Below are 230,686 nucleotides of genomic sequence, written 5' to 3' on the forward strand. Positions count from 1 at the left end.
GTGCCCTGGTTGAGCACGGCGACGTCCGCCGTGGTCGGGCGCGACCGCAGCCGGGCCGGCAGCCGGTCCGGCCAGCGGTCGTTGCCGTTGGTGGTGGAGCCCCTGCCGTCGGTCAGGGAGTCGCCCAGCACGACCACAGCCGCGGCGGAACGCTCCGACCACACCTCGACACCGCTGAGGAAGTACCAGTGGTCGGTGGTCGACGCGCCCGGCAGGTCGACGGCCTCGACGTGGTCGCCCGCGAGCAGGTGGGAGGTCGTCCGGGAGCCGGGGTGCGAGGTGATGAGGTCGGACGCCTGCCCGTCGGCCAGGAACAGCGTCACGGTCAGGTTCGTGTCCGGGGCGACGGGGAAGTCCAGCGGGTCCGACACCACCTGCGTCCCGACCGGCACCACCACGGCCGACCGACCGTGGAAGGTGATCGGGTGGACCGAGCCCGGCTCGATCGCGCTCACCCCGGCCCGACCGTCGACCGGTAGCGCCACGGACACGGCGGTGATGGGCAGCGCGGCTCCGCCGAACACGTTGGAGAACCGCAGCCGCAGCCGGTCGCCGCCGATCGACGTGTGCACGGTCTGCCGCAGTGTGGCGTCGGCGAGCACCGAGCCGTCCCGGGTGAAGGGTGCCGGCGGCATGTCGGCCGGGTTGGTCTGCTGCGGCGAGGACACCCACGTGTGCACCCAACGGCCGGGCGGACGGGTTCCGTTGACGAGACTCATGGACGGACCTTTGCGGCTCGGTGGCGTGACGAAGTCCGATTCTGGTGCAGCGCGCCGGCCCCGGTCGGCCACGGGTACCGGACGCTACGACGCACAACACAGCCCGTGCGGGGCAACGTTGACCCGCACGGGCTGCTGTCAGGTTCGGCGGCGGACCGATGACGCATCCAACCCACTGACATCCAGGCAATCAGTGAACCGCTTAAGTGTCAATATTCACCTATCAAGACGAAGTACTTTACGGGAGATGGTCGCTTCATAAAGCGGTTAAGCACACCGTGCGTCGCGGTCACTCGGCACGTCGGGTGACAAGCGGGTTCAGCACCAGGCCGAGGACGTTCGCGGCGGTGGCGCTGGACAGCGCGATGCCCCAACCGATCGGGCCCAACGGCGTGCAGCCGAAGAACTGGCTCACGCCCGGTGTCTGGATCACCGCGCCGAGCACCGCGGCCGAGCCGAGGCCGGCGGCCAGCACCGACCGGTCCAGCCCGCCGGTGGCCAGGGTCTGGCCGAGCTGGGTGCCGACCAGCGCGGCCAGCGCCACGGTGCTCGCCCGGCGGGACCGACCGGTGAAGCGGGCCGCCGTCCACGCCGCCGTCGCGCCGAGCGTGGTGGTGATGGCGCGGACGGTGATGTCCTTGTTCAGCGCGCTGCCCAGGGACGACGTCGGTCCTTCGCGCAGCAGGTCGGGCACGGACTCCCCGGCGGGCCTGCTCAGCGCGATGGCCAACGCGGGCGCCAGGTCGGTCAGCAGGTTCACCAGCAGGAGCTGACGCGCGGTCAACGGCGACCGGCCGGTCAACGCCGAGCCGAGCACGCTGAACGCGATCTCGCCGATGTTGCCGCCGAGCAGGATCGCCAACGCCTCCCGCACCGACGCCCACATGGCGCGGCCCTCGACCAGCGCCGCGATGATCGTCTCCAGCCGGTCGTCGGTGACCACCAAGTCGGCGGCCGCACGGGCGGCCGGTGTGCCGCGCCGGCCCAACGCGATGCCGACGTCGGCGAGCCGGATCGCGGGCGCGTCGTTCGCGCCGTCGCCGGTCATCGCGACCACCCGGCCCAGCCGCTGGTAGGCCTCGATGATCCGGACCTTCTGCGACGGGGTGCAGCGGGCGATCACGTCCACCGTCGGCAACAGCGCGTCCAGCCCGTCGTCGTCCAGCTCGTCTATCTGCGACCCCGTCACCACGGTCATGTCCGCGTCGCCGCGGACCTCGCTGGCGATCGCCTCACCGGTGGCGGGGTGGTCACCGGTGATCATCACGATCCGCACGCCGGCCTCGCGCAGCTTCGCGGCGGCCGGTGGCGCGCTGTCGCGCACCGGGTCGGCCAGCGCGACGAAACCCAGCAGGGACAGGCCGTTCACATCGTCGTCGGCCACCTCGTCGCCTTCGAAGCCGGTGCGTTCGGCGACGGCCAGCACCCGGTGACCACGACCGGCGAGCCGGTCCACCCGCGCTTCGATCCGTCGCAATTCGCGCTGGTCGAGGTCGCAGCGCGGCAGCACCACTTCCGGCGCGCCCTTCACGCTCAGCACCAGCCGTTTGCCGACCTTGCCGACGGTCGCGTGGTAGCCGCGGGACGGTTCGAACGGCAGCGCCTCGACCAGTTCCCAGCCGCGTGCGCCGGTGGTCGGGCCGACGCGCGCCCGTCGTGCGCCTTCCACCACGGCCCGGTCGGTCTGGTGGGCGAGGTCGTCCGGGTCGTCGGCGGGCGGTGTCGCCCGGACGGCGGCGGCCATGATCCGGCGCAGCTCGTCGTTCAGCTCGCCGAGCGCGGCGCCGCGGCGGCCGTTGTCGATCCGGCTGACGGTCAGCCTGCCCTCGGTCAGCGTGCCGGTCTTGTCGAAGCACAGCACGTCCACCCGGCCCAGCGCCTCGATCGTGCGCGGGTTGCGGACCAGCGCGCCGTGCTCGGCCAGCCGCCGTGCGGCGGCCAACTGGGCGGCGTTGACCAGGAACGGGAGGCCTTCGGGCACTGACGCCACGGCGAGGTTCACCGCCGCGCCCATGCTCTGCCGCAGCGGCACGCCGCGCAGCAGTCCCGCGCCGGTGACGGCCGCCGCCGAGCCCAGCGCGACGGGCAGCGTCTTGCGGGTCAGCTCGGCCAGGCGTGCCTCCACGCCGGTGGTGGGGGTGTTGCGCCGGGCCGCCGCCATGCTGCGGCCGACCTCCGTCGCGTCACCGGTGGCGACGGCCACGGCCAACGCCTCACCGGCGGCGATCGTGGTGCCCTCGTAGAGCATGGACGACCGGTCGGCCAGGTCGGCGGCCACCACCGGGGCCGGGTCCTTGGTCACCGGCAGGGATTCGCCGGTGACCGACGACTCGTCGGCTTCGAGCCCGTCGCCGTCGATCAGGCGGCAGTCGGCGGGCACCACGTCGCCCGCGGCCAGCCGCACCACGTCACCCGGCACCAACTGGTCGGCCGTGACGTCGTGGTCGGCGCCGTCGCGGACGACGGTGGCGTGCACCGCCGAGCGGTTGAGCAGGTTGGCCAGCGCCCGGTCGGTGACCACCTGCTGCACGCTGCCGATCAGCGCGGACACACCGACGACACCCGCCACCAGCGCCGCGTCGACCGGGGAACCCACCGCCGCCGACACCGCCGCGCCGCCCGCGAGCACCGGCGTCAGCGGGTTGGACAGCTCCGCCAGGAACGCGCTGCCCAGGCTCGTGCCGACGGCCTGCCGCCCGGTGGACGTGCGCAGCCTGCGTTGCGCCTCCCCGCCGGCCAACCCGTCACGTCCCGAGCCCAGCCGTTCCAGCACGGTGTCCGCCGGCATCAGGTGCCACGGCTGCGCGGTGGCAGGCGTGACCGGTGCAGCGCTGCTCCCGGCCACCCGCTTCGCCCGCCACACACCGTCCACGAACGCGATGGCCGACGCACCGTCCACCGCACGGGCCGCACCTCGGGCGGGGGTGGGACCACGACTGCTCAGTGCGCTCACCGCGCCGATGCCGCTCGCCGCCTGGGCGAGCATGATCCCGTCCCGGTTGACCCGCCGTGCGGCCGGGACCGCCTCCACCAGCAGCACGGCCGCTTCGAGGTCGTGGACCACGACGTGCGCGCCCCACGGCGGCGAACTGCCGTCCCGGTGCACGCCGACGCCGCAGTCGGCCGAGCCGAGCGCCCGGCGGTTGTCGGACACGAGCAGCACCACGTGCCCGTTGCCCTGGAGTTCCCGCACCGCGCCGACCAGGCCTTTCCCCGACGGGACGAGGCTGTCGGCGAACCGGACCGGGGAACGTTCGCGGTCCGTGGCCACGACCACGCGCAGCCCGGCCTCCCGTGCCGCCGCCGCTATCGCGTCCACGGCGGGCGTGGTCTCGACGTCGACCGCCACCACGGCCTGGAGCCGACGGCCCTTGGTCAGCCCGAGCACCGCCGCGTGACCGGCCAACCGGCGTTGTTCGCGCACGCCCTTGCGTCCTTGCGCGTCAAGGCGGTCGATCGGGCCGATGGCCCAGTCGCCGTCCCGGCGCACGGCCGTCGGGTCTTCGGGGTCGAACAGGGCGAACGCCCGTTCGGCCGCTTCGGTGGGCACGGTGTCGGGCAGCGGCACCAGGTCGCTGAGCACCGACCGGCCCGAGCCGAGCGCGGTCTCGTCGAGCACCAGCACGTCCATCGCGTCCAGTTGGCGGAGTACCGAGCGCTCCATCACCAGCGCTTTCCTGGTGGCCAGCACGCGGCCCAGTTGCGCGGCGAACGCGGCCCGGCCGACGGTCGGTGCCTTGGGCAGGCTGGCCACGCCCAGCGCCGCGGCCCGCCGCGGACCGGTGAACGGGATCGCCGCGATACCCGCCGCCGCACCCGCCGCCAACGCCCGCCGCGCGTACCGGTCCACCGGTCCCTCGGGCAACGGGCGCGGTCGTTCGACCACGATCGGCTCGGCTTCGGCGTCGTCCGGACCGCTGATCAGACCGGATTCGGCCGCGCACCACGCATGTTCGTGCGCCTTCGCCTCACGCCACTGCTGCACGCGTTGGGCGATGTCGAGCAACGTGCCCTCGCTGCGCGAGGCCAGGCCCTGCACGAGCGCGGCGAGCATCGAGGTGGCCGAGTCGGCGCGTTCCCGGCCGTGGAGCCGGCCGGCGGCCAGTTCGCGCAGCTTGGGGTGCAGGTCGATGGCACCGATGAGCGCGGTCAGTTCGCCGGGCACCGGTGCCCACGGGGCGACCTTCGTGACGGCGGCCAGGGCCAGGCCGACCGCGTCGGTGGCGAGCGTGGACAGCAGACGGGTGCCTTTGAGGCCGTCCGCCGGGTGGTGCAGTTCGTCCTCGATCAGGCGTTCGTCCTCGGTGGCGGGTTCGGCTTCGGCCTTGTGCACGAGCGCGACCAGGTCGGACGTGGGTGGTGCGGGCTCTTCGACGGCCACGATCACCCGTGCGGAGGGCGCGTTCACCCGGGCCCAGAGCACGCCGGGGTGGCCTTCGAGGGTGCGTTCGATCCGGCCGGCCACCTGCTTGCCGCGCGGGCCGTGCACGCCGTGCGCCTCTATGTGCAGCCGTCCAGGGCAGGACCACACCTTCCTCCGGTCGCGCTGCAGGACAGCGGTCTGCTCCAGCGGGGCGAGGGCGAGGCCCACCAGCCCTTTGGCGATACCGCCGGCCGCGCGCAAGGGATCGATACCGAGGAGTTCCACCGTGCCTGTTTTCCCGATCGGGTGGCGTCCTATACCTCCCGATCGGGGATAGACCGGCGCGGCTCACCGGACAACGCGCTCCAACGCGACCACCGCCGTGCCGATGCCGTCTTCCGCCCGCACCCGCTCCCCCGACTCACGGGCGGCCCGGGCGGCCCGGGCCATCACCGTGGTGGTCCACAACGGACAGATCATCGCCGGGCAGCACGAATCCTGGTCGACCCCGGCCGCACGCGAAGTAGGCGGCCGGCATGTCCATCAGCGGCCCGGCGCCGCCACGTGCCCGCCGCAACGGCGCCGGCACTTCGCCGACCAGGTCGGCCCGCGCCGGCACCTGGTAGACGAGCAGGTCGGCGGCCTTGTGCAGCCGACCGGCCAACCCGAGCCGGTCAGCGAGGTCCAACGCGTACTTGGCCTGCTCGAACGACCGCACCGCCCCGCCCGGCCCCCGACTGCGGACGTCCGAGCCCGACCCGCCAGTCCGCGTCGGCGCCCATCGCGGCGGCCACCTGGCGCACGAACTCGTCCGGTGCGTCGGCCGCCGCCTCGGTGACGCCCGCGACGACCACCCCGATCTGCTCACCGCGAACCTCCCCCACCGTGCGATCGGCGTCGTCTACCATCCCGAACGCGAGTGGTGGGGCAACACGTCGACGCCGTCCTGGGCGAGCGCTACGACGCGTTCCTCTGGTTCGACCAGACCACGGCTCTGCGGCCCCTGCACACCCGGCAGGTGGACGCGTTGGAACCGGAGACGTACCCGACTGACGTCCGAGCGTCACCGCCTGCCCGGCACGCCGGGCGGCTGACCTCGAAGAACGAGAGGTTGATAACATCGTGTCACGGCAACCACGTGCCGTCCGCTCGACGAGGATGGCACCGTGACCAAGGCACAGAGAATCGCAGCGGCGTGGGCGAACCTGCCCGCACCCGAGTTGGCCGACCAGGTCCGTCTCCTGGTGAAGGCCCGGGACGCCGCCTCGCGCGGCGTGTGGTCCGCCGTGCGCGAAGACCCCGTGATCGCCGCACGCGTCCGCGGCGCGTTGGCGGGCTTGAAGGCCGAGTACCGCGGTCACCGCGACGAAGCCATGTGGCTGGTGTGGATCGCGCACGTCCAGCAGCAGTTGGCCGTGCCCGCCACGGCACCCGCGCCCGTCGTGGAGACCCCGGTCGAGGACGTCACGCCCGAGCCGGCCGCCGCCGAGTGGGCCCCCAGCCAGGAGCCCGCGACCCCGCGCCCGCCCAGCGACGCCCCGGCCGTCCTCTTCCAGGAACCGCTCTCGTCCTCGAAGTAGGACCTCACCCCCGTCCGCGGGTGTGGAGGGTGACGGCGAGGACGACGATGACCGCCGCCGCGACAGGGATCAGCGCCAATCCGGTCCGCAGACCGTAGACGTCACCGACCGTGCCGATCAGCGGTGCGGCGGCGATCAGGCCGCCGACGACCGCGCCGATGCTCCACACGTCGTGCAGCGAGTTGAGGGTCGACCGCCCGTACCGCCGCTCCACCCGCCGTCCGTGCGCGTTGGCGCCACGTCCGCGATCGCGTCGAACGAGCCCGCGACGAACAACGCGCACGCCAACGCCCACCACGACGGCGCGACACCGATGAACACCAGGTTGCCCGCCATCACGACCGACGCGACGACCACCGACCGACCAGCACACCCGCGACCGTCCCGGCCAGCAGCGCACCCAGCGGGAACGCGGCCACCACGGACCCGAACGCCGCGTTGGACAACGCCAGCCCGGCCTTCAGCTCGGGATAACGCGGCACCGCGTTCGCGAACACCCCGCCGTTCACGAAGAACAGGACCGCCACCCCGCCACGCGCACGCCGACTGGCGCGCTCGGGCGGCGGACGACGAGTCATGAGCGCCAAGCATCGAACCCGGATGCCGTCGGCGGAAGTGACGTGGCGCACAGGCGGGCGACGCGTCCACAGTGGACGTGGTCTTGCGCTCTCGTCGCACAACGGTCGTGCACGCCTACCTCGCCGTGCGAAATGGGCCGCAGCGGAACCGAAGGGCCTCCCAGGGCGTCACCCTGAGCGGAGAAGGGGGTTCGATGGTCGAACGTGGGTCGCGGTGGAGGTCTCCGTGGTGGCCGGTGATCGTGGCGGCGGTGCCGGTGGTGCTCGCGTTGTGGGCGACGACTCCGCCCGGCGGGTACTTGGGGATGGCGTTGCTCGCGTTCGTGTGCTGGGCGGTGGTCGGCATCGCCTGGCTGGTCGTGGGTGTGTTCGCGGTGCTCGCGCTGCCTCGGCCACGTCCGCCGCACATCGCCAGGCTGTGGCCGTTCCTGCTGGTCCCGGCGCTGTTCCTGCTGACAGGACTGGTGGTCGGCACGAACGCGGTCCGGCACGTCGCGTTCGAGGCGCACCGGTCCGGGTTGGAGGCCTTGGTCGCGGACGTGGCGGTCGCACCGGACCAGCGGCTCCTGGACCGGCGGGTCGGGTTGCACTCGGTCTCCGTCGCCAAACTCGACGCGGCCGGCGGGTGCACGTTGCTCACCGTGGAGGACGCGGGGTTCCTGGACTCCACGGGGTACGCCTACTGCCCTGATCGCGTGCCGGTCGACGCGACCGGGGACGGGCTGAGGTACGAACCGCTGGACGGCCCCTGGTACGAATTCAGGTTCGTTTGGTGAGCCCGCGTCGGTTACGCTCCGCGCAGGTCGGGGGACCATCGGTGTGGGGGGGACAAGTGTTTCGTCCGGTGCGCGGCCTCGGGGTCGCGTTTGTCGTGCTGGTCTCGTTGACGACGTTGTCCGATGTGATCTTCGCCGGGTGGGTGTGGCACCTGCGGGACGTGCTGAGCGACTACATCGGCGAGGTGGTCGGTGAGTCCGAACTCGATCGCACGCTGGCCACGACCGGGTTGCTGGAGTTGGGCAACATCGCGCTGTACGCGGGCGCCGGTGTGGTGTTCGTGGTGTGGCTGTGGCGGGTCCGCTCCAACGCCGACCTGGTGGCGCCGTACGAGCACCACTACCGCAAGGGGTGGGCGATCTGGGGTTGGCTGCCGATCGTCAGCCTGTGGATTCCGCGCCGGTTGACCGTGGACGTCTGGCGGATCAGCCAACCCCGGCACGACCTGGGGCGGTCGCACTCGGAGGTCAACTGGTGGTGGGGGCTGTTCCTCGGCTACCAGGTGACCGACCGGATCGCGGACCGGGTGCTGACGGACGCCGAGACCGTGGACGCGCTGGGCATCGGCGCGGCGATGGAGGTCCTGGCGGCCCTGCTCTCGGTGGCCGCAGCGGCGTTGGCGATCGTGGTCGTGCGGCGGATCGGCGAGTGGCAGGACGCACCCGGCTTCGTCACGCCGGACGAGATCGTGTCACCGACCTCCGCCGGGTTGGCTCCGGTCGACCTGCCGCGGCAGTCTCCTATCGTGGTCGCGCCGCCTCGTGACGACCCGCGGTGGCAACGCCCGGAGTAGTGGTGGGGGCAGACCTGGGACCACAGCGAGGTCCCGGCCGCGACGGAACCGCTGCGTGATCGGCGTTCGAGCCTGGCAGGATCCACGCCCATGGATCCCGACATGTGCGTGGAGGTTCCACCTTCCTTCGACGACTCGGACGCGGAGTCCCAGGTCCACCCGATCGCCAGGCTGATCTTCACTGCGCCGTCGGCCGCCGAGGTCTTCGAAAAGCCCGCCAGTGGGTGAGTGCGCACAACGTGTTCCTGGTGGACGTGTCGTGGGACTTCACCGAGAACGAAGCCGAGCCGTACGTCCTGACCATCTACTTCAACTTCGAACCCGAACCCGACGAGCCGACCCCGGAGACCGACTAGCCAAGCGGCGGTCCGCGGTCGGCTGGGCGGACTCGTCGGGCGGGTAGGCGCTGCTGTTCGGCTCTCACCGCGAGCAGCAGCCGGCCCGGCGAGAATCATCGGTGAATGCGCCGGGATTCGGCGTCGGACGCGGCCAGGCGCTCGACCCGGGTGGACCCGGGCCGGACCGACACGGCGGTGGACTCGCGGAGCACCAACCGGCACGGGCTGATGTGCCTGCCGGGCGCGGGTTCGCCGTTGATGGCCGCCAGCAGCAGGTCCGCCGCCGTCCGCCCGAGCCCTTCCAGCTCCATGTCGATGCTGGTCAACGGTGGCTGGCAGGCCAACGCCATGACGTCCCAGTTGTCGAAGCCGACCAGGGCGACATCGTCGGGCACCCGCCGTCCCACCGCCCGCAACGCGTCCGCCACGCCACGCGCTATCTGGTCGCTGCCGCAGAACACCGCGTCGAACTCCCCGCCCGCGCCGAGCAGGATGCCGGTCGCCTGCCTGCCCCACGCCTCGCTCCACTCGCCGAACAGCGCAGCGCCCACCAGGTCCAGCCCGGACTCGGCCAGCCGCTCGACGGTGGCCGACGCGCGGACCGCGGCCGAGTGGTGGTGCTCGGGGCCGGTGACGTGGGCGATCCGCCGCCGTCCCAGTGCCAGCAGGTGGTCGACGGCCTTGCGCGCGCCGCCCACCTCGTCGGGCACCACCGAGCAGTCGTTCGGGTCGGTGGAGCTGATGAACGCGTAGACCACCGGAACGGGCAGGTCGACGCCGATGGGCGCGCGGGCCTGGGTGCGGCGCCCGGTGACGATGATGCCGTCGACCCGGCGGCTGAGCAGCGTGCGCAGGTAGTACTGCTCGCGGATCGGGTCGTCGCGCGCGTCGCAGAGGAACACCGACATGCGGCCCGCGCCGAGCGAGTCCTCCGCGCCGGTCATCAACGGGATGCTGAACCGGCCGATGGTGTCGGTGGTGATCATGCCGACGGTGTAGGTGCGGCCCGAGTTGAGCGTGAGGGCCGCGCTGTTCGGCTGGAAACCGAGCTCGTCGGCGGCGGACCGGACCCGCCGCCGGGTCTCCTCGCGCAGCGAGCCCCGGCCGTTGAGCGCCTTGGACGCCGTGCCGACCGAGACCCCCGCCAGCCGGGCCACGTCGCTGATGGTCGCCGGACGGCCCAGCGTGCCACGACCCGGCGTCCCGACGTTTTCCTTCGTTTTCCTCGGCGGCATGGGACGAAGGTTACCCCGGCCTGCCCGAACCACTGTGTCGAACGACGAAGTAGCACGTCACAGGCTTGAAACCCAGTCTTGACACGGAGTGAACACGCTCCCTAGGTTCTCCAGGCAACCGGTTTCCTAAGTTTCCGTGCGATGAAGCCGGCGCCGACCACGCACGAGGAGACAGCCTGATGAGTCCACTCCCCCCGACCAGGTCATGCCGGAGACTCGCCACCACCGCGCGGTCACCGACGCGCTGTTCGGCTCGCAGGACGTCGGCGAGACGTTGAAGCAGCACAACGGCACCATCACCGAGTCCCTGGCGAGCGGCGGCTGACGATGGCGACCGTCACGCACGCACGCCCGACCGGGCTGCAGAGCATCGACCCGATGCTCTACGAGGCGGCCCGCGCCGACGGTGCGAACCGGTGGCAGATCCTGTGGCGGGTGACGCTGCCGCTGCTGCGGCCGACGCTCGCGCTGACCACGGTGCTGTCGTTGACCGGCTCGCTGCTGGCCTTCGACCAGTTCTTCATCCTCACCGGCGGCAGGCACGAGACCGCCACCGTGGTCATCAGCGTCTACCGCGAGGCGTTCCTGTCCCAGGACCTCGGGCGGGCCGCCGGCGGCGAGCCGGGGTGGGGTGTGGACAACTACCGGAGGCTGGCCGACTACGGCAGCGGGCTGGGCACGTACCTGCTCAACACGGTCGTGGTGGCGGTGGTCGCGGTCGTGGTCACCGTCGTCACCACCACCCTGGCGGGTACGCGCTGGCGCGGCTGAAGTTCCCCGGCCACAACCTGCTGTTCCTGGTCACGCTGGCGATCCTGATGGTGCCGTACACGACCATCCTGGTCCCGCTCTACATCCTGCTGGGCTGGATCGGCCTGCAGAACTCGTTGGTGGGCCTCGGGCTGGTGCTGGCGATGTTCCAGCTGCCGTTCGGGCTGTTCATGATGCGCAGCTCGTTCGAGGCGCTGCAAGCGGGTGTGGTCACGTCGGCGCTGCCGTGCGTCGTGGTGTTCCTCCTGCTGCAACGGCATTACGTACGCGGTTTCACCTCGGGCGCCCTCAAGGGCTGAACGCCCGAGGGCTTGAACTCACGGGCTGAGAAGGAATCCCCATGACTGACCTGCACCAAGGCCCCGTCCAACCGACCCCGACCGCGAAAACCACGCTACGCCCGGTCGCCCTCGACGGCGTCGCCTTCGCGGCCGACGGCTTCTTCGGCGGGTGGCAGCGGCGCAACGCCACCGGCACCCTGCCGCACTGCGTCGACCAGCTGGGCACCTCCGGCGCGCTGGACAACCTGCGGATCGTCACCGGTGAGGCGACGGGCGAGTTCCGCAACATGTGGTTCGCCGACTCCGACGTCCACAAGACGCTGGAGGCCGCCGCGTGGCAGCTCACCTCCACCCCGGACGACGAACAGCTGATCGCGTTCGTCGAGACGACCGCCGCGCTGCTGGCGAAGGCCCAGGGCGACGACGGTTACCTCAACTCGTACTACACGGTGGTGAAGCCCGAACTCCGCTTCCAGGAACTGCACTACAGCCACGAGCTGTACTGCGCGGGGCACCTCATCCAGGCCGCCGTCGCCGTCGCACGCGCCGGGGTCGGCGCCGAGTTGGTCGCCGTCGCCCGCCGCGTGGCCGATCTGCTGGTCGACCGCTTCGGCGCGCCCGACGGCCCCGATCCGCTCGACGGGCACCCCGGCGTGGAGACCGCGCTGGTGGAGTTGTACCGGGTGACCGGGCACCGGCCGTACCTCGACCTGGCCCGACGCATGATCGACCTGCGGGGTAACGGTCGGCTCGACGGCGCGCACTTCGGCTCCGCCTACCTCCAGGACCACGTTCCGGTGCGGCAGGCCGACGAGGTGGCAGGCCACGTCGTGCGGCAGCTGTACCTGCTGGCCGGGGTCGTCGACGTCGCTGTGGAGACCGGCGACGACGAGCTGTTCGACGCCGCCCGCCGGTTGTGGGAGGACGCGTTCGGCAGCAAGACCTACATCACCGGCGCGCAGGGGTCCCGGCACCGCGACGAGGCGTTCGGCGACCCGTACGAGCTGCCGGCGGACCGGGCGTACGGGGAGACGTGCGCGGCGATCGCCAGCGTCCAGTGGAACTGGCGGATGCTGCTGGCCACCGGTGAGGCCCGCTACGCCGACGAGATGGAGCGCGCGCTCTACAACGCGGTGGCGGGCTCGACGTCGTTGGACGGGACGCACTTCTTCTACTCCAACCCGCTGCACCTGCGCACCGGCCACGACGGCTCGGACGAGGACGCGCCGTCACAACGCCTGCCCTGGTACAGGTGCGCGTGCTGCCCGCCGAACCTGGCCCGGCTCGTCGCGTCCCTGCACGGCTACACCGCCACCACCGACGACACCGGGCTCCAGGTGCACCTGTACTCGGCGGGCACCCTGCGTGCCGAGGTGGACGGCGTCGCCGTCGAGGTCGTCACGCGCACCGAGTACCCGTGGGACGGGCGGGTGGAGCTGACGGTGACCGGTTCCGCGCCGTTCGCGCTGGCCCTGCGCGTGCCCGGCTGGTGCGCCGAACCGTCCGTGCTGATCGACGGCGTGCCGGTCGACGTCACGCCCGAAGGCGGGTACCTGCGGTTGCACCGGGACTGGTCGGCCGGCGTCACCGTCACGCTCGACCTGCCCATGCCGGTCCGCGTGGTCACCGCCCACCCCCGCGTCGACGCCGTCCGCGGCTGCGTCGCGCTGGCCCGCGGCCCGCTCGTCTACTGCGTGGAGCAGGCCGACCTGCCCGCCGACGTCGTGCTGGAGGACGTCCGGATCGACCCGGCCGCGACCGTCGTCGAGACCGGGCTGCCCGCCGTCCCGGTGGCACTGACCGCTCACGGCGCAGTGGAGTCACCCGGCGGTGACGACCTGTACCGGACCGGCGTGCCGAGCACGACGCCACACCGCTCAGCCTCACCGCGATCCCGTACTTCCTGTGGGGCAACCGGTCGCCCGGTCCGATGCGGGTCTGGCTGCCGACCACCACCGGATGACACGCCGCCTCCCCCACCCCATCCAGTGAACGAGGTGCACGGTGCCAAAGCCGACACTGCGGACCGCATTAGCGGTCTCCGCCCTCGCCGCCACCACCCTGGTGGCCTTACCCCCACAAGCACAGGCCGCCGGCCACACCCTCGTGGTCGACGCGGCGGTCCCGTTCCGGCCGGTCACGCACGCCGCGTCCGGTGGCCTGTACGCGCTGGCGGAGAACAGCAGGCCGGCCGACTCTCGGTCAGCAACGTCGTCGCGTGGGAGGTCTGGAACGAACCGGACTGGACCTGGGACACCGCCAGGGCGGGCGACTTCAACGCCGGGTGGGTGCGCACGGTGCAGCGCATCCGCAGCCGCGACACCCTCACCCCGCTCGCCGGTCCGGGCCACGCGGGCTGGGACGCCAACCGGATGCGGACGTTCCTCACCGTCGCCCGCGACAACAACGCCCTGCCGGACATCGTGGTGTGGCACGAGCTGTACAACGGCGCTCCCGCGAACATCGCGGCGAACGTCGCGGCGTACCGGGCGATGGAGTCGTCGCTGGGCATCAGCCCGCGCCGCATCTTCATCAACGAGTACGCCGCGCCGAGAAGATCCGGTACATGATCGGCGCGTTGGTCGAGGTCCGCGAGGCGCTGCGACGTGACCCGGTCGTGCTCTCCACTCCGGGCAAGTTCGGGTCGGCCACCGAGCACGCGCGCGGCTCGTACCAGGTGAACCTACCCACGATCCGCGCATGAACCCGAGCCGAACTCGGCAACAACAAGACCACAACTACACGCGACATGATTACTATGCCAACCGCGATTTCCGTTGCAGCAATAGGCTCGCATCATGTGTGATGCGGACCGGGATTACCGGTGACAGGCGAGGGAGAGCCGGTTCTGCTCTGGCACGTCTTTCCGCTCGGTCTCCTTGGTGCGGACCAGGGCGGCGCCGACCGGGTCTGCCGTGGTTCGCTGCGCGAGCTGGTCGAGTGGCTGCCGCACATGAACTCACTCGGCGCCGACGGGCTGCTACTCGGACCTGTGTTCGCGTCCGTCTCGCACGGCTATGACACGGTGACCCACCGAACGATCGACGATCGTCTGGGCGCCGTTGCGGATCTCGACGAGCTTGTCGCCGCCGCGTCCTCACACGGCATCGGTGTGGTGCTGGACGGCGTCTTCGCGTATGCCTCCCGAGCGTTCTGGCGGCTGGCCGACCCCGCGGAACTCGGAGACCACTGGTTCACGCGGGACCACCAGGGCGGTCTGGTGTCGTGGCGGGTCGACTCGCTCGTCACACCGGACTACGACTCCGCCGGTTACCAGTCCTACGTCGCGGACGTCATGACGTCCTGGTTGGATCGCGGCGTCGCCGGGTGGCGCCTCGACTCGGCGTGGTCGATCCCGGCGACCTTCTGGCGCCGGGTGCTTGCCCGCGTGCGCGAGACCCACCCGACCGCCTGGTTCCTCGGGCAGGTCTTCGACGACGACCTCCCGCCGGTGGTCAACCGCACCACCATGTCCAGCACCACCGAGTACGCGCTGATGCACGGGATCCGCGAGTGGCTCTCGGGTGCAGCGGCCGACCGCATGGTGACGACGCTGCGGCTGCACCGGCACAACTGCCGCTCGCGGAGCTCACCGCACACGTTCCTCGGCAACCACGACTTCGCCCGCCTCGCCGACACGGTCCCGGCCGCGCTGCTACCCGCAGCCTTCTGCCTCCTGCTCACCCTGCCCGGAATCCCCGGCATCTACTACGGCGACGAACTCGCCCTGACCTCAACCTGGGCCCAAGGCGGCCCCGATGCCCTGCTCCGCCCTCCGATGACCCCTCGTGACCTGGACGAACTCGACGACACCGCACGCGACCTACTCGCATCCGTCCAGCAGCTCGGCGCGTACCGGCGCGCCAACACATGGCTGACCTCGGCCACACTCACCGACATCACCACACACGCCGGCGCGCTCACCTACACAGTCACCGGCGATGACCACTCGATCCAGGTTCGCGTCAACCCCACCCCGCAAACCGTCGAGTTCCCGACCGACGAACAGCAACCACAGGCGATGCTGGGCATGGCAACCACGCACGCCGACCGAATCGAGATCCCACCCCGCGGCTGGGCGGTCCACCAAACGTAAGGTCGGCTCAACGCTGCCCGAGATCCGCCGACTGCTGATCACGCTAGTGGTGCTTCTCGGAGGGCTGACCCGGTAATCGGCCTGTTGGGTCGGCGAGCCGGGCCGGACCCGCGTGTCGCGTGTGGGAGGTGGTTGTGGCTTGTCGTCCGAGTGTGTTGTGCGGCTGTGCGCTCGCCTCGACTCGTGGCCGCAACCGGTGCACATCGCGGTCTGACCGCGGTGCACCACATCGGTCGTGTCAGTCCTGAATCAGCCCGAGGTCACTGAACACCTGCCGCCCCCAGGAAAGCGCGGTGGGCAGGTCGTCCCACTGCCGGTCCGCTTCGGTGAGGTAGGGGAACACGTACGGCTCGGTGATCTCAGCGGGTAGGTCGGTGGCGCGGCACGTGTACGGGGGACGTCCGTAGTTGTCTGCATACATCGCCGCGGCGACCTCTTCCGGCTGCGTGTCCCACACGCCGAACCACAGTCGCCGCAGCATCGCCGGGTGCGCCATCGCGAAGATCAGCCTGCCCACGTCGAGGGGTTCGCCGGCCGAGATCACCCGTGCCACACCACAGTAGCGTTGGCGCCCCTTGGGCAGATGCAGTATCCCGGCGTCCCCGGACCAGATCTCCACGCTGTGGCCGGCGTCGATGATCGCGGCGCACAGCGTGGCCAGCGCGAGGCCGCGGTTGATGATCACACTGTGTTCGATCCGGTGCGAGTACGAGGACGGGACGAGGAACGTGATCACCTTGCCACGTCGGGAGACTTGCCGAGGTACCGCGTCCACCATGCACTCCGGCACCCCGGCCAGGTATGCGCCGATGTCCACCTCGCTGCCGGTCACGTCCCAGGTCGGTTCCAACACGGTGACCGCGTGGGACAGGCCGGCACTGTCGCGCAGTTGGCTGATCGTCACGTCGGCCTCCTCCAAGGCCAGCGGCCAGCCGTCGACGGCCAGCCGGACTGCCTCTTCCCAGGAGGCACCGTGCCATTCGACATCGGTTCTCCTGCTGCTCCCGTAGTTGATGGACGGCGGAGCCGTTGCGGCATCCAGGAATTCGCGCCAGGACAGCAGCGGTGGCAACGTTGTGGGAAGCACAGGTCAGTCCAGTCCGAGTGCCTTGCGGTGCGCGTCGGAGAGGCCGCGCACCACCCGCCACTGCATCACCTGGTCCACGGTGGCGCCCGCCTCCAGCAGTTTGGCACCGTCGATGCTGGTCCGTGGCGAGAAGAGCACCGGTAGCTTCTTGTCCTCCGCCAGCTCTCGCAGATCTCGGATTTCGTCGAGGAGTTCGTGCACCGCGTCCGGGTGTGATGGCGCGTGCCGTAGCGCGATTCGCTCCTCCAGCCCCTCGTCGATCGGCACGTCGATCACCACAAAACGGTCCAGCGTGGCGGCATCCAGCGTCTGCCGGCCGACGTACTGCCGGTCACCCCCCGTGCCATAGGTGTTTCCGGTGGCCACCAACCGGAAGTTCTCGTGCGCGTCCACCATGCGGTCCGCGAACGCACAGGTGCCCAGCGCGAGCGCCTGGTTCAGCTCGGCGAGCAGCCCGGGGTGGCCGTTGTCCAGCTCGTCCAGCAGCATCACACCGCCGTGCTCGAACGCACGACGGAACGGGGTGTCGTGGTACTGGCCGTGAGCGTCGTAGTAGCCGAACACCTTGCTCATCGGGGTGGTCGGGCCCAACGACAGCGCCTGGAACTGCAGACCCAACGCCCCCGCGGCGTGCTTGGCCAGCATGGATTTCCCGGTGCCCGCCGGGCCGACCAGCAGCACGTGGCAGCGCGCGTGCAGTGCCACCAGCAACTCCGGCAGCACCGTGTGCGTGTCCGCGCCCAGTTCCACCTTCCCGCCCTGTGGAAGCACCACGGTGACCACGTTCGGCGCGTACTGCGCGAACACTTTCTCCGCCTCGTCGCGGACTGCGCCACGTACCGAGTTCAGCGCTTCCTCGGACACCTTCTCGACCACGCCCGGCAGGGCCTCACGGGTCGCCTCGCGTGCCATTTCGGTCGCCGTGACCGCAGCTTTGCCGGCCAGTTCGTCATGCAGCAGTCGCAGATCCGGAGTCGCTCCGGCCACCGCGTCACGGGCGAGCCCCGGCAGTACTTCCTCCGCCGCCCGCTCCACCGCGTCGGCCAGCGAGCCGCGGACCTTTTCCGCCTCGTCCCGTACCGCCTCGGGTGCCGCGTCCTTGACCGCCGCGCGCACCACCTCGATCATTGCGGCGGACCCGGCGTGCACCAGCTCGTCACGCACCTCGTCACGGTCCGGGGTGGCCCTGGAGACCGCAGCGCGGGCCAGTTCGGAGATCACCTCCTCGGACTGCTGCGCGAGGGTGCTGGTGACCGCGTCGCGCACCTGGTCGGTAGCCTTGCGCACCACGTCCGCCAGCACGTCCCCGGCCTGACCGCGCACGATGCCGGTCACTTCCGAGGCCACCGTGGCGACCAGCTCCTCGCGCAGCTTCACCGCATCCGGTGTCGCGTCCCGCACCGCGGCCCTGGCCAGGTCTGGCAACAGACCGTCCGCGGCGCGGTTGACCAACGCCGGCAGGTCGGCCTCCAGCGCTTTCCGCGCTGCTCCCTCGATCGCGGCCTGCATCTCAGCCAGGTCCGGGGTGGCTTCGGTGACCGCGAGCCTGGCCAGGTTGGGCAGCGACGCCTGGGCGTGCTGGCGGATGGTCTCCGGCAGACGGGCCTGGATCTCGCTTTGCACCATCCACAGCAGATTGCTCTGCGTGAACACTGCACGCGCTACCGCCTCGGAGATCTGGATGACCTCCGCCTTCGTGCTGCTCCGCACGCTTCCTCCCCGTTCCGCGTGGTGTGTCGCCCCGAGTATGGGATCGTTTCGGGGCCCCCCACAGAGATCGGCACGTTGCTGCCACAGTCGGCCGTCGCACTGTGGGCAGCCGATCACCCCCGACGGTTCGGCGTCCGTCTCGTCGTTCTTGACGTAGGTCGCGGTCAACCCGGTCACCGGCCGGGTGCGCGTCCTGGCCTCTCCACGCAGTTGACCTTGGTGTTCGGGGTCCAGCACAGTGGGGGCGTGCAGTGGGCGCTGAGCATCCTGACGGTCGTCGCGTACGCGACGCTGCCGCTCGGCTCCGCGAGTTTCGAGCACGAACTCGTGCCGACGCTGGTCGTCGGGCTGGTCTACGCCGTGCTCGCCATCGGCGGGTTCCGGTGGGTGCAGCGGCGGGGCCGGGCGTTCGCCGTGGTGTACGTCGGCGTCCAGCTGCCGCTGGGTTTCGTGCTGTTCTCGCTGTCGGGCGCGGCGGTCGGTGCGGTGTTGCTGCTGGTGGTCCTGGTTTCGCAGAGCGTGCTGCTGCTGCCGCTGCCGGCCGCCGCCGCGGTGGCCGCGGTCATCCCGTTGATCCACGTGGAGATGGAGTGGCCCGACGGGCTGCGTGAAGGGCTCAACACGTTGGCCGTCACCGCGTTCGCCATCGTCATCACCGAGCTGCTGGTCCGGGAGCAGCGCGCGAGGGCGGAACTGGCGGACGCCAACGAGCGGCTGCGCGGGTACGCGGCCCAGGCCGAGCAACTCGCGACCACCCAGGAGCGCAACCGGGTCGCCCGTGACATCCACGACGGGTTGGGCCACCACCTGACCGTCGTGCAGATGCTCCTCCAAGCCGCACGTGCGGTGATCCACACCGCCGACACCGAACGGCTCGACGCCATGCTGGCCAAGGCACAGGACCAGTCACGGGAGGCGCTGGCGGAGGTCCGCCGTTCGGTCGCCGCGCTGCGCGAACCCCGGTCCGCGCCGCTGGTGGACGCGTTGCGCGCACTCGCCCGCGAGGCCTCCGAGGCGGGCGTGCCGACCGGGCTGGAGATCCACGGCCCGGCCCGCGCGGTCCGCGTCGAGGTCGAGGAGTCGCTGTTCCGGGCGGCGCAGGAGGGGCTGACCAACGTCCGCAAGCACGCGGACGCGACCGCCGCGACCGTGGTGCTCGACTACGGCAGCGTCGACCTGGTCCGGCTGGAGGTGCGTGACGACGGGCGCGGGCTCCTCGAAGACCCGGGCAACGGATTCGGCTTGGTCGGCCTCCGGGAACGCGTCACCGGCCTCGGCGGGCACGTGTCCGTCGACTCCGCCGGACACGGCCTGACCCTCACCGTGGAGGTGCCGGGATGACCGCCGCCGTTCGAGTGCTGATCGTGGACGACCAGGCCCTGTTCCGGGAGGCGCTGGCGACGCTGCTGGAGGTCCAGCCGGAGATCGAGGTGGTCGGCGAGGCCGGGGACGGCGAGCAGGCCGTGCGGTTGTGCGCCGAGCTGCGTCCGGACGTGGTGCTGATGGACCTCCGGATGCCGGTCATGGACGGTATCGCGGCCACCAACCGGCTGCGGGTCGAGCAACCGGGCGTGCGGGTGCTGGCGCTGACCACGTTCGACGATGACGCGGACGTGTTCGCGGCGCTGCGTGCCGGTGTGCTCGGCTACCTGCTCAAGGACGTGTCCTCGGCACAACTGGTCGAGGCGCTGGTCGCGGCACGGCGCGGGGAGTCGGTGCTGCAACCGTCGGTCGCGACCAAGCTCGTGGCCAGGGTCGCCCAACTGCCGCACGAGGGCGCACCGGCGCGTGTGCCGTTGGCGGTGCCGCTGTCGGAGCGTGAGCTGGACGTGGTCCGGCTGCTCGCCGAGGGCCGCAGCAACCGCGAGATCGCGGGCCGCCTGTTCCTGGCCGAGGGCACGGTGAAGAACCTGGTCACGAGCGTGCTGTCCAAGCTCCAGGTCCGTGACCGCACGCAGGCGGCGCTGCGGGCCAGGGAACTCGGCCTGTGCTGACCGCTCGGAGGTCGTGCCGGGTCATGACCCAGGACATGACCTTCGGCACCTGACCGCGCCGCCCAGGCGGCCCAGGGTCTCTGTTGCACCGCGACATCCCGCAACGGAGGAGCCGTCATGGAAACGAAGACGACCATCGATCGGCAGCGACCCCGGCGTCGCGTGCTGCGCTTCACCCGGCACGCGCTGGAAATGGTCGTCGCCATGGTGGCGGGCATGGTCGTGCTGGAGCCGGTGTGGTCGTTCGTGTGGCCGGACCTGGGCGACATCGTGACCGCGCAGGTGCTGGTGATGGCCACCGACATGTCGCTGGGGATGGCGCTGTGGATGCGGGTGCGCCACCACGGCTGGGCCGGCATCGCCGAGATGTCCGCCGCGATGTACCTGCCGTTCCTCGTCCTGCTGCCGTTCTACTGGACCGGGCTGCTGTCCGGGATGGCGCTGATGACCGCCGGTCACGTGCTGATGATCCCGGCCATGCTGGGCGCGATGCTGCGCCGTCGCCACGAGTACGGGTGCTGACCATGCGCGCCCTCCTGCGGATCACCGGAACCGCCCTGGTGTTCCTGCTCGCCGCCCTCGCCCTGCCCGCCGCACTCGGCACCCCGACCGTCATGGCCGCGTTCGACGACCTGCACGCTCCGCGCACTGACGGCGCGGCCCCGTTACCGGCGCCGGTGGCGCACGACCCGGCCAAGCCGACGGCGGTGGTCGTGGTCGGCGAGCAGGGTGCCGTCGCGTCCGACACGCTCGCCCCCTACGAAGTCCTGGCGACGACCGGCGCGTTCAACGTCTACACGGTCGCGGCGGCGGGCCGCCCGGTCCCGCTGACCGGTGGCCTCGACCTGGTCCCCGACCTGACCTTCGCCGACCTCGACCGCCTGCTCGGCGGGGCCGCGGACGTCGTGGTCGTGCCGGCGCTCCCCGACGTCGGCGAGAGCACGACGAAGCCGGTGACCGACTGGCTCAACCGGCAGGCGGCCGGCGGGTCACTGCTGCTCGGCGTCTGCAACGGATCGGCGGTGCTCGCCTCCGCCGGTCTGCTCGACGGGCGTGCGGCGGCCACGCACTGGCTCCGCGTCGACGGCGTCGAGGACCGCTACCCGGCCGTCGACTGGGCGCGCGGGACGCGGTACGTCGACGGCGGCGACATCATCAGCACGGCCGGCATCCTGTCCGGTATCGACGGCACGCTGCGCGTCGTCGAACGGCTGGTCGGCCCCGAGGCCGCGGTCCGGGCCGCGGCGGCCATCGGCTGGCGGCACTACCGCCGCGACACGGCGGCCTCGATGGCGCAGGCGCGGTTTGGACCGGCCGACACCGTCGTCGGCCTCAACACCGCCTTCCGCTGGGACCGCCCCACGACCGGGGTGCTGCTCACCGACGGGGTCGGGGAGATCGAACTCGCCTCCGTCTTCGACACCTACGGGCAGTCGCTGGCGGTGCGCGCACTGGCCGTAGGTGTCGAGCCGGTGCGGTCCCGGCACGGCCTGACGTTCGTGCCGAGGGCGGCTCCGGTGACCGGCGACCTCGACCGGCTGGTCGTGCCGGGCGCCGAGGCCGCGGACCGGTACGCCGTGAACTGGTGCCTGCGTCACCACTCCGGACACTCGCTCGGGCGGGTTGTTCGACCCGGTCATCCACGACGGTGTGCGCACTCAGGACACCGACGACGGCGTCGATTTCCGAACCAGGAGTCGGCGCCGTTCGCCGTTCAGCGGCTCGTGCGCCGCCTTCTCGATCACTCGTAGCTGATCAGATCGGTCCGCGGGTAGAACAGCGCCGGGTCCACGGCGGCTTCCAGCGCGGCCACCGCCTCCTCCGCGCCGCATTCACCCGAACACTCAAGGTGCCGAGGGAAAGCGAACGCCGTTCACCGGGCAGAGATCAGCGGCGGACGCTAGCACGCCTGGTGAGGGGCTCGTCCAGCACGAAATCGCGTCGATCCGGCGAACCGGCCGCGTCACGAGGGGCCCCGATCGGGTGATGTGTCCGGGGTCGCACCAGGCGTTATCTGCGCGGTCTTGTTTGCTATTTAGGTTAGCTTTACCTTGTCTCCGCCTGAGCCGCCTGGGGGGTGAGTTCTAGGAGGACCCGCAGTGAGCCGTCGCGCACGCGCTGTCGCGTTGATCATGGCTTTGCTGACCATTCCGGTCGTCGCGTGCGGCAGCACCGGCGGCAGTGACGCGCTGGTGATCTATTCCGGCCGCAACGAAGGACTCGTGGGCGGCGTGCTCGAACAGCTGGAGCAGGCCACCGGCGTGGACGTCGAAGTCCGCTACGGCAGCAGCGGCGAGATGGCGGCGCAGCTGCTGGAGGAGGGCGACGGCACCCAGGCCGACGTGTTCTTCTCGCAGGACGCGGGCGCGTTGGGCGCGGTCGCCGAACAGGGCAGGCTCGCCGAGCTGCCCTCCGACGTGCTCGACCTGGTGCCCGCCGAGTACCGGGCGGACGACGGCCGCTGGGTCGCGACCTCGGCCCGTGCCCGCGTGGTCGCCTACGACCCGCGCGTGGTCACCGAGGCCGAGCTGCCGCAGAGCCTGGACGACGTGGTCGATCCGAAGTGGAAGGGCCGGATCGGGTACGCGCCCACCAACGGGTCGTGGCAGGCGTTCGTCACGTCGGTGCGGGTGCTCAAGGGCGAGGAGTTCGCCAAGGACTGGCTGCGCCGGTTCGCCGCGAACGAGCCGAAGCGGTACGACAACAACATCGCGATCCTCAACGCGGTCAACGACGGCCAGCTGCCCGCCGGGCTGATCAACCACTACTACTGGTACGCCAAGGTCGCCGAGAACGGCGCCGACGCGGTCAAGGTGAAGCTGCACCACGTCTCCGGCGGTGACCCGCTCGGCCTGGTGAACGTGGCGGGCGCGGGCGTGATCGCGGGCTCCGACCGCAACGACGCCGCGGTGAAGGCGGTCCGGTTCCTGCTGTCCGAGCAGGCGCAGCGCTACTTCGCCGACGAGACCGCCGAGTACCCGGCCAACCCGGCGGTGAAGTCGAGCAAGCACCAGCTGCCGGCGTTGGCCGAGCTGAACGGGCCGGACATCGACCTGTCCAAGCTGTCCTCGCTCCAGCAGACGCTGGCCCTGTTGCAGGAAGCGGGGCTGTCCTGAGCGGTCCCTTGCGGGCCGCACCGACGAACACCGCACTCGCCCTGGTCGTCGCCGGGGTCGCCCTGACTCCCCTCGCCTACCTCGCGGTCCGCTCCTTCGACCGCGGTGTGGGTGAGGTCGGGCGGGTGCTGTGGCGTGCCCGCACCCTGGACCTGGCCGTGCGCAGCCTGGCGTTGGCGGGCGCGGTGACGGTGGCCTGCGTGGTGATCGGCGTGCTCGGCGCGTGGCTGGTCGTGCGCAGCGACCTGGTCGGACGGCGGGTGGCCGGCGTGCTGCTGGTGCTGCCGCTGGCCGTGCCGTCCTATGTGGCCGGGTTCACCTGGGTGGCGATGCTGCCCGAGCTGACCGGGTTCGCGGGCGCGTTCCTGGTGCTCACGCTGGTGTCGTTCCCGTACGTGCTGCTGCCCGTCGCCGCCGCCCTGCGCACGGCCGACCCGGCGGTGGAGGAGGTCGCGCGGTCTCTGGGGCGGACGAGCGCCCAGACGTTCTTCTCCGTGACGCTGCGCCAGATCCGGCCCGCGGCGACGGCCGGTGGGCTGTTGGTGGCGCTGTACGCGTTGAGCGATTTCGGCGCGGTATCGTTGATGCGCTACGAGGCGTTCACGCTCGGCATCTACACCAGCTACCGGGCCACGTTCGACCGCACGCCCGCCGCGATCCTGGGCTGCGTCCTGGTGGTGCTGGCGATCGCGTTGACGGTCGGTGAACGCCGGGCACGCGGTGCCGCCGCCGCGACGCGCGGTCCACGCCGGGCGGTCACCGTGCCGTTGGGTCGGGCCCGCGTTCCGGCGCTGCTGGGCACCGCCGCGCTGGTCGTGTTGTCGCTGGGCGTGCCGGTGTTCAGCCTCGGGTGGTGGCTGGCCGCGGGCCGGTCCACTGTGGGCGACGACCTGCTGACCACGACGTTGAACACGGTGTCGGTGTCGGCTCTGGGCGCGGCGCTCACCATCGTGCTGGCGTTGCCGGTCGGGGTGCTCACGGCCCGTCACCGTGGCGCGTTGGTGCGCGGCGTGGAGTTGGCCGGGTTCGCCGGTCACGCGTTGCCGGGCATCACGATCGGGCTGGCGCTGGTGTTCTTCGGCATCCGGTTCGCGCCCGGTCTCTACCAGACCACGCCGATGCTGGCGTTCGCCTACGCGGTGCTGTTCCTGCCGCTCGCGGTCGGCGCGGTGCGCACGGCCGTCGCGCACGCGCCACCGGTGCTCGAAGACGTGTCGCGGTCGTTGGGCAAGAGCCGGACGGTGACGCGGTTGCGGGTGACGGTGCCGCTGGCCGCGCCCGGCATCCTCGCCGGTGCCGCGCTGGTCTTCCTGACCTGCGCCAAGGAGTTGCCCGCGACCCTGCTGCTGCGGCCGACCGGTGTGGACACTCTCGCGACCGAACTGTGGATGAAGACCGAGATCGCGGCGTACGCCGCCGCGGCCCCGTACGCGGCTGTGCTGCTCGTGGTGGCGGCGATACCCGCCGTCGTGCTGGACCGGTTCCTGCGTGGAGGTGAACGATGAGCGATTTGCGAGTCAGCGGACTCGTCGCGGGCTACGGGCCCGCCCCCGTGCTGCGCGGCCTGGACCTCGCCGTGCCCGAAGGCGGCCTGCTCGCCGTGCTCGGGCCGTCCGGGTGCGGCAAGACCACGTTGCTGCGGGTGCTCGCGGGCTTCCACCCGGTGCGGTCCGGCGAGGTCCGGCTCGGTGAGCGGGTGCTGGCCGACCGGTCCACGCACGTGCCGCCGGAACGGCGCGGTATCGGCATCGTGCCCCAGGAGGGCGCGTTGTTCCCGCACCTGACCGTGGCGGGCAACGTCGGCTTCGGCCTGACCCGGGCCCAGCGGCGGGACGGCCGGGTGGATGAGCTGTTGGAGCTCGTCGGGTTGTCCGGGTACGGCAAGCGGATGCCCGCGCAGCTGTCCGGTGGGCAGCAGCAGCGGGTCGCGCTCGCGCGGGCGTTGGCGCCGAGGCCGGGCGTGGTGCTCATGGACGAGCCGTTCTCGTCCCTGGACGCCGGCCTGCGCGATGAGCTGCGGGCCGACGTCCGGACGGCGTTGCACGCGTTCGGGGCCACCGCGCTGTTGGTGACGCACGACCAGGAGGAGGCGCTGGGCGTCGCCGATCTGGTCGCGGTGATGCGTGACGGTCTGGTGGCGCAACTCGGTGCGCCGCAGCAGATCTACACGTCACCGGCCGATCTCGGGGTGGCGCTGTTCGTGGGCGAGGCGGTGACGTTCGACGGTTCGGCACGTGACGGCGTGGCGGAGACGCCATTGGGACGGCTGCCGGTCCGCGACACGGCGATCGGCAACGGCACGGTGTTGGTGCGGCCCGAACAGCTGCACCTCGGCACCGGCGGCGTCGCGGCCACCGTGGACGACGTGCTGTTCCACGGCCACGACGCGACCCTGCTGCTGCGCCTGCCCGACGGCACGCAGGTGCGGTCCCGCGTCCAGGGACCTCCGCCCGTGCGACGGGGTGACGCCACGGCGGTGCGCGTGTCCGGGTCGGCGCTGTTCTTCAACGGTCGCCCGTCATGACCGCCACCGCCGACCTCGGGTTCGCGGCCGGGCTCGCCGCGCACGGTGACCGCGTCGCCCTGGTGACGCCGGACGGCACGGCGATCAGCTACCGGGAACTGGACGACCGGGTGTCCACCGCCGTGGACCGGCTCGGGCCGGTGCGCCGGCTGGTGCTGCTCGCCGTGCGCAACGACGTCGACTCGCTCGTCACCTACCTGGCCGCGTTGCGCGGCGGACACCCGGTGCTGCTCACCGCGCCCGCGCAGGTGGCCGCGCTGTCGTCCGCCTACGACCCGGACGTCGTGGTCGACGGCCGGTGGACCGAGCACCGGACGGGCACCGCGCACGAGCTGCACCCGGACCTCGCGTTGCTGCTGTCCACCTCGGGCTCGACCGGGTCGCCGAAGCTGGTGCGGTTGTCGGCGGACAACCTGGCGGCCAACGCCGAGGCCATCGCCGAGTACCTGGACATCCGCCCCACGGACCGCGCGATCACGTCGTTGCCGATGCACTACTGCTACGGGCTGTCCGTGGTGAACAGCAACCTTCTGCGCGGCGCGGGGCTCGTGCTCACGGACCGGTCGGTGGTCGATCCGGCGTTCTGGACCACCGTGCGGGAGCACCGGGTGACCAGCCTGCACGGTGTGCCGCACACGTTCGACCTGCTCGACACCGTCGGCTTCGAGCGGATGGACCTGCCGAGCCTGCGGTACGTGACGCAGGCCGGCGGGCGGCTCGCACCCGAGTCGGTCCGCCGGTTCGCGCGGCTCGGCGAGGAACGCGGGTGGCGGCTGTTCGTCATGTACGGGCAGACCGAGGCGACGGCCCGGATGGCGTACCTGCCACCGGAACTGGCGCGCACCCACCCGTCCGCGATCGGCGTGCCCATCCCCGGTGGCGATTTCGACATCGCCGACGACGGTGAGCTGGTGTATCGCGGGCCCAACGTGATGCTCGGTTACGCGCACCGCGCCGCCGACCTCGCGCTCGGCCGCACGACGGGTGAGCTGCGGACCGGTGACCTGGCGCGGCGCACGCCCGAGGGCCTGTACGAGGTGATCGGCCGGAAGAACCGGTTCCTCAAGCTGTACGGGCTGCGGATCGATCTGGACCGGGTCGAGCGGGTGCTGGCCGAGGACGGGTTCGCGGCGGTGTGCGCGGGGACCGACGACGTGCTGGTGGTCGCGGTGCGGGGTGCGGTTCGGCGCGTGGATCAGCTCGTACGCGCCCGGTTCGGCCTGCCCAGAGCCGGCGTGCGGGTCGTACGGGTCCGTGAGTTCCCCCGGCTGCCGAACGGGAAGGTCGACTACGCGGCGGTGGCCGGGATCGCGCCGGATTCGACGGCCGGTGGCGGCTCGGTCAGGCAGGTGTTCGCTTCGGCGCTCGGGGTTTCGGACGTGCCGGACGACGCGACGTTCGTGGACCTCGGCGGTGACTCGTTGAGCTACGTCCAGACGTCGGTGGCGTTGGAACGGGTGCTCGGCCCGTTGCCGGAGAACTGGCCCACCACGCCTGTGGCGGAGCTGGAGAGGCGGCGTGCGCCGGTGTCGCGGACGCCGTCGGTCGAGACGAACATCGTGCTGCGGGCACTCGCGATCGTGCTGGTGGTCGGGTCGCACATCGAGTTCTTCGACATCACCGGCGGGGCGCACCTGCTGCTGGTGATCGCCGGGTGGAACTTCGCGCGGTTCGTGCTGCCCGCGCCCGCCCGGATGGTGCGCAGTGCGGCGCTGATCGCGGCGCCGGCCGTGCTGTGGCTCGCGTACCGGGTGGCGGTCACGGACGACGTGACGGTGGTGAACGTGCTGCTGGTGAACAACTTCGTCGGCACGGGCGCGATCGGCTACTGGTTCGTGGAAGTGGTGGTGCACGCGCTGGTGGCGTTCGCGATCCTGTTCGCGGTGCCGGCCGTGCGGCGGGTCGAACGCGCGCACGGGTTCGTCACCGCGCTGGTGTTCCTGGGTGCGGCTCTGCTGCTGCGCGTCGGTTTCGACGCGTCCAGTTCCTTCGCCGAACGCAACATGACCACGTTGGGCGCGCTGTGGTTCTTCGTGCTCGGCTGGCTGGTGCAGCGGGCGGAGACGCGGTGGCAGAAGGTGGTCGTGCTGGTTCTCGCGCTCGCACTGGTCCCCGGCACGTTCGACGACCGGGCACGGGAAGCGGTCGTGGTGGTGGGGCTGGTGCTGCTCGTCGTGGTGGCGCGGGTGTGGCTGCCCAAGGCGGCGGTGACGGCGGTGACGCTCGTGGCCAGCGCGTCGCTCTACATCTACCTGACGCACTACGCGGTGTTCCCGGCACTGCTCGGCCACCTGCCGCGCTCACTCGTCGTCGTGTCGAGCCTCGCGGCGGGCATCATCACGTGGCACGTAGTCCGCCGCTACCAACGAACCGTGGCCCGCTGGTACCGACGGACGTCCGCATACCGCTCGTGAGGTGTCACGGCCGGGGCTGCCGTCTTGTCTCAAGGGGTGCAGATTCCTCGGTCACCCGACTTCAGATCGCCGGAACGGGAAGGATCACTCCGGTCCGCCAACGATCGGAGTCCCGTGGTCGATCTTCCTGTGCACCCGTCGGCCGGTGAGCTGCTCGCCGACCTCGCCGACCTCTCTCGCCTCGCCGACCTGGCCGCGGCGCAGGGCGGGATCGCGGCGGAACTGTTGGCCCGGCTCGATGTGCGCGGTTTCGGCGCGGCCGAGCGGGTGGTGCTGGTGAGCGCGGCGTCGTTGGAGGCCGAACGGCTGGGTGACGTGGCGGTGCGTCCCGAGCACCTGGTGCTGGGTTGGGTGCGCGCGGCCGAGGAGAGCGGTGCCCGACCACCGGGCGCACCGGGGTTGGACGCCGTGCGCGAGGAGTTGCAGGCGTTGATGGCGGACCGGGCACACGCGCAGTACGAGCAGCTGCGGCCGATCCTGCGCCCGGACGCCGTGCGGCGGCCTCGGACGATCCTGCTCGCGGGTGTGCCGGGAACCGGCAAGAGCACGTTGGCCGAAGCCCTCGCCTGGCGGCTCACCGCGCCGGTGTTCTCCATGGACTGGCAACTGGGCGCGCTGGTGCCGTTCGGCGCCCTGCGGTCGGACAACACGCCGCACCTGGCGGAGGTGAACCTGACCGCGTCGGTGGCGCGGCAACTGCAACTCGGCCTCGACGTGATCGTGGACGCGACCGGGCACCGTCGGGAGACCCGGCGGCGGTGGCGATCGGTCACCGAGCGCCTGGGTGGCGTGTTCGTGGGCGTGGAGTGCGTGTGCTCGGACGAGTGGGTGCAGCGCGGTCGGGTCGAGGGCCGGGCACGCGGGATTCCGGGCTGGCACCCGACGGTGTCGTGGGAACACGTCCTGCGGATGAAGCAGCAGTGGGAGAGCTGGGACGACCCGCGCCTCGTGGTGGATTCCGCGATCGAGCCGCCCGAGGTCGGCTTGCGCCGGGTGCTGGACCACTACCGATCTTCGTAGTCACACACGCGCTTTCGGTGGGGCGGAGTCGACGGTGGGGGTCGCCGCAAGCGCCTCGCGCACGCCGTCGTGCTCGGGAAGGCCACCTCCGGTCGACGTCCGTGGGCCGCCGTCACCTAACCTGCGGCGGATACGCGCACCGTGAACCGGGACGTCGGGGTGCCGGCGTCTCGTCGCCGGCTTAAGGTGCTGCGGTGCTGATCGTCGGGGGTGGAGTGGGCGTGGAGTGCCGGCAGGTGCGGTACCGGGAGCGACCGGCTCGATGACGCCTCGCGCAGTGGTCGTCGCCGGGGGCGGGTGGGCGTGAGCACGACGCGTCCCCGGGTCACGGCGGGTGTCGGGCGTCCGGCACGGCTGATCGTGTTCGGGTTCGGCTGCGCGGTGCTGTTGGGCACGGTGTTGCTGATGCTGCCCATCGCGACCGAGAACGGCACGTCGCCGGGCGTGGTGACGGCGTTGTTCACCGCCACCTCGGCGGTGTGCGTGACCGGCATGGTCGTGGTGGACACCGCCACGCACTGGTCGACCTACGGCGAGGTGGTGATCCTCGTCCTGGTCCAGGCCGGTGGGCTGGGCATCATGACGCTGGCCTCGCTGCTCGGGCTGCTCGTCGCCCGCCGCATGGGGTTGCGCATGCAGTTGACCGCGCAGGCCGAGACCAAGACGCTCGGGTTGGGTGAGGTCCGCGGTGTCGTGCTGCGGGTCATCGCGATCAGTCTGGTGGTCGAGGCGGTGACCGCGATCGCGCTGAGCGCGCGGTTCGCCATCGGCTACGACATGCCGTTCGGACGGGCCGTGTACGAAGGGGTGTTCCACGGCGTCTCGGCGTTCAACAACTCGGGCTTCGCCCTCTACGCCACGAACATGGTCCCGTATGCCACCGATCCGTGGATCATCGTGCCGATCATGATCGCGATCATCATCGGCGGGCTCGGGTTCCCGGTGCTGTTCGAGATCGGCCGCCGGCTGCGCGGAAAGCTGCGCCGGTGGTCCCTGCACGCCCGCATCACCCTGCTCACCTACGCCGCGCTGACCGCGTTCGGCATCATCGCGCTCACCGCGATCGAGTGGTCCAACCCCGCCACCCTCGGCCCGCTGGGCGTGCCCGGCAAGCTGCTGGTCGGGGCGTTCCACGGGGTCAACCCGCGCAGCGCCGGGTTCAACTCCGTCGACGTCGCCCAGATGTCACCGGCGTCGCTGCTGGTCACGGACTTCCTGATGTTCGTCGGCGGCGGCAGCGCGAGCACCGCGGGCGGGATCAAGGTGACCACGTTCGCGCTGCTGGCGTTCGTCATCGTCGCCGAGATCCGCGGTGAGCCGAGCGTGCACGTGATGGGGCGGCGGCTGTCCGCCGAGGTGCAGCGCCAGGCCCTCACGGTGGCGCTGCTCGGCGTCGGCGCGGTCGCCACGTCGACGTTCGTCCTGCTGCTGATCACCGATTTCCCGTTGGACCTGGTGCTGTTCGAGGCCACTTCCGCGTTCGGCACGGTCGGCATGTCCACCGGCATCCCGGCCTCTTTCCCGGTCGGCGCACAGGTGGTACTGGTGGTGCTGATGTTCGTCGGACGGCTCGGCCCGATCACCCTGGGTGCCGCGCTCGCCCTGCGCGAGCGGGCGCGCCGCTACGAACTACCCGAGGAGCGACCGATCGTTGGCTGACACCACACCCCGCACCGCCCGTGTCGTGGTCATCGGCCTGGGCCGGTTCGGCGGGTCCCTGGCCCGGGAACTGATCGCGCACGGCTCGCAGGTGCTGGGCATCGACTCCAGGCCCGCGATCGTGCAGCGCTACGCGGACGACCTGACGCACACCGCCGTGGCGGACACGACCGACGAGACCGCCTTGCGCCAACTCGGCGTGCCCGACTACCAGCGCGCCGTCGTGGCCATCGGCACGGACCTGGAAGCCAGCATCCTGACCACGGCCCTGCTGGTCGACTTCGGCGTGCCGAACATCTGGGCCAAGGCCACCAGCCGCCAGCACGGCCGCATCCTCGAACGGATGGGCGCGCACCACGTCGTCCTGCCCGAGCACGACATGGGCGAACGCGTGGCCCACCTGGTCACCGGGCGGATGCTGGACTACATCGAGTTCGAGGACGACTACGCGATGGTCAAGACCGTCGCACCCGCACAAGCCGTCGGCGTCCCGTTGGGCCAGAGCAAGCTGCGCAGCCGCCACGGCGTCACAGTGGTAGCGATCAAACGCCCCGGCGCCGACTTCACCTACGCCGCCGCCGACACCATCGTCCAACCCGGCGACCTCCTCATCGTGGCAGGCCGCACCAACCAGGTGGAAGCCTTCGCCGCCCTCACCTGACTCCCACCGACGGCTACCCAACCCATTCCGAAACAACCCGGCGTGTCCAACCGTCAGGACACGCGTGTCCAACGCTCAGTACACGCGTGTCCAACGCTCAGAACCCCCGAGTTGAACGCTCAGAACACTCCGGGGCGACCAACGAGGTAGAACGTGAGGTGGCGTTGTGCCGCCTCGACCCCGCGTGTGACGGCCCGCCGGCGCCCGGCCCGCCTCGGTGAACGCCCCACCGTCGGCGCACTGATCGCCTCCATCCCGCTGTCCGCGAGCCTGGACGTGCTGCACCTCGGCCAGGTCTACGCCGTGGCGATCGCGTCCGCCGCGTTGTCGTCGCTCACGGAAGTCGCGGAGAGCGCCCTGGTGCCGCGCGTGGTGGCGGACGAGGACTTGGAGGCGGCGAACTCCCTGCTCTCGGTGAACTGGGAACTCGCGTACGTCGTCGGACCACCGACGGCCGGGCTCCTGGTGGGCGCGTTCGACACGAGTGCCGCCCTGCTCGTGGACGCGGCCAGGTTTCGCGGTGATGAGCGCGCTGGCCTTCAGCCTCCCCGCGCTGTCCGTGCAAGCGGACGTCGGCCCCTCCTGGTCCACCGAACGGTCGATGTTCCAGCGCGCCGTGCCCGACTCCGTGCGTGGCCAGGTGACCGGCGCGCGGACGGCGTTGTGCTCGCTGGGTTTCCCGCTCGGCAGCGCGGCGGGCGGGATGCTGCTGGCCGGGAGTCCTCTCTCGACCGCCGCGCTGCTGATCGCCGGGGCGCACCTGGTCGTGGCGGTGGTGCCACTGTTCGTATCGATCGCGCGCAGGATGGCGGTTTCTGGTTGACCTCGCCGCCGGCGCGGGTTATCCACGGTTGTGAGTGACGACCAGACCGAGCCGGTCCCCGTGGACGACCGGGTGACCCCACCGCCGTCCGATGCCGCCCCGGCGAGAGGACGGCGGGCAGGGCTGACGTTGATCGCCGTGTTCCTCGCCGCGCAGCTGGTGATGGTGGCCGCGTCGGTGGTGGTGTTGCTGGCGTTCGGCGGCTCCGATCCGGCGTTGCTGGAGGACGGTCTGCTGATCGCGTTGCTGGTCGTGCCGACCGCGTTGGGCGCGGTCGTGGCGGTGCTCGGCGTGGCCCGGCTGGGCGGCGGGCCGAAGGCCGGACGGGCGCGGCGCGAGCTGGCGATCCGTTGGAACGGCCGGGACATCGGCATCGGGTTGGCGTTGGGGGCGGGCGGGTTGGTGCTCACGCTGCCGGCGGCGGCGTTGTGGGCCGCCTGGGTGGGTGACGAGCAGGCCACCTCGGCGGTCGGTGACGTGTTCGCCGGGCGCGAGTTGGGCACGACGGCGGCCGTGGTCACGTTCCTCGCGGTGTGGTTGGTCGCGCCGCTCGGTGAGGAAGTGCTGTTCCGGGGCGTGTTGTGGCGCGCGTTGGAGAACTGGGGCCTGAACCGCTGGGTGGTGTTCGCGGTGACCAGCCTGGCGTTCTCCTTCGCGCACCTCGAACTGCTGCGCACACCCCTGCTGCTGGTGCTGTCGATCCCGATCGGACTGGCCCGGTTGTTCACCGGCAACCTGCTCGCCAGCGTCGTCGCCCACCAGGTGAACAACTTCCTGCCCGCCGTCGCCCTTCTCCTCGCCACGACGGGCGCGCTGCCGTGACCGTCACCTATCCGACCCGTTGGAGGGACTTCTCCCGGCGCTGGGCGACACTCGACCCCGACTCGCGGCGGGCCATCCGGCGCAGCACGATCGGCGCGAGGACCAGACCCAGGACCGCCCACGCGGTGAGCACGCCGACGGTTTCCAGGTGCCGCCACGACTCGCCGATCTCCACCGCCACCGCCGCGTCCGGCAGCAACGCCGAGCGCATGCCGAGGCCGAGCCAGTAGACCGGGAAGACCTGGGCGACCCACTGCAACCACACCGGCAGCGACGTGATCGGGTAGAAGACGCCGGAGATCGCGATCATGGCGAGGATCGGCAGGATCAGCAGCCCTTGGCCGCGTGCGCTGGAGAACGCCGAGCCCAGCACCGCGCCGATGGGCAGGGCGGCGACCATGCCGAGCGCCAGCACCCACGCCAGGGTCAGCCAGGAGTCGAGGCTGCCGGTCACCAGGCCGGACACGATGAACACGCCGGGGACCAGGAAGATGGCCAGGTCCACGATCAGGCCGCCGGCCACGGACACGATCTTGCCGACCAGGTAGCCGAGCATCCCGTTCGGTGTCGCCTTGGCGCGCAGCAGGGTGCCGTCCTCGCGTTCGGCGGTGAGCAGTTGGCTCATGGTGACCATCGCCATCGCGGCGTTCATGCCGAGGATGCTCGGCAACGCGAGGGTGCCGACGGAGAACCCGCTCTGCCCGAACGACACGTCACGCAGGAAGAACGTGACGATCAGCATCAGCACGGGCCAGAACGCGTGGTTCCACAGGTCCGCGCCGTTGGTGAGCGACTGCCGCAGCTCGATCAGGCCGCGCTTCCAGCCGGCGCGCAACGCGGTCGTGGTCGGGTTCACCGGGTCGCTCCTTCCAACTCGACCCGGCGCACCAGCGACAGGTAGGTGTCCTCCAGCGAGGCCCGCCGGACCTCCAGGTCGGTGATCTCGTCGCCGTACTGGCGGAAGAGGTCGTGGACGAACTTCGTGGACTCCTTGACCGCCCGCACGTGGTGCTGTCCGGCGTGGGTCCAGCGGACTTCGTCGTCGCCCGCGATCCGCTGCGCCAGTTCGTCGGCCGTGCCGTCGGCGACGATCCGGCCGCCGTCGAGGACGACGATGCGGTCGGCGAGTTTTTCGGCCTCGTCCAGGTCGTGGGTGGTGAGCAGGATCGTGGTCTGGTCCTGGCTCGCCAGCCGGTGCACGAGGTCGTGGAACTCGCGCCGGGCGACCGGGTCGAAGCCGGTGGTCGGCTCGTCGAGGAACAGCAACTCGGGACGGCCGACGATGCCGACCGCGACGTCCAGCCTGCGCCGCTGGCCGCCGGACAACGTCCTGATCTTCTTGTCCGCCTGGGCGGTGAGGCCGACGGCTGCGACCAGGTCGTCCGGGTCCCACGGTCGTACGACTTGTTCGGTGGCGTAGCAGGAGTAGTAGGTGCCGAGGTGCGCGAGGAGTTCGCGGACCCGCCACTTGCCGTGGTCACGCCAGGATTGCAGGACGACGCCGACGCGGGCGCGCCAGCGTTCGTCGGCGTGCGCCGGGTCGACGCCGAGCACCGAGACCCGGCCCGCCGACCGCATCCGGAAGCCTTCCAGGATCTCGATGGTCGTGGTCTTGCCCGCGCCGTTCGGGCCGAGCAGGGCCAGCACCTCGCCGTGCCGGGCCTGGAACGTGACGTCGTGCAGGACGTCGGTCGTGCCGTAGCGCATGCGCAGGCCTTCGACGTCGAGCACGACTTGCTCGCTCGTCATTCCTCCCCCTTCGTCTACTGATCTTCAGAAGGGAGCGAACGCTACGTTGCGTTTGAAATAGCGACAACGGACTGCCTCACCCTCTCCCACCTTTTACCTGGTAGAAGCTGGCCGATCATTGCAATGAACCTGCCGACGAACGCAATGTTCCGGGCCGGTTCGTTGCACTGTGCTGATCGTGAATGCACACTGGGCGGACCGACGAGCAGGAGGTGGACCGGCGATGCCGGGAGGCAGGCTGACCGACGAGGACCGCCGCGATATCGCGTCGGGTCTGACCGACGGCCTCGGGTACGCCGAGATCGCCAGGCGGCTGGACCGGCCGACGTCCACCATCACCCGCGAGGTGAGCCGCAACGGCGGCGCCCGCGACTACCGCGCCGACCGCGCCCACCAAGCCACCCTCCGACGCGCCCGCCGACGCCGGACCGCCACGCCGCACGAGCCCCCGGTCGCCGTCGGCGCGCCCGGACGTGACCCGGTCGCGGTACTCGCGTTCGCGGAGGAGTTCGCCGCGCTGATGGTCCGGATGGGACTGCCGCGCATGGCGGCCCGCGTGCTGGCGAGCCTGGTCACCACCGACTCCGGCGCCCTGACCGCCGCCGAACTGGTCGGCAGGCTGCGGGTCAGCCCCGCGTCGGTGTCCAAGGCCGTCGGCTACCTGGAAGGCCTGGAACTGGTCCGCCGCGAACGCGACGCCCGGCGACGGGAGCGGTACTTCATCGACGACGGGATGTGGCTGCGGACGTGGCTGACCAGTGCCCGGACGAACGCGATGCTGGCCGACACCGCCCAACGCGGCGTCGCCGTCTTCGACCCGGCCACACCCGCCGGTGCCCGCCTGGACCACATGCGCCGCTTCTTCGCGCAACTGAGCGACGACATGTCCGGCGCGGGCACGGCCACCGGCGACGTGGTGACCGTGCTCGACGCACTGGTCCGCGCCGTCACCCCCGACACCGCGAACCGGCTCGCCACCGAACTGGGCTGGCCACCGGACCGCGTCGCCGCCGCGCTCTTCGACGCCGGCCAACTCGTCCGATAGCCAGGTCGCTCAGTCCTTCCAGGGCATCTCGTCGCGCAGCCCCTCGTGGATCGCGTAGGCGTTCTTCACCGCCGCCTTGAGCGCGCCCTCCACCCACCGCCGGTGACGGCGGTCGCAGGCGTCGTTCGCGAACCAGACCCGGTTCACCGGTCGGATCACGTCCTCGTAGAACGCCTCGCTCATCTCGAACGCCCGGAACAGGGGGCCGATACCGCACGCGAACCAGTCGAGCGCCCAGTCCTTGTACACGCCGAACTCGAACGTGTCCCGCGCCTCCGGGTGGATCTTCACCAGATCCTCCAACGCCTGCGCCACGCTCTCCTCCCCCGCCAACGGCGTGTAAGGCATGCTGTCCTGCTCCCAGCAGTACGACGCGATCATCACACCCTTGCGGAACCGGGTGTCCTGCCCCGCCGGCGGGTAGACGATGTTGCGGATCGCCAGGTCGGTCACGGTGAGCCCGTGCGTGATGCCGTACGAGCTTTCCCACCACCGTTCGCTGAACTGCATGAACAGCTTGTGCGCCCGCCCGTAGTAGGTGTTGCGGATCGCGTACCACTTGTCCGGGTCGAGCCCTTGGACCTCCATGTGCCGCAGACTCGCGAACGGCACCGTCACGATGCACTCGTCCGCCGTGATCGTGTGCGTCTTGCGCCCGGCCCGGAAGTGGACTCGCACCTCGCTGTCCGTCTGGTCGACGGCGTGGACCTGCGCGCCGAGCCTGATGTCGTCCATCAGGAACGGCTCGAACGCCCTGGGCAGCGAATCCGCGCCGTCCACGATGTAGACCAGTTGACCGAACACGTCCTCGTAGTAGTGCGAGAACCACTCGACCAGCGAGAAGTGGTACCGGCCCTCCAGGTTGAACAACGGCCCGAGCATCGACAGGGCGCCGTCGCTCAGACCGCGCTCCTTGAGGTACCCGAGCAGTGTGTACCCGTCGTAGTCGGTCAGCAGTCGGTGCCACGCCTTCGCGTCATCCTCCTGCTCCATGATGTCCACGAGCGGCTGCACGGTGTGCCGCAGCAGGTCGTGCGGCGCTTTGTCGGCCTCACCGCGCGACAGGTCGAAGGTGAACTGGTCGGCGCTGAAATCCCGCCGCCGCACACCCTTTCCCTGGAGGTACACGAACGTGTCCTCGTCGTACATCGGAAATGGTTTCGTGGCGAGCTTGAACTTGTCCTCGATCAGCCACTGCACCAACGGGTGTTGGAGCGGGAACCGCATCGCGCCGAACTCGCCGTACATGTCACCGGCGAATCCCCGATAGGTGAGGATGCGCCCGCCCAATCGGTTCTGGCCTTCGAGGATCGTCACCTCGTGGCCCGCTTCCTTCAACAGCATGGCCGCGGTCAACCCGGCCATTCCGGCACCGACCACGACGATCCGCCGCCGTGGCGCGGCACTCTCCGGCAATCCTGCTCTGAGCAGATCGAGAACGTCCAGCGACATGAATCCGACCGTACTGGGCCGAAAACAGCCGGCCAACTCCCCGAAAGGGTTGTGTTCATTTTCATCCGCACGACTCGGAATACCCGACCAAAACGCAGAAGTGCGGTTCCACGGACAGCCGCGCTGCAGCCGAACGGGGTGGTGCGTCCCCCTGTCAGGTGTCGGATAATCCACGGATGGGCGAACCCGCTGAGGTACCGGACGAGATCGTGGAACGGCTGCGGGCGGTGTGCGGAGCGTTCCCCGAAGTCGTGGAGGAACGGGCCTGGCGGGGCACGCGGTGGCGGATTCGGCAGCGGGCCTTCGCGCACGTGCTGGAAGTCGAGGACGGCAACCCGCCGTCGTACGCCGCAGCGGCGAGGACGGACGGTCCGGCGAGCGTGTTGACGTTCCGCTCGGCGGGCCCGGAGTTGGCGGCGCTGAGCCACGCCGCCCACCCGTTCTTCAAGCCGGTGTGGGCGACCAACGTCGTGGGCGTGGTCCTGGACGACGACACGGACTGGGACGAGGTCGCCGAGCTGTTGACCGAGAGCTACCGCGTGTCCGCGCCGAGGAAGCTGGTCGAGCAGATGCGGCCCGTCTGAGCGCGGGTCACACCTGGTCCCGCCAGCTGTGCTGGGGTTCGTAGCCGAGCAGCCGGCGGGCTTTGTCGATCGACAGCAGCGTCTCGTTGCCCTCCAGCGGCCGGCGCAGCGGCACGTCGGGCAGCCGCTCGGCGACGAGGTCGGCGGTGGGCTTGGACATGACCGTGTCGGCGTTGGCGATGATGAACACCTCCAGCCCGACGCCGTCGCGCTCCAGGGCTCGGCGAACGGCCTGGGCGCCGTCACGGGCGTCGATGTACCCCCACAGGTTCCACGACCGCAGGCCGGGATCGGCGTCGAACGACGGGAACGCCGCGTAGTCGCCGGGCTCCATCACGTTGGAGAAGCGCAGCCCGGTCGCCTTGAGGTCGGGCTGCCAGCGGCAGAACTCGGCCGCCATGGTCTCCTCCAGGTGCTTGGCCAGGGCGTAGGAGGTCTCCGGCCGGGCCGGGTAGTCCTCGTCGACCGGCAGGTACGGCGGCGGGGTGTCGAACGGGAGGCCCAGCAGGGTCTCGCTGGACGCCCACACCACGTTGCGGATGCCGGCCTGCCTGGCGGCGGCGAACACGTTGTACGTGCTGGTGGTGTTGTTGTGGAAGATCGTGGCGTTGGTGGCGACGCCGGGTCCGGGGATCGCCGCCAGGTGCACGACCGCGTCGACGCCGGTGTAGCGGTCGTCGATCGCGGTGAACGCCTCGACCACCTGCCCGTAGTCGGTGAGGTCGACCCGGGTCGTCGGGGCGAGTGGCGCGGCCGGGACGACGCGGTCGACCACGACCACCTCCCAGCCGGTGGCGACGAGATCGGCCACGACCGCGCGGCCGAGCTTGCCGCTCCCTCCGGTGACGACGACACGCGATGGCATGCGACTCCTCGATGTGCTCGCACAAGGGCGCGGTGGCGCCCTTCGACGGTGTGCCCGCACAGACTGCCGGCAATCGTGCCGCTTGCCAGCCCGGGCGATGAGTTCTAGAGTTCTAGAAGTGTCAGTCGAAGAGGTCGTCAGCACCGGCGCGATGCGCGCACCCGACGCCGCCGGTCGATTCGGGAGGTTCGGCGGGCGATACCTGCCGGAAGCACTCATGCCCGCCGTACAGGCGGTGGAGGCGGCGTTCCGCGAGGCGTGGGCCGATGCCGCGTTCATGACGGAGTACCGGCGACTGCTCGCCACCTACGTGGGCAGGCCGACGCCGTTGACGGAGTGCGCGCGGCTGTCCGAGGCGTTGGGCGTGCGCGTCCTGCTCAAACGGGAAGACCTCGCGCACACCGGATCACACAAGATCAACAACGTGCTGGGTCAGGCGCTGCTCGCCAAGCGCATGGGCAAGCGCAAGCTGATCGCCGAGACCGGCGCCGGGCAGCACGGCGTGGCCACCGCGACCGCCGCCGCGCTGCTCGACCTGTCCTGCACCGTCTACATGGGGCAGACCGACGTCCGCCGGCAGGAGATGAACGTCTTCCGGATGGACCTGCTCGGCGCCGAGGTCGTGCCCGTCACGTCGGCGAACGGCATCGGCACGTTGAAGGAGGCGACCAACGCCGCGCTGCGCGCCTGGGTGAACGAGACCGAGGACGCGCACTACTGCGTGGGTTCGGTCATGGGCCCGCACCCCTACCCGTGGATGGTGCGCGAGTTCCAGCGCGTCATCGGCGAGGAAGCCCGCGCCCAGTGCGCGGACCGGCTGTCCACCGCCGTGCCGGACGTCGTGGTGGCCTGCATCGGCGGCGGGTCGAACGCGGCGGGCACGTTCGCCGGGTTCGTGGACACCCCGGCCCGACTGGTCGGCGTCGAGGCGGCCGGCGGCAGCGCGGTGGAGAAGGGCAAGCTCGGCGTCCTGCACGGGTTCATGTCGCACTTCCTCCAGGACGACGACAGCCAGATCCTCGAAGCGGAGTCGATCTCGGCGGGCCTGGACTACCCGGGCATCGGCCCGGAACACGTGCACCTGGCCGAAACCGGGCGCGTGCAGTACACCAGCGTCACCGACGACCAGGCCGTGCGGGCGTTGACGCTGGTGACCAGGACCGAGGGCATCCTGCCCGCGCTCGAATCGGCGCACGCCCTGGCGTGGGTGGTCGACGCCGCCGCGACCGGCGAGCTGGCCGCCGGCTCCACGGTGCTGGTCACGTTGTCCGGCCGCGGCGACAAGGACATCCAGCAGATCAGGGAGCACCTCCGATGACCGTGTTGGAACACCACCTGCGGACCGCCCGCGCCGACGGGCGCCGGCTGCTGATCCCGTACGTGATGGCGGGTGTCGTGCCGGACTGGTTGGACCTGGTCCGGGGCGCGGCGGAGGCCGGTGCGGACGCGGTCGAGATCGGGTTGCCGTTCTCCGACCCGATGCTGGACGGACCGACCGTGCAGCAGGCCGCCGCCCTCGCGACCCGCCGCGGCGGACGGCCGAGGCCGCTGCTCGACGAGCTGGCCGGGCTGGACCTCGACGTGCCGCTGGTCGTCATGACGTATGCGAACGTGGCGCTGACGTTGACGCCCTCGCACGGGGTGGGCGGATTCCTCGACCACCTGGCGGCGGTGGGCGTGCAGGGCGTGATCGTGCCGGACCTGCCGTTGGAGGAATCGTCGGAGTACCTGGCGCGTGCGGCGGAGGCGTCGGTCGCCGCGGTGCTGCTGGCCGCGCCCGCGTGCGGTGACGACCGGTGCCGTGAGATCGCGCGGGCGTCGTCCGGGTTCGTGTACTGCATGAGTTCGATGCGCACCACCGGCGAACGCAACGCCCTCGCCACCACCGCCCGCGAGAACGCCCGGCGGCTCAAGGGCATGACCGAGCTGCCCGTGGTGACCGGTTTCGGCATCTCCACGGTGGAGCACGCGGTGGAGGCCTGTGTGGACGCCGACGGTGTCGTGGTCGGCTCGGCGTTCATGCGGATGCTGGTCGACGGCGCGCCGGTCGCCGAGGTCGTGGACGCGGTGGCCGCGTTCCGCCGGGCGCTATCCTCGGTCGGAGGTTGAGAGTCTGGAGTTTCCCTGGTGGACGACGGGCGGCGCACTGGCCGTGAGTACGAGACGCGCGTGCCCAAGTACCTCGCGATCTACCGGGTGCTGGCCGATCGGATCGCCGACGGGCGTTACCCCGCGGACGCGCCGTTGCCCGCGCAGCGGGAGTTGGTCGAGGAGTTCGACGTCTCGCTGATGACCGTGCGCCAGGCGATCGGGGCGCTGGAGGCGGACGGGCTGCTGGAGACCCGGCACGGGGTGGGCACGTTCGTGCGGCGACCCGCGTTCTCGTACGGCCTCACCGGGTTGCGGAGCCTGTCGCAGGACCTGGTCGAGCAGGGCATCGAGCTGGAGACCGAGGTGCTGGACGCGGCGCTCGTCGTGCCGCCGGCGGACGTGAGCGCACGGCTGGGCGTTCCGGCGGGCAGTCGGGTGCTCGCGGTCGAGAGGTTGCGCAGCACCCGCACCACCGGCGCGCCCGTTCCGCTGCTGCTGCAGACGTCGTACCTGCCGGAGGCGATCGGGTCGCGGATCGGCGCGGAACCCCTGCGCCACCAGTCCCTCTACCGCCTCCTCGACGACCTGGGCACGCCGGTGCGGCAGGCCAGCGAGACCATCCAGGCGGTCGCGCTGACCGCCGAGCAGGCCAGGACGCTCCAGCGCGACCCCGGTTCGCCCGCCCTGCTGAGCTGCCGGCTGAGCCGCGGCGAGAACGGCACCCCCCTGGTGGACGACCGTGCGCTGCTGGTCGGCGACAACACCGTCATCACCGCCGAACGCGCCGCGACCGGCACCAACCTGGCCTACGAACACGTCACCGCCCCGCGCTGAGCGGTCTCGGGCGTCGCGGTGGTCACTTACCACCCACCGCCTCCAGCCACGCCCGACGGGCGGTGGCGCGGGTGAACTCGCGGACGTGCAGGCCGGCGCGTAGCCAGGCGAACGGGAAGTCGTCGCCGACGTCGGGCACGATCCGGCCGAACGCGTCGCGGCCGCGGTCGCGTGAGGCGTGGGCCAGGTCGGCCAACAGGCCGGCGGTGGCGGCGAGTCCGGTGCGGGTCAGGGTGGCGACGTCGCGTTCGGCCGACGCGACCGCCGCCACGGCGCGTCCGCCCAGCGCCACCCGGTGCAGCACGTTTTCCAGCGGACGCACCGGGCGTGGGACGCGGTCGGACGGTTCGGGGCGGGGTGGGAGTTCTCTCGTGGCGTCTCCGGCGACGTGGGAGCGTTGGAGTCGGTCTAGGCCCAGGTCGACGTGGTGCCGGAGTTCGGCGGGCAGGTCCAGGTCGCCGGACACCGCCAGGGCTACGGCCGTGCCGGGGCGGCCGGGCAGCAGGCGGGCGACGACACGCAGCCGCAGTCCGGCGGCGCCCGCGAGAACGCGCAGGTTCCCCCTCGCCCACTCGCCCTCGCCGACGAGGTCTACCTGGGTCTTCTCGGTGGCCAGTCGCAATGCGTCGCCCGCAGCGCCGAGCACGGTGCCGTCCAGGAACAGCAGGTCCGCGCCTGCCGGGCGGTAGCCCTCGGCGCGAGTGTCGGCGTGGAAGGCGCGCAACACCTGGTCGGGCAACGGTTGCGCCCACAGATCGGTGAGCGGCGGGTCGTTCCAGGACGCGGCGGACGCGGCCACCGCTCGGACGCTTTTGCCTGCTCCGAGCCGGTGATCGGGCGACGCCGTGCCACCGGACAGGAGCAGGCCGCCGCGCCCCGACTCGCGCTGGCTGAGCCCGGACTCGCCGACCGCCACCGGCCCGCTCGCGGCGGCAGTGACCCGTTCGGCACCACCCGGCATGATCGCGGGGACGGTCCACAGCACACCGTTGTCGTCGACGAGGTGCGTGACGACGCCGGCGTACCCGGAGGTGCTGATGACCGCCTCGGTGCACAGGCCGTACAGGCGGAGAGCGCCGATCGGCCGGTACTCGCGCCGGGCGGTGCCGCGCAGTTCGGCCTGCCCGGCGCCGGTGCGGAGGTCGTGGCACAGGAGCATCAGGTCGACCCGTTCGGCGGTGAGCAGTTCGCGGTCGAACGACGAGTCGCCGGCACGTGCGGCGGCGAGGGCGGTGGCGATGCGCAGACCGTTCGCGGCGGCCCGGTGCAGGCCGACGACGCGTGCCGAGTGGACGGCGCGCAGCAGTTCGGCCCGGACCACGGCACCACTGCCGGTGGCACCCGCTCGAAGCACGGTCGCGCAAGCCTCCCAGAGGGCGGTCGCGGCCGCGCGTTCACCACTCGACGTGGTCTCGGCATCGGGCACGACCTCGACGGTGACGGGAGCGGCGGCCTCGGGAGCGGCGGCCTCGGGAGCGTCAGCGGCGGCGATGTCGGCCGCGGCGACGGCTATACCCCGGTGCAGGCACTTCGGTGCGAGCAGGCAGCTGCACACCAGATCGTCGGCGGTCGTCAGCACGCCTTGGCTCAGCGTCCACGTCAACGCCGTCTCCGAGTCCAGCGTGGCGTGGGCTGTGTCGGCATCAGCGGTCACCGTCCACTCGGCCACGCGCACCAACGACGCGTCGATCCGCTTCCGCAGCCGGGGCGGCAAGGCGTCGAGCACGTCCGCCACCACTGCCGGAGCCACCGGGGGCACGGTCATCCGCGCACCTTCTCCCCCACCCACCGCGCCAACTCCTGCGGGCTCAACGCGGCGACCGGCATCCCGGCCGCGACCAGCGCGCCCGCTACCGACGTGGAGTAGCGGGCGACGCCGCGGTCGTCGAGGCTCGCGCACCCGAGCACCATCACGCCTGAGGCGACCAGTTCCCGGACCTGCCCGACGAGCGGCCCGACCGGACCGCCCTCCTCGAAATCGCTGACCAACACCACCATCGTCCTCTCCGGGACGGTCACCAGGGAACGGGCGTGCCGCAACGCGCCCGCGATGTGCGTGCCGCCGCCGACCCGCACCTCCAGCAGCAACGACAACGGGTCGGCCACCCGCTCGGTCAGGTCCACGACCTCCGTCGAGAACGCCAGGAAGTGCGTCGACAACGCGGGCACCCCGGCGAACACCGACGCGGTCAGCGCCGACCACACCGTGGACGCCTCCATCGACCCGGACACGTCCACCACCAGCACCAACCGCCAGTCGCTCGCCCGTCGCCCGCGCGTGCGGAACACCGGGCGTTCCGGCACGACCACGACCCGCCCGTCGGCGTCACGGCGCGCGGTGGCGAGGTTGGCGCGCAAGGTGCGCGGCAGATCCAGCCGACCACCCGGCCGACGGGTCGGCATCGGCAACTGCATCCCGGTCAACGCCGGCCTGATCCGGTTGGCCAGCTGCGCGGTCAACTCCCGCACCAGCCGCGCCACCAAGGGCCGCAACCGCACCAGCGCCGACTCCGACAACCCACCGGCCAACGACAGGACATTGCGCAGCAACTCCACCGACGGCCGCACCGAGCCGGGATCGATCTCCAGCGCCGCCTCCAGCCGCCCACCTTCCGCCGCCGCGGCCAAGACTTCCTCCCGGACGTGGTCCCCGAACAGTTCCCGCAGCTCCTCGGACCACTCCCGCACGTCGGGGAACGGGCTGGCACGGTCGGCCCCGAGGTCACCGCGATGAGCACCCTCACCGCGATCACGCCCGTACAGCTCGTCCAACGCGGCGGCATAACGCGCCGCACCCGCCGGCCTTTCACCACTCGCCCCCAGCACCAGCCGCCATCGTGTTGATGGCCGCTGCTCTGTGTTTGATTGCGCCGCCTCCGGCGTCGCGGGCTCGGTCGCCTGGCTGTAATCGACTCGACGCTCCGCGTCAGGGCAGGCCGCTCGTGCCTCATTTTCCGACGATCGAAGAGCGTGATCGCCGGAAAATGAGGCACGAACGACCGACGCGACCTCGCGCGGCGGCTGGCTTTGGGTCGGCGCACCGTAGGCGAGGCGAGAGTCCGCCGGTTCTGCGGCCGGTTCCGGCACCTGTTGGCGGCGTTCGGTGAGCAAACTGTGGGCGCGTAGGGCGTCCATGGCGGACTGCTCGGCGTCCAACCACATCGCCAGCAGCTCCGGATCTGGCGTGCCGGGGCCGTCCACGCGTTCGCCCGTGCGCTGTTCCACCACTGCCAGCACCCGTGCTCGGGCGGCCGGGCCGATCGACGTGAACGCCCCGCGCAACGCGGGCAGGCGGTCGAGGAAATCCCGGTCCGCCAAGCCTTCCACCCGGTCCAGCAACGGCGTCAGCGCTTCGGGTGTCTCCAGCAACGGCCCCGCCGCCGCGAGCACCCCGGTCAGGCCACGCCGCAGCACGTCCCTCCGCTCAGGGGTACCGGCACCGTCCACCCACGACGCCACCCGCTCCCCCAACACCGAAGGCGCCACCAACCCGAGCAGGACCCGCGCAGCCCCGGCAGCTCCGGCGATCAGCGGCGCACCCTCGTCGGCCAGCCGCCGCAGGCAGGCCTCAAGCCGCAGTCCGTGCACGTCGTGCCGCTGGCCGAGTTCCACCAATGCCCGCGCGTCCGCAACGTCGTCGGACCCGGCGAGCCCGGCCAACTGCGCCACCGCCGCCGTCTCCAGGTCCCGCGCCAGCAACGGGTGCCGGTCCAGGACGTCACCGGGCGTTCCGGGCAGGTGACCGGCGCGCAGCCGGTCGAGCAGGTCCAACGCCTCCAACAACTCCCGCAACGTCCCGGCCGACGGCAACACGGTCGCCGCGTCGGCCAACAACGTGTCCACCGACTCCGGCAACCCGCACAAAGCCGCGTCGACGAGATCCGCCAACACCACCCCGGGCGTGTGCCCGCCCCGCTGCTCACGTTCGGCGCGACGGGCCCGCAACCGTCCGGACGCGGCCAGTTCCAGCGTCGCGCCCCACATCCCGGCCACCGGCAGGGTGGCGGCCGTCGCCGGGGTCCACGCCGCCGTCCACCGGGTGGTGAGCGCGTCACCGCCGCCGACACCGGTGGTCTCCGTCTCCTCGGCGTACGTCACCCCGAGCACGGTCAACCGCCGCAACGCCACCTCACGCCGCGCGTCCAGCGCCGACCGCAACGGGTCCAGCCGCAGCGACACCGGCTCCCGAGAGTCGGGACCGGGCAGCCGCAGGGAGGCGAGCAACGCCTCCACCGCCGGCGCCAGCCCCGACCGGGGCGTGCCGGGCGCGAGCACCCCGGTGCGGTGCCCCACCAACACGTCCCCGGCGGCCCGCGCCACCACCCGCCCACGGCCCAGCGGTTCGGCCTGCGTCAGCACGGTCTGCACCGCCTCCACCACCTCGCCCCGGCCGGGTGCGGGCAAGCCGCGCAGCCGTGCCAGGTCGACGGCCAGCCGCAACGCCTCCCGCGCCTCACCCGGACCGGCCGGGTGGCCGAGTTCCCGGACCCGCACGCAGATCCGCACGATCACCGACGCGGCGGCAGCCTCCACCGCCTCCGGATCGCCCGCCGCCGCCAACACCGCCTGCTGCCACTCGGGATCGCGAATGCCCGCCGGATAACCGGAACGCTCGTCCAGCAACGCGAACCCGTACGGCACCAACGACGTGACGACCTCGGTCGCACCAGGCGTCGAGTCGTCCGTCGGCCCCTCCAGCAACGCCGCCGCGTGGAACGACCCGACCACCGCCGCGCACCGACGCCCGTCCACACCCAGAACCGCACGCCGCATCCACGCCTCCCGACGCAGGTCGAACGGGTCCACCCCGGTGCCCTCGGCGTCCCGGCGCAACGCCCACCCGACCAGCAACGCCGCCCGCCGCACCGCTTCAGCGGTCTGACCGGGTGCAGCTGCCTCCACCAGCCGGTCCCACAGGTCATCACCGTCACGGCCGGTGGTCGCCCGGCGCAACGCGTCCGTCAGCGGTGACGCGCCCTGCCGTTCGCCCCGGTGCCCGTCACCGCGCAAGGCGAGCGGCAGGTCACACGGCCGGACCTCCACGCCGTTCCGGTACGCCCAGCGGATCGCGGCCAACTCGGGCGAGAAGTCCGCGAACGGGTAGAACGCCAGGTCACCGTCCGGCGAGGCACCGGACAGCGCAACCGGCGCCACCAGGTCGGGATCAGCCAGAAACGGCAGCCACCGCCCCAACTCCTCGGGCAACTCGACCAGCACCACCTCAGGCGCGAACGCCTCCAACAGGCCGGGAACCACCGCCGCCAGCGCAGGCGAGTGATGCCGCACCCCGATGAGATACGGGACGTCGTGTTCGGCCAGCCGATCAACCACCTCCCGACTGGCCACCTCCCCGCCAGCCACGGCTCGGTCAGTCATCTCTCGGTCAGGCGTCGAGGACGTCACGGAGTTCCCACAGGCGTCGCCAGGTTCGGGCGCCGGATTCGGCTCGGCGGCGAACCGCGCCGTCCCAGTAGCCGAGCAGTCGGGCCGCGTCGCCGGGGTCGTCCTTGCGGACCACGCCGAGCAAATGACCTGGCAGCAACGACAGGGGGTCGCGGTCGCCGGGGAAGTAGGCGTCGGCCAGGCCGAGCGAGGTCGCGACCGACACCGCCTCCGCCGTGCTCATCACCGTGGACGGCCGTTCGACCGCCCAACCCTCCTCCGACACCCCGTTGCGCAGGTCGCGGAACGCGGTGACCAGCACTTCCAGCACCACGTCGTCCACCGCGAACGGCGCGCTCACCCGTTCCATCGCGGCACTCGCCTGGCGGCGCACCAACGCGGTCTCGGCGGCCAGGTCGCCGATGGGTCCGACGGCCTCGAAGTTGAACCGCCGCTTCAACGCCGCCGACATCTCCGACACGCCCCGGTCGCGCAGGTTCGCGGTGGCGATCACGGTGAAGCCTGGGGCCGCGTGCACGGTCGCGCCGTCCGTACCGGACAACTCGGGCACCGCGATGCGCCGGTCCGACAGGATGGACACCAACGCGTCCTGCACCTCGGGCAGGCATCGCGTGACCTCCTCCACCCGCACCACGCCGCCGCCGCGCATCGCGGTGAGCACCGGTGACGGCACCAGGGCGCGCGGGCTCGGCCCTTCGGCCAGCAGGAGCGCGTAGTTCCAGCCGTAGCGCAACTGGTCCTCGGTCGTGCCCGCCGTGCCCTTCACCACCAGCTGACTGCTGCCGGAGACGGCGGCGGCCAGCAGTTCGGACAGCATCGACTTGGCCGTGCCGGGCTCACCGACCAGCAACAGCCCGCGCTCACCCGCGAGCGTCACCACCGCCCGTTCGACCAGCGCCCGTTCACCGACGAACTTCGGGCTGATCACCATCCGCGACGGCACGCCGTCCACCGAGACGCCCTTGGGCAACGCCAACGGATCGCCGCTACCCATCACGAACGTGACCACGGCGCGCGGGGTGAGCCGCCATCCCGGCGGACGCGGGCCGCTGTCGTAAGCCGCCAGGAACGCCAACTCGTCGCGGTAGGCGTCCTCGGCCGGTTCGACCTGCCTGGGAGCGGTCACCTGCGTCCTCCGGTCTTCAACTCTTCGTAAGCGGGCGCATCGCCGTCGACCACACGCCGCCAGGCGCGACCGAACAGGTCGGCGATGGGTTCGAACGGCACTATGACCTCGCGAGAGGCGGTGGTGAAGCCGAACATCGGCGCCTTCCACGACTCCAGCGGCAGGTGCGGGGCGGACAGCGGCAGCCACCCGCCGGGCAGGAACAGCGACCGCCCGGCCCGCGCCCGTTTCGCGGTGAGCACCAGGTCGGTCTCGGCGAGAGCGGCACGGGCCTTGCGCAGCCGGGCGGGCTTCCAGCCGGTCCACCGCGCCACGTTGGCGTCCGTGGGATCGGGCAGGGCCAGTAGTTGCAGGTACAGCACGGCGGCGTCCTCGGACAGGCCGAACTTCCCGGCCGCCTCCGCCACCAGGTGAGGCACCGACACCGTCGGGTCCTGGTGGTAGGCGGCCGGATCGACGCCCTCGGGCGCCACGACAGCGCACGCGGCAGTGAGGCCGTCGTCGGCCAGCCGGTCCAGCGACTGGAGCGCGTCCTGCGCGCCGATGGTCTCCACGAGCGCGAACAGCAGGTCGCGGTCCGCCGGTCCGACCAGGCCCGGCCGCAACACCAAGCGGCAGTACTCCGCGTTGATGCCCGCCAGCTCCAGCCAATCGCGGTGCCGGTGGACGATGCCCTCGGCGGGCAGGTCGACACCCAGCAGGGCGCGCACCCGCTCGATCGGGACCCACGCGCCGAGTTCGAGGGCGAAGCCCTGGTGCGCGACCCGTTGCCGCGCCAGCGCCAACGCCTCCGGCAACCGCGCCCGCAGCGGCGAACCGATCGGCAGCCGGTGCGCCAACCACGCCAACACCTGCGGCACCGCCCACAGCACCGCGCGGTCGAACCCGTGACCGTGACGGGCCTCCAACGACGTGCCGGTGAACCGGAAATCGGCGTCCGTGGTGAGCCAGGACGTGCGGTCGGGGTTGACCACACCCGTCACGTACTCGCCGACGCCGGACAGGTTCAGCAGCTTCACGGCGTCCACGAGCACGTCGTCCGGCACCGGCGAACGCCGTCCGTGCTCGGCGACCCACACCTCGGCGACGGCGTCCACGTCGGGCCCGCGCGTCCACAGGTCGGCCGGATCGGCGGGCACCGCGGCAGCGAGCAGCCGAAGGCGGGTACCCGTCGTCCAGCCCTCGGAGCCGTTGTTTCGCGGCCTTCGCACCACCCGCCGACAGACCGATCTGCTGCCGTTCGGCTGTGCCGAGGTAGTTCGCGCCCCACTGGTCGACGCCCGGCATCCCGGCCAGCAGCACCGCGGCCTCGGCGGTGCCCAGACCGGTGCGTTCCGCCAACGCGGGCACCGCCTCCGGGAACCACGGCGCGGGGCCGCGCGAAGCCAGCACGTCGAGGAACCGGGCGACCTGCGAACGCCCGAACGGCGTGCGCACTTCCTCGGCGGTCTCGACCGTCCAGTGCTTCGGCAGGTCGAACACCCCTGGCGTGCGGGTGTACTGCACGCCGTCGAACCGGCTGCCGGGCTCATGGCGCCACTGGGTTTCGAACAGGGCGATGAACCCGTCGCGCACCGGCGTGACCCGGTCCTTCGGGTTCGCCTGTCCCGCGTGCACGATCACGCCTACCGTGCGCCAGTGCCCGTCGCCGTCCGCCAGGCCGCTGTCCGCGACGGACCGCAGCACCAGCACCAACGCGTCGCGCTCGTCGTCCGGGGTGAGCGGTGACGCGGCGCGGTGGGCCAACGCGGCGAGGTGCGGCAGCGCCCGGAACCAGCCGGGGCTGCCCGACTCGGGCAGCGCACGTCCCTCCGGCCGCGCGACGGTCTCGCCGAGCGCGGCGATCAACGCGGGCAGGGCGGTCGGCGTGGTGCCGTGCGAGTTGCTGGACCGGTAGCCGCCGAACCAGCCGAGCGCGGCGTTGACCGCATCCTCGGTGATCTTCGGGCCGGTGGGCGCGACGACGGGTTCGACCCTGCGTGCCGCCACCGCGAGTTCGGCGTACCCGCGGTAGGAGCGCAGCAGGTCGACGGCACGGCGCACCAGGTCCACCACGCCGACGATCAACGCGGGATGGGTGAGGCCGGGCAGGGCGGAGATGACCACATCGGTGAACGCGTCGCGTTCACCGCGCAGCAGTGCGATCAGCCGGTCCCGGATCGTGCCCTTCTGCTTCGGCGCGGCCAGTGCGGCGGCGAGCATCGCGTCCACGGTCTCCCGCGTCACGCCGCGCAACATCGCGGAACCGGCCTCGTCACGCGGCCGGAGGAGGTGCCACCAGTCCAACGGCGGAACGAACGGCGTGCCCGTCGCGTACAGCGGGTGCTGCTCGCTCCCGGACACCGTGGCCAACGTGATGCCGTCGCCGTCGAGCAACACCATCGAGTCGCGCCCGCCCGCGAGCGTCACCTCGGCCCCGCCTGGCAGCCGCAGCACACCCACCGGATGCTGGAGATCGCCGGGGAGCCGGACCCGACGCCCGTCGACACCCTCGCCGACCCACGAGCCGTCGGCCTCACGACGCACCCGCCACCCGTGCAGGCCGCCGGCCGCGCCGAGCGGGCTACCCGACGTCTCCGGCAGCGCAGGCCTCAGGTCGCAGTGGTCGAGGGCCAGGGTGGCACCGTCGACGGCGAAGTCCTCCACGAACCGCGGCAGACTCGCCCGGCCGAGCTCGCCGCCGGCCGGATCGACCTCGTACCAGCGCCAAGCCTGCTCCCGGTAGTCCACGGTCCACACCGTGGTGCCGTCACCGTGCGCCGCCTGCGGCCTGGGCACGACCGTGTCACCGGGGTGCACGGCCCGCCCGCCGGCGAAGCGACCACCACCGGGCAGCGCGATCGACGCCGTCAGGCCGCGCCCGTAGTGGTACCGGCTCTCACCGATCTGGAAGACGCGGTCGGGCGCGTCACTCCAGTACGCCAACTCGCCGTCCGGCCCGTACCAGCGCACCAGCAGCACCCCGTCGATCCAGGACGCGACCGGTTCGAACGACCAGCGCTGCCGCATATCCGCCGGAATGCGGGAAACGTGCTCGGCGAGCACCCCGTCCGGCCCGACCACGACGAACGTCTCACCGCGGCGCAGCACCAGCGCGGGCCACCCCTCGCCGCACACCACCACGTTCTCGTCCTTGGGCACGCCGGCCGACCTCAGCCGACCGACCGCCTCCTCCAAAGCGGGCCACCCCAACTCGTCCAGCAGGCCGGCGCGCAACGTCCGGTGCAGGGCGGCGGCGACGTCGGCGCGGGCAAGCGATTCGGCCGCCTCCGGGACGTCCACGAACGCCTCGGGCACCCGCACCACGGCCAGTCGGTCCAGGTGATGGGTGAGATCGGGCAGCCCGGTGGCGACGACCCGCGCGGCCCGGCGGGTGATCCACGAGCCCAGCGCACTGCGCAGACCCGGCACCGCCATCGCGGCGGACAGCACGTCGGGGCTGATCCGCACCGAGCGGGCGGTGTTGCGGGCGTGCTGGACGAACCCGCTGCCCAGCGCCGGGCCGAACCGCTCGGACGCGGCCAACGCGGCCAGGTCACGGCGGCCGGGCCGGTCGTCGGCCAGCCACCCGGCCACGTCGAGTTGCTGGTCCTGGTCGACGGGCGCGATCGGCACCCCGCGCGACACCAACAGGTCCAGCAGGTCCAGTTCGCGCTGACGCCAGTACCGCAGCGCCCGGACCGGCACGCCGTCACCGACCAACCGATCGGCCATCGCCTCGACCAGTTCCAGCAGCTTCACCGACCGCCAGGTGTTGGACCAGCCCGACGAACGCACCGCCACCACCGACGACAGCCACTCGGCCGAGTCCGCCAGCACCTCTTCGTCCGCCTTGATGAGCGCACGGGTGGCGCCGCAATCGGCAAGGATGTCCAGCCACGTGTCGAGCGCGGCGTTCGAATCCGGGACGAACGACAGCAGCCGGCCGCGCACCTCCACGTCGTCCTTCGCCAACGCCACCAGTGAGGTGCGGTAGGCCTTCCAGAACGCGCCGCCCGCGCGGCTGATCGCGGAACTGTCGAGAATCCCGCGCAGCAACCGACCATCCTCAACGGCCGGGTCGCGCTTGGCGGCCTTGGCCAACCGCCGCAGGTCCTCCGGCATCCCCGTGTACGGGGGCAGGCCGCCGCGCGTGCGTTCGACGCACAGGGTGAAGAACAGCTCGTAGGCCGCGTCCGGGTCGTGCTTGCGCGCCAGGCCCTTGGCGTGCGCGGACAGCGCCTTGGCGGTCAAGGCGCCGGCGAACGCGAACTCCAGGAACACCTCGCGGGTGCGCTCCGGGTCCACCGCCAGGTCGTGCACCTCCTCCGCCTCACGCGCCTTGCCGAACATGCTCGCCGCGTAGGTGGTGTTGCCGTGCTGGAGGAAGATCCGCCCGGCCTGCTCGTAGAACGTGGGCAGCAGGTGCGGCGCGGACCGGCCCAGCATGTCGCCGAGCGCGGTGAACCCGTCCTTGGCCGCGCCCGCCCGGGACTTGGCGGTGCGGGCCAGCCGTTCGACGTCCTTGACCAGGTTGAGCGCGTGGTGGGCGTTGGCCGGGTCGTGCACCAGCGCCCACGCGGGGAAGCCGAGGGCGCTGCGCCGGCCGGTGCCGACGTCGGCGATCCGGTCGGGCGCGGTGAACCCGAGGTATTCGCAGGTCAGGTCTTCGGCACGGCCCAGCACCGCGGGCACCAGCCGCACCACCACGCGGTCGTCGAGACCGGGGTGGGCGTAGTGGCGGGCGGTGATGGTGTCGCGGTCCTCGCCGACGTCGGTGGTGCCGGGCAGCACGGCCCCCGCCGAGATGAGGGCGTTCGAGGTCAGAGGTTTCACTGGGCCACCGCCGCTTCCTGCACGACCCGGCCGGCGTGGATCGCCGACGCCATGCGCATCCCCTCGGACCACGCGACCGGTCCGACGTCGGCGAGCGCCAACGCGGTTCCGTCCGCCAGCGCCCACCGCAGCTCGCCGGTCCAGGTCTCGCCCTCGGGGTAGTCCGAGCCGAGCCAGTAGCGGGCCTCCACGACCCTGCCGTCCTCGAACGCGGAGTAGACCGCGTCGCCGCCGCGCACCGGGTAGCCGAGCGTGCGGCAACGGCCCACCGCGTGGTTGAGCTGCTCGAACTTGCCGCCGGCGTAGTCGTCCACGGACGTCTTGCCCGCGGCCGGCACTGTCGGGCGGGCAAACGTCTGCCGGAACAGCTGCTGCACCTTCTGCTCGACCCCCAGCTCGGCGCCGAACTCGCGCAGTTCCTCCAGGTCGTCCAGCAGCACCGGGTGCGGGATGCCCACCACCTCGGGCCGCAGCCGGCGCGTGTCGCCGTCGAGCGTTACCACGCCCAGCCCCCGCTCGGGGTCGGCGTCGCGCAGGAACCCGGTCTCCACGCCCCTGCCGTCATCGGCCGTGACGACGAGGTCGCGCAGCGCGTCGGCCCACGCGGCGTCCGCCCAGACCTCGGCGATCAGGGCCGTGGGCACCGGCAGGGAGCGGACCATCCAGCCGTCCACGGCGGACAGGCACTCCGCCTCGTGGCGGGACAGCCACTCGGCGAGCTGTCGCAACTGGACCACCTGCGGGTCGTCCTTGATCGACGCGGGTACCGAGGAGAGGAGCTTGCCCTTGCCGTTTCGGCACTGGACGCGCCCGTTCTCCCCGAGCCGCACCTGGTACCCGGAAGTGTGCCCCGAGAGATGTTGGGCATCGAGCCAGCCCACGGTTCCTCCTGCGAGTCGTTCACGACGGTGTGGGGCAGGAGGCTAGCGAGGGGGACCGACAAAACGATCAGTTCAGTGTGTTCGCCGCCACGCCGTGACCGGGCAGCGGCGGCACTACCTCAAGTCTTGCCCAAATAGGATGCGATTGTGACCGGGGTCTCCCTAACCTCAATGCCATGAGACTGCTGCTGTGGACCGCACTCACGTGCGCCCTCGCGGTCGCCGGGGGGATGGTCCTACCACTGCTGGCCGGCATCGCGCTCGTCGGCTGCGCCGACGACCACCTGCGTCGCGGGACGAGCCGCGCGTCATCTCGCCGTGATCTCTTCATCCGCTGACCGGAATAGACGATCAATACAGACGATCAATAAATCGCCAAGAAATCCACGCCTGGTGTGACGCACACTACTTGACCTGTGTCCGAGTAGCGGTTTAACTGCGCTGACGCGTTGAGCGGGTCACCCACCTGGGTGATCTCAACGCGATCACGACGCAATCACGAGGGCACGGCGCGCCCATTGTTCCTGCCGCCACGGGCTATTCGACAGGTCCGACGGTGGGTGCCGCCTGCCGCTGGGAGTTCCGCAATGTCCCTGCACACGTGGATCGAACACGCCGTCCACGGGCTTGCCCACCGCGTCCGCGGTCGGGTACTGATGTCTCTCATGGCTGGTGTCACGGGCATGGCCGCCCTGAACGCCCCCTCGGAGCCGGGAGCAGCGGAACCGGGCGCCTCACCGCCGGTGACGTCGGAGCAGGCCGCCCCGCAGTCGACCTCCCCGCAGTCGACGGCCCCGCAGCCGACCACGCAGCCCACCGCGCAGGTGCCCGCCGCAAGCGGCCGCACCCGGTCGTTCTGGCTGCACATGAACAGCACGCCGGTCACCGACGCGCAGCTGGCGACCGAGGCGAAGCGCCGCGCGTACATCGTGCTCAACGCCTGGGAAGGCGCACTGATCCCCAAGCTCAAGGCGGCGAACCCGGCGGTCCAGGTGTTCGTCTACAAGGACCTGACGTCCACCCGCTCGTACGCGTGTCGCGACGGCGTGGACGACGCGCAGCTGCCGACCGGTGTCGGGTATTGCCAGGCGGAACGCGATCACCCCGATTGGTTCCTCCGCGATCGGAACGGCAACCGGTTCGAGTACAGCGGCTATTCCGGGCACTGGCAGATGGATGTCGGCAACACCGGCTACCAGGCCGCGTGGGCTGACAACGTGATCAAGAGCAGCACCGCTTCCGGATTCGACGGCGTGTTCATGGACAACGCCCTCTTCCCGTGCGACGCGTATCACGACGGCGTCTGCCCGGCGAAGTACCCGACCGACGCGGCGTTGCAGGACGCGTACAAGTCGATGTTGTCCAACACCCGGGACGAATTCGTCTCCGCCGGGTTGAAAACGGTCGCGAACCTGTCCAACGCCCGCCTGCACGCCGGGGCGTGGGACGCCTACTCCGAGTACCTCGACGGCGGCTTCGACGAGTGGTGGCTGACCTTCGACGACTCCAACCTGCTCCCTGAGTACGCCGAGGGGTGGAGCAGGCAGGTCGCCGAGATCGCCTCGAACGAGGCCAAGGGCAAGATCACCTGGGTCCAGCCGCACTACAGCGCCGGCCAGGACCGGCCGTACCGGTACGCGCTGGCCAGCTACTTCATGGCGACGGGCGGGCTGGCCGCGATCTCGGACATCGAGCAGACCGACCGCTACGACGACGCGTCGCCGTGGCGCGCCGAGTACGACTGGGACCTCGGCACGCCCGCCGGTCCCTACCGCTCGGTGGCCAAGAACGTGTTCCAGCGCGACTTCGCGTGCGGCACGGTCGTGGTCAACGCCAACCCGACCGACACCGGCGCGGTCACCGTGCAGGTGAACGGCGCTCACAAGGACGAACGCGGCGCGACCGTCACGTCGGTCTCGCTGCCGGGCACCTCAGGATCCATCCTCCGCAGGACCTGCTGACGGTTGAGCTGACGCAGCCAGCGGCAGAAGGACCTGGAAACGGGTGTCGCCGGGCTCGGACTCGACCCGGATGTCTCCGTGGTGACGATCGACCACGATCCGCCAGGAGATGTCCAGGCCGAGTCCGGTGCCCTCACCGACCGCCTTGGTCGTGAAGAAGGGCTCGAAGATGCGGCCCTTCACCTCGGCCGGGATACCGGAACCGGTGTCACCGATCTCCACTACCAGGTCGTGACCGGCGCGGGACGTTCGCACTGTCAACGTCCCGCGCCGGTCCATTGCGGCCACCGCGTTGTCGATCAGGTTGGTCCACACCTGGTTGAGTTCGGCGGCGTAGGCGGGCAGTGGCGGCAGTGCCCGGTCGTAGTCCTTGACCACCCGCACGCCGTCGCCGATCTTGCCGCCGAGCATGACCAGCGTCGAGTCGAGCAGTTCGTGCACGTCGACGACCTGGAACGGCGCGCGGTCCACCTGCGAGTACTGCTTGGCCGCGCCCACCAGCGTGGACACCCTCGTGGTGGCGTCCTCGATCTCGTTCATCAGGGTCTCGGTGTCGACCGTGTAGGCCAGCCACCGCACGGCGGCCTCGGTCGCCGTCGCCGGGCACAGGGCCGCCGCCCGGTCGAGCCATTCGACGTCCAGCCCGCCCGCGACCAGCACCGGGGCCAGGTCCCAGCCGCCCGAGATGCCGTGCGCGTCCAGCCAGTCGGCGACTTCGTCCTCCAGGTCCGCGGTCTCCATCGGCCCCAGCTTCGGCGCCTTCGCGACCCGCTCGACCGCGCTCTCCTGCAACTTCACCAGCACCGGCAGGGTGGCCGGGTCCAGCGAACCGCTCGCCAGCAGGGCCAGCTTGTGCCGCATCCCGGCAACCCGCCGGCGCAACGCCCCGGTCGCGCGCACCGCGGCGGCGGCCGGGTTGTTCAGCTCGTGGGTCAGCCCGGCCGACAGCGAGCCCAGCGCGAGCAGCCGCTCCCGCTGGCCCACGATCCGCTGGGTGTTGCGCAACCCGAAGAACAACCCCTCCAGCAGGTGCACGGCCATCGGGAACCACTCGCGGAACACCGCGCCGAAATCGGTCGCGGGCAGTTGGTACAGCCGCACGTCGGTCACCGCGTCCGCGGTCATCTGGTAGACGGCCGTGGTCTCCGAGTCCAGGTTGAGGTACGCCTGGGTGGACCCGAAGTACGAGCCGCGGTGGTCGGTGCGGTTGGTCTCCACGCGTTGGCCGCCGATCACCCGGCTGAGCGCGACCGTGCCGTCCAGGAGCACGAAGAAACAGGTCGCGGGCTGCCCCTCACGCAGCACCTGGGTGCCCGCCCCGTGCGTCTCCACCTCGCCGTGGGCGACGAGCCACCCCAACTGCTCCTCGGACAGGTGCTCGAACAGGAACAACCCGCGCAGGTCGTCGACCGTCAGCTTCTCCACGTCAGGACCTTTCGAGGTAACGGTGGACCAGTGACACGGCCATCGCGCCGTCACCGACCGCCGACGCGACCCGCTTCACCGAGTCCGCGCGCACGTCACCGGCCACGAACACGCCCGGCAGGCTGGTCTCCAGGTGGTACGGCGGCCGGTCGAACTCCCAGCCCTCGGGCAGGCGGCCGTCGCTGACCAGGTCCGGGCCGGCGAGCACGAACCCGCGCTCGTCGCGGGCCAGCGTGCCCGCGAGCCAGTCGGTGTGCGGTGCCGCGCCGATGAACGCGAACAGCCAGGACGTCGGCACGGTCGTCGTCTCGCCGGTCTTGTTGTGCCGCAACGTCAACGCCTCCAGGCGCTGCTCCCCCTCCCCGCCGACGACCTCGGTGCACGTGCGCACCTCGATGTTGTCGATGCGGGCGAGCTGTTCGATCAGGTAGTGCGACATCGACCGCTCCAGCGAGTCGCCGCGCACCACCAGCACGACGCGACGGGCGTGCGCGGCGAAGTAGAGGGCGGCCTGGCCCGCCGAATTCGCGCCGCCGACCAGGTAGACGTCCTGGTCGGTGCAGCTGGGGCCTTCGGTGGTCGCCGCGCCGTAGAACACGCCCTGGCCGGTCAGCCCGCCGAGGCCGGGCGCCTCCAGCATCCGGTACGAGACGCCGGTGGCGAGGATGACGGTGTGCGCGGCCAGTTCGGTGCCGTCGCCGAGCCGCACCACGCGTGCCGCGCCGCGCGCCTCCAACCCGACCACGTCGCACGCGGTCAGCACCTCGACGTCGAACTTCAGCGCCTGCCGGCGGGCGCGGTCGGTCAGCTGCTCGCCGGACACGCCGTCGGGGAAGCCCAGGTAGTTCTCGATCCGGCTGCTGGTGCCCGCCTGGCCGCCGGTCGCACGGCGTTCGACCAGCACCGTCCGCAGTCCCTCGGAACCGCCGTAGACGGCCGCGCCGAGGCCGGCCGGGCCGCCTCCGACCACGATCAGGTCGTAGAAGTCGGTGGACGGCCGCGTGGTCAGCCCGACCCTGGCGGCCAGCTCCGCGTCCGACGGCTGGACCAGCGGCTCGCCGTCCGCGGTGATGACCACGGGCAGCCGGGTGCCGTCCTGGCCGGACGCGGTGAGCAGCCGGTCGGCCTCGGTGTCGCCGTCGTCCAGCGCGTGCCAGCGGAACGGGACGGAGTTGCGCGCCAGGAAGTCGCGCACCTCGTAGGATCGCGACGACCAGCGGTGGCCGATGACGCGGACCTGCCGCACCGGGCTGCGGTCGGCCGCCGTCCACGCGCTGAGCAGGTCGTCCAGCACCGGGTACAGCTTCTCCTCCGGTGGGTCCCACGGTTTGAGCAGGTAGTGGTCGAGATCGACGACGTTGATCGCGCGGATCGCCGCGTCGGTGTCGGCGTAGGCGGTGAGCAGCACCCGCCGTGCGGCCGGGAACAGGTCCATCGCGGCTTCCAGGAACTCGATGCCGCTCATGCCGGGCATCCGGTAGTCGGCCAGCAGCACCGCCACCTCCTCGCCGCGCAACTTGATCTCGCGCAACGCGTCCAGCGCCTGCGGCCCCGACTCGGCTCGCACGATCCGATAGCGCTCGCCGTACTTGCGGCGCAGGTCGCGCGCCACCGACCGGGACACGCCCGGGTCGTCGTCCACAGTCAGGATCGAGGGCCTCGCGACCTGAGGTGTCGTCATGTCCACAGTCAACTACACGGCCTCTGAGGACCGAATTCGCAGCTCGGGCATTCGTGTTGTCGATGGGCCGCCCCCGGCCGAGCCTTCACGGAAAACGCTTTCCACGCGGCGGTGACCCCGATGACAGCACAGCCACCGCCCGCCTGGCAATGCGCTCAGCCCACACCGAAGTCCCGCAGCAACCCCGTGAACGGCTTGGCCGGCGGCGGTGCGAACTCCGATCGGTCCCCCGTGCGCAACCCCATCGTCACCAGCGATTCCACCAGCACGGTCGCCGCCTGCACGCCGTCCACCACCGGCAACCCGACCTCCGCCGAGACGGCGGCACGCAGGTCCGCCATCCCGGCACAGCCCAACACGATCGCGTCCACCCCGTCCTCCACGGCCGCGAGGTGGCACGCCTCGGTGATCGTCTTCACCGCCGCGTCACCGTGGAGGTCGAGCGGGGGGATGTCGACCGCGTGCACGCTCCGGCAGAACCGGGTGACGCCGTAGCGCTCCACCAGGTCCCACGCCCGCCCACGGGTGCGGGCGAGCGTGGTGACGACGCTGAAGCCGCGCCCGAGGTGGGTGGCCGTGCGCATGGCCGCCTCCGCGATGCCCACCACCGGTCCCCGGGCCAGTTCGCGCGCGGCGTCCAGGCCGGGGTCGCCGAAGCAGGCGATGACGTACCCGTCGAACCCGGCCCGCTCGCCGGCGGCGATCTCGGCGAGCAGGCCCGGCACGCTCAACGCCTCGTCGTAGTGGCTCTCCACCGACGCGGGCCCCATGGCCGGGTTCACCGCGTCGACCACCGTGGTCGGCGCGGCGACTTCCCGTGCCGCCCGGCCGATCGCCGAGGTCATCGCCGCGCTGGTGTTGGGGTTGACGACCTTGATCTTCACGGCATCCTCACGACAATCCTCACGACAATCGTCACGACGCGCGGGCAGCTCACGCCGCGCGGGCGGCCTTCGGCGCGAGCACGGTGTAGAGCACCAGGCCGATCGCCATGCCGATGAACCAGCTGTACTGGGCGACGGTCTTCATCCCCGGCCCGTCGCTCCACAGCACCGGGACGACCGCGATGACCGCGCCGACCGCCGTGGCCCCGATCGCGGCCGGGTTGTAGCCGTTGCGGAACCAGTACTTGCCGCTGGTGGACATGGTGAACAGGTCGTCCACCGTGACCTTCTGCTTCGCCACCAGGTAGTGCCCGGCGATGAGCACGCCGAACAGCGGCCCGATGAACGCGCCCAGCACCTCCAGCGTGTAGTGGATGATCTCCGGGCTGTTGTAGAGGTTCCACGGGGTGATCAGCACCGAACCGACGGCCGCGATCATGCCGCCCGCGCGCCAGCTGATCTTCTGCGGGCTGACGTTGGAGAAGTCGAACGCGGGCGAGATGAAGTTCGCCACGATGTTGATGCCGATGGTGGCGATGGTGAAGGTCAACGCGCCGAGCACGATGGCGAACGTGGTGTCGATCCGGGCGACGGTCGCGACCGGGTCCGTGATCAGCTCGCCGAACACCGGCACGGTCAGCGACGCGGTGATCACCACGAGCAGCGAGAACACCAGGAAGTTCACCGGCAGACCGAGCAGGTTGCCGCGCTTGACGGCGGCGAACGACTTGCCGTAGCGGGAGAAGTCGCCGAAGTTGAGCATCGGCCCGGAGAAGTAGGACACGACCAGCGCGATCGCGCCGAGCATCACCGGCACGGACGCGAACCCGGTGTACTTGACGTCACCGAGCGTGAGGTCGATCGCGCTCCAACCGGCCCGGTAGATCAGGTAGCCGGCGAGCACGAACATCACCACGTACACGGCGGGCCCGCAGAAGTCGATGAACTTGCGGATGCTCTCCATGCCGGTCCAGAACACCGCCGCCTGCACGACCCACAGCACGGAGAAGGAGAACCAGCCGAGCGCGGACAGCCCGAGGAACCCGTACTGCTGCACGTCCGCGTACGGGGTCAGGCCGGAGAACAGCTTGAGCAGCACGATGTTCAGCGCGGCCGAGGCGAGGTAGGTCTGGATGCCGTACCAGGCGACCGCGATCAGGCCGCGGATGACCGCCGGGACGTTCGCGCCCTTCACGCCGAACACGCTGCGGCAGATGACCGGGTAGGGCACGCCGGTGACCTGGCTGGGTTTGGCGACGAGGTTGCAGAACAGGTGGACGATCCCGATGCCGACCAGCAACGCGACCAGGACCTGCCAGCTGCTCAGTCCCAGCAGGAACAGGCTGCCCGCCGTGACGTACCCGCCGACGCTGTGCACATCGGACATCCAGAACGCGAAGATGTTGTAGGCGCCCCACTTCTGCTCGGTGAGCGGGGCGAGGTCGTCGTTGGTGAGGCGCGGGTCGTACTCCGGCTTGGTCGTCGTCGCCGTGGTTGCGCTCGCGACCGGCAGCGTTTCGGTCATGGTGCTCCTGACTTGGCCTGGTCGGGCTGGGCGGCCCGTCTGGCTGATTCAGGCAAAAATAGGAGCGGGCTGTTACGCCGCAATCACGCCGATCATATATTTCCGGGTTCCGCGAAAAGACCGGTGTCCAGCGGGAGCGCCTCCAGCGAGGATTGCAGCAGGCCGTGGTGCGTGCGGGCGGCGGTGACCAGGGCGTCGGCGTCCCGGTTCAGGAACGCGGTCAGCATCACGCCGTGGTCCAGGTGCAGGCGGGCGCGGTCGGTCGCGGGGACGTGGGCCATCGGCTGCAACGGCTCGGTGATGTTCCAGGCGGATTCGAACATGCCCAGCAGCCGACGCATGCCACAGGGCCGCACCAGCGCGAGGTGGAACCGCCTGCTCTCCCGGTGGTACGCCCGCCCGTCACCGTCCGTCACGGCTTCTTCGAGCGCACGGTGTGCGGCCAGGGCGTTCTCGTCGTCTTCGGGGGTCGCGGACGTCACCGCGGCGTTGAGTGCGGCGGTCTCCAGGACTCCGCGCACGAGGTACATCTCGCGCAGTTCGAGGGCGGTGAGCATGGCGACGCGGTAACCGGCGTTCGGCCGGTGTTCGACCAGGCCTTCGCCGATGAGCGTCTTCAACGCCTCCCGCACCGGGATGACGCTCACCCCGAACGCGGCCGCGACCTCGTCCAACGGGATGGGCGATCCCGGCGGCACCCCGCCGTCCAGCAGGCACCGTCGCAGCTCGGCCAGGATCGCGCCCTGCGAGCTGCCGGGGTGGTCGCTGACCAGCCTCGCGATCAGCGCGGATCGCCTTCTCGGTCCCGGCATGCCGCAGAGGCTACGGGCCCGCCGCAAGCGGCACCCGTCGACGACGGCCGACGCCATTCAGGCCGCCACTCGGGCTGGCAGCCGGGCTGGCAGCCGGGCCGTCAGTCGTCCGCGAGATCGACGTCGGCCAGGTCGTCCACACCGACCACGTCGGCGCCGTTGAACACGACCACGATCCCCAGCTCGGTGAAGCCGGGCACGCGGCACTCGGCGAACCGGACCAGCCAGTCGCGGCCCGGGTGGAAGGTGAACTCCGGATCGGCGACGGCCCCCGCCTCGTAGTCCGGGTGCTCCCTGAGGTGGTCGGCCACGGCCAGCTGCGCGGTGATGAGCAGCCGTTCCCGGTCTTCGAGGACGGAGCCGATGAACGGCAGGTCGAGGTCGTCGGTGGTGGCCGGGTCCTCCACCAACACGCTGACCGACGTCCCGGCGGCGGTCGTGTTCCAGCACGCCACACCGTCGGGCGTGTGGTCCACCGGCGGCAGCTCGCCGAACCCGGGAATCGTGATCGTCACACCCCGATCCTAGCCATCACCCCAGCTAACCCCACCAGTCCCATCTCACAACCCCCGCGTGTCCAACGTTCGGAACAGGCGTGTCCAACGTCCAGAACCCCCGAGTTGAACATTCGCGTCAGGGCGTCGGGTACCTGAGCGTTGAATTCGGGGGTCGCGAACGTTGGACACGCGCGTTCCCAACGTTGGACACGCGCGTTCTGGGGGTTGGACACGCGCGTTCTGAGGGGTTGGACACGCGGGTTAGGTGGGGGTGGGGGTTAGGGCGGCTATGCGGGTGCGGAGGGCGGTTTCGATGTCGCGGAGTTCGCGGGCCGGGGCGCCGAGGCCGGTCATGGAGAGGCGGCGGTGTTCCAGGCGGTCGGAGCGGTATTGGGGGAAGGCGAGTTTGAGGGCCGAGTCGAGCATGCCCAGGTGGTAGCGGAGGAGTTCGACGATCCGCTGTGGTGGCGGGGGACGGTCGGTCGGCCACACGAGGTCCGCCGCCCAACTGGACAGCCTGCCGTACTGGCCGGCGACGACCCGTCCGTGTCGGGCGATCTCCCACGACGTGTCGCCCGGTTGCGCGCAGCCGACGATGATCGCCTCTGCCCGGTCCTGCAACGCCACGGCCTGGACCACGACCTCCAGCAACGCCTCCAGTCGCACGAGTTCCGCCGTGGCCGGGTCGAGCATCACGCTCGTCGGTGCGGCACGGCGGTGTCCACTGCGCGGACGAAGGCGCATGGTTCACCGTAGCGCGTTGACCCGCCGTTCAGGAGAGGGACTTATGAAGCGCGGCCGGCCGGCGGTGGTGGGGAACTGCCCGGTGCGACGAGGCCGCTGTGGTAGGCGGCGGCGATGGCCTGGGCGCGGTCGCGCAGGCCGAGTTTCATCAGGATTCGGCCCAGGTGGGTCTTCACCGTCGCCTCGCCGACGATGAGGTGCGCGGCGACCTCCGGGTTCGACAACCCGTGCGCCACGAGCACCAGCACCTCGCGTTCCCGTGCCGTCAGCTCGCGCATCTCGGCCGACGTCGGCATCTGGTTGCGCGGTCGTGCGGCGAACTCGCGGATCAGTCCTTTCGCGACGGTCGGATCCAGCCACGCCTCACCGGACGCCACCGTGCGCACGGCGTCGACCAGTTCGCGTGGCACGGCGTCCTTCAGCAGGAACCCGGACGCACCGGCCCGCAGCGCCGCGTACACGGCCTCGTCCACGTGGTACGTCGTCAGGATGATGATCTTGGTGGCGTGGTCCTCGCCGGTCGGGTCGGCGTCGATGATCCGCCGGGTCGCCTCCACCCCGTCCACGCCGGGCATCCGCACGTCCATCAGCACCACGTCCGGGTGCAGCTCACCGGCCTTGGCCACCGCGCCCGCGCCCTCGCCCGCCTCGGCCACCACCTCGATGTCCGGCTCGGCACCCAGCAGCATGGCCAGACCGGCCCGCACCAACGGCTGGTCGTCCACCAGCATCACCCGGATCACCGCCGCTCCCCCGCGACCTCACTCGCCACCGGACCGGCCACCGGCAGCACGGCCGTGATCCGGAAACCGCCGGCCGGCAACGGGTCCGCCTCCAACCGCCCGCCCACGATCGCCAGCCGTTCGCGCAGCCCCACCAGACCGTGGTTGGTGGACAGGGTGCGTTCCGGCCGCCGCCCACGCCCGTCGTCGGTGACCTGGACGATCAGCTCGTCGTCCGCCCAGACCAGCCGGACGTCCACCTCCGCACCGGGCCCGACGTGCTTGGTCACGTTCGTCAGCCCTTCCTGCACCACCCGGTACGCGGCCAGGTCGACGCTGGCCGCCAACCGGCGCGGCTCACCCTCGACCCGCGTGTGCACCCGCACCCCCGCCGCCGCGATCGTGCCGACCAGGTTGTCCACGTCGGCCAGACCGGGCTGCGGACGACCGGTGACGCCGTCCGCCGCGGAGTCGTCGTGGCTGAACCGCAACGCGGTCAGCATCCGGCGCAGCTCCCCCATCGCCTGCTCGCCCGCCTCCTCGATGTGACCGAGGGCGTGCCCGACCCGCACCGGGTCGCTGTCGAGCACCCGCCGCGCGCCCGCCGCCTGCAACACCATCACGGTCACCGAGTGCGCGACGATGTCGTGCAACTCGCGCGCGATCCGGGTGCGTTCACCGACCACCGCCTCCTGGGCCGCCACCCGACGGCGGAACTCCAGGTCCTCGGCGTGCCGGCGGCTCAACCGCACCCACCGGCCGGCGGCCCACACGCAGCCGTACACCAGCAGGTAGAACGCCAGGGTGGCGTAGGCGGCCGTCATCCGCGCCTCGGGTGGTCTGGACGCCGCCTCCCTCAGCCCGGCCAGCACCGCGAGCACCCCGCAGGCGAGCAGCGCGCCGACCGACACCTTGGCCCGGCTGTGCACCGCGATGGTGAGCAGGGCGACGCACGGGATCGCGGTCGGCTGGAAGTCCACCTCGCTCGTCGGCGTGACCAGCAGGGCCCACGTCCACACGCCCCCGAACACCGCGACCGGGTGCGCGCGCCGCACCAGGAGGGCCGCGAACCCGGCCAGGGCCAAGGCCGCGAACAACCACAGCCCGGCGTCCGCGGTCTGGAAGCCGTCCACCGCCGAGAACAGGAACACGTCCACGACGGTGGCCGACGCCGCCAGCGCGACGTCGACCGCCGTGGCGCGGGACAACCACCGGGGCCGTCCCATCCGGACCATCAGTCGGACTCCTTCTTGCACCGCGGGATCACGTCACACGGGTCGACGGGCACCAGACCGTCGTCGGGCGCCTCGAACACCGGCCGGCGCTGGGCCGCCTCCACCTCGGGCACCTGACGCAGCAGTTCCGGGGTGACCGCGTCACGCGACCCGGCCGGGATGACGCCCAGGGCCTCCAACGCGGCCCACAGGTCGCCGTCGTGCTGTTTGAGCGCCTTCGCCAACCGGCTGCCGGTGAACTCGCCGACCGTGGGCTCGTGCCGCGAGTCGTTCGCCATCCGGATCAGCGCGAACCGGCCGCCGTGGGAATCCCTGACCGAGAACACCACCCGCTCGGCGACGAGCCGCTCGATGCGACCGGCCTCCCCGAGCGGCAGCGGCAGCACGAGGAGGTCGATCCCCTCGGTCGCCTCGGCGATCCCGTCCGGCGCGGACGGCACGAGCACGCTGCCGGGCTCCACCAGCACCCCGGTGGCCAGGTGGCCTTCCCAGGGCTTGTCCTCGAAACCGTGTACCTGGACGGACACCACTAGACGCACGTTGGAACTGGACACTTTTCCTCCCCGTTGTCACGCGGTCCACGCGTTCGACGCGCCGCATTCCCCACGCGCCGAAAACAATGGGACCACGCCCTCTCGCACATATCGTCAGCCCAGCGTCTGACCTTGACGATCCCCCTCAGGGCTTACCTCGATCGGGCGACGCAGCACGGGAAAGCCGACCCGGCGAATCCACCCGGGGACAGACGAAAGACACCTCCCGATTCGGAACCATTGCCGTCATAAACCAGCAGGCGCAAACCGGATCGACGGAGGCCCAAGTGACCACGGAACCCGTTCCGCGCAGCCACGCACGGGCGTTGTCCGAATGGGGGACGGCGCACTGGAAATCACTGCCCGCGGCCCAGCAGCCGCCGTGGCCCGACCACCGGGCACGGGCGTTCCGGGCCCGCCTGGCGCGGCTGGACGGCCTGGTGGCCCCGGCCGAGGTGGCGGCGTTGCGGTCCGCGCTGGCCGAGGTCGCGGCCGGGCGGCGGCTGGTCGTGCAGGCCGGTGACTGCGCCGAGCCGTTCGCCGAGTGCGGGCCGCGCCACCTGTCCCGCAAGGCGGCGCTGCTCGACCGGCTGGCCGCGGCGCTGGGCGCGGAAGACCGGCCGGCGGTGCGGGTCGGTCGGCTGGCCGGGCAGTTCGCCAAGCCGCGGTCCCGGCCGACCGAGGTGGTCGACGGGCTGGAACTGCCGGTGTACCGGGGCGACCTGGTCAACGCGCCGCAGCCGGACGCCGGGGCACGCCGGGCCGACCCGGCGCGGCTGATCGCGGGCTACCACGCGGCGCGGTCCGCGACCGGGTTCCTGCGCCGCCACCACCCCGGTGTGTGGACGAGCCACGAGGCGCTGGTGCTGGACTACGAGCTGCCGATGGTGCGCCGCGACGACGGGGGCGTCCCGCTGCTCACCACGACGCACTGGCCGTGGATCGGTGACCGCACCCGCGATGTCGACGGCGCGCACGTCCGGCTGCTGGCGTCGGTGGCGAACCCGGTGGCGTGCAAGGTCGGCCCCGGCATCACCCCCGACGAGCTGCGGGTGTTGTGCGACCGGCTGGACCCGGAACGCGAACCGGGGCGGCTGACGCTGATCGCCCGGCTCGGCGCGGACCGGGTGTCCGAGCTGCTGCCGCCGCTGGTGGACGCGGTCCGCGCGGCGGGTCACCCGGTGATCTGGCTGTGCGACCCGTTGCACGGCAACACGGTCACCGCCGCCGACGGCCGCAAGACCCGGCTGGTCGACACCGTCGTCCGCGAGGTGGCGGACTTCCTGGCGACCGTGCACGTGGCCGGTGGCGTGGCGGGCGGTCTGCACCTGGAGACCACGCCGGACGAGGTCGACGAATGCGGTTGGGACGACTTCCCGACCGGCTCGGCGCTCTACACGAGCCTCTGCGACCCGCGGCTCAACCCCGGACAGGCGCTCGCCGTGATCGCGGCGTGGCGTGCGGTCCGACTCTGATCCGACTCCGAGGGGGAGAACAACCATGCACAGCAAGACGACCGTGACACCGCCGTGTTCGTTCCGGACGGCGGAGGACTTCGCGGACCTGGCCGGGCAGGGCGTGCTGGGCGCCGTGCGCTACACGACCAGGGCCGGTCCGCCGCGGTGGGAGCACGGCCGCCCGGTCCTCCCGCTGCACATGGTGCGGCCGGGTGAGCCCGAGGTGGTGGAGGTGTGGTCCACAGAGGACCGGCCGGTGGAAACCGGTGAGCACAAAGGGCTGCTCTACGCGCACGACGGCGAAGTGCTGTTCGCCGGAGGGCACATCGGCCCGTCGGCGGACTGCGGTGAGGCGACGCGCGCCGCGTACCTGGCGGCGTTCGAGCTGGTCGAGCACCTGGGGTACCGCAACGTGTTCCGGATGTGGAACATGATCGACGGCATCACCGACCGCAGCGCGCACGGCACCGAGGTGTACGCGGACTTCTGCGTCGGCCGAGGGCGTGCGTTCGACGAGCGCGGCCACGACATGCCGGCGTCCACCGGCATCGGCGCGCTCGGCGGCGGCGTCGGGTTCTACTTCCTGGCGCACCGGTCGCACGCGGCCGTGCACCTGGAGAACCCGTTGCAGGTGCCCGCGCACGAGTACCCGGAGCAGTACGGACCGAGGTCGCCGAGCTTCGCGCGGGCGACGTACCTGATGCCGGAGCACGGCCGGGGCTCGCTCTACGTGTCGGGCACCGCGAGCATCCTCGACCACGCCACCGTCGGCCCCGGCGACGTGGTCCGCCAGTGCCAGGTGACGCTGGCCAACATCGCCGCCCTGATCGGGGCGGACAACCTCGCCCGGCACGGCATCGACGGCGGCTACGCGTTGGCGGACCTGCGCGCGATCAAGGTCTACGTCAAGCACCCCGAGGACGTGCCGACCGTGACGCGGCTGTGCCGCGACGAGTTCTCCCGGCGCGCGGACGTCGCCGTGTTCACCGTCGACGTCTGCCGCCCGGACCTGCTGGTCGAAATCGAAGGGATCACACCGTGAGCGAGCCCGTGAACCGAACCGCCGGAGGAGCACCCGTGCCGAACACGTCGGTCCTGCCCGAGCCGCGCCACGTCCGCATCCTGATGGTCGCCGACGGCGAGGCGAGCTTCGACCGGGCCGATTTCGGCCTGGCCACGCTCGTGGACGTGCTGGAGACACCGCCCGGCCCGTGGGTCCGGTTCGAGGTGACCAAGGCGCACCGCGAGCGCAACCTGCCCGCGTTGACCGCCGACATCCCGCTGTTCCGCTTCGACCGGCACGACCTGGCGCAGTACGACCAGATCTGGCTGTTCGGGGTGGCCCGCAGCGCCCGGCCGCCGTTGGAGCAGACCGAGCTCAGGGCTCTCGCGGAGTTCATGGACGGCGGTGGCGGCGTGTTCGCCACCGGTGACCACGAGGACTTCGGCGTGTCGATGTGCGGGGCCGTGCCGCGGGTGCGGAGCATGCGCAAGTGGCACTGGCCGAACCCCGGCCCGAACGGCGAGCCGGTCGCGCCGTCCATCGACGGGCCGGACCGCCACGACACGCTGTCCGAGGGCCACGACCCGCTGTTCCAGCTCAACGACCAGTCCGACGACATCCCGCAGGTCGTCACGCCCCGCATGTACGCGACGTCGGACTCGCCGAAGTGGGCGCACCAGGCGTACCCGCACCCGCTGCTGTGCGGACCGCGCGGCACGATCCGCGTGCTGCCCGACCACCCGCACGAGGGCGAGTGCCACGTCCCGGAGGACCTGACCCGGTCGTTCACGTTCGACGGGTACGAGACGACCGAGTACCCGGCGGGTTTCGCGCCGGAGGTCGTCGCGTGGTCCGCGATCAACGCCCGGCCGGCGGACCGGGACCTGCGCAAGGGCCGGCTGAACGCGCGCACGTTCGGCGCGATCGGCGCGTACGACGGGCACCAGGTGGGCGTGGGCCGGGTGAGTGTCGACGCCACGTGGCACCACTTCTTCAACGTCAACCTGGTCGGTGACCCCACCGTGCCGCAGGACCCGATCAAGAGCGTCGGGTTCGCCGCGTCCGAGGCGGGCCGGGCCGCGTACGAGGAGATCAAGGCCTACTACCGCAACATCGCGGTGTGGCTGGCCCGGCCGACCGCGCAGGAGGCCATGTGGTGGCGGGCGGTGTGGGCGACGCGCTGGCACCACCGAATTTCGATGGACCTGCGGCCCGACCGGATGGGTGGCCCGGACACCTTGGACCTGGCGGAACTGCTGCGCATCGGCGCGGAGGCCCGTGAGGTGCTGGCGGCCACCGTGACCAGGGCGGACACGCTGCAGTGGGCCGGCCGGTACGGCGTGGGCGCGGTCGACCCCGGCCTGTGGGAGGCGGTGCGGGCGCACCTGGACCCGTGGCAGCCGCGGTCCGGTGCCGAGCAGGCGGGACACCTGCCGAACCTGGTGATGTCCCTGCTGCCGGAACTGGTGCTGGACGCGGTGCTCGGCGCGGCTGTGTACGCGGTGGCCACGGCGTTCCCGGAGCCCACCGAACAGGCCCGGGACCGGGCCGGGGACCTCGACTGGACCACGACGGTGCGCCCGCACCTGGACCGGGCGCTCGACGTGGTCGCCGAGCAGGTGCTGCGGACCGACGAGCAGTTGCGGACCTTGGGCGACACGCTCACGGCCGCCCGTCGGTCCGGTGACCGACGAGGGGGATGAAGGATGAGCCAGGAGCTGATCAGACCACCGGAGACCGGCCGCGCGGTGCCGCCTCGCGGCCGGTTGGACGGGGTGTTACTCGCGGTGGACGGCGTGCTCGACCGAGGGGCCGTGCTGCTGCGGATCGCGCTGGGTGTGGTGTTCGTGTGGTTCGGCGTGTTGAAGGTCGCCGGCACGTCACCGGTGCACGAACTCATCGCCGACACGGTGCCGTTCCTGCCGGCGTCCTGGTTCGTGCCGGTGGTCGGCGTGTTCGAGGTGCTGGCGGGCATGGCGCTGGTCGTGGGGGTCCGGGTGAGGCTGGTGGCGGCGGTGACGGCGCTGCACCTGCTCGGCACGTTCCTGGTGCTGCTGGTGCAGCCGGGAGTGGCGTTCCGGGACGGCAACCCGCTGCTGCTCAGCGTCACCGGTGAGTTCGTGGTGAAGAACCTGGTGCTGTTCGCCGCCGCGCTCGTGGTGGCGGGGCACCACCGCATACGGCGCTGAGACGCCGTCGGATGTGCCGCCGGTCGGTCAGGGTGGGGGGTGCTGACCGACCGGCGGCCGCCGTTATCCGGCTCGACAGCGGTGGAGGAGGTTGTAGTGGTAGTCCACCCGGCCGGCTTATTCAGTACCGGACAGCGCATTCCCAACCGGACAGTGCGTTCAGGACATGATCCCGGGGGTCGGCGTCGAGGCGGCCCTGGTGTAGGTCAGGCAGTTGGCGGCGTGGTCGCCCTGACCGGGGCCGACGCGCACGGCGGACGCGGTGCACTCCAGGTCGGTGTTGTGGACGCAATCCGTGCGCGTGCACGCGCCGACCTGCGCCACGACCTTCTCCAAGCCGCCCTTGCGGGCCAGCGGAATGAACGTTCCGCAGTCGGCGGCACCGTTGGCACCGCTCACGGTGATCGCGAAAGCGTGACAACCGTCGTGGTTGTACGAACAACCCGTCACCGTGCACTCGCTGACGGCCGGCATTTCCGTGGTGGTCATGAACGCTCCCTCTGGACCGCGGTGTTCGGGAGTCCCGACGTTGCCACCGACCACCGGAGGCCGCAACACGAACCCGGCAAGGCGAGGCTAACCTAAAGTCCGTAAAGGTATCCGGATCGGCGACGAGCTCTTCAGTGGTGTCGTCGCCGCCGTACACGACCCACCGGCGCCTCGCGAGGAGGTTGTCCGTCCACAACGGACGACGAAGGAAAAAGGGAGTACTCACTCCTTCCCACTCTTAATTTATAGCGCACCGGGGGGCTTGCGGCAAGACCCCGGTCGTGCCGCAGAATCACCGACCGAAGCCGGAACCTGCGAAAATCGGAGCCGCGAAGTGCGTTTTTTGTTGTCGGGCTATGACTCGCGCGGAGGCGTCGAGCCGCTGGCGGGACTCGCGGTGCGGTTGCGGGCACTCGGCGCGGACGTGCGGGTGTGCGCGCCGCCGGACTTCGCAGAGCGACTGGCCGGTGTCGACGGTCCCACTCCGACCTTCGAGTCCCCGTCTGCCGCACTCGGCACGGCCCTGACCCCCGAGACCCGCGCCCGAGCGACCGCCGTGGCCGGCACGATCCGCACCGACGGGACGACGGTGGCCGCGAAGCTGCTGCTCGACACGGTCAGCCGGGAAAAGCCGCCGGTATCCGTGTGAACCACGAATCGGCCCCGCGAAGAACCAGGCCGTGCACCGGCCATCGCTTCTTCATGTTCTGCGGGCGGCGCTTGACAAGAGATGGACAATAGAAAATCGGCGTGTCTTCCACATCCCAATGGAAAACCCGCCGAAAGTAATATCAGGTTAGCCGCTGTGAGGGGCATGTGTCAACTCAGGGGTACGAAGACGAACTGCGGTCCGAGCGGAGCTACGTCGCCGGGCTCTACAGGCAGCTCGACGCCGAGCGTGCACGGGTGAAGGGTGCGTACAACGCGGCGGTGCGGGGGAACGGCGGCACACCCATGGAACGGGACGTCGAGGTGCGCGCGCTGGCCCGAGAGGCGAAGCGGCTGGACGTGGCGGACAACGGGCTGTGCTTCGGCCGGCTGGACACCCTTTCGGGCGAACATTCCTACATCGGCCGGATCGGACTCTTCGACCAGGAGGACGGGTACGAACCGGTGCTGCTCGACTGGCGGGCACCCGCGTCACGCGCGTTCTACATCGCCACCGCCGCGAACCCGGAGAACATGCGTCGACGCCGCCAGTTCCACACCCGCGGGCGTCGAGTGGCCGACTTCACCGACGAGGTGCTCGGCCGCCCCGACGGCGCCGAAGGAGGCGACGCGGCCCTGCTCGCGGCCGTCAACGCGCCGCGCGGTGACGGGATGCGCGACATCGTGGCGACGATCCAGGCCGAGCAGGACCGGATCATCCGGCTCGACCACCCGGGCGTGCTGGTGATCGAGGGCGGCCCGGGCACCGGGAAGACCGTGGTGGCGCTGCACCGCGTCGCCTACCTGCTCTACACCCAGCGGGAACGGATGGAACGCCACGGTGTGCTCGTGGTCGGACCCAACCCCGCGTTCCTCAACCACATCGGCCGCGTTCTGCCGTCGCTGGGCGAGTCCGACGTGGTGTTCATGACCACCGGCGACCTCGTGCCCGGTCTGCGCGTCACCGCCGAGGACACCCCGCAAGCCGCGCGGCTCAAAGGCTCGCTGAAGATCCTGGACGTGCTCAAAGCGGCGATCGCCCACCGGCAGCGGCTGCCGGAGGACCCGCTGCCGATCGAACTGGGCGGCGTCACGGTGCGCATCGACGCCGAGACCGCGGAGTGGGCCAGGGAGGAAGCACGCGCGAGCGGACTGCCGCACAACGAGGCCCGCACCGCGTTCACCGAGATCATCACCTACGTGCTCACCGAACGGGCGATAGCCCGGATCGGCCGGGGCTGGCTGACCCGGGAAGACCGCGAAGCGTGGGAACGCGTGCGGGCAGACCTGCTCAACGAACTCGCGAACGACGACAAGTTCACCGCCGCGCTCGACGAACTCTGGCCGATGCTGACGCCGAAGACACTGCTGGCCCAGCTGTACACGTCCCCCGAACGACTGCGAGCGGCAGGCGCCGACCAGGTGCTGTCGCGCGCCGACGGCGACGCCTGGACGGTGTCGGACGTGCCGCTGCTCGACGAACTGGTCGACCTGCTTGGCCGCGACAAGTCGGCCGACCAGGCCGCCGAACGAGCACGCAAGGACGAGGCCGCGTACGCCACCCGCGTGCTGGACATGCTCCAGGTGGACCGCCAGGACATGATGGACGACGAGGACCACCTGCTCGCCCAGGACCTCCTCTACGCCGAGGACCTGGCGGAGCGCGTCCTCGAACGCGACACCCGCGAACTCGTCGAACGCGCCGCCGCGGACCGCGACTGGACCTACCGCCACGTCGTGGTCGACGAGGCCCAAGAACTGTCCGAAATGGACTGGCGGGTGCTGATGCGGCGCTGCCCCGGCCGATCCTTCACGGTGGTCGGCGACCTCGCCCAACGCCGGTCGGCGGCCGGGGCGACATCGTGGGACACCATGCTGGAGCCGTACGTGCCCGGCCGCTGGGCCTACCGGTCACTGACGGTGAACTACCGCACCCCGGCCGAGATCATGACCGTCGCCGCCGCGCTGCTCGCCGAGTTCGCCCCCGAGGTCCAGCCACCGGAGTCGGTCCGCGCGTGCGGCGTCCAACCGTGGTCCAGGCAGGTCACCGAGGACGAACTGCCCGCAGCCATCGAGGAATTCGTGCGGGACGAAGCCGGACGCGTCGGCACCAGCGTCGTGATCGGACCACCCGGCGTGCCGGGCACGGTGGCGGCGTCGGAGACGAAGGGCCTGGAGTTCGACGCCGTCCTGGTCGTGGAACCGGAACGCATCCTCGCCGACGGCCCACGCGGCGCGGCCGAGCTCTACGTCGCCCTCACCCGCGCCACCCAACGCCTCGGCGTCCTGCACCGAGGCCCCTTGCCACAGGCCCTGACCGGGCTCACCGAAACCGTGACACCCGCCCAGACCGGGAGCCAACAGCCGGCGTAGCGATTCGCGCGCGGCCGGCCCTGAGCCGGGGCCGGCCGCACCGGCCCGAGTCTTCCCGCGACACGGCCCGTTCCACTGCCGGAGCGGGCCGTGTCCGGCTTGCCGACGGCGCGGGGACCCGGAAGGGTGGTGCGATGGGTGAAGAACGCGACGGCGTGGCGTTGACCAACCTCGACCAGCCGCTGTTCGACGGGGCGAACGCGACCAAGGGCGACCTGGTCGACTACCTCGACGCGGTGCGGGACCGGATCATCCCCGGACTGGCCGGGCGACCGCTGTCGGTCATCCGGGTGCGGCCCGGACAGGAGCCGTTCACCCAGAAGAACCTGCCCAAGTACACGCCGCCGTGGGTGCCGACCGTGACGCTGTGGGCCGAGACGTCCAAGCGCGAGATCCGGTACGCGGTGTGCGAGGACCGGCGCACGTTGCTCTGGTTCGCCAACCAGCGGGCGGTGGAGTACCACGTCACGTTGGCGCTCGCGGGGGCGTTCGACCGGCCCACCTACCTGGTGCTCGACCTCGACCCACCGGAGGGCGCCGGGTTCGACGTGGTCGTGGCGGCGGCGAAACTCGTGCGGCGGGCGTTGGCCGACGACGGGCTGTCCGGGGTGGTGAAGACCAGCGGGTCCAAGGGTGTGCACGTGTTCGTGCCCGTGGAGGGCGTCGATCACGATGTCGCCGCCGCGACGCGGGCGTTGGCGGCGCGTGCCGAGCGGTTGGACCCGGCGTTGGCGACGACCGCGTTCATCAAGGACGACCGGGGCGGGCGGGTGTTCCTCGATTCGACGCGCGCGTACGGGTCGACCGTGGCCGCTGCGTACAGCCCTCGGATTCGGCCGGGTGCGACGGTGTCGTTCCCGGTGGCGTGGGACGACCTGGATTCCGTGACGCCGGCCGATTTCACCGTGCGGACCGCCGCCGCGTTGCTGGGTGACGAGGACCCGTGGAACTCGCGGATGCCCGCGCCGCAGAAGCTGCCCGACGATCTGGTGGCCGAGGGGCACACCATCCCGGTCGCGCGCGTGCAGGCGATGCACGAGGGCAAGCGCCGGGCACGTGCTCAGCGCTCCCAGCAGTAGGTTCCTGGGCTGTCCTCAGCGTTTTCTTGATCCGCTCTGTGCGCGCCGGACCGGTTGACAGCTAATTTTAGTCAACACTGAAGTTATCGAGCAGGCAAAGTTGTACAGACTACGTCCGAATGTGCCACGACGGACGTCGCCGGACCCCACCACCAGTGGGGCGCCGATCCGGGTGCGGGCGTCCAGATCGCATCGAGGCTGAGCGGGATGTGCCTGGAGGTTCGCGGCGGCAACACGGGCAACGGCGGCGCTGTGGCCATGTGGAGTTGTACCGGGGGAACAACCAGCGGTGGATTCGCCACGGCAACGGGTACCGGAACAGATCTGCCGAACCGGGGGCTCACCTGATCGCCGCGACCGTGGGAGTTATGCAACTAGTTGCACTGCACCCCGTTGCACAGCTACCGTCACCGCCATGGCGTTGGAGCACGCGATCCTCGTGTCGTTGGACGAGCGCTCGGGCTCGGGCTACGAACTGGCCCAGCGGTTCGAGAAGTCGATCGGCTTCTTCTGGCCCGCCACCCACCAGCAGATCTACCGCACGCTCAAGCGCATGGTGGACCTCGGCTGGGTGTCGGGTCACGAGGTGACCCAGGACGGTCGCCCGGACAAGAAGGTCTACGAGGTCACCGAAGCGGGCCACGGCGAACTCGCGCGCTGGCTCGCCGCCCCCGGCGAACCGGAGACCATCCGGCACGACCTGTCGGTGAAGGTGCGCGGCGCGTCGTTGGGCGATTCGACCGCCCTGATCGGCGAGATCGCCCGGCACCGCGACCTGCACGCCGAACGCCTCGACGTCTACCTCGCCATCGAGAAGAAGGACTTCCCCGCCCCGGCGGCCCTGTCCGGCCGGCGGCTGCACCAGTACCTGGTCCTGCGCGGCGGCATCCGGGCCGAGCAGGCGCTGGTCGAGTGGTGCGACGAGGTGCTGGCCGCTATGCGAGAGGACGACCGGCGATGACCGAGTACCCGAACCTGCTCAAGCCCCTCGACCTGGGCTTCACGACCCTGCGCAACCGGGTCCTCATGGGCTCCATGCACACCGGCAACGAGGACCGCGCCAAGGACTTCGACAAGCTCGCCGCCTACTTCGCCGAACGGGCGCGCGGCGGCGTCGGCCTCATGGTCACCGGGGGCTTCTCCCCCAACCGCGCGGGCTGGTTCTACCCGTTCTCGTCCAAGCTCTCCACGCGCGGTGAAGCGCGCGACCACCGCACCATCACCCAAGCGGTGCACGAGAACGACGGCAAGATCGCCCTCCAACTCCTGCACGCCGGCCGGTACGCCTACCACCCGTTGAGCGTGTCCGCGTCCGCGCTCAAGGCCCCGATCAGCAAGTTCCGCCCACGAGCGCTGTCCGACCGGGGCGTGCGCGCGCAGATCGACGCGTTCGCCCGCGCCACGGCCCTCGCCCGCGAGGCGGGTTACGACGGCGTCGAGATCATGGGCTCCGAGGGCTACTTCATCAACCAGTTCCTCGCGCCCCGCACCAACAAGCGCACCGACCGCTGGGGCGGCAGCCCGGAGAACCGGCGGCGCATCGCGATCGAGATCGTGCGCCGGTGCCGTGAGGCGGCGGGACCGGACTTCGTCCTGATCTACCGGCTGTCGATGATCGACCTGGTCGAGGACGGTCAGACGTGGGACGAGGTGGTGGCGCTCGGCCAGGAGATCGAGGCCGCCGGCGCGACGATCATCAACACCGGCATCGGCTGGCACGAGGCACGCGTGCCGACCATCGTCACGTCCGTGCCGCGCGCGGCGTTCACGAACGTCACCGCGAAGCTGCGCCCGCACGTCGGCATCCCGGTGGTCACCTCGAACCGGATCAACATGCCGCAGGTCGCCGAGGAAGTGCTGGCGCGCGGTGACGCGGACATGGTGTCCATGGCCCGCCCGTTCCTGGCCGACCCGGAGTGGGTGCGCAAGGCCGAGACCGGCCGGGCGGACGAGATCAACACGTGCATCGCGTGCAACCAGGCGTGCCTGGACCACACGTTCGCGCTGAAGAAGGCGTCCTGCATGGTCAACCCGCGTGCGGGCAACGAGACCACGTTGATCCTGCTGCCGACCCGTCGCGCGAAGCGGGTCGCGGTGGTCGGCGCGGGTCCGGCGGGTCTCGCGGCGGCGACGGCGCTGGCCGAGCGCGGGCACGCGGTGGAGTTGTTCGAGGCGGACGACGACATCGGCGGCCAGTTCGCCATCGCCCGCCGCATCCCCGGCAAGGAGGAGTTCGCCGAGACGATCCGCTACTACCGGCGGCGGATCGAACTGACCGGCGTCAAGCTGCACCTCGGCACGCGGGTCACCGCCGACGACGTGGCCGAGTTCGACGAGGTCGTCATCGCCACCGGCGTCGCGCCACGGATTCCCGCCATCCCCGGCGTGGAGCGCGCGCTGTCCTATGTGGACGTGGTCCGCCACGGCGCGCCCGTCGGCGATCGGGTCGCGGTGATCGGCGCGGGCGGCATCGGGGTGGACGTGAGCGAGTTCCTGACCCACGCCTCCTCCCCCGCCCTCGACGTGGACGAGTGGCGCGCGGAGTGGGGCGTCACCGATCCCGAGCAGGTGCGCGGCGGCGTCACCGAGCCGAAGCCGGCCCAGGCCGCGCGGCAGGTGTACCTGTTGCAGCGCAAGACGTCCCGGATCGGCAAGGGTCTGGGCAAGACCACCGGCTGGGTGCACCGGGCGGCGCTGGCCGCCAAGGGGGTCGAGCAGCTGACCGGGGTGAACTACGAGCGGATCGACGACGCGGGCCTGCACATCACGTTCGGCCCGAAGCGCGAACGGCCGCAGGTGTTGGCGGTGGACACGGTCGTCGTGTGCGCGGGCCAGGAATCCGTGCGCGACCTCGCGGACGTGCTCACCGAACGCGGTGTCGTCACGCACGTCATCGGCGGCGCGGACGTCGCCGCGGAGCTGGACGCCAAACGCGCCATCGACCAGGGCACGCGACTCGCGGCCACGATCTGACCCAGGAGGCACCAGGTGAACGCGGCACTGGAGTTCAAGGCGGCCGTCGAGGCGGGCGACATCGTCGGCGGCACGGCGTTGTTCGCGGACGACATCACGTTCCACAGCCCGGTGAAGTTCCAGCCGTTCGAGGGAATCGACGCCGTGCGCGCCCTGTTCGGCGTGCTGCAACGGACGTTCGAGGACTTCCGGTACATCGGCCAGTACGAGGGGCCCAACGGCCACGTCCTGCACTTCCGCACGGTGGTGAACGGCAAGCAGGTGGAGGGCATCGACCTGATCGAGCTGGACGAGGACGGCCGGATCGGCACGTTCACCGTGATGATCCGACCCCAGTCGGCGCTGACCGCGGTCGGTGAGGCGATCTGGGCGGGCCTGGTCGCGGACGGCGTCGTGTCCTGACCCGAGCGGCGTCCACCTGGGCCGTGCCGCCGCCGAGCTGATGCGCGACGGCTGGGCGCGGCGGGTGTCGGACAACCCGTTGGACCCGCCCGGCCGGTGACCGGGCGGGTCCACTCAAGGGTTCACCGACGAGGGGTCACTTCAGCGCGTACGCCCTGATGATCCGCTGATCGACCGAGTTGCCCGCCGCGTCCCGCGCCTGGGCCTTGAGCGAGACGAACTTCGCGTCGGCCGGGTGCGCGACCGCCGCGATCCAGCGCTCACCGGTCTTCACCAGCGGCACCGGCTTCCACGTGGTGCCGTCGTCGTACGACACCTGCACAGCGGGCTTGGCCACGCCCTCGGCACCGGCCACGCCGTTGCGCTGCACGTACACCGGGAACGCGAAGGGCCGCCCCGCCGCCGCACGGTTCTGGTCGTCCAACGACGGCGCGAACCGCACCGCCAGCAACGGCACCGCGGCGGGCTCCTCCCCCGCCACGTGCTCCGAGGTGAACGTCCACTCCGCCATCACGAACGTGGACAGGTCGGCCACGCCGGCCCGGTTGGCCTTCGCGTTCAGCACGTACGTGCCCTTGTCCGCGGGCACGTCGGCGGTCAGCGAGCCCGCGTAGTCCCAGGTCCCGGCGAGCATCGTGCCGTCGCGGTGCAACGTGGTCTGCGCCTTCCCCGTCTGCGAGAAGCCGTAGTGGTTCGAGTCCTGGTCGGTGAACATCGGCACGTAGAACCCGAGCCGGTCACCACGCCGTTCCGCCCACTCGTAAGTGCGCCTCGCCTGCGGGAACGCCGGGCCGAACACGGCGGTGTTCCACTTCTCGGTGACCGGCCTCCCGGCTTGGAACTCTCGTGGCAGGGAGGTGTACTGGCCGGTCTCCGACGGGTACGCGTTCGGCGCCGTCATCTGCGCGAAGCTGCCGTACCAAGGGGTGTCCGGCGTGTAGTACTCGGTGATCCGCAGCGGCAGCGGGCCACCCGCCATCTGGTCGCGGAACCCGGTCTTGCCCGGCGCGGCCGCGGCGGTCACCGAGTTCACCTTCACCAGGTCGCGGTCGGCGAACGAGCGCTCCAACTGCTCGGGCACGCCGCCGTCGTGCGCCCACTGGACGTTGTACTGGTACGGGCTGCCGACGAACGTGCGGTCGGTGTCCGGCTTGGCCAGCCGCGTGGTCACCGTGAAGCTCGCCGCACCGGGCGCGGACGTCTTCGACGGCACGAACAGCAGACCGTCGAGGCCGAACCCGACGAGTCCGTTGCCGGTGTCGCCCCACGCGGTCTTGCGGGCGAAGAACAGGTCGGTGTAGCCGGTCTTGGCGTCCGGTTTCTCCACCTTCACGGACAGCGGCTTGCCCTGGCGCGCGTCGAACACCAGCTCGGTGGCGCCGGTGACGGTGAAGCTGGGCTCCAGGAACTGGGTGATCAGTCCGGGGTCGAGGGTCTGGATCGACGCGTCCAGGTAGAACACGCCCTTGGGCAGCCGGGCGACGAACGTGCCGGACGGGTCGTGCTGCACGTGCGCCTTCCGCCGTTCGATCTCCACGAACCGGTAGAAGTACTCCGGGGTGAGGGCGCCGTTGTGGTCGAGGAACGTCAGCTTCACGTCGTAGCTCTCGACCTCCTTGGTCACGCCGATCGGCGTGCGCATCGCCGTGTCGCCGCCGGTCGCGACGAGCACGCCGCCGTAGAGGCCGTCCGGCGAGTCCACCGAGGTCTTCGTGGTGACGGTGACCGCCGCCGAACCGCCCGGCGCGATCGTCACCGAGGACGGCGACACGGTGACCATGTCGGCGGGTACCGGGTTTCCGGCCGGATCGCGCAGGTCGGCGGCGACGTCCAGGGTCAACGGCGTCGTGCCGGAGTTCTGGTACGTCACCTCCTTCACGATCGGCGCGTCGTCGTGGTGCGGCCACTGCGCGGTGCCCAGGTTCAGTGACGCGGGTGACGTCGAGACCGCCTGCCCGGCCGCGCGGGCCACGTCCACGCGACCGGCGCCCTGCTCGTAGACCGACAGCGTCGGGTTCGGCTTCGCACTGCCCATCAGGGCGCTCTTGAGCTGCGCGGCGGTCCAGTCCGGGTGCTGCCCGGCGAGGATCGCCGCCGCACCCGCGACGTGCGGGGTGGCCATCGAGGTACCGGACAACGCGACGTGCCCGTCGCCTACCGGCGTGCCGATCGTGCCGTTCTTCGCGCGCGCCGCGACGATGTCCACGCCCGGCGCGGTGATGTCCGGCTTGATGGCGTTGTCCAGCCAACGCGGACCGCGTGAAGAGAACTCCGCGAGGTTGTCGGAACGGTCCACCGCACCCACGGTGAGCGCCGCGTCCGCTGCGGCCGGACTGCCGATGGACTGGTCGTCCGGCCCGCTGTTGCCCGCCGCCACGACGAACAACGCGCCGCTCTGCTCGGTGAGCCGGTTGACCGCCTGCGACATCGGGTCTGAGCCGTCGGTGGGCCAAGCGCTGCCCAGGCTCAGGTTGACCACGTCCGCTTGAGCGGAGACGGCCCACTCCATACCGGCGATGATGTCCGACTCACGGCCGCCGCCGTTGTCGCCGAGCACCTTGCCGACCAGCAGCGCACTGTCCGGGGCGACGCCCTGGTACGTGCCCGCGCCGGTGATGGTCGCGGCGACGTGCGTGCCGTGGCCCAGCCGGTCGTCGGTGGTGTCGCTGTCGCTGAAGTTCTTCGCCTCCACCACCGCGCCCGCGAGATCCGCGTGGGTGGGGTCGATGCCGGTGTCCAGCACGGCGACCTTGGTGCCGTTGCCGGTGTGCCCGGCCTGCCACGCCTGCGGCGCACCGATCTGCGGGACACTGCGGTCCAGCGTGGCCCGCACCGGGCCGTCCAACCACACCCGATCCACACCGGCTGTCCGCGCACCCGACCAGAACGCGGTGTCCTTCGGCGCTTCGTAGGCGAACCCGCCGACGCTCGGCAGGGCGTGCCCACCCGCGATCGCCGGTCCCGCCGAGGTCACGATCAACGGGGTGACCGGGCTCGACCGGTCGTCGTAGCCGGCCCGGATCAGACCCGTGACGTCGAACAACCGCTCGTCCAACTGCCCGGACCGGATGGCGGAGGCGGCGTCGGCGGGCACCACGTGCAGGTCCCCGTGCTCATCGCGGTGCTGGAGGAACCGCACCGACTCGCGGCCACTCCCCGGCCGCACTTCCGCCCGTCCGGCGCGGAGTGTGACCACGTCGCCGGTGAGCAAGGTGACCGTGCCGTCCGGGCTTTCCGCGCCTTGACCAGTGGGCGGCGCCGCAGTCGCCGAGCCGGTCACGGCGGTCATCGCGGCCGCCGTCACCAGCCCGACTGCCAGTAACGCCGTAGTTCTGCGGGACATGTCGAACTCCCCCTGTCACCGTGGCAGCACCTTGCCGACTGCCACTCCCCTCAGTGACTAGGACACCGCAGAGAGCCATGAAGTTGCCTGGAGCGCGCAGATCACTGCGGTTTGTGCGGGACCGGGCCGACCACGTGCCGCCGGTCGGTCGGGGTCCGCGGGTCCGGGTCCTCGGCTAATCGCCAATCGAGACACCGCGGAACGGGCGCAGCACCTCGCGGAGGTAGTCCAGCGCACCCCACCGGTCGCCTTCGTGCGCCACGGTGCTGAGGATTTCCCGGAGGAAGACCACGGGCATCCGATCACGCCAACCCGCGTCCAGCGGCCGGACCTCGTGGTAGGCGTCGAAGAAACGGGCGGGCGAGTCCTTGCCGCAGAACATCATGCTGAGGTCCACGTCCGGCCACATCCACGACACCGCCGGATCGATGAACGCGGGCTCGCCCGCCGCAGTGGCGACAACGTTGTTGTGCCACAAGTCGCCGTGGGTCAACGCGGGCGGCGCGGCGGGCACGATCTCGGGCAGTCGCGTGCACAGCCGTTCCAGCGCGGTGCGGTCCTCCGTCGTCAGCACGGCGTCGACTTTCGGCTCGTCCAGGTAGCGCAGGAGCCGTTGCTCGACGAAGAACGCGTGCCCGTCGTCGTGCCACGTATTGCGCTGCGGGAGCACGCCCAGCCACCCGTCGTGCTCCCAGCCGAACCTCGGGCCGCGCACGTCGTGCAGCGCGGCGATCGCCCGTCCCGCGGTCTCCCAGAACGCGTCGGACGCCGGCGGCTCCGGTGTCAGCGCCTCCAGCAGCAGCCAGTCGGCACCGACGTCGAGCACCTCGGGCGTGCTCAGGCCGTGCTCGCGCAGCACCGTCAAGCCCTGCGCCTCGATCTCGAACAAGGATTGCGGCGCGTCGTCGGTCGTCTTGAGCACGGCATCGCGTTCGGGACCACGAACGAGCCACACCGTGTTGACCACGCCGCCGGTCAACCGGACCGCCTCGGCGGCGCCGAACCGGGCCAGGACGTCTTGCGTCGAAACCTCTCGGGCAGCCAACGGTTCCCCCTCGATTCCGCTGTCCGGCCGACGCCGGCGCCGTCCCGCCGAGACTACCGTTCGAATCGATTCAGCGGACATCTCGCAATGGAGCGATCATGCCCAAGTCACGCACGTCCCTCGGCGTCCTCGCCCTGGCCTTGGCCCTGCCGCTGGTGATCGCGCCCGCCGCCGGCGCGAGCGCCGTCATCACCGAGTTACCCGGCCTGCCCGGCTACCCCACCCACCGCACCATCGCGGTCAACGACCTCGGCCAGGTAGTCGGCGCCGCCTCCGGCAACGGCGCGCCGCGCGCCGTCCAGTGGGCCCGCGGCAACGTGGCCACCGACCTCGGCAAGGGCACTCCGACCGGCCTCAACCAGATCGGCCAGGTGCTCGGCCTGGAGTCCGTCACCGGTGCCGGCCCCTACGTCCAACAGCCCCGGATCTGGCACGAGGGCAAGGTCTTCGACCTCACGCCGTCCGGCTCCGGCTGGGTCGTCGCGTCGGCGATCAACAACAACGGCGTGGTGCCGATGACGTACTCCGGCTCGCCGTCCGGGTACCACCAGGAGCACGCGGCGGTGTGGCGCGACGGCAAGCACACGTCGTTGGCGGTGTCCGGGTCGCACCTGTCGCTGAGCGCGATCAACGACGCCGGCGTGATCGCGGGGTCGAAGACGCCCATGTTCACCAACGACGTGCACGCGTTCCGCTGCACGAACGCCACGACGTGCACCCGGCTGGCGACGGTGTCCGGCTCCGGCAGCTACTCGGTGGAGGCGATCAACGAGGCCGGCGTGATCGTCGGCAACCGGGGGAACCAGGCGCTGCGCTGGGAAGGCGGCGGCGTGACCGTGCTGTCCACGTCCGGCCAGGTGGCCAACGGCCCGCAGGCGCTCAACGAGCGCGGTGACGTCGTCGGCTGGACCACGGAGTTCAGCGGCGTCCGGAAGGCCACGCTGTGGCCGGGCGGCGGCAAGCCGGTGGACCTGGGTGTGCCCGGCCCGTCCGAGGCGGTCGCGGTCAACGAGCGGGGTGACGTGATCGGCTGGACGTCGGCGGACAACCCCGACGCGCCGCGCGCGTTCCTGTGGCGGGCCGGGAAGGTCTCCTACCTGGGCTCGCTCGGCGGCGCGCACAGCCTGCCGGTGGCGTTGAACGACCGGGGCACGATCGTCGGCGAGAGCACCACCGCCGACGGCACGCTCAAGGCCGTGAAGTGGACCGTGATCAGCACGACGCCGCTGGGCTGATCACGCCTGGAAGCGGTAGCCCTGCCCGGGTTCGGTCAGCAGGTGCCTGGGGTGGGCGGGGTCCGGTTCGAGCTTGCGGCGCAACTGGACGAGGTAGACGCGCAAGTAGTGGGTGGCCGACGTGTAGGTCGGCCCCCACACCTCGGTCAGCAGCCGCTGCGGGCTGATCACCTCGCCGCGCGCCCGGACCAGGGCCTCCAGCAGACCCCACTCGGTCGGGGTGAGGTGCACCTCGGACCCGGCGCGGTGGATCTTCTTCGCGGTCAGGTCGATGGTGAACGACGCCGTGCGCACGGGCGGCTCGTAGGCCCGCCTGTTCGACCGGCGCACGGCGGCCCGCAGCCGGGCCAGGAACTCGTCCATGCCGAACGGTTTGGTGACGTAGTCGTCCGCGCCGGCGTCCAGCGCGCGCACCTTGTCCGCCGAGTCGAGCCGGGCGGACAGCACCACGATCGGCGCGGTGGTGGACCGCCGCAGACCGGTGATCACGTCGATGCCGTCCAGGTCGGGCAGGCCGAGGTCCAGCACCACCACATCGGGCCGGCCCTCCGCCGCGCGTAACGCGGACGCGCCGTCCACGGCGGTCAGCACGTCGTACCCGTGGGCGGTCAGACTGATCCGTAACGCGCGCACGATCTGCGGGTCGTCGTCCACGACTAAGACGGTGGTCATGCCGGCGTCACCTCGGCGATCGGCAGCGAGATGACGATCGTCAGGCCGCCGCCCGGTGTGTCCTCCGCCGTGATGGCGCCACCCATGGCGTCCACGAAACCCTTCGCCACGCTCAACCCGAGGCCGACGCCCGGTGTGGCGGCACGGTCGCCCAGGCGTTGGAACGGCGCGAACACCGCGTCGGCCGTGTTCTTCGGCAGCCCCTGCCCGTGGTCGACCACGCGCAGCTCCACCCGGTCGCCGTAGGCGCTCGCACGCACCGCGATCTCCGGCTCGTCCACCATGATCCGGCCGTCGCCGTCCACGTCCACCAGGCGGCGCGGGGTGAGTCTGCCGTGCCGCAGGGCGTTGTCGATCACGTTCGCCACGACGCGTTCCAGCAGGCCGATGTCGGCGAGCACGGGCGGCAGCTGTTCGGCCACGTCCACGGACACCGTGCGGCGTTCGTCGATACCGGCCAAGGCGCGCGCCACCACCTCGTCGTACGTCACCGCACGCAGCTGCGGCGCGACCGCGCCGGTGGCCAGCCGGGACGAGTCGAGCAGGTTGTCGATCAGGCCGGTCAGCCGGTCGGCGGACACCTCGACGGTCTCCAGCAGCTCCGAAGTGTCCTCATCGGACAGTCGCAGATCGGTGTCGCGCAGGCTGCCGATGGCGGCCTTGATGGAGGTCAACGGGGTGCGCAGGTCGTGCCCCACGGCGGACAGCAACGCGGTGCGCAGCTCCGTGGTCTCCGCACGCCGCTGCGCGTCGGCCGTCTCGGCGGCCATCCGCTGCTGCCGCAACGCCATCAACGCCTGACCGGCCGCCGCCTCCAACGCCCGCTGGTCGCCCGCCGGCAGCGTCCGGCCGCGCAACGCCAGGTGCACGTCCGCGGTCACCGGCACGTCCACATCCGCGTCGTCCGGCTCGGCACACGGCTGGGGTCCGACGCACGCCACCCGCTCCCACTCCCCGTCGCGCCGCTCCAGCAACGCCACCGACTCCAGCCCGAAGTTCTCCCGCACCTTCTCCAGCAGCCGCGCCAACGGGAACGGGCTGGTCAGCACGGTCCGCGCGTAGGAGGCGAGCAACGCGGCCTCGGTGCGGGCCCGCGCGCCCTGCTCGGCCAGCCGCGCCGAGCGGTCCACCACCAGGGCCACCAGCACCGCCACCAGCAGCATCGCGATCAGCGTGACCAGGTTCTCCGGGTTCGCGACCGTGAGGCTGTAGTAGGGCGGGGTGAAGAAGAAGTTCAGCAGCCCGGCGCCGAGGAACGCCGTGGCCAGCGACGGGCCGTGCCCGCCGATCAGCGCGACCACGACCGTGGCCAGGAAGAACCCGACCAGGTCGGTGGAGAACGCCAGGCTGTCGCGGAGCAGTGTCCCCACGCCGGTCACGACGGCGGGCAGCACCAACGCCAGCGTCCACCCGAGCAGCTTCCGCGGCCTGGAGCGCGTGCCGTCGCCCCACCGCCACCGTGGGGCGCGACGCGCCTCGTCGTGGGTGACCATGTGCACGTCGATCGGCCCGGACGCCTGGATGACCGCCGCGCCGATGCCCTCCTCGAACACCCGGGCCAGGCGCGAGCGCCGCGACGTGCCCAGCACGAGTTGGGTGGCGTTCACGCCGCGGGCGAACTCCAGCAGCGCGGTCGGCACGTCGTCGCCCACCACGCTGTGGAACGTCGCGCCGACGTCCTCGGTGACCCGCCGGAAACCGGCCACCAGCTGCGGTGACGCGCCGGCCAGGCCGTCACCGCGCATGATGTGCACGACCATCAGGTCCGCGCCCGCACGCACCGCGATGCGGCGGGCGCGGCGGATCAGCGTCTCGCTCTCCGGGCCCCCGCTGATCGCCACCACGACCCGTTCCCTGGTCTCCCAGGTGTCGGTGATGCTCTGCTCCGAGCGGTACCGCTGCAACGCGACGTCGACCTGGTCGGCCACCCAGAGCAGGGCGAGTTCGCGCAACGCGGTGAGGTTGCCGACCCGGAAGTAGTTGCCCAGCGCCGCGTCGATCTTGTGCGCGGCGTAGACGTTGCCGTGCGCGAGCCGGCGGCGCAGCGCCTCGGGCGTGAGGTCCACCAGTTCGACCTGCTCGGCGCGGCGGACGATCTCGTCCGGCACGGTCTCGCGCTGGGCCACGCCGGTGATGCGTTCGACCACGTCGTTGAGCGATTCGAGGTGCTGGACGTTGACCGTGGACAGCACGTCGATGCCCGCGTCCAGCAGCTCTTCGACGTCCTGCCAGCGCTTGGCGTTGCGCGAGCCGGGCACGTTGGTGTGCGCCAACTCGTCCACCACCGCGACCTCCGGCGCACGGGCCAGCAGAGCATCGACATCGAGCTCTTCGAGATCTATGCCCCGGTGGTAAACGCGTCGGCGCGGCAGCTGCTCCAGGCCGTCGAGCAGGGCCGCGGTCTTCTCCCGGCCGTGCGTCTCGACCAGGCCGACCACGACGTCCGTGCCCCGCGCCCGACGCCGGTGCGCCTCGCCGAGCACGGCGAACGTCTTGCCGACGCCGGGCGCCGCGCCGAGGTAGATCCTCAGCTCTCCGCGCTTGCGTTTGCCCTCCACGGGCGTCAGTGTGCTCGTGCCCGTGCCGGCGCGTGGTCGAGGGTGGTCACGCCGCCCCCTCCGATCGGCGCAGCGTGCCGAAGTGTTCACCGGCTGTTCGACTCCGCGCACCACCGGACACATAGCCGGAAAACGATACTTCGCTCCGGCTACCGCCATCCGGGTCAGGAAACGGAGTTCCACACATGTCGCACGACCACCACGACCACACCCACGAGCACGACCACGTGGAGGTGGAGGGGAGCTGGCGCGACGGCCAGGACGACCGGCCGCTCTCGGTGGCGCGACGCCGGTTCCTGTCCGGTCTGGGTGCGGCCGGTGTCGCGACGACGCTGAGCACGACGTTGGGCGCGACCCCCGCCCACGCGCACGACGGCCGCCCGGCCTCGCCGGTGAACCCGTGGGCCGGCCGCGGTCGCTGGTTCGCGGGCGACCACCACATCCACACCAAGTACTCCCAGGACGGCCAGTACGAGGTCGCCCAGCAGGTCGCCAAGGCTCGCGAGTACGGGCTGGACTGGGTAGTCATCACCGACCACGGCAGTGTCGCGCACGAGAAGTTCTCCATCAGCCAGGTCACGCCCGACATCGAGCAGGCCCGCCGGTCGCACCGCGATGTGCTGGTCTACCAGGGGCTGGAGTGGAACATCCCGGGCGCCGAGCACGCCACGGTGTTCCTGCCGCCCGGCCGGTCCACCGTGGACATCCTCCAGGCGTTCGAGGCGGCCTACGACGGCGCCCTGCTGTCCACGCCGGTCGCGAACGGCGGCAAGGGCCTGATCACCCGCTCGACCTCGGCCGACGGTGAGCCGTACGCGCTGGCCGCGCTGCGGTACCTGGAAGCGCAGGTGCTGTCCGGTCGCACCGAGATCGCGCTGATGTTCGCCAACCACCCGGCCCGGCGCGGCGTGGACAGCCCGCACGAGTTCCGCGGCTGGCGTGACGCCGCACCGGACGTGGCGGTGGGCATGGAGGGCGCGCCCGGTCACCAGGCGGCGGGCATCCGGACGGCCGACGGCGGCAACGGCACCGGGCGAGGCGGCTACGACGCCTCGCCGAACCAGGACAGCTTCCCCGGCTACGCCCCGACCGCCACGGAGAACCCGTACCGCACCTACGGCGGGTTCGACTGGATGACCGCCAAGGTCGGCGGCCTGTGGGACTCGCTGCTGGCCGAGGGCAGGCCGTGGTGGGTCACCGCCACCTCCGACGCGCACCGGGTGCACCAGGACACGTTCACGCCGGGCACCGGCGACCACGGCAAGACCGGCAGCCGCGGCGCGCCGATCGACACCGGCAAGCCGCAGGTCCAGAGCGACTACTGGCCGGGGTTCTACAGCTCCACGCTGGTCGGCGCGAACTCGAAGTCCTATGTGGACGTGATGCGCGGTATGCAGAGCGGCAAGGTCGTCGCGGTGCACGGACGGATCATCGACGGGCTGAACCTGCGGGTGCGCTCGCTCGGCGAGGGTGACAACCGGGGCGTCACCATCGGCGGTCGCACGTTCGTGCGGCGCGGTGACGACGTCGAGGTGGTCATGGAGATCGACCTGGCGCGTGGCGCGAACTTCGCCGGTGTGGTGGCCCGGCTGGCGAAGGTGGACCTGATCGCCGGTCCGGTCACCGGCCCGGTGGTCGACCGCGACACGTTCTCCGCGCCGGCGACGAAGGTCGTGAAGTCGTTCGAGGTCGCCCGCACCGCGCGGGGCACGGTGAAGTTCACGCACACGTTCCGCGGTGTCGAGGGGGCGTTCTACCTGCGGCTGCGTGGTTCGGACGGCAACAAGCTGACGTCGGACGGCCACCCGGTGATGGACGTGATCGGTGACGCCGACCCGTGGTCGGACCTGTGGTTCTACGCGAACCCGGTGTTCGTGGACGTCATCTGATGACCTGGCTCGGCGCCGTGCCCACCCTGCCCGGTGAGCACGGCGCGGCGCACGTGGACGCGCTGCTGCTGGCCGCGTTCGACGGTGTGGCAACGGACTTCGTGTGCACGCACATCGACCGCCTCGGCCCGGTCGCCGTCACCACGCTGTCGGCCCACGTGACGGGCGAGGTGGACGTCGACCGGCTGTCGGCCGCCCTGGGCGGCCCCGTGGTCGTGCTCGACTCCCCCGACCCCGACTCGCCCGGCTCGCCTGCCGCGCGGGCTGCCAAGGCGGCCCGCGACCGCGCCGAAGGCCGGTGCATCCGCTTCCCCGGCCAGTCCGCGCTCACCGGCACCCACCCGGTGGCGGAGGTGGTGGCCGGGTCGGCGATCGACCGGGTGGTCGGCATCGGTGTCCCGGTCTCCCCGACCGATCGGGTGGAAACGCTCGGCTTCCTCCGCCCGGTCTGCCAGGACGGCGAGCTGGTGCTGCTCGTGGAGCCCGCCGTCGGCGGCGTGCTGCGCCCGACGGAGGCGGAGAACCCGCACGAGTGCTGCGGGGGTCATTGACCGGACCCTGACCGCCGCGCTCCGCCGGGTTCTCGCAGGCTCAGACGGCGGGAGGGGGTCTCGGTGAGGTCCAGGCTGGTGCGCAGGGTGATCGGCTTGAGCAGCAGGGCCGCGACCACGCCGACCACCGCGACGGCCGCCGAGATCACGAAGATGTGGCCGGTGGCGTCGCCGTACGCGGCGCGGACGATGTGCTGCACGGCGTCCGGCAGCACGTTCAGGTTGAGGTTGCCGCCGCCGGCGCCGGCGGTCGGGATGCCCGCCGCGGTCAGGTCGCGGGTGATCGCGGCCTCGACCCGCCGGGCCAGCACCGCGCCCAGCACCGACACGCCGATCGTGCCGCCGAGCGACCGGAAGAACGCGATGGTGGAGCTGGCCGCGCCGACGTCCTTCAACGGCACCGCGTTCTGCACGGCGAGCACCAGGTTCTGCATGCTCATGCCGACACCGGTGCCGACCAGCAGCATCGCGCCGCCGACCAGCACCAGCGGCGTCTCGTGGTCGATCTGCCCCAACGCGAGGAACCCGAGGACCAGCGTGGCCGAGCCCGCCACGATGTAGGGCTTGATCCGGCCGGTCTTGCTGATCAGCCGTCCGGAGATGATGGACGCGCCCAGCACGCCGGCCATCAGCGGGATGGTCAGCAGGCCCGCTTCGGTCGGGCTGTAGCCGCGGCCGATCTGGAAGTACTGGCCCAGGAACACCGCGCCGCCGAATATCGCCATGCCCACCGCGATGCTGGTCAGGATCGCCAACGCCGTCGTGCGCTGCTTGACGATCCCCAGCGGCACCACCGGTTCCGCCGCACGGGCCTCCACCGCGACGGCCGCCCCCAGCAGCACCACCGACGCGCCGACCATGGTGACCGACTGCCACGACAGCCACGCGAACGAGCCGTCCACGAACGAGATCCACACCAGCAGCACGCTCACGCCCACCGCGATCAGACTCGCGCCCAGGTAGTCGATCTTCACGTCCGCACGCCGGACGGTCCGCACCTTCAGCGTGGCCTGCAGCACGAACAGCGCGACCACCGCGACCGGCACGCCGATGAAGAAGCACCAGCGCCAGCCCAGCCACGGGGTGTCCACGATCAGGCCGCCGAGCAGCGGGCCGCCGACGGTGGACAACGCCACCACGCCGCCGAGGTAGCCGTTGTACCGGCCGCGTTCGCGTGGCGGGATCATCGCCGCGATCACCACCTGCACCAGCGCCTGGAGGCCGCCGACGCCGATGCCCTGGAACGCGCGGGCGGCGATGAGCTGGCCCGCGCTCTGCGCGAAACCGCTGACCACCGAGCCGACCACGAAGATCACGATGGCGACCTGGACCAGGGTCTTCTTGTCGAACAGGTCCGCGAGCTTGCCCCAGACGGGGGTGGTGGCGGTCGCGGTGAGCAGGGTCGCGGTGACCACCCAGGTGTACTGGGTCTGCGAGCCGTTGAGCGCGCCGATGATCTGCGGCAGGGCCGTGGCGACGATGGTGCTGCTGAGCATCGCGACGAACAGCACCAGCAGCAGGCCGCTCAGGGCCTCCAGGACTTGGCGGTGGCTCATCGGGGCGGTGGTGGTGGCGGGTGCGCTCATCGCGTGGCCTCCAAGGTGGAGCCGAGGGCTCCTTCGACGTCGGTGGTCAGGCGCCCCAGCGCCGAGGTCAGCGCCTCGACCTCGGTGGGGTTCCAGTCGGCAAGGGCGGTGCGGAGCAGCCGGTCGTACCAGTCGCGGGCGTCGGCCAGCTCGGCGCGACCGCGTTCGGTCACCACGAGGATGCTGGCGCGGCCGTCGTCGGGGTCGGCGCGGCGTTCGACCAGGCCGTTGGCGACCAGCGCGGCCACCGCCCGGCTGACCGTGGACGGGTCGAGCCCGGCGCGGGTGGCCAGCTCCTTGGCGTGGCAGCCGGTGGGCCGCGCGCCGGCGTGGTCGATCAGCGAGAGGATGCCGGTCAGGCCGTCGGTCAGGGGTTGGCGGCGCTGTTTGACCATCCGCACGACCTTCAGCAGGTCACGCACCCGATCTTCGAGTTGCCGCGCGACGGCGTCCATGCCGCCCCCCTTACGTCTTACGTCACGTCATACGTCCGCATTGCTTGCCACATACAACTACCCGACAAACTTGCACGATGTGCAAATTTGACCGGGTGCACATCCGGAAAGCTGCACAGCGCGCAAGTCTTGGTACGGTGAGTTACTACTACGCTGAGCTGCGGCCCGGTTACCCGCCGGGTCGGGAACGAATCGTCGATGACCACCGCTTCCCAGCAACAACGCCCCAGCACCGGCCGGTTGACCGTCCCCCTGCCGCCCGAGTTCCTCCGACGCGACGCGGGCCCGTTCGACCCGCCGCGGGCCTGGTGCGGGCGTTCGCGCTGCCGGTGCCGTCACTGGTGATCTGCGAGCTGCTGGGCGTCGAGTACGGCGACCGCGCCGAGTTCCAGGAGCGCACCGCGAGGCTGCTGCGGCCGGCCGTGCCGGCGGCGGAGGTGCCGCTGCGCGGCGACATGCTGGTCCACGGCGTGCACGCGCTGCCGATCACCTGGGACGAGGCCTGAGGCCTGAGCGAGCCTAAGACGGGGCCCGGTTCGGGTGGACGGTGGCGAAACCCGCGTCCAGCCGGTCGATCATCACGCCGATGAGGTCGGACAGCTCGGGCCGCTCGACGGCGTCCAGCCACCAGCCGACGACCACCCGCAGCGTCGCCATCACGGTGGCCGCGAACATCATCGGGTAGAGGTCGGTGGCCGGGTCCAGGCCGACCCGTGCGGCCACCGCGGCGGCCAGTTCGCGTTCCCGCGCGACGAAGGCGGCGATCTGGTGCGGCAGCAGCGCCGGGGTCCGCCGCAGGACGCGCAGCTGCGCCACCCGTTCCGGGTCGATCCGGTCGGGCACGGTCTCGACCAGCGCGCGGTGCAGGGCCTGCAGCACCGGCTCCGACTCGGGCCGCCCGGCGAAGGTCTGGACGAACGCGGCGGCGGTGGCTGCGTCACCCGCCACCACGGCTTCCTCTTTGGAGGAGAAGTAGTTGAAGAACGTACGCAGTGACACGCCAGCGTCATTGGCCACCTGTTCGACGGTCACTCCATCGAGGCCGTGCTCTACGCACAGTCGCAGCGCGGCATCGGCCAACGCCGTCCGGGTGGCCAGCTTCTTGCGTTCGCGCAGTCCCGACACGCGCGAAAGTGTCGCACTTGTCCGGCGATGTGCAGGACAAGTGCGACACCCGTGTCTCCCGAGCTAGCGCCGCGTCGCGCAACGGGCCCTTCGTGGTCCTGCCGATCCGCTGAAGCTTCCGGCCCTGCGCCACGGACTCGCCGTTCCGAGACACAGCACTAGATCGTGAACGGACGTTGGAGTTCGAACGCGACGCTGGGCGGGTTGGTGTCCCAGAAGTAGTTCGGTGTCTGCTGGGGCGGCATGGAGGCCACTATTTGCCGGTGCAGCTCCCGGTAGTTGCCGCTGAACCGGCCATTGCTCCAGGTCTCCAGCAGGCGCTGGGTGAACAGCCCGTTCTTCACGCCGTCGAGCGAGAGCTGGTTGTCCTGGCAGCCCGAAATGAGGAGCACGGACGCCTGCGGTGGTTTCGCGTTCCGGACCTCCTTCTTGACCTCGCTGTATTCGCGCCAGCGGGCGACCTGGTCGGCGTGGGCGATCTCCGGCGGGAGGTTGCGGGTGACGGGTGACTGGTCGAGGACGGCCGGACCCGTGTCCCTGAACTGGCTGACGGCCATCATCCGCGTGTCGTCCTCCAGCTGGGTGAGCACCAGATCGACGTAGTGGTCCACCTCGGGGGGCTGGACCTCCTCCGAGGCTCGGCCGCCCTGCAGTTGGGCCACCACCGTGGGCATCACTTCGCGCAGCGACTGCTCCACCTCGTCCCACCCCGGCGCGCTCCTCGTGGTGAGCATCGGTATCGGCGTGTCGAGGAAGAACCCGACGTCGCGGGCTTCCTGGAACGAGGCCGCGAACGCCTTGTAGGCGAAGACGACATCCCGGCTGACGGTGCCGCTGTGGCAGGAATCCGAGAGCATCATGATGCGCACACCGGGCCTGAATTCAGCCCACAGCGCGGAGAGTTCGTCGTCGAGCAATTGCCGGTCGTACAGCACCCAGGTTTCGTCCAGCTGGTCCGGTTCCTCGCCGGTGGCGTCACGCATCTGACTGCCGTGCCCGGAATAGGTGAGGAAGAAGAAGTCCCCGGATTCCAGTTCCCGGGCCGCGTCCCGAATCGCCTCGATGACACTGGACGCGGTCGCCTGCCCGTTCAACATGATCCGGCTCTCGAAGCGCTGGGCCTGGGCGAGCGCCGTCATGTCCCTGGCGTCGTTCTCACACCCGCGCAGCGGTGGCACCGCCATCCCGTACGCCGCGTCGTCCACGAAATTCAGCCCGATGTGGAGGGAGCGCCCACGTGCCGCGCCCGGGGTCGGGTGGAGTGCGGTCAACGCGCCCCAGGTCTTCGGCCCGACCCGGCCGTCCGTCTCGAGACCGTGGTCGCGCTGGAAGTCCGTGACCGCGCCCTCGGTGCGTTCCCCGAAGATCCCGTCGACCTGGCCGGGATCGTAGTTCGCCTGCCTGAGCACCAGCTGGAGCCGGCGTACGTCCTCGCCTTGCGATCCGCGCGTCAGCGTGCGCTGCGCCATCTTTCCTCCCTAGAGGCACAAGTGAGGGGTAGGGCGGCCGGACGGGCCGCCCTACCCCCGTTCGGTCAGACTGACTGCTGCGCGAACTGCTGGGCCGGCTGGCCGTACTGCTGCTGGGCCTGCTGGCCGTACTGCTGCTGACCCTGCTCCACGTAACGCTGGCCGGTGAACAGCCCGATCAGCGGCGGCACGCACTGCGTGAGCGCGGGCACCACCGCGCTGAGCACCGGGCCGAGGACGCGCTGGGCGACCTGGGGGTCGTGCGCCCTCGCACCGGTCGGCGGGAGCTGACCGGGTGCGAACGCGTTGAGGATGACCGGTGCCGCCTGGATGAGCTGCGGCACGATGGACGCGATCAGCGGACCGAAGAATCGGGTCGACACCTCCTCGTCACTCTGCGGGAGGTCACGGGTGCCCTGGAGGGACGAGATGATCGTCGGAACGGCCTGGAGAACCTGCGGCACCACCGCGCTCAGCACCGACAGGAAATCCCGCTGGACCTGTTGCGGGTCCTGCGACGGCGTGACGATGTCCCGGTTCTGGGCCTGGATGCCGTTGATGATCTGGGGCACGGCGGACACCACGGCCGGCAGGATCGCGGCCAGCACCGGCAGGAAGCGTTCCTGCACGTCAGGACCGGTCAAGCTCATGCCGGGCTGCTGCCCGAACTGACCCTGTTGCTGCCCGAGCTGGCTGGGTTGCTGCCCGAACTGGCCCTGTTGCTGCTGGCCGAACTGGCTGGGCTGCTGCCCGAACTGGGTGGGCTGCTGCCCGAACTGGCCCGGCTGCTGCTGCTGCCCGAACTGACCGGGCTGCTGCCCGAACTGGCCCGGCTGCTGCTGCCCGAACTGACCGGGCTGCTGCCCGAACTGGGTGGGCTGCTGCCCGAACTGGCCCGGCTGCTGCTGCCCCGACATGTCCGGCCCCACGTCGCGAGAGCGCGGGCCACCGGCCTGCTGCAACGCGTCCCTGAAACCCTGCGCCATCATGTCTGCCAGCTGACGCATCTGCTGTGTCTGGCCGGACGACGCATAGGACGTTGCGGTGGTCATGATCGTGCCTTTCGTTTGACGATGATGGGCGGTCGGCCAGGCAGGAGCCACCACTCGATAAATTGGGTAGCGTCGACTGCACATTCGCCCGCCTGGTACCAGCCGGAAGTCGGCCAAGGACTACATGGCCGACTTCTGCAATGGCTTCGCGAGCCGCCTGTGAGTCTGCCACGCCAACTGCGGACAAGGGTTCACCCAGACGTAGGAAAATTCCACGCGACCTGGCGACTGAAAGTTGATTGGGCGACCGCCTCGCGGCGTTGAATCGTTCTCACGTTGCGCGTGCCGCAATGGCCGCAATTGATGTTGAGAATTGCCCGGCAACCGTCAATTGACTGAATTGTGATGGGTGTCGAAGTAGAAACACAGCGTCACCACAGGGTGGCCGAGCGGCGTGCGCGTTACGCGGACGGGTGCGCGTTGTCGTGCTGCCGCAGCCGACCGGTCACGGTCAGCGGGCCCGGTCTCCGACATCGTCTTGCGGCCGCGAAGCCCCTCGGCCGCCTGCGTGGTCACTCGGTCAGGGCAGGAAAAATCATGCACGTACGGCAACTTGCAGGACCTGCACGATTATGATCCCCCTCTCCCCCGCACAGGACTTCACGCACGCCGCTCCAACATGACCGTGTCCCGCCAAACCCCGTGGTGCACCGCGACCCGCTCCCGAACCCCCACCGTCCGGAACCCGGCCGACCGGTGCAACGCGATGCTGGCCCGGTTCTCCGGAAACACGACCGCCTGCAACGTCCACAACCCCGCCGCGTCCGCCGCCGCGACCTGCCGGTGCAGCAACGCTTTCCCCACACCCCGCCCCCGACAACGCGCGTCCACGTACAACGACGTCTCCGCAACCCCGGCGTAGCACTCACGAGGCGACACAGGCGTGGCTGCCGACCACCCCGCGACCCGCCCGTCGACCACCGCGACCCAACGGTGGTCGAGCAACCACTTGGCGTCCAGCGTCCGGCGACTCGGGGTCTCGGTCTCGAACGTGGCGTCGCCGGTCGCGATCCCCTCGCCGTAGATGCGCCGTACATCGCCCCAGTCGTCGTCCACCATCGCGCGCACGGCGACGTCCGCAGGCGGGTCGAGCGGAGCCGCGGCGATCGCTCCCAGCACCGCGTCCACCGCGTGCGGCAGGACCGTCCGGCCGGACGGGTCGACCGAGGCGAAGGTCGCGGTGCCGTCACGCCGGAGTTGCACGAAGCCGGCGGCGGCCAGCTTGCGCAGGTGGTGCGAGCAGGTGGGCTGGCTGACGCCGAGCACGTCGGCCAGCGCGCCGACGGTGGCCTCGCCGGTGGCGACGGCGTGCAGCAGTCGGACCCGCGTCGGGTCGGCCAGGCAGCCGAACCGTTCCGCGTAGGCGGTGGCCAGGTCGACCGGTAGGACCGCTGTGGGTGTCATAGCTGGGGATTGTTTGCCTTGCGGGGCCACGTGGTCAATCGAATCCGGTCGATGCAGCGGGACTCACTTCATAGACGTTTGTCTATGGTTGCGTCGGTCCGCGCAGGTTGTCCGAACCCTTGCGAAGCCGCTCGGGTGTCCGCGTGGTTCGTGCGGTCCGGGCTATGGCCGGCGGTGGATCGTGATGGAGTGGCCGACCTCGTCGATCGGCGTGCTGCCGTCGATCAGCGCCGTCAGGCGGTCATCGGCCTTGGCGATGGCGGAATCCGACACGACGAGCAGCCCGCGCACCTGGTCCGGGGACGCGTCGAGCGGGTCGGCGGCGTCGATGCCGTAGTGGGACGGCAGGCCGCTGCCCTTGTAGACCAGCCAGATCCGCTCGCCCGGGTAACGCTGCCTCAGGCGGTCCGCCAGCCGGCCCAGGTCCTGGCCCCAGTCGACGTTCGAGTCGTGCAGGTGCAGGTGGGTCTTCGCCGGCCCGCCGAACGCCTCGTTGGAGTACGGCAGGTAGTACGGGAACGTCCGCAGCGAGCTGACCGCGGCGAAGACGACCAGGACCGCCGCCGTGACGTGCGCCCACCTCCAGCGCAGGGCGACCACGCCGGCCGCCGCGACCGCCAGGAACATCGGGGCGAAAACCGCGTACCGGACGCCGAGGTCGCGGTCGCCGGTCATGGCCGCGGCCAGCAGCACGACCGCGGGAACGAGCACGTAGGGTGCCGCCGGGCGCAGCCGGGGGACCGCCACCATCACGACGGCACCGGACAGCCACAGCGCCAGTGCGCCCAGCGGCGTCTTCACCAGCAGCGCGACCGGCAGGTAGTACCACATCGAACCGTGGTAGTGCCGGCCGAACAGGAAGCCGCCCCACACCCGGTCCTCGAAGCCGAGCTGGACGCGCATCCCGTCCCCGTACGGCTCGGGGAACGGCAGCCAGGCGACGAGCGCGCGCAGGCCCTGGGCAGGCGGCAGGTCCCGTGGCGTCTCCCAGCGCAGCCGCGGATCCACCGCGAGGTAGGAGGCCCACACCACGGCGACCGCGATCAGCGCCACGGCGACCGCCGCCGCGCCGAGCCCGAGGAGCCGGGCCGACCGGGCAGTCCTGTTCGGGTCGGGGTCGCGCGTGCGGCGGGCGTGCCGGACGGACGGCACGACCAGGAGTAGCAGCACCGGAACCGCGGCCAGGGCGTTCATCTTCGTGGCCAGGGCGGCGCCGAGGGCGAGGCCCGCGAGGGGCAGGTAAAGGGCGGGGCGGCGCCGGGCCCGCCACAGCAGCCAGACCGACGTCAGCAGGAAACCGGCCACCGGCACGTCGAGCGTGGCCAGCGACCCGTGCGCGATGACGTCGGGTGAGAACGCGTACAGGGCGAGCGCCGCCACCCCGCCGACCGGGCCGACCAGATCACGAGCGAACACGAAGACGACCAGTCCGAACAGCAGCGTGAGCACGATCATCGGCAGCCGCGCCAGCAGCATCAGCCGTCCCGGATCGTTGCCCGACTCATACAGCACGTGCCGGCCGAGCTGCGTCTGGTCGCCGACGAAGGCGGGGTCGAGGCGCGCGTCGGCGAAGGCCAGCCCGGTCGCCATGACCAGCTTGCCCAGCGGAGGGTGCTCCGGGTTGTACCGCAGGCCGTGCTGCTCCAGGTAGACCACGGCCGTGCCCACGTAGACCGGCTCGTCGATGGTCGGGGTCTGCTCCACGGCCGCCGTGATCATCGCGACCGCCATCCCGGCGAGGAGCGCGACCACGACGAGCGCCAACCACCACCGCCGGTGCCGCCGCAGCCGGTCGAACCGGCCCGGCGGACGTCCGCCTGCCGCCGGCGGCAGGTCCTCCGGGCTTGCCTCGCCCGTGATCAGTGGCCGGCTCGCGGAGGACGACAACCCCGAGGCCCTTCCGTGAGGGAACAAAGTCCTCCACTGTGGTACGGCTTGCCCGGTGGTTCAGCTCACTGCCGATCGTGCCGCCCGCGCCCTGATACGTCCGCGAGACGGTGGACCCTTCTCGCCGCTCCGGCCGACGACGAAAGATGACATGAAGCGAGACTCCCTCAGCTCAGGCGTCTTCGTCCGGTGTCGGCGGCACGTTTCGGAGCGTACGTCACCCCGACGCGTGACTGTCCACTTGGAACGCCTGCGCCCCGCTGGGCGCTAGGGTCCCTCGAAGGCTAGATCGACCCGCGAGGGAGAACGATGCTCCGCAGCACTCGCCTCTTCGGCCCGAAGCGCCGGGTGACCTTTTCACTGCCGCTCGACCAGCCGCGCGGCCCGGTGAGCGTGGTCGGCACGTTCAACGGCTGGACCCCCGGCGTGCACGAGCTGGTGCCGCGCCGCGACGGCACGCGCACGGTGACCGTGATCCTCCCGCCGGGCACGCACCGGTTCCGCTACCTCGGCGCCGGCGGCCACTGGTTCGACGACGCCGACGTGCCGCACGTCGACCACGAAGGTTGCGTGATCACGATTGACGGTTGATGGACGCGGTCAATGAGCCGTGGAGGTGAAGCGGCCGTGGAATCCGAACGGGATCGCGTGTGGCACGTCGGCGCGCGCGATCTCCTCGAACGTGGCCGCGTCGAGCACCAGTAGGCCGGACCGGCCGGCGTCGACGTCGAGCACCACGGACAGCAGCACGCCGTCGTCCTCGGCCCGCGCGTTTGGCGCCGCGACGAACACGGGTTCGCCCGGGTAGCGGCCGGGCTCGTGCCACCGGCTGGTCCGGCCGCTGCGGACGTCCACTTTGACGAGTTGGTTGAAGAAGTCGTTCCTGCCGTTGCCGAAAGCGCCGACACCGTAGGCGTAGCGGTAGTCGCGGCCGTTGTGGGAGCCGTAGGAGATGCGGGGCAGTTCGAGGGCGTCCTCCGCGAGTCGCCGTGACCGGATGCCGTCGCCGGTCAGGTCCACTTCGTAGCGGGTGGGGAACGGCAGTGGCAGTTCGACGCCGTCGCGCAGCTTGTCCAGGTACAGCGCGTCCACCACTTCCGCGTCGGGGTAGGCGCAGATGTCCACGACGACCCGATCGTCGGCGTCGTAGGCGTTGATGTGGTGGAAGGCGAAGAACGCGTCGGTGCGCCGGTCGGCGACGACCGAGCCGTCCTGCTGGTCGAACACCACGAACCGGGTGCCCAGCTCCGGCCGCCACCGGTAGTTCTCGATGAACGGCTTGCCGCGCACCAGGAACGACAGCGGGTTGACCACGAGTGGGAACACGACCAGCACCACGTGCCGCTCGGTGATGGCGAAGCTGTGCAGGTAGCCGGGGCGGTCGGTGGGCAGGGTGGCGAGCAGTTCCCTGGTCCGGCCGCGCTGCCGGTAGATCTGGTAGACGCTGCGCCTGCCGAACTTCAGCACGTAGTTGACCAGGTCGCCGGTCAGCGGAGCCTGGTGCGGGTGCGCGGTGGTGACCTGGCCGGTGATCGCGTCGTCGTGGTCGGAGAGGCCGACGGTGGCCAGCGTGTCCGGGTCGAACTGGACCGCGATGGGCGTCTCGGTGAGCGCCCAGTCCCGGTCACCGTCGGACACCACGTTCACGTTGGGGTTGGGCGCGAGGCGCGGGCGGGTGAAGAAGCGGCCGAAGATCGAGCGGCACGGGTCCGTGGCGAACTCGCCGAAGGAAATGCGGCCCTCGTCGCGCACCGACCGGAGGCTCGGTGTGTCCAGGAACCGGTTGCGGTAGGAGACGGTGCCGTCGGCGAAGCCGAAGCGGTGCAGCATCGCCTGGCCGTCGAACCAGTGGCGGAACGAGCGGCGGTCGGTCTCGAACCTGGCCGGGCCGTTGCGCACCAACGTGCCGGACAGCCATCGCGGCAGCTCGCCGCGGACTTCCAGGTCGTCCACGACGACCTCGCGGTCGAGGGTCTGGAACCCGTTCTTCATGTATGACCTCCCGGGAAGTTTAACGAAACACTGTTATAAAACATTGTTTCAAATCATCCGTCAAGTCGGACCTCATCACCGCGGTCGTGCGCCCAGCGGCCCAGCGCGTCGATCGGCCCGAGCAGGCTGCGCCCCAGGTCGGTGAGCTCGTACTCGACCCGGCCGGGGAAGGCGTTCCTGACCACCAGCCCGGCGCCCGCCAGCCGGCGCACGGTCTCGGTGAGCACCTTGGGCCGGCTGCCGCCGATGGCGCGGCGCAGGTCGGCGGGTCAGCGGGGGCCGTGCCGCAACGCGTGCAGGACCACCGGGTTCCACGTGTTGGCGAGCAGGTCGAACGCCTGCCGCGCGCGGCAGTCGGCGAGGAAGGTCATGGGCGGCTCCCTGCCGTGGACACCGTTCGGTGCCTGTCGGGCCCTTTAGCGTCGGCTCCAGCGAAACGCGTTCAACCTCTGTCACGAGGACGTGTGGCGGCTGCCGTCGTTGACGTTCGAGGGACGGCCGCTCGGGGTGCCGTTGTGCGGCGATTCGGCCGGAGCGGTGGAGGTCGTGCGGGCGTTGGTGCGGTCGATCGGGTGCGCGCCGGTGGACGGCGGACCGCTGGAGCGGGCCGAGCTGCTGGAGGCGATGACCGCGTTCGCCATCGGGCTGTGGGCCGGCGGCGCGGATGTGCGGTCGATGTACCCCACGGTCGCGTAAGCGCTAATGTAACAGCACTGTCATATCTGCAAGAGGGGGCAGATCGTGCTGTACCCGGAGATCGAGCCGTACGACCACGGGATGCTCGACGTCGGCGACGGGCACCACGTGTACTGGGAGGTGTGCGGCAACCCGGACGGCAAACCGGCCGTGGTGCTGCACGGCGGGCCCGGGTCCGGGTGCACGACCCGGGCCCGCCGGTACTTCGACCCGCGGGCGTACCGGGTGGTGCTGTTCGACCAGCGCGGGGCCGGGCGGAGCACGCCGCACGCCGGTCAGCCGGTGGTGGACCTGTCCACCAACACCACCGATCACCTGATCGGCGACATGGAGCGGCTGCGCGAGTTCCTGGGCATCGACAAGTGGCTGTTGTTCGCGGCGTCGTGGGGCTCGGTGCTCGGCCTCGTGTACGCGGAACGCTTCCCGCACCAGGTGTCGGAGATGGTGCACGCGGGCGTGGCGACCGGGCGGCGGGCGGAGACGGACCTGTTGACGACCGGGCTGGGCCCGATGTTCCCGGAGGCGCACGCCCGGTTCCGCGAACTGGTGCCGTCCGGCGATCCGGCGGCGGGGTACCTGGAGTTGCTCCTCTCCCCCGACCCGGCGGTGCACAACCGGGCGGCGGCCGAGTGGTGCGCGTGGGAGGACGCGTTGCAGCCTCTGGCGTCCGGCGGTCTGCGCTTCGAACCTCCGGAGTACGGACTGGCGTTCGCCCGACTTGTCACCCACTACTGGGCGCACGGGTCGTGGCTGCCGGAGGGGATCGTCCTGGAGGAAGCGCGGAAGCTCGCGGGCATCCCGGGCGTGATCGTTCAAGGAGTGCTGGACCTGGGGAATCTGCTCGGCACACCGTTCGACCTGGCCCATGTCTGGCCGGACGCCGAGCTGGTGCTCATCCCCGAAACCGCTCACGGCGGGAGTGATGCGATGACCGAAGCAAGGCGCGCGGCTACTGACAAATTCCGGTAACACCCGGAAACTCGATGCGATGGTGTGGTTACAGCCTGATCGCACGGAGAGGTGCCGGGTGTCCGACAGGGTCAGCGCAGACCTGAGACAGGTGTTCAGCCGCGCGCACGAGAAGGCCAGGCGCCTCGACCACAGCCCCGGGCGGCGTGAAAGTGTCCGCGCGGATGTGGCACGGCTGGTCGATGCGGTGACGAAGGACTGATGTTGGAACGATTTACCGAGGGCGCGCGCCGGGTTTCCGTGTTGGCCCTCCAGGAGGCGCGAAGGTTCAACCACACCGCCATCGGCACCGAGCACCTGTTGCTGGGGCTGATCGGCGAGGGTGGTGCGGCCTCGTCGGTGCTGGTGTCGTTCGGGTTGTCCCTGCACGGGTGCCGGGCGAACGTGCGGGAGGTGGCCGGGTGCGGCAGCGTGCCGGTGCCCGGTCACCTGCCGTTCACGCCGGGCGCGAAGCGGGCGTTGGCGTTGGCGGTGCGGGAGGCGCTGGCGTTGGAGCACCGGCACGTCGGCACCGAGCACCTGCTGCTCGGCGTGCTCGCTCTCGATGACGGTGTGGCGCTGGACCTGCTCGCCCGGTGCGGGCTGGAAGCCGTCGACGTGCGGGACCGGGCGTTCGCGGTGCTGGCCGGGATCGACCTGCCCGCGCAACGGCCCGCCCGGCTGTTCCTGAGCTACCGGCGTCCGCAGGACCTGCACCTCGCGGGGCGCATCGCGGACCGGCTCGACGACATCGGCCGGTCGGTGGTCGGTGACGTCGGCGAGTGCGACGTGCTGCTCGCCGTCGTCGGGCCGGAGTGGGCGCCGACCGATCTGATCCGCGCCGAGGTGGACCGGGCGGCCGAGCGTTCGGTGCCGGTGATCCCGGTGCTGGTCGACGGGGCCGTGCTGCCCGTCGACCAGCTACGGGGGACCGGTCACGTCGCCGATCACGTCACCGTCCGGCACGAGACGTTCCGGGCGGACGTGGCGCGGTTGGCCGACGTGGTCCGCTACGCCCAGCCGGGCATCGGGTAGCCCGCCATCAGGTCGGCCACCTCGGCGGCGATGCGGTCGAGTTCCGGCCCGTCGTCGGCGACCCGGACGGCGCGGTCGATCCACTCCGCGATCTTCGGCATGTGGTCGGCGGTGAGGCCGCGGGTGGTGATGGCGGCCGTGCCGAGGCGCACGCCGGACGGGTCGAACGGCTTGCGCGGGTCGAACGGGACGGTGTTGTAGTTGGCCTCGATGCCGGCCCGGTCGAGGGCTTTGGCGGCGGGCTTGCCGGCGATGCCCTTGCCGGTCAGGTCGACCAGGACGAGGTGGTTGTCGGTGCCGCCGGAGACCAGGTCGAAGCCCCGGTCGAGCAGGGCGACGGCCAGCGCGCGGGCGTTCTGCACGATGGCGTGCGCGTAGAGGCCGAAGGACGGCTCCAACGCCTCGCCCAGCGCGACCGCGATGGCGGCGGTGGTGTGGTTGTGCGGGCCGCCTTGGAGGCCGGGGAACACCGCCTTGTCGATCGGCTTGGCGTGGGCGGCGTCGGTGAGGATCATCGCGCCGCGCGGGCCGCGCAAGGTCTTGTGGGTGGTCGTGGTGATCACCTGGGCGTGGCCCACCGGTGACGGGTGCGCGCCGCCCGCGACGAGACCCGCGATGTGCGCGATGTCGGCCGCCAGGACCGCGCCGACCTCGTCGGCGATCTCGGCGAAGGCGGGGAAGTCGATGGTGCGCGGGATGGCCGTGCCGCCGCAGAAGATCACCTTCGGGTGTTCGGCGCGGGCCAGGTCGCGGACCTCGTCGAGGTCGACCACGCCGGTGTCCTTGCGGACGCCGTACTGGACGCTGCGGAACCACTTGCCGGTGGCCGAGACGCCCCAGCCGTGGGTCAGGTGGCCGCCGGCCGGGAGGGCCATGCCCATGACGGTGTCGCCGGGGTCCAGGAAGGCCATGTAGACGGCGAGGTTGGCCGGGGAGCCGGAGTAGGGCTGGACGTTGGCGTGGTCGGCGCCGAACAGCGCCTTCGCCCGCGCCACGGCCAACTCCTCGACCGGGTCGACCACCTGCTGGCCCTCGTAGTAGCGGCGGCCCGCGTAGCCCTCGGAGTACTTGTTGGTCAACACCGAGCCGGTGGCTTCGAGGACGGCGGTCGAGACGTAGTTCTCCGAGGCGATCAGGCGGACCTTCTCGAACTGGCGGCGCGCCTCCGCCTGGACCAGCCGGGCGACCTCGGGGTCGGCACCGGTCAACGACGGGATGGCGGGTTCGTGCACGACGACCTCCACGCGCGCGGGGGCGCTGCCGTAGCACCCAGGCGCGCGGTGCGATCCGGCTCAACGCTCCCCGGTGGTCGTTCCCACCCTCGACACGCCAGTCGCGAACACCCGGAGCCTACCGAATCGCCCAGGGGTGACGAGCGGTTTGGGCGGAACGGGCCATTGCCGCGGCGGTAGGCCGGCCCAATACTTTGTTCGTTGGAAAACTTCCAACCTGCCCTGCTCCACGTCAGCACTTCCCCCTGCCCCCGAAAGGACTGACGTGCTCAATCGGCGAACGTTCGTGCTGGGTGCCGCCGCCACCGCGGCCATCACCAGCGCATTACCGGCCCACGCGGCTGCCGCGGCACCCGCGTCGGGCGACACCTCCGACAACCCCGGCTCCACCGCGGGCGTCTTACTCGCGCCCGACGGCACTCCCCTGCTCTTGGCCCAGCGAGACGGCCAGTGGGTCCTGGTCGACGAAACCGGTTCGGTGCGCATCACCGACGGCCTCGCCGGCGCGGACCTGGTGGACGTCACCGGCGACGGCGCCGCCTTCACCGCTGTCGGCGCGGTGAGCGGTGACCCGATCGCCACGATCTGGGAATCCGCCGACGCCGTCACGTGGCGCGAAGCCCGGCGGCTGCACGGCGTGCGCTCGGAGTTCACCGCCGTCGGCAACGGCCTGGCGCTGGGCTCCGTGGTGAAGCGCGAACGCGCTTCGGTGGTCCGCATCGCCGCCCGCCGCACCGCGTCGGGCTGGAACACCGTCCCGGTCCGCGGTCTGGAGTGGACCGACGGCCTGTCCGCCACCGCCGTCGCCACCACGGCCGACGGCTGGATCGCGGCGGCCGTGGACATTTCCGGCACGGTCCTGCACACCTCGCGCGACGGTGTCACGTGGACCACCCGACCCCGCCTGGACGGTGTCGCGGTGCGCGGGCTGGCGCTGGTGGACGGCCGCGTGCACTGGGTCGGCAACGAGATCGTCGACGCCACCCCGCTCACCGGCGTGCTGGACGCGGACCGGACCCGCCCGGCCGTGCCGCAGGACGCCAAGGCTCTGGGTGTCGCGGGCACCCGGTCCGGCTGGTTCACCGGCGGCCGGCTGATCACCGTGGAGGCGGCCCGATGATCACGTTCAGCCGGATCGACGGCACCCCGGTCTACTACTGGCGGTCCAGCCGCGGCAACACGACGTTGCGCAACTGGCAGGCCACCCAGTCCTTCTACGACAGCCTGGTGCTGTGGATCCGCGACCTGCGGTCGCTGTCGTCGGCGTACGGCAGCATCACCTACCTGGTGTCGGCGGGCTTCTACGTGAACAAGCCGGGCGAGCACGGCGCGGGCACCGCGATGGACCTGGACCACGTCCGGTGGAGCGGCGGGCAGGTCTCGTCGCCGCTGGACCGCGACCACGCGTCCGGCACGCTCGCCACCCGGCGCCGCTACCTGGCGGTGGACGCGGTGTGCCGGCGGCGGTTCCGGTACGCGTTGGACGGTTGGTACAACGCCGACCACGCCGACCACATCCACTCCGATTTCGGCGGCCTGCCGGTCCGCTGCGTGACGGGGTCGGAGAGCGACACGAAGTTCGTCCAGGCGCTGTGCAACAACTTCATGAGCTCGGGCCTGGCGGTGGACGGCGACTGGGGTCCGCTGACGCAGAGCGCGTTCAACACCGCCAAGTCCCGGCTCGCCGTCACGGGCGATCCGCACACCAGCAGCGCGGCGTGGCAGTCGTTCCTGTCGGCGGCGGCGCGAAAGGGTTTCGCGAACCAGGCGTTCTGACCGGAACCCTGAAGACAACGCCGTTACACACTGACGGGCCCGGAGTCGGCGACGACTCCGGGCCCGTTTTCGCACTACCCGATGGAACGCCATTGCGAAATCAAATCCAGGCCGATCCCACATCGCGCCCCGTCGATGGCTGTGGGCCACCGGACCCGGCCCGCGATCGTCCGCGGGCCGGGTCCGGTGGTCGGTCGTGCGTCGATCAGCCCGCCGGTTGGGCGGCGGGCTCGGCGACCGGCTCCACGGCCGGCTTCTTGCCGAACAGCCCGGTCGCCACGACCACCACGGCCGCCGCCGTCGCGATCACCGGCACCATCAGAGCGCTGTGGAAGCCCTCCAGCAGTCCGCCTTCGGCGGTGCCCGCCGCCACGCTCAGCGACGCGGCCAGGGCCAGTCCCAGCGCGGCGCCGAACTGGAACGACGTGTTCCAGATGCCGCCCGCCAGACCCTGCTCCTCGTCGTCGACGCCTTCCACGGCGACGATCGTCAACGGGCCGTAGACCAGGGTGAACGCCAGGCCGAGTAGCACCATGGTCGGGAACATCGCGGTCCAGTAGTTCGCGTCCGCCGGGATGTCGAGGAACAGCGCGTACGCGACCAGCGCGCCGATGAAGCCGACGAACAGGACCTTGGGGTTGCCGAACTTGTCGACCAGCTTCGGCGTCAACGTCGGTGCGAGCACCGAGTCGATGCCGATGACCAGCATCGCGACACCGGTCTCCAACGCGGTCCAGTCCCGCAGGTCCTGCATGTACAGCACCGCGATGAACTGGAACCCGAAGAACGACCCGGCGAACAGCACGGTGGCGATGTTCGCCCGCACCAGGCTCGCGCTGCGGAAGATGCCGAGCCGGACCAGCGGCTCGGCGGACCGGCGTTCCGCGATCACGAACGCCACCAGCAGCGCGATGCTGATCACCGCCGTCAGGACCGTCTCGCTGACCGGAACCTCCGGAGCCACCACCACGGTGTAGACCAGGCCGACCGCGCCGAGGGTCATGGTGACCGCGCCGAACACGTCGTACTTCTGCCCAGGCACGCGCTCCGGAGCCTCGTCGCGCTCGATCAGCTTGACCGCCATGACCAGGATGATCACCGCGAGGATGACGGGTGCGAAGAACACCCAGCGCCAGCCGAGCGCGGTCAGCAGACCGCCGACGACGAGGCCGAGCGAGAAGCCGCCCGCCGCGGTGCCCGCGTACCAGAGCAGCGCGCGGTTGCGCAGCGGGCCTTCGGCGAAGCTGCTCGTGATCAGGGACAGACCGGCGGGCGTCATGAACGCCGCGGCCAGACCGGTGATCGCGCGGGCGGTGATCAGCATCCAGCCCTCGCCGGCCAGACCGCCGAGACCGGAGAACACGACGAACACGGCCAGCCAGAACACGAACATCTTCCGGCGGCCGAGCAGGTCGGCGGCACGACCGCCGAGCAGCATGAAGCCGCCGTAGGCGAGCGCGTAGGCGCTGACGACCCACTGGAGTTCGCCGGGTGCCATGCCGAGATCCGCCTTGATGGCGGGTAGTGCGACACCCAGCATCGAGATGTCGACACCTTCGAGGAAGATCGAGCCGCACAGCACGAACAGCAGTGCGCGGGCGCGTGCGCTCATGCGGACGGGGCCACCGTCGACCGGTGGACTCTGCGGTGTCGCGGACACTTCAGCCAACTCCTTGTAGGAAGACCCGAGGGGAGTGGTGCCCACACCGCCGGGGGCGGTTACCTTTTGGCACGTAAGTTCCCTCTTGTACGTAAAAGCATGATCAGTGACCATGCAACGTTGCGGAAGAAGGCACTTTGAAGTCACCGAGTCTCTGCGGTGATACCGAGGACCACGGGGCCCGGCAGTGGGACACCAGGGCCGACTGCGAGGTGCGCCAGATCCTGGACCGCATCGCGGACAAGTGGTCGTTGCTGGTGATCGTCCAGTCGACGATGAACAGGATCGTGTCGCCGGTGACGTAACGCTCCCGCTCCACCGCGACCACGGTGGGCTTGCGGGACAGGAATTCGCGGGCTGCCTCGCCCCCGCTTGGGTGCACGTTCGAGATCTGTCACCTGTTCGGATGCTGAACCGACATCGCCCCCGTCGCCGAACGTCCGGCGAGCGCTTCCGCCAAGGATGGGGGATCCACGAACCGGGCGACCACCTGCCCCGGTTGGCGACCGCGCTGGGACTGCTCCGCCCGATCACGCCGACGTTGATGATCCGGCGCGCGGTGACACCCGGCCGTTAGCGAGGACCGAGTCCCGTCTTCCCGTCGATCAGTTCACGCACGGCGTCGAGGTGGCCGGCGTGGCGTGCGGTCTCCTCGATCATGTGCAGGACGATCCGGCGCAGATCGGTGACCTCGTCGCCGAAGTCGCCGGGGTGGTGTCCTCGCGGGGGCGTCGACAGCGGCGTGGCGGCGAGGAGCGCGTTCGAGCGCTCGCACTGGGCCCGGTAGAACGTGAAGACCTCGGACGCGGGTCGCGGCGTGGTGAGCGGCTCCGGGTCGTCCGACCACGGCAACGGGTCGGCGTGCCCGGTGAGCACCTCCTGGAACCAGTGCCGTTCGGCGTAACCGAGGTGTTCGACCATGCCCAGCGGTGTCCACCCCGAGGGCAGGACCGCTGTCGTCAACGCTTCGTCGTCGAGGCCTTCGAGGATCGCGAGCACGGCGCCGCGCTGCGCGTCCAGGAACATCGTCAAGGCGTCTTTCTCGCCGTCGTCCACCGGTCCGTGCCCCCTGTTCGGTCGGGTGGTGCAGCGCCAAGCGCGTTCTGAGTGTTCAACTCGGGTGTTCTGAACGTAGGACACGCGCGTTCTGAACGTAGGACACGCGCGTTCTGAAGGTAGGGCACGCGGGGGTTTAGCAGGTGGGGGTGGAGGGGGTTCGGCGTTCGAGCATGACGGTGTCGCGCCAGGTGCCGTGGTGTTGGGCGATGCGTTCGCGGACGCCTACGGTGCGGAAGCCGGCCGAGTGGTGCAGGGCGATGCTGGCGCGGTTCTCGGGGAAGATCGAGGTCTGGAGGGTCCACAGGCCGGCCTCGTCGGCGGCGGTGACTTGCTTGTGCAGCAGGGTTTTGCCTACGCCTCGGCCGCGGAAGGCCTCGGCTACGTAGACGGAGGTTTCGGCTACGCCGGAGTAGCACTCGCGGGGTGAGACGGGGGTGGCGGCGGCCCAGCCGGCGACTTGGCCGTCGATGACGGCGACCCAGCGGTGGTCGGGTAGCCACTTCGATTCGAGGGTGCGGCGGCTGGGGGTCTCGGTCTCGAAGGTGGCGTTGCGGGTGGCGATGCCCTCGCCGTAGATGCGGCGGACGTCGGGCCAGTCCTGTTCGCTCAGGGCGCGGACGGTGACGTCGGTGGGCAGGTCGGTCGGGCAGCACGGGCGGGTGACGATGGTGCCCATGACGGCGTCGGCGGCGTGCGGCAGGCCGGTGCAGCACGCGGGGTTGACCGAGACCAGGGTGGCGGTGCCCTCCTTGCGGAGGCGGACGAAACCGACGTCGGCGAGCTTGCGCAGGTGGTGCGAGCAGGTGGACTGGCTGACGCCGACGGCCTCGGTGAGCGCGCCCACGGTGATCTCACCGGGGTGGGTGGCGACGGTGTGCAGCAGCCGAACGCGGGTCGGGTCGGCCAGGCAGGCGAACCACTCGGCGTAGGTGGTGGCGTCCTCGGCCGCGAGGCCCAGGACGACCGCGGGCAGCGTCGTCGTCATGGCATCAGAGTATCGACAAATACCGATGGTTGCATCGATCTACGTTCCTCGATAGATTGCTCCTCGTTCGATCGAGAAACACCGATGGAAGAGGTGCCTGGTGGACGAGCTCTCCGTGGTCGTGGTCGGTGCGGGGCCGGTCGGTCTGGCGGCGGCGGCCCGCCTGCTGGAGCGCGGGTTGCGGCCGTTGGTGCTGGAAGCGGGCCCGCAGGCGGGTGCGGCGGTGGCGCAGTGGCGGCACGTCCGGCTGTTCTCGCAGTGGTCGGAGCTGATCGACCCGGCCGCGCGCCGGCTGCTGGAGGGCACCGGGTGGCGCGCGCCGAACCCCGACGGCTACCCCACCGGCGAGGAGTGGGCCGCGCAGTACCTGGTCCCGCTGGCCGAGGCGTTGGGCGACCACGTCCGGGTGAACGCCCGCGTGGTCGGTGTCGCCCGCCGTGGACGGGACCGGGTCGTGGACGCGGGCCGGGACAGCGAGCCGTTGACCGTGCACGTCGAGGGCGGCGAGCGGATCACCGCACGGGCGGTGGTCGACGCGTCGGGCACGTGGGGCTCGCCGAACCCGCTGGGCGGCGACGGGCTGCCGGCGGCCGGTGAGCGGGAGGCGGCGGACCGGATCGGCTACCGCGTGCCGGACGTGGTCAACGAGGTCGAGCGGTACGCGGGCAAGCGGATCGCGGTGGCGGGTAGCGGGCACTCCGCGCTCACCGCCCTGGTCACGCTGGCGGACTTGGCCGAACGGCACCCCGGCACGCACGTGACGTGGCTGCTGCGCCGCGGCACGGTCGGCGCCGTGTTCGGTGGCGGCGAGGCCGACCAGTTGCCGGCGCGCGGCGCGTTGGGCCTCAAGGCGCAGGCGGCGGCGAAGGCCGGGCACGTCGAGGTGGTCACCGGGTTCCGCACCGCGGCGGTCGAGCGCGACGGTGACCGGGTGGTGCTGGTCTCGCAGGACGGGCACCGGCTCGACCCGGTGGACGAAGTCGTGTCGCTGACCGGGTTCCGGCCGGACCACTCGTGGCTGTCCGAAGTGCGGCTGGACCTCGACCCGGTGCTCCAGGCACCCACCAAGCTGGCTCCGCTCATCGACCCGAACGCGCACTCGTGCGGCACCGTCTACCCGCACGGCGCGAACGAACTGCGCCACCCCGAGCCCGGCGTCTACCTGGTGGGCATGAAGAGCTACGGCCGCGCGCCGACGTTCCTCGCACTGACCGGCTTCGAACAGGTGCGCAGCGTCGTCGCCGAGATCGCGGGTGACCACGAGTCGGCGGCGAAGGTCGAGCTGACGTTGCCGGAGACCGGCGTGTGCGGCGGGTCCGGGGTGTTCGACATCGCCGAGCCGGAGTCCTCGGGCGGGTGCTGCGGTGGCCTGGCGGTGGCGGACCTGACCCTGACGGCACCGAGTGCGCGGGTCTGACGTCGAGCGGCCCGGCGTGATCGGGGGGCACGCCGGACCGCGCCGGGTGCTGGTGGTGCTGTGCCTGACCCAGCTCACCGGCTGGGGTGTGCTGTTCTACGGCTTCCCGGTGCTCGCGCCGACCATCGTGGCCGACACGGGCTGGTCCGGCACGGCGGTCATCGGCGCGTTCTCGGTGGCGCAGTTGGTCAGCGCGGTGGTCGGGATGCCGGTCGGCAGGCTGCTCGACCGGCACGGGCCGCGCGTGGTGATGACGGTCGGGTCGTTGCTCGCGGTGGTCGCGTTGGCGGTGGTCGCGGCGGCGCGGTCGTTGCCGTGGTTCTACGCGGGGTGGGTGCTGGTCGGCGTGGCCATGGCCGGGGTGCTGTACCAGCCGGCGTTCGCCGCTCTCACCCGCTGGCACGGTGAGGAACGCCGGGTGGCGGCGATGACCGCCGTGACGCTGGCGGGCGGGTTGGCGAGCACGGTGTTCGCCCCGCTCACCGCTGCGTTGGCCGCCCACTCCACCTGGCGGGAGACGTACCTGGTGCTCGCCGCGCTGCTGGCTGTGCTCACGGTGCCCGCGCACCTGTTCGGCCTGCGGCTGCCGTGGCCCGCCCACCCGGCCGCGACGGACGCCCGCCATCCGACCACGATCGCCCGCAGCCGACCGTTCGTGCTGCTGACCGTCTCGATGAGCCTCGGCGCACTGGCCATCTACGCGATCGTCGTCGCCCTCGTGCCGCTGTTCGCCGAGCGCGGCTTGTCCACGACCACCGCTGCTTGGGCACTGGGACTGGGAGGCGTCGGCCAAGTCGTCGGACGCATCGGTTACGGCCGATTGGTGGCCAGAACCAGCGTGCGCGCCAGAACAGCGGGCATTCTGCTGACCGCCTCCGCCAGTACCCTCCTCTTAGGACTGATCCCCGGCCCCGCGGTCGTGTTGATCGCCGTCGCTGTCCTGACGGGCGCCGTTCGGGGCATGTTCACCCTCGTCCACGCGACCGCCGTCTCCGACCGCTGGGGCAACGCCCACTACGGACGCCTCAGCGGCCTCCTCCACTTCCCGCTGACCGTCACCGCCGCCGTTGCCCCCTGGGCCGCGACCGCGCTCGCCGGGACGCTCGGCGGCTACCCGGCGGTGTTCGCCGTCCTCGCCGCACTGGGTGCCGTCGCGGCGGTCGTCTCCCTCAAGTCCGTGCCGCCGCGAAGTGAGACTTACACTGCGGAGTAAGACTTATCAGGGGGCGCGCGGTGGCTGTGGGTAGTGACGAGTTCTTCCGGATCGTGAACGCGCTCGTGGACGTCGAGCGCGCGGAAAGCGGGCAGTACAGCTCTTTCAGCGTGCGCGGCAAGCGGTTCGGGTACTACTGGCCGCGCACGCAGACCGTGGGCCTGAAGCAGACCCTGTCCGAGCAGCTGGCGCTGGTCGCGGAACGGCCGGAGGTCTTCGAGGAGCAGTTCACGGCCGGTGGTTTCGGCTGGGTCGTGGTCTACCTGGCGGGCATCGAGGCCGACGAGCTGTCGGAGCTGGTGTTCGAGGCCTGGCGGCTGTCCGCGCCCGAAGAACTGGTCGCCCAGGTGCCAGACCCGGCACAACCGACCTCCCACTCCCGCGCCACCACCTGACGCGCCGCAGATCCGGCCATGCTGTACTCCCCCGCAGCACGATCACCGACGGGGAGAGTCCGCATGACCGAAACGCCGGAATTCGCCGTTCCCGCACGGGTGGACAGCGCGGTCCGGCCGACCGTGCCGTCGACCGGGCTCGGCCGCTGGTTGTTGCAACACCGGGTGCAACCGGCCGGTCCGGAGAGCGACCACCAGCACGCCAAGCCCGAGGCGTGGTGGAAGGTCATGTGCCTGACCGGTGTGGACTACTTCTCCACTTTGTCCTATCTGCCCGGTATCGCGGCCTTGGCGGCCGGGGCGATCTCGCCGTTGGCCACGCTGCTGATCGTGGCGCTGACCCTGCTCGGCATGCTGCCGATGTACCGGCGGGTGGCGCACGAGAGCCCGCACGGCCAGGGGTCCGTGGCGATGCTGGAGGACCTGCTGCCGTTCTGGCGCGGCAAGCTCTTCGTCCTGGTGCTGCTCGGGTTCGTCGCCACGTCGTGGATCATCACGATCACCCTGTCGTCCGCCGACGCCACCGTGCACGCGTTGGAGAACCCGCACGTCCCGGAGTTCCTGCACGGTCAGGAAGTCCTGGTCACCGTCGTGCTGCTGCTGATCCTCGGCGGGGTGTTCCTGCTCGGGTTCAGCGAGGCCGTCGGCGTCGCCATCCCCCTGGTGGCGATCTTCCTGGTGCTCAACGCGGTGGTCGTGGTCGCGGGCGTGCTCGAAGTGCTCGCCGAGCCCGTCGCGCTCGACCGCTGGCTGGACGCGTTGACCGCGAGCGGCGGCTTCGGCGGCGTGATCGTGCCGGCGATCATCGCGTTCCCGCTGCTCGTGCTGGGCCTGTCGGGGTTCGAGACCGGGGTGAGCATGATGCCGCTGGTCGCGGCCGACGGCGAGACCGCCGGGGAACGGCTGGCCAACCGCATCCGCAACACCCGCAAGCTGCTCACCGCCGCCGCGCTGATCATGTCCGTCTACCTCATCGCGACGAGCTTCGTCACCACGGTCCTGGTGCCGGCGGAGGAGTTCGAGCCGGGCGGCGAGGCGAACGGCCGCGCGTTGGCCTACCTGGCGCACGAACTGCTCGGCGAGTGGGTCGGCACCGCCTACGACATCAGCAGCATCCTCATCCTGTGGTTCGCGGGCGCCTCGGCGATGGCCGGACTGATCAACATCGTGCCGCGCTACCTGCCGTCTTACGGCATGGCCCCGGAGTGGTCGCGCGCGGTGCGGCCGGTCGTGCTCGTCTACACCGCGATCGCCATCCTCGTCACCATCGTCTTCGGCGCCGACGTGAACGCCCAGGCCGGCGCGTACGCGACCGGCATCCTGGCGATGATGGTGTCCGCTTCGGTGGCGGTGACCATCTCGGCCGCACGGCGGCGGCAGCGCAGGGCCTCGATCGCGTTCACCGTGCTGACGCTGATCATGCTCTACGCGCTGGTGGAGAACGTGATCGAGAAACCGGACGGCCTGGCGATCTCGGCGTTCTTCATCCTCGGCATCGTGGCCGTGTCCCTGGTCTCCCGCGTCTCCCGGACCACCGAACTCCGCGCCGAGCACATCGAGTTCGACGAGCGGGCGCGCCGGTTCGTCACCGAGTCCATCGCCCACGACAACGCGCTGACCGTCATCGCCAACCGCCGCCAGGCGGGCGACGCCGCCGAGTACCTCGCCAAGGAGGTCGAACAGCGCGGGATGAACCCCGTGCCCGGCCAGGCCGACGTGCTGTTCCTGGAGATCGACGTGGCCGACCCCTCCGCGTTCAGCGAAGTCCTCCAGGTCCGGGGCGTGGAGGTGGACGGACACCGCGTCCTGCGCGCCGACAGCCCCGCCGCCCCCAACGCCATCGCCGCGATCCTGCTGGCCCTGCGCGACGCCACCGGCGTCCGCCCGCACTGCCACTTCGAGTGGAGCGAGGGCAACCCCCTCGGCCACCTCTTCCGCTACCTGATCCTCGGGCGCGGCGACACCGCCCCCGTCGTCCGCGAGATCATCCGCACCAGCGAACCCGACCCGGACCGACGTCCCAGCATCCACGTCGGCGGCTGAGGCGGTCCGTCAGCCCCGGTCTTCGAGGGTGAGCTGGCGGTGGTGGAAGTCGAAGTGCTGCACGGGGAATCGGTAGACGTCGGCCAGGGTCATGAAGTCCCGGAAGAACGGGTCCCACCGGGTCGGGTAGTGCATACCGCGGGCCAGGTCGGTGTCGGTTTCGCGGTCCAGTCGCCGGTGCAGGGCCGCGATCACGCGGTCGCAGAGCGTGGCCATCCGGCGGCGGCCGAGGGTCGTGCCACCCAGCCACGACCCGGCGAAGTTCACCGCGTCGAACGGCTTGGTGCCCGCGTTGAGCAGGCGGGCGAAACCCCGGCTGATCCGGACGGGGAGTCGGCTGAACAGGCGCACCAGGGCGAGCAACGCGCGGATGACGAGGAACCCGAGGAGCATGTGGAACAGCAGCTGTTCGTTGTTCCAGCGCGTGCCGTCGGACTTGCGGCGCAGGTCGGCGTCACTCGCCTGTTCCAGGAGCGCGTGGAACGTGGCCCGTGCCCGCTCCATGTCGTCGTGAACCGCCTGCTTGTCCACTCCCCCAGTGTGCGCCCGCCACGGCGCCAAAGCGCCTGGCGCCGGTGGAGACGATCGAGCGGTTCGTGTACGTGATCTCACCCAACGTTCATTGGCTCAATGAGCATTGAGCAGTTCCCCGACGCCACAGGTTGACGCCACGAACCCGCTCAAGCATGATTGAGTCAATGACTACTGACTGGCCTTCGGACACGGTGGCCCGTGCCCGCGTGCACGCGGCCCTCGGCGAGCCCGCCCGGCTCGCCGTGGTGGACCTGCTCGTGCTCGGCGACGCCTCCCCCGGCGAGGTCGGTCGCGCGCTCGGGCTGCCCAGCAACCTGCTCGCCCACCACGTCAAGCTGCTGGAACAGGCGGGCGTGATCGAGCGGTCACGCTCGGAGGGCGACCACCGGCGCACCTACCTGCGCCTGCGCACGGCCGCGCTCACCGACCTCGTGCCGACCGGACTGCGGCAGGCGCCGCGCGTGGTGTTCGTGTGCAGCCACAACTCCGCACGGTCACAACTGGCCGCCGCGCTGTGGAAGCGGCACAGCAAGGTGCCCGCCGCGAGTGCGGGCACCCGGCCCGCCGAGCGCGTGCACCCGCTGGCCGTCGCCACCGCCCGCACGCACGGGCTGTCACTGACCCGGGCCCGCACCCACCACCTGGACGCCGTGCTGAAGCCGGACGACCTGGTCGTCGCGGTGTGCGACAACGCCCACGAAGAACTCGACCACTCCACGCACACCGACCGGCTGCACTGGTCCGTGCCCGACCCGGCCGCGGTCGGCACCGAGGACGCGTTCGACGCCGCCTACCGCGACCTCGCCGACCGCGTCGAACGCCTGGTGCCCGCCGTCCGCCCCGCTTCCGAGGGATCCTGAATGCCCCGCCCGCTCCCCCACCGGCTGCTGGCCGAATATCTCGGCAGCCTGCTGCTCGCCGCCCTGGTGATCGGCTCCGGCATCGCCGCCCAACGCCTCTCCCCCGGCGACGTCGGCCTGCAACTGCTGGAGAACGCCGCCGCCACCGCCGTCGGCCTCTACGCCATCATCCTGATCTTCGGGCCGATCAGCGGCGCGCACTTCAACCCCGCCGTGTCGATCGTGGACGCCGCGTTCCGCGGACTGCCGTGGCGTGACGTGCCGTTCTACGCGCTCGTCCAGGTCCTCGGCTGCATCACCGGCGCCGTGCTGGCCAACACCATGTTCGAGGCGTCACCGGTCAGCATCAGCACGACCGGACGTGCCACGTTCGCCCACGGGTTGTCCGAGGTCATCGCGACCGTCGGCCTGCTGCTGGTGATCTTCTCGCTGGTCAGGTCGGGCAGGGCCGCGCTCGCCCCGTCCGCGGTGGGCGCCTACATCGGGGCCGCGTACTTCTTCACCAGCTCCACCAGCTTCGCCAACCCCGCGATCACCGTCGGCCGCGCGTTCAGCGACACGTTCGCCGGTATCGCGCCCTCGTCCGTGCCGGTCTTCGTGCTGGCGCAGCTCGTCGGCGTCGCGGTGGCCGTTCCGCTGCTGCGCACGCTCTACCCCACCCCGTCCGCTGTCGAGGCGACCGCGGCACCCGTCACCGAAGGACAATCGCGTTGAACAGCAAGAAGCCCGAAGTCCTGTTCGTCTGCGTCCACAACGCGGGCCGTTCCCAGATGGCCGCCGCGCTCCTCCAGCACTACGCCATGGGCCGCGTCACCGTCCGCTCGGCCGGGTCCGCGCCCGCCGACAAGGTCAACCCGGCCGCCGCCGAGGCGCTGGCCGAGCTTGGCCTGGACATCACCGCCGAGGTGCCGTCCAAGCTGACCACCGAGGACGTCGAAGCCTCCGACGTGGTCATCACCATGGGCTGCGGCGACACCTGCCCCGTGTTCCCCGGCAAGCGCTACCTCGACTGGGAACTCGAAGACCCGGCCGGCCAGGGCGTGGACGCCGTCCGCCCCATCCGCGACGACATCGACCGCCGTATCCGCGGCCTGCTCGCCGAACTCCTCGACGCACCCGCGTAGGCGCCACACGTTGCGGGGTGTCCGACACCCCGCAACATCGCCGACGTGCCCCGGTACTTCCCACCGGAGCAGGCCGGCTACGCCGGTCAGGTCGGCCGGACCACCGCCACCGGGCACGGCGAGTGGTGGACGAGGGCCTGGCTGGTCGAGCCGAGCAGCGCGCCAGTGAGGGCACCGTGACCGCGGGTGCCGACCACCAGCAGTTGGGCGTGCTCGGCGAACCTCAGCAGCGCGGGCACCGGCCGGTCGTGGACCACGCACCGGTCCACGAGAACGTCCGGATACCGCTCCCGCCACCCGGTCAGGCGCTCGGCGAGCAGGCACAGTTCCTCCTCCTGCACCTGCTCCCAGTCGACGGCCAGCCGGGAGTGGTACGCGCGTCCACGAGGAAGTCGTTCCACGCGATCACGGCACTCAACCGCGCACCACACCGGGAGGCCGTCTCGAACGCGTGACCGATCGCGGCCTCACTCGCGGGCAAACCGTGCCCCGTCGTCGACAGCCGAGCGTTACAACGTCCGAGGTGGGCGCAGGTCCGAGATCACCCGGATAGCACCCACGACGTCCCTCAATGCCTCGGCCACGTGAAGACCGGCGACCGGATCGTCGCCATCACTGAGGACATCGAGCAGGATTCGTCGTGCGACGGCCTGGTGCCGGGGATCGAGGGATCGGAGAGCTTGGGCGACTTCGATCTTGCGTAGGACCTCGGATCCAGGCACCAGCGATTCCAGCGCGTCACCGGCCTGGGCCCGGTCGGAGAGCCAGCGCGAGGCCAGCAGCCCGGAGGCGAGTGCGCGTTCGTGGTCGTCCGCCGAGAGGTCCGCAGCCTGGCGTTTCAGTACATCGACCGCGAGATCACCGCGGTCGGCGGAGTCCCGGAGGAGCAACTCGCAGGCACGTCGCCGAGCAGTCGGTTCGGCCGCCTCGTCCGCCGCCACGGCCTCCACCGCCGACAGGGCCTCGTCGAGGTAGCCGTTGTGCAGCTCGACCAACGCCGTCCACGCCTCTATCCGGTCGACGGCGGAGAAGTCGTCCGAGGTCATCGCCTCCAGCAGCGCAAGCCCTTCGGCCCGCGCACGCCCGGGCTCCACCATCGCCACGGCGGCGCGGCGACGTTCGCGAATGTCGACGTCCGGGTCGCTCGCCAAGGCGCGGAGCACGCCGTTCGCCGCGTCGTAGGAAGACCTCGACATGGCCAGCAACGCCTCCGCCGCGTAGCGCCGTTCTGCCCACGGCATCTTGTCGTCGGCGGCGAACCGCTGAACCAGGTCGACCATCGATTCCCCGGCGACCGGATCGAGCCGCAGGACCGACGCCGCGGCGTCGGTCCGTTCCCAGACCGCGCAGGTCTCGTCATGGGCGAGCGCGGTCAGCGCCGCCCCGGCATCGGCCAGACCCTGCATGTCGAAGCTGCCCAGCCTCAAGGCGGCGAGACGGCGTTCCCAGCCGCCCAGATGGGGGTCCTCCGTGAGCACACGCAGGGCACGGGCGGTGGCGCGGCGGCCGTGCGGGGCGATGCGGAGCAAGGCTTCGACTGCCTCCAGTCGCACCCGCCCGGACGCGGTCGGGTCAGCGACCAGCTCGTTGAGCTCGATGAACGTCTCCCACGCCCGCGTGTCGTCAGCCATGACCAGCTCGACCTTCGCCAGGAGCGACGGCACGAGGTCGTCCGGTTGCCCGTCCGCCAGGCGCTCCAGCGCGGCCAAACCGGCCGACCGAGGTTCGCCGCCGAGCGCAGTGAGGTGCTGTGCCGCCCACAGGCGGTTCCAAGCGTCGACCTCCGGCTGGTCGGCGAGATCGCGCAGGGCTGCCACGCCGTGCTCGTACGACTCAGGCCCCAGAGTGGTCAGCCATTGTGCCGCCTGGCCGCGAAGGGCCGGGTCCGCGCTCTGGTCGGCAGTCACCAGGTTCAGGATGTTGATCAGTTCACGCAGCACGGCGCCCCGCCATCGGCCCAGCGCCTGGGCGACGCCGATCCGCAAGGCTGCCTGGCTCGAGGGGTGGGCCGCCAGCGTCCCCGCCGACTTCGCCGCCCGAGCAACCCAGTCGCCACCGAACCGGGCGAGCTGTTCGCATGCCTGCAACCGGAACCCCGGCGGAGCGGACGCATCAGCCGCGAGAATTTCGAGCGTGGTGGCCACCATGTCGTGCCGGTGCTTCAGTCGGAGGAGAGCGGCGTGGCGGTGTTCGCGGTGGACGGCCGGATTGGTGGCGATCTTCTCCAACTCGGCCAAGGCGATCGACGTGTATTCCCCGCCGAGCCGTACGGCGATCTCGGCGAGGTCCAGCCGAGTCACGACGTCGTCGACAGTCGCACCCTGTACAACGGCTGCCTCGGCTTGGTCGCGTTCGCCCGCACGCACGAGCCTGATCAGGATGTTGACCCGGTCCCGGCGGCTCAAGCGGGGTTCTTCGGCCATTTCCCTCGCGGTGCGCAACGCATCGGCGCGCTCCTCCTCGCCGAGCGAGCCGAGGGCGGAAACGGTATTCAACCTGTCGTCGGTCGGTCTGGTCGTGTCCCGGGTCTTGGCGTGCAACGTGGCGACGGCTCGGGCGCGCTCGTCGTCGCCCACGTACGCCATCAACGTGAACACCTCCTGGACGGATATCCAGCCGGGTAGGTCGGCGAGGTTCCACTCGAGCGCCTCGACCGCACGGGCCGGAGTCGCCGGGGCATGGATGAACAGCTCTGCGGCATAGGTGTTCAGTTGGGTCTGGGGAGCTTCGAACAGCGGGATGTACGCCGACGCGATCTCGTCCCGCAGATCGGGTCGGTGCTCCTGCAGGTAGAACACCATCCACAACTGGTCGTGCGCGGGGATTGTCGGGTCGAAAGCGAGGTGCCGCATTGCCGACCAACCCGCCTCAGCCCACTTCTCCGGAGACTTGGCCAGTCTCAAGGCGGCGTCGCGTCGCATGTCGTGGGACAACGAGGGATCGGCACACAGATCGGAGAGCGCGGCGTTCGCGCCGGCGTGGTCGCCGATCCGGATGAGTTCGCGGGCGATGCGCGCTCTGACCGCCCCGGTCAGCGCCGGGGACCGGCCCAGCCTGGTCAGCACCGCACTGGCCAGTGCTTCGCGACTCGGATCGACGCCGGCCGCGAGGATCGCCGCGCTCGCCTGCCAGTCCGCAGGCACGTCGGCACCACTCAGGTGCGAATCGCACCACGCGAGCACCTCGGCGCGCTGCTCGGTGCCCATGTTGGCCAGCAAGCGCCCGGCCCGCAGTCGTTGCGCCGGCGAAGTGGTCGGCCCCGTGAGGAGTTCGCGAGACGTGGTCACGGCTGCCGGGTAAGCGGCGGTGCCGAGCTTCACCAGCGCCTCGCTCACATCGCACCGGTAGTCTTCGCCGATCGTCCGGTCGAGGGCGAGAGCGCTCATGGCCTCGACCGCCTTGGGACGGTGTGCCCGGCCCAGTTCGGCGATGGTCTCGGCGGCGCGAAGCCGCCAATACGGGTCGACAACGCTGTCGCGGGCGATGGCCTCCAGGCTCTCCACTGCCGACATCCGGTGTCGCTTGCCCAATCTGCCCAGCGCCGACGCGCCGGAGATGCGGGCGTACTCGGTCAGATGCGGGTTGTCCACCAGACGAACCAGGTGCTGCACGGCCCACTGGTGGCGGCGCGGTTCGATCGAGGGAATGGCTTCGGCGATTGTCAAGCGGTCGTGGACATCGACCGCGGGGTCGTCGGTGAGTTCGACGAGAACGGCCGCTGCGGGCTCGCGGTGCTGCCGACTCACCTCGGCGAGCTTGATCGCCGCGTCCACGCGTTCGGAGATGTCGAGCAACGGGCTCTTCACCATGCCCAGCAGCAGCGCGGCGGCGGACTCCAAGTGCGCGCCGCCGAGCCGGGCGAGGTCGTGCGCCGCGGTCCGCCGCTGGTGCGTGGACGCGGTCGGGTCGGTGGCAAGGACCGTCAAAACTCCGGCCGCCGTCCGCCGTTCGGCTTGGCCGAACTCGGCCAGCACACCCGCCGCATAAAGTCTGTCCCACGCTGTGTTGGACGATTTGTCCGTCATGCCGACCAGCACCCGGATCGCGGTGTCGCGGGCGTCATCCCCGAACTTCGCGAGCACCTTCGCCGCCTGACGCCGGTGCCAGGAAGGCCAGGTGTGGTCAGTGGACCGGACGAGCATCGGAACGCCTTCGCGCCACACCTCGGGCGAGTGCTCTCGCAGCAGGTCGATGACGGTGATCTTCAGTTCGTCGTGGACGGCCGGGTCCTTGAGCAGTGCCGTCAACCACGAGCGGACGGTCGGCCTGCCGACCAGGCCCCGTAAGTTCCTCAGCCGCGTCGCGAACTCGTCGTCGGCGACGGCTTCCTTCCTCAGCTGTGACAGGTACTCCCGAACCCGCTCATCGCGGCACGGCGTACCCTGGTTGATCAGTTCGCCCGCCCGTTCCCGCTGGGTCAGGGTGCCGCGCTGGAGCGCTTCGATCACCGCGTCCCCGTCGCGCAGGTACAGGTAGTGCAGCACGACGCGGGTGTCGTTCTCGTCGCCAAGGGACATGCCGCGGATCAGTTCGTCCCACACCGGTTCGGTCGGGGTGAACCGCTCGGGCAGCTGCTTGGCCTTCGCCGACGCCGCCAGGTGTTCGGCGAAGGTCTGGTGCAGGAAGCGCAGCCGTCCACCGCTGCGGGTCAGCAGGCCGGTCTGGCACAGCCACTCCGCCAGGGTGTCCTCCCACTTCGGGCCTCGCCTGGGCGGCAGCAGGTCCTTCTCGGCCAGGTGGTCGCGGGCCAGGTCGAGCAGCGGGGTCTCCGTGGTCATGTACGACAGGGCCAGGTCCTCCAGCAGCGGCATGCGTTCTTCGCCGATGCGCCACGCCAATTCGTCGTCGCCCGCCAACGCCGCCAGCGCCTGCGCGTCGGCATCCGCCCGCATCTCCGCGTAGCTCTTGATGTACCGGACGTACAGCTCGTACCGGCTCGCCGGCAGCGGGCTGTCCGGGTCGGACTGGTGGACGTTCGCCGCGATCGCGGCCAGCAGCGGCACTTCCAGGACGTCGGTCAGGCCGGCCGTCCGGACCTGTTCCAGGAAGTGGTCCGCCGCGACCACGCCGTCCGTGGTGTCGCGCGGGTTGAACCAGTTGTGCGCGAACCGCTTCAGCGCCTCGGCGTCGAACGGTTGCAGCTCGAAGAAGCCCGCGCCGGTGAGCCTGGTGGTCTCCCCCAGTTCCAGCGGCCGGGTGGTGATCAGGAAGCGCGTCGAGTTCGTCGACTGGCCCATCCGCCCGGCGATGAGGGTGATCAGCTGGTCGCGGGCGGTGTTGTCGGGGATCTCGTCCAGCGCGTCGACCACCACCATCCAGCGGTGGCCATCGACGTCCTGGGTGAACAGGGCCGGGCGCAGTTCGCGATCGGAGAAGCCCGGGTACTCCTCGGTGAGCGACGCCAGCAGCGCCTCGCCCCACGATCTCCCGTCGATGTGCTTGGCCAGCACCCGTGCCGACAGCAGCAGCGGGATCAACGGCTGGGCGTCGCGCACCTGCTCGACGAGGTCGGCCACGAGTTGCCGGGCCAACGTCGTCTTGCCCAGGCCCGCGCCGCCCTCGATCACCAGGTGGTCGTTCTGCTCGAACACGTCCTGGAACGGCTGGGCCAGCGTCGAGGCCAGCCGGGTGCCCTCGACCCACCCCACTTCCTCGGGTAACTCCTCCCGGGGCCACCGCACTTCCGCCGGTGAGCTGACGCTCTGCCGGACGTACAGCGTCGACAGGGACAGCGGTTGGCGGGAGGGCAGCAGGTACGGCAGTTCCCGGCACACCATCGCCATCCGGTCCAGCAGGTCGACGAGCGCTGGAGGCAGGGCCGGGAGCTTGAAGTTGCGCGCTTCGGCGTACAGCGTCGCCAGCTCCGGCGCGTCCGGGAACTCGGCCGCGATCCGGGCCGCGTCCTTGACCGAGGGCAGACGCCTGCCCGCGAGGATCTCCGACAGGTGGGACGTCGAGACGAACACCGCCTTCGCGAAATCCGCCTGAGTGCCGGGGCGGTTCTTCACGAGTGGGCGCAGGAGGTGTGCGTACGCGGCGGCGGGGTCCTGCGGGTCGCTCACTCGGCGCCTCCCCAGCGGTTCCGGAGTTTCGGAAATCTTCCCATCCTGTCCGGAATCCGAGTGCTCCAGCAGCGTGGTTCTCGTCAGCGGAACTACGGCACACGAGGAGCGGTCGGCGTGACGGAGCAGTGGTGGTTGTGGGCGGGATCGGTCCCGGTGCTGGTCAGCGCCGTGCGCGGGCTGGTGTCGGTGTGGAAGTTGGCGATCACGGTGCGCGGCACGAAGGGCGCCGAGCGGGCGCGGGTCTTGCGGGCATACGCGCAAGTCGCCTCGGAAGAATCGGCCCGGTAGCCGCAAGAATGAGGCCCACCCGGGGAAGAACCCGGGTGGGCCGTGCGGCTGGGACGCCAGAAGCGGGGACGTCAGAAGCCGGGACGTCAGAAGGCGACTTCGCCCCACACGGTCTTGTAGCCGACTTGGGGGTCCACGCCCCAGCGTGACGACAACCGGTTGACCAGGAGCAGTCCGCGGTGGTGCAGCCCGCGTCCGCCCAGTTTGCCGAGCACGGGCAGCCGTTCCGGACTGGCGTCGTCCACCTCCACCCGGACCAGTCCACCCGGTGGATGGCTCAGCCGCAGCCGGCGGGGTTCCAGGGCGTGCTCGAAGGCGTTGGTCAGCAGCGCGTCGGTGATCAGCAGCAGGTCGAGCAGCTGTGACTTGTCCAGGACCGACGCGTTCGCGGTGATCCACTTCCGGGCGCGGCTCATCGGTGGGACGGTGTCCCCCAAGTCGAAATCGACCTGGTCAGGGGACCGTTCGAGGTCCACGGGCACGTGCCTTCCAGCAAATCGGTAAGCCTGTTGTTTCAGAGCGCAAAGGCCCGGTTGCCCGATCCGGCGTGCCGCCAAACGGCGTCACCGACATCGTTATCGGTCCGTCGTCACCCGTCCGGGTCATTCGGGCGTTCGTGGTGACGGTCGGGTGGCCTGCTTGAGGTAGTGGGCGATCAGCGCGTAGCTCTCGCGGGCTTTGACGACGTCGCTCATGTCGTAGGCGTGGTCACCGTCCGGCACGTCGCGGTGTTCCAGCAGGGCACCGGCCTGCCGACGCCCGGCGGACGCGGCTGATTGTGGTCCGCGGGGTGGCTTTGGGCCATTCGAGGGGTTGATCGGCAACTCGCCACGGGCCCGTTACCGCAGGTCGTATGGTCGCGCCGTGGCGGCTGGACAGCGACGTTCGTCGGAGGACGAACAGTGGCGCGTGCGCCTCGTCGACACCGAGGGCCGCACTCACGGTGCCGGAGTACAGCTCGGGCAGCGGCACGTGCTGACCTGCGCCCACGTCGTGTCCGACATCGGTGACGACGTCGTCGTGCGAGCGGGTTCCGCCACCGCGCGGGCGGTCGTTCGCCGGTCCGTCCCCACGCTGCCGGACGGTCGCGGGGACGTCGCCCTGCTCGAACTGGATCGCGATCTGCCCGGTGACGGGGCCGTGCTGCACCGGGCGGCGGTGAGCTGGGACCGAGCCGTGCACGTGTTCGGGTTCCCGGAAGAGCTGAGCGACGGCGTCTACGCGCGCACGGTGACCGCGGGTCGGGCCGGTCCCGGGTCGGAGTGGATCCAGATGAACGCCCGGTCCAGCGTCGAGCAACGGGTGCGTCGCGGGTTCAGCGGCGGCGGGGTCGTCGACGACCAGACCGGTGCCGTGCTGGGCATCGTGGTCAGCGCGTACAAGGACAAGACGCAGGCGTCGGCGAACCTGTCGTGGATGATCCCGGTGGAGACGATCATCTCGCACCTGCCCGACGTGACCCGGTGGGTGACCGGGGAGTCCGCCGCCGACGAGGTGTTCAGCGGCAGGGCGTCACCCGAGGTCTCGCGGGTCGGTGTGGCCAAGGCGCTGGCGGACTGGCTGGCCCGGAGTGGTCGCGGTGATGTCGTGATCACGGTGGTGGGTGCGGACCGGCGGGAGTTGTACCGGCTGGTGGCGTTGGCCGACCGGGAGTCGCGGTTGGTCGCCCCCGACGCGCCCGACGGCACGGTGCCGGCGGTCGGCAGCATCGACCTGGCGGTGGACGCCTCGGGCCGGACCGCGGACGAGGTGGCGCTGCGGATCGTGCGCCGGGTGGGGATCGCCGTGGACGAGCGGGTCGGGTCGAGTGCGCTGGTCCGGTCGGGCATCCCGCCGATGACGGTCGCGGTGGACGGCGTGGACCAGGCCGTGGACCCCGACGAGTTGCTGAACGGGGTGCTGCGACCACTCGCGGAGCACGGGACCCGGCTCATCCTCGGGTTCCGGCACCCGGAGTCGCCCAGCCTGACCGCGGCCAGGGCGTGGGAGGTCGACCAGCGCCTGGACGACCTGAGCCGGGTGATCGTGGCGCACGGCGGCGACCGGGCGATGCGGCTGAGGCAGCGGGTGACGGAGCTGCGGATCATCGCCAAGCGCCTGGGTCCCGCGGCGGTGCGGCCACAGTTGGAGAAGTTCGCCCGCGAGGTGGCCGGTATCGAGGCGGACGCCGGTCCGGACGACGTGCCGCGGGAACTCCACGAACAGGAGAAACTGCTCGACGTCTACCTGGCCAAGGCGGTGAAGCGCCGGATCGCCGAGCGCCCCGACCTCGTGGCTCTGCACCGCACCGCGACCGGGTTGCTGCGGCGAGAGCCACCCGACCTGGACGCCGTGAAGGACACGGTCCTGGCGTACGCGCGTGCGGTGCGGCGAGAGGAGCGGAAGTGACCCCGTGCAACCGCCCCGGCTGCGGGGGAACCGTGGAGGAGACGGGCTTCTGCGACACGTGCGACCGGCGGCCGCTGGACGACGACCAGGTGGACCCCGGCAGCACCCGGCAGGGCGACGCGTTGTCGTTGCCCGTCTTCGAGTTCCCCGATCCGTCCAGCCGCATCCGCACCGACGCGGAGGTGCCGGAGGACAGTCGCCGGTGCGGCTGGTGCGAGGCCCCGGTCGGTCGCAGCTACAAAGGAACGCCGGCGCTCGCCGAGGGGATCTGCCGCCGGTGCGGTCAGCCGTACTCGTTCCTCCCGACGCTGCACGCGGGCACCGTGGTGGCCGACCAGTACGAGGTGATGGGGGTTTTCGCCCGCGGCGGCCTCGGTTGGGTCTACCTCGCGCGCGACACGCACCTGGACGGCAACCTGGTCGTGCTCAAGGGCCTGATCGACACGCGTGACACGGGACTGGCCGTGGCCGAACGCCGTGCGTTGACCACCATGGACCACAAGAACATCGTGCGGATCTTCAACTTCGTGTCGCACCCCGACGCCCGGACCGGCGAGTCGCGCGACTACATCGTGATGGAGTACGTCGACGGCCTGGAGCTCAGCGAGGTCCAGAAGTGGTCCGCGCTCGGGCGTGAGCCGCTGCGGGTGGAGCACATCCTCACGTGCGTCAGGTACGTGCTGGAGGCGTTCGAGTACCTGCACGGCCGCGGGTTCCTCTACTGCGACATGAAGCCGGCGAACGTGATCATCCGGCCGGGCAACCGCGGCGAGCACGAGAGCCGGGTGAAGCTGATCGACCTCGGCGCGGTGCGCCGGATCGGTGACCGCGCCTCGCCGAGGATCGGCACGGACGGGTACGAGGTGTCCGAGCGGGAGATCATCGAGCGCGGGTTGACCGTGCGGTCCGACCTGCACACCGTCGGCGTGATGCTGGAACGGCTGTTCCACGCCAGCGTGGACTGGGGCGAGGTCTATCCGCCCGCGAACGCCTCCACTCCCCTCGCGATCGGGCTGGAGTCGTTCGACCGGCTCTGCAAGCGTGCGGCCCACGCGGACGCCGACCGGCGGTTCGCCTCGGCCCGGCAGATGCTCGACCAGCTCGACGGGGTACTCCGGGAGTTCGCCTCGCTGCGCGACGGCGTCGCCCGCCCCGAGCCGTCCACCACGTTCACGCCCACGGCGGCGTTGCTCGACGACGGGCTCGGCTCGGTGCCGCCGCTGGCCCGCTGGACCCGGCCGCAGGAGTACCGCGGCACCGGCGAGTCGTTGCCGGACGGACGCCCGACACCCCGCGCCGTCGCCGTCGGGCTGCCGGTGCCGCGGGTCGATCCCGATGACGCCGCCGTCGACGTCGTGACGGCCGCGGGCGCGTCGGAACCGCGCCGGCTGCTCGACAAGCTGTCCACGGCCGGGCTCGACACCGCCGAAGTCCGGTTCGCCCGCTGCCGGGCGCACCTGGAACTGGCCGAACTCGACCAAGCCGCGGACGACCTGCGTGCGGCCGAGGACCAGGCACCCGACGACTGGAAGGTCGCGTGGCACAAAGGTCTGCTCGCGCTGGCCCGGGACGAGGTCGACACGGCGCGGGCCGAGTTCGACGCCGTCTACGACGCCCTGCCCGGTGAGGACGCGCCGAAACTCGCGCTCGGGTTCTGCGCCGAGCACGCCGGTGATCAGGTCCGCGCGGAGAAGCTCTACGAAGCGGCGTGGCGTCGCGACCGGTCGCAGGGCAGCGCCGCTTTCGGGTTGGCCCGGATCAGGCTCGGTCGACGCGACCGGGCCGGTGCCGTGGCGTTGCTGGACGAGGTGCCGAAGGTGTCCCGGCACTACGACGCCGCCGCGGTCGCGGCCGTGGTCGTCCTCTCCGGCCGGCTCGGGTCCGATGTGGCCGAAGAGGGAGAACCCGGTCCGGCCGATCTGCGCGAGGCCGCGGAGCGGTTGTCCGGGCTCTACCTGGACGGCGGCGCTCCGGCCGGGCCCGCCCGTGACCGGATGACCGCGATCCTGCGGGAAGCCGCGTCCCATGTGGACGATCAGCCGGCCGTGCTGCCGTCGGGGGCGTTGTTCGGTGATGGGCCGACCACGAAGGAGCTGCACAGGAAGCTTGCCCAGTCGTACCGGGCGCTGGCCGGGCAGGCGGACGACGCCGACGACCTCGGTGTCCTGATCGACCTGGCCAACAAGACTCGTCCGAGGACGTGGGTATGACATCGCGAAAGCAGCCGCGGATCACCCTGGCGGTGGAGCAGAACGAATACCTGTCACCGGGTGACACGGAGATGCACGCCGTGCTGACCGTCACGGCGGAAGGACTCGGCGGCAGCACGGGGCCCGGTGTGGCCGAGGCCGCCGAGGTGATCGCCATCGACTGCTCCAGCTCCATGCTCTACCCGCCGACGAAGATCACCTCGGCCCGTCAGGCCGCCGCCGCCGCGATCGACGCGTTGCGCGACGGGGTGTTCTTCGCCGTGATCGCGGGCACCGACACCGCGCGCGAGGTGTACCCGACAGGCGGGCGGCTGGTCAGGGCCACCGCCGAGTCCAGGGCCGCGGCGAAGCGAGCGGTTCGCGTGCTGCGGCCCGACGGCGGCACCGCCATCGGTGCGTGGTTACGGCTGGCGGACCGGCTGCTGGCCGCCCACCCGTCGGCGATCCGGCACGTCATGCTGCTCACCGACGGGCGCAACGAGCACGAGACCAGCAAGCAGCTGGACGCCGTGCTCGCGGCCTGCGAAGGACGCTTCACCTGCGACGCGCGCGGTGTCGGCGCGGACTGGTCGCCCCAGGAGCTGCTGCGCATCGTGTCCGTGCTGCACGGGTCCGCCGACGCCGTCCGGGCCGGTGAGGAGCTGGTGGCCGACTTCACCGCGATGATGCGCACGGCGATGGACAAGGTCCTGCCGGACATCCGGCTCCGGATTCGGACGGGGCAGTCCGCGCGTCTCCGGTTCGTCAAGCAGGTGCTGCCCACGCGCGCGGACCTGACCGAGTTCGGCACCGTGATCGACCCGCGCACGACGGTGTTCTCGACCGGCGCGTGGGGAGAGGAGAGCCGGGACTTCCACGTGTGCCTGGACGTCACGCGGGGTGGCGCGCCGCTGAACGAGGACGTCCGGGCCGCCCGGGTGGACCTGGAAGTCGACCACCACGGCACGGGCGGGCCCGCGGTGATCCTGGTGCGGTGGACCAACGAGCTCAAGCTCTCCAGCGTGATCCACCCGCTGGTCGCCCACTACAGCAAGCAGACCGACCTCGGCACGGCGATGATGGCCGGCTACGAGGCCTACGACGCCGGAAACGTGCGGCACGCCGAGGAGCAGTGGGGACGTGCCGTCGCACTCGCGTCCGGGCTGGGCAACGCCGAGGTCCTGCGTCGGCTGGGACGGTTGGTGGACGTCGTCGGCGAACCGGCGGACGGCGTGGTGCGGGTCAAGTCGTCGCTCTCGCCGCACGACATCCTCAGCAGCGCCATGGTGTCCGTGACGTCCAGTCGCGCCCCGCAGCCCGAGGTCGAGGTCGAGGAAGGGCCGGACGTGGTCTGCCCGAACTGCGAGCTGGTGTGGCCGCCCGGATCGGCGTTCTGCGAGGGCTGCCGCCAACCCATCGAGGCGGCACCGTGACCACTCGACGCCCCACCACGCGGGCCGCGCTGCTCGCGCGACTGCACCGCGTGCGCCGCCTGCTGCGGGCGCGTTCCAAGACCCGGCTGACGCTGTGGTCGCTGAACGCGAGTCTGCTCGTGACGACCGCGCTGGTGGCGGCGGTCTCGTGGTACGCCTTCGACGACGTACACGACACCATCGACACGGTGGACACCCGGACGTCCCGGGCCCTGCTGGAGGCGTCGGCGGCGAAGTCGGCGCTCGTGGAGGCCGACCTGTTGGCCATCACCAGCTTCCGCACCGGTGAAGCGCTGCTCTCCGGGCCGGGTGACCGCTACGGGAACCGGATCGCGACGGCGAGCCAGAGCCTCGCCCAGGTCGCCGAGGACAACGTGGCCGGCGAGGACGGCAGCAAGCAGATCCAGGTGGTGGAAGGACTGCTGGCCTCCTACACCGATTGGATCGGGCAGGCGAACGCGCACCACCGGCAGAACAGCGGCCTGGCCACGATCGACCTCTGGTACGCCTCCCGACTGCTGCACACGCAGGACAGCGGCGTGCTGGCGCAGCTGGAGAACCTGGTGAAGGTGCAGCAGGACGCGATGGACGTCCAGCTGGCGGGCAGCTCGACGTCACCGGGGCGGATCGCGTTGCTGACCGTGCCGGTGGGCGTGCTGCTCGCCCTGCTCGTCGGCGCACAAGTGTTCCACGCCAAGCGGTTCCGCCGGGTGTTGAACGTGCCGCTCGTGCTGGCCACGCTGGTTCTCGCGGGCGTGTGCGCGGTCGTCGGGTACGGCCTGGTCGCGCAGCACCGGGTCGAGGTCGCGGCCGATGACCTGCGGGCGCTCGTCGGCACGTGGCAGGAGCGGACGTCCGCCACGGCGGCCGAGGGGCAACAGGCGCTCAGCGACCTGGTGACCGGTGAGTGCCGGGGCGCGGACGGCGGGTGCGGCGAAACGGTCACCCGGTTCATCACCGAACTCCGCGCGGCCGACCCCGGGACCAGGCCCTCCGATCTGGAACTGACCGGGGGTGTGCAGCGGGTCAACTCCCAGATCGCCGTGGCGAACGGCACCGCGGACCTGGAGCTCCTGATCCCGGCCGGCGCCCTGCTGATCGCGGTGCTGGTCTGGCTCGGGTTCCTGCCCCGTCTAGAGGAGTACAGGCACAGGCGACGATGAACAGGACCACGGCACTACTGCTCACCGCGGTGCTCGCGGCCGCCGTGCCCGCGTGCGCCGGCACCGGTTCCCGGCCCACCGTCTCGATCCTCGCCTCCTGGACCGGCGCGGAGCAGACGAGCTTCGAGGCGGTGCTGGCCGCGTTCGAGGCGAAGGAGAACATCGAGGTCGACTACAACGGCACCCGCGCGGTCGGCCAGGTGCTGCGATCCGAGGTGCAGCAAGGCACCCCGCCCGATCTGGCGGTGCTGCCGAGTCCCGGCGAACTGGCCACCTACGCGCACGACGGCTACCTGCACGCGCTCGACGACGTGATCGGCCCGCAGACCGACGAGTACAGCAGCCAGTGGGTGGACCTGGAACGTGCCGCCACCGATCGCCGTTACGGCGTCGCGGTGAAGGCCGACCTCAAGGGCACCATCTGGTACAACCCGAAACGCCTGCCGGGGCCGAAGCCGACCACCGAGGCGGAGCTGGCGACGTTCGTCGGCGATCTGGCGGGTGGCGGTGCGGCGCCGTGGTGCATGGGGATGGGCGCCACGCCGGACTCGGGTTGGCCGGGGACCGACTGGGTGGAGAACATCCTGTTGCAGCAGGCCGGGCCCGACGCGTACCGGGCGTGGGCGGGCGGGGAGCTGGCCTGGACGTCGGAGCCCGTTCGGCGGGCGTGGCTGACGTGGGGGCAGCTCGCGGGGCCGACCACGGTGCGGGGCGGGCCGACGTCGGTGCTGCTCACCGACTTCGCGGATGCCGGCCGCGGGCTCTTCGCCCAGCCGGCCGGCTGCCTGCTGGACCACCAGGCCACCTTCGCCATGAGCATGTACCAGGGTTACGACGGGTACGCGGTCACCGCCGGATCGGACTTCGACTTCTTCCCGTTCCCCTCGTCCACCGGCGGCGATCGGGCGTGGGAGGTCTCGGCCGACCTGGCGGCGATGTTCAACCGCACACCGGAGTCGGAGAAGCTGATCAGGTTCCTCGCCTCTGCGCAGGCCCAGGAGATCTGGCCCGACAACGGCGGGGCGTTCTCGGTGAACCGCAAGGTGACCAAGGCGGTGTACGCCGACGAGGTGAGCAAGCGGATCGCCGAGACGCTGACGTCACCGGGCACGTTCTGCTTCGACGCGTCGGACCTCATGCCGGGATCGATGCGCACCGCGTTCTACCGGGCGGCACTGGAGTACGTCAACGACCCGACCCGGCTGGACACCGTGCTGGTGCAACTCGAAACCGTCCGGTCCAACATCGGGAAAAGCGAATGGCTGGACTTCCCCTGCGGCGGTCGAGTCACGGTCGGTCCCAGATGAGACTCGACGTTGACACCAGGTCGATTAATCACATGATTGACTTAACTAAACGAGTGATTTACCCACTCGCCGATGGCACGTCCACTTTCCCGGCCTTGACCGATGTCGGCGACGGTCACGCGCTGATGGTGGCGGCCACGATGCACGTGTCGTCCAGCGGGGTGGCGGGGACCAGGCGCGAGGTCAGCGCCCCCGGCATCTTCGCCGGGTCGAGGTCCTCGATGAACCCGCGGATCTCCTCCACCAGGCGTTCCAGGTCGTCACCGCCGTCGCTGCTGGACGGTCGGCGCTCGATCAGGCCGTCGGTGAACAGCAGCAGCGTGTCACCGGGTGCCAGGACCGTGCGCGCCGTCGCGTACACCGCCCCCGGTATGGCACCCAGGATGGGCCCCGAGGGCCGGTCGAGCCGGTGCACCTCGTGCGACCGCAGCAGCAGCGGCGCGGGGTGCCCGGCCTGCGCCCACGACAGCCTGCGGGTCGTCGGCTCGTACCTGCCGACCAGCGCCGAGGCCAGCGTGACGTCGTCTCCCCCGGTCAGCATCCGGTTGAGCACGTCGAGCACACCGGCCGGGTCGGGGTTGGTGAGCGCGGCCCCGGTGAGCGCGTACCGCAGCTTCGCCATCGCCGCCGCGGTCGCCAGGCCGTGGCCCGCCGCGTCGCCGATCGCGAGCAGCGTGCTGCCGTCGTCGATCGGGAACGCGTGGTACCAGTCGCCGCCGACCTCCGCCCACTGCTCGGCGGCCAGGTACCGCACCGCCACCCGCATCCCCGGCAGCTCCAGCGGCTGGCTCGGCAACGGCAGCACGGCGGAACGCAACTGGTTGGCCACTTGGTGCTCCTGCGCGAACTGCTCGCTGAGGTCGAACATCCGCTTCTCGGCCCGCCGCGTCGCGGTCACGTCCTGCAACACCACGTCCAGCCGGATGGCCTGGCCCTGCACGTCCAGCACCGGCTCGCCGATGAACCGGGTGAACCGGACCTGCTCACCGGCCCACAGGCGCAGCTCGGAGTCGGTGCGCTCGCCATCCTCCAGCATCCGCCGCACGGCGTTCTGGAGGATCGGCAGGTCCTCGTCCACGACGGACGCCTGGATCTCCTCCAACGACATGGGGCCGAGTGCCGGGTCGCGGTCGAAGATCACGTAGAGCTGCTCGGACCAGTCGATCTCGTTGGTCACCAGGTTCCACTCGCCCCAGCCGATGTTGCCCAGGCGCTGGACGCTGCGCAGCCGCTCCAGCTGCAACGGGTCCTCGTGCTCGTGCCAGGCCACGATCAGGCCGTCGCCGAACTTGCCGATGGTCACCGTGAACCGGCCGCGCTGCGGCAGACCGGGGCTGACCTCCTCGTAGTCGAATATGCTGACGACCTCCCGGACCCCGGTGCGCAGCACGCGGTGGTACGCCGCCCACAGTTCGGTCCCCGCGATCGTCGGGTAGCTGGCGAGGATGCTCTGCCCGACCAGTTGCCGGTACCGGCGGCCGCCGAAGTCGACCGCGTCGGGGCTGGCGGCCTCGAACCGGAAGTCCACCACCTCCCCGTTCTCGTCGTGGACCGCGCCTTGCAGCGTCACCGAGCCGGGCAGCACGTCCAGCAGGTGCTGGGCCCAGAGGGTCCAGTTGCGGCTCTGCCCGGGGCCTCCGGTGCTCAGCAGCTCCATGAGCGTGAATCCCGCGGCTCGTGCGAGCACCTCCAGCTCCCACTGCTCCTCGGACGAGAAGTCGTGGTTCTCGTTCCAGAACAGCCCGATGACACCGGTGACGCGCGTCTGGTCCCGGAACGGGAGCCAGGCACGCGAGCACCACTCCGTGTCGGGGTCGCCGATCAGGACGTACCGCCGACGGGCCTCCTCCCGGTCGGGCAGCCAGTGCGGCAGGCCGCTGCGCACCGAGGTGAGGATGCCCGTCATGAGCTGCAACGGCACCCGCTGCCACTCCAGCCGCACCTTCGTGGGCACGTTCGCCGCGGCCTCCAGCCGCATCCCGCCGTCGGGTTCCACCAGGTAGATCAGCACACCGTCGCAGCCGACGTGCTCACGGAGGAGTTCGGCCAGCTCATCGGGGTCGGCCGCGGTGCCGATCGCGGCCAGCGCCACCGGCTGCGGCGTGCGGTCGCCCACCGGGGCCGGTGAGGGCTTCGGGGTGTCGGCCCGCCGCTCGCCGCGGGTCTGGTCGCCGCGGGTCTGGTAGAAGGGGCCGTCGGCGGGCACGTGGCGCGGGCCGGGCGGCGGCGCCGGCACGCCGAGCACGGCCGCCGCGATGGCGGCCAGGTCGCTGCCCGTCGCCTGGGCGAGCCGCACCATGTCCTCGAACGCCTCGTCGGGACGGCACGACAGTCGCTCGGCGAGCATCCCCTTGGCCTGTTCGACCACGGCCTGCCTGCGCGCAGCCGCTCTCAGCCGGTCGATCTCGTCGCGCTGCCGGGCGACGAGGTCGGCCAGCGCAGAGCCGCTCGGATCCCGCTGGACTGCCATCGCGTCCAGCATCGCGCGCCTACCCACCGCACGGCCAGCCGAACCGTCGGATTGCGTCCACACGGGACGGACTAGGGGAGGCAGGCGACCAGGTCCCGTCGGGCGGCCTCGCGGGAGTCTCCACCGATCCCGGAGCGCTTCACCCACCCGTTCGGGCGCATGGCCAACAGCACACCGGAGGAGCTTCCGACGACCGGCTCGCCAGTGCGGCAGCCGTGGCGGATCGCGCTGCCGTGCCTGCCGAATTATTCCAGCGCGAAAACACTTTCCACCACCGGCCCCGGGGCCGATATCATGTTCAATTGCGCCAGGCCGTCAACCGTGAAATAAATACTCAACAACCTCGGCCGCGAAGACCACCGAGCCGACGAAAGTAGCCGCCGGCGAACATCTCCGCACCATCCGGCTCCCATGCCCGACAACTGCCGTGCCAGTCGTAGACCACGACAAAGCCCGGCTCGTAGGTGACCTCCCGCGCCTTTCGAGCCCCCACTCCACTCGACCCGCATCGGCCCGCCACGCGGCGGAATGTCTCCCTCAGCGCACCAAGTCCGATCAATTGTGGATCGAACACGTAGTCAGTTTGTTGACGAGTTTCGGCAGCACTTGTCGATCAACCGACCGCCGAATGTCGATGAGAGTTGACACCGCTCGCCGCAGTCTCCGGCCGCTGGAACGGCTCAGCGTGCGGGTTATCCGCACTTCCAGGGGTGTCCGAGCTGCCGGCCTCGCCTTCGACCCGGAACCGCGGTAACCCTGACCATTCAACCTCTGTGTGAAGGTGATTCCTCGACGACACCCGGATGTCGAGGTTGGCCAGGGACAACGGGATCGCGTCCTCGACGGCGTATGCCCACCGTGACGAGAGTTGATCAGGCAACGCCACGCACGGTTACTCGGAAAGACTCAGTGGCCGGCTTCACCGGGATGCTCGGCATCCCACCGCTGTCGGGCCGCGGCCATGGTGTCCTTGTGGTCGCGTGACCAGTCGGCGAGGCCGGAGATCGTCGTCGCGAGGCTGCGGCCGACGTCGGTGAGCCGGTACTCGACCTGTGGCGGGATGGTCGGGTAGACCGTCCGCTCGACCAGGCCGTCGCGGCACAGGCGACGCGTGGTCACGGTGAGCATCCGCTGCGAGATACCGGGAATCGCCCGTTGCAACTCGCGGTAACGGCGAACGCCCTTGGCCAACTCCACGATGACCAGCACGGTCCACTTGTCGCCGATGCGATCGAGGACATCCCGGATACCGCAGTCGTCCTCGCCACACGGACCGACCGGCTCGGTACCGCTGACCTGCGGGGTTACCGCGGTGTGCGCGACGGACACGGTAGTGCCTCCTTACCGGCTGGACCTGTGATCACGATCGTATGGTCATCCGACCCAACCACAGTGAGGGGTACTCCATGATTCTGGTGACCGGTGTGTCGGGCGCGCTCGGTGGCCTGGTCCTCGACCGGCTCAACGCCGTCGCCGACCTCGACGTGGTGGCGGGCACGCGTGCGGCCACGGCCGCCGCCCGACGGATCGACTTCGACGACCCGACCACGCTCGTCGACGGTTTCACCGACGTGCGGGTGCTGGTGTTCGTCTCGGCCGGCTACGCCGAGGACGACGTGGTGCTGGCCCGGCACGGCGCGGTCGTCGACGCGGCCGCCACGGCGGGAGTCCGGCACGTGATCTACACCAGCCTGGCCGGTTCGGGCGATCAGCTGAGCATCGCGCTGGCGCACCGGTGGACCGAAGCCCGTCTGGCCGAAGCCCCGTTCGACGTCACCGTGCTGCGCAACGGGCTGTACGCGGAGATCCCGGCCGGGCTGGCGACGAGTTCCGCCGAATCCGCGGCCGCCACCGGCCTGTTCACCGCACCCCTGGGCCACGGCCGGGTAGCGGTCGTGGCGAGGGAAGACCTCGCCGACATCACGGCCCGCGTCGCGGTGGAGACGCAGTCCGACCTGGCCGCCGGCCGGCGCAGCCGCCACGCCGGGTGCACGTACGAACTGGCGGGCACGACCGCCGTCGGAGGCGAGGACATCGCCGGTGCGCTCGCCGAGGTCCTCGGACGCCCGGTGACGTACCAGCCGGTGTCACTGACCCAGGCCCGCGAAGCACTGGCCGGACTTGAGCCGTACCAGGTGTCGCACACGCTCTCGCTGTTCGCCAACATCGGCGCGGGCCTGCTGGAATCCCCCGGCGACGACCTGGCCGCACTGCTGCCGACCTCGCCGCGACCGGCGCTGGACCTGATCTCCGATGCGCTGAAGGCCGTCGTCCCCGTCCCGACGGTCTGACGGTCTGATGGCACCACCTACGCCAGCGGTGGCGCGGCGACCACGGGCCGCCGCGCCACCGGTGCGGTGTTTCGGGGGTTCGCCGCGTCAGCGCACCGTGATGTTCGAGTTCCCGCTGCTCTGGTAGCCCTCTGTCGCCATGATCATGTAGTAGCTGAAGTTGCCCAGGTTCATGCCGACCCGGCGCCACGCGTCGAAGTGGTTGCCGGTGGTGATGGTTCCACCGGTCTTCTTCGACTGCCGGACGCTCCAGAATTGGGGGAACGTTTTGTTGCCTTCGACGGAAGGGGCGTTGTACCGCATCGTCTGGTAGATGTCGTACGTACCGCCGTCAGTGGTGACCGCGCCCTTGTACGTTCCCGTGGGCCGGTAGGTTCCCCAGTTGTCGACGATGTAGTACTCCACGAGCGGGTTCGACGTCCAGCCGTAGAGGCACAGGTACCCGTTGCCGGACGGGTTGAAGCTGCCCGAGTAGTTCACGGTCCTGCGGCTGCCGTTGCTCCAGCCCTTACCGCACACGAAATTCCCGGTGTTTCGCCATGACGTGCTGTACTGGCCACCGGACCCCATGGTCATGGAGACCGTCCCACCGGCGTCGGTCCAGAACGAGTAGTAGAACCCGTTGTGGGTGCCGGTTTGATTCGTGGTGACGGTCTGCGCATGGGCGGTGCCGGGCAGCACGATCGCGGACGTGAGCGCCAAGGCACCCGCGCCACCGATGAACGTCCTGCGGCTGACCGGGTGTGCGGGGACGTTGTCGTCCATGTGCATGCTTCCTCCTCGTTGAGGTTAGCGAGGGCCACGCAGCGTGATATGGCCCCGACGACTGCCGGCGGCCAGGGGCGGTGACCCGGATCGACAGGGGTTCAGGGTCTGCCGATGCGCACAGTGTTCGTCCGACTCCGCCGAGTTGTCAATGATTGTCGAAAAGTTGCGAAAACCTCTCGCAAGCGACCGACACGCGTTCGCACATCGGCGTCGTTGCGGCATTTTTCCTCGACGTACCGGTCCTCTCCGCCCGACGCCAGTGCCTACTCCAGGAATCCACGCAGGTCTTCGGCCAATTCCCGGCAACTGTCCGTCTCGTGTTCCCAGACCACGATATTGCCTTGACGTCGCGTCAAGGTTTAGCGTCGGCGCAATGACGATGAATTTCGCGGTCGGCTACAGCACGCCCTACTTCGGCGTTGACCCCGACAAGATCACGGCCTACGCGCAGCACGCCGAGGACTGCGGCTTCGAGGCGCTGTACCTGCCGGAGCACATCGCGTTGTACCCCGGCGCGAAGATCGGGTTGATGGAACTCCCGCCGTCGCTGCCCTACGCCGATCCGCTCGACTGCCTGAGATCGACCTCGCCCGCTCGACCGCGACCGACGCCGGTCGGAGCGCGGATTCACTGGAGTACACCCGATGGGGCTCCATCGACATGTCCACCGATCAGGTCGAGGCACTCGGCGAGCAAGGCGTGACCCGCATCGTCGTGAGCGCCACCTCCACCGAACCCGCCGAGCAACGCGACCAGCTGTCCGCGTTCGCCCAACGGTTCGCCCTCGCCCCGGCGTCCGCCTGAGGGGCACCCTCCTCAGCGGCCTCGAACAGCACCTGCTCTTCGGGATACGGCACGAGCGGCGTGCCTACAGCTCCGGGTGGATGCAGCGGTAGGTGCGTGCGCGGACTTGTACACGCGCGTCCCGGGTTCACCGTGACCTCCCGCCGCGAAGACCACCTCGCCCTGACCCTTCCAGCTCCGCCCGTGGGGACTGACCGACTTCCGCCTCCACGACCCCGACGGGTACTACCTCCGCTTCACGTCGTAAGGCGGAGCAGGCCGCGCGGTGAACGTATCCAAGATCATCTCCGTATCCGCCACCAGGGTGCACGCACGAGGGAGGCGGCAGGATGGTTGTGTGGCGGGTGTTGGCGCGGGCGGCTGTGGCGATCGTGGCCGTGCTCCTTTTCGTGTTCCTGCCCGCCTTGCCCGCGGACGCCCACGGTGCTCCGACCAACCCGGTGAGCCGTGCTGCCGCCTGCGGACCCGAAGGCCGGCAGGCGGCGGCACCGGCCTGTCGGGCCGCTCTCGCGGCGGGGCGGCAACTCTCCGCCGAGTGGGACAACATCAGGGTCGCCGACGTGCGCGGCCGGGACCGTCAGGTCATCCCCGACGGAAAGCTGTGCAGCGCGGGACAGGCGAAGTTCACCGGCCTGGACCTGCCCCGCGCCGACTGGCCTTCCACCCGGCTGACGCCAGGTACCGCCATGACGTTCACCTACCGGGGCACCATCCCGCACAAGGGCACGTTCCGGCTCTACGTCACGAAGGACGGCTACGCGCCGACCAAGCCGTTGACGTGGTCGGCTCTGGAGACCGAGCCGTTCGCCACCGCCACCGACCCCGCGTTCGGCGACGGCTCGTACGCCTTCCAGGGACGGCTGCCGGCGGGGAAGACCGGCAGGCACCTGATCTACACGATCTGGCAGAACACCGACACTCCGGACACCTACTACTCGTGTGCGGACGTGGACTTCGCCGCCGCCGCAGTGGCAGCCGCCCCACCGGCCCAGCCCACCACCACCAGCCGAGTGTCCGCCCAGGTTTCCGCCACCTCTCCGTCAACTCCCAGCCCAGTGCCGCCGACGACCACCGACCAAGCAGTCGCCGTATCGCGGACGGCTTCCTCCGACGACAGCGGCATCCCCATTGCCGCCGTGATCGGTGCTCTCGCGGCAGCAGTCGCGATCTTCTTCGTCCTCCGCGCACGCCGCCGAGCCCAGTGAGGCGATCTCCGGACGTTCCAGCGGCTCCACGCTGTAGAACGCGCTGAACCCCGTGGCGTAGCGCCGAGTGCGGTCGGCCGCAATGTCCCTGCCGACCAGTGACGCATGAGCTGGGCGCGCGCCCGCCAATCGGGCCGAAGCCCCCTGCGGTCAGGCAGTCGGTTGTACGGTTCCGTGCTGTGCGCGCGGGCGTAGGTGATCGCCGACGGCGGCGAGCACCGAGCGGTCCGGGCGTCGTCCGGTGGCCACGGCCGACCCGCACACTGATGAGGACATCCCTGGAGACCTCCCGTTGCCCTCACCGCCGCGGCGCTCGTCGTTCTGGCGGTCGACCTGGCCGAGTGCGCCGCCGAGTGGTGAACGTTCCCCGACGCGAACAGGCACACTCCACCGGGTCTCGGCGCAGCCGTGACAGCAAGGACGTGGTCTCCCCTCAGACCGGACGAGACCACCCCCTCATCTCACGGCGTCCGGCCCCGAAAGGCCCAGATCACCTTCAGGACGCGTTCTCCCGGTGGAACGCGATGTGATCCGCGCACAGCCGTGGTCAGGCGCGCGGGCCAGGCATGTCTCCATTGTGGACAGAGGCTGGCTCGCTCGCGGTCCGGATGGACTTCCAGTCCTCACGACACTTGTTCATCTGACGCTTGCCTGTTGTCCACTGGCGCAGGTTAGACATTGCGCCGTGACCACCTCCATCGGTAGGCGGCAGTTCCTCGCCGCGCTTTCCACTGTGGCCGGGGCAGCCGCGCTGTCCCAGGTGCCTGCCGACCACGCGGCCGCGGCACCGCGGGTCGGCGGCGGGAACTACCCGTTCCGGCTCGGCGTCGCCAGCGGAGATCCGACCGCGACGGGTGCCGTGCTGTGGACGCGGCTCGTCCCGGAGCCGTTCGAGCCGGGCGGGGGCATGCCGCGCACGAAGGTGCCGGTGGAGTGGCAGGTCGCCAAGGACGAGAGCTTCCGCCGGATCACCACCGGTGGCATCGCGTGGGCGGTCCCGGAGTTGGCGCATTCCGTGCACGTCGAGGTCAACGGTCTGGCACCGAACCGGGAGTGGTTCTACCGCTTCCGGTACCGCGGCGAGGTGTCACCGGTCGGCCGCACGCGCACCGCGCCCGCTCCCGGCACCGACGGGGGCTCGTTGGCCTTCGCGTTCGCCTCCTGCCAGGACTGGGCGAGCGGCTACTACCCGTCGTACCAGCACATGGCCGGCGACGACCTCGATCTCGTGGTGCACCTGGGTGACTACGTCTACGAGGGCGGCATCCCCGCGGACGGTGGATACCGGAAGACCGGCACACCGGATGTGTTGCGGTCGGCACCACAGGATCTGGAACGCTGGCGGATGCAGTACGCGCTCTACAAGAGCGATCCGGACCTCCAACTGGCCCACGCCCGTTTCCCGTGGGCCGTCACGTGGGACGACCACGAGGTCAAGAACGACTACGCGGGCACGCGCCAGGAGCACGCGGGCGACATCACCGCGTTGCGGGCGGCGGCGTACCAGGCGTGGTACGAACACCAGCCCGTTCGCGCGGCGGCGTTCGGCGGGGCCCGGATCTACCGGCGCCTGCACTGGGGCAGGCTCGCCCAGCTGGACATCGTCGACGGCAGGCAGTACCGCAGTGTCCCGCCGTGCGGCTGGGGCGAGGCCGACGCGTGCACGGGCGGCTACGACCCGGAGGTGACGATGCTCGGCTTCCCGCAGGAGAAGTGGCTCTTCGACGGGCTGGCCGCGTCAAGCGCGCGGTGGAACATCCTGGGCAGCAACGTGATGCTCGGTCGGCTGGACCACGACGGCGCTGCCGGTGACCGGTTGTGGCACGACGCCTGGGACGGCTACCCGGCCGCCCGCAACCGGCTGACCGACGCCTGGGTCCGGCACCGGGTCGACAATCCGGTCGTGATCACCGGGGACTGGCACTCGACCTTCGTCAACGACATCCACCGGGACTTCGACCGGCCCTCCTCACCGGTGGTCGGCACCGAGTTCGTCGGCACGTCGATCTCGTCCAACGGGGACGGCGAGGTGTACGGGCCCTATTACGGCCCGATGATCAAGTACAACCCCCACATCAAGTTCTTCGACGGCGACCGCCGCGGCTACGTCCGCTGCCAGGTGGACGGTGCGCGGATGCGGGCCGACCTCAGGACCGTCTCGACCGTCAGCCGCCGTGACGCGCCGGAGTCGGTCTTCGGTTCGTTCGTCGTCGAATCGGGCAGGCCCGGCGCGCACCAGGTGTGACCAGCGCCGAAGCAGCGCCGGCTCGCCCGGCGCTCCGGGCGGGGGGGCGGCATACCCTCGATGACCCACAAACCCTCGGGATTGGACGCCCGATGAACATCAACAGAGTTCGACGCGACATCAGCGTCATCGCGGATCACGCCGAGGTGCCCGGAATCGGGTTCCTCCCGGTCGACGCCTTCGTCCTGCACGCGGAGCAACCGGTCGTCGTCGACACCGGTCTGAGCCTGCCCGACCGCCGTTTCGTGGACACGATCAGCGCGGTCATCGACCCCGCCGACGTCGAGTGGATCTGGCTCACCCACCCCGACCGCGACCACACGGGCGGCCTGTTCGACTGCTCACCGCCGCTCCGAAAGCGCGGGTGATCACCACCTTCATCGGTGCGGGCATCATGTCCACCGAACGGCCGCTGCCGCTCAACCGGGTGTACCTGCTCAACCCGGGGCAGTCCGTCGACGTGGGCGACCGGCGCCTCACCGCCCTGCGCCCGCCGCTGTTCGACAGCCCCCGCGACCGTCGGGTTCTACGACCACGGCAGCGGCGCCCTGTTCAGCTCCGACTGCTTCGGCGCGGCCATGCCCACCGCCGAGCTGGCCGTCGCCGAGAACGTCGGCGCCGTGCCGTCCGCCGACCTGCGCAGCGGGCAGCTGCTGTGGGCCACGGTGGACAGCCCGTGGGTGCACTCGGTCGACCGGAACCTCTTCCTGGACACGGTCGCGCCGCTGCACGCCATGAACCCGGACCTCGTCTTCAGCAGCCACCTGCCGGCCGCGGTGAACCGCACGGAGGAACTCCTGCGGACGCTGGCCGAGGCGCCCTCGGCGAACGCCTTCGTCGGCCCGGACCAGGCCGCGTTGGAGCAGATGCTCGCCTCCTTCGAACCGAGCCCGGTCACGGTCCCCCGGCCGCGAGCTGAGCCGGACCAGCGGGAGTCGGACCAGCGGGAGTCGGGAGACCCCTTCGCCGCGCCGACCCGGGTGACGCGGCCGTCCTCGAACTCGCCCGTGCTCGAACGCGCCCGAAACCTGCCCCCACGCCGTCACAGCAGGACGAGGAACCGATCGGGCAATCGCGTCACGACGCCCTCGGCCGCTGACCTCCGGGGAGTTTTTGTCACTCTCATGACAAATGCATACAACCATTTTATCGTGACCACCGAAAGTATAGTTAATACGCCGTAAATACTTGCCGAGTGGCTGATCCGACGTTACATTACCGACGGGTAGACCCAAGCGGTCAGGCCGCCGTGACCGCGTTTCCATGCGATCTCAACGAGGAGATTTCCATGCTGAAACTCAATTCCATGTCGCGGAGGCTCATCGGTGGACTCGCGGTGGGAGCCGTCGCCGGCGCGGTCGTGTTCGTCGGTGCGGGCGTGGCCCAGGCGGCCACGGCGTCGTTGACGCTCGTCTACAGCTGCCCGTTCCCGTTGATCGGCACGCAGGACATGAGCGTGAAGATCGTCGTCGCCGACCTGCCCGACACCGCCGTGGTGGGCCGGCCGATCCCCGCCTCGAAGGTGACCGCGACGGCGACCGTGCCCGCCAACGCGACCTTGGGGTTGTCACTGGTCGGCGCGAAGACCGTGGAGGGCACGGCGACGTCGCAGACGCGCTTCGACAACGCCGGGACCCCGGTGGACGTCGTGGCGAACCTGACCGTCGCGAAGACGAACGTGCCGTCGTCCGGCACCTTCGACACGATCGCGACCGGCGGCACGCCGCCCGCCACCTTCACCAAGGCGGGCACGACGACCATCACCGTCGGCAACTTCAGCACCACGCTCACCCCGCGCAGGGCCGACGGCACGACGACCGGCCTGGGCACCTTCACGTCCAACTGCACGCTCAAGCCCAACCAGGTGACCAAGCTCTACCAGTTCACGGTCTCCGCCGCATAGCCGATACCCCGCCCGGTCGAGGCAACGGCCGTGATCGACCCATTCCGGGTTCACCACGAAAGCTCGACCCTAGATAGGCCATGAAATGATTTCGTCACGACGGCGGGCCGTTCTCCACGAACGGCCCGCCGTGAGGCATTTCGAAAGACGGAGCGATTACTCCGGCAGATCCGTGCGCGGCCGGGTAGAGCCGGTCCGGCGATACGGTTTCGGGCCGCGGGCAGGTTCGCCGTGGAGGTGACCGCCGGTCCGTGATGCTAACGTCGCGCCGTGTATGTGAAGTTGTGCGGACTGCGTACCGAAGCCGACGTGATCGCCGCCGTGGACGCGGGAGCGGATGCCGTCGGGTTCGTGTTGAGCGAGAGCGTGCGACAGATCGATCTCGACACCGCGCGGCGGCTCGTGCGGGAGGTGCCGCCTCACGTCCTCGCCATCGGGGTGTTCCGCGAGGTGGACGCGTCGGAGGTCCGCAGGCTCGCGGAGGAGTCCGGCATCGGGGCGGTCCAACTGCACGGCGACTACCCGAAGTCGGCGTTCGACGACGTGTCGACGTCCGGGATTCCGCTGGTGCGTGCCGTCACGTTGACCCCGGACACCGATGTGCGGGTCGGCGCCTACGGCGAGCGGATGCTGCTGCTCGACTCACCCGTCGCGGGCTCCGGCGAACGCTGGGACCTCGGCACACTCGCGTCCACCCGCCCTCAGGGTCAGTGGCTGCTCGCCGGCGGCCTCAGCGTGGACAACGTCGCCGCGGCCGTCACCGAAGCACGACCGTGGGGCGTGGACGTGTCCAGCGGCATCGAGTCCGCCCGCGGCGTGAAGGACCACGGCCTCATGCGCGACTTCGTGACCGCCGCACGCGCGGCCGCCGCCGCCTGAGCGATCAGAGCAACCCCTTTTGTCCACTATGGACAGTTGGGCGCGACATGGGTGACATCCTGGTGGCGCTGCGCAACAATCACGTGTCCTGGTAGCGGCTTCGGCGCAGGGAGTGACGTGGTGGAGTTGAACGCACTGGTCAGGGCGCGGCTGGCGGCGCCGAACTTCTGGCACCTGGCGACGGTGAACCCGGACGGCTCCCCGCAGGTGACGCCGATGTGGGTCGACGTCGAAGGCGATCACGTCATGTTCAACACCTCCCGCGGCCGCGTGAAGGAGGAGAACCTGCGCCGCGACCCGCGCGTGTCGCTGTCCTGCGTGGCCCCGGAGAACCCCTACGACCGGGTGGAGATCCGGGGTCGGGTGGTCCGGTTCGTCGAGGGGGACGAGGCGGAGCGCTGCATGGACCGGCTGGCGAAGAAGTACGTCGGAACCGACCGCTACGAATGGCTGGTTCCCGGCGAGCAACGGGTGATGGTCCTGGTCGAGCCCACCCGCGTCCGCCACGTCGTCGGCGTGGAGCCGTTCCGGCCCGGCATCCTGCCGTAAGCCGTAAGCCGCTGGTCCGGCAGCCGCGCGGACCCGTCCAGCAGGGCGGCCATCTCCGACTCGGTGGGGCGATAGGCGCTGGGGTCCCGAACAGGGTGTGGATCGCGGTGCAGGGTCTCCAGGGTGCCGAGCTGGGGTGTCAAAGCTGCGTGTAGCTCCTCAGCCCGACCAGCGTGGTCAGCGTCATCGCGTTCGCGCCGGAGGGGGACGGCAGGCCGAAGCGCCGGTTCACCAGCCGGTCGAGATCGCCGCCGCCGCGTGCTTCCGGTACCGCGAACTCGCTGTCCTCGATGGTGAACCCGAGCACGGCCGGGTCGGTGGAGATCACTTCGTGGTCGATGGTCCTGATCGGCTTGAGCCTGATCGGGTCCTCGTCGCCGCCGATCGCGCAGGTGTCCGGCAGCAGCGCGGAGATCACCCTGATCTTCAGGTGCAGTTCGCCCATCCGGTCACCGACGGAGAGGAAGTCGGCGAATCCGGCGTACTCGATGCGCAGGTCGGCGCGCGGGTTGAGCTCCTCGGTTCCCGGGATGCCGGGCAGGCCGCCCGGCACCGGGCTGGGCTCGGCCCGCAGGGAGCCGAAGACCTGGGCGAACTTCCCGTCCAGCTGTCCTTCGGCGAAGACCAGCCGCAAGGCGATGGGGTGCTGTTCGCCGAGGTCGCCGATCCTGATGGTGCCGGTCGACATGAGCACTTCGCAGCGCCACAGCGCCGGATCGGCGCCTGCGGGTAATGCGGGGCAGTCGGTGAAGTCGAACGCGGGCAGCGGATCGTTCGGGGGCGACGGCTCTGCGGCTGCCTGCTGGGTCACCGAACCAGCCAACCCGATCAGCGCCACCGGGTCGAGCCCGATTTCCGGGCCGGGGGCCTTCCATGGTGCAGGCCCGACGTCGACGGCCCACCGCCCGACGCCACGCGGGTTCGGCTTGCCGCCCTGCTTACGGGACGGTCGTGCGGGCTGGGAAACTTCCCGACTATGCGTGAGGTGGGCAACGGGCGCTACCAGCTGATCCGCGAGTTGGGGCGGGGCGGCATGGGTGCGGTGTGGCTGGGGCGGGACAGCATGATCGACCGGGAAGTCGCCATCAAGGAGCTGATGGTGCCGGGCGGTGTGCCTGCCGACGAGCGCGCCGTCTACCAGGAGCGGGTGCTGCGGGAGGCGCGGATCGCCGGTCGGCTGGCCGACCCCGCCGTGGTCACGGTCTACGACCTGATCAAAGAGGGCGACCAGATCTACATCGTGATGGAGCTGATCAAGGCTCCGACGTTGACCGAGCTCGTCGAACGGGACGGCCCGCTCGGCGCCAAGGCCGCGGCCAGGCTCGCCGCGCAGCTGCTGTCGGCGCTGGAGGCCGCCCACGAGTCCGGCGTGGTGCACCGGGATGTCAAGCCCGGCAACGTGATGGTGCCCGCGAAGGGCTCGGCGAAGCTGACCGACTTCGGCATCGCGCAGGCGCTGGACGATCCCCGGCTGACCGCCACCGGCACGTTGATCGGCTCGCCCGCGTACATGTCGCCGGAACGGCTCTCCGCCGGTCCGGCCTCGCCCGCCTGGGACCTGTGGGCGCTGGGCGCGACCCTGTTCTTCGCCACCGAGGGCTACGGCGCGTTCGAGCGGGAGAGCACGTCGGCGACCCTGCTCGCGGTGATGACCGAACGTCCGCGGCCGCGGTTGTCCCCCGGCCCGTTGGCGGAGCTGATCGTCGGCCTGCTGGAGCCCAACCCGGAACTCCGCCTGCGTGCGCCCCAGGCCCAACGGCTGATCGAGCGGGCACTGGGCTCCGGCCAGGACCTCGCCGAACCGGTCGACCCGCCGACCGTGCGCACGCCGGCGTCACCCCGTCCGGCCCTGTCGGCGGCCGAACGCAAGCACCGGATCGGCCTGATCCTCTCCACCACGCTCACCTCGCTGGTGGTGATCGGCGCGATGGTCCTGCTGTACATCACCGTGTTCAAGCCGACGTTCACGCTGGGCGCCACCGGGCAGACGACGGAACCGGACTCGCCGGCCACCTCGCCTGCCATGCAACCGGTGCTGACCCTGGGACCGGACGGGGACATCAAGGACACCACTCTGCGGACGTTCGGCAACGACTGCCTGACCTGGCTGCCCGCGAAGGACGCGCCGAAGATCGAGACGAGCGACGATGTCGGCTGCTACGCCCCACACGACGTGGAGCTCATGGACACGGTCCTGGCCAACTCCGACGTGGAGAAGGACGTTCCTTACCCGTCGGTGGAGGAGCTGACCAAGCTGGGCGGCACGGAGTGCACGCGGACCTTCCTGTCGTCCAAAGTCCTCGGGGAGAACAAGGAGAGCACCCTGCGGTATTGGGTGGTCGTCCCCACGGCCGAGGCGTGGAAGATGCGGACTTCCAACGGCTACCGCAGCTCCAGCCGGCTCATCTACTGCTTCGTGGGCAAGGCGGACGGCTCGCAATTGACCGAGCCGATCATGGCCGACTGACGCGTATCTTCTTCACATGCATGATCGCGAGGGGCGACTGCTGGCCGGCCGGTACCGGCTGCGAGCCCGGCTCGGCAGCGGTGGCATGGGCACCGTGTGGCGGGCCACCGACGAGTTCCTCGAACGCGAGGTCGCGGTCAAGGAGGTGACGCTGCTCGGCACCGTGGAGGAGTCCACGCCCGCCTTCCAGCGCACGCTCCGCGAGGCACGGACGAGCGCACGGCTGCGCCACCCCAACATCGTCACCGTGCACGACGTGGTGCTCGAAGACGGCCGGCCGTGGATCGTGATGGAGCTGATCGAGGGTCCTTCGCTGGCCGAGGTCGTCGAGCGGGTCGGTCCGCTGCCGGAGCACCGGGTCGTCGAGATCGCCCGGCAACTGCTCGACGCGCTCGCCGACATCCACGAGCAGGGCGTCCTGCACCGGGACGTCAAGCCGGCCAACGTGTTGCTCGACGGGGACCGGGTGGTGCTCACCGATTTCGGCATCGCCGCGGTCGAGGGCGGCACCGCGCTCACCGCGACCAACCAGCTGATCGGCTCGCCGCAGTACCTCGCACCGGAGCGGATCAACGGCGAGGGTGCCAGGGCGGCGAGCGACCTGTGGGCGCTCGGCGTCACCCTGTACTTCTCGGTCACCGGCACCACCCCGTTCCAGCGCGACGACATGCAGGGCGTGCTCGCGGCCGTACTCAGCCAGGAGCCGCAGCCGGTCCCCGGCGCACTGGGGCCGGTGATCGCCGGCCTGCTCCGCAAGGAGCCCGCCACCCGGCTCACCGCCACCGAAGCCGTCACGCTGCTCTCCCCGAGCAGGCAGCCGACCCGACGGATCACGCCGGACACCGCGACCCGACCCGCGCCCCCACCCACGCCGCAGCCGACGACGACGCAGCCGACACCCCGGCCGGCGCAGCACGGCATGCCGCCTCGCGAACGACGCCAGGTGGCGATCACCCTGACGGTGGTGGCAGTGCTCGGCATCGCGGCGATCCTGTGGGTGGCCTGGCAGCAGCGGGCCGGCTCGTCGGCCTTGGACCGCATGGCCGTGCGCGACACCGTCACCATCGGCGTCCGCGACGACCAGCCAGGACTCGGCCGGTGGGACTCGGTGTCCCAGTCCTACGAGGGCTTCGACATCGAGATCGCCGAGCTGATCGCGGCCGGGTTGGGCTTCGACGAGGACCGGATCACCTTCACCGCGGTCGGCCCAGCCGAGCGCGAGAACGCCCTCGCCACTGGCGCGGTGGACATGGTCATCGGCAGCTATCCGATCACCGAGGAGAGCAAACAGCGGGTGAGCTTCGCCGGCCCGTACCTGATCAGCGCCCCGAGCATGCTGGTGCGCGAGGAACACGACCAGGTCGGCGGGCCCGCCTCGATGCGCGGGCACGATGTGTGCACGGTGACCGGCTCGTCCTCCCACCACGCGCTCAGCAACGGGGGCGAGGTCGAGGAATCCGACATCCTGCTGGTTCAGACCTGGCAGGAGTGCGTCGACGCGCTCGCCGACAAGCGCGTGGACGCGGTCGTCTCCGACGAGGCGGTGCTGGCGGGTTATGCGTCGATCAACGCTAGTGAGTTCAACCTGTCCGTCTACTCGACGGCCTCCGTCGAGTACGGCATCGGCCTGGCCCACCACGACAAGCCCCTGCGCGACAAGGTCAACGAGATCCTGAACGAGGCACTCGACGGCGGCGCCTGGCGGGAGGCCTACGACCGCACCCTGGGCTACTCCGGCCTGGAACCGGCCGTACCGACGGTGAAGCCGTACTAGGCGCCGAACGGATTGGCGTCCTCGAGCAGGTCGAGCAGCGGGCCGAGCAGGTCGAAGACCGTTTCCCGGACGACCGGCACGAAAATGATCAGCGCCACCAGCAGCGCCACGTAAGGCGCCACACTGCGCTTGCGCTTCGCCGCCATACCCACCCCCGAACGCGTTGCCGTTGCCAGCATGTCATGCACCCGCTCACCGGCCGGTCCTGGCTGCCGGCAATCACCCGGTGAAGCGACTCAACAAGTGAGCCCTTTCCCGACTCTAAGCACCGGAGTGGCAGTCGTGAGGCACTGCCACGTGGCTGGGGGAGCTGTATGGCTCACAGAACGCTGTACATGTCCAGGAAGGTCGCCCTTGCCGCCGCGTTCGTCGTAGCGGCCGCGGCGGTGGTGGTTGTGAACGGACCTGCGATCGCGGAGACGGCGCAACCGCAGGGGTTCACGGCGCCGGCGTCCCCGGATGGCGAGGTCACCCTGCTGACCGGCGACCGGGTGACGATCCGGAGCGGTCGGCCGGAGGTGCGGCCCGGACCCGGCCGGGAGGGCGTGGCGTTCTCGCTGCGCACCGACGTGACGGGTGACCTGCACGTCGTGCCCGCCGACGCGCAGACCGATCTCACGGCCGGGCGGCTCGACCCACGGCTGTTCGACGTCAGCGCGCTCATCAGGGACGGCTACGACGACACCGCCGGCCCGGTCACGCCGCTGATCGTCACCTACGACGGTCCCGCCACCGGGATCGCGGGCACGAGCGACGCGCGGGCGTTGCCGAGCGTGAACGGCTACGCGATGACGGCCGACAAGTCGGCGAACTTCCTCGCCGGCGCCCGGACGGCGGGCGTGGCGAAGGTCTGGCTGGACGGACCGGTCCGGTCGACGCTCGACCACAGCGTCGGGCAGGTCGGCGCGCCACAGGCGTGGCAGTCCGGGCACACCGGTCGGGGCACGACCGTCGCGGTGCTCGACACCGGTGTCGACCAGACCCACCCCGACCTCGCCGACGCCGTGGTGGAGTCGCGGAACTTCACCGACAGCGACACCGACGACGACCGGGTCGGCCACGGCACGCACGTCGCCGCCACGATCACCGGCAGCGGGAAGTACCAGGGCGTCGCGCCGGACAGCAAGGTGCTCAACGGCAAGGTGCTCGACGACCGGGGCTCCGGTCGCGACTCGACCGTCATCGCGGGCATGGAGTGGGCGGCCGCCGCGGGCGCCGACGTGATCAACATGAGTCTCGGCTCGTCGCTCCCCAGCGACGGCACGGACCTGCTGTCGCAGGCGGTCGACCGGCTCACCGCCGACACCGGTGCGTTGTTCGTCGTCTCGGCGGGCAACCGGGGCCCTGCCGCCGGGACGATCGGCAGCCCCGCCGCCGCGAGTTCGGCGCTGACCGTCGGCTCCGTCGACCGCACGGACGCCCTCGCCGACTCCTCCTCGCGCGGTCCCAGACCGGGCGACGGGGCGGTCAAACCGGAGATCACCGCACCGGGCGTCGGCATCGTCGCCGCCCGCGCCCGCAACGGCACGATCGGCGAGCCCGTCGGCGACAGCCACGTCGCCCTGTCCGGCACGTCGATGGCGGCACCCCACGTGGCGGGCGCCGCGGCGATCCTCGCCGGGCAGCACCCGGACTGGACGGCCGACCGGCTCAAGACCGCGCTGACCGGCAGTGCCGAGCCGAACCCGGCGCGGACGGTGCACGAGCAGGGCAGCGGTCGGCTCGACGTGGCCCGTGCGGTACGCCAGTCCGTGACCGCGTCACCGGCCGTGCTCAACTTCGGCACGGCGCTGTGGCCGCACCACGACGACGCGCCGATCGTGCGGACCGTGACCTACGCCAACCACGGCAGCACGGCGATCACCTTGCGTGTCGACGGGGAGGCGCGGGGCGTGGACGGCCGGCCGGCGCCGGGCATGGTCACCGCGTCGCCGAGCGAGGTCACCGTCCCGGCCGGCGGACAGGCCGACGTCACGATCACGACCACCACCGCGTTGGACACGCCGGACGGCGGCTACAGCGGCGCGGTCGTCGCGTCCGGTGACGGGACCTCGGTGCGCACGCCGCTCACCGTCACCAAGGAGATCGAGAGCTACGACGTCAAGCTCGCCTTCATCGACGGCGAGGGGCAGCCGACAACGGCCTACTCCTACCGGTTCGACAACCTCGACCGCAGGGAGCGACTCCTCTCCTACGAAACGGGCGGAGCCCTCGAACTCCGGCTGCCCAAGGGCCGCTACTTCTTCGAAGCGTTCGTGGGCACGCAGCAGCACGGCGGGGCGCTCACCGCGTTCCCCGAGCCGGAACTCGTCGTCTCGGGGAAGACCGAGCTCGTCATGGATGCCCGACGCGGCAAGCAGGCCGCCATCACCCTGGACAAGCCCGACGCGCAACCCGGTGACGTCCTGATGGCGATCGAGATCCTGACGGAATGGGGGTACACCAACTCCGTCACGTTCGGACCGACCTTCGCGGTACAGCCGTGGGAGCCGTCGAGCACGTCCCGGCCGGGTCGGGCGCGGTTCACCGTCGAGGCGAAGTTGGCGCAACCGGACGGTACCGGCCGTTTCCACGGCAGCCCGTACCAGTACAACGTCCTGTGGCGGCACGACGGCGGCGTGCCGGACGACCTGCACCGCACGTTCACCGACCGCGACTTCGCCGAAGTGCGCACGGTGTCCGCGGCACAGGGGCCGGGCGCGTTCGGGTTCCGCAACTACCTGGCGGCCGGGCCGCTCCCGTTGCGGGTGACGGAGTACTACACACCCGGCGTGCCGTGGACGTCCATGTTGTCCGAGATGGATCCCGACACCATGTACCAGCACACCAAGCTGCACACCGCCCTGCCGAGGGAGTTCGAGGCCGGTGCGCCACCACGGACCGAGAAGTGGAACGCCGCGGTGTTCAGCCCGGCCTTCCCGATGGGCAACGAGATGTGGAACGAGAGAAACGGGGACTACGTCTACACGAACATCCCGATGTTCACCGACCAAGCCGCCGACCGCATCGGGTCGTCGGGCTCCGACCAGGCCCGGACGACCCTCAGCCGGGACGGCGTGGTGCTCGCGCAGACGGAGGCGGACGGGTACGTCGCCGGCGCCGTCCCGGCGGACAAGGGGACGTACGAGTTGCGCGCGGAGGTGACCCGCAGCGGGATGTGGGAGCTGTCCACCAGCATCACCTCGACGTGGACGTTCACCTCGGAGCACGCCGAGACGCCCACCGCGCTCCCGTTGCTGGCGGTGCGCTTCGCACCGGTGCTGGACGACCGGAACCGGGCGCACGCGGGCAGGCCGTTCGTGATCCCGGTGTACGCGCAGCGCAACGGGTCGCCGACGGCCACGGGTGTGCGCACGCCGGAGATCGAGGTGTCCTACGACGACGGCAAGTCGTGGCAGCGGGCCCGTGTGGGCAAGCTGGGTGAGCGTTGGCTGGCGTTGGTCGAGCACCCGGCCGACGCGAAGTTCGTGTCACTGCGGGCCAAGGCGCAGGACGCCGACGGCAACACGGTGGACGAGACGATCATCCGGGCGTACGGGCTGAAGTGACGTGGGCGGCCACCCCGGTCAGTGCTTACACGACCGGGGTGGCCGCTTTCGTCGATCGGCCGGCGATCAGCCGGTGGTCAGAGGTGGTCGTGCTCGTAGAGGCCGTCGTACTCGTCGCCTTCTTCGTTGAGCAGCCGGTAGCGGGGCGACAGTTCGGTCAGGCTGGTGCGCAGGCGGATCAGCAGCTCGTCGACCGGGACGCGGTCGAGGCCCAGTTCCGCCGAGACCTCGGCCTGGTGCCGGTCGATGTCCGGCTCGAACTCCGTCAACTCCGCGTGGGCGGACTCGAAGGCAGCGCGCATGGCGTCGAGGTCCGGCGCGCGGCCCACCACGTCGTGCCAGGTCGGCACACCGATGACGAGCTGGACCATGGCCGTCAGGTCAGCGGCGAGGATTCCGGCCGTGCCCTCGGAACTCGCGTACAGCACAGGTCCGCCGCACACGAAGAACGTGCCGCCCGAGGCGTCACCGGCAACGGGACGGAGTTCACCGCCCCACCCCGGTCGCACTGGTTCGACGTGATCGAGGCGTTCGACGTCGAAGTCGAACTCGGCCGCCAACAACGCCGCGGCACGGGGATTTCCCTTGATGCGATCAAGCACGGGAGCACGATACGGACCTTCGCCGCGATCCGCAGTCGGTTCGGCGGAGCCGCGCCGAGCGACCGGCCGCCGTTACCCGCCTTACTCACCGGATGTGCAGGTCACTTCCGGGCGCGGGAGGTCGGTGCCGCTGCCGGTGAAGCCGAAGGTGGTGGAGCCTTCCGCGGGGAGCACCGCGTTGTAGTTGGCGTTGCTGACGGTCACCGAAGTGGCGTCCTGGGTGAGCGTGCCGTCCCACAGGTTGCCGATGGTGTGGCCGGCGGGTTGTGACCAGGTCACCGTCCAGTCGGTGAGTTTGCGCGCGCCGGCGTTGTGCACGGTGACCTGGACCTGGTAGCCGCCCTGCCAGGAGTTGATCACTTCGAAGCGTGCGTCGCAGCTGCGCGTCGCCGCGGTGGTGGTGGCGGTGGTGGTGGTCGTGGAGGTTGGGGATTGGGCGCTGTTGGCCTGTTCGCCGTCCTGCAGTGCGGTGCCGATCACGATGCCGCTGGCGACCAACGCCGCGGCGCCGGCGACCGTCACGATCGTCCGCCATCGCACGCGGCGGGGTGCGGGGAGCAGCATCGTTCCACCGGGTGGCCGCACTTGCGCCGTGCCCGGCACCGACCGTCCTTCCGCGACCGCGGCCAGCAGGGTGTGCGCCTCGGCCATCGTCGGCCGTTGCGCCGGGTCGCGCCGCAGGATGCGCAGCAGCACCTCGGCCAGCGGGCCGTTCGACCGGGGTGGCGTGATCTCCCCGGCGGACACCCGCCGCAGCAGCGCGTAGGGGTTGTCGACCGTCCCGAACGGCGGACCGCCCTCCAGCACCGCGTACAGCGTCGAGCCCAGGGAGAAGACGTCGGAGGCGAACGTCGCCTCCTCCCCCGCCGCCACCTCCGGCGCCAGGAACGCGGGCGTGCCGACGATGACGCGGGCGTCGCTCACCGTGCCTTCGCCGACGGCCCGGGCGATGCCGAAGTCGGCGATCTTCGCGGTGCCGTCCTCGGCGAGCAGGACGTTGAACGAGCTGACGTCCCGGTGCACGATGCTCGCGGCGTGCGCCGCCGCCAGCGCCGACGCCACCTGGCTGCCGATGGTGGCCACCAGCGCTTCCGGCAACGGCCCGCGCTCGGCGATCAACTCCTGCAGGCTGCGCGACGGCAGGTACTCCAGCACCAGGCACGGCTTCCCGTCGTGCTCGACGACGTCGTGCACGCTGATCGCGTGCGGGTGCCGCAACCGCGCGGCAACCCGCCCCTCACGCACGATCCGCTCCACCGCGTCCGGCGAGTCCACGGCCGCGCTGAGGAACTTGACCGCGACCACCCGCCCGAGCCGCTCGTCGTGCGCCTGCCAGACCACCCCCATCGACCCGCGCCCGACCAGCGACACCAGCCGGTAACGCCCGGCGATGACCTCTCCCTGTTCCGGCACAACCCGACGCTACTGCGCCGAACCGCCCATCGGCCACCTGCGACGACCCCGGAGTTTCGGGGCAGCCGTAAACGGATGGACCGCTGTCGGGCCGGTGTCCGACGATGTGGTCGACGGAGGTGAGGGGTCGATGCGGGGACTGTTGTTGCTGGATGTGGACGGGCCGTTGAACCCGTACGCGGCGAAGCGGCATCGTCGTCCCGAGGGGTATCGCACGTTCCGGTACACGCGGCGTGGGGGTTGGTACTCGGGGCGGGACGCGCGGCGGTACAAGGGTGTGCGGGTGTGGCTCAACCCGGGGCACGGCGCCCTGCTCCGGGAGTTGGCCGAGGACACGGGGCTGGAGTTGGTGTGGGCCACGACGTGGATGCACCTGGCGAACGCGCTCGTCGCGCCGGCCATCGGGCTGCCCGAACTGCCGGTGATCGAGTTCCCGGAGACCGACTACGACCGTGACGACGGGTGGGTGGCCGACGGGAACTGGAAGTGGCGGGCCGTTGCCGCGTACGCCGCCGGACGGCCGCTGGCGTGGTTGGACGACGAGCACGACGACGGATACCGCGAGGCACGCGCGTGGTTCGACCGGGACCGGGCGGGCGTCCCGACCAACCTGTGCCACGTCGACCCGCGGCACGGCGTGCGGTCGGAGCACCTGGACGGCATCCGGGCGTGGGCCGCCACGATGCCGCGTTGACACGGGCGGCTCGTGGAGCCCGGTGAGAAGGGCTGCGGGCGATTCCTGGCGTGGGCGCTGGTGGCGGGACCGTGGCCGACGGCACTGTGGCGGCTGCCGGCGTCAGACTCGCGGCATCGCCTCGACCGGGATCCAGTCGAGGTGCTTGCCCGGTCGGTCGTCGCCGGAGGAGCGTCCGCGCAGGCGGCGGTTCAGCCAGGGCAGCACGTGCCGGCGGTAGTACCGGGCTTCGCCGAGCGCCGTGCGGGTGTCCGCAGGGTCTGGTTCGACCGCTTGTGCCGTCGTGGGGTGTCCGAGGGCGGTGAGCACGAGGGCCGCGACGCGCTGGTGGCCGGTGGCGTTGAGGTGCAAGCGGTCCGGCGACCAGTAGGCGGGGCGGCGGATCTCCTCGTCGTTGAACACGTCGACGAACACCAGGCCGTTGCGCTCGGCCAGGTCGGCGACCGCCGAGGTCAGCGCCACGCCGCGACGGTGCACGGTGCGGCCGAAGGGCAGCCGGGCCGACGGGTCGGCGCCGCTGAGGAGGGTCAGCCGCACACCGGCGTCGAGGCAGCGCCGGACCGCCTGTTCGGTCAAGGCCACCAGCTGTGCGACGTCGATACCGGGTCGCATCATGTCGTTGCCGCCGCCGTTCAGCGTGACCAGCGTGGGCGGCGGCGACAGGGACAACGCCGCGTCGAGCTGTTCGGTGACGATCGGTTCGAGGAGACGACCGCGGACGGCGAGGTTGGCGTACTGCACCGTCTCACCCAGGCCGGTGGCCAGTCCCGCCGCCACCAGGTCCGCCCAGCCCCGAGGCGACCCGTCGGGGAGCTCGTCGCCCACTCCCTCGGTGAAACTGTCGCCGATGGCCACGTAGCGCACTGCCGCTGCCTCTTCTCCTCGGTGTCGGCTTCCAGCCTAGCGATGCCTCGTGACCGATCCTGTGGTCGCTGTCCGGGTGGAGTGGATCAAGCCGTTTGCGCACCGCCCCGCCGTTGTCCGGCACGCGGCGGGTAACGGTGTGAGCGGGACGCTCGGTCTGCACGCCGAGCGGACCGACCTCGACGGGTCGGCCTCCGACCAACCGGAGATCAACGCGGAGATCGGTCGGAGCCCTCCGGTGGGCGGGACGGGGCCCGCCCACCGGAGGTCGTCAGGCCACGAGTGCCACCGTTGGAGCCGCCGGTGGCGCCAGCGTGCCGGCCAACCCGGACAGCCGGATCGTCTCCGCCACCGAGCCCCGCGCGCCGGTGATCTCGATCCTCAGGTCCGCCCCGGCGACCTGGTGCGCCATCAGCAGGCTGCGCAGGCCGGCCGTGGGCAGGGCCGTGAGGCGTTCGAGGTCGAACACCAGCCGCTGGACCGGCAGCAGCGCCACCGCGCTGATCAGCCGGTCCAGGCGGGACACCGCCTCGGGGCCCGCGTAACCCGTCAGGGTCACGGTGACCTGGTCGTCGTCCATCTCCAACTTCGTGTACAGCGTCATCCCTGCACTCCTCCTCGCGGGGCGGCGGTGAGCACCAGGACCGAGCGGGGCCCCGCGGTGATCCGGTCCTGGTCGGGCACTTCCCGGTGGACGTCGGACGTGTCGACGAACAGTCGCCACTCCCGGTCTTCCGGCAACGGGGGCAAGGTGATGTCCACCGGCTCCCAGAAGGCGTTGGCGGCGAGGAAGACCTCGTCGTCCGGCGCGGAGAACGTCACGGCCACCACCCGGCTCTCCGGCGACTCGTCCGGCGTGTGCCACTCGACGCCGTCGAACGTGTCGCGCCGCAGTGCCGGGTGCGCCTGCCGGAACGCGATCAGCGACCGGGTGAACTCCAGCAGCCCGGCGTTGCGCGCGGCCTGCTCCCAATCGACCCACGACAGCTCGTCGTCGTGGCAGTAGGCGTTGTTGTTGCCCTGCTGGGTGCGGCCGAACTCGTCGCCCGCCACCAGCATCGGCACGCCCCGGCTGAGCAGCAGCAGCGTCAACGCGTTGCGGGTCAGCCGCTCGCGCAGGGCCAGCACCTCCGGGTCCGACGTCGGGCCCTCGTGACCGCAGTTCCACGAGTGGTTGGTCCGCTCGCCGTCCCGGTTGTGCTCGCCGTTGCGCTCGTTGTGCTTCTCGTTGTACGAGAACAGGTCCGCCAGGGTGAACCCGTCGTGGGAGGTCACGAAGTTCACCGACGTCAGCGGCCCCCGGTCGCCGTAGAGATCGGGCGAACCGCTCAGGCGCCGCACGAGCTCGCCCGCCACGCCCGCGTCACCCTTGACGAAACGCCGCACGGTGTCGCGGTACCGCCCGTTCCACTCCGCCCACCGCCCGGCCGCGGGGAACGACCCGACCTGGTACAGCCCGGCCGCGTCCCACGCCTCGGCGATGAGCTTGGTGTCGCGCAGCAGCGGGTCCGCCTCGATCGCCCGCAGCAGCGGCGGATCGGTGAGCGGTGTGCCGTCGGGCCCGCGGGTGAGCGCCGCCGCGAGGTCGAATCGGAACCCGTCCACGTGGTACTCCGACACCCAGAACCGCAGGCAGTCCAGGATGAACTCGACCACCTGCGGGTGGTTGGCGTTCACCGTGTTGCCCGTGCCGCTGTAGTTGCGGTACCGCCCGTCGGGGTCCAGCAGGTAGAACACCTCGTTGTCCAAGCCGCGCAACGAGATCGTCGGCCCGTTGTCGTCGCCTTCGGCGGTGTGGTTGAACACGACGTCCAGCACCACCTCGATCCCCGCCCGGTGCAACGACTTCACCATCGACTTCAGCTCGACCGAGGCGTCCCCGGTGGACGCGTACCCGGCCTTGGGCGCGAAGAAGCCGACCGTGTTGTACCCCCAGTAGTTCCACAGCGCCTGCCTCGCCACCGGGTCGAACCGGTCGTTGGCCAGTTCGTCGAACTCGAACACCGGCAGCAGTTCGACGCAGTTGACCCCGAGGGAGCGGAGGTGGCCGATCTTCTCGGCCACCCCCGCATAGGTGCCGGGCCCGGCCACCCCGGACGACGGGTGGCGGGTGAACCCGCGCACGTGCAACTCGTACACGACGAGATCGCGCGCGGGCAGCCCCAGCGGACGGTCGCCCTCCCAGTCGAACCCGCCCGCCACGACCCGGCCGCGGTACCGGAACCCCTCGAACGGCTGCCGAGGACCGCCCCACCGCTCGCCGCCACCGCCGATGGCGCGGGTGTACGGGTCGGCCACGACGCGCCGGGGGTCGTAGCGGTCACCCGGACCGCTCGGACCCCACACCCGGTAGCCGTACTCCAGGTCGTCCGGCTCCAGGCCCCGCACCGTCATCGCGTGCACGCCGCCGATCCGGCACTCCGGTGGGAACGGCACCTCGGCGAACGGCTCCGCCGCGCCGGTCCGGTACAGCACCAGCGACACCGCCGTCGCACCGGAGGACCGGACCGCGAACGAGATCCCGCCCGGCACCACCCGTGCGCCCAGCGGCTGCGGCGGCGCGGGCGCCACGGTCAGCCCGGCCGCCGTCAGCTCTGCCTTCATCCTCTTCTCCCCCCGTGGTAGGTCCCGTGGCGGTGTCAGGACGCGACGAGCCGCGCCCGCACCTTCACCGACGACGTGGCATCCGGCAGTCGGACGGTCAGGCCCTCCGGGTCGAAGCCGTCCCACGGCCTGCCGTCGATTTCCACCGACTGCAGCCGCACCGAGCCGGGCGGCAGGGCGTCCGGCGCCACCCGCAGCACCCGGTCGGCGAACCCGTCCGGCCGGGGCCGGAACCACAGGTCCAGCGCCTGGCCGCGGACGAGCAACCGGTCGTAGACCTCCGCCAGGTAGCACAGCTCGGCGGAGTGGTACATCGACATGGAGTGGCTGCCCTTGAGCCGTTCCGTGCCCAGCAGGTACGGCGTCCCGTCGGCGAGGACCATGAAGTACACGCCGCCCTCGTCGTGGTCCAGGAAGAACGCGTTGTAGAAAGCCGCGGACTCCCGCGCGTGCCGCAGGAACTCCGCCTCGCCGGTGTTCCCGGCGAGCACCAGGTAGGCCAGGATGCCCTGCTCCTGCTGCCACCACGCCTTGCGGTCGTGCCAGGTCAGCCGGTGGCCTGGCACACCGGCGCGCGGCATCCGCTCCATCACGTCGTACCAGCCGCCGCGCTGGGTGTCCCCGGCGACGGCGGGCATGGTCTCGGCGATGGTCCGGGCCAGTTTGGTGTAGGTGTCCTTGGGCCGGATCGCGTTCATCCGCATCAGGTTCCAGGCGATCTTGAGGTTGTGCCCCACCACCGCGCGGTCCTGCTGCCAGGCCCACTCGCGGTCCGGCGTCCAGTCCGCGTGGAACCGCTCCTGCACGAACGGGCTCGCCGGGTCCGGGAAGTGCTCCACGATCAGGTCGAAGCACTCCTGGAGCATCTCGGCGTCCTGCCGCCGCCCGGTGGCCAGGAACAGGTTGATCAGGAACGCCGGGGCGTGGTCGCCGATCGAGTTCCAGTTCTTCCGGGACCTGTTGGCGCCCAACGACTCGTGGTCCGGCGACAGGTGCACGGGGTCGATGTGCGAGTAGTACCCGCCGCGCGCCTCGTCGCGGAAGAACCGGTGGAACAGCCGCACGGTGGCGTCGACGTCGTCCAGGATCTCCGGGTCGCCGGTGATCCGGTACGTCTGCGTGGGCCCGGCCAGGGCGTAGATCTGCTCGTACGCCGGGATGGACCGGAAGTCGTCGCCGAACTCGGAGGAGAACAGCTTCGTCTCCACGCCGTCGGCGACGTCGATGCCGTGGTACCAGTAGACGACGTCGTTCTCCGGGTCGGCGAACCGCAGGTGGTCGCGCAGGTACTTGGTGCCGCGCTCGGCGATGTCGAGGAAATCGTCCTCGCCGGTGAGCAGGAACGCCGACGCCATCCCGTACACCAGGCGCGATATGGTGTCGGTCTCCTGCACGTGCCGTCCGCTCTTGTCGCCGCCCAGCCGCAGGATCGTGCGGTAGTCGGCGAAGTCCGCCTCGCCCGTCCCGAACTGCGCGGTCCGGTAGAACGCGGCCAGCTCCCGCAGTTGGCGGGTCCACCAGCCGGGGCGGGCGAACGCGTACTCCCCCGCCTCGCGGTCCAGGAACACGATCCGGGTGGCGTCGAAGACGTGCCCCTCGCCGGTCGGCGAGTAGATGCCGTGCACCAGCACGTGCCGTCCGGGCGTCAGCAGTTCCAGTCGGCGTGAGGTGAGGTCGGTGTGCGGCTCGCCGAGGTTGCGCAGCAGCTCGGCGGACGCCCGGTCCACGCCCACCCGCACCGGGCGCCCGTCGCTGGTCCGCAGGTCCACCAGCTCCCGGTCCGGGTGCACCGCGGTGACGTAGCCCGCGACCAGGTCCGAGATCCGCACGTGTGCCAAGGGGTCAGCGGCCACCGGGCACCCCCGTGGTCCGCACCGAGGACCGCCACCAGCGCGCCGTGCGGTCCGCCGTGCGGGCGGCCAGCAGGTCGATCACGGTGCGCGCGAACAGGTGGCAGTGGTCGGCGCTGCGGGCGGTCACCAGGTCGCCGCTGACCACCACGTCCTGGTCCACGTACTGCGCACCCATGTTGCGGGCGTCGGCGACCAGGTTGTTGTGGCACGTCACCGGACGGCCGCGGACCACGTCGGCGATCGGCGCGACCAGCCACAGGCCGTGGCAGATGATGCCCTTGAGCACCGTCGGCTCGGCGAACGCCCGGCGCAGCAGGTCCACGGCGGGCGCGGTGCCGTCCGGCGTCTCGGCGTAGCGCAGCCGGTCCGACACCATGCCCGAGGGGACGATCAGCGCGTCGTAGCCGCGCAGCCGCTCGTCGTCCACCTGCTCCAGGTCGCCGTCCACGGTGAGCGGCAGCCGGTGCTCGTGCCCGATGAAGGTGATGCTGTCCTGGCCCCACAACCGGGTGAGGAGGTGGACTTGCGCGCCTTCCTCGGCGAACCGGAGCCGGTAGTAGTCGATCTCCGGCTCCACGTAGTCGGTTTCCATCAGGATGGCGACGGTGCGCCCGGTCAGCGCACCGCCTTCCCGCAGGATCGTCGTCATCGCGATCGCCTTACGCCGTCAGCAGGTCGATCAGGAACGGGCCGTCGTGGTCGAGCATCTTGCGCACCGCGGGCTCCACCTGGGAAACCTCCTCGACGCGCAGCGCCTCCACGCCCAGGCCCTTGGCCAGGTCCACGAACGAGATGTCCGGGCGGCGCAGGTCGAAGCCGTCCGGGTGGCGGTGCGACGGCACGCCGCTGTCCTGCCAGTACTGCTCGATGTTGAGGTCCAGCAGCTGGTAGCGGTAGTTGTTGCAGATCACGAACTTCGCGGCGACGCCGTAGCGCGCGGCGGTCCACAGCGCCTGGATGGTGTACATGCTGCCGCCGTCGCCGGTCACGCCGACCACGGTCGCCTCCGGGCGCGCGATCTTCGCGCCGATGGCGCCGGGGATGCCGATGCCGAGCGAGCCGCCCCGGGTGAGGAAGTAGTTGCCCGGCACGTGCTGCGGCAGGTGGCTGAGCAGGCCCGGGGAGGCGGTCAGCGCCTCGTCGAACAGCACCAGGTCGTCCGTGTGCGCGGCCAAGGCCGCGCTGAGGTGCTCGATGAGCGGGCTGGCTGCGGTGAGCGCCGGCGGCGTCCACAGCGGGCTCGGCGCGGGGTCCACCGGCGCGCCGAGCCGGTCGGCCAGCGCGGCGAGGGTGGCCTTCGGGTCGGCCACCAGCGCCACGTCCACCGGGAAGTTCTTCGCGATCTCGTAGTCGTCCAGGTCGATGTGCACGATCCGGGCCTGTTCGGCGAACGGGTCCGCCAGCTCGGGGAACACCTCGGGGAAGGTGTACGTGCCGACGATCAGCACCGCGTCGGCGTCGGCCACGACCCGCCGGCTCACCGAGCCGAACATGTGGCCGAGCTGCCCGCGGTAGAGCGGGTGCCGGTTGTCCATGTTCAGCTCGGAGTTGTCCAGGCCCCACACCGGGGCCCGCAACGCCTCGGCGACGCGGACCAGCTCGCGCTGGGCCCCGGACACCGAGATCCCGTCGCCCATCAGGATGATCGGGTTGCGGGCGCCGTCGAGCGCGGCCACCGCGCGGTCCAGCTCGTCCGGGACGGGCCGGACCGCGCGGCTGGGGATGGTGCTGCGCGTGGCGTACTCGGTGTTGACCGCGTCGAGCACGTCCATCGGCAGGGCCACGAAGACCGGCCCGCGCGGCTCCGTCATCGCCGTCTTCACCGCACGGCGCATGACGCGCAGCAGCGAGTCGGGATGGGTGACGCGCGTGGCGTACTTCGTGACCGGCCGGGCCATCGCCACCAGGTCGGTCGCCATCTGCGAGTCCATGGCGTCGTACTTGACGCCCGCCTCGCCGGCGATGACGACCAGCGGCGAGTGGCCGCGCATCGCCTGGTACAGCATGCCGATCCCGTTGCCGAGACCGACTCCCGTGTGCAGCTGCACGAGGGCGGGTCCGGCCGTGGCACGGGCGTAGCCGTCCGCGATGCCGATGGCGACGGTCTCCTGCAACGCCAGCACGTACTGGAACGCCGGGTGGTGTTCGAGGGCGTCGAGCAGCCCTTGTTCCACCGTGCCCGGATTGCCGAACACCGTCGTCAACCCATCGGCCTGCCATTGTTCGAGAAGGGCGTTCTTGCCCCACCGTTCGGTCATTGACCTGCCCTCCACGGGAATTTCGTGCTTACCAGCCGAAGCGACGGAGACCGGATTCCAGGACCTCGACCAGCTTTTCACCGGCGAGGAACGAATCCGGGGTCGAACGGGCGGTGATGAACGGGTAGTCCACGATCACCGACGTCTCCTTTCCGACGTTGCCGTGGAACTGGCCGTCGGGACCGGTGGCGTCGCGCAGGATGTACTCCAGCGGGTACGGCGGCGGGCCCATGTTGAACTCGACGCCGACGAAGCCGGTGCCGTCCTTGTAGTCGTACTCCTTGCAGTGCCCGGTGACGTGCTTGCCCCAGATGATCGACTTGCGGTCGTCCCACTCGCGGGCGAACGCCAGGGCCGCGACGCCGTAGCACTCGCCGACGACCGGCTTGTCCGCGCGGATGAACGCCAGGATCAGCTCGTGCAGCCGACCGTTGTTGGCCAGGTCCACGATGGGGCCGGAGCCGCCGACGATGACCAGCCCGTCGTACTCGGCGATGTCGTCGGCCAGCGTCGCGATCTCCCGGTAGTACGCCTCCATGGCGCGCAACGGGTTGGGCGTGCTGTCGTAGGGCCGCTCGGGAATCCAGTCGGCCAGGCTGACCGGGTTGTCCAGCCGCGGCGACTCGTCCAGCTCCTTGGCCGCGACCGCGACCTCGGGCGTGGTCACCGACCGGCCCAGCGGCGGGTCGACGTAGCCGGGGTCCAGGCTCGGCGGGAGGGCGACGGGGCGCTTGCCGTTCGGGGTGGCGAACACGGCGGTGTAACCCTGCCGGTCGCACGCCACGAGCGGTCCGAGCAATTCCTCCCCCCAGTAGCCGAATTCGGAAAGGACGAACAGGATTTTCTTGCTCACGATTTCTCCCGGGCTTGGTGGCGATTACCGCCAGAACCAACAGTTCAATCATCGCCGGCCGCGCGTTCCGCGACAAGGAATCGCGGCCGTTGTGGTGCCAGTCAGCGAGGTGGGGCATTTTCCGTGCAATCGGACCGGAAAAGCCACGTCACGGTGGACGCGGACAGGGTGAGCGGGCCGCCGTCGTGCGTGCCGGTGTGGTCGTCCTCCGTGGCCAGCAGCACGGTCCACGGACCGTCGCCGGTGTCCAGCGACTGCGGGACGCCGGAGAAGTTGGCCGCGCACAACAGGGTTCCGCCGGGTCCCGTCCGGAGGAACGCGACGAGGTTGCGTTCGGGATCGCTGGTGTGCCAGGCGAACGCGTCGGGGTCGTGGTCGGTGGCGTGCAACGCCGGCGTGCGCCGGTAGACCTCGTTGAGGCGGCGCACCAGGTCCCGCACGCCTTGGTGCAGCGGGTCCTCGGCCAGGTCCCACGGCAGGGACGCATCGCAGTCCCACTCGGACACCTGGCCGAACTCACCGCCCATGAACAGCAGTTGTTTGCCCGGATGCGCCCACATGTAGGCGAGCAGCGCACGCAGCCCAGCGGCCCGTTGCTTGTCGTCGCCGGGCATCCGTTGCCACAGCGAGCCCTTGCCGTGCACCACTTCGTCGTGCGACAGCGGCAGGACGTACCGCTCCTGCCACGCGTAGTCGATCGGGAACGTCAGCTCGCCGTGGTGGGCGGCGCGGTGCACGGGGTCGTGGCGCAGGTAGCCGAGCACGTCGTGCATCCACCCGAGGTTCCACTTGAAGTCGAAGCCCAGGCCGTCCGGCGCCGTGACGCCCGGCCAGGCCGTGGACTCCTCGGCGATCACCAGGGCGCCGGGGACTGTTCGGTGCACGGTGTCGGTGAGCTGTTCCAGCAGCGCCACGGCTTCCAGGTTCTCGTTGCCGCCGTGGGCGTTGGGCGTCCACTCCCCCGGTCCGCGCGAGTAGTCCAGGTACAGCATCGACGACACCGCGTCCACCCGCAGGCCGTCCAGGTGGAACTCGGTCAGCCAGTACAGCGCCGAGGCGATGAGGAAACCCCGCACCTCCGGCCGGCCGAAGTCGAAGATGTACGTGCCCCAGTCCGGGTGTTCGCCGCGCCGCGGGTCGGGGTGCTCGTACAACGCGGTGCCGTCGAACCGGCCCAGCGCCCAGTCGTCGCGCGGGAAGTGCGCGGGCACGAAGTCCAGCAGCACGCCGATCCCGGCCCCGTGCAGGTGGTCCACCAGGTAGCGGAAGTCGTCCGGGTCGCCGAACCGGGCCGTCGGCGCGAAGTACGAGCTCACCTGGTAGCCCCAGGAGCCGCCGAACGGGTGCTCGGCCACGGGCATCAGCTGCACGTGCGTGAACCCGAGGTCCTGGACGTACCGGGCCAGCCGGTGCGCCGCCTCCCGGTAGCCGGCGCCGGGCCACCACGAGCCGAGGTGCACCTCGTAGACGCTGATCGGCTCTCGCGCCCAGTCGCGCCGGCGGCGGGCCAGGTACTCCGCGTCCGTCCAGCGGTGCCGCGACCGGAACACCACGGAGGCGTTGGCGGGCGGGCACTGCGTGGCCTGCGCCATCGGGTCGGCCTTCTCCCGCCAGCGGCCGTCCGCGCCCAGCACCTCGTAGCGGTACCGCGTGCCGGGCCGTGCTCCGGGGACGAACAGCTCCCACACGCCCCCCTCACGCCGGCGCATCGCCCGGCCGGCCCAGTCGTCGAAGTCGCCGCGCACCAGGACCTGCCGGGCCGCCGGCGCGAGCACCGCGAACGACACGCCCTCCGATGTCGCGTGCGCGCCCAGCACGTCCCACAGCCTGGGGTGCCCGCCTTCGGCGACGAGCCGGAAATCGTGATCCGTCGGCATGTCATCCCGCCTTCCCCGACGCGGACGCGAACCCCTCGATCGCGCGCAGCGGGACGCCCACCCAGTCCGGGCGGTTGCGGGTCTCGTAGCCGAGCTCGTAGATCGCCTTGTCCAGCTGACAGGCCAGCAGCAGCGCGGAATCCGGCACGCGGCCCGCGCGGTTGGCGTAGCCCGCCAGGAACTCCCGTTCCGCCGCACGGACCCAACTGCGGTCGGGTGTGCGGCTGGCCGCGTAGTCGAGCGACCGCAGGACACCCGCCACGTCACGCACGGGCGAGTCCCAGGCCGCGCGTTGCGGGATGGGCGTCCCGGGCTCGCCCTCGAAGTCGATGAGCAGCCACCGGCGGTCGGTGGCCAGCACCTGGCCCAGGTGCAGGTCGCCGTGCACCCGCTGACGCGGGGACCCCGGCACGGCCGCACGTCCGGCCTCCGTCAACAGCCGCGCCAGGCGGTCGGCGTGCGGGGCCAGCGCGGGCACCTCGGCGGCGGTGCGTGCCAGGCGGTCGTGCATCCCCGCCACCAGTGCGGCGAGATCGGTCCGGCTCAACGGCGTGCTGCCGAACGCGTCGGCGAGCGCGGCGTGCGTGGTCGCGACCGCCTCGCCCAACGCGCGCAGCCGTCCGGCGAACCCCGGTGTCACGGCCAGGTCCCAGCCCGACACCGCGCCGGCCGCGAAACCCTGCACCACCGCCAGCGTCGCCCCGCGGTGCTCCACCACACCGGCGAGGGGCGCGAGCGTCGGGAGCGGCCCGAGCGCCCGCTGCACCTCCACCTCCGGGTTCACGCCGGGGAACAGCCTGCGGAAGAACTTGAGGATGTACCGGTCGCCGAACACCACCGACGTGTTCGACTGCTCGGCCGTGAGCCGGCTCGCCGGTCCCGCTCGACCGATGGCGGTCTCCGCGGTGAACCGGACCCCGTCCCGCTCACCGCCCGCTGCGACCAAGCCCAGCAGGTGGCGCATCGACTCCGGGGAATCGGTGGCGTCGAACGCCCACGCGCCGCCGAGGTCGGCGATCGCGTCCGGCCCCGGCCGTGACCGCACCACGAGCGGCAGCTGGTAGCGCCGGGGTTCCGGCTCGCCCGCCAGGCGCACGTCCGCGATCGCGATCACCAGGCCGCGGCCGAGGTCCGCGACCTCGGTCAGCTCGACGCCGGCGATCGGCCGGTCCTTGGCCGAGAACCAGCGGCGGGCGGGCAGCCAGTCCGGCAGGGCGGTGGCCAGCCGGGTCCGGTCCCACGCCGAGAGCGTCATGCCTTCCCCTCCAGTGCCGGCCGCACCAGTGACAGCCAGTAGAAACCGTGCCCGGCCACGGTGAACGCCTGCTCCGGCGCCTCCACCGCGCCGAAGGGCGCGCCGCCGGTCAGCTCCACCATCTCGTCGCCCAGGTGGGCGGACAGGTCGAGCCAGACCGCCTGCGGATTGCGGGACAGGTTGTACAGGCACAGCACGGTGTCGTCCTCGTGCTGCCGGACGAACGCCAGCACGCCCGGGTTGGACGAGGGCAGCTCCCGGTGGTCGCCGAGCCCGAACGCCGGGTGCGCGCGCCGCACCGCCAGCATCCGCCGCGTCCAGTGCAGCAACGACGACGTGTCGCGCTGCTGGGTCTCGATGTTGAGCGCCTGGTAGCCGTAGACGGAGTCCATGATCACCGGCAGGTACAGGCGTCCGGGGTCGCAGTCGGAGAACCCCGCGTTCCGGTCGGGTGTCCACTGCATCGGCGTGCGGACGCCGTCCCGGTCGCCGAGCCAGATGTTGTCCCCCATGCCGATCTCGTCGCCGTAGTAGAGGACGGGTGACCCCGGCAGGGCCAACAGCATCGCGGTGAACAGCTCCAGTTGGTTGCGGTCGTTCTCCAGCAACGGCGCCAGACGCCTCCGGATGCCGATGTTCGCTTTCATCCGGGGGTCCTTGGCGTACTCGGTGTACATGTAGTCGCGTTCCTCGTCGGTGACCATTTCCAAGGTCAGCTCGTCGTGGTTGCGCAGGAAGATGCCCCATTGCGTGCCCGACGGGATCTTCGGCGTCTGCGCCAGGATCTCCGTGATGGGGAACCGGGATTCGCGCCGCACGGCCATGAAGAGCCTGGGCATCAGGGGGAAGTGGAACGCCATGTGGCACTCGTCCCCGCCCACGGCCGGGTCGCCGAAGTACGCCACCACGTCGGACGGCCACTGGTTCGCCTCGGCCAGCAGCACGCGGTCGTGGTACTCCTCGTCGACCACCTGGCGGCACCGCTTCAGGAACTCGTGCGTGCGCGGCAGGTTCTCGCAGTTGGTGCCCTCCTCCTCGAACAGGTAGGGCACGGCGTCGAGCCGGAACCCGTCGATACCGAGGTCCAGCCAGAACCGCAGGACGTCCAGCATCGCCTCCTGGACGGCCGGGTTCTCGTAGTTCAGGTCCGGCTGGTGGGAGAAGAACCGGTGCCAGAAGAACTGGCCGCGCACCGGGTCGTAGGTCCAGTTCGAGGTTTCCGTGTCCACGAAGATGATCCGCGCGTCGGTGTACTTCGAGTCGTCGTCGCTCCAGACGTAGAAATCGCCGAACGGGCCGTCGGGATCGCTGCGGGACGCCTGGAACCACGGGTGCGCGTCGGAGGTGTGGTTGAGCACCAGGTCGGTGATGACCCGGATGCCACGCCGGTGCGCCTCGTCCAGCAGGTGCACGAAGTCCTGCACGGTGCCGAACTCCGGGAGCACGGTGCGGAAGTCGGAGATGTCGTAGCCGCCGTCGCGCAGCGGCGAGTCGTAGAACGGCGGCAGCCACAGGCAGTCCACCCCGAGCCACTGGAGGTAGTCCAGTTTGTCGGTGAGCCCGTTGAGGTCTCCGGTCCCGTTGCCGTCGGAGTCGGCGAACGCCCGCACCAGCACCTCGTAGAACACGGCCCGCTTGAACCACTCCGGCTCGTCACGGGCCGGTCTGGCGCTGCCCGGCTCGGTCCGGCGCGCCGCGGTCACGACCGCGCCTCCGTCCGCACGGCGGCGATGTGCGCCACGGCCTGGTTTGGGTCCAGCCGCACGTAGGTGTGGCCGGACCACCGGAACGTCCGCCCGCTCACCTCGTCCAACACGGTGAACTCCGCGGGCAGGCCGAGCCCGGCCGTGTCCCACCGCACGGTCCCCTCCTGCGGGTGCCCGGGGTCGAGCGTCACGACGACCAGCACGATCTCGCCGGTGCCGGGCGCGGTCTTCGAGTAGGCGACCAGGGAATCGTTGTCGACGTCGTGGAAGCGCAGCGTCCGCATCTCGCGCAGCGGCGCGTGCGCGCGGCGGATCTCGTTGAGCCGGGCGATCCACGGCTGGAGCGTCGGCCGGCCGCCGGCCCCGTCGCCGAACTCCCGGTGCACGAGCTGGTACTTCTCCGAATCCAGGTACTCCTCGCCGCCGGGCCGCAGCGGCTGGTGCTCGTACAGCTCGTAGCCGGAGTAGACGCCCCAGGTCGGCGCGAACGTCGCGGCGAGCGCGGCCCGGATGGCGAACACCGCGGGCTCGCCCGACTGGAGGTGACCGGGCAGGATGTCCGGGGTGTTGACGAACAGGTTGGGCCGCGCCTCGTCGGCGTGGTCGACCAGCTCGCGGCCGAAGTCGACCAGCTCGGCCTTGCCGGTGCGCCAGGTGAAGTAGGTGTAGGACTGGCTGAACCCGCGCCGCGCCAGGCCGTACAGCCGGGCCGGGCTGGTGAACGCCTCGGCCAGGAACACCACGTCCGGGTGTTCCCGGCGCACGCGGTCGATCAGCCACTCCCAGAAGTCCGGCGGCTTGGTGTGCGGGTTGTCCACCCGGAAGACGCGGACCCCGTGGTCGATCCAGTGCCGCACGACGCGCAGGACTTCCTCGTAGAGCCCGGCGGGGTCGTTGTCGAAGTTGAGCGGGTAGATGTCCTCGTACCGCTTGGGCGGGTTCTCCGCCGTGGCGATCGTGCCGTCGGGCCGGTGCGTGAACCACTCGGGGTGCTCGCGCACCCACGGGTGGTCGGGCGCGCACTGGAGCGCCAGGTCGAGCGCCACCTCCAGACCGAGCTCACGGGCGCGGGCGACGAACCGGTCGAAGTCGTCGAGCGTGCCCAGGTCGGGGTGGACGGCGTCGTGCCCGCCGTGGCGGGAGCCGATCGCCCACGGCGACCCGACGTCACCGGGTCCGCCCTCCGGGCTGTTGTTGGGACCCTTGCGCTCGCGCTCGCCGATCGGGTGGATCGGCGGCAGGTACACCACGTCGAACCCGAGCCGGGCGATGCGCTCCAGTTCACCGGCGGCGGTCGCGAACGTGCCGTGCGCCGGGCGGCCGTCGGGGCCGAGCCCGCCGGTGGACCGGGGGAACAGCTCGTACCACGCGCCGAACAGCGCACGTTCGCGCTCCACGAGCACCCGGTGCGGCGCGTCGCGCGTGACGAGTTCGCGGACCGGCTCCTCGGTCATCGTGTCGTGCACCGGACCGGACAGCGCCAACGCCACCCGATCGGCGAGCAGCAGGTCCTTGCGCCGCAACCGTTCGGCGGCCTCCAGCAGCCGGTCGGCCGCGGGTCCGCCGGCGGGGTGGCGCGCGGCGGCCCGGTCGAGCAGCCGCGCGCCCTCTTCGAGGTCGGGGTCCAGGTCCGCGGTGGGCCGCCCGGCCGCCAGGTTGACCGTCACCGCGTGCCGCCACGTGGCCCAGGGGTCGCTCCACGCCTCGACGCGGAACACCCACTCCCCCTGCCGGTCCGGCACGACGACCGCCTCCCAGCGGTGGTCCGGCCCCGGCGCCATCCGCGTGCGGCGGGACACCCGGTCACCCGGCCCCGACCAGACCACCTCGGCGGCGACCGCCTGGTGGCCCTCCCGCCACACGGTCGCCCGCACCGGCACGTGCTCGGCCACGACCGCCTTCACCGGCCGCAGACCCCCCGAGACCGCCGGACGGACGTCCTCGATCGCGATCCTCTGCGTCACTGGTTCCCCTCCTCGACCCCGTACCGACCCGGACGACTACCTGGCGTCCGGTCCGATCACCCAGTGCTCCGCCACGACCATCTCGTGCAGGTAGCGGTCCTGGACGAACGAACGCAGCTCTTCCTCGGCCCACTGGAACTGCGGCGACGCCTGAGCCGCGGCGAGCGCGTCCACGTCGTCGAACCACAGCTGGTACGCGGCGTCGAGGGTGGCCTCGCCGATGCCGTACGCGCCGTCGACGGTGTGGCCCTGCACGTAACCGCGCAGGCCCGGCACCTCGGCGACGAGTTCGGCGTGCTTGCCCAGGCTCAGCTCGCGGAACGACGCCAGCGACAGGCCCTCCCGCCGCTTCACCAGGCGCACGAGCTTCACGCCCTCACCCCGCGGCGGCTCCACGACCTCGTGGGCGTTCGTGTCCAGCACGAGGGACTTCCAGAACGCGGCCCACTTCGGCTCGTCCAGGCGCGCGCCCTCCAGGAACTCCGGCGTCTGCAACGACGCGATCTGCTCCTCGGGCCGCAACCAGATCTCGGCGATGCCGCTCCACAGGGGCTCGGCGCCGTTGTCCCCGACCGGGACCCTGGTGTCGATCTTGTACTTGCGGATCTGCGGGATCTTGCTCGCGTAGCGCACGGCGTGCTCTTCGAGCCAGTACCGCTGGAACTCCGCCTCGGTCATGCCGGGCTTGGGTGAGGCGAAGATGAGCTGGTGGATCACGGTGTCCTCCTCGGGGCGGTGGTGGATCAGACCTTGTAGCGCTTGATGACGTCTTCGGCGAACCCGAGGTAGTCGCGCAGCGGCCACACCTCTTCGAACTCCAGGTACTCGCGCATCGGCAGCCGGCCCAGCGCGGTGCGGTCCAGCTCCTCGGCGTTGGGCGCGTCGATGATGCCGATGACCCGCTTCTGCGCGGCCACCTTCCACAGGCCCACGGCGAACCCGGAGTCCAGGGTCTCCTGGGCGTGCTCGGCCTCCTCCTGCTCGATCTCCCACAGCTCGTCGAGCGTGATGCGGCCCTCGTGGTTCCACTTCATCTGGACGTAGAACAACATCTCGTCTGCTCCCGGGGTGTTCAGGCGGTGATCGGGCGGTGATCAGGCGGTGTTTCAGGCGGCCTGCGCGCGCAGCCGCTGGATCACGGGGTGGTCGGCGTCGAACACGTCGACGGCGACGTCCAGCGGCGTCTTGCCGTCGTGGCCGACGAGGTCCACCCGGGCGCCGGCGTCGAGCAGGATGCGGGCGCACTCGTCGTAGCCGTGCCACAGGGCGTCGTGCAGCGGCGTGTAGCCGTTGGTGGCGCCCTGGAAGTCGAGATCGACGCCGGGCGCGGTCACCAGCAGGGCGGTGATGTCCGCGTGTCCGTTGTAGACGGCCTTGTGCAACGGGCACGCGCCGAACGTCGGCTCGGTGGCGTTGACGTCCGCGCCGGCTCGCAGCAGCTCCCGCACGATTTCCACGTGGCCGTCGCGGGTGGCGACGAGCAGCGGCGTGTGCAGGTCGTTGAACCCGTTGCGGACCGGGAAGCGGGCGTCCACGTCCGCGCCGTCGGCCAGCAGCCGGGTGACTTCCGCCGTGTCGCCCGCGGCGGTCGCGGTCATGAGCCGCTGCTCGGTGGCGCGGCGCTCGTCCTCGTTCTCCCGCTGCCGCAACAGCTTCTCGGCCGCGAGCAGCTTCTCCTTGCCGAGCGAGTTGACGTTCAGCTCGAACTCGAAGTGCTCCTTCATGGAGAAGCCGTAGTGGGTGGACAGGTTCACGCCCGCGCCCTGGTCGAGCAGGTAGCCGACGACCTCGGGCCACTTGTACCAGAGGGCGTCCATGAGCGGGGTGTGTCCGGTGGTCGGCGCGACCGCGTCCACGAACGCGCCCGCCTCGACCAGGGTGCGCACGGTGGCCAGGTCACCGCCCTGGACGGCCTTGTGCAGCGCCGTGCACCCGGCGCGGGTGTCGACGCCGTGCACGTCCGCCCCGCCCGCCAGCAGAGCGGCGGCGGTGGTCGCGCGGCCGAGGCCGGCCGCCACCTGGAGCACGGTCAGGCCGCTGGCCGGGTCGCGGTGGTTGGGGTTGGCGCCGTCCCGCAGCAGGGTGCGGACCTGCTCGTCGTCCCCGGCGCGGACCGCGGCCAGCAGGCGCGGCTCGATGTCCGAGCGGAACAGCGCGATTTCCGGCGCGGAGTCGAAGAACGCGCGCCATTCGTGGATCAACTCGTCCTCGCCGACCTTGATGAGCATGGTGAACTCGAAGTCCACGGTCACGCCGGTGTCCCGGTGGGCGAGCTTCTGGTAGTTCAGCACGAACGCGCGGTCACCCTCCACCACGAGGTCCCGCTGTTCGAATTCCAGGATGTCGGTGTGCAGGGTGCGCAGCCGGAACGCCTCCACCACGTCGTCCTTGCCCCGCCACGTCCGCAGGTTGGGGATTACCGTGTTGAACTCGTTGCCGGGCAGGTCGAACACGATGTCCTCGCCCAGCGCGCGGAGCACACCGTCGAGGTCGCCGGACTGGACGTCGGCGAACAGCTTCTTCACGATCTCACGTGTGCGTGCGGTTTCCACCACAGCCGGCTCTCCTTTTGCTCTCGAAGTCCTGCCCCACCAAGAAAACCAGCGGGCGGACCGGGCGACAACGAATCGGGCGGTTGCGGCCGGCACTCCGGCCGGTGCGCCGGTTTCCGTGCAGTCAGCGGTATTTCGCATTTCCGGGAACACGCGGACGGACCCGCCGCGAGGTTTCGCGACGGGTCCGTCCGATGTGGACTTGCGAAGGTTCAGGCCCAGGGCAGCGGCGCGTACCGGGTGTCGGCCACGCCTCGCCGCACTGTCGTGCGGCGGTCCTCGATCGACGCCCACTGCACGCCGTACACGTCCCGCACGGTGACGTCCTGGCGCAGCAGGTCGTGCGGGTAGCCCAGCTCGAACTCCGCCGCGCGTTCCAGGCGGGCGACCTGGTCGTCATCGAGCACCACGTCCGCACCACCCAGGTTGTCCCGCAACTGCTCGACCTTCGTCGCGCCGAGCAACGGGATCACCACGCCCGGCCGCGTGCGCAGCCACGACAGCGCGACCTGTGCGGCCGTCCACCCGCCCTCGGCCGCGATCTTGCCGACCTCGAGCACGACGTCGTCACCGCCCGCCAGGCTGTGCTCGCGCGGCTGCACGGTCAGCCGGCCGGTGCCGCCGCTGAGGTACTTGCCGGTGAGGCGCCCCTCGGCCAGCGCGCCCCACGCGAGGACCGGGATGTCGAACTGCCGCGCCATCGGCAGCAGGTCGCGTTCGGCGGCGCGCTCCAGCAGGTTGTACCGGATCTGCAGGCCCACGAACGGGGACCAGCCGCGCAGCTCGGCCAGCGTGTTAGCCTGCGCGACCTCCCACGCGGGCCAGTTGGACGCGCCGACGTGCAGCACCTTGCCCAGCCGCACCTGGTCGTCCAGCGCGCGCATCAGCTCCGGCACCGGCATCAGCGTGTCGTGGGCGTGCACCCACAGCAGGTCGATCCGGTCGGTCTGGAGCCGCCGCAGGCTGTCCTCGATGGACCCGACCAGGTTCTTGCGGCTGTTGCCCGCGGAGTTCACGTCCGCCAGGTCGGTCTGGAGGGTGAACTTCGTGCCGATGACGAACCGGTCGCGGCGGTTGCCCTTCAGCAGCTCGCCGAGGTACTTCTCCGACGTGCCGCCGGTGTAGTGGTCGGCGGTGTCGACGAAGTTGCCGCCCGCCTCCTCGTAGAGGTCGAGGATGCGCGCGCTGGTCTCCTTCGGCGCGCCCCACCCCCAGTCCTCGCCGAACGTGACCGTGCCGAGGGCGAGTTCCGAGACCCGCAGCCCGCTCCGGCCCAGCACTGTGTACCGCATCTGATCTCCTCCTGTGTCGGGCTAGCGCTCGGTGGTGACGACGGGGCTGTACTGCTCGTAGAGCTCGATGAGCTCACCGGCCGGGCCGCGCACGAAGGCGACGCGCACCAGCATCTCCGGGTCGCCGTCGAGCGTCACGGTGGTGGGCTCGCCGGACCAGTCGCCGATGCCGAACGGCGCGCCGCCCGCCGCCAGGCAGCGCTCGTACGATTCGTCCACACTGGACACGGTCAGGCCGATGTGGTGGATCGGACCGGCGGAGGAGTCCTGGCCCGGCTCGCCGCCGGGGAACAGCTCCAGGTAGGTCTGGCCCTCCAGCTCGATGTAGACGCCGCGGCCCTGGTACACGGTCTGGCCGGTCGCGGTGTAGGTCTTCGTCCACTCGTAGGTGCGGGAGAAACCCAGTCCTTCGCGGTAGAAGCGGATCGACTCGTCCACGTCCGGGCAGAAGATCGCGACGTGCATCAGGGTCGCGGCGCCGGGTGGGCGGATGGACACGGGGCTCATGCGGTGCCTCCTCGGGCGGGTGTGGTCAACGGTTCAGCCAGGCGGCGAGCCGCTCGGGCAGGTCGGCGGCCTCGGCCGGCGGCGCGGTCAGGGCGACGTGGCCGTCCGGGCGGACCAGCACGGCGTGCGGCAGGTCGGCGTCCACGGCGACGGCGATCGGGACCCGACCGCGTTGCGCGCTCTCCTTCACGGCCGCGGTCTCCGCCTCGGACGGCAGCACGATCGACCAGCCGAGGCCCTCGGCCATGCCGGGGCGGGGCGGCATCCGGTCGCCGATCGCGGGCGAGGGACCGCCGTCGCCGCCGCCGTAGGTGATGGCCAGCTGCGCGAGCCGGCGGGCCAGCCAGCCGGAGAACTCGGGCAGCTCGCCGAGCACGCCGAGCATCCGGTTGCGCAGGTGGATGCTGTCCGGGTTGCTCATCGTGGACACGTCGTGCAGCTGCGCGGTGAACGACAGCAGGCCCTGCGCCATCGGGCGGCGCTCGCCGTCGTAGCTGTCCAGCAGCGCGGGCGCGGCGGTGCCGTCCAGCACGGCGGCGAGCTTCCAGGCGAGGTTGAAGGCGTCCTGGATGCCGGTGTTCAGGCCCTGCGCGCCGACCGGGCTGTGCACGTGCGCGGCGTCGCCGACGAGGAAGAACGGCCCCTTGCCGAACGCGTCCGCGAGCCGGTGCCGCACCCGCCAGATGGACACCATCTCCAGCGAGGCCACCCTGGCGCCGGCCGCGGCCGGACCGCGCGCGTCCAGCATTTCCTGCACCGCCGCCAGGTCCGGGACCGGCGTGTCGTCCTCGACCAGGGCGACCATCCGGTACAGCGGGCCGGGCAGGTGCGAGATCGCGGCGAGGCCGGCGGGCGAGAAGAAGAAGCTGATCTCGCCCTCGGGGCCGTCCCACTCCATGACGAACTCGATGAGCGCGAAGTTGTGCGGCCGGTCGTGGCCCTCGAACGCGATGCCGGCGCGTTGCCGGACGACGCTGTGCAGGCCGTCGCAGCCGACCACGTACCGGGCGCGGATGGCCCGGATCTCGCCCGTGGCGTCGTCGGTGACCAGGGCGCTCGCGCCGGGGTACTGCTCGTTGACGTCGAGCAGCGACCAGCCGCGGTGCACGTGGCCGCCCACCTCGGCGAGTTTGGCGTCCAGGATGCGCTCGGTGGTCTCCTGCGGGATCGCCAGGACGAACGGGTAGGGCGTGTCCAGCTCGTCGAACGGGGTCTGGAGCAGCACGCGGTCGCCGTCGCGGGCGGCGAACGCACGGCCCGGGCGGCCCGCGGCCACCAGGTCGTCGGCCACGCCCACGGCGGCCAACGACTCCAGGGTCCGGGCGTGCAGGGCGGCGGCGCGGGAGTTCGGCGAAGGGCTGTGCTGCCGCTCGACGACCACGTGGTCGACGCCGAGCCGGGTCAGGGCGAGCGACAGCGCGAGGCCGGTCGGCCCCCCGCCGACGATCAGGACGTCCGTGCTGCTCGGCAAGCGGCGCTTGCCCGGATCACCGGTCATGGATTCCCCTCCGATAGCGAATTCTGTTCCGGGCCGGGGATTCGCCGGCCGGACGGTCGCAGAACCAGTCTCGGCGGCCGCACGGCGGGGCGACAAGGACGACTGAACACACCCGGCCGGAAAACCAACAACGAGCCCGACTTGACGGAGTGTCGAAGTGCGGGTCACATCGCCTTCGACGCGCGCGCCGAAGTCCGGCTAGTTTCGGGTGAACCCCTTTGCGACACCACAGCGGAAGGTTGTGCGAAATGAACGACGAGTTGTCCGGCGCGGATCGCCGGGCCCGCAACGTCGCCACGCTGGAACGGTATTTCGACCGGCTCGCCGCACTCGACATCGGGTCGTGGATCGAGTTCTGGGCACCGGACTGCGTGCAGGTGATGCCGTTCGCGGCGGGCGGGGTCCCCGGCCGGGTCGAGGGCCGTGACCAGGTGCGGGAGCTGTACCAGGGGATGGCCGACGGGTACGCGGAACTGGCGTTCGCCGATCTGGAGATCCTGCCGTTGGCGGACCCCGACAAGGTCGTGGCGACATGGCGGCCACGCGGCACGATGACCGACGGGCGCGCTTACGCGAACGAGAACGTGGCGTTGTTCGAATTCACCGAAGACGGTCGGATCGCCACGTTCACGGAATACTTCAACCCGGTCGTCGTGGCCGAGTCCTTCACTTCGGAAGGGGTGTGACAGTGTCTGCTGAAAGCAATGTCGCCACGCTGCGCCGGTACTTCGAACTGCTCGGCCGCAAGGACATCGACGGCTGGCTGGAGTTGTGGGCCGATGACGGTGTCCAGTTCGTCCCGTACGCGGGCGAAGCGCTGCCGTCGGAAATCCGCGGCAAAGCCGAACTGGGTCGGTTGTACCGGGAAATCCTCGATTCCTACGCGAACATGCGGTACACGGGCGTCGAGATCCACGCGGTGCACGACGCCGAGCGCGTGTTCGCCCGCTGGCACCCGGTGGGCGTGCTGAAGACCGGCGGGGAGTACGAGAACGACAGTGTCGGCCTGTTCGACTTCGACGACGAGGGCCGGATCGTCCGGTACACCGAGTGGTTCAACCCGCTCGGGTTCGCGGAGAGCTTCGAGGTCAGCCAAACAGAGGTCACCCGGTAGCGCCACCCGGCAGCGGAGCCGACCGGGGCGGTTCGGGCGCACACACCCGAACCGCCCCGGTCCTCTGTCACCGCGTGCCCGTTGGGGGGGTCAGGACGCGGTGACCGCCTGCGACGACGCAGGGTCCGCCGCCCGGTCACCGCCGCCGGCCTGTTGCGGCTTGCGGAGGAACAGCAGGGCCACGACCACGCCGCCCAGCGTCACGATCGCCGACACCAGCAGGCCCGACCGCAGACCGTCGAGCGCGGCGGCCTCCGGCGCGGCCGGGTCGGGCACCGTCGCCGCGGCCACCACCGCCGCCAGCACGGCCACGCCGACCGCGCTGCCCACCTGCTGCGCGGTCTGCGCCAGGCCGCTGGCCAGGCCCGTGTGCTCGCCGGGCACACCCGAGGTCATCGTGCCGATGAACGACACGACGGAGAGCACGTGCCCGAAGCCCAGGGCGGCGGTCGTGACGGTCAGCAGCACCACGTCACCGTTCTGCGGCAGCAGCAGCATCGCGGCGGTGCCCAGGCCCTGCACCAGCAGCCCGATCACCAGGATCGCGGGCGTGCCCACCCGGCCGATGAACTTCGCGGCCAGGCTGCCCGCCACCATCGCGGCGATGCCCTCGGCGAGGAACCCGACACCGGTGACCAGCGGGCTCCAGTGCAGCACGTCCTGCATGTAGAGGCTGAGCAGCACCGTCGTGCCACCGCACATGCCGAAGGTGATCAACCCGGTCAGGCCGCCCCACTTCACCGTGCGCCGGCGCAGGATCGACAACGGCGCGAGCGGGGCCTTGACCTTGCCCTCCACCGCGAGGAACGCGCCGAGCAGCACGACGGCGGCGATCAGCGGCACGAGCGCGGCCGGGGAACCCCAGCCGACGTCGCCGACCGTGGAGATGCCGTACACCAGGGCCAGCAGCCCGACCGTGGCCAGCAGTGCGCCGGGCACGTCCAGCCGCGCCGGGTGCCGTTCCTCGTGCTTGTCCAGCAGCATCACCGCGCCCACCAACACGACCGCGCCCATGATCACCAGGATGAGCATGGTCCAGCGCCAGTTCAGGCCGCTGGTGATGACGCCGCCGGCGATGGTGCCCACGACGAAGCCGAGCGAGAGCAGCGCACCGCTCACGCCCAGCGCCTTGTCCCGTCGCGGTCCCTCGGGGAACGACGCGGTGAGCAGGGCGAGTGCGGTGGCGCCGACCATCGCCGAGCCGACGCCCTGGCCGGCGCGTGCCGCGATGAGCATCCACGGCGCCGTGGCCAGACCCGCGACCAGTGAGAACGCCGTGACGATGACGAGGCCGAGGATGAACAGCGGACGCCTGCCCACGAGATCGGACACGCGGCCGAACAGCAGCAGGAACCCGGCCGTGGGCAGGATGAACGCCGTCATCACCCACTGCAACTGGGAAGCACCGCCGAAGTCGAGGCCGCGGTCGATCGCGGGCAGCGCGACCGTGACGATCGAGAAGTCGAGCGAGATCATGAACTGGGCCGCGCAGACGGTGATCAGCGTGAGCCACCCGCGCAGGCCGAGGCCGGCTGTGGTCTCGCTCTCCGTGGACGCGGCGCCGGAGCCGGTCATGCTTGTCATGATTGCCTTTGCCCTCCAGAGCTGTTGCGCTTCACGGCAATCGTGACCCGCTCGCCCGGAGCTACCCAGTCCCCCGCGTAAGGTACGACCTCTGTTCCTAGCACTGTCAGTGTTAGTCCCAGCGTCGCGGGTTCCGCCACAATCGGGACATGGACCGGCTCAGCGACCTAGGCGAGTTCCTCCGTTCCCGGCGCGCGCAACTGCGCCCCGAGCAGCTAGGACTGGTGAACTACGGCCGCCGGCGGGTCGCCGGGCTGCGCCGCGAGGAGGTGGCCCAGCTCGCGGGCGTCAGCGTCGCCTACTACACGCGCCTGGAACAGGGGCTGACCGACCGGGCGTCGGACGCGGTGCTCGACGCGGTGGCCCGCGTGCTGGAGTTGGACGACGAGGCGCGTGCCCACCTGCACCGGCTGGCCCGCGGCAAGCGCGGCGCCCGGTTGAAGGCGCGCAAGCCCGAGAAGCTGCGGCAGTCGATCGCGCTGATGGTGGACTCGTTCTCGGCGGCCGGGGTGCCGGCGCTGGTGATCGGGCGCTCGACGGACGTGCTGGCGTGGAACCGGCTCGCGCACGCGCTGCTCGCCGGGCACCTGGAGTTCGACGCGCCGTCCCGGCCGGCGGACCGGCCCAACATCACCCGCATGGTGTTCCTCGACCCGCACGTCCGCGAGCTGTACCCGGATTGGCAGCGCAAGTGCCGCGATACCGTGGACGACCTGCGCGTGGTGGCCGGGCGGTACCAGGACGACGCGCGGCTGGCCGAGCTGGTGGGCGAGCTGAGCATGAAGTCGCCGGAGTTCACCGCGCTGTGGAACAACCACGCGGTCAAGGCCTGCGCGCACACCACGCGTGAGTTCAGCCACCCGGTCGTCGGCTCGCTCACGCTGGCCAACGAGCTGTTGGTGCTGCCGGACGACGACGGGCAGCGGCTGGCCCTGTTCCACGCCGAGCCGGGCTCGCCGTCGCAGGCCGCGTTGCGCCTGCTCGCCGACCTCACCCAGCCGGACGACCAGTCGGGAAGCCGGCCGAACGCGCCGGGACTGCCGGTGCCGCGGCGCTCGCTGAGCAACGGGGCGTGAGCGCGGTGACGACCAGGAAGCTCGGCGCCCTGGAGGTCCCCGTGCAGGGTCTGGGTTGCATGGGCATGAGCGCGTACTACGGCCCGGGCGACGACGTCGAGTCGGTCGCGACGATCCACCGGGCGCTCGACCTCGGCATCACGTTCCTCGACACGGCCGACGTCTACGGCCCGTACCTCAACGAGGAACTGGTCGGCCGCGCCCTCCACGGCCGGCGGGACGAGGTGGTGTTGGCCACGAAGTTCGGCGTGGACTCGGAGGAGAACCGCATCCGGGGTGACGCGCCCTACGTGAAACGGGCGTGCGACGCCTCGCTGGAGCGGCTGGGCGTGGACCACATCGACCTGTACTACCTGCACCGGCTCGACCTCGGCACGCCGGTGGAGGAGACGGTCGGCGCGATGGCGGAGCTGGTGGCGGCCGGCAAGGTGCGGCACCTGGGCCTGTCCGAGGTGAGCGCGGGGACGCTGCGCCGCGCCCACGCCGTGCACCCGATCGCGGCGGTGCAGACGGAGTGGTCGCTGTGGTCGCGGGACATCGAGCGCGAGGTCGTGCCGGCGTGCCGTGAGCTGGGGGTGGGAGTGGTGCCGTACTCCCCGCTGGGCCGGGGTTTCCTCACCGGCCGGTTCCGCGCGGCCACCGACTTCACGCCCGACGACTTCCGCGCCTCCGGCCAGCCCCGGCTGTCCGGCGCGAACCTGGACCGCAACCTGGAACTGGTGCGCGGCCTGGAAAACCTGGCCGCCGAATGGGGGCACACCGCCGGTCAGCTCGCGCTGGCGTGGCTGCACCACCAAGGCCCCGACGTCGCGCCGATCCCGGGTACCAGGCGGCGTGAGCGGTTGGAGGAGAACGCCGCCGCCCGCGCGATCTCGCTGTCCGCGGCGCAGATCACGGCGATCGAGGCGGCCGTGCCGGCGCACGCCGTGGCCGGGCCGCGCTACCACCCCGATGCGATGACCCACATCGACGTCTGAACGTCTGAGACGTCTGAGACGTCTGAACGGCGCCGGGGTGTCCGGGCCGCGAAGGTGGCCCGGACACCCGGAAACCCTTGTCACGGCACGATGTTCTGCCCCGTGGTCGTTCCCTCCACGCACGAGACGTAGGCGCGCGCGACGTCCCGCGCCGGGACGCCGCCGTCGGGGTCGCCACCCAACGCGATCAGCGTCTCGCGCACCCAGCCGGGGCTCACCACGTTCGCCCGGATACCGCGCGGCAGGTCGGGGACGGCGGCCCGGACGAAGCCCTGCAGGCCCTCGTTCACCAGCACGCCGATCGCGCTGCCCGGCGACGGCCGGGTGAAGTTGCCCGCGGTCAGCGTGACCGAACCGCCGTCGCGCAGGTGCCGCAACGACCGCGTGAGCAGCGTCGCCTGGCCGATCAGCTTGTCCCGCAAGCCTTCGGCGAACTGCTCGTCGCTCACGTCGGTCAACGACACCAGCCGCGCGTGGGCCGCCGCGCACACCACCGCGTCCACCTCGCCGACCTCCCCGAACATCCGGTCCACGGACGCCGGGTCGCCGATGTCGACCGCGATCTTCCCGGTGCGCGAAGCCCGCACGACCTCGTGCCTCGGCTCCAGCGCTTCGACGACCGCGCCGCCGATCGTGCCCGACGCACCGACCACCAACACCCGCATCTGCGTCCTCTCCTGGTTGCTCACACCATGGTCAGCACGAGTTTGCCCCGGCTGATCCCCCGGTCCACGAGCTCGTGCGCCGCCACCACGTCCTCCAGCGGCAACGCCGAGCCGACGTCCACGACGAGCCCGCCGCGGTCGACCTGCTCGGCCAGCGCGGCCAGTCCCGGCCCGTCCGGCGCGACGACGTGGCGCACCACCCGGACACCGGACCGCCCGGCCACGTCCTCCAGCTCCGTGGCACCGCCGGCCGCATCCGGCACCCGCGCGTGCACGCCGCCCGGCCGCACCGCGGCGACCAGGTCGTCCCGGCCGACGCAGTCCACCACGGCGTCCACCTCACCCACCACGCGCACGACGTCGGCCGACGTGTAGTCCACCACCTCGTCCGCGCCCAACCCGCGCAGGAAGTCGTGGTTCGCCGCACGCGCGACGGCCACCACCGTCGCGCCGCGCGCCTTGGCCAACTGCACGACCAGGTGCCCGACACCGCCCGCCGCGCCGTTGACCAGCACCCGGTCCCCGGCCCGGACCCCGACGCGGTCCAGCGTCTGCGCCGCGGTCAACCCGGACAGCGGCAGTGCCGCCGCCGTCGCGTGCCGCACCGTCCGCGGCTTCCGCGCCAGTTCCGCCGCCGGCGCGCTGACGTACTCCGCGTAGGCACGGGCCTGCGCGGGGAATCGGGGCATGCCGAACACCTCGTCGCCGGGCCGCAGGTCGTGCACGCCCTCGCCGGCCTGCACCACCACACCCGACACGTCCCAGCCCCAGGTGTGCGGCCCTTCGCCGAACCAGTCCTTCGCCTTGCCACCGCGGCACTCCGCGTCCACCGGGTTGACCCCTGCCGCCAGCGCCCGCACCAGCACCTCGCCCGGGCCGCACCGGGGACGCGGCACCTCCGCGACCCGCAGCACCTCCGGGCCGCCGTACTGCCGCGCCACCACCGCTCGCATCACGTCATCCACGTTCGCAGTCCCCACAATCGTCCGGAAAAGCCATTACCGAACCTGCCGGCGCGGCGGGCCGCGACCCAGTCCCCTGTCGGAGATAGCCCTGATCTGGGTACGCCTGTCAGGAGCAGGCACGAATCGGACACCTCCGCGATCCTGGTGTCATGGATCAACGATCGGAACTCGCCGAGTTCCTCCGGTCGAGGCGGGCCGGGATCAGCCCCGAAGAGGCGGGGGTCCCCTTGTACGGCCGCCGCCGGGTGCCCGGCCTGCGGCGCGAGGAGTTGGCCCGGCTCGCGGGTATCAGCGTCAGCTACTACGTCCGGCTGGAACAGGGTCAGCCGGTCAACACCTCGGACTCGGTGCTGGACGCGCTGGCCCGCGCGCTGCGCCTGGACCCGGACGAGCGGTCGCACCTGCGCAGCCTGATCCGGACCACGCCTGCGCGCCCGGTCCGCGCGCGCCCCGAACGCCTGCGGGACAGCGTACGGCAGGTGGTGCACTCGCTGGACCACCTGCCGGCGCTGGTGCTGGGCCTGTTCGGCGACGTGCTGGTCTGGAACCGGCTGGCGCACGCGCTGCTGGCCGGGCACCTGCCGTTCGAGGCGCCCGAGCGGCCCGCCGAGCGGCCCAACTGGACGCGGCTGTTCTTCCTGGACCCGCACATGCGCGAGCTGTTCACCGACTGGCCGGACAAGGCCCGCGACACGGTGGCCGACCTGCGGCTGATCGCGGGCCGGTACCCCGACGACACGCGGCTGGCCGAGCTGGTGGGCGAGCTGTCGCTGAAGAGCCCGGACTTCCGGGCGCTGTGGTCGGCGCACCCGGTGCGGCGGTGCGCCTTCCACGACCGCCGGTTCCACCACCCCGTCGTCGGCGAGCTGACGTTGACCGACGAGCTGCTGGCCCTGCCCGACGACGAGGGCCAGCGGCTGGTGCTGTTCAACGCCGCACCCGACTCGTCGTCGGCGGCGGCGCTGACGCTGCTGGCCGAGCTGGCCGCGGCGGACGCGGACGCCCGCCGCGGCCCCGGTGTCGCGGATGCCGGCGAGGACGGCCGGTCGCGGCACCGGGGCGGCTGAGCGCGGGACGGCTAGGCGAACGGCCGCCGCCGCAGGTCGCTCTCCAGCTCGGCGCGACGCCTGCCCAGCAGGTAGGCGTGCGCGAGGGAGGTGAGCGTGACGTGGTGGTGCCAGCCGCGGAACGACCGGCCCTCGAAGTGCCCCAGACCCACCTCGTCGTAGAGCCGGTTCGTCTCGCGGTCCACCTCCACACCCGCCCGGCTCAGCTTGATCAGGTCGGGCATGGCGGCGTGGACGTTGGTCAGCCACGCCTGCGCCGGGTACGGCTCACCGGGCAGCCACCGAGTGAGCAGCTTGCGCGCCCGGCGCGGCCCGGCCTGCGGCCCGCCCGGTCGGGGCGGCACCGACTCCACCACGTACCGCGAGGCCTGGTGCCTGCTGTTCTCGACCGCCCACCAGTTCATCACCGCCGCGGGCCTGCCCACCGTGCCCGGCGCGCGCTCGCGCGCCGCGCCGTCGGCGAACATGCCGGCGGCCGACTCGTAGGGCACCTGGACGAGGTAGCGCAGCCGCCGTTCCTCCAGGCCCGCGAGCAGCTGCTCGGTCTGGACCAGGTGCCGGGCGTCGACGACGACCGGCTGCGGCGGCAGACCCCAGTCCCCGACGAGTTCGTCCACCATGGACAGCACGGCCTGCCAGCGCTCCTGCCGCCGCTCGTCCTCCGGGACGTGCGCCTTCGCGCGCAGGTCCGGGTCGGAGTCCCAGCTCTGCGGCAGCAGCAGCCGCCAGTCCACCGGCGCGGCCTCGCCCTCGCCGACGAGGAACAGCGCGAGGCCGAGCTGGCAGTTGAGCAGCTTGCCCGCCGATGGGGCGAACTGCCGGGCGACGCCGACCGAGCTGTTGCCGTTCTTCGCGAACACCGCCTCGCCGATCGCCCAGGCGTGCGGCCGGTACAGCGTGCCCAGGTACCGGGCCAGGTTGAGCCGGATCGGCCCCCAGCGCCACGTGCTCTGGTTGACGAACTGCTGCAGGCCCTGCTCCGCCCGCCAGCCGGCCATCGCCTCGGCCATGCGGCGGATCGACTTCCGCCCCGGCAGCGACACCAGGCCGCGGACGTAGATTTCGCCCCACCGGCGCTGGTCGGACCTGGGCAGGGTGGTCAGCAATTCGTGGCAGAACTGCGTGAGCGTGTCCACCTCGGTTAACCGGACGGTGCGGGTGTTGCGTTCTGGAAAAACCATCGGACCTACGATCCCCCAATTTCGTTTATCACGGCCCATGAGTGGTGCGAATAATCGACCTGATCACCTCCGGGGTTCGTCGGGAGTGTGAGGAAATACACTCGACGCCTTCCTCTCAGCATCTTTCCTCGAAGCCTACGTAGAGCAACTTGACAGCGAGCGCGGACGCGGCCGGCGCATAGCGCGTGCGGCGGGACTGGAACTCGGCCCAGGCGTCGGCCGGATCACGTTCGACCCGCAGGCCCGCCTCGGTGAGCAGGCTCACGGTGTCGGCGAACGCCCGGTCCTCCCGGCCGTGCAGGCTGATCGTGCTGCGAGGCGGCTCCGCGCCCGTGCTCGCCAGGGCCTCGGTGATGCAGTCGGTGCCGTTGACCAACACCGCGGTGGTGTGGGGTGGAGCCCAGGCGGGGGCGATGGACTCGGCGAGCGCCGCCACGTCGAGCATGATGACGACCGTCTCCAACCAGCACCGCCGCTCGGAGGGCCGGGTGTAGAGCAGGGCGGGCCACGCCCGGTGCGCGCGGCGCAACTCGACGAGCCAGGCCGCCCACACCGCGAGCACGCGGTCGAGCCGTTCGCGGCCACCCACATCGAGGTAACCGGCCAACAGTTCCTCGGCCACGCGGACGTCAGCGCGCTCGGCGCACTGCCGTTCGCGCATGCCGTAGGCCTCACCGGTGCGCAGCACGTAGACGCCGAACAGCACGACCAGGGCCGTGCGGCCGGTGTGGGCGACCGGCGCGGGCACGTCCGCGCCGAGTCCGATGGAGGCCAGCAGCAGCCCCGCCTCCCAGGCCGTGAGCCAGGCCACCAGCACCACGACCAGGCCGACCGGGGCACTGAGCGCCATCGCCCGGGAGCCGAGGCGCGCGCCGAGGCGCTCACCGACCCACCGGAACCCCGCACCGGACCACCGCACCAGCCGGTGCACCGGGAGCGAGCCGCCGGACGTCGCCGCCGCCGCCCGCACACCGGTCACCGACACCGCGAGCAGCACGGCGGCACCCAGCGCCAGCAGCGCGGGACGCAGCACCGCGCCCACGTCGGAATAGACATCCATCCAGATCCTCCCCCACCACCGCGGCCGGCATACCGGCCGCCGCCCTCCCGATCCGGAAACCATTCCACGTCCCACGGCTAATTCGATACAGCGAGCGTTTATCGGGGAACTCGGAGTACCAGCCTGACTGCGGGAACCGAGCGGCGGACACCCCGCGTGACCACTTTGGGCTATTGGGGTGAAACCGCACCCCGGGGTGCCCCGGAACGACAGCTAACGGAATCCGGATGTGCTGACGGAGATGACCCCGGACTCTGTTAGCTGAATGCCCCGCGAATGGGTGGGAGGCACGATGAGGAACGTCCGGCGAGCGTGTGCCGGATTCACCTCTGTCCGGCGGGGCACCACGACGTCGGCAGACAGCACCGCGTCGGCCGGGCGTCCCCCGGCGAAAGGAGACCACGATGTCCTGGCGTTTGATCGCGCGTCCCGGTCTGCCCGACCTGCTGGCCGGCGCGCTCGCCGCGGCCCGTCCGGGGCCGCTGGTGCTGGCCGGCGAGACCGGCGTGGGCCGGTCGACCGCGCTGGAACTGGCCGCGCAGATGGTGGACGAGCGGGCCGACGCCCTGATCACCCTGCGCGGCAGGCCCGGTCACCTGGCGACCCTGCGCGGCCACCTGCCCGCGGACGTGCCGGTGCCGCGCACCGGTGGCCTGGACGCGGTGACCGACGCGCTGGAGAAGCACGCCGACGGGCGCCGTCCCGTGGTGCTGCTGGACGACGCGCACCTCGCCGACCACGCCACCGTCCAGGTGCTGCGGGCACTGCACGTGCGCACCGGCGCTCCACTGATCGTGACCCTCGCCACCGACGCGGGCCACGACCCGCTGGACTCCCTGCGCTACGAATCGGGCTTCCGACGCGTGAACCTCCCGCCACTGTCCGGGTCCGAAGTCGCCGAGCTGGCGTCGGCCGTGCTCGACGGTCCGGTGGACGAGGCGACCGCCGAGGCGTTGCGGGCCGCGACCGGCGGCAACCCGGACCTGCTGCGGCGCTACCTCACGGCGGGCGCGCTGAGCGCGGAGGTGCGGCCCGGAGGCCGGGGGCTGGCACTGACCGGCGTCCCCCGGCAGGGCGTCGAGCTGGACCCGCGGGGGCGGGCGCGGCTGCGTTCGGCGGTCGCGCGGGCGTGGCGGGACCTGGAGCTGGACACGCTGGACCAGCTGTGCCGCCTCGCGCTGCTGGCGGGCGAGGAGGGGGCCGTGTCGCTGGTGTGGCCGCAGGCCCTGCTGCTGCGCGGCCAGGTGGCCGAAGCGCTGCGGTTCCTGGACGCGACGGAGGCGGAGCCGGCCGAGGCACGGGTGCTCACGCGCGCGTTCGTGCTGGCGTTCGGCCCGTCCGGGGTGTTCGGCACGGAGAAGGCGTGCGCGCTGCTGGACGACGCCGCCCGCGCCAACCCCGCGTGGGCCAATCGGCTGGACGCGGTGCGCGCGTGGCTGCTCGCGCTGGCCGGGGACACCGCCGAGGCGCGGCAGGTCGTGGACGACCTGGCGGCCGGTCCGGACCAGCGGGTCGCGGTGTTCGCCCAGGCGGCGCTCGCGGCGATCGCGCTGGCCGACCACCGGCCCGCCGTGGCCGTGTCGGCGCTGCGCCGCGCGCTGATCGGCGCGGAACGCCTGCGCGACGAACTGCCGTGGCTGCCGCCGTACCTGACCGCCGGCCTGGTGGACGGGCTGTTCCTGGTCGGCCGGCTGACCGAGGCCACCGCGACCGCCGCGCAGCTTCGGACTCACGCAGGGCATTGGGCCGTCGCCGTTTCCCTGGGCGCGCCGGTGGACGCGGATTTTCAGCGCATGAACAGCAGGTAGCCGCGGCCCGGCCGAAAATTTCGCGGCGGGAGAAGCGAACCGATAGGTTGAGCGCACCGGGAGGGCTGGGGGAGATTGTGGGAACACGGAGAAACAGGCAGGAATTGGCGCAGTTCCTCCGTCGATGCCGGGAACGGACCAGACCTGCCGACCTCGGCCTGCCCAGCGGCGCCCGCCGCCGCACCCCCGGTCTGCGCCGCGAGGAGATCGCCGTCCTCGCCGGGCTGAGCCCGACCTGGTACACCTACCTTGAACAGGGACGGGACATCCGGCCGTCGACGGAGGTGCTGGCCAGCCTGGCGCGCGTGCTGCGGTTGAGCAACGACGAGCGCACCTACCTGTACCTGCTGGCGACGGGCAATCCGCCGTCCGATGAAAGACCGCGCAACGACACGTCCGACGACGCGGTGGTCAGTTCAGTCGTGGCGCGGATGGCGCACAACGGCCTTCCGGTGTACGCCGCCGACATTCACGGCGACATAGTGGCGTGGAACGACACGGCGGTCAATTGGTACACCGACTTCGGCGCGCTTCCGGATGATCGCCGGAACATGCTGTGGTGGATGTTGACGGCACCGGAGGCGCGTGATCGATTCGTCAACTGGGAGGAGGAGACCCGGGACGTCGTGGGCCGGTTCCGACGGGCGGCGGCGGCCCGCGCGTGGGACGCCCGGTTCGAGGAGTTGACCGGCATGATGCGCGACGCCAGCCCCGAGTTCCGCGAGTGGTGGTCCTCGCACTACGTCAGCAAGCAGCGCACCCGGCTGCGGGAACTGTGGGTCGACGGTGAGCTGCGGGTGGTCCAGCTCGCCGTGCTCAACCTGGCCGACTCGACGCGCTCGGTGGTCCTGCACCTCCCGCCCGACGAGACCGACGCGACGCCGGGGTAGACGTATCGCGATACGACTGTACGGTCGTGCGCCCGTACCGCCGTCCGGTGGTTCTCCGTTAAGTCGAGGTTGTCCCGCTCCGGTCGCACGACCGATCATGGGGCGTCTGCTGGATCGGATCGGGGGCCGGACTGGACACCGTCGTCGCGCGCCGTCGTGCGCCCCCGTGCGTGCGATGGGAGCAAAATGCGCGAGGAACTGCGGGATGCCCGGGAGCCGGTCGCGGTGGTCGGAATCGGCTGCCGGCTACCGGGGGCGTGCGGTCCGCAGGAGCTGTGGGCCGTGCTCGCGTCCGGGTCCGACACGGTCGGGGAGATCCCGGACCGGGTGGAGGTGGACGACCGGATCACCACGCGCGTGGGCGGGTTCCTCCCCGACGTGGACCGGTTCGACGCGGACTTCTTCGGCATCTCCGGCCACGAGGCGGCCCGGATCGACCCGCAACACCGGCAGATGATCGAGGTCGCGTGGGAGGCCTTCGAGGACGCGGGCCTCGGCGCGGAAACCCTGGCGGGCAGCCGGACCGGGGTCTACACGGCCTGCCTCAACGCCGACTACTGGGACGTGGTGCGCGCGGCGGGGCTGTCCGACATGCACGCGGTGGCCGGCAACGGTGCCTGGGGCATGCCCGCGGGCCGGCTGTCGCACCTGCTCGACCTGCGCGGGCCGAGCCTGGGCGTGGAGGCGACGTGCGCGACGTCGCTGCTGGCCGTGCACCTGGCGTGCCGCGATCTGTGGTCCGGTCAGGCCGACGCGGCGCTCGTGGCGGGGGTGAACCTGCTGCTGTCACGCGATTTCTACGTGGCCCTGTCCGACGCCGGTATCCTGTCGCAGGACGGGCGGGCGCGATTCGCGGACGCGGACACCGACGGGTACGTGCGCAGCGAGGGCGCCGTGGCGGTAGTGCTCAAACCCCTGAGCGCGGCACTGCGCGACGGCGACCGCGTGTACGCCACGATCCTGGGCGGCGCGGTCAACAACAACGGCCGGGGCAGCGACACCCTGATCACGCCGAGCGTGGACGGCCAGGTGGCCATGCTGCACGCGGCCCACGCCGACGCCGGCGTGACCGCCGACGAGGTGGACTACGTCGAGGCGCACGGCGCGGGAACACCGGTCGGCGACCAGGTCGAACTGAGCGCCCTGCGCGAAGTGTTCGGATCGCGCTCACGGCCGTGCCTGATCGGCTCGGTGAAGTCGAACGTAGGCCACATCGAGTCGGCCGCCGGCCTCGCGGGCCTGGCCAAGACCGCACTCGCCCTGCACCACGGAGTCGTGCCCGCAACGCTGCACGTGCACACGCCGCACCCGGTGCTGGCGGACACGTCACTGGAGCCGGTCCCGTCCGCACGCCCCTGGCCGAACACCGGGCGGCTGCCACTGGCAGGCATCAGCTCGTTCGGCCTGTCGGCAACGAACGTCCACCTGGTACTACGCGCCGCACCCGACAGCAAGGCCGCCTCCGCGACCCACCCAGAGGCCGTTGCGGCACGGGAGGCGCATCTCATCCCGGTGTCGGCGCGCAGTGAGGCCGCCGCCCGGGAACTCGCGGTGGCGTACGCGGAGCTGGTGGAGCGCCTGGGTGACGACGGGTTGGTGGACGTCGCCTACAGCGCGGCTACGCGGCGCAGTCACCACCAGAACCGGATCGCGGTGGCCGGTGCGGATGCGGCCGGTATTGCGGCGGAGCTGCGGGCGGCGGCCAGTGGGCCGAATACTGTTGGCACACAGCGGAAGTCTCGGGTGGTGTTCGTCTACTCCGGACAAGGGTCGCAGTGGAAGGGTATGGGGCGCGACCTGTACGAGACGGAGCCGACGTTTCGCCGGGTGTTCACCGAGTGCGCCGAGGCGATCCGGGCGGAGGCGGGGTGGTGGTTGCCGGACCGGCTCGACGAGCTGGACGGCCCGGCTGAGCTCCAGCCGGCGCTGTGGGCCTTCCAGGTGGCGCTGGCCTCGACCTGGCGGGCGTGGGGCCTGGAGCCCGATGCCGTCGTCGGGCACTCGATGGGTGAGATCGCCGCCGCCTGCACGGCGGGCGCGCTGACGTTGCGGGACGGTGCGGCGATCGCGTCCCGCCGTGGGCGGCTCGTCGAGCGGCTGCCGGGGCGGGGCGCGATGGCGGCGGTCGGCGTCGGCGAACAGGAAACCCGCCGTGCCATCGGCGAACGCGGGGACGAGGTCGCGGTGGCCGTGGTGAACGGGCCGGATTCCGTGGTGCTGGCCGGAGATCCGGACGCACTGGACGAGGTGGTGGCGCCGCTGCGCGCCGCGGGCGTGTTCTGCCGGCCCGTGAACGTCGATTACGCCTCCCACTCGCCGCAGATCGAGCCGGTCCGCGCCGAGTTGACCGAACTGCTGGCCGATGTGGCGCCGCGCGAGGCGGTGATCCCTCTGCGCTCCACCGTGACCGGCGACCTGGTGCGCGGTCCCGAACTGGACGGCGACTACTGGGTGCGGAACCTGCGCGAGCAGGTGCGGTTCGGGCCGGTGGTGGAAGCCGTGCTGGCCGAGGGCGGGCCGGTGACGTTCGTGGAGATCAGCCCGCACGCCGTGCTGGGCACGGTGCTGGAGGACCGGTTGCGGGACGCGGACGTGGACGGCGTGGCGATCACGTCGGTGTTGCGCGACGAACCCGCGCTGGGGACGATGCTGGCCGGCCTCGGCACGGCGTACACCCGCGGCCACACCGTGGTGTGGGACGCCGTGCAGCCGCGCGGTGCGTTGGTCGATCTGCCCCGCTACCCGTGGCAGGGACGCACGCACCGGGTCCCGGCGAAGGCATCGGCGGCACGGCTGACCGACGACGTGCGGACGTTCGACCCGGGCCGCACGGCACCCGCGCCCGACGACCTCGTGGGCGTGTGCCTGGACGTGGCGCTGTCGGCGGTGTCCCGGGTGATCGACGGTGGGTTCGAGCTGACCGAACCGCACCGGCACGGCACCGCGACGCCCGGCAGCCCGCTGCGGGTCGTGCTGCACCCGGCGGCCCGCGGCTGGGAGTTCGCGGTCCGTGCCGAGGAGAACGCCGAGGACGGCCTGTGCACGTGGACCACCGTCCTCAGCGGCCAGGCTTCCCCCGGCCCGGCAACGCTGCCGACCTACGACGTCACCGATCCGTTGCCCGCCTTCGCGTCACGCGCCGACCTCCTGTCCACCCTCGTCCCCACCGACCTCGCCGACCTCGATTCCCTTGTCCTGCAAAAGGATCGACCGGGCCCTTGCCGGACGTGCACCGGGACCGGACTGGTGCTGGACGCCGACGGGATCGCAGTGGGCGAGCTGCGCCTCCGCACGGCCGAGCCCGCACCCCGGCAGACGTCCGTGGCGGAGTGGTTCGTCGACGCCCTGCGCACGACACTGGGCGCGGACCACGTCGACCGCACCCGCCCCCTGTCGGACCAGGGCATGGACTCGATGCTCGCGGCCAAGCTGCTCGCCCGCATCCGCACGGAACTGGGCGTCCGCCTGCCGGCCCGGTCCGTGCTGGGCGCGAACACCGTGGAATCCGTGATCACCGAACTGTCCCACGCGATGGCCCAACCCCACGGATGACACGAGAGGTGCGGATCACCGGGTCGCCGGCGATCCCTTTCCGCACAACCGGACCTCCCGCTGCGGATGGGCCGGTGTCAGAAGTGGTCGGTCTCCGTCAGTTCGTGCTCGAAGGCGTCCGCGCTGGCGACGAGCATCTTGAGCGGGCGCTCGAACTCCTCCAGGACGCTCAGGTCCTCCAACGGCACGGTGTGCTTGAGCAGCGCGACGCCGTCCACCACCGCCGCGCCGCCGACGAGCGACGTGCCGGCGAGTTCGAGCAGCCGACCCAGGTCGATCGCGTCGGCCCGGCCGACCGCAGAGGAGATCTCCAGCCACGCCCCGCCGTGCGCCTCCGGCACGTGGTGCACCGCGACCTGCTGGGTGCGGCTGTTCTCCGCGTCGAGCCGGAACCGCAGCCAGCTGTCCGTCTCCTCCAGCACCTCGTACCGCGTGCGGACGTAGTTGATCACATCGGTCCAACCGGTCACCGTCATTGCCTCCCCGCGTACACCCGGCCACCACCGTACTGTGTCGGACTGCGCCTGTACGGGTGACCGCGAGAACGTTCGTGCCGGTGACCGCCCACATCGGCGGACAACGACGTGGTCTCGCCGCCGGGTAAAGTCGGCCGGGTGGGGGAGATAGTGCGCATCGGTGTGTTCTACGACGGGACGTGGTTCGCTTATCTGAGTGATTTCTACGCCACCGCGCATCCGCGCGCGGCCCGGATCTCGCTCGACGGCTTTCACGACGCGTTGCGCTGGTACGTCCACACCGAGACCGGCCGTGCGCTCGACGACTGCTCGGTGCACGAGGCGCACTACGTGCGCGGTCGCATCGAGACCCCCGCCACGTCCTTCGACGCCGCCCTGGCCGCCACCGGGGTGACCCGGCACGACCTCCCGCTGCACGGCGGCAAGGAGAAGGGCGTCGACGTCCACTTCGCACTCGAAGTGTGGGAGCGCGCCACCACCTGGCCGTTGCAGTGGGTCGTGCTGATCACCGGCGACGCCGACTTCACCCCGCTGGTGACCCGGCTGACCGGTCGCGGTGTGCGGGTCATCGTGCCGGTCGTCGATACGCAGTGGCCGGCATCGTCGGCTCCGCCCGCCTGGACGCCACGCACCGCGGCGCCACTACGGGCCGCGGCGACCCGGACGCCCGCTTTCGACGCGCTGTTCGCACCCGCCGACCGCTACGACTACCCGCTGCGGCGCCCGTTCGTGCGTTCCACCGAGGTCGTGGCCTCCCCCGCGGGCTCGCCGCGCGGCCGCCGTCGCGGGACCGTCAGCGGCTGGCGGACCGGGCAGCCGCACGGCTTCATCACCGACACCCGCGGCGGCTCGTGGTTCGTCTCCCGCGACGACCTGCCCGACGGCCACACCGTGCTCCCCACCGGCACACCGGTGTCGTTCACCGGATCACCCACGCCGGCGGCGGGCCGGAAGTACCCGCGGGCGTACTCGATCCGCCCCGAATGACCTCGGACGGGTCGCGGACAGGTCTTGGCTGAACGCCGGCTTGGCGCGCTCAACGGGTTCGGGGTCACTGCTTCCAGGTGATCGGCGACTTGAGGCAGTCGTCGGACCGTATCCGCGTTCGGGCAGGCGCACTGTCCGGTCGTTCGCACCACAACCGCAGGTCGGAGATCGGTTCCTCGCGACGATCAGCCAAGTGAGACCGGCAGGAGCACCAACAGCCTCCGGGCGCATTGACATGTTTCGATAACTTCCTCGAAATTTTAGGTCATCGGCATCCATGATCAACCGCGATAGCCGCCGTCGCGCCTTCACCCGGAAGGAGAGCCCTGGTGATCACCGACTCGGGCCGCTCTAAGGTCCGCCCGACGGTCGCCGGAGCGTTAACGGCGATAGCCAGAACCGGCGCGGGCATGACCCCCACCTGCTCCGCCAGGTAGTCCCCCGCGTTCGGCGAGTTCCTCAAGGGCCCGGTGTGGAGGCGCGACAAGCCTCCGCTCCGGGCCCCGCCTTTCACATTTCCGGGGCGCCCCAATCGGTGACGACCAGCTCGTCGCCGACGGTGAGCTTGCCGGGACGCAGCACGGCGAACTTGGTGCCGATCGCGACGCCACCGTCGGGTGCGCGGCGGTAGTCGGCGAGCGTGCGGAGCGGCTCCGGTCCCCTCTTCGTGCCGGTCTCCTGGTCGACCGTCGTGGTGACACAGCGGATCGCGAGCTTGGCGTAGCCGAGTTCGGTGTCACCGACGACGACCCGACGTGCTCCGTCCTCGCGGTGTGGCTCGGCCCAGCCGTCGATCACGATGTTGGGCCGGAAGCGGTTCATCGGCACCAGGTGGCCGCCCCGCTCGACGATCCGTTCGTTGAGGTGCCCGACCGAGGACGACGAGATGACGTGCACGGGGCAGCTGTCGGCGTAGGCCGAGGTGCCCGGCGTCAACCCGTCGGTGACGCGGTGCTGTTCCGGCGGTACCCGCACCAGTCGGCTCGGCACGCGCAGCACCTCGGTGATCCAGTCGGCGACGTCGTCACCCTGGTCGATGCCGTTGCAGACAGTGCCGAACAGCGTGACCTCACGGCGGGGAGCCGTCAGGTCCACGTCGACGTGAGCCTTACCGACACCGGAGGCGCGGAGGACGAGCTGGTCGCCGTCGGTGCTGATCTCGGGGCGGATCAGGGCCAACCTCGGATCGCGACGCTGGGTGCGGCAGGTCCCGCCCGGGCCGACGATCATGAAACTGCGGTCGTGGGCCAGCCCTGCGGGAGTGAGCAACCCGTCGCGTACCGAAATGCCGGCGCAACTCTTGACCGGGTGGTAGTGCAGCTCGGTGATCGTGGCTCGATCCATGAACGCCACGCTAATACGTTCACCAAGCCATTCGATCGCGAACGGCTACACGGCAAGGACATCGAGGAAGTGCCGGGTGGGCCGGCGGCGGTCGGGCTGGACCCGGTCGGCGAGCACGCGCACCGCCGAGAGCGCCTCGGGCCGCCGCTGTTCCGGCGCCAGTGCCAGGGTCGCCGCCAGGATGCCCGCCACATCGGCGACCGCCAACAAAGCGACTGCCGACGGGACCGGCGCGGTCGGGAAACCGCTGAAGAACCGCGGATTGACCGCCGCACCAGCGGGTGTGGCACCGCCGGAGGTCTCCAGCGCGAGGCTCCGGCCGTCGGCCGACTCGTGCACGGCGGACGAACGGAGATAGGTGCAGGTCTGTGTCCAGGAAATCATCGCGGACAACCTACGACCGGGCACCGACAAAGATCGTGAAGTGGCGGCACCACCTCGCGTCGCCCTGCCACCCGCCCAAGTCGCACCCGACCGTCGAGAGCCCTCCTGATCGAGGCTGGAATCGCCCTGGCAACGCTCGCGCCGGCGCGTCCCGCCGGTTCTCACGACAACCCCCGGCCTTCAGCGTTGGGCAACCGTGCGGTGACTCAACGGAATTGACTTCAACCGTGATTCCAGGTGTAGCGGATTGCGACCAAGTGGTCACCAAGCGACGCTTGAACCTGCATAAACAGTGAATCTGGCGCGGTTTACACCGTTTGTTCGACCCTGACCACGGGTATACGGTCCCGACCGGCGCCGAGAGGGTGTGAATCTTCATGAACATTCGTGACGCGTGGAACGACGTCATCCGAAACGTCGTTTTGTGGGCACCGAAAGTCGTCCTGTTCCTCGTCATCCTGATTATCGGTTGGTTGATCGCCGCGGCGTTGCGCAAAGTGGTCAACGCCGTCCTCGAACGCCTCCACTTCGACCGGGCGGTGGAGCGCGGTGGGGTGAAGCGGGCGCTGGAGCGGTCGCGCTACGACGCGAGCGGGCTGATCGCGACGCTCGTGTACTACGCGGTGCTGCTGATCACGCTGCAACTGGCGTTCGGCGTTTTCGGGCCGAACCCGGTCAGCGCGATCCTGACTTCCATCGTGGCGTGGCTGCCCCGGGCGATCGTGGCCGTGGTCATCGTCGTGGTGGTCGCCGCGGTGGCCAACGCCGTCGGTGACCTCATGACGGGCGCGCTGGGCGGGCTGAGCTACGGGCGGTTCCTGTCCAGGCTGGTGCAGGGCGTCATCATCGCGTTGGGTGTGATCGCCGCGCTGAACCAGATCGGCGTCGCCACCACCGTCACCACGCCGGTGTTGATCGCGGTGCTGGCCACCGTGGGCGGTGTGATCGTGATCGGCGTCGGCGGCGGTCTGCTCCGCCCGATGCAGCAGCGGTGGGACCGCTGGCTCAACCGCGCCGAGGCGGAGATCTCCGCCGTGCAGTCCGAGGCGTACCAGCGGGGTCGCGAGGACGCGATGCGCAGCCGCCAGGAGCGCGTCGGGGAACCTGCGGCCGACGAACCCGCGTGGCAGGAGTCGACGGCGTACCAGTCGGCGGGTCCGTCCACCAGGCCCGGTGCCGAGGGCGAGTTCGGTGAGCGGCGGACCCCGCCGCCCCGCGACAGGGGCCCGATGTGAAGCAGACGACCACGAGATGACCGGCACGGACTCCCGGCCCCGTCGGGCCGGGAGTTCGCCACGCCGACGACGAGTGGCGTCCGGAGGTCGGTCAGTTCTTGCCGGTGAGGATGAAGCGGAGGTAGCGGCGGTAGGTGACGGGGCGGAACGCGTCGGCCTGGGCGCCGCCGTCGGCGGCGGCTTGTTGTGCGCGTTCGAGGACGACGGCGGCTTCGGCGACCGCGCGGTCGTGGTCGACGCGGATCTGGGCGGTGGCGGTGTTGGCGGCTTTCATCTCCTCCGCCAAGGCGGCCTGTTCGGCGCGCAGGGCCTCCTGCAACGGCCGGATCGCCGTCTCGGCTTCCGCCAGCACCTGCTTGTACTCGGCGTCGAGCCTGATCTTCTCGGCGGTGGACCGGTCCTTGAGCCACCGCTGCGCGACGGGCGTCAACGACATCGGCTGATCGATCGCGGCCTGGGCGGTCAGGCGTTCACGCCATTGGTCGATGCGCCCCGCCTTCACCTCGCTGATCCCGATGACACGTACACCGCGGCCGTCGCCCCGGACGAAGACCGCCACGCGTTCGGGTCCTTGGTGCATGTCGTAGCGGACGCCGACGAAGTCCGCGGCGGTCCGGATGCCGACCGCTTCGAGGTTGGCGATCAGCCCCGGCCCCACACCGTCGATGACGGCGTTGCCGACCCGGAACTTCGCCAGCTGCGCGCGCACGTGTTCCTTCTGCCGCATGACCAGCAGCCGCTGCTCCTCCAGGTGCATCCAGGCCGCCGACGCCTGCCGCTCGCGGTCGATCCGGTCGAGTTGTTCCCTGACGGCCCGGTGGTGCGCCCCGAGGCGCTGGTTGTGCGCCTGCTGGAGGATGTGCCGCTGGTAGTCCTGCTCGGCCTTGGACTTCTCTGCCGCCTCGGCGATCCGCCGGGCCTGTTTCTCCAGCCGGGCGGCGCGGGCGGCGGCGGCCAGCCGGGCGCGGAGGAGCCGTTTGCGCTCGGCACGCGCGGCGCGGGCCGGTAATCGCTCGGGTTGGCGGCGGTAGCCCGACAACGTGAACGCCGTCCACGCCAGCACCGCCGACACGTCGACGGCCGCGATCACCTCGTCCACGAAGATCGCCGCCGGCACGCCGAACGGCAGCGCCACCAGCAACGCCCAGGTCAGCACGGCCAGTGCGGGCGCACGCCGGCTGAACCGCACCAACGGCGGTGGCGCGGGCATGTGCGGCTGGACGCGTTCGACCATCCACGACGGCAGGGCGGCGTTGACCGGAACGGGCGCCTTGACCGGCCGCACGGCGTCGAGCGGCCCGAGTGGTTCGAGCGGCGGGGGTGCGGCGCGGTGGTGGAGCAGGATCTCCTGGAAGCGCTCGGCGAGTCCGCGCAGGCGCGCGTCCGGGTGACCGGTCAGGGTGGCCAGCCGGAAGGAGGCCGCCGGGTCGGCGAAGTCGGACTCGGCCAGGATCAGGTGCTCGGCGTCCTCGTCGCGCAGCTGCCGCCACAGCGCGGGGTCGGCCGCCAGGGCCACGAGTGACAGGTAGACGACCCAGGACGAGAACCGGTCGACCTCCGGGCCGAAGTCGGACGCCGTGCGGTCGGGCGACTGGTAGTTGCGGTGGCCGCTCTCGGCCGCGGGCAACCCGGCGAGCGCGGGGACGTACACGCCGTCGTAGTCGACCAGCTTCATCGAGCCGTCGGCGGTGATCAGGATGTTGCCGTGCTGGAGGTCGCCGTGCCCGACGCCCGCGGCGGCGAGTTCGGCGGTCAGGCTCGCGAACCGCGCGGCGGCGTCGGAGAGGGCGGCGGGGTCGTCGGTGTTCTGCTCGATCCAGCGGATCAGGCTGACGGCCTCCACCCACTCCATCCGCAGCACGGGGTACCAGGTGCCCGCCACGAGGATGCCCTGGCCGACGTAGTCGAAGCCGACCGTCCAGTCGTCGTCCAGGCCCGCGAGGTGCTCGCCGACGGCGCGGTAGCGGGCCTCCTGCTCCCGCACCTCGCGGGTGAAGCACTTGACCGCGTAACGGGTGCCGTCGGCGACGGTCAGCGAGAAGACGCTGGCGAAGTTGCCGGAGATCGCACGGGGACGGCCCAACGCGTCGACGCGCACCTCGGCCCCGGCCAGGTCGGTGCCGCGGAAGCACAGCGCGGTGTTCTCCAGCGCCTCCACGTAGGCCGCGCCGGACGGGAACGAGCGGACGGGCTCGTCATCCGAGGTCCACGTGAACGACGGTGACGTCGTCATTGCGCATCAACCCCTCCCCCCGGGTCCGCTCCAACCACGCCGCGAACCGGTCGGGATCACCGGATCGCGTGAACTCGCACAGCACGTCCCACGGTTGGTTACCACGTTCGGCCTCGCGGAGGAACCACGCGGCGAGCGCGTCGGTGCAGAGGAAGAACTGGTCGCCCCGCTCCGCACGGCCCGACACCGTCCGCACGTGCCGCGCCAGCAGCGCGTGGTCCCGGTTGAACGCGTTGACCAGCCCCGGCGAGTTGTCGAACGCCTCCGACGACTCCACCGGGAACGCGCGCAGCAGCCGGTCGTCGCGGGTGTGGAACAGGCAGCTGTCGCCCAACGCGGCGACATCCCAGCTGGTCACACCCGACGAATCGGTGTCGAACCGGGCGGCGAGCACCGTGGCGTGCGGGCCGCGGTCCAGCTTGGGTTCCTCGTACCACGCGATCGGACGGCCGTTGGCCTCACGCTTGGCCACGTACTCGGCGAGCCACTCCCGCCAGGTGTCCCCGGCCTCCGCCAGGGCGGTCGCGAAGTGGTCGGCGTCCTTCAGCACGCACTCGTCGTCCTGGGCGGCGTCGATGACCGACCTCGTCAACAGGTCGGCCCACTCACCCGCGAGCAGGCTCTCCGACGCCCCGTCGGCCACGGCCGCGAACACGGGTCCGGCGAGCCCCGCAGCGTCGGACGCGGGCAGGACGTGGGCGGCGTCCTCGCATTCCCGCAGTGAGTTGCCCTGCTTGGGCAGGCGGAGAGAGGAGGTGACCATGCCGCCGCTCAGCGCAGGTCCGTCGCGCGCGTTCCGATGTCCAGGAACTGGACGACCGAGGTGATGTCCGCGTTGTAGACGAAACCGCGGGTCGTGTCGCCGACCATCACGCCCTGCTGCATCGCGTAGAAGCGCATGTGCGGCGGCAGGAGGCTGGACATGCCGAACAGGGTGCGCGCGTAGGCGTCGGGGAGCGCGGCGTCGGTGTCGGGGAACGTCACCGGGACCGCGTTGGTGGCCGAGACGTGCAGGTTGAACAGCAACGCCGCGCCGTCGGCGCTCACGTGCGTCTGCACGGCCCACGCGGCACTGACCGGGTCGCCGTCGGTGGACTCGCCGTCGGTCAGGTTCAGCACGATCGGCGGAAAGCCGTCCGGGTGCCGGGCCACCCACTCAGACACCAGCGACTCGGCCCGGGACAGCGCCCGGCACATCGGCGTGGCGCCGTTGGCCACCGGGTCCACCCAGACCGGGAACCGGGTGGTCGTCTCCACCAGCCCGCCGGCGCCGTCGGAGACCTTCTTGACCCGCTTCTCCACCCGCGCGGGCTTGTCCGCGACCTGGCTGAGCGGCACGAGGTCGCGTCCGGCGAGCGGCCCGGTGAACGCCGAGCCGACCGTGTGCCCGTACCCGATGACGGCGATGTGGAAGTAGTCGCGGACACCTTCCTCCTTCGCGCACTTCACGCTGAGCTCGGCGAGCAGCCGGTTGATGGCGTCGGCGACCACGTCCGACTTGCGCTGCTGCGCACCGCCCCCGATCGGGTCGGTCATCGACGCCGACTGGTCGACCAGGAACACGAAGCAGGACGGGTTGGCGCGACTGATCTCGGCCGAGTAAGTCACGTGAAGGTCCACCTCTCACGCGATCACCCCGCCGCGGCACGGGGCGTGATCGCGCTGACTCGACAGGCACTGCGTTGCGGTGTCACCATTCGAACGCGCAGCGTGACCGAACGTATGAGGGCGTTCGGGAACCGCTGTGGATCACGCGAAGGTTAGCGCTTGTCGACAACAGGTGACGACCTGCCCACCGGGGTGGGCCGAGGCTTGCGGAAAGCCTTGCCCCGCAGTGACACCGGCTCCGGCTCCGAACGCCGTGAAGCCGGGCGGTCGCCATCAGTGTCGGGGGGACGGGTCGTCGTCCATCAGGCACCCCCGAAACGAACCGCGCGGGCCGAGAAGCCGCCTCGGGGCCGTTGGACCTCCACCGTCAACGGTCATCACCCACTCGCCCGCGTCCGAAGCAGTGACATCGTCTGCGCGGCATCGAAACGCACGCTGTAGGGATGCCGCGGAGTTCGATGGTGGCCGAACCGTTGTGGTCACACCCCTGCGGGGGCAGGTCGGTCGCACTACCGTTCGGTGGCATGAGCACCGTCGTTCGGAAGAGAACGTCGGGTCTTCCCCTGGAGCTGAGCAGCTTCGTCGGCCGTCGGCGCGAGGTGGGCGAAGTCAGGCGTCTGCTGTCGACGTCTCGCCTGGTCACCCTCACCGGACCAGGCGGGGTGGGCAAGACGCGCCTGGCCCTGGAGGTCACCAACGCCGTGCGCCGGGTCTTCCCGGACGGCGTGGTGCTGGTCGAGTTGGACCAGCTGCGGGACCCGGAGCTGGTGGCGAGCACGGTGGCGGTGGCGGTCGGCCTGCGGGAACAGGCGGGTCGCGCGACGGTCGAGATGCTGATCGACTACCTGGCCTCCCGTCAGCTGCTGCTCGTGCTGGACAACTCCGAACACCTGGTCGAGGCGGTCGCCGAGCTGGCCGGCGCGCTGTTGCAGCGCTGTCCCGAGCTGCGAATCCTGGCCACGAGCCGGGAGTGGCTGGGCATCCAGGGCGAGGCCGCGATGCCGGTGCCGCCGCTGACGCTGCCGGACCTGCGGCGGCCACTCGTCGAGCAGGACCTGGCCCAGTCCGAGGCGGTGGCCCTGTTCGCGGAACGGGCGGCGTCCATCCGGCCCGGGTTCACGGTCGGTTCGCACAACGGGGCCGCGGTGGCCGAGATCTGCCAGCGCCTCGACGGGCTTCCGTTGGCGATCGAGCTGGCCGCTGCCCGGGTGCGCGCGCTGTCGGAGAAGGACATCCTGGCCCGGTTGTTGGACCAGCCGCACCTGTTGACCGCACGGCTACGCGGTGTGCCCGCTCGGCAGCAGACGTTGTGGGCGTGCATCGAGTGGAGTTACAGCCTGTGCTCACCCCAGGAGCAGTTGCTGTGGGCCCGGCTGTCGGTGTTCGCGGGTTCGTTCGAGCTCGACGCCGTGGAGGACGTGTGCGCGGGCGACGGCCTGAACGGGGACGAACTGACCTGTGACGGCCTTGCCGGTGGCAGCCTTGCCGGTGACGAACTGACCGGTGACGGTCTGACTGGCAACGGTCTGATCGGTGACGACGACGTGCTGTACACGGTGGCCTCGCTGATGGACAAGTCGATCCTGGTCGCGGAGCAGCACGGCGATGTGATGCGCTACCGGATGTTGGAGACCATCCGCGAGTTCGGCGTGGAGCGGCTCCAGCACACCGGCGAGTACGCCAAGCTGCGCCACCGGCACAGCGACTGGTACATGCGGCTGGTGGAGCAGGCCCGCGCCGACTGGATCAGCCCTCGGCAGGCAGACTGGTTCACCCGGCTCGACCGCGAGCACTCCAACTTCCAGGCGGCCCTGGACCACTGCACGACCGAACCCGGCGAACTCGAATCGGGGCTGCGGATCCTGATCGCGTTGTTCCACTTCTACTGGTGGGGGCGCGGGTGGACCCGCGAAGGCCGGCTGTGGCTGTCGCGGGCGCTCGACCGGCCCGGCCCGGCGGCTGTCGCCGGGGACGTGGACGGTGGTCGGGCCACCCTCGTCGTCCGGGCCAATGCCCTGCTCACCGACGCCACCCTGGCGTTGGGCGCCGGGGACATGGACGGTGGTCGGCAACGCATCGAGGACGCCAGGGCCATCCTCGACACCGTGCCCGATCCCGCCATCGAGGCCTTCATCTGCTGGGCGGCCGGGCACGTCGCGGAGTACAGCGGTGATCTCCCCACCTCGATCACGATCTTCGAGCAAGGGCTCGACGTGCTGCCACCCGGACAGCACCTGACGCTGCGGTTGGACATCCTGGTCAGCTACTCCATCGCCGCCGGACTCATCGGCGACACGGACCGCGCCAACGCCTGCCACGCCGAGGTGATGCGCATCAGCGAGCCGACCGGCGAACGCTTCCACCGCTCCTACGCGCTGTGGACGTTCGGCCTCTACGTGATGCAGCAGGGCGACCACCGCCGGGCCGCGGCGTTGCAGGAGGAGAGCGTCCGGCTGCGCCGGGACCTCCACGACGTCACCGGAGCCGGCTGGTCGCTGGAATCGCTGGCGTGGGCGGAATCGGCGTTCGGAGAACCGGAGCGGGTGGCGACGCTCCTCGGCACCGCGGACCGGCTCTGGGAGATCATGGGTCGTCCGTTGCGCGCCTACCAGCACCTGTACCCCTATCACGAGGAGTGCGAGCGCAAGACGCAGGAGCGACTCGGTGACAAGCGGTTCCGGGACGCGTTCGAGAGCGGGCGGGCGATGGACCTCGACGAGGCCATCGCGTTCGCACTGGACGAGCAACCCGTGCAGGAGCCGGTGGCGGCGGAGTCGCCGCGCGTGCTGACCCGTCGCGAGTGGGAGATCGCCGAGCTGATCGCCGAGGGGCTGACCAACCGGGAGGTCGCCGCACGGCTGGTGATCTCGGTGCGGACGGCGGAGAGCCATGCGGAGCACATCCTGACCAAGCTCGGGTTCAGCTCCCGGGTGCAGATCGCGACCTGGGTCGCTGAGCAACGCACCAAACCCGCTCCCGGTTAGTTCTTGGTTCGCAGGCGAGGTTAGGGCGCAGGCCCGGCGGTTGGGTGAGGGGCACGGGGACGCGACCGTGAGAACTACCCTGGGGCAGGGATGGGGTGGGAGGGAACGTGACGGACGAGGAGTTGGTCGTCGAGTTCGCGAACGTGCGCAGCGCGACCAGTGCGTCCAACGGCCAGTACATCGGCCAGATCGACTTCGACGACAGCTCCGTCACGTTCACCGTGCAGGCGCCCGGCGCGGGCACGTTCCCGGTGAGCGTGAACTACGCCAACGCGACCGGTGCGACCTCCACGCACAACCTCACCGTCAACGGAGCGGCCACGCCGATCACGGTGAGCTACCCGCGGACCGGCACGTGGGGCTCGTTCTCCGGCTCGCAGGCCGTGACGGTGCAGGTGCCGATGCAGGCCGGCGCCAACACCCTGAAGTTCACCAGGGGCACCGGGTACGCCGAGCTGGACAAGATCACCGCGAACCCGTACTTCAACTACCAGGCCTACCCCGCCACGCAGAACCGCGACGACACCAACTGCTGCCACTGGAACGGGCCCACCTGGCCGTTCGCGACCAGCACGACCCTGACGGGGCTGGCGAACCTGTTGCAGGACTACCCGGCGCAGAACCACGTCACCAAGCAGACCTACAACAAGCTGCTCAGCCAGTTCGCCACGCTCCAGCACAAGAACGGCGAGCCGTACGTGGCCGAGGCCGCCAACGGCGACACCGGCGAGTGGGTCTACGACGCGCAGGACTTCAGCGAGCACTACAACCACTCCAGCTTCAACGATCTCGTGCTGACCGGTCTGCTGGGCGTCAAGCCGCAGTCCGACAACACGCTCGCGCTCAAGCCGTTGGTGCCGGACAGCTGGAACTACTTCGCGTTGCAGGACATGCCCTACCACGGCCGCACGTACACGATCCTGTGGGACCGCGACGGCACGCGTTACGGTCAGGGCTCCGGCTTGCAGGTCTTCCAGGACGGCACCCGTATTCACCAGTCCGCCGGTCTCGGCAACACCACGATCCCGGTCGCGGCCCCGGTGACGCCGCCCGCGGCCACGCGGATGGAGAACGTCGCCGCCAACGCCTGGAACGCCGACCAGGAGTGGTTCAAGGGATGGGACAACCGCACCTACACCCAGACCTTCCCCAAGGCGTTCGCCTCGTACACCAACACCGGGTCCAACGGCAAGCGTTGTCGCAGCGCCGACAACCCCCGTTGCGTGGAGGCACGTGACGCACCTCTGAAGGCCACCGACGGTTTCATCCGGTACGACGCGATGCCCGACGACCGGTGGACCAACGCCGGTTCCACGAACGCCACCGACCACCTCGGCGTGGACTTCGGCTACCAGCGCTCGGTCGACGAGGTGAAGATCTACACCTACGACGACGGGCAGAACGTGCGCGCGCCGCAGAGCTTCGACGTGCAGTACCTGTCGGGCAGCACGTGGCAGTCGGTGCCGGGCCAGGTCAAGACGCCGGCCACGCCGGTGGCCAACAAGCCCAACGAGGTGAAGTTCACGACCGTGGTCACGTCCCAGCTGCGGGTCGTGTTCACCCCCGCAGGCCGGCAAGTTCGTCGGTGTCACCGAGTTGGAGTCCTGGTACCCGCAGCAGGCCGCCGTGCGGATCGTCAACCGCAACAGCGGCTTGGAGCTGGGCGTCGCCGGTGCGTCCCCCGATTTCGGCGGCGCGGTGGTGCAGCAGTCGGCTGACAGCAGCGTCAACCACCAGTGGCAGCTGGTGGCGGCCGAGAACGGTTACTACAAGATCTTCAACCGGAACAGCGGTCTCGTCCTCGGCATCAACGGCGCGTCCACGGCGGCCGGCGCGACCGCGCTGCAATGGGGTGACACCCTGACCGCGGACCACCTGTGGCGGGTTGTCGACGCGGGCGGTGGTTACCGGAAGCTGGTCAACAAGAACAGCGGTCTGGTGCTCGGCGTCAAGGACGGGTCGAAGACCTCCGGCGCGGCAACACTCCAGTGGAACGACACCGGCACCCTGGACCACCAGTGGAGTCTGGTGCAGGTGGGCTGACCGTTCCCCGGTCGATCCGACGCAGGCGCGGTCCCGTAACGGGGCCGCGCCTGCGGCCGTGATGGGATTCATCGGTCGGAGCCCCGTACTTGGGGGACTCCGGACGCCTGTGCGTAGCTGTTGACGGCGGCGTGCAAGGAGGCCCCCAACGCTGCACGCCGCCACCGAAGCGGCAGCGAAGCGGCAGCGAAGGGCTGATCCCTACTGTCCGTGTCACTGATCCGCGGTGAGAGGTGGGGCAAACGCATGGTGGCGACGGCTGCGATCGCCAGAACGACGGCCTCGGCGTGCGCATGAAGCTGACCTGGACGGACGGCACGGGGCGCACGAGCGGAAGCTCTGGCACCACAGCGGGCACCACAGCGGGCACCGCAGCAGGCACCACCCTGGCTCGGTGGCCCTGAGCTGCTCCGAGTACACGACCGACTTCACCATCCCCGAAGGCACGACGGTCTACCTCCAGTTCTGCGACACCGACACCGGCGTCGCCTGAACCAAGGACTAACCCGCCGCGCGTGCGGCGAGGTCCTCCAGCGAGCGCGTCGCGCGCCCCGCACCGGTGACGTGCCCGGTGGCGCGCCAGATGCGCAGGGCCTCCCGCAACGCGCCCTCGGCGCGGGCGGGCCTGCCGGATGCGGCCTCCACTGCCGAGGCGCTCATCAGCGCCTCGGCTTCGAGGAGCCGGTAGCCGCCCGCCCGCGCCGACTCCAACGCGGCGCGCGAGTGCTCGTCCGCCTCGGCCACCCGCCCGGCTTCGGCCAGCACCCGAGCCAGGGCCGCCGACGCCTCGGCCAGTTGGCCGCGCAGCCCGGACCGGGTGGTGATCTCCCACGCCTGCCGCAGGCGGCGTTCGGCCTCCGCGAGGTCGCCCAGGCCTTGCGCCGCACGTCCGAGCGCGATCAGCGCGCCGGCCTCGACCGGACGGTCACCGTCCTCGCGGGCGAAGGCCAGGGCTTCCTCGGCCACGCGGTGGGCCGACTCGTAGTGCCCGCACGCCTCGTGCAGCGCGCTCAGGCCGTTGAGCGCGGTCGCCTGACCGAACCGGGAGCCGAGGACGCGGAACGACTCCCGCGCGCGCAGCAACGTCTGCTCGGCTTCCTCGGTCCGGCCGGTGCCGAGCAGGACCAAGCCGAGGTCGGCGAGGCTCGCGGCCTCCCAGAAGTCCAGGTCGTCCGCGCGGCACAGCGCGATCGCCTCGTCCAGGCACGCCTCCGCCTCGTCCAGCCGGCCGAGTTGGCGGTAGTGGCAGCTCAACGAGTTCAGCCCGTGGTTCTCCCCCGACCGGTTGCCCAGTTCGCGGAACAGCTCGATCGCCCGGCGGCTGTGCTCGACGGCGTCGGCGAGCCTGCCGGTCCACTCCAGCATCGAGCCCAGGTTCGCCACGGCCGTCGCCTCGCACTCGCGCCACCCGCACGCCCGACTGGCCCGCACCGCCTCCGCCGAATGGTGGATGCCCTCCTCGTGCCGGCCCTCGCGGAAGTAAGCGCCGCCCATGCTCAAGTGCACCAGCGCCTCGGCGGGACGCGCGCCACGCTCCGCCGCGGCGTTGAGCACGATCGGGGCCAGCTCCAGCCACTCCGCGCGTCGGCCGTGGTCGTGGAAGAACCGCCGCAACGAGTCGGTGAGGTACCACGCCATCGGGTGCGGGCCGTGCACCGCCGCGTGCCGCAGCGCCGCGGACAGGTTCGGCACCTCGACGTCCAGCCAGGCCACCGCCTCGGCGCTGTCGGCGAAGCGGACCGGGCTGTCCAGTTCCGGCTGCTCGTCCCTGGGCAGCGACACGATCCGCGCGCCCAGCAGCGCGACCGCGGCATCGGTGGCGGCGAGGTAGGAGCCGAACAGCCGCTCCCACGCGCCGGTGCGCGCGGTCTCGTCCTCCTCGGTGCGGACGCGTTCCTCGGCGTAACGCCGCACCAGGTCGTGGAACCGGTACCGGCCGGGTGTGTGCGCCTCGACGAGGTTCGCCGCGGCCAGGCCGCGCAACCGCCGGGTCGCCTCGGCCGGCGGCACGTCCACCAGCGCGGCGGCCGCGTGCGGCGTGAAGTCGGGACCGGGCACCAGGGCGAGCAGCCGGAACGCCTGCCGCTGCTCGTGGGTGAGGGCCTGGTAGGAGACCGAGAACGCGGCGGTGACCGCGCTTTCCTCGGCGCCGTCCAGAGTGAGTTCGGCGAGCGGATCGCCCCGCAGCTCCGCCACGACCGCCGCGATGCTCGTCGCCGTGCCGGTGTTCGCGGCGGCGATGCGCAGGGCCAGCGGGTGGTGGCCGCACAGCCGGGCCAGCTCGGCGGCGGCCTCCGGCTCGGCGGCGATCCGGCCGCCGCCCACCACGGCCGCCAGCAGGGCGTGCGAGTCCCGCGCCGGCAGCTGCGCCAGCGTCAACGACCGGGCGCCGGTGCGGGCGACGAACTCGCCGAGCCGGTGGCGGCTGGTCACCAGCACCCGGCCCGATGACGGCAGCAGCGGGAGCACCTGCTCGGCGTCCCGTGCGTTGTCCAGCACCACCAGGGCCTTCTTGTCGGCCAGCAGCGACCGGTACAGCCCGCTCTGGTCGTCCTGGCCGGGCGGCACGTCACGCAGGTCCACGCCGAGGGTCCGCAGCAGCTGGGCCAGCGCCGCGGACGGCGTCAGCGGCTCGTCGTCGGCGTCGAAGCCGCGCAGGTTCACGTACAGCTGGCCGTCCGGGTAGCGGTCGCGCGCCGCGTGCGCCCACCGCACGGCGAGCGCGGTCTTGCCGACGCCCGGCGACCCGGTGATCACCCAGATGTCACCGGGACCGTCCAGCTCGTCCAGTTCCGTGGACCGGCCGGCGAAGCCGCGCACGTCCAGCGGCAGTTCGGCCGGGCGCTGCACCCGTGGTGGAGGTGGCGGTGGTGCCTCCTCCTCACCTCGCAGGATTCGCAGCCGCACGTCCTGCAACAGCCGGCCCGGCTCGATGCCCAGCTCGTCCACCAGCAACCGGTGCGCCTGGGCGTAGGTCTCCAACGCCTCGGGCGCGCGACCGCAGCGGTGCAGGGCCAGCATCAGCGCGGCGCGCAGCCGTTCCCGGAACGGGTGCTCGTCGACGATCCGCCCCAGCTCACCGACCACCTGGACGTGCCTGCCCGTGGCGAGTTCGAGCTCGTAGAGCTCTTCGAGGACCACGAGCCTGCTCTCGTGCAGGGGCGGGCACTCCTGCTCGGCGAGCTCGTCGCTCACCCCGTCCAGCGGCGCGCCCTCCCAGAGGGCCAGCGCGGCGCGGAACAGCTCGATCGCGGCCAGACCGGTCGTCGCGCGCGCCCCGGCCACCGTTTCCTCGAACACATCGAGGTCGCGCTCGCCGGGCGCAACCTCGATGACGTAACCGGAGGAACGGCGGGTGATCAGGTCCTGACCGAGCAGTTTGCGCAGCTCGGACACGATCACCTGGAGCCGGCCGCGCACGCTGCGCGGCGCGTGCTCGCCCCAGGTCAGATCGATCAGCCGGTCCTCGGAGACCACGCGGTTCGGGTTGAGCAGCAGCGCGGCCAGCACCGACGTCTGCTTCCGACCCCCAGGTCGGAACGCGGCCGCGTCGCCGATCACCGTCACTGGTCCCAGCAGGCGATAACGCACATGTGCCCCCAGAAGAGCCCGCCGAAGCGGATCGAACGACCTGCGCCGGGCCACGACCCCGGCCAGGGTGGATTACCCGATCTCCGCCTGAGCCGTGCAGCTGGAGCCGCCGCCGGCGAAGGACACCGTCGCGTAGCCCGTGTCCTCGCTGGGCAGTTTGACGTCGTCGGGGATGCTGTAGGTGCTCTGACCCGCACGAACACCGGTCTCCCGGTGGCTGTAGACCAGGGTCTCGGTGCCCGCCGCGTCGACGTGGACCAGCTCGATGTCCACCGTGCCCGAGTCACCGATGTAGGGGCCCAAGCCGCCGCGCATGCTGATCGGGTCGTTGTACTCCCCCTCGTACGCGTAAGACAGCGTGAACCTCCCGCTGAAGGAGCCAGAACGGCAGGTCGCCGAGGTCTGCTCCACCGCCGCACGTGCCTCGGGCACCAGCACCGCCGCCGCGACCAGCGCGACCACCGCGCCCTTCACCATGACAGCTTTCATCGCCGCCGCCTCCCCAGTGTCGTGTGTGGTCACCCTCTGTGTGCAGACGGGCTGCCAGGGCTTCCACGGCAGGTCAGGAGTAGAGCACATCGGGCAACTTCGGGATCAACCCACACCGATCTCACGCCACGACGGGAAAGGCCTGACGGAGTTCGGCGAACAGGATGTGGGTTCGACCGTGGCCGAAGGCGAAGGCAGCCGACCACACCGCGTCCAGGGCGGCCCGCAGCGGGTCTTCCTCGTGCTCGGAGAAGATCGCGGGTAAGGCCATCGCCTGCTGGAGGCAGTTGTCGAGTGTGCCGTCCGGTGAGGTCACCGACGTCTGCGGAACCCGGTCGTCGGTGCGCAGGAGGTCCCAGGCCTGGCGGTCGTCGTCGAACGGCGGGGGCAGGGCCTCACCCCGGTCCATCGCCGCCAGGGCGGGCGCGATCCACTCGACGTCGGTCAGCCGGGCTTCGGCTTGCACCGGGGTTCCGGTCGACGGCGGGCGTCGAACCGGAACCCCGGGAACAGCGAGGAACAGCGGGAGCGGGTCGGTCAGTAGATCGGGTTCCAGTTGTCGCTGCCCGCGAGGTAGCGCTGGGGCGTGAGGGTGCCCGCCTGCGTCGCGGTGAGCTGCGGCCGGTCGGTGGTGATCGTGGAGCCGGCGCCGGTGTTCTGGTACTCGAAGAACCGGGCGTCCTTCCAGGAGAAGCCCGACATGTCCGTCCACGGCGAACTCTTGATGTGCGCGCCCAGCACCGAGTCGCGGAACACGACCTGGGCGATGGCGTTGACATCGCCGCTCGGGTGCCACGGCCGTCCCAAATGGACAGTCTTGGCGGCGGCGCTGTTCGTGGTGAGCGTGCACCTGCTGAACAACAGGCCGTACGGGTTCGGCCGGTTGGTCGACGCCGCTGTGACGTAGCCGTTGTTGCTGGACGACCCCCGGCTCAAGGACTTGATCTCGCACTGGTCGAAGACCCCGGTGCCGCGGCCGAAGATGAAGTCGACATCGCCCTCCACGTAGCACTTGCGGAAGTACGCGCGGCCGACCGTGCTCACGTTGGCGCTGTTGTGGTAGAGCGTGTCCTGGTTGCCCAGGAACCGGACGTTGTCGAAGATCAGCCGGTCGGCGCGGGTCAGCACCGCCACGGCCTGCTTGCTGCTGATCTCCGGGTGCGCCGCCTCGTCGAACGAGTTCGAGAACGTGAGCGCCTTGGCGGTGAAGTCACGGCCGTCGATCGTCACCGACGCGCTGCCGGACGTGCCGTAGGTGCTGCCGTCGGGCTTCGGCGTGCCGCTGGCCCGGTCGTAGGTGATCACCACGTCGGCGGCGTTGCCGGTGCTGCCGACCAGCGTGATGAACGGCTTGTTCGACGGGACCGTGACCACTTCTTTGTAGGTGCCGGGCTTGATGGTGATGGTGAACCGGCTGCTGTTGTTCGCCGGGACCGCGTTGATCGCGGCCTGCACGGAGGTGTGGTTGCCGCTGCCGTCCTTCGCCACCACACTGCTGGTGGCCGCGGTGGCGTTGGGAGCGACGACGACGGTTGTGATGATCAAAGATGCCGTCACGAGAGTGGCACCGCGTAGCTTCATGGAACGCCCTTCATCAGCAGGAGTGCAGAAGCGGCGGCGGTGTCCTGACCCGTCGGCGAGTGTACTTCTTCTTTCGCCCCAAGGAAATCAGCACCGGTCGATCTCTCAACCGGCTGAACAACCTTGTCGAATTGTCGTCGATTCTCGTCGATGATTCCGTCGAACGCGGAAGCCGACGGAAGCCCGCGGAAGACCGCGGAAGTCAGGACCGGTCGTCCTGGAGGGGGTGCCACCGCCCTCCAGGACGACCGGATCACCTCAGGTGCCGATGTTGGCCTGCGGGCCGGCGTAGGTGCCCAGCAGGGACGGGACGTTCGCGGCCGGGTCGAGGGTGTAGGAGTAGAACGAGCTCGGGGTGAACGCCGAGCCGCCCGTCTCCTGTCGACCGGTCGAGTTGACCACGATGCTGCCGGACTGCCGCAGTTGGGCGGCGGCGTCCTTGTAGTACGGGTCCTTCACGTTGTCGAAGTAGCTGTTCTCCAGCACCATCTTCGTGGCGCCCCTCGACCAGTTGCCGGAGCCGGTGTTCTGGAGGTAGTTGTTGTACATGTGGGCGTAGGCGATGTTGTCGGCGCTCGGGTTGCGGCTGTTGGTGCCGCGGAACCAGTTGTGGTGGATGGTGATCCGCGAGGTGACGTTCTCGGTCCACCCGATGCCGAAGGTCTTGTTGTTCTCGGCCAGCACGTTCCACGACACGGTGAGGTTCGTGTTGTCCTTGCGGCTGTCGATCAGACCGTCGTTCATCCGGGCCAGGTGGTTGTGGTCGATCCAGATCCGGTTCGCGGTGTCCATCTGGATGGAGTCGTAGTCGTAGGCGTCGTCACCCGGGTCGTCGTCCGCCATGCGCGTGTCGCGGATGGTGAGGTTGCGGATGATCACGTTGCTGGTGCCGGCGCCGAGGAAGAACCCGCCGTTGACGATGTGGCCGCGGGTGCCGACACCGACGATGGTCTTGTTCGACGTCACCCTGATCTCGTTGCCGTAGGGGGTCGCGGTGAGAGCCCCGTCGACCCGGATCACGTACGGGGTGCTCGCCGTGGCGTACCGCACCAGGTCGGCGTAGGTCGTGACGGTGACCGTCGTGCCACCCGCGCCGCCCGTCGTCCCGCCGTCCGTGCCGGCGAACCCGTCCGCGGTGCTCGGCCACGTCCGCCCGCCGATCGGCGTGAACAGCCACTGCTTGTTGGTGTTGGCGGTGCAGCTCTCCTGGATGATGGCCACGCCGGAGGCGGTGGAGGCGTCCTTGTTGGCCAGGCACAGGCCGCTGACGACGTTGACCAGGGTGAACACACCTGATCCGGCGGAGTTGACGGTGAACTGCTGCCAGGTGTCACCGGAACAGCTCCACTGCTGGACCAGACCGCCGTTCGCGGTCGATCCGGCCGTCACGTCCAGGCACTTGCCGCTATTCGTCACGCTGACCTGGTAGGTCGTCCCGGACACCGGAACGGCCGCGTGCGCCGCCGGCGACCCCGGCGGCACGGACGCCGACGGCCTGGCGATGGGGCCGGGCTCCGGCACGGGCACCGTCATCCGGGGCTGCCGCACCTACGCCAACTCCGACGACGGCTTGGTCGTCGCCGACTTCGCGTCTCCGGTGACCATCGACGCCACCTGGTCGTTCGGCAACGGCGTCAACCGCTGGGACCTGCCCGCGACCGGCTCCGGCCACGGCTTCGACCTGGGCTCCGCCGCCGCCCACCGCGTGACGCGCAGCGCGGCGTGGAAGAACAACGGCCACGGCTTCACCGGAGCCGGCACCGCACCCCACGACCTCACCACCAACACCGCTTTCCGCAACGCCGGAGACGGCTTCGCCTTCCCCACCGCACCGGTCGTCCTGCGCGACAGTTTCGCCATGGGCAACCGGACCCAGGAGGTCCTGGCCGACACCGCCCAGGACGACGGCAACACCTGGAACGAGCAAGGTTGGAGCACGGACGTCCTCCGCTCCCTCGACCCCACCGCCGCCGAAGGCCCCCGCAACCCCGACGGCTCACTCCCCTCGACCACTTACCTCACCAACACCAAAGACTCCACCGTCGGCGCCCCCATGACCGCCTCCTGACCCCACCGGCAGGCGAACGTCGCGACGTAGGTCCGCACGCCGTCGAAGCAACCGCGACGCGCCTCGGCAGTGGCCTACCAGCGGCCACTGCCGAGGCGCCCGATCACACCGCCGCGGCGAACTGGGCCGCGTACAGCCGGTGGTACGCCCCCTCGGCGGCCATCAGCTCGTCGTGGCTGCCCTGTTCCACGATGCGCCCCGACTCCATCACCAGGATCACGTCCGCGTCCCGGATGGTGGAGAGCCGGTGGGCGATGACGAAGCTCGTCCGCGACGACCGCAGTGCCGCCATGGCGTGCTGCACCAGCGACTCCGTGCGCGTGTCCACCGAACTGGTCGCCTCGTCCAGGATCAGCAACGACGGGTTGGCCAGGAACGCCCGCGCGATGGTCAGCAGCTGCTTCTCCCCCGCGCTGACGTTCGTCGCCTCCTCGTCGATGACCGTGTCGTACCCGTCCGGCAACGTCCGCACGAACCGGTCCACGTAGGTGGCCCGCGCCGCGGCGATGATCTCCTCCTCGGTGGCCGAGGAGTTGCCGTAGGCGATGTTGTCGCGGATGGTCCCGCCGAACAGCCACGTGTCCTGGAGCACCATGCCGGTCTGCGAGCGCAGGTCCTCCCGCTTCAACGCGGTGATGTCCACCCCGTCCAGCGTGATGCGGCCCGCGTCCAGCTCGTAGAACCGCATGATCAGGTTCACCAGCGTGGTCTTGCCCGCACCGGTCGGTCCGACGATCGCGACGGTCTGCCCCGGCTCGGCCACCAGCGACAGGTCCTCGATCAGGGGCTGCTCGGGCCGGTAGGCGAAGCTGACGTGCTCGAACTCCACCCGGCCACGCGGTTCGGGCGGCAACGTCGCCTCCGCCGGGTCCGGTTCCTGCTCCTCGGCGTCGAGCAGCTCGAACACCCGCTCGGCCGACGCCACGCCGGACTGCATCAGGTTCGCCATCGACGCCACCTGGGTCAGCGGCTGGGTGAACTGGCGCGAGTACTGGATGAACGCCTGCACCTCGCCCAGGCTCATCGACCCCGACGTGATGCGCAGACCGCCCACCACCGCGACGATGACGTAGCTGATGTTGGACAGGAACATCATCATCGGCATGATCAGGCCGGACACGAACTGCGCGCCCATCGACGAGCCGAGCAGCTCGTCGTTGCGGCGCCGGAACTCCTCCTCCGACTCCCGCTGACGACCGAAGACCTTCACCAGCTGGTGGCCGGTGAACGCCTCTTCGATGTGCGCGTTCAACGCGCCGGTGTGCTTCCACTGCGCCACGAACAGCGCCTGCGACCGCTTGCGGATGCGCCCGGTCGCCACGATCGAGATCGGGATCAGCAGCAACGCGATCAGCGACAGCAGCGGCGAGATCGTCAGCATCATCACCAGCACGCCGATGACGGTCAGCAACGACGTCAGCAGCTGGCTCAGCGTCTGCTGCAACGTCGTCGCCACGTTGTCGATGTCGTTGGTGACGCGGGACAGCAGCTCGCCGCGCGGCTGGCCGTCGAAGTAGCGCAGCGGCAGCCGGTGGATCTTCTCCTCCACGTCGGCGCGCAGCCGGAACACGAAGCGCTGCATCACGTTGTTCAGCACCCGGCCCTGCCACCAGCCGAACGCCGACGACGCCAGGAACAGGGCCATCACCCACGCCAGGACCTCGCCCAACGCGGCGAAGTCGACGCCCGCGCCCGGGACGCCGCGCATCCGGCCGACGACGCCCTCGAAGATGATGTCGGTGGCGTAGCCCAGGATCTTCGGGCCCGCCACCGACAGCGCCACGCTGATGACCCCCAGCGCGAGCACGACCAGCAGCGCGGACCGGTCGGCCTGCATCCGCCGCACGAGCCGGCGGGTGGACGGGCCGAAGTTCTCCGCCTTGCCCACCGGAATCCCCATGCCGGGGATGCCGCCGCCGCCCAACCTGGTCGGCGCGGGCTTGGACTCGGTGGTCGTCGTGCTCATGCGACCTCCTCGCTGACGCTCGTCGGGGCAAGAGCACAGAACGCTGTGTTGAATGATTCGCTCGCAAGCTCGCTCATGCGGCCTGCTCCGAGGTCAGCTGCGACTGGACGATCTCGACGTAGGTCGGGCAGGTGTCCAGGAGTTCGCGGTGGGTGCCGATGCCGACGACGGTGCCGTTGTCCAGCACCACGATCCGGTCGGCGTCCAGGATCGTGGACACGCGCTGGGCGACGACCACCACGACCGCGTCACGCGTGTGCGGCCGCAACGCCGCACGCAGCCGCGCGTCGGTGGACAGGTCGAGCGCCGAGAACGCGTCGTCGAACAGGTAGATCTCCGGTTTGCGCACCAGGGCGCGGGCGATGGAGAGCCGTTGCCGCTGGCCGCCGGAGACGTTCGTGCCGCCCTGGGCGATCTCCGCGTCGAGCCCGCCGGGCATGTCCGTCACGAAATCACGCGCCTGCGCGATCTCCAACGCCTCCCACAGCTCGTCGTCGGTGGCGTCGGGGTTGCCGTAGCGGAGGTTGGACGCGACCGTGCCGCTGAACAGGTACGGCCGCTGCGGCACCAGGCCGATGCGGGAGCACAGGGTGTCGGTGTCGATCTCGCGGACGTCCGTGCCGTTGACGAAGACCTCGCCCCCGGTCACGTCGATCAGCCGTGGCACGAGGTTGAGCAGGGTCGTCTTGCCGGTGCCCGTGCTGCCGATGATCGCCGTCCGCTGCCCCGCCTCGGCGCGGAAACCGATATCGCGCAACACCGGCTCGTCCGCGCCGGGGTAGCGGAACTCCGCGCCGCGGAACTCCAGCGAGGCGTGTCGGGGCAGTTCGAGCACCGGCGTGGTCGGCGGGACGACCGACGGCTCGGTGTCCAGCACTTCTTTGATCCGCTCGGCGCTCACGGCGGCGCGCGGGACCATCATGGAGATGAACGTCGCGAACATCACCGCCATGAGGATCTGCACCAGGTAGCTCAGGAACGCCGTCAGCGCGCCGATCTGCATGGCGCCGCTGTCGACCCGGTACGCGCCGAACCACAGCACGGCGACGCTGGAGCCGTTGAACAGCAGCATCACCACCGGGAAGATCAACGCTTGGAGCCGCCCGACGCGCAGCGCCGTGTCGGTCAGGGCGCCGTTGACCTCGGCGAAGCGCTGGGTCTCCGCGCGTTCCCGGACGAACGCCCGGACCACGCGGATGCCCGCCAGCTGCTCGCGCAGCACGCGGTTGACCCCGTCGATGCGCTCCTGCATGAGCCGGAACTGCGGGACCATCCGGATGACGATCAGGCCGATCGCGACCATCAGTCCCGGCACGCAGACGGCGAGCAGCCAGGACAGGCCGACGTCCTCGCGCAGCGCCATCACGATGCCCGCCACGCACATGATCGGCGCGTTGACCAGCATCGTGCACGACATCAGCACCAGCAGCTGGACCTGCTGCACGTCGTTGGTGGTGCGGGTGATCAGCGACGACGGCCCCAGCGTGGCGACCTCGCGGGCGGAGAACGCCCCGACGCGGTGGAAGACGGCCGAGCGGACGTCGCGGCCGAAGCTCATCGCGACGCGGGCGCTGTAGTAGACGGCGCCGACGGAAGAGAGGATCTGGATGACCGACACACCGACCATCCAGCCCCCGGTGGACATGATGTAGCCGGTGTTGCCGGTGGCGATGCCGAAGTCGATGATGTCGGCGTTGAGGCTCGGCAGGTACAGCGAGGCGACGGTCCCGATCAGCTGTAACGCGAGCACAGCCGTCAGTTCACGTCTGTACGGCCGCAGGTGGGTGATCAACAGGCGGCTTAGCAACGATACTCCCCCATAAGAAACGGATCGTGTCTAATGTGTCAAGGTAGACCCGAACGATAAGAAACGCAACGTATCTAAAGGCTCTACGAAGGGGCAAGGTGTCGGAGACGAGGTCGCGCCGTCGCGGCGCGCAGCTGGAGCAGGCCATCCTGGACGCGGCCTGGGACGAGCTGCGCGAGGTCGGCTACGCCCGGCTCACCATAGAGGCTGTGGCGGCCCGGGCGGGAACGAGTAAACCCGTCATCTACCGCCGCTGGGCCGGTCGGGCCGAGTTGGCGCTGGCCGCGTGGTTCCGCCAGGTCCCCGTGCCGCAAGGGGTGCTCGACACCGGCACGCTGCGCGGCGACCTGCTCGTCCTGTTCTCCCGCATCGCCCGCCGCGCCGACTCGATGATGAACGAGGTCGTCGCCGGCGTCATGGGCGAGGCCTTCCGCCACCCCGAGATCGCCGCCCTGCTGCACGACCGCCTGACCCGACCGTCCCCGCTCACCTCGGCCGTGGAGACCATCGTCGGCAACGCCGTCGCCCGCGCCGAACTGCCACCCCTGGACCTTCCCGAACGGGTGAAGCGCCTCCCGCTCGACCTGATCCGCAACGAGTCCACCCTCTGCGGCACCCCGCTGACCGACGAAACCCTGGCGTCGCTGGTGGACGACGTCTACGTGCCGTTGCTGCACGGCCTGGCCGCCCTCCAGGAGCGGGCCCTCCGGAAGCGGGACTGACGCGGGCCGGCCCGCGTCAGTGGGCGAACCGTTCGAGGCCGGTCACGCGGAGGAGTTCCAGCGCCGACGCCTCGGGCGTGCCGGGCGCGGCCGAGTAGACCAGGACGGTCTGGTCGGCCTCCGGTTCCAGCAGGACGTCCCCGGCGTCCTGATGTCGCCGATAGGCCGCCGCAGCCGCGTCCAGCGCCGCCTCGATGTGCCCCAGCCACCACTCCGCGTCACTGAGGGCAAGGAGATCGGCCCCGCCGGCCCCGGGCGCGTCACGATGGGCCGACAGCAACGCCCGCGCGCGGCCCCAGTCACGACGCGCGTGCGCGGCACGCCCCTCGACCAGCGCATCAGTCATGGCAGCCGTCCGGATATCCGACCCGCGAAAGAGGTCGAGTATCGCACCGAAAGCCCATCCCCACCGCTCGTGACCAGCGACGTCAGGTAATGCCGCCCTCCAGGTCGCACCGACAGCCGGCGCTCGGCGTCACCGACGGCGGCACTGTGGCACGACGACGACGACGGCGACGGCGACCGTGACGGCGTCTCACCTCTGGTTGCGCGGGTGGTTGCGCGCGGTCCGCTCGTTGCCGCGCCGGTAGTTCCCGGTCCACCGGGCCATGACGAGCTGCGGTTCGGACCCGACCTCGTCCAGGAACTCAGCCGTCCGCGCACCCCGCAGGGTCGTGGCGACCCGACCGTGGTGACTGATCACCACGGCCCCGTCGCGTGACGTGTACGAGAACCCATTCGGTGCATTCACGCGACGAACCATCGTCGATCACCACCCGCACCCGCAACCGCATTGGCCACGGACCCACAGCGTCCGATCGGCCTTACATCCGAGCTATCGGCGTACCAGCACCCCGTTGACGACTACGAACGAACAGGCCGACCTGTCCCGAGGCCTGCGACTGGTCGGACGTGCCACCCGCCCGGTAGTCCAGCACTACCGCACCACCGTGGGCAAGCACCTGACCCGCGACGCGCTCATGACGGAGACCCGCTTCGCGTTCGCGGGCGACGGTGGAGCACGGGTCGACCTCGTCGTCCGGGCGGCAAAAGACGGGATCGCCTACCGCTACACGCTGCCCAAGAACCTGGGTCCGGTACTCGGCGAGGCATCGGCCTACCGGATTCCCCCCGACGCCACGTCATGGCTCGCGACCTACCGGCACCCGCGTGGGGGCTGCCCACCTGACATGCGTCACCCATCGGGGTCGTCAGGTGACCCGGAGCGGTTTCGATCTGGGCGGCAGGCGGAACCCCGGACGGTGAAGTGGTCTGCCGTCAGCGAAGGAGGCGCCGGTGAGCGCGCGGCTCGGCATAGACGACGTTACCCCGCTGGTGAACTGCGGCCGGTACCCGAGCAAGGCGGTGGTCGGGGAGTGCATCCCCGTCGGTGCGACCGTCTGGCGGGAGGGACACGACGCGGTGGCGGCGACGGTCGTGTGGCGAGGACCGGGTGACGACGGCGAAGCGTCCCTGCGCATGGTGCCGGACCTGAACGCGGTGGACCGCTGGGTGGCGACGCTGGTGCCGGACCGGGAGGGCCTCTGGTCGTTCTGGATCGAAGCGTGGAGCGACCCGTGGTTCACCTGGCGGCACGCGGTGGAAGCGAAGACGGCCGTCGGCCAGAGCGCGGCGGAGCTGGCGAACGACCTGGAGATCGGCGCCCGGCTGCTGGACGAGGTGGCCGCCCGCCCCCACCACGACGGCACGCCGACGGCCCAGTTGCTTGAACGAGCCGCCGCGACACTGCGGGACACCGACCGGCCGGTGCGGGAGCGGATCGCGTCGGCGTTGAGCGAGCCGGTGCACGACGTCATGACCCGCGATCCGGTCCGCGAGCTGGTGACCCGCGGCCAACCGCACCGGGTGCGGGTCGATCGGAGCAGGGCGCTGTTCGGGTCGTGGTACGAGCTGTTCCCCCGTTCGACGGGTGGCTGGGAAGTGGACGGGCAGCCGGCGCACGGCACGTTCAAGACCGCCGCCGAGGATCTGCCGCGGGTGGCCGCGATGGGCTTCGACGTCGTCTACCTCACCCCGATCCACCCGATCGGCAAGGTCAACCGCAAGGGCCGCAACAACTCGCTGGACTGCCGTCCGGGTGACGTCGGCTCACCGTGGGCGATCGGCTCGGACGAGGGCGGGCACGACGCGATCCACCCGGACCTGGGCACCCTGGAGGACTTCGACGAGTACGTGGCACGCGCCACCGAACTCGGCATCGAGGTCGCCCTCGACCTGGCCCTGCAATGCGCGCCCGATCACCCGTGGGTCACCGAGCACCCCGAGTGGTTCACCACGCTCCCGGACGGAACGATCGCCTACGCGGAGAACCCGCCCAAGAAGTACCAGGACATCTACCCGCTGAACTTCGACAACGACCCCGAGGGCCTGTACGCCGAGGTCCTGCCGATCGTCCTGCACTGGATCGGGCACGGCGTGAAGATCTTCCGCGTCGACAACCCGCACACCAAGCCGCCGGACTTCTGGGAGTGGCTGATCCGGCAGGTCAAAGAGGAACACCCGGACGTGCTGTTCCTGTCCGAGGCGTTCACCCGTCCGGCACGCCTGTACGGGTTGGCCCGGCTGGGCTTCACCCAGAGCTACACCTACTTCACCTGGCGCACGAGCAAGGAGGAGCTGACCGAGTTCGGCATGGACCTGGTCGAGCACATCGACGAGTCCCGGCCGAACCTGTTCGTCAACACGCAGGACATCCTGCACGCCTCCCTCCAGCACGGCGGGCCCGGCATGTTCGCCATCCGGGCCGCGCTCGCCGCGACCTTCTCCCCCACCTGGGGTGTCTACTCGGGGTACGAGCTGTTCGAGAACCTGGCGCTGCGGCCGGGCAGCGAGGAGTACCTGGACTCCGAGAAGTACCAGCTACGGCCCCGGGACTACGCCGGGGCACGCGCGACCGGCCACTCCCTGGAACCGTGGCTGACCCGACTCAACGAGATCCGGCGCGCGCACCCGGCCCTGCAACAACTACGCACACTCCGCTTCCACCACGTGGACAACCAAGCACTGCTGGCCTACTCCAAAGTGGACCCACTCACCTCCGACACGGTGATCTGCGTAGTGAACCTCAACCCGTTCGGCGGCGAACAGGCCACCGTCTGGCTGGACCAACCCGCACTCGGCACGCGCTGGGGCGAGGAATTCACCGTCCTGGACGAGGTAACCGGCGAACGCTACCGCTGGGGCCAAGCCAACTTCGTCCGCCTGGAGCCCTGGCGGGCCGTCGCCCACATCCTCACCGTCACGAGGTGAGACCGGAACGCACCGCCCAGCGAGCTACTCCGGGAGGCTGCGGCGCCGCTTGGTCTTGGCCACGTCCGGAAGCGGACGAGCGGACCCGTCCGCCGGGATCTCGTCCTGCCTCGACGCCGTCGTGCAGGAACGACGCGTAGCGAACCCGATCCGCGAGTCCCGGCAGCACCAGCGTGCCCGCCTGCCAACCGAACACGTGCACGAAGAGCCGGTTCCCCGACCTGGTCAGCCTGGTGTCCCTGCGCGCGGTGAACTCCGGCGCGGGGCCGGCACCGTGGATGGCGTCACCGTGCAGCGCCGTCCACGCGCCGACCTCGGCCAGCAACTCCAAGGCCCGCGGCTCGAACGCGCCCCGCTGTCGGGGCCGACGTTGAGCAGCAGGTTTCCCCCTTCGACGCGGAGTCGACGAACAACCCGAACCGCGCCTCAGTGAACCAGGAGACCAGCTCTTCAATCATCATCGGAGGTCCCTCGCGGGGCGCGGCCCAGACGGAGGGTGAGCACCTGGAAGGGGCGCAACGAGATCACACCGCCCGACAACGCCGACGCGTCGTCCGGCACGGGCCGTTCGAGGAGGTCCACGACCTCAGTCGTGGTGACCGGGAAACCGGTGCTCAACCTCGCGGTGGCCCTGCCGCCCAGCGCTTCGTACAGCCGGACGATGACGTCACCGGACCGGTCGTCGGCGAGTTTGACCGCCTCGACCACGACCGCCGGACTGTCGACGTTCACCAGCGCGGCGGGCGGTTGCGCGGCCGAATAGGCCACCCGCAGGGGCAGGTTCAGGGAGTACCCCTCGGCGACGGCGTCGGCGACGGACGCCGCGGGCAGCAGCGAGTAGGTGAACCGGTGCATCCCCTGGTCGGCGTGCGGATCGGGGCTGTGCGGCGCCCGGACCAGGCTCAGCCGCACCGTGGTGGTGGTGCCGCCGTCGTCCCGGCTGCCGCGCGCGATGTCGTGGCCGTAGGTGGAGTCGTTGAGCACGGCCACGCCGTAGCCGGGCTCGGCGACGTGCACCCAGCGGTGCGCGTAGACCTCGAACCGGGCCGCGTCCCAGCTGGTGTTGGTGTGGGTGGACCGGTGGACGTGGCCGAACTGGATCTCGGCCGAGGACCGGTCGGCGTGCACGTCGATCGGGAACGCGGCCTTGAGGATCTTCTCCGACTCGTGCCAATCGATCTCGGTCTCGATGTCGACGCGCAGGCTGCCCGCCCGCACCCGGATCGTCTGGGTGATCCGCGAGGCGCCGAACGACCGCTCCACCCGGATCGCACCGACGAGCGGGCCGTCCTCCACCACGCTGATGGAGTCCACTCCGGTCAGGTCGACGTGCCGGTGCCGGTAGTGCGCGTCGATGTCCCAGGCGTCCCAGTGGTTCGGGTGGTCCGGGTGCAGTTGCAGCAGGTTGCCCGGCCGGCCGGGGGCGAGCACCTCGCGGCCGGACGTGAGGTCGCGGACCGAGCTGAACAGGCCGTGGTCGTCGAACTCGACCCGGACCAGCCCGTTGTCCAGGACCCGGTCGGAGACGACCACCTCGCGGTGCGGGGTCAACGACGGCACCCCGAGGGACGCGATGCCCAACGCCGGCACCTCGGTGTGCACCGCAACCTCACCGCCGCCCAACGGCTGGATCAGACGCTCGGCGACTCCGCGCGCCGACGTCACCACTTCCGCACGTGGTCGCGGGCCGGCGTTGAAGGTCCACGCGACCGCGTCGGGAGCCGAGGCGTCACCGGTCAACGCGCCGATCGCGGCACCGATGATCTCTTCGAGCTCAACCTTCACCCGCGCGTAGGTGGCCTCGGCCTCCTGGTGCACCCAGGCGATCGAGCTGCCGGGGAGGATGTCGTGGAACTGCTGGAGCAACACGGTCTTCCACAACCGGTCCAGCTTGTCGTACGGGTACTCGAACCCGGCGTGGGTGGCCGCCGTAGCCGCCCAGAGCTCGGCCTCCCGCAACAGGTGCTCGCTGCGGCGGTTGCCCGCCTTGGTCCGCGACTGGGTGGTGAAGGTGGCGCGGTGCAGCTCCAGGTACAGCTCACCGGACCACACCGGCGCGTCCGGGTACTCGGCGAGGGCGGCGCGGAAGAACTCGGCGGGCGGCTCGATCACCACCTTCGGCGAACCCTCCAGGTCACGCAGCCGGCGCGCGCGTTCCATCATCTCCCTGGTCGGGCCGCCCCCACCGTCGCCGTGGCCGAACGGGACCAGCGACCGCGTCCCGCGCCCCTTCTCGGCGAAGTTGCGCACCGCGTGCGCCAGCTCCTCGCCGGAGAACGTGGCGTTGTAGGTGTCCACCGGCGGGAAGTGGGTGAAGACCCGCGTCCCGTCGATGCCCTCCCACCAGAACGTGTGGTGCGGCAGCTTGTTCGTCTGGTTCCAGGACAGCTTCTGGGTCAGGAACCACTGCATCCCGGCCAGCTTGGCCAGCTGCGGGAACGCGGCGGTGTAGCCGAAGGAGTCCGGCAGCCAGACGCCGTCGCACTCCACGCCGAACTCGTCGAGGAAGAACCTCTTGCCGTGGACCAGCTGCCGCGCCAGCGCCTCCCCACCGGGCAGGTTCGCGTCGGACTCGACCCACATGCCACCGACCGGAATCCACTGGCCCGCCTTGATGGCGTCGGAGATCCGCTGGAAGATCGCGGGGTGGTTCTGCTTGACCCAGGCGTACTGCTGGGCCTGCGAGCAGGCGAAGACGAACTCGGGGTACTCGGTGGCCAGCGCGGTGACGTTGGCGAAGGTCCTGGACGTCTTGCGGATCGTCTCCCGGATCGGCCACAGCCACGCGCTGTCGATGTGCGCGTGCCCCACCGCGGACAGCGTGTGCGCGCTGGCGTGCGCGGGCCGGGACAGCACGTCGGTCAGCTCGGCGCGGGCGGCCGACGCGGTGCCGGAGACGTCGGGGTTGTCCAGGGCGTCGAGCGAACGCTCCAACGCCCGCAGGATCTCGTGCCGGCGCGGGTCGGTGACGGCGAGTTCGGCCATCAGCTCGCCGAGCACTTCCATGTCGATGGCCAGGTGCCAGACTTCCTCGTCCAGCACGGCGAGGTCGGCGCGCGCCAGCCGGTACAACGGCTCGTCGCCCGCGGTGGCCTTGTCCCCCAACGGGGTCGGGATGAAGTCGTTGGCGAGGATGTCCGGGTTCGCCGCGGCCTCCACCAGGAACGCGACCTGTTCGCCGCCCTCGCAGGGGTTCGCCACCGGCACGTGCTGGTTGCGCGGGGCGACGCCCTTGACCGGCTGCCCGTCGAGGTCGTAGACGAGCGCTTCGGCCTGGTTGCCCGGCCAGTCCCCGATGAAGCCGAGGTCGATGACGGCCTCCACCCGCCGTCCGGCCCAGTCCGCGGGCACCGTCCCGCGCAGCCGGAACCAGCTGGTCGACCAGGGCGGACCCCAGCGTTGACCGACCTCGAACGGCCCGTAGTCGGCGGCGAGCGCGGCGCCCACCGGCACCGGCTCGTCCGGCACGTGCCAGACCTCCACCTGCAACGGCACCGATGCCTTGTACTTCGCCGGTCGGATTCGCTGGCTCAGCGCCCGCTGAAGCCTCTCCTCGACCATGCGGCGGTCGTCGTGCACGCCAACCTCCTACCGAGCCTGCGAAGCAGTGCCGTTCACAAGCGTGCTGTCCACCAACGTGCCGTTCACAAGCGTGCTGTTCGAGAGCGGTGCGTCCACGCGGGTTCAGGCCCGCAGGTACGCCAGTTGCGGGATGTGCCGCTGGTAGCCGTCCAGGAGCCGGCGGGCGACGTTGACCGAGTCGACCAGCGGGTGCAGGGCCAGCGCCTTGAGGGCCGTGGCACGGGATCCGCCGACCGCGGCCTCGATCACCGCCCGATCGACCGCCTTGACGCCGCACACGAGCCCTCGCGCGTGCTCGGGCAGTTGGTCGATCACGACCGGGCGCGCGCCGGCCGAGTCGACGACGCATGGCACCTCGACCACCGCGTCCGCGTCGAGGATGTCCAGCGTCGAGCGGTTGCGCACGTTGAGGATCAGGGTCGTCCGCTCATCATGGGCGATGGCTCGCATGAGCGCGAGTGCCACCTTTTCGTAGCCGCCCGACTCCAGATCGCTCGCGTCACGGCTGCCGACGCCGGCCATCGCGCGGTTGTCCGCGCCGTAGGTCTCTTCCCGTTCGAGGCGGGCGGATTCCCAGATGTCCAGCGCCGAACCGGGGTCGCGCCGCACGGAGTCGTAGAAGCGGTCCTGCTGGTCGGCCAGGACCGCGCCGCGGGTCTTGGCCGCGTCCCGCGCGACCGAGACCGCGTCCCTGGTGAAGTAGTAGTACTGCAGGTACTCGTTCGGGATCGCGCCGAGGGTTTGCAGCCACTCCGCGCCGAACATCCTGCCCTCCTCGAAGGAGACCAGGCCGTCCGGATCGGCCATCAGCCGCGGCAGGATGTCACGCCCGTTGACGTGCACGCCGCGCAGCCAGCCGAGGTGGTTGAGGCCCGCGTAGTCGAACCACGCGTCGGCCGGGTCGATCCCGAGCGCGTGCGCGACCCGACGGCCCAGCCCCACCGGCGAGTCGCAGATGCCGATGACCCGGTCACCCAGGTGGCGGGACATCGCCTCGGTCACCATCCCGGCGGGGTTGGTGAAGTTGATGACCCACGCGTCGGGGGCGATGGCGGCGATCCGCTGCGCGATCCGCACCGCCACCGGCACGGTGCGCAGACCGTAGGCGACTCCGCCGGCACCCGTCGTCTCCTGCCCCAGGACGCCCTCGTCCAGCGCGACCCGTTCGTCGATCACGCGGCCCTCCAGGCCGCCGACCCGGATGGCCGAGAAGACGAAGTCCGCGCCCCTGATCGCCTCGTCCAGGTCGGTCGTGGCGGTGATCCGCGGCGGGTCGGGCACCCCCTTCTCCTGCTGGGCCAGGACGTGGCCGATGGCCGCGAGACGGGCGGGGTCGAGGTCGTGCAGCACGAGTTCGGTGATCCGGCCGGGCGCGCGGTCGGCCAGCAGTGCCCGGTGCACCAGTGGAACGCGGAATCCGCCGCCACCGAGAATCGCAAGCCTCATCGGAGCTCCCATCGGCTCGCGGGTCGGGCGGATCGGGCGGGTCGGCCGAGTCGATCAGGTCGGCCCGGCCGGTCTCGGGCGTGGCGGCGGTGCGTGGCCGCGGTGGGAGGCTGGGTGGTCAAACCTCGATCACCTCGACGTCCGCCTCGCGCAGCGCCGCGGACGTCGGTTCGTCCGCCGGCGCGTTGGTGATCACCACGTCCAGGTCCTCCGGGCCGCACACCCTGGCGATGCCGCTGCCGGGGAACTTGCCGATGTCGGCGAGCAGCACGACCTGGTCGGCGGCCTTCAGCATGGCCCGTTTGAGGGGCACCTCGACCGCGGTGGTGTCCATGACGTGTCCGCCTGGCCGCACGCCGCTGGTGCCGAGGAACAGCCGGTCGGCGTGGACCTGGCGCAGGTTGTCCTCGGTCAGGAAGCCGACCAGCGAGTGGTAGCTGCGCCGCAGGACACCGCCCAGCAGCACGATCTGCACCTCCTGGTCGTCCTTCAACTCCTCGTACACCATGAGGTTGCTGGTGATCACGGTGAGCGAACGGCCGTGCAGCTTGCGCGCCAAGCGGTGCGCGGTGGTGCCGATGTCCAACAGGATCGCCTCGCCGTCCTTGATCAGCTCGGCGGCGCGTTCGGCGATCGCGTCCTTCTCCTCCATGCGGACCATCGCGACCTCGGCGAACGGGTCGTCGGTGTCCGCGGCGGACACCGCCCCGCCGTACACCCTGGTCAGCCGCCCCTCCCGGTCGAGCTGGACGAGGTCGCGCCGGATGGTCGCCTGGCTGACGCCGAGCCGCTCGGCCAGGACCTGCACGCCGGCGGGCCCCTCGGCCTGCAGCGTGCGCAAGATCAGCTCATGACGTCGCTGGGGTAGCACGGCGCTGACAGTAACAAAGTCGCTCATGTTGTGCACGAGTTTGATTCGTTGCTGAGCGACTATTGCCAAATCCGCTCAGGGCGCGCACGATTTTGCGCAATCTGCCCCGCCTGGGGGATCGCGGACGCAGATCACGGCCACAGCCAACGTCGGGGCCGTCCGCCACAGGAGCGGTCGGACGCACCGGCAAGGAAGGACAGGCGCGTGTCAGAGCAGGCGATCCCGGCGACCCGACTCGATCGCGGGACGGTCCGGGGGTCGTGGGACGAACGGCCACCGGACGCCCCCGGAGGGCACCCGGTCCACGCTCCGCCGGCCGCCATGCCCACGGCCGGGGGACAGGCCCTCGGCGGAGCCGGGAACCAGGTCGACGTCTTCCTGTCCGGCCTGCTCTTCTTCGACATCGTCTTCGCCGGGCTCGACCGGCCGCCGACCCCCGGCACCGAGGTGTGGACGCGCGCCACCGGTTCCGGTCCCGGCGGCATCGCCAACTTCGCGGTGGCGCTGAGCCGGTTCGGTCTGCGCACGTCGCTGGCCGCGGCCTTCGGTGACGACTTCTACGGCGAGTACTGCCGGCAGGCGCTGGCCCACACCGAAGGGGTGGACCTCACCTGGTCGAGGCGTTTCCCGGGCTGGGCGACTCCGGTGACCGCGTCGCTGGCCTACGACGGCGACCGCGCCCTGGTGACGTGCGGCGACGAGCCGCCGATGAGCGCGGACGAGATGATCGGCGAACCGCCGCGCAGCCGTGCCGCGATCGTGCACATCGGACCGGAACCCACCCGGTGGCTCGACCGCGCCCGTGCCGAGGGCAGCCTGGTCTTCGCCGACGTGGGGTGGGACCCGTCGCAGGAGTGGGCGACGGCGATCCTGGACCAGGTCGCGCTGTGCCACGCCTTCATGCCCAACGAGGGCGAGGCCATGAGCTACACCCGCACCGACACCCCGTCCGCCGCCCTGGCGGAACTCGGCGACCTGGTGCCGCTCGCGGTCATCACGCGCGGCGGTGACGGCGCGTTGGGCGTGGACGCCACCACCGGCGAGACCGCGTCGGTCCCCGGCCTCCCGATCGACGTCGTGGACCCCACCGGTGCCGGTGACGTGTTCGGGGCCGGCCTGGTCACCGCCACGCTCGCCGGCTGGCCGCTCGTCGAACGACTCCGGTTCGCCAACCTCGCGGCGGCGCTTTCGGTCCAACGCGTCGGCGGCGCACCCGCGGCCCCCGGCTGGACCGGCATCTCGCGCTGGTGGCAGACCACCCGCGCCGGACACGACCTCGACCTCCGCCGCGACTACGCCTTCTTGGACCGCGTCATCCCCGACGACGTCGAGGAGCGGTCCAGCCGGACACCCCGAACCGGCGAAGTCCTCCGAACCAACGACGTCCCCTCCTGAACTGGTCCCCTCCTGAACTGACGGCCTCGCGGCCACACCGCGTCCCGATCGATCTGACGGTTTGTCGTCAGCCGGGCGCGACACCGATCACGCTCCCCCCTTGAAGGGTAGGAACAGATGGAACTGTCCCGGCGGCGAATCCTGCGGCTCGGCATGCTCGGCATGGCGGGCGCGGCACTGGGCGGCACGGCCTCCTGCTCGACCTCGGCGTCCGGCGGCTCCAGCGCCGGTGGCAACGCCCTGGACCTGTGGTACTGGGCGGACGGGCTGAGCAAGAAGGTCGTCGACGAGGCGATCACGCGCTTCACCGAGGTGGAGCTCAAGCCGCAGCAGATCGGTGGCAACTTCAAGGAGAAGCTGGTCACCACGATGTCCAGCGGTGGCGAGTTCATCCCCGACATCACCGGGATCAAGGGTGAGGACTTCGCCTCGTTCACGCCGCAGTCCGACCGGTTCCTCAACCTGCTCGACCTGGGCGCGGGCAGCATCGCCGACCAGTACCTGCCCTGGAAGTGGAAGAAGGGCATGACCAAGGACGGCAAGCTGATCGGCTTCCCGATCGACATCGGGCCGACCGCGATGTTCTACCGCAGGGACGTCTTCGCCGAGGCCGGACTGCCCTCCGAGCCCGCCGCCGTGGCCGCGCAGATGTCCACTTGGGAGGACTACTTCGCGGCGGGCGTGGAGCTGAAGAAGGCCCGCGCCGACGCGTTCATGATCTCGGAGACCTGGGCGGTGTTCAACCTGATCGTCGGGCAGGGCACGGCCCGCTACGTGGACGAGAACGAGCGCTTCATCGGCGACCAGGACCACATCCGCCGGGCCTGGGACCTGGCGACCAGCACCATCGCGCTCGGCATCAACGCCAAGAGCCAGGCCAACACGCCGGACTGGAACGCGGGCCTCACCAGCGGCTCGTTGTCCACCCTGACCGGCGCCGCCTGGGCCGCCATCGACATCAAGTCGGCCGCGGCGGGCACCGCGGGCAAGTGGGGCGTGGCGGCCGGACCGGGCGGGGCGGCCAACATCGGCGGCTCGTTCCTGGCCATCCCGAAGGAG

General features: G+C 70.9%; 192 protein-coding genes, 3 pseudogenes and 1 riboswitch (2 of these 196 cut by a window edge). Of the genes and pseudogenes, 97 read left to right on the plus strand and 98 right to left on the minus strand.

The window, feature by feature from the left end:
• The 4 genes from ALI22I_RS29595 to ALI22I_RS51300 form a co-directional block, all read right to left on the minus strand.
• Positions 1-719, minus strand: partial view of an SGNH/GDSL hydrolase family protein gene (locus tag ALI22I_RS29595; protein WP_077008836.1) — the 5' portion only. Its footprint begins 499 nt before the window's first position; only the first 719 of its 1,218 coding nucleotides appear in the window; its start codon is at positions 717-719; its stop codon lies off the left edge, out of view.
• 289 nt (positions 720-1,008) lie between these two features.
• Positions 1,009-5,367 carry a cation-translocating P-type ATPase gene (locus ALI22I_RS29600; RefSeq protein WP_077008837.1) on the minus strand — a complete coding sequence of 1,453 codons (4,359 nt, stop codon included), beginning with the start codon at positions 5,365-5,367 and terminating at the stop codon, positions 1,009-1,011.
• 136 nt (positions 5,368-5,503) lie between these two features.
• A complete protein-coding gene (locus ALI22I_RS29605; RefSeq protein WP_077008838.1) occupies positions 5,504-5,800 on the minus strand; it encodes a hypothetical protein in 297 nt (98 codons plus the stop codon).
• Complete coding sequence (locus ALI22I_RS51300; RefSeq protein ID WP_179118410.1) at positions 5,757-5,966, minus strand: hypothetical protein; 210 nt, start codon at positions 5,964-5,966, stop codon at positions 5,757-5,759. The genes ALI22I_RS29605 and ALI22I_RS51300 overlap by 44 nt, the downstream gene beginning before the upstream one ends.
• 282 nt (positions 5,967-6,248) lie before the next feature.
• Here ALI22I_RS51300 and ALI22I_RS51305 point away from each other — a divergent pair, with 282 nt between their 5' ends.
• Positions 6,249-6,662 (plus strand): hypothetical protein, encoded by a 414-nt coding sequence (locus tag ALI22I_RS51305; protein WP_077008839.1) that lies wholly within the window; start codon positions 6,249-6,251, stop codon positions 6,660-6,662.
• Positions 6,663-6,666: 4 nt separating this feature from the next.
• Here ALI22I_RS51305 and ALI22I_RS51310 read toward each other — a convergent pair whose 3' ends face one another.
• Together ALI22I_RS51310 and ALI22I_RS29620 are read right to left on the minus strand one after the other, a co-directional pair.
• Complete coding sequence (locus ALI22I_RS51310) at positions 6,667-6,945, minus strand: hypothetical protein (protein ID WP_179118411.1); 279 nt, start codon at positions 6,943-6,945, stop codon at positions 6,667-6,669.
• 52 nt (positions 6,946-6,997) lie between these two features.
• Positions 6,998-7,240, minus strand: coding sequence for an MFS transporter (locus ALI22I_RS29620; protein ID WP_143532501.1), 243 nt, complete (start codon positions 7,238-7,240; stop codon positions 6,998-7,000).
• 236 nt (positions 7,241-7,476) lie between these two features.
• Here ALI22I_RS29620 and ALI22I_RS29625 point away from each other — a divergent pair, with 236 nt between their 5' ends.
• The 4 genes from ALI22I_RS29625 (at position 7,477) to ALI22I_RS54840 (ending at position 9,166) form a co-directional block, all read left to right on the plus strand.
• A complete protein-coding gene (locus tag ALI22I_RS29625; protein ID WP_077008842.1) occupies positions 7,477-8,016 on the plus strand; it encodes a hypothetical protein in 540 nt (179 codons plus the stop codon).
• Positions 8,017-8,084: 68 nt separating this feature from the next.
• A complete protein-coding gene (locus ALI22I_RS29630) occupies positions 8,085-8,810 on the plus strand; it encodes a DUF4328 domain-containing protein (protein WP_077008843.1) in 726 nt (241 codons plus the stop codon).
• A gap of 90 nt (positions 8,811-8,900) precedes the next feature.
• Positions 8,901-9,038, plus strand: coding sequence for a hypothetical protein (locus ALI22I_RS52525; RefSeq protein ID WP_202971096.1), 138 nt, complete (start codon positions 8,901-8,903; stop codon positions 9,036-9,038).
• Entirely contained in the window at positions 9,035-9,166 is a 132-nt protein-coding gene (locus tag ALI22I_RS54840; protein ID WP_274523004.1) for a hypothetical protein, read from the plus strand. The genes ALI22I_RS52525 and ALI22I_RS54840 overlap by 4 nt, the downstream gene beginning before the upstream one ends.
• A 95-nt stretch (positions 9,167-9,261) precedes the next feature.
• Here the strand turns inward: ALI22I_RS54840 and ALI22I_RS29640 are convergent, their stop codons facing one another.
• Positions 9,262-10,383: a LacI family DNA-binding transcriptional regulator gene (locus ALI22I_RS29640; RefSeq protein WP_083752110.1), complete on the minus strand. Its 1,122-nt coding sequence runs from the start codon at positions 10,381-10,383 to the stop codon at positions 9,262-9,264.
• Between the two features lie 327 nt (positions 10,384-10,710).
• Here ALI22I_RS29640 and ALI22I_RS49700 point away from each other — a divergent pair, with 327 nt between their 5' ends.
• From ALI22I_RS49700 to ALI22I_RS29665, 5 genes are all read left to right on the plus strand, one after another.
• On the plus strand, positions 10,711-11,154 hold the full coding sequence (locus ALI22I_RS49700) for a carbohydrate ABC transporter permease (RefSeq protein ID WP_143532502.1): 444 nt from the start codon (positions 10,711-10,713) through the stop codon (positions 11,152-11,154).
• Positions 11,155-11,201: 47 nt separating this feature from the next.
• Positions 11,202-11,453 carry a hypothetical protein gene (locus tag ALI22I_RS49705; RefSeq protein ID WP_077008844.1) on the plus strand — a complete coding sequence of 84 codons (252 nt, stop codon included), beginning with the start codon at positions 11,202-11,204 and terminating at the stop codon, positions 11,451-11,453.
• A 41-nt stretch (positions 11,454-11,494) separates the two neighbouring features.
• Positions 11,495-14,005 (plus strand): glycoside hydrolase family 127 protein, encoded by a 2,511-nt coding sequence (locus ALI22I_RS29655; protein WP_238598633.1) that lies wholly within the window; start codon positions 11,495-11,497, stop codon positions 14,003-14,005.
• Complete coding sequence (locus ALI22I_RS51320; protein ID WP_179118413.1) at positions 14,002-14,139, plus strand: hypothetical protein; 138 nt, start codon at positions 14,002-14,004, stop codon at positions 14,137-14,139. The genes ALI22I_RS29655 and ALI22I_RS51320 overlap by 4 nt, the downstream gene beginning before the upstream one ends.
• Before the next feature lie 120 nt (positions 14,140-14,259).
• A complete protein-coding gene (locus ALI22I_RS29665; RefSeq protein WP_083752111.1) occupies positions 14,260-15,531 on the plus strand; it encodes an alpha-amylase family glycosyl hydrolase in 1,272 nt (423 codons plus the stop codon).
• Between the two features lie 238 nt (positions 15,532-15,769).
• On the opposite strand, the gene ALI22I_RS29670 is transcribed toward ALI22I_RS29665, so the two are convergent.
• Positions 15,770-16,618 carry a DUF7192 family protein gene (locus ALI22I_RS29670; RefSeq protein ID WP_077008846.1) on the minus strand — a complete coding sequence of 283 codons (849 nt, stop codon included), beginning with the start codon at positions 16,616-16,618 and terminating at the stop codon, positions 15,770-15,772.
• 3 nt (positions 16,619-16,621) lie between these two features.
• Positions 16,622-18,328, minus strand: coding sequence for an AAA family ATPase (locus ALI22I_RS53995; protein WP_238598634.1), 1,707 nt, complete (start codon positions 18,326-18,328; stop codon positions 16,622-16,624).
• Positions 18,329-18,574: 246 nt separating this feature from the next.
• On the opposite strand from ALI22I_RS53995, the gene ALI22I_RS54000 reads away from it, so the two are divergent.
• The 11 genes from ALI22I_RS54000 (at position 18,575) to ALI22I_RS29730 (ending at position 31,716) form a co-directional block, all read left to right on the plus strand.
• Positions 18,575-19,669, plus strand: coding sequence for a sensor histidine kinase (locus ALI22I_RS54000; RefSeq protein ID WP_077009298.1), 1,095 nt, complete (start codon positions 18,575-18,577; stop codon positions 19,667-19,669).
• Positions 19,666-20,322, plus strand: a complete 657-nt coding sequence (locus ALI22I_RS29685; protein WP_077008847.1) for a response regulator — start codon at positions 19,666-19,668, stop codon at positions 20,320-20,322. The genes ALI22I_RS54000 and ALI22I_RS29685 overlap by 4 nt, the downstream gene beginning before the upstream one ends.
• A gap of 117 nt (positions 20,323-20,439) precedes the next feature.
• Complete coding sequence (locus ALI22I_RS29690) at positions 20,440-20,844, plus strand: hypothetical protein (protein ID WP_077008848.1); 405 nt, start codon at positions 20,440-20,442, stop codon at positions 20,842-20,844.
• 2 nt (positions 20,845-20,846) lie between these two features.
• On the plus strand, positions 20,847-22,073 hold the full coding sequence (locus ALI22I_RS29695) for a DJ-1/PfpI family protein (protein ID WP_238598635.1): 1,227 nt from the start codon (positions 20,847-20,849) through the stop codon (positions 22,071-22,073).
• A gap of 348 nt (positions 22,074-22,421) precedes the next feature.
• Positions 22,422-23,438 carry an iron ABC transporter substrate-binding protein gene (locus ALI22I_RS29700; protein WP_238598636.1) on the plus strand — a complete coding sequence of 339 codons (1,017 nt, stop codon included), beginning with the start codon at positions 22,422-22,424 and terminating at the stop codon, positions 23,436-23,438.
• Positions 23,439-23,446: 8 nt separating this feature from the next.
• A complete protein-coding gene (locus ALI22I_RS29705; RefSeq protein WP_238598637.1) occupies positions 23,447-24,943 on the plus strand; it encodes an ABC transporter permease in 1,497 nt (498 codons plus the stop codon).
• Entirely contained in the window at positions 24,940-25,962 is a 1,023-nt protein-coding gene (locus tag ALI22I_RS29710) for an ABC transporter ATP-binding protein (protein WP_077008850.1), read from the plus strand. Before ALI22I_RS29705 ends, ALI22I_RS29710 begins: the two co-directional genes overlap by 4 nt.
• Positions 25,959-28,376 (plus strand): non-ribosomal peptide synthetase, encoded by a 2,418-nt coding sequence (locus ALI22I_RS29715; protein ID WP_077008851.1) that lies wholly within the window; start codon positions 25,959-25,961, stop codon positions 28,374-28,376. Before ALI22I_RS29710 ends, ALI22I_RS29715 begins: the two co-directional genes overlap by 4 nt.
• Positions 28,377-28,490: 114 nt before the next feature.
• A complete protein-coding gene (locus tag ALI22I_RS29720) occupies positions 28,491-29,396 on the plus strand; it encodes an AAA family ATPase (protein ID WP_143532503.1) in 906 nt (301 codons plus the stop codon).
• A gap of 303 nt (positions 29,397-29,699) precedes the next feature.
• Positions 29,700-31,055: a TrkH family potassium uptake protein gene (locus ALI22I_RS29725; protein WP_238598638.1), complete on the plus strand. Its 1,356-nt coding sequence runs from the start codon at positions 29,700-29,702 to the stop codon at positions 31,053-31,055.
• Positions 31,048-31,716, plus strand: a complete 669-nt coding sequence (locus tag ALI22I_RS29730; protein ID WP_238598639.1) for a potassium channel family protein — start codon at positions 31,048-31,050, stop codon at positions 31,714-31,716. The genes ALI22I_RS29725 and ALI22I_RS29730 overlap by 8 nt, the downstream gene beginning before the upstream one ends.
• A 296-nt stretch (positions 31,717-32,012) precedes the next feature.
• Here ALI22I_RS29730 and ALI22I_RS54005 read toward each other — a convergent pair whose 3' ends face one another.
• Complete coding sequence (locus ALI22I_RS54005) at positions 32,013-32,198, minus strand: hypothetical protein (protein ID WP_083752112.1); 186 nt, start codon at positions 32,196-32,198, stop codon at positions 32,013-32,015.
• A 41-nt stretch (positions 32,199-32,239) separates the two neighbouring features.
• On the opposite strand from ALI22I_RS54005, the gene ALI22I_RS54010 reads away from it, so the two are divergent.
• Together ALI22I_RS54010 and ALI22I_RS29740 are read left to right on the plus strand one after the other, a co-directional pair.
• Positions 32,240-32,539 (plus strand): hypothetical protein, encoded by a 300-nt coding sequence (locus ALI22I_RS54010; protein WP_083752113.1) that lies wholly within the window; start codon positions 32,240-32,242, stop codon positions 32,537-32,539.
• A 30-nt stretch (positions 32,540-32,569) separates the two neighbouring features.
• The gene (locus ALI22I_RS29740; protein WP_238598640.1) at positions 32,570-33,361 is read left to right on the plus strand and encodes a CPBP family intramembrane glutamic endopeptidase; all 792 of its coding nucleotides are present in this window, start codon (positions 32,570-32,572) and stop codon (positions 33,359-33,361) included.
• A 7-nt stretch (positions 33,362-33,368) separates the two neighbouring features.
• On the opposite strand, the gene ALI22I_RS29745 is transcribed toward ALI22I_RS29740, so the two are convergent.
• Positions 33,369-34,217, minus strand: coding sequence for an ABC transporter permease (locus ALI22I_RS29745; RefSeq protein WP_077008855.1), 849 nt, complete (start codon positions 34,215-34,217; stop codon positions 33,369-33,371).
• Entirely contained in the window at positions 34,214-35,110 is an 897-nt protein-coding gene (locus ALI22I_RS29750) for an ABC transporter ATP-binding protein (protein WP_077008856.1), read from the minus strand. The genes ALI22I_RS29745 and ALI22I_RS29750 overlap by 4 nt, the downstream gene beginning before the upstream one ends.
• 223 nt (positions 35,111-35,333) lie before the next feature.
• Here ALI22I_RS29750 and ALI22I_RS29755 point away from each other — a divergent pair, with 223 nt between their 5' ends.
• On the plus strand, positions 35,334-36,155 hold the full coding sequence (locus ALI22I_RS29755) for a GbsR/MarR family transcriptional regulator (RefSeq protein ID WP_083752114.1): 822 nt from the start codon (positions 35,334-35,336) through the stop codon (positions 36,153-36,155).
• A gap of 9 nt (positions 36,156-36,164) precedes the next feature.
• On the opposite strand, the gene ALI22I_RS29760 is transcribed toward ALI22I_RS29755, so the two are convergent.
• Positions 36,165-37,607, minus strand: coding sequence for a flavin monoamine oxidase family protein (locus tag ALI22I_RS29760; protein ID WP_083752115.1), 1,443 nt, complete (start codon positions 37,605-37,607; stop codon positions 36,165-36,167).
• Positions 37,608-37,783: 176 nt separating this feature from the next.
• On the opposite strand from ALI22I_RS29760, the gene ALI22I_RS29765 reads away from it, so the two are divergent.
• On the plus strand, positions 37,784-38,191 hold the full coding sequence (locus tag ALI22I_RS29765; protein WP_077008858.1) for an MmcQ/YjbR family DNA-binding protein: 408 nt from the start codon (positions 37,784-37,786) through the stop codon (positions 38,189-38,191).
• 7 nt (positions 38,192-38,198) lie between these two features.
• On the opposite strand, the gene ALI22I_RS29770 is transcribed toward ALI22I_RS29765, so the two are convergent.
• Positions 38,199-39,056: an NAD-dependent epimerase/dehydratase family protein gene (locus tag ALI22I_RS29770; protein WP_077008859.1), complete on the minus strand. Its 858-nt coding sequence runs from the start codon at positions 39,054-39,056 to the stop codon at positions 38,199-38,201.
• Positions 39,057-39,207: 151 nt separating this feature from the next.
• Here ALI22I_RS29770 and trpB point away from each other — a divergent pair, with 151 nt between their 5' ends.
• Genes trpB through ALI22I_RS29785 form a run of 3 tightly spaced genes read left to right on the plus strand, consistent with a single transcriptional unit; the run spans position 39,208 to position 41,981 of the window.
• Complete coding sequence (gene trpB / locus ALI22I_RS29775) at positions 39,208-40,374, plus strand: tryptophan synthase subunit beta (RefSeq protein WP_077009303.1); 1,167 nt, start codon at positions 39,208-39,210, stop codon at positions 40,372-40,374.
• Positions 40,371-41,165 (plus strand): tryptophan synthase subunit alpha, encoded by a 795-nt coding sequence (gene trpA / locus ALI22I_RS29780; RefSeq protein ID WP_077008860.1) that lies wholly within the window; start codon positions 40,371-40,373, stop codon positions 41,163-41,165. Before trpB ends, trpA begins: the two co-directional genes overlap by 4 nt.
• Before the next feature lie 60 nt (positions 41,166-41,225).
• Positions 41,226-41,981: a GntR family transcriptional regulator gene (locus ALI22I_RS29785; RefSeq protein WP_077009304.1), complete on the plus strand. Its 756-nt coding sequence runs from the start codon at positions 41,226-41,228 to the stop codon at positions 41,979-41,981.
• Positions 41,982-42,003: 22 nt separating this feature from the next.
• On the opposite strand, the gene ALI22I_RS29790 is transcribed toward ALI22I_RS29785, so the two are convergent.
• The 4 genes from ALI22I_RS29790 to ALI22I_RS29810 form a co-directional block, all read right to left on the minus strand.
• Positions 42,004-43,746, minus strand: a complete 1,743-nt coding sequence (locus ALI22I_RS29790; RefSeq protein ID WP_077008861.1) for a hypothetical protein — start codon at positions 43,744-43,746, stop codon at positions 42,004-42,006.
• Positions 43,743-47,312, minus strand: coding sequence for a DUF5682 family protein (locus ALI22I_RS29795; RefSeq protein WP_077009305.1), 3,570 nt, complete (start codon positions 47,310-47,312; stop codon positions 43,743-43,745). The genes ALI22I_RS29790 and ALI22I_RS29795 overlap by 4 nt, the downstream gene beginning before the upstream one ends.
• Before the next feature lie 52 nt (positions 47,313-47,364).
• Entirely contained in the window at positions 47,365-48,510 is a 1,146-nt protein-coding gene (locus tag ALI22I_RS55700) for an ATP-binding protein (protein ID WP_077008862.1), read from the minus strand.
• 4,811 nt (positions 48,511-53,321) lie between these two features.
• Positions 53,322-54,206 carry a DUF4132 domain-containing protein gene (locus ALI22I_RS29810; RefSeq protein ID WP_077008863.1) on the minus strand — a complete coding sequence of 295 codons (885 nt, stop codon included), beginning with the start codon at positions 54,204-54,206 and terminating at the stop codon, positions 53,322-53,324.
• Positions 54,207-54,382: 176 nt separating this feature from the next.
• Here ALI22I_RS29810 and ALI22I_RS51325 point away from each other — a divergent pair, with 176 nt between their 5' ends.
• Positions 54,383-54,544 (plus strand): hypothetical protein, encoded by a 162-nt coding sequence (locus ALI22I_RS51325; protein WP_179118414.1) that lies wholly within the window; start codon positions 54,383-54,385, stop codon positions 54,542-54,544.
• Positions 54,545-54,871: 327 nt separating this feature from the next.
• The gene (locus ALI22I_RS29815) at positions 54,872-56,167 is read left to right on the plus strand and encodes a putative glycoside hydrolase family 15 protein (RefSeq protein WP_143532505.1); all 1,296 of its coding nucleotides are present in this window, start codon (positions 54,872-54,874) and stop codon (positions 56,165-56,167) included.
• Here the strand turns inward: ALI22I_RS29815 and ALI22I_RS29820 are convergent.
• From ALI22I_RS29820 to ALI22I_RS29865, 10 genes are all read right to left on the minus strand, one after another.
• Positions 56,138-57,592: an ATP-binding protein gene (locus ALI22I_RS29820; RefSeq protein WP_077008865.1), complete on the minus strand. Its 1,455-nt coding sequence runs from the start codon at positions 57,590-57,592 to the stop codon at positions 56,138-56,140. The genes ALI22I_RS29815 and ALI22I_RS29820 overlap by 30 nt on opposite strands.
• A gap of 1 nt (position 57,593) precedes the next feature.
• Positions 57,594-59,273 carry an FAD-dependent oxidoreductase gene (locus ALI22I_RS29825; RefSeq protein ID WP_077008866.1) on the minus strand — a complete coding sequence of 560 codons (1,680 nt, stop codon included), beginning with the start codon at positions 59,271-59,273 and terminating at the stop codon, positions 57,594-57,596.
• Positions 59,274-59,428: 155 nt separating this feature from the next.
• A complete protein-coding gene (locus tag ALI22I_RS29830; RefSeq protein WP_077008867.1) occupies positions 59,429-60,157 on the minus strand; it encodes an aspartate/glutamate racemase family protein in 729 nt (242 codons plus the stop codon).
• A 49-nt stretch (positions 60,158-60,206) separates the two neighbouring features.
• Positions 60,207-61,682 carry an NCS1 family nucleobase:cation symporter-1 gene (locus ALI22I_RS29835; protein ID WP_077008868.1) on the minus strand — a complete coding sequence of 492 codons (1,476 nt, stop codon included), beginning with the start codon at positions 61,680-61,682 and terminating at the stop codon, positions 60,207-60,209.
• A 92-nt stretch (positions 61,683-61,774) separates the two neighbouring features.
• On the minus strand, positions 61,775-62,494 hold the full coding sequence (locus ALI22I_RS29840) for a GntR family transcriptional regulator (RefSeq protein ID WP_077008869.1): 720 nt from the start codon (positions 62,492-62,494) through the stop codon (positions 61,775-61,777).
• A gap of 101 nt (positions 62,495-62,595) precedes the next feature.
• Positions 62,596-63,009, minus strand: coding sequence for a hypothetical protein (locus ALI22I_RS29845; RefSeq protein WP_077008870.1), 414 nt, complete (start codon positions 63,007-63,009; stop codon positions 62,596-62,598).
• A 243-nt stretch (positions 63,010-63,252) separates the two neighbouring features.
• Entirely contained in the window at positions 63,253-63,735 is a 483-nt protein-coding gene (locus ALI22I_RS29850) for a hypothetical protein (RefSeq protein ID WP_143532506.1), read from the minus strand.
• Between the two features lie 41 nt (positions 63,736-63,776).
• A complete protein-coding gene (locus ALI22I_RS29855; RefSeq protein WP_238598642.1) occupies positions 63,777-64,478 on the minus strand; it encodes a response regulator in 702 nt (233 codons plus the stop codon).
• Positions 64,475-65,692 (minus strand): sensor histidine kinase, encoded by a 1,218-nt coding sequence (locus ALI22I_RS29860; RefSeq protein WP_077008872.1) that lies wholly within the window; start codon positions 65,690-65,692, stop codon positions 64,475-64,477. The genes ALI22I_RS29855 and ALI22I_RS29860 overlap by 4 nt, the downstream gene beginning before the upstream one ends.
• Positions 65,692-66,246, minus strand: coding sequence for a hypothetical protein (locus tag ALI22I_RS29865; protein WP_143532507.1), 555 nt, complete (start codon positions 66,244-66,246; stop codon positions 65,692-65,694). Before ALI22I_RS29865 ends, ALI22I_RS29860 begins: the two co-directional genes overlap by 1 nt.
• 266 nt (positions 66,247-66,512) lie before the next feature.
• Between ALI22I_RS29865 and ALI22I_RS29870 the strand changes: the two genes are divergently transcribed.
• From ALI22I_RS29870 to ALI22I_RS29885, 4 genes are read left to right on the plus strand one after another with little or no spacing between them, the layout of a single operon-like run.
• A complete protein-coding gene (locus tag ALI22I_RS29870; RefSeq protein ID WP_274523005.1) occupies positions 66,513-67,700 on the plus strand; it encodes a 3-deoxy-7-phosphoheptulonate synthase in 1,188 nt (395 codons plus the stop codon).
• A gap of 25 nt (positions 67,701-67,725) precedes the next feature.
• On the plus strand, positions 67,726-68,724 hold the full coding sequence (locus ALI22I_RS29875) for an FkbO/Hyg5 family chorismatase (protein ID WP_077008874.1): 999 nt from the start codon (positions 67,726-67,728) through the stop codon (positions 68,722-68,724).
• Between the two features lie 35 nt (positions 68,725-68,759).
• A complete protein-coding gene (locus ALI22I_RS29880; protein WP_077008875.1) occupies positions 68,760-70,388 on the plus strand; it encodes a hypothetical protein in 1,629 nt (542 codons plus the stop codon).
• 3 nt (positions 70,389-70,391) lie between these two features.
• A complete protein-coding gene (locus ALI22I_RS29885; protein ID WP_077008876.1) occupies positions 70,392-70,874 on the plus strand; it encodes a DoxX family membrane protein in 483 nt (160 codons plus the stop codon).
• A 159-nt stretch (positions 70,875-71,033) separates the two neighbouring features.
• Here ALI22I_RS29885 and ALI22I_RS29890 read toward each other — a convergent pair whose 3' ends face one another.
• A complete protein-coding gene (locus tag ALI22I_RS29890; RefSeq protein ID WP_077008877.1) occupies positions 71,034-71,363 on the minus strand; it encodes a DUF1540 domain-containing protein in 330 nt (109 codons plus the stop codon).
• A 334-nt stretch (positions 71,364-71,697) separates the two neighbouring features.
• Between ALI22I_RS29890 and ALI22I_RS51745 the strand changes: the two genes are divergently transcribed.
• The 7 genes and pseudogenes from ALI22I_RS51745 (at position 71,698) to ALI22I_RS29925 (ending at position 78,838) form a co-directional block, all read left to right on the plus strand.
• On the plus strand, positions 71,698-72,012 hold the full coding sequence (locus tag ALI22I_RS51745) for a hypothetical protein (RefSeq protein ID WP_443216976.1): 315 nt from the start codon (positions 71,698-71,700) through the stop codon (positions 72,010-72,012).
• Positions 72,013-72,179: 167 nt separating this feature from the next.
• Positions 72,180-74,384, plus strand: a complete 2,205-nt coding sequence (gene helR / locus ALI22I_RS29900) for an RNA polymerase recycling motor ATPase HelR (RefSeq protein WP_179118415.1) — start codon at positions 72,180-72,182, stop codon at positions 74,382-74,384.
• Between the two features lie 134 nt (positions 74,385-74,518).
• Positions 74,519-75,463: a DNA polymerase domain-containing protein gene (locus ALI22I_RS29905; RefSeq protein WP_077008879.1), complete on the plus strand. Its 945-nt coding sequence runs from the start codon at positions 74,519-74,521 to the stop codon at positions 75,461-75,463.
• A 135-nt stretch (positions 75,464-75,598) separates the two neighbouring features.
• A pseudogene (locus tag ALI22I_RS55705) lies at positions 75,599-75,811 on the plus strand (RICIN domain-containing protein); the annotation flags it as partial.
• A gap of 67 nt (positions 75,812-75,878) precedes the next feature.
• Entirely contained in the window at positions 75,879-76,424 is a 546-nt protein-coding gene (locus ALI22I_RS29915; RefSeq protein WP_077008880.1) for a PadR family transcriptional regulator, read from the plus strand.
• Complete coding sequence (locus tag ALI22I_RS29920) at positions 76,421-78,436, plus strand: NADPH-dependent 2,4-dienoyl-CoA reductase (protein WP_077008881.1); 2,016 nt, start codon at positions 76,421-76,423, stop codon at positions 78,434-78,436. The genes ALI22I_RS29915 and ALI22I_RS29920 overlap by 4 nt, the downstream gene beginning before the upstream one ends.
• A gap of 15 nt (positions 78,437-78,451) precedes the next feature.
• The gene (locus ALI22I_RS29925; RefSeq protein WP_077008882.1) at positions 78,452-78,838 is read left to right on the plus strand and encodes a nuclear transport factor 2 family protein; all 387 of its coding nucleotides are present in this window, start codon (positions 78,452-78,454) and stop codon (positions 78,836-78,838) included.
• Between the two features lie 136 nt (positions 78,839-78,974).
• On the opposite strand, the gene ALI22I_RS29930 is transcribed toward ALI22I_RS29925, so the two are convergent.
• A complete protein-coding gene (locus ALI22I_RS29930; protein WP_077008883.1) occupies positions 78,975-82,181 on the minus strand; it encodes a S8 family serine peptidase in 3,207 nt (1,068 codons plus the stop codon).
• 175 nt (positions 82,182-82,356) lie between these two features.
• On the minus strand, positions 82,357-83,226 hold the full coding sequence (locus ALI22I_RS29935; protein WP_077008884.1) for a fructosamine kinase family protein: 870 nt from the start codon (positions 83,224-83,226) through the stop codon (positions 82,357-82,359).
• A 98-nt stretch (positions 83,227-83,324) separates the two neighbouring features.
• On the opposite strand from ALI22I_RS29935, the gene ALI22I_RS29940 reads away from it, so the two are divergent.
• On the plus strand, positions 83,325-84,461 hold the full coding sequence (locus ALI22I_RS29940; RefSeq protein ID WP_077008885.1) for a hypothetical protein: 1,137 nt from the start codon (positions 83,325-83,327) through the stop codon (positions 84,459-84,461).
• Here ALI22I_RS29940 and ALI22I_RS29945 read toward each other — a convergent pair whose 3' ends face one another.
• Positions 84,462-85,133 (minus strand): response regulator, encoded by a 672-nt coding sequence (locus tag ALI22I_RS29945; protein ID WP_077008886.1) that lies wholly within the window; start codon positions 85,131-85,133, stop codon positions 84,462-84,464. It abuts the gene before it with no gap.
• Positions 85,130-87,691, minus strand: a complete 2,562-nt coding sequence (locus ALI22I_RS29950) for a sensor histidine kinase (protein WP_238598643.1) — start codon at positions 87,689-87,691, stop codon at positions 85,130-85,132. Before ALI22I_RS29950 ends, ALI22I_RS29945 begins: the two co-directional genes overlap by 4 nt.
• A 185-nt stretch (positions 87,692-87,876) precedes the next feature.
• Between ALI22I_RS29950 and ALI22I_RS29955 the strand changes: the two genes are divergently transcribed.
• Both ALI22I_RS29955 and ALI22I_RS29960 read left to right on the plus strand, forming a co-directional pair.
• On the plus strand, positions 87,877-89,580 hold the full coding sequence (locus ALI22I_RS29955) for a PHP domain-containing protein (RefSeq protein ID WP_077008887.1): 1,704 nt from the start codon (positions 87,877-87,879) through the stop codon (positions 89,578-89,580).
• Positions 89,580-90,131, plus strand: coding sequence for a hypothetical protein (locus tag ALI22I_RS29960; RefSeq protein ID WP_077008888.1), 552 nt, complete (start codon positions 89,580-89,582; stop codon positions 90,129-90,131). The genes ALI22I_RS29955 and ALI22I_RS29960 overlap by 1 nt, the downstream gene beginning before the upstream one ends.
• Here the strand turns inward: ALI22I_RS29960 and ALI22I_RS29965 are convergent.
• Entirely contained in the window at positions 90,125-91,717 is a 1,593-nt protein-coding gene (locus ALI22I_RS29965) for an MDR family MFS transporter (RefSeq protein ID WP_077008889.1), read from the minus strand. The genes ALI22I_RS29960 and ALI22I_RS29965 overlap by 7 nt on opposite strands.
• Positions 91,714-92,172: a MarR family winged helix-turn-helix transcriptional regulator gene (locus ALI22I_RS29970; RefSeq protein WP_077008890.1), complete on the minus strand. Its 459-nt coding sequence runs from the start codon at positions 92,170-92,172 to the stop codon at positions 91,714-91,716. Before ALI22I_RS29970 ends, ALI22I_RS29965 begins: the two co-directional genes overlap by 4 nt.
• A gap of 293 nt (positions 92,173-92,465) precedes the next feature.
• On the opposite strand from ALI22I_RS29970, the pseudogene ALI22I_RS49725 reads away from it, so the two are divergent.
• Positions 92,466-92,585, plus strand: a pseudogene (locus ALI22I_RS49725) (cytochrome P450); the annotation flags it as partial.
• Between the two features lie 106 nt (positions 92,586-92,691).
• On the opposite strand, the gene ALI22I_RS29980 reads toward ALI22I_RS49725, so the two are convergent.
• The 5 genes from ALI22I_RS29980 to ALI22I_RS30000 all read right to left on the minus strand — a co-directional run bounded on the left by ALI22I_RS29980 (position 92,692) and on the right by ALI22I_RS30000 (position 99,109).
• Positions 92,692-93,297, minus strand: a complete 606-nt coding sequence (locus ALI22I_RS29980; protein WP_077008892.1) for a TetR/AcrR family transcriptional regulator — start codon at positions 93,295-93,297, stop codon at positions 92,692-92,694.
• A 158-nt stretch (positions 93,298-93,455) separates the two neighbouring features.
• A complete protein-coding gene (locus tag ALI22I_RS29985; RefSeq protein WP_077008893.1) occupies positions 93,456-94,766 on the minus strand; it encodes a caspase family protein in 1,311 nt (436 codons plus the stop codon).
• A 65-nt stretch (positions 94,767-94,831) separates the two neighbouring features.
• On the minus strand, positions 94,832-95,818 hold the full coding sequence (locus ALI22I_RS51335) for a hypothetical protein (RefSeq protein ID WP_077008894.1): 987 nt from the start codon (positions 95,816-95,818) through the stop codon (positions 94,832-94,834).
• 600 nt (positions 95,819-96,418) lie between these two features.
• Positions 96,419-97,222, minus strand: coding sequence for a helix-turn-helix domain-containing GNAT family N-acetyltransferase (locus ALI22I_RS29995; protein ID WP_077008895.1), 804 nt, complete (start codon positions 97,220-97,222; stop codon positions 96,419-96,421).
• 162 nt (positions 97,223-97,384) lie between these two features.
• Positions 97,385-99,109: an ArnT family glycosyltransferase gene (locus tag ALI22I_RS30000; RefSeq protein ID WP_083752122.1), complete on the minus strand. Its 1,725-nt coding sequence runs from the start codon at positions 99,107-99,109 to the stop codon at positions 97,385-97,387.
• A gap of 309 nt (positions 99,110-99,418) precedes the next feature.
• Between ALI22I_RS30000 and ALI22I_RS30005 the strand changes: the two genes are divergently transcribed.
• A complete protein-coding gene (locus ALI22I_RS30005; protein WP_077008897.1) occupies positions 99,419-99,700 on the plus strand; it encodes a glycoside hydrolase family 13 in 282 nt (93 codons plus the stop codon).
• A 9-nt stretch (positions 99,701-99,709) separates the two neighbouring features.
• Here the strand turns inward: ALI22I_RS30005 and ALI22I_RS30010 are convergent, their stop codons facing one another.
• Together ALI22I_RS30010 and ALI22I_RS30015 are read right to left on the minus strand one after the other, a co-directional pair.
• Positions 99,710-101,101: a carotenoid oxygenase family protein gene (locus ALI22I_RS30010; RefSeq protein ID WP_077008898.1), complete on the minus strand. Its 1,392-nt coding sequence runs from the start codon at positions 101,099-101,101 to the stop codon at positions 99,710-99,712.
• 53 nt (positions 101,102-101,154) lie between these two features.
• Positions 101,155-101,361 carry a winged helix-turn-helix transcriptional regulator gene (locus ALI22I_RS30015; protein ID WP_443216983.1) on the minus strand — a complete coding sequence of 69 codons (207 nt, stop codon included), beginning with the start codon at positions 101,359-101,361 and terminating at the stop codon, positions 101,155-101,157.
• A 202-nt stretch (positions 101,362-101,563) separates the two neighbouring features.
• On the opposite strand from ALI22I_RS30015, the gene ALI22I_RS30020 reads away from it, so the two are divergent.
• From ALI22I_RS30020 to ALI22I_RS30035, 3 genes are all read left to right on the plus strand, one after another.
• Positions 101,564-101,797 (plus strand): hypothetical protein, encoded by a 234-nt coding sequence (locus tag ALI22I_RS30020; RefSeq protein ID WP_077008899.1) that lies wholly within the window; start codon positions 101,564-101,566, stop codon positions 101,795-101,797.
• Positions 101,798-101,842: 45 nt separating this feature from the next.
• Positions 101,843-102,766: a prolyl aminopeptidase gene (gene pip / locus ALI22I_RS30025; protein ID WP_077008900.1), complete on the plus strand. Its 924-nt coding sequence runs from the start codon at positions 101,843-101,845 to the stop codon at positions 102,764-102,766.
• A 201-nt stretch (positions 102,767-102,967) separates the two neighbouring features.
• Positions 102,968-103,780, plus strand: a complete 813-nt coding sequence (locus ALI22I_RS30035; RefSeq protein ID WP_077008902.1) for a Clp protease N-terminal domain-containing protein — start codon at positions 102,968-102,970, stop codon at positions 103,778-103,780.
• Here ALI22I_RS30035 and glyA read toward each other — a convergent pair.
• Positions 103,756-105,012 (minus strand): serine hydroxymethyltransferase, encoded by a 1,257-nt coding sequence (gene glyA / locus ALI22I_RS30040; RefSeq protein ID WP_077008903.1) that lies wholly within the window; start codon positions 105,010-105,012, stop codon positions 103,756-103,758. The two genes, ALI22I_RS30035 and glyA, sit on opposite strands and share 25 nt — an antisense overlap.
• A gap of 28 nt (positions 105,013-105,040) precedes the next feature.
• Positions 105,041-105,127: riboswitch (ZMP/ZTP riboswitch) on the minus strand.
• Positions 105,128-105,277: 150 nt separating this feature from the next.
• On the opposite strand from glyA, the gene ALI22I_RS30045 reads away from it, so the two are divergent.
• Together ALI22I_RS30045 and ALI22I_RS30050 are read left to right on the plus strand one after the other, a co-directional pair.
• Positions 105,278-106,132: a hypothetical protein gene (locus tag ALI22I_RS30045; RefSeq protein ID WP_077008904.1), complete on the plus strand. Its 855-nt coding sequence runs from the start codon at positions 105,278-105,280 to the stop codon at positions 106,130-106,132.
• Positions 106,129-106,788 (plus strand): extensin family protein, encoded by a 660-nt coding sequence (locus ALI22I_RS30050; protein ID WP_077008905.1) that lies wholly within the window; start codon positions 106,129-106,131, stop codon positions 106,786-106,788. The genes ALI22I_RS30045 and ALI22I_RS30050 overlap by 4 nt, the downstream gene beginning before the upstream one ends.
• A 205-nt stretch (positions 106,789-106,993) precedes the next feature.
• On the opposite strand, the gene ALI22I_RS30055 is transcribed toward ALI22I_RS30050, so the two are convergent.
• The gene (locus ALI22I_RS30055; RefSeq protein WP_077008906.1) at positions 106,994-108,400 is read right to left on the minus strand and encodes an MFS transporter; all 1,407 of its coding nucleotides are present in this window, start codon (positions 108,398-108,400) and stop codon (positions 106,994-106,996) included.
• A 185-nt stretch (positions 108,401-108,585) separates the two neighbouring features.
• On the opposite strand from ALI22I_RS30055, the gene ALI22I_RS30060 reads away from it, so the two are divergent.
• Entirely contained in the window at positions 108,586-108,753 is a 168-nt protein-coding gene (locus tag ALI22I_RS30060; protein WP_238598644.1) for a hypothetical protein, read from the plus strand.
• Positions 108,754-109,021: 268 nt separating this feature from the next.
• On the opposite strand, the gene ALI22I_RS30065 is transcribed toward ALI22I_RS30060, so the two are convergent.
• Together ALI22I_RS30065 and ALI22I_RS30070 are read right to left on the minus strand one after the other, a co-directional pair.
• On the minus strand, positions 109,022-109,504 hold the full coding sequence (locus ALI22I_RS30065; RefSeq protein WP_202971102.1) for a DinB family protein: 483 nt from the start codon (positions 109,502-109,504) through the stop codon (positions 109,022-109,024).
• 136 nt (positions 109,505-109,640) lie between these two features.
• Positions 109,641-110,492, minus strand: a complete 852-nt coding sequence (locus ALI22I_RS30070) for a helix-turn-helix domain-containing GNAT family N-acetyltransferase (protein WP_143532508.1) — start codon at positions 110,490-110,492, stop codon at positions 109,641-109,643.
• A gap of 100 nt (positions 110,493-110,592) precedes the next feature.
• On the opposite strand from ALI22I_RS30070, the gene ALI22I_RS30075 reads away from it, so the two are divergent.
• The 4 genes from ALI22I_RS30075 (at position 110,593) to ALI22I_RS30090 (ending at position 115,560) form a co-directional block, all read left to right on the plus strand.
• Positions 110,593-111,909, plus strand: coding sequence for an FAD-dependent oxidoreductase (locus tag ALI22I_RS30075; RefSeq protein ID WP_077008908.1), 1,317 nt, complete (start codon positions 110,593-110,595; stop codon positions 111,907-111,909).
• Positions 111,910-111,925: 16 nt separating this feature from the next.
• Positions 111,926-113,122, plus strand: coding sequence for an MFS transporter (locus ALI22I_RS30080; protein WP_443216977.1), 1,197 nt, complete (start codon positions 111,926-111,928; stop codon positions 113,120-113,122).
• A 20-nt stretch (positions 113,123-113,142) separates the two neighbouring features.
• Entirely contained in the window at positions 113,143-113,517 is a 375-nt protein-coding gene (locus tag ALI22I_RS30085) for an MmcQ/YjbR family DNA-binding protein (RefSeq protein ID WP_077008909.1), read from the plus strand.
• A gap of 63 nt (positions 113,518-113,580) precedes the next feature.
• Entirely contained in the window at positions 113,581-115,560 is a 1,980-nt protein-coding gene (locus ALI22I_RS30090) for an amino acid transporter (RefSeq protein WP_077008910.1), read from the plus strand.
• 9 nt (positions 115,561-115,569) lie between these two features.
• Here the strand turns inward: ALI22I_RS30090 and ALI22I_RS30095 are convergent, their stop codons facing one another.
• Positions 115,570-116,091: a DinB family protein gene (locus ALI22I_RS30095; protein ID WP_077008911.1), complete on the minus strand. Its 522-nt coding sequence runs from the start codon at positions 116,089-116,091 to the stop codon at positions 115,570-115,572.
• Positions 116,092-116,258: 167 nt separating this feature from the next.
• Between ALI22I_RS30095 and ALI22I_RS30100 the strand changes: the two genes are divergently transcribed.
• The 3 genes from ALI22I_RS30100 to ALI22I_RS30110 are packed head-to-tail and all read left to right on the plus strand — an operon-like array spanning position 116,259 to position 118,078.
• A complete protein-coding gene (locus ALI22I_RS30100) occupies positions 116,259-116,954 on the plus strand; it encodes an arsenate reductase/protein-tyrosine-phosphatase family protein (protein ID WP_077008912.1) in 696 nt (231 codons plus the stop codon).
• Positions 116,955-117,668, plus strand: coding sequence for an MIP/aquaporin family protein (locus ALI22I_RS30105; RefSeq protein WP_077008913.1), 714 nt, complete (start codon positions 116,955-116,957; stop codon positions 117,666-117,668). It abuts the gene before it with no gap.
• Positions 117,665-118,078 carry an arsenate-mycothiol transferase ArsC gene (locus tag ALI22I_RS30110; RefSeq protein WP_274523006.1) on the plus strand — a complete coding sequence of 138 codons (414 nt, stop codon included), beginning with the start codon at positions 117,665-117,667 and terminating at the stop codon, positions 118,076-118,078. Before ALI22I_RS30105 ends, ALI22I_RS30110 begins: the two co-directional genes overlap by 4 nt.
• Positions 118,079-118,164: 86 nt before the next feature.
• Here the strand turns inward: ALI22I_RS30110 and ALI22I_RS30115 are convergent, their stop codons facing one another.
• Positions 118,165-118,479, minus strand: a complete 315-nt coding sequence (locus tag ALI22I_RS30115) for a universal stress protein (RefSeq protein ID WP_077008914.1) — start codon at positions 118,477-118,479, stop codon at positions 118,165-118,167.
• A gap of 108 nt (positions 118,480-118,587) precedes the next feature.
• Positions 118,588-124,140 carry an NACHT domain-containing protein gene (locus tag ALI22I_RS30120; protein WP_077008915.1) on the minus strand — a complete coding sequence of 1,851 codons (5,553 nt, stop codon included), beginning with the start codon at positions 124,138-124,140 and terminating at the stop codon, positions 118,588-118,590.
• Between the two features lie 117 nt (positions 124,141-124,257).
• Here ALI22I_RS30120 and ALI22I_RS51340 point away from each other — a divergent pair, with 117 nt between their 5' ends.
• Entirely contained in the window at positions 124,258-124,431 is a 174-nt protein-coding gene (locus ALI22I_RS51340; protein ID WP_179118416.1) for a hypothetical protein, read from the plus strand.
• A gap of 86 nt (positions 124,432-124,517) precedes the next feature.
• On the opposite strand, the gene ALI22I_RS30125 is transcribed toward ALI22I_RS51340, so the two are convergent.
• A complete protein-coding gene (locus ALI22I_RS30125; protein WP_077009313.1) occupies positions 124,518-124,847 on the minus strand; it encodes an ATP-binding protein in 330 nt (109 codons plus the stop codon).
• Between the two features lie 448 nt (positions 124,848-125,295).
• Between ALI22I_RS30125 and ALI22I_RS30130 the strand changes: the two genes are divergently transcribed.
• From ALI22I_RS30130 to ALI22I_RS30150, 5 genes are read left to right on the plus strand one after another with little or no spacing between them, the layout of a single operon-like run.
• Complete coding sequence (locus ALI22I_RS30130) at positions 125,296-126,819, plus strand: S1 family peptidase (protein ID WP_179118417.1); 1,524 nt, start codon at positions 125,296-125,298, stop codon at positions 126,817-126,819.
• Positions 126,816-129,029: a serine/threonine-protein kinase gene (locus ALI22I_RS30135; protein WP_077008917.1), complete on the plus strand. Its 2,214-nt coding sequence runs from the start codon at positions 126,816-126,818 to the stop codon at positions 129,027-129,029. Before ALI22I_RS30130 ends, ALI22I_RS30135 begins: the two co-directional genes overlap by 4 nt.
• On the plus strand, positions 129,026-130,441 hold the full coding sequence (locus ALI22I_RS30140; RefSeq protein ID WP_083752126.1) for a VWA domain-containing protein: 1,416 nt from the start codon (positions 129,026-129,028) through the stop codon (positions 130,439-130,441). Before ALI22I_RS30135 ends, ALI22I_RS30140 begins: the two co-directional genes overlap by 4 nt.
• Positions 130,438-131,604, plus strand: a complete 1,167-nt coding sequence (locus ALI22I_RS30145) for a hypothetical protein (protein WP_083752127.1) — start codon at positions 130,438-130,440, stop codon at positions 131,602-131,604. The genes ALI22I_RS30140 and ALI22I_RS30145 overlap by 4 nt, the downstream gene beginning before the upstream one ends.
• On the plus strand, positions 131,601-132,911 hold the full coding sequence (locus ALI22I_RS30150; protein WP_077008918.1) for an ABC transporter substrate-binding protein: 1,311 nt from the start codon (positions 131,601-131,603) through the stop codon (positions 132,909-132,911). Before ALI22I_RS30145 ends, ALI22I_RS30150 begins: the two co-directional genes overlap by 4 nt.
• 115 nt (positions 132,912-133,026) lie before the next feature.
• On the opposite strand, the gene ALI22I_RS30155 is transcribed toward ALI22I_RS30150, so the two are convergent.
• Together ALI22I_RS30155 and ALI22I_RS30160 are read right to left on the minus strand one after the other, a co-directional pair.
• Entirely contained in the window at positions 133,027-135,381 is a 2,355-nt protein-coding gene (locus tag ALI22I_RS30155; protein ID WP_179118418.1) for a SpoIIE family protein phosphatase, read from the minus strand.
• Between the two features lie 906 nt (positions 135,382-136,287).
• Positions 136,288-136,710 (minus strand): winged helix-turn-helix transcriptional regulator, encoded by a 423-nt coding sequence (locus tag ALI22I_RS30160; protein ID WP_077008920.1) that lies wholly within the window; start codon positions 136,708-136,710, stop codon positions 136,288-136,290.
• A gap of 77 nt (positions 136,711-136,787) precedes the next feature.
• Here ALI22I_RS30160 and ALI22I_RS30165 point away from each other — a divergent pair, with 77 nt between their 5' ends.
• Complete coding sequence (locus ALI22I_RS30165) at positions 136,788-137,672, plus strand: NmrA family NAD(P)-binding protein (protein WP_077009316.1); 885 nt, start codon at positions 136,788-136,790, stop codon at positions 137,670-137,672.
• A gap of 87 nt (positions 137,673-137,759) precedes the next feature.
• Here ALI22I_RS30165 and ALI22I_RS30170 read toward each other — a convergent pair whose 3' ends face one another.
• On the minus strand, positions 137,760-138,443 hold the full coding sequence (locus ALI22I_RS30170; protein ID WP_238598645.1) for a glycoside hydrolase family 11 protein: 684 nt from the start codon (positions 138,441-138,443) through the stop codon (positions 137,760-137,762).
• A gap of 370 nt (positions 138,444-138,813) precedes the next feature.
• Between ALI22I_RS30170 and ALI22I_RS30175 the strand changes: the two genes are divergently transcribed.
• From ALI22I_RS30175 to ALI22I_RS30205, 8 genes are all read left to right on the plus strand, one after another.
• Complete coding sequence (locus ALI22I_RS30175) at positions 138,814-139,143, plus strand: hypothetical protein (protein WP_077008921.1); 330 nt, start codon at positions 138,814-138,816, stop codon at positions 139,141-139,143.
• Between the two features lie 430 nt (positions 139,144-139,573).
• Complete coding sequence (locus ALI22I_RS30180; RefSeq protein WP_077008922.1) at positions 139,574-140,449, plus strand: lytic polysaccharide monooxygenase auxiliary activity family 9 protein; 876 nt, start codon at positions 139,574-139,576, stop codon at positions 140,447-140,449.
• A 685-nt stretch (positions 140,450-141,134) separates the two neighbouring features.
• Entirely contained in the window at positions 141,135-142,694 is a 1,560-nt protein-coding gene (locus ALI22I_RS30185) for an alkaline phosphatase D family protein (RefSeq protein WP_143532509.1), read from the plus strand.
• 92 nt (positions 142,695-142,786) lie between these two features.
• Entirely contained in the window at positions 142,787-143,062 is a 276-nt protein-coding gene (locus ALI22I_RS54015; protein WP_238598646.1) for an MBL fold metallo-hydrolase, read from the plus strand.
• Positions 143,063-143,272: 210 nt separating this feature from the next.
• Complete coding sequence (locus tag ALI22I_RS54020; RefSeq protein WP_238598647.1) at positions 143,273-143,878, plus strand: hypothetical protein; 606 nt, start codon at positions 143,273-143,275, stop codon at positions 143,876-143,878.
• A gap of 104 nt (positions 143,879-143,982) precedes the next feature.
• Complete coding sequence (locus tag ALI22I_RS30195) at positions 143,983-144,597, plus strand: DUF6801 domain-containing protein (protein WP_083752128.1); 615 nt, start codon at positions 143,983-143,985, stop codon at positions 144,595-144,597.
• 270 nt (positions 144,598-144,867) lie between these two features.
• Complete coding sequence (locus ALI22I_RS30200) at positions 144,868-145,476, plus strand: phosphoribosylanthranilate isomerase (protein WP_077008923.1); 609 nt, start codon at positions 144,868-144,870, stop codon at positions 145,474-145,476.
• Positions 145,477-145,596: 120 nt separating this feature from the next.
• Complete coding sequence (locus tag ALI22I_RS30205) at positions 145,597-146,025, plus strand: PPOX class F420-dependent oxidoreductase (protein WP_443216978.1); 429 nt, start codon at positions 145,597-145,599, stop codon at positions 146,023-146,025.
• 139 nt (positions 146,026-146,164) lie between these two features.
• Here ALI22I_RS30205 and ALI22I_RS30210 read toward each other — a convergent pair whose 3' ends face one another.
• Positions 146,165-146,836 carry a hypothetical protein gene (locus ALI22I_RS30210; RefSeq protein ID WP_143532510.1) on the minus strand — a complete coding sequence of 224 codons (672 nt, stop codon included), beginning with the start codon at positions 146,834-146,836 and terminating at the stop codon, positions 146,165-146,167.
• A gap of 165 nt (positions 146,837-147,001) precedes the next feature.
• Between ALI22I_RS30210 and ALI22I_RS30215 the strand changes: the two genes are divergently transcribed.
• Complete coding sequence (locus ALI22I_RS30215) at positions 147,002-148,492, plus strand: serine/threonine-protein kinase (RefSeq protein ID WP_077008925.1); 1,491 nt, start codon at positions 147,002-147,004, stop codon at positions 148,490-148,492.
• Between the two features lie 16 nt (positions 148,493-148,508).
• A complete protein-coding gene (locus tag ALI22I_RS30220) occupies positions 148,509-150,266 on the plus strand; it encodes a serine/threonine-protein kinase (protein WP_077008926.1) in 1,758 nt (585 codons plus the stop codon).
• Here ALI22I_RS30220 and ALI22I_RS49730 read toward each other — a convergent pair.
• Positions 150,263-150,454: a hypothetical protein gene (locus tag ALI22I_RS49730; protein ID WP_143532511.1), complete on the minus strand. Its 192-nt coding sequence runs from the start codon at positions 150,452-150,454 to the stop codon at positions 150,263-150,265. The genes ALI22I_RS30220 and ALI22I_RS49730 overlap by 4 nt on opposite strands.
• A gap of 126 nt (positions 150,455-150,580) precedes the next feature.
• Here ALI22I_RS49730 and ALI22I_RS30225 point away from each other — a divergent pair, with 126 nt between their 5' ends.
• On the plus strand, positions 150,581-153,814 hold the full coding sequence (locus tag ALI22I_RS30225; RefSeq protein WP_077008927.1) for a S8 family serine peptidase: 3,234 nt from the start codon (positions 150,581-150,583) through the stop codon (positions 153,812-153,814).
• Between the two features lie 77 nt (positions 153,815-153,891).
• Here ALI22I_RS30225 and ALI22I_RS30230 read toward each other — a convergent pair whose 3' ends face one another.
• On the minus strand, positions 153,892-154,416 hold the full coding sequence (locus tag ALI22I_RS30230; RefSeq protein WP_077008928.1) for a hypothetical protein: 525 nt from the start codon (positions 154,414-154,416) through the stop codon (positions 153,892-153,894).
• A gap of 81 nt (positions 154,417-154,497) precedes the next feature.
• Positions 154,498-155,829: a protein kinase domain-containing protein gene (locus tag ALI22I_RS30235; RefSeq protein WP_077008929.1), complete on the minus strand. Its 1,332-nt coding sequence runs from the start codon at positions 155,827-155,829 to the stop codon at positions 154,498-154,500.
• 130 nt (positions 155,830-155,959) lie between these two features.
• Here ALI22I_RS30235 and ALI22I_RS30240 point away from each other — a divergent pair, with 130 nt between their 5' ends.
• The gene (locus ALI22I_RS30240; RefSeq protein ID WP_077009321.1) at positions 155,960-156,523 is read left to right on the plus strand and encodes an HAD domain-containing protein; all 564 of its coding nucleotides are present in this window, start codon (positions 155,960-155,962) and stop codon (positions 156,521-156,523) included.
• A gap of 102 nt (positions 156,524-156,625) precedes the next feature.
• On the opposite strand, the gene ALI22I_RS30245 is transcribed toward ALI22I_RS30240, so the two are convergent.
• The 17 genes from ALI22I_RS30245 to ALI22I_RS30325 all read right to left on the minus strand — a co-directional run bounded on the left by ALI22I_RS30245 (position 156,626) and on the right by ALI22I_RS30325 (position 177,606).
• The gene (locus ALI22I_RS30245) at positions 156,626-157,387 is read right to left on the minus strand and encodes an SGNH/GDSL hydrolase family protein (RefSeq protein ID WP_077008930.1); all 762 of its coding nucleotides are present in this window, start codon (positions 157,385-157,387) and stop codon (positions 156,626-156,628) included.
• A 271-nt stretch (positions 157,388-157,658) separates the two neighbouring features.
• On the minus strand, positions 157,659-157,991 hold the full coding sequence (locus ALI22I_RS30250; protein WP_077008931.1) for an STAS domain-containing protein: 333 nt from the start codon (positions 157,989-157,991) through the stop codon (positions 157,659-157,661).
• Complete coding sequence (locus ALI22I_RS30255) at positions 157,988-159,991, minus strand: glycogen debranching protein (protein ID WP_077008932.1); 2,004 nt, start codon at positions 159,989-159,991, stop codon at positions 157,988-157,990. The genes ALI22I_RS30250 and ALI22I_RS30255 overlap by 4 nt, the downstream gene beginning before the upstream one ends.
• A gap of 35 nt (positions 159,992-160,026) precedes the next feature.
• Positions 160,027-161,844 carry an AGE family epimerase/isomerase gene (locus tag ALI22I_RS30260; protein WP_238598648.1) on the minus strand — a complete coding sequence of 606 codons (1,818 nt, stop codon included), beginning with the start codon at positions 161,842-161,844 and terminating at the stop codon, positions 160,027-160,029.
• Positions 161,834-162,493 carry a DJ-1/PfpI family protein gene (locus ALI22I_RS30265; RefSeq protein ID WP_077008933.1) on the minus strand — a complete coding sequence of 220 codons (660 nt, stop codon included), beginning with the start codon at positions 162,491-162,493 and terminating at the stop codon, positions 161,834-161,836. Before ALI22I_RS30265 ends, ALI22I_RS30260 begins: the two co-directional genes overlap by 11 nt.
• Positions 162,494-162,503: 10 nt before the next feature.
• Entirely contained in the window at positions 162,504-164,102 is a 1,599-nt protein-coding gene (locus ALI22I_RS30270; RefSeq protein WP_077008934.1) for a thiamine pyrophosphate-binding protein, read from the minus strand.
• 28 nt (positions 164,103-164,130) lie between these two features.
• Positions 164,131-164,955: a type 1 glutamine amidotransferase domain-containing protein gene (locus ALI22I_RS30275; protein WP_077008935.1), complete on the minus strand. Its 825-nt coding sequence runs from the start codon at positions 164,953-164,955 to the stop codon at positions 164,131-164,133.
• Between the two features lie 101 nt (positions 164,956-165,056).
• Positions 165,057-166,832 (minus strand): 1,4-alpha-glucan branching protein GlgB, encoded by a 1,776-nt coding sequence (gene glgB, locus ALI22I_RS30280; protein ID WP_077008936.1) that lies wholly within the window; start codon positions 166,830-166,832, stop codon positions 165,057-165,059.
• Position 166,833: 1 nt separating this feature from the next.
• A complete protein-coding gene (locus ALI22I_RS30285) occupies positions 166,834-168,087 on the minus strand; it encodes a phosphotransferase (RefSeq protein WP_077008937.1) in 1,254 nt (417 codons plus the stop codon).
• Positions 168,084-169,790 (minus strand): maltose alpha-D-glucosyltransferase, encoded by a 1,707-nt coding sequence (treS, locus tag ALI22I_RS30290; protein WP_077008938.1) that lies wholly within the window; start codon positions 169,788-169,790, stop codon positions 168,084-168,086. The genes ALI22I_RS30285 and treS overlap by 4 nt, the downstream gene beginning before the upstream one ends.
• Positions 169,787-171,757: an alpha-1,4-glucan--maltose-1-phosphate maltosyltransferase gene (locus tag ALI22I_RS30295; protein WP_077008939.1), complete on the minus strand. Its 1,971-nt coding sequence runs from the start codon at positions 171,755-171,757 to the stop codon at positions 169,787-169,789. The genes treS and ALI22I_RS30295 overlap by 4 nt, the downstream gene beginning before the upstream one ends.
• 36 nt (positions 171,758-171,793) lie before the next feature.
• Positions 171,794-172,474, minus strand: coding sequence for an EthD domain-containing protein (locus ALI22I_RS30300; RefSeq protein WP_077008940.1), 681 nt, complete (start codon positions 172,472-172,474; stop codon positions 171,794-171,796).
• A 26-nt stretch (positions 172,475-172,500) separates the two neighbouring features.
• Positions 172,501-172,809: a muconolactone Delta-isomerase family protein gene (locus tag ALI22I_RS30305; protein WP_077008801.1), complete on the minus strand. Its 309-nt coding sequence runs from the start codon at positions 172,807-172,809 to the stop codon at positions 172,501-172,503.
• A gap of 54 nt (positions 172,810-172,863) precedes the next feature.
• Positions 172,864-174,309 carry an ankyrin repeat domain-containing protein gene (locus ALI22I_RS30310; protein WP_238598649.1) on the minus strand — a complete coding sequence of 482 codons (1,446 nt, stop codon included), beginning with the start codon at positions 174,307-174,309 and terminating at the stop codon, positions 172,864-172,866.
• Between the two features lie 212 nt (positions 174,310-174,521).
• A complete protein-coding gene (locus ALI22I_RS30315; protein ID WP_077008942.1) occupies positions 174,522-175,601 on the minus strand; it encodes an aldo/keto reductase in 1,080 nt (359 codons plus the stop codon).
• Positions 175,602-175,622: 21 nt separating this feature from the next.
• A complete protein-coding gene (locus ALI22I_RS30320) occupies positions 175,623-176,108 on the minus strand; it encodes a VOC family protein (RefSeq protein WP_077008943.1) in 486 nt (161 codons plus the stop codon).
• Between the two features lie 25 nt (positions 176,109-176,133).
• Positions 176,134-177,606 carry an FAD-dependent monooxygenase gene (locus ALI22I_RS30325; RefSeq protein ID WP_077008944.1) on the minus strand — a complete coding sequence of 491 codons (1,473 nt, stop codon included), beginning with the start codon at positions 177,604-177,606 and terminating at the stop codon, positions 176,134-176,136.
• Between the two features lie 248 nt (positions 177,607-177,854).
• On the opposite strand from ALI22I_RS30325, the gene ALI22I_RS30330 reads away from it, so the two are divergent.
• Together ALI22I_RS30330 and ALI22I_RS30335 are read left to right on the plus strand one after the other, a co-directional pair.
• Positions 177,855-178,292 carry a nuclear transport factor 2 family protein gene (locus ALI22I_RS30330; protein WP_077008945.1) on the plus strand — a complete coding sequence of 146 codons (438 nt, stop codon included), beginning with the start codon at positions 177,855-177,857 and terminating at the stop codon, positions 178,290-178,292.
• Positions 178,293-178,294: 2 nt separating this feature from the next.
• Entirely contained in the window at positions 178,295-178,720 is a 426-nt protein-coding gene (locus ALI22I_RS30335) for a nuclear transport factor 2 family protein (RefSeq protein WP_077008946.1), read from the plus strand.
• Between the two features lie 90 nt (positions 178,721-178,810).
• On the opposite strand, the gene ALI22I_RS30340 is transcribed toward ALI22I_RS30335, so the two are convergent.
• The gene (locus ALI22I_RS30340; protein WP_077008947.1) at positions 178,811-180,295 is read right to left on the minus strand and encodes an MFS transporter; all 1,485 of its coding nucleotides are present in this window, start codon (positions 180,293-180,295) and stop codon (positions 178,811-178,813) included.
• 158 nt (positions 180,296-180,453) lie between these two features.
• Here ALI22I_RS30340 and ALI22I_RS30345 point away from each other — a divergent pair, with 158 nt between their 5' ends.
• Together ALI22I_RS30345 and ALI22I_RS30350 are read left to right on the plus strand one after the other, a co-directional pair.
• A complete protein-coding gene (locus ALI22I_RS30345) occupies positions 180,454-181,380 on the plus strand; it encodes a helix-turn-helix transcriptional regulator (RefSeq protein WP_077008948.1) in 927 nt (308 codons plus the stop codon).
• A gap of 5 nt (positions 181,381-181,385) precedes the next feature.
• Positions 181,386-182,357 (plus strand): aldo/keto reductase, encoded by a 972-nt coding sequence (locus ALI22I_RS30350; RefSeq protein WP_443216984.1) that lies wholly within the window; start codon positions 181,386-181,388, stop codon positions 182,355-182,357.
• 80 nt (positions 182,358-182,437) lie between these two features.
• Here ALI22I_RS30350 and ALI22I_RS30355 read toward each other — a convergent pair whose 3' ends face one another.
• Both ALI22I_RS30355 and ALI22I_RS30360 read right to left on the minus strand, forming a co-directional pair.
• A complete protein-coding gene (locus ALI22I_RS30355; protein WP_238598650.1) occupies positions 182,438-183,046 on the minus strand; it encodes a short chain dehydrogenase in 609 nt (202 codons plus the stop codon).
• Positions 183,043-183,987: an NADP-dependent oxidoreductase gene (locus tag ALI22I_RS30360; protein ID WP_238598651.1), complete on the minus strand. Its 945-nt coding sequence runs from the start codon at positions 183,985-183,987 to the stop codon at positions 183,043-183,045. Before ALI22I_RS30360 ends, ALI22I_RS30355 begins: the two co-directional genes overlap by 4 nt.
• A gap of 149 nt (positions 183,988-184,136) precedes the next feature.
• Here ALI22I_RS30360 and ALI22I_RS30365 point away from each other — a divergent pair, with 149 nt between their 5' ends.
• The gene (locus ALI22I_RS30365; RefSeq protein ID WP_077008950.1) at positions 184,137-185,054 is read left to right on the plus strand and encodes a helix-turn-helix domain-containing protein; all 918 of its coding nucleotides are present in this window, start codon (positions 184,137-184,139) and stop codon (positions 185,052-185,054) included.
• Between the two features lie 11 nt (positions 185,055-185,065).
• Here the strand turns inward: ALI22I_RS30365 and ALI22I_RS30370 are convergent, their stop codons facing one another.
• Together ALI22I_RS30370 and ALI22I_RS30375 are read right to left on the minus strand one after the other, a co-directional pair.
• Positions 185,066-186,235: an IS701 family transposase gene (locus tag ALI22I_RS30370; RefSeq protein WP_179118419.1), complete on the minus strand. Its 1,170-nt coding sequence runs from the start codon at positions 186,233-186,235 to the stop codon at positions 185,066-185,068.
• A gap of 115 nt (positions 186,236-186,350) precedes the next feature.
• Positions 186,351-187,295: a hypothetical protein gene (locus ALI22I_RS30375; RefSeq protein ID WP_077008952.1), complete on the minus strand. Its 945-nt coding sequence runs from the start codon at positions 187,293-187,295 to the stop codon at positions 186,351-186,353.
• A gap of 404 nt (positions 187,296-187,699) precedes the next feature.
• Here ALI22I_RS30375 and ALI22I_RS54025 point away from each other — a divergent pair, with 404 nt between their 5' ends.
• The 3 genes from ALI22I_RS54025 (at position 187,700) to ALI22I_RS30390 (ending at position 193,545) form a co-directional block, all read left to right on the plus strand.
• Positions 187,700-189,103 carry an ATP-binding protein gene (locus tag ALI22I_RS54025; RefSeq protein ID WP_077008953.1) on the plus strand — a complete coding sequence of 468 codons (1,404 nt, stop codon included), beginning with the start codon at positions 187,700-187,702 and terminating at the stop codon, positions 189,101-189,103.
• A 104-nt stretch (positions 189,104-189,207) separates the two neighbouring features.
• Positions 189,208-189,993 (plus strand): helix-turn-helix transcriptional regulator, encoded by a 786-nt coding sequence (locus ALI22I_RS54030; protein WP_238598652.1) that lies wholly within the window; start codon positions 189,208-189,210, stop codon positions 189,991-189,993.
• 186 nt (positions 189,994-190,179) lie between these two features.
• Positions 190,180-193,545, plus strand: a complete 3,366-nt coding sequence (locus tag ALI22I_RS30390; RefSeq protein WP_077008954.1) for a type I polyketide synthase — start codon at positions 190,180-190,182, stop codon at positions 193,543-193,545.
• A gap of 77 nt (positions 193,546-193,622) precedes the next feature.
• On the opposite strand, the gene ALI22I_RS30395 is transcribed toward ALI22I_RS30390, so the two are convergent.
• Positions 193,623-194,015 carry a hypothetical protein gene (locus ALI22I_RS30395; protein WP_077009326.1) on the minus strand — a complete coding sequence of 131 codons (393 nt, stop codon included), beginning with the start codon at positions 194,013-194,015 and terminating at the stop codon, positions 193,623-193,625.
• Between the two features lie 144 nt (positions 194,016-194,159).
• On the opposite strand from ALI22I_RS30395, the gene ALI22I_RS30400 reads away from it, so the two are divergent.
• Entirely contained in the window at positions 194,160-195,008 is an 849-nt protein-coding gene (locus ALI22I_RS30400; RefSeq protein ID WP_077008955.1) for an NYN domain-containing protein, read from the plus strand.
• Positions 195,009-195,518: 510 nt separating this feature from the next.
• On the opposite strand, the gene ALI22I_RS30405 is transcribed toward ALI22I_RS30400, so the two are convergent.
• Positions 195,519-196,352, minus strand: a complete 834-nt coding sequence (locus tag ALI22I_RS30405; protein ID WP_077009327.1) for an MOSC domain-containing protein — start codon at positions 196,350-196,352, stop codon at positions 195,519-195,521.
• Positions 196,353-196,397: 45 nt separating this feature from the next.
• Positions 196,398-196,736, minus strand: a complete 339-nt coding sequence (locus ALI22I_RS51345; RefSeq protein ID WP_179118420.1) for a hypothetical protein — start codon at positions 196,734-196,736, stop codon at positions 196,398-196,400.
• A gap of 377 nt (positions 196,737-197,113) precedes the next feature.
• Between ALI22I_RS51345 and ALI22I_RS30415 the strand changes: the two genes are divergently transcribed.
• A complete protein-coding gene (locus tag ALI22I_RS30415) occupies positions 197,114-197,971 on the plus strand; it encodes a mechanosensitive ion channel family protein (protein ID WP_077008956.1) in 858 nt (285 codons plus the stop codon).
• A 91-nt stretch (positions 197,972-198,062) separates the two neighbouring features.
• On the opposite strand, the gene ALI22I_RS30420 is transcribed toward ALI22I_RS30415, so the two are convergent.
• The 3 genes from ALI22I_RS30420 to ALI22I_RS30430 are packed head-to-tail and all read right to left on the minus strand — an operon-like array spanning position 198,063 to position 201,812.
• The gene (locus ALI22I_RS30420) at positions 198,063-200,204 is read right to left on the minus strand and encodes a hypothetical protein (RefSeq protein WP_077008957.1); all 2,142 of its coding nucleotides are present in this window, start codon (positions 200,202-200,204) and stop codon (positions 198,063-198,065) included.
• Positions 200,167-200,967, minus strand: a complete 801-nt coding sequence (locus ALI22I_RS30425) for a protein phosphatase 2C domain-containing protein (protein WP_077008958.1) — start codon at positions 200,965-200,967, stop codon at positions 200,167-200,169. The genes ALI22I_RS30420 and ALI22I_RS30425 overlap by 38 nt, the downstream gene beginning before the upstream one ends.
• 8 nt (positions 200,968-200,975) lie before the next feature.
• On the minus strand, positions 200,976-201,812 hold the full coding sequence (locus ALI22I_RS30430) for a vWA domain-containing protein (RefSeq protein ID WP_077008959.1): 837 nt from the start codon (positions 201,810-201,812) through the stop codon (positions 200,976-200,978).
• 524 nt (positions 201,813-202,336) lie between these two features.
• Between ALI22I_RS30430 and ALI22I_RS30435 the strand changes: the two genes are divergently transcribed.
• The 3 genes from ALI22I_RS30435 to ALI22I_RS52550 all read left to right on the plus strand — a co-directional run bounded on the left by ALI22I_RS30435 (position 202,337) and on the right by ALI22I_RS52550 (position 206,839).
• Complete coding sequence (locus tag ALI22I_RS30435) at positions 202,337-204,796, plus strand: ATP-binding protein (protein WP_077009328.1); 2,460 nt, start codon at positions 202,337-202,339, stop codon at positions 204,794-204,796.
• Between the two features lie 107 nt (positions 204,797-204,903).
• The gene (locus ALI22I_RS30440) at positions 204,904-206,514 is read left to right on the plus strand and encodes an MGH1-like glycoside hydrolase domain-containing protein (RefSeq protein WP_077008960.1); all 1,611 of its coding nucleotides are present in this window, start codon (positions 204,904-204,906) and stop codon (positions 206,512-206,514) included.
• The gene (locus tag ALI22I_RS52550; RefSeq protein ID WP_202971103.1) at positions 206,423-206,839 is read left to right on the plus strand and encodes an RICIN domain-containing protein; all 417 of its coding nucleotides are present in this window, start codon (positions 206,423-206,425) and stop codon (positions 206,837-206,839) included. The genes ALI22I_RS30440 and ALI22I_RS52550 overlap by 92 nt, the downstream gene beginning before the upstream one ends.
• Before the next feature lie 501 nt (positions 206,840-207,340).
• Here ALI22I_RS52550 and ALI22I_RS30450 read toward each other — a convergent pair.
• The 5 genes from ALI22I_RS30450 to ALI22I_RS30470 form a co-directional block, all read right to left on the minus strand.
• Entirely contained in the window at positions 207,341-210,406 is a 3,066-nt protein-coding gene (locus tag ALI22I_RS30450) for an AfsR/SARP family transcriptional regulator (protein ID WP_238598653.1), read from the minus strand.
• Positions 210,407-210,502: 96 nt separating this feature from the next.
• Complete coding sequence (locus ALI22I_RS30455; protein WP_143532512.1) at positions 210,503-210,919, minus strand: hypothetical protein; 417 nt, start codon at positions 210,917-210,919, stop codon at positions 210,503-210,505.
• A gap of 121 nt (positions 210,920-211,040) precedes the next feature.
• Positions 211,041-211,385, minus strand: a complete 345-nt coding sequence (locus tag ALI22I_RS30460; protein WP_077008964.1) for a hypothetical protein — start codon at positions 211,383-211,385, stop codon at positions 211,041-211,043.
• 71 nt (positions 211,386-211,456) lie between these two features.
• Positions 211,457-212,476, minus strand: coding sequence for a pectinesterase family protein (locus ALI22I_RS30465; protein ID WP_238598654.1), 1,020 nt, complete (start codon positions 212,474-212,476; stop codon positions 211,457-211,459).
• A gap of 282 nt (positions 212,477-212,758) precedes the next feature.
• A complete protein-coding gene (locus ALI22I_RS30470; RefSeq protein WP_077008966.1) occupies positions 212,759-214,033 on the minus strand; it encodes an RICIN domain-containing protein in 1,275 nt (424 codons plus the stop codon).
• On the opposite strand from ALI22I_RS30470, the gene ALI22I_RS30475 reads away from it, so the two are divergent.
• The gene (locus ALI22I_RS30475; RefSeq protein WP_077008967.1) at positions 214,002-214,568 is read left to right on the plus strand and encodes a right-handed parallel beta-helix repeat-containing protein; all 567 of its coding nucleotides are present in this window, start codon (positions 214,002-214,004) and stop codon (positions 214,566-214,568) included. The two genes, ALI22I_RS30470 and ALI22I_RS30475, sit on opposite strands and share 32 nt — an antisense overlap.
• Positions 214,569-214,671: 103 nt before the next feature.
• Here the strand turns inward: ALI22I_RS30475 and ALI22I_RS30480 are convergent, their stop codons facing one another.
• The gene (locus ALI22I_RS30480; protein WP_077008968.1) at positions 214,672-216,534 is read right to left on the minus strand and encodes an ABC transporter ATP-binding protein; all 1,863 of its coding nucleotides are present in this window, start codon (positions 216,532-216,534) and stop codon (positions 214,672-214,674) included.
• Between the two features lie 73 nt (positions 216,535-216,607).
• The gene (locus tag ALI22I_RS30485; RefSeq protein ID WP_077008969.1) at positions 216,608-218,341 is read right to left on the minus strand and encodes an ABC transporter ATP-binding protein; all 1,734 of its coding nucleotides are present in this window, start codon (positions 218,339-218,341) and stop codon (positions 216,608-216,610) included.
• A 98-nt stretch (positions 218,342-218,439) separates the two neighbouring features.
• Between ALI22I_RS30485 and ALI22I_RS30490 the strand changes: the two genes are divergently transcribed.
• Positions 218,440-219,063, plus strand: coding sequence for a TetR/AcrR family transcriptional regulator (locus tag ALI22I_RS30490; RefSeq protein ID WP_077008970.1), 624 nt, complete (start codon positions 218,440-218,442; stop codon positions 219,061-219,063).
• 16 nt (positions 219,064-219,079) lie between these two features.
• Here ALI22I_RS30490 and ALI22I_RS51350 read toward each other — a convergent pair whose 3' ends face one another.
• Complete coding sequence (locus ALI22I_RS51350) at positions 219,080-219,409, minus strand: hypothetical protein (protein ID WP_077008971.1); 330 nt, start codon at positions 219,407-219,409, stop codon at positions 219,080-219,082.
• Positions 219,410-219,598: 189 nt separating this feature from the next.
• Positions 219,599-219,814, minus strand: a complete 216-nt coding sequence (locus ALI22I_RS30500) for a hypothetical protein (RefSeq protein WP_143532513.1) — start codon at positions 219,812-219,814, stop codon at positions 219,599-219,601.
• Between ALI22I_RS30500 and ALI22I_RS55710 the strand changes: the two are divergent.
• Together ALI22I_RS55710 and ALI22I_RS30510 are read left to right on the plus strand one after the other, a co-directional pair.
• Positions 219,786-220,208: pseudogene (locus ALI22I_RS55710) on the plus strand (glycoside hydrolase family 97 N-terminal domain-containing protein); the annotation flags it as partial. The gene ALI22I_RS30500 and the pseudogene ALI22I_RS55710 overlap by 29 nt on opposite strands.
• 151 nt (positions 220,209-220,359) lie before the next feature.
• Entirely contained in the window at positions 220,360-222,333 is a 1,974-nt protein-coding gene (locus tag ALI22I_RS30510) for an alpha-1,4-glucan--maltose-1-phosphate maltosyltransferase (RefSeq protein WP_077008974.1), read from the plus strand.
• On the opposite strand, the gene ALI22I_RS30515 is transcribed toward ALI22I_RS30510, so the two are convergent.
• The 4 genes from ALI22I_RS30515 to ALI22I_RS30530 all read right to left on the minus strand — a co-directional run bounded on the left by ALI22I_RS30515 (position 222,323) and on the right by ALI22I_RS30530 (position 228,259).
• Positions 222,323-222,664, minus strand: coding sequence for a hypothetical protein (locus ALI22I_RS30515; protein ID WP_077008975.1), 342 nt, complete (start codon positions 222,662-222,664; stop codon positions 222,323-222,325). The genes ALI22I_RS30510 and ALI22I_RS30515 overlap by 11 nt on opposite strands.
• Before the next feature lie 119 nt (positions 222,665-222,783).
• A complete protein-coding gene (locus ALI22I_RS30520; RefSeq protein WP_077008976.1) occupies positions 222,784-225,912 on the minus strand; it encodes an alpha-mannosidase in 3,129 nt (1,042 codons plus the stop codon).
• Positions 225,913-226,017: 105 nt separating this feature from the next.
• Complete coding sequence (locus ALI22I_RS30525) at positions 226,018-227,361, minus strand: 6-phospho-beta-glucosidase (RefSeq protein ID WP_077008977.1); 1,344 nt, start codon at positions 227,359-227,361, stop codon at positions 226,018-226,020.
• 118 nt (positions 227,362-227,479) lie between these two features.
• On the minus strand, positions 227,480-228,259 hold the full coding sequence (locus ALI22I_RS30530) for a DeoR/GlpR family DNA-binding transcription regulator (RefSeq protein ID WP_202971104.1): 780 nt from the start codon (positions 228,257-228,259) through the stop codon (positions 227,480-227,482).
• A 177-nt stretch (positions 228,260-228,436) separates the two neighbouring features.
• On the opposite strand from ALI22I_RS30530, the gene ALI22I_RS30535 reads away from it, so the two are divergent.
• Complete coding sequence (locus tag ALI22I_RS30535; RefSeq protein ID WP_077008979.1) at positions 228,437-229,627, plus strand: carbohydrate kinase family protein; 1,191 nt, start codon at positions 228,437-228,439, stop codon at positions 229,625-229,627.
• Positions 229,628-229,744: 117 nt separating this feature from the next.
• Positions 229,745-230,686, plus strand: partial view of an ABC transporter substrate-binding protein gene (locus tag ALI22I_RS30540; protein ID WP_077008980.1) — the 5' portion only. It continues 351 nt past the right edge of the window; only the first 942 of its 1,293 coding nucleotides appear in the window; its start codon is at positions 229,745-229,747; its stop codon lies off the right edge, out of view.

Origin of the sequence: Saccharothrix sp. ALI-22-I (genome assembly GCF_001984175.1) — a bacterium.
GTDB lineage: Bacteria > Actinomycetota > Actinomycetes > Mycobacteriales > Pseudonocardiaceae > Actinosynnema.

Bases quoted from the DNA above. Each gene is read 5' to 3' on its own strand.
- ALI22I_RS29620 (WP_143532501.1), bottom strand. From the start codon at position 7,240: ATGACTCGTCGTCCGCCGCCCGAGCGCGCCAGTCGGCGTGCGCGTGGC.
- ALI22I_RS52525 (WP_202971096.1), top strand. From the start codon at position 8,901: ATGGATCCCGACATGTGCGTGGAGGTTCCACCTTCCTTCGACGACTCG.
- ALI22I_RS29640 (WP_083752110.1), bottom strand. From the start codon at position 10,383: ATGCCGCCGAGGAAAACGAAGGAAAACGTCGGGACGCCGGGTCGTGGC.
- ALI22I_RS49700 (WP_143532502.1), top strand. From the start codon at position 10,711: ATGGCGACCGTCACGCACGCACGCCCGACCGGGCTGCAGAGCATCGAC.
- ALI22I_RS49705 (WP_077008844.1), top strand. From the start codon at position 11,202: ATGGTGCCGTACACGACCATCCTGGTCCCGCTCTACATCCTGCTGGGC.
- ALI22I_RS29655 (WP_238598633.1), top strand. From the start codon at position 11,495: ATGACTGACCTGCACCAAGGCCCCGTCCAACCGACCCCGACCGCGAAA.
- ALI22I_RS51320 (WP_179118413.1), top strand. From the start codon at position 14,002: ATGATCGGCGCGTTGGTCGAGGTCCGCGAGGCGCTGCGACGTGACCCG.
- ALI22I_RS29685 (WP_077008847.1), top strand. From the start codon at position 19,666: ATGACCGCCGCCGTTCGAGTGCTGATCGTGGACGACCAGGCCCTGTTC.
- ALI22I_RS29690 (WP_077008848.1), top strand. From the start codon at position 20,440: ATGGAAACGAAGACGACCATCGATCGGCAGCGACCCCGGCGTCGCGTG.
- ALI22I_RS29695 (WP_238598635.1), top strand. From the start codon at position 20,847: ATGCGCGCCCTCCTGCGGATCACCGGAACCGCCCTGGTGTTCCTGCTC.
- ALI22I_RS29710 (WP_077008850.1), top strand. From the start codon at position 24,940: ATGAGCGATTTGCGAGTCAGCGGACTCGTCGCGGGCTACGGGCCCGCC.
- ALI22I_RS29715 (WP_077008851.1), top strand. From the start codon at position 25,959: ATGACCGCCACCGCCGACCTCGGGTTCGCGGCCGGGCTCGCCGCGCAC.
- ALI22I_RS54010 (WP_083752113.1), top strand. From the start codon at position 32,240: ATGAGCGCGCTGGCCTTCAGCCTCCCCGCGCTGTCCGTGCAAGCGGAC.
- ALI22I_RS29750 (WP_077008856.1), bottom strand. From the start codon at position 35,110: ATGACGAGCGAGCAAGTCGTGCTCGACGTCGAAGGCCTGCGCATGCGC.
- ALI22I_RS29755 (WP_083752114.1), top strand. From the start codon at position 35,334: ATGCCGGGAGGCAGGCTGACCGACGAGGACCGCCGCGATATCGCGTCG.
- ALI22I_RS29760 (WP_083752115.1), bottom strand. From the start codon at position 37,607: ATGTCGCTGGACGTTCTCGATCTGCTCAGAGCAGGATTGCCGGAGAGT.
- ALI22I_RS29765 (WP_077008858.1), top strand. From the start codon at position 37,784: ATGGGCGAACCCGCTGAGGTACCGGACGAGATCGTGGAACGGCTGCGG.
- ALI22I_RS29770 (WP_077008859.1), bottom strand. From the start codon at position 39,056: ATGCCATCGCGTGTCGTCGTCACCGGAGGGAGCGGCAAGCTCGGCCGC.
- trpB (WP_077009303.1), top strand. From the start codon at position 39,208: ATGCGCGCACCCGACGCCGCCGGTCGATTCGGGAGGTTCGGCGGGCGA.
- trpA (WP_077008860.1), top strand. From the start codon at position 40,371: ATGACCGTGTTGGAACACCACCTGCGGACCGCCCGCGCCGACGGGCGC.
- ALI22I_RS29790 (WP_077008861.1), bottom strand. From the start codon at position 43,746: ATGACCGTGCCCCCGGTGGCTCCGGCAGTGGTGGCGGACGTGCTCGAC.
- ALI22I_RS51325 (WP_179118414.1), top strand. From the start codon at position 54,383: ATGAGACTGCTGCTGTGGACCGCACTCACGTGCGCCCTCGCGGTCGCC.
- ALI22I_RS29815 (WP_143532505.1), top strand. From the start codon at position 54,872: ATGGCTGGTGTCACGGGCATGGCCGCCCTGAACGCCCCCTCGGAGCCG.
- ALI22I_RS29825 (WP_077008866.1), bottom strand. From the start codon at position 59,273: ATGACGACACCTCAGGTCGCGAGGCCCTCGATCCTGACTGTGGACGAC.
- ALI22I_RS29835 (WP_077008868.1), bottom strand. From the start codon at position 61,682: ATGACCGAAACGCTGCCGGTCGCGAGCGCAACCACGGCGACGACGACC.
- ALI22I_RS29840 (WP_077008869.1), bottom strand. From the start codon at position 62,494: ATGCCGGGACCGAGAAGGCGATCCGCGCTGATCGCGAGGCTGGTCAGC.
- ALI22I_RS29850 (WP_143532506.1), bottom strand. From the start codon at position 63,735: ATGCGCCTTCGTCCGCGCAGTGGACACCGCCGTGCCGCACCGACGAGC.
- ALI22I_RS29860 (WP_077008872.1), bottom strand. From the start codon at position 65,692: ATGGTCCGGATGGGACGGCCCCGGTGGTTGTCCCGCGCCACGGCGGTC.
- ALI22I_RS29875 (WP_077008874.1), top strand. From the start codon at position 67,726: ATGCACAGCAAGACGACCGTGACACCGCCGTGTTCGTTCCGGACGGCG.
- ALI22I_RS29885 (WP_077008876.1), top strand. From the start codon at position 70,392: ATGAGCCAGGAGCTGATCAGACCACCGGAGACCGGCCGCGCGGTGCCG.
- ALI22I_RS29890 (WP_077008877.1), bottom strand. From the start codon at position 71,363: ATGACCACCACGGAAATGCCGGCCGTCAGCGAGTGCACGGTGACGGGT.
- ALI22I_RS29905 (WP_077008879.1), top strand. From the start codon at position 74,519: ATGGGTGAAGAACGCGACGGCGTGGCGTTGACCAACCTCGACCAGCCG.
- ALI22I_RS29915 (WP_077008880.1), top strand. From the start codon at position 75,879: ATGGCGTTGGAGCACGCGATCCTCGTGTCGTTGGACGAGCGCTCGGGC.
- ALI22I_RS29920 (WP_077008881.1), top strand. From the start codon at position 76,421: ATGACCGAGTACCCGAACCTGCTCAAGCCCCTCGACCTGGGCTTCACG.
- ALI22I_RS29930 (WP_077008883.1), bottom strand. From the start codon at position 82,181: ATGTCCCGCAGAACTACGGCGTTACTGGCAGTCGGGCTGGTGACGGCG.
- ALI22I_RS29940 (WP_077008885.1), top strand. From the start codon at position 83,325: ATGCCCAAGTCACGCACGTCCCTCGGCGTCCTCGCCCTGGCCTTGGCC.
- ALI22I_RS29945 (WP_077008886.1), bottom strand. From the start codon at position 85,133: ATGACCACCGTCTTAGTCGTGGACGACGACCCGCAGATCGTGCGCGCG.
- ALI22I_RS29955 (WP_077008887.1), top strand. From the start codon at position 87,877: ATGTCGCACGACCACCACGACCACACCCACGAGCACGACCACGTGGAG.
- ALI22I_RS29960 (WP_077008888.1), top strand. From the start codon at position 89,580: ATGACCTGGCTCGGCGCCGTGCCCACCCTGCCCGGTGAGCACGGCGCG.
- ALI22I_RS29965 (WP_077008889.1), bottom strand. From the start codon at position 91,717: ATGAGCGCACCCGCCACCACCACCGCCCCGATGAGCCACCGCCAAGTC.
- ALI22I_RS29970 (WP_077008890.1), bottom strand. From the start codon at position 92,172: ATGGACGCCGTCGCGCGGCAACTCGAAGATCGGGTGCGTGACCTGCTG.
- ALI22I_RS29985 (WP_077008893.1), bottom strand. From the start codon at position 94,766: ATGGCGCAGCGCACGCTGACGCGCGGATCGCAAGGCGAGGACGTACGC.
- ALI22I_RS51335 (WP_077008894.1), bottom strand. From the start codon at position 95,818: ATGACCACCGCAACGTCCTATGCGTCGTCCGGCCAGACACAGCAGATG.
- ALI22I_RS29995 (WP_077008895.1), bottom strand. From the start codon at position 97,222: ATGACACCCACAGCGGTCCTACCGGTCGACCTGGCCACCGCCTACGCG.
- ALI22I_RS30005 (WP_077008897.1), top strand. From the start codon at position 99,419: ATGCTCCGCAGCACTCGCCTCTTCGGCCCGAAGCGCCGGGTGACCTTT.
- ALI22I_RS30010 (WP_077008898.1), bottom strand. From the start codon at position 101,101: ATGAAGAACGGGTTCCAGACCCTCGACCGCGAGGTCGTCGTGGACGAC.
- ALI22I_RS30035 (WP_077008902.1), top strand. From the start codon at position 102,968: ATGTTGGAACGATTTACCGAGGGCGCGCGCCGGGTTTCCGTGTTGGCC.
- ALI22I_RS30050 (WP_077008905.1), top strand. From the start codon at position 106,129: ATGATCACGTTCAGCCGGATCGACGGCACCCCGGTCTACTACTGGCGG.
- ALI22I_RS30055 (WP_077008906.1), bottom strand. From the start codon at position 108,400: ATGAGCGCACGCGCCCGCGCACTGCTGTTCGTGCTGTGCGGCTCGATC.
- ALI22I_RS30070 (WP_143532508.1), bottom strand. From the start codon at position 110,492: ATGACGACGACGCTGCCCGCGGTCGTCCTGGGCCTCGCGGCCGAGGAC.
- ALI22I_RS30090 (WP_077008910.1), top strand. From the start codon at position 113,581: ATGACCGAAACGCCGGAATTCGCCGTTCCCGCACGGGTGGACAGCGCG.
- ALI22I_RS30100 (WP_077008912.1), top strand. From the start codon at position 116,259: ATGACTACTGACTGGCCTTCGGACACGGTGGCCCGTGCCCGCGTGCAC.
- ALI22I_RS30105 (WP_077008913.1), top strand. From the start codon at position 116,955: ATGCCCCGCCCGCTCCCCCACCGGCTGCTGGCCGAATATCTCGGCAGC.
- ALI22I_RS30125 (WP_077009313.1), bottom strand. From the start codon at position 124,847: ATGAGCCGCGCCCGGAAGTGGATCACCGCGAACGCGTCGGTCCTGGAC.
- ALI22I_RS30140 (WP_083752126.1), top strand. From the start codon at position 129,026: ATGACATCGCGAAAGCAGCCGCGGATCACCCTGGCGGTGGAGCAGAAC.
- ALI22I_RS30150 (WP_077008918.1), top strand. From the start codon at position 131,601: ATGAACAGGACCACGGCACTACTGCTCACCGCGGTGCTCGCGGCCGCC.
- ALI22I_RS30155 (WP_179118418.1), bottom strand. From the start codon at position 135,381: ATGGCAGTCCAGCGGGATCCGAGCGGCTCTGCGCTGGCCGACCTCGTC.
- ALI22I_RS30165 (WP_077009316.1), top strand. From the start codon at position 136,788: ATGATTCTGGTGACCGGTGTGTCGGGCGCGCTCGGTGGCCTGGTCCTC.
- ALI22I_RS30170 (WP_238598645.1), bottom strand. From the start codon at position 138,443: ATGCACATGGACGACAACGTCCCCGCACACCCGGTCAGCCGCAGGACG.
- ALI22I_RS30175 (WP_077008921.1), top strand. From the start codon at position 138,814: ATGACGATGAATTTCGCGGTCGGCTACAGCACGCCCTACTTCGGCGTT.
- ALI22I_RS30180 (WP_077008922.1), top strand. From the start codon at position 139,574: ATGGTTGTGTGGCGGGTGTTGGCGCGGGCGGCTGTGGCGATCGTGGCC.
- ALI22I_RS54015 (WP_238598646.1), top strand. From the start codon at position 142,787: ATGAACATCAACAGAGTTCGACGCGACATCAGCGTCATCGCGGATCAC.
- ALI22I_RS54020 (WP_238598647.1), top strand. From the start codon at position 143,273: ATGCCCACCGCCGAGCTGGCCGTCGCCGAGAACGTCGGCGCCGTGCCG.
- ALI22I_RS30195 (WP_083752128.1), top strand. From the start codon at position 143,983: ATGCTGAAACTCAATTCCATGTCGCGGAGGCTCATCGGTGGACTCGCG.
- ALI22I_RS30215 (WP_077008925.1), top strand. From the start codon at position 147,002: ATGCGTGAGGTGGGCAACGGGCGCTACCAGCTGATCCGCGAGTTGGGG.
- ALI22I_RS30220 (WP_077008926.1), top strand. From the start codon at position 148,509: ATGCATGATCGCGAGGGGCGACTGCTGGCCGGCCGGTACCGGCTGCGA.
- ALI22I_RS30225 (WP_077008927.1), top strand. From the start codon at position 150,581: ATGGCTCACAGAACGCTGTACATGTCCAGGAAGGTCGCCCTTGCCGCC.
- ALI22I_RS30240 (WP_077009321.1), top strand. From the start codon at position 155,960: ATGCGGGGACTGTTGTTGCTGGATGTGGACGGGCCGTTGAACCCGTAC.
- ALI22I_RS30250 (WP_077008931.1), bottom strand. From the start codon at position 157,991: ATGACGCTGTACACGAAGTTGGAGATGGACGACGACCAGGTCACCGTG.
- ALI22I_RS30255 (WP_077008932.1), bottom strand. From the start codon at position 159,991: ATGAAGGCAGAGCTGACGGCGGCCGGGCTGACCGTGGCGCCCGCGCCG.
- ALI22I_RS30265 (WP_077008933.1), bottom strand. From the start codon at position 162,493: ATGACGACGATCCTGCGGGAAGGCGGTGCGCTGACCGGGCGCACCGTC.
- ALI22I_RS30270 (WP_077008934.1), bottom strand. From the start codon at position 164,102: ATGACCGAACGGTGGGGCAAGAACGCCCTTCTCGAACAATGGCAGGCC.
- glgB (WP_077008936.1), bottom strand. From the start codon at position 166,832: ATGCCGACGGATCACGATTTCCGGCTCGTCGCCGAAGGCGGGCACCCC.
- ALI22I_RS30285 (WP_077008937.1), bottom strand. From the start codon at position 168,087: ATGACGCTCTCGGCGTGGGACCGGACCCGGCTGGCCACCGCCCTGCCG.
- ALI22I_RS30305 (WP_077008801.1), bottom strand. From the start codon at position 172,809: ATGTTGTTCTACGTCCAGATGAAGTGGAACCACGAGGGCCGCATCACG.
- ALI22I_RS30315 (WP_077008942.1), bottom strand. From the start codon at position 175,601: ATGCGGTACACAGTGCTGGGCCGGAGCGGGCTGCGGGTCTCGGAACTC.
- ALI22I_RS30320 (WP_077008943.1), bottom strand. From the start codon at position 176,108: ATGAGCCCCGTGTCCATCCGCCCACCCGGCGCCGCGACCCTGATGCAC.
- ALI22I_RS30325 (WP_077008944.1), bottom strand. From the start codon at position 177,606: ATGACCGGTGATCCGGGCAAGCGCCGCTTGCCGAGCAGCACGGACGTC.
- ALI22I_RS30330 (WP_077008945.1), top strand. From the start codon at position 177,855: ATGAACGACGAGTTGTCCGGCGCGGATCGCCGGGCCCGCAACGTCGCC.
- ALI22I_RS30340 (WP_077008947.1), bottom strand. From the start codon at position 180,295: ATGACCGGCTCCGGCGCCGCGTCCACGGAGAGCGAGACCACAGCCGGC.
- ALI22I_RS30345 (WP_077008948.1), top strand. From the start codon at position 180,454: ATGGACCGGCTCAGCGACCTAGGCGAGTTCCTCCGTTCCCGGCGCGCG.
- ALI22I_RS30365 (WP_077008950.1), top strand. From the start codon at position 184,137: ATGGATCAACGATCGGAACTCGCCGAGTTCCTCCGGTCGAGGCGGGCC.
- ALI22I_RS30370 (WP_179118419.1), bottom strand. From the start codon at position 186,235: ATGGTTTTTCCAGAACGCAACACCCGCACCGTCCGGTTAACCGAGGTG.
- ALI22I_RS30375 (WP_077008952.1), bottom strand. From the start codon at position 187,295: ATGGATGTCTATTCCGACGTGGGCGCGGTGCTGCGTCCCGCGCTGCTG.
- ALI22I_RS54025 (WP_077008953.1), top strand. From the start codon at position 187,700: ATGTCCTGGCGTTTGATCGCGCGTCCCGGTCTGCCCGACCTGCTGGCC.
- ALI22I_RS30390 (WP_077008954.1), top strand. From the start codon at position 190,180: ATGCGCGAGGAACTGCGGGATGCCCGGGAGCCGGTCGCGGTGGTCGGA.
- ALI22I_RS30405 (WP_077009327.1), bottom strand. From the start codon at position 196,352: ATGGATCGAGCCACGATCACCGAGCTGCACTACCACCCGGTCAAGAGT.
- ALI22I_RS51345 (WP_179118420.1), bottom strand. From the start codon at position 196,736: ATGATTTCCTGGACACAGACCTGCACCTATCTCCGTTCGTCCGCCGTG.
- ALI22I_RS30415 (WP_077008956.1), top strand. From the start codon at position 197,114: ATGAACATTCGTGACGCGTGGAACGACGTCATCCGAAACGTCGTTTTG.
- ALI22I_RS30420 (WP_077008957.1), bottom strand. From the start codon at position 200,204: ATGACGACGTCACCGTCGTTCACGTGGACCTCGGATGACGAGCCCGTC.
- ALI22I_RS30425 (WP_077008958.1), bottom strand. From the start codon at position 200,967: ATGGTCACCTCCTCTCTCCGCCTGCCCAAGCAGGGCAACTCACTGCGG.
- ALI22I_RS30435 (WP_077009328.1), top strand. From the start codon at position 202,337: ATGAGCACCGTCGTTCGGAAGAGAACGTCGGGTCTTCCCCTGGAGCTG.
- ALI22I_RS30455 (WP_143532512.1), bottom strand. From the start codon at position 210,919: ATGAAAGCTGTCATGGTGAAGGGCGCGGTGGTCGCGCTGGTCGCGGCG.
- ALI22I_RS30475 (WP_077008967.1), top strand. From the start codon at position 214,002: ATGGGGCCGGGCTCCGGCACGGGCACCGTCATCCGGGGCTGCCGCACC.
- ALI22I_RS30470 (WP_077008966.1), bottom strand. From the start codon at position 214,033: ATGACGGTGCCCGTGCCGGAGCCCGGCCCCATCGCCAGGCCGTCGGCG.
- ALI22I_RS30480 (WP_077008968.1), bottom strand. From the start codon at position 216,534: ATGAGCACGACGACCACCGAGTCCAAGCCCGCGCCGACCAGGTTGGGC.
- ALI22I_RS51350 (WP_077008971.1), bottom strand. From the start codon at position 219,409: ATGACTGATGCGCTGGTCGAGGGGCGTGCCGCGCACGCGCGTCGTGAC.
- ALI22I_RS30525 (WP_077008977.1), bottom strand. From the start codon at position 227,361: ATGAGGCTTGCGATTCTCGGTGGCGGCGGATTCCGCGTTCCACTGGTG.
- ALI22I_RS30530 (WP_202971104.1), bottom strand. From the start codon at position 228,259: ATGAGCGACTTTGTTACTGTCAGCGCCGTGCTACCCCAGCGACGTCAT.